The 227,232-nt window shown below is 42.2% G+C and carries 251 protein-coding genes and 8 tRNA genes (2 of these 259 cut by a window edge); 94 read left to right on the top strand and 165 right to left on the bottom strand.

Features of this window, described 5'->3' with window-relative positions; translation table 11 throughout:
- Positions 1-663, bottom strand: the 5' portion of a protein-coding gene (locus tag ACY3ZI_RS08695; protein ID WP_211885290.1) for a LacI family DNA-binding transcriptional regulator. The gene continues 372 nt to the left of window position 1, outside the view; the window shows 663 of its 1,035 coding nt (coding positions 1-663); it begins with the start codon at positions 661-663; its stop codon lies off the left edge, out of view.
- A gap of 236 nt (positions 664-899) precedes the next feature.
- On the opposite strand from ACY3ZI_RS08695, the gene ACY3ZI_RS08690 reads away from it, so the two are divergent.
- From ACY3ZI_RS08690 to ulaA, 3 genes are read left to right on the top strand one after another with little or no spacing between them, the layout of a single operon-like run.
- Positions 900-1,346 carry a PTS sugar transporter subunit IIA gene (locus tag ACY3ZI_RS08690; RefSeq protein WP_211885289.1) on the top strand — a complete coding sequence of 149 codons (447 nt, stop codon included), beginning with the start codon at positions 900-902 and terminating at the stop codon, positions 1,344-1,346.
- 20 nt (positions 1,347-1,366) lie between these two features.
- Positions 1,367-1,654, top strand: a complete 288-nt coding sequence (locus tag ACY3ZI_RS08685) for a PTS sugar transporter subunit IIB (protein WP_006659412.1) — start codon at positions 1,367-1,369, stop codon at positions 1,652-1,654.
- Positions 1,655-1,665: 11 nt separating this feature from the next.
- Positions 1,666-2,922 (top strand): PTS ascorbate transporter subunit IIC, encoded by a 1,257-nt coding sequence (ulaA, locus tag ACY3ZI_RS08680; protein ID WP_006659411.1) that lies wholly within the window; start codon positions 1,666-1,668, stop codon positions 2,920-2,922.
- Positions 2,923-2,981: 59 nt separating this feature from the next.
- Here the strand turns inward: ulaA and ACY3ZI_RS08675 are convergent, their stop codons facing one another.
- Positions 2,982-3,788 (bottom strand): bestrophin-like domain, encoded by an 807-nt coding sequence (locus tag ACY3ZI_RS08675; protein WP_181478465.1) that lies wholly within the window; start codon positions 3,786-3,788, stop codon positions 2,982-2,984.
- A gap of 258 nt (positions 3,789-4,046) precedes the next feature.
- On the bottom strand, positions 4,047-4,817 hold the full coding sequence (map, locus tag ACY3ZI_RS08670) for a type I methionyl aminopeptidase (protein WP_211885288.1): 771 nt from the start codon (positions 4,815-4,817) through the stop codon (positions 4,047-4,049).
- A gap of 301 nt (positions 4,818-5,118) precedes the next feature.
- Here map and ACY3ZI_RS08665 point away from each other — a divergent pair, with 301 nt between their 5' ends.
- Positions 5,119-5,538, top strand: coding sequence for a DUF5339 family protein (locus ACY3ZI_RS08665; protein ID WP_487377140.1), 420 nt, complete (start codon positions 5,119-5,121; stop codon positions 5,536-5,538).
- A 68-nt stretch (positions 5,539-5,606) separates the two neighbouring features.
- Here the strand turns inward: ACY3ZI_RS08665 and ACY3ZI_RS08660 are convergent, their stop codons facing one another.
- From ACY3ZI_RS08660 to ACY3ZI_RS08585, 16 genes are all read right to left on the bottom strand, one after another.
- A complete protein-coding gene (locus ACY3ZI_RS08660; protein ID WP_487377489.1) occupies positions 5,607-6,809 on the bottom strand; it encodes a nicotinamide mononucleotide deamidase-related protein YfaY in 1,203 nt (400 codons plus the stop codon).
- Positions 6,810-6,940: 131 nt separating this feature from the next.
- Positions 6,941-8,140 (bottom strand): enoyl-ACP reductase FabV, encoded by a 1,200-nt coding sequence (fabV, locus tag ACY3ZI_RS08655; RefSeq protein WP_036953705.1) that lies wholly within the window; start codon positions 8,138-8,140, stop codon positions 6,941-6,943.
- Positions 8,141-8,238: 98 nt separating this feature from the next.
- Positions 8,239-8,397, bottom strand: a complete 159-nt coding sequence (locus ACY3ZI_RS08650) for an MbeCy (RefSeq protein WP_154604110.1) — start codon at positions 8,395-8,397, stop codon at positions 8,239-8,241.
- A gap of 243 nt (positions 8,398-8,640) precedes the next feature.
- Positions 8,641-8,727, bottom strand: a tRNA-Leu gene (locus ACY3ZI_RS08645).
- Between the two features lie 105 nt (positions 8,728-8,832).
- A tRNA-Leu gene (locus tag ACY3ZI_RS08640) sits at positions 8,833-8,919 on the bottom strand.
- Between the two features lie 7 nt (positions 8,920-8,926).
- Positions 8,927-9,000 (bottom strand) — tRNA-Cys (locus tag ACY3ZI_RS08635).
- Between the two features lie 25 nt (positions 9,001-9,025).
- Positions 9,026-9,101: transfer RNA gene (locus ACY3ZI_RS08630), tRNA-Gly, on the bottom strand.
- Positions 9,102-9,265: 164 nt separating this feature from the next.
- Positions 9,266-9,814: a CDP-diacylglycerol--glycerol-3-phosphate 3-phosphatidyltransferase gene (gene pgsA, locus ACY3ZI_RS08625; RefSeq protein ID WP_006657588.1), complete on the bottom strand. Its 549-nt coding sequence runs from the start codon at positions 9,812-9,814 to the stop codon at positions 9,266-9,268.
- A gap of 56 nt (positions 9,815-9,870) precedes the next feature.
- A complete protein-coding gene (uvrC, locus tag ACY3ZI_RS08620; protein WP_211885286.1) occupies positions 9,871-11,703 on the bottom strand; it encodes an excinuclease ABC subunit UvrC in 1,833 nt (610 codons plus the stop codon).
- Complete coding sequence (locus ACY3ZI_RS08615) at positions 11,670-12,356, bottom strand: LuxR C-terminal-related transcriptional regulator (protein ID WP_211885285.1); 687 nt, start codon at positions 12,354-12,356, stop codon at positions 11,670-11,672. The genes uvrC and ACY3ZI_RS08615 overlap by 34 nt, the downstream gene beginning before the upstream one ends.
- A 229-nt stretch (positions 12,357-12,585) precedes the next feature.
- Positions 12,586-13,818 carry a peptidase T gene (pepT, locus tag ACY3ZI_RS08610; RefSeq protein ID WP_211885284.1) on the bottom strand — a complete coding sequence of 411 codons (1,233 nt, stop codon included), beginning with the start codon at positions 13,816-13,818 and terminating at the stop codon, positions 12,586-12,588.
- Positions 13,819-13,834: 16 nt separating this feature from the next.
- Complete coding sequence (locus ACY3ZI_RS08605; RefSeq protein ID WP_211885283.1) at positions 13,835-15,388, bottom strand: AbgT family transporter; 1,554 nt, start codon at positions 15,386-15,388, stop codon at positions 13,835-13,837.
- A 295-nt stretch (positions 15,389-15,683) separates the two neighbouring features.
- The gene (psiE, locus tag ACY3ZI_RS08600; RefSeq protein ID WP_211886385.1) at positions 15,684-16,091 is read right to left on the bottom strand and encodes a phosphate-starvation-inducible protein PsiE; all 408 of its coding nucleotides are present in this window, start codon (positions 16,089-16,091) and stop codon (positions 15,684-15,686) included.
- Positions 16,092-16,314: 223 nt separating this feature from the next.
- Entirely contained in the window at positions 16,315-16,725 is a 411-nt protein-coding gene (locus ACY3ZI_RS08595) for a GFA family protein (protein WP_211885281.1), read from the bottom strand.
- Positions 16,726-16,786: 61 nt separating this feature from the next.
- Positions 16,787-18,316, bottom strand: a complete 1,530-nt coding sequence (locus ACY3ZI_RS08590; protein ID WP_487377136.1) for a DUF3999 family protein — start codon at positions 18,314-18,316, stop codon at positions 16,787-16,789.
- Between the two features lie 2 nt (positions 18,317-18,318).
- Complete coding sequence (locus ACY3ZI_RS08585) at positions 18,319-21,075, bottom strand: DUF2339 domain-containing protein (RefSeq protein WP_487377134.1); 2,757 nt, start codon at positions 21,073-21,075, stop codon at positions 18,319-18,321.
- A gap of 508 nt (positions 21,076-21,583) precedes the next feature.
- On the opposite strand from ACY3ZI_RS08585, the gene ACY3ZI_RS08580 reads away from it, so the two are divergent.
- Together ACY3ZI_RS08580 and glpX are read left to right on the top strand one after the other, a co-directional pair.
- On the top strand, positions 21,584-22,507 hold the full coding sequence (locus tag ACY3ZI_RS08580; RefSeq protein ID WP_036951272.1) for an AEC family transporter: 924 nt from the start codon (positions 21,584-21,586) through the stop codon (positions 22,505-22,507).
- A 174-nt stretch (positions 22,508-22,681) separates the two neighbouring features.
- On the top strand, positions 22,682-23,659 hold the full coding sequence (glpX, locus tag ACY3ZI_RS08575; protein ID WP_181478713.1) for a class II fructose-bisphosphatase: 978 nt from the start codon (positions 22,682-22,684) through the stop codon (positions 23,657-23,659).
- A gap of 78 nt (positions 23,660-23,737) precedes the next feature.
- On the opposite strand, the gene dtpA is transcribed toward glpX, so the two are convergent.
- Positions 23,738-25,207, bottom strand: coding sequence for a dipeptide/tripeptide permease DtpA (gene dtpA / locus ACY3ZI_RS08570; protein WP_108479045.1), 1,470 nt, complete (start codon positions 25,205-25,207; stop codon positions 23,738-23,740).
- A gap of 1,020 nt (positions 25,208-26,227) precedes the next feature.
- Between dtpA and ACY3ZI_RS08565 the strand changes: the two genes are divergently transcribed.
- Positions 26,228-27,289 (top strand): tetratricopeptide repeat protein, encoded by a 1,062-nt coding sequence (locus ACY3ZI_RS08565; RefSeq protein ID WP_487377132.1) that lies wholly within the window; start codon positions 26,228-26,230, stop codon positions 27,287-27,289.
- A 42-nt stretch (positions 27,290-27,331) separates the two neighbouring features.
- Here ACY3ZI_RS08565 and ACY3ZI_RS08560 read toward each other — a convergent pair whose 3' ends face one another.
- From ACY3ZI_RS08560 to ACY3ZI_RS08545, 4 genes are all read right to left on the bottom strand, one after another.
- Positions 27,332-27,814, bottom strand: a complete 483-nt coding sequence (locus ACY3ZI_RS08560; RefSeq protein WP_211885278.1) for a glutathione peroxidase — start codon at positions 27,812-27,814, stop codon at positions 27,332-27,334.
- Positions 27,815-27,838: 24 nt separating this feature from the next.
- Positions 27,839-28,390 (bottom strand): helix-turn-helix transcriptional regulator, encoded by a 552-nt coding sequence (locus tag ACY3ZI_RS08555; RefSeq protein WP_211885277.1) that lies wholly within the window; start codon positions 28,388-28,390, stop codon positions 27,839-27,841.
- A gap of 609 nt (positions 28,391-28,999) precedes the next feature.
- A complete protein-coding gene (locus tag ACY3ZI_RS08550) occupies positions 29,000-30,067 on the bottom strand; it encodes a Rieske 2Fe-2S domain-containing protein (protein ID WP_487377129.1) in 1,068 nt (355 codons plus the stop codon).
- Entirely contained in the window at positions 30,001-30,939 is a 939-nt protein-coding gene (locus ACY3ZI_RS08545; RefSeq protein WP_487377127.1) for a GNAT family N-acetyltransferase, read from the bottom strand. The genes ACY3ZI_RS08550 and ACY3ZI_RS08545 overlap by 67 nt, the downstream gene beginning before the upstream one ends.
- Here ACY3ZI_RS08545 and ACY3ZI_RS08540 point away from each other — a divergent pair.
- Positions 30,928-31,134: a hypothetical protein gene (locus ACY3ZI_RS08540; protein ID WP_487377125.1), complete on the top strand. Its 207-nt coding sequence runs from the start codon at positions 30,928-30,930 to the stop codon at positions 31,132-31,134. The genes ACY3ZI_RS08545 and ACY3ZI_RS08540 overlap by 12 nt on opposite strands.
- Positions 31,135-31,136: 2 nt before the next feature.
- On the opposite strand, the gene ACY3ZI_RS08535 is transcribed toward ACY3ZI_RS08540, so the two are convergent.
- The 5 genes from ACY3ZI_RS08535 to ACY3ZI_RS08515 form a co-directional block, all read right to left on the bottom strand.
- A complete protein-coding gene (locus ACY3ZI_RS08535) occupies positions 31,137-32,291 on the bottom strand; it encodes an ATP-grasp domain-containing protein (protein ID WP_487377123.1) in 1,155 nt (384 codons plus the stop codon).
- A gap of 64 nt (positions 32,292-32,355) precedes the next feature.
- Positions 32,356-33,036, bottom strand: a complete 681-nt coding sequence (dpiA, locus tag ACY3ZI_RS08530) for a two-component response regulator DpiA (RefSeq protein WP_036951294.1) — start codon at positions 33,034-33,036, stop codon at positions 32,356-32,358.
- A 214-nt stretch (positions 33,037-33,250) separates the two neighbouring features.
- On the bottom strand, positions 33,251-33,577 hold the full coding sequence (locus ACY3ZI_RS08525) for a hypothetical protein (RefSeq protein ID WP_487377121.1): 327 nt from the start codon (positions 33,575-33,577) through the stop codon (positions 33,251-33,253).
- Positions 33,578-33,707: 130 nt separating this feature from the next.
- Positions 33,708-33,893 carry a hypothetical protein gene (locus tag ACY3ZI_RS08520; protein ID WP_487377119.1) on the bottom strand — a complete coding sequence of 62 codons (186 nt, stop codon included), beginning with the start codon at positions 33,891-33,893 and terminating at the stop codon, positions 33,708-33,710.
- 540 nt (positions 33,894-34,433) lie between these two features.
- Positions 34,434-34,622, bottom strand: coding sequence for a hypothetical protein (locus ACY3ZI_RS08515; protein ID WP_487377117.1), 189 nt, complete (start codon positions 34,620-34,622; stop codon positions 34,434-34,436).
- A gap of 924 nt (positions 34,623-35,546) precedes the next feature.
- Here ACY3ZI_RS08515 and ACY3ZI_RS08510 point away from each other — a divergent pair.
- Both ACY3ZI_RS08510 and ACY3ZI_RS08505 read left to right on the top strand, forming a co-directional pair.
- A complete protein-coding gene (locus tag ACY3ZI_RS08510; RefSeq protein ID WP_487377115.1) occupies positions 35,547-35,972 on the top strand; it encodes a hypothetical protein in 426 nt (141 codons plus the stop codon).
- 67 nt (positions 35,973-36,039) lie between these two features.
- Entirely contained in the window at positions 36,040-36,519 is a 480-nt protein-coding gene (locus tag ACY3ZI_RS08505; RefSeq protein WP_487377113.1) for a hypothetical protein, read from the top strand.
- 130 nt (positions 36,520-36,649) lie between these two features.
- Here ACY3ZI_RS08505 and ACY3ZI_RS08500 read toward each other — a convergent pair whose 3' ends face one another.
- The 25 genes from ACY3ZI_RS08500 to dpiB all read right to left on the bottom strand — a co-directional run bounded on the left by ACY3ZI_RS08500 (position 36,650) and on the right by dpiB (position 56,151).
- Positions 36,650-37,159, bottom strand: coding sequence for a hypothetical protein (locus ACY3ZI_RS08500; protein ID WP_112843640.1), 510 nt, complete (start codon positions 37,157-37,159; stop codon positions 36,650-36,652).
- Positions 37,156-38,199, bottom strand: a complete 1,044-nt coding sequence (locus ACY3ZI_RS08495) for a hypothetical protein (RefSeq protein WP_487377111.1) — start codon at positions 38,197-38,199, stop codon at positions 37,156-37,158. The genes ACY3ZI_RS08500 and ACY3ZI_RS08495 overlap by 4 nt, the downstream gene beginning before the upstream one ends.
- A 392-nt stretch (positions 38,200-38,591) precedes the next feature.
- Entirely contained in the window at positions 38,592-38,984 is a 393-nt protein-coding gene (locus ACY3ZI_RS08490) for a terminase small subunit (protein ID WP_487377109.1), read from the bottom strand.
- A gap of 493 nt (positions 38,985-39,477) precedes the next feature.
- Positions 39,478-39,930, bottom strand: coding sequence for a hypothetical protein (locus ACY3ZI_RS08485; RefSeq protein ID WP_487377107.1), 453 nt, complete (start codon positions 39,928-39,930; stop codon positions 39,478-39,480).
- A gap of 62 nt (positions 39,931-39,992) precedes the next feature.
- The gene (locus ACY3ZI_RS08480; RefSeq protein WP_487377106.1) at positions 39,993-42,371 is read right to left on the bottom strand and encodes a hypothetical protein; all 2,379 of its coding nucleotides are present in this window, start codon (positions 42,369-42,371) and stop codon (positions 39,993-39,995) included.
- The gene (locus tag ACY3ZI_RS08475) at positions 42,372-42,545 is read right to left on the bottom strand and encodes a 3-hydroxybutyryl-CoA dehydrogenase (RefSeq protein ID WP_132494568.1); all 174 of its coding nucleotides are present in this window, start codon (positions 42,543-42,545) and stop codon (positions 42,372-42,374) included.
- Between the two features lie 202 nt (positions 42,546-42,747).
- Entirely contained in the window at positions 42,748-43,185 is a 438-nt protein-coding gene (locus ACY3ZI_RS08470) for a ProQ/FINO family protein (RefSeq protein WP_487377104.1), read from the bottom strand.
- Positions 43,185-43,499, bottom strand: a complete 315-nt coding sequence (locus ACY3ZI_RS08465) for a hypothetical protein (protein WP_487377102.1) — start codon at positions 43,497-43,499, stop codon at positions 43,185-43,187. Before ACY3ZI_RS08465 ends, ACY3ZI_RS08470 begins: the two co-directional genes overlap by 1 nt.
- 319 nt (positions 43,500-43,818) lie before the next feature.
- Entirely contained in the window at positions 43,819-46,560 is a 2,742-nt protein-coding gene (locus tag ACY3ZI_RS08460) for a DUF927 domain-containing protein (protein ID WP_487377101.1), read from the bottom strand.
- A complete protein-coding gene (locus ACY3ZI_RS08455) occupies positions 46,557-46,901 on the bottom strand; it encodes a hypothetical protein (RefSeq protein ID WP_487377099.1) in 345 nt (114 codons plus the stop codon). Before ACY3ZI_RS08455 ends, ACY3ZI_RS08460 begins: the two co-directional genes overlap by 4 nt.
- Positions 46,902-46,913: 12 nt before the next feature.
- Complete coding sequence (locus tag ACY3ZI_RS08450; RefSeq protein ID WP_487377097.1) at positions 46,914-47,510, bottom strand: hypothetical protein; 597 nt, start codon at positions 47,508-47,510, stop codon at positions 46,914-46,916.
- Positions 47,510-47,695 (bottom strand): hypothetical protein, encoded by a 186-nt coding sequence (locus tag ACY3ZI_RS08445; protein WP_144140322.1) that lies wholly within the window; start codon positions 47,693-47,695, stop codon positions 47,510-47,512. Before ACY3ZI_RS08445 ends, ACY3ZI_RS08450 begins: the two co-directional genes overlap by 1 nt.
- A complete protein-coding gene (locus ACY3ZI_RS08440) occupies positions 47,695-47,868 on the bottom strand; it encodes a hypothetical protein (protein WP_165906921.1) in 174 nt (57 codons plus the stop codon). The genes ACY3ZI_RS08445 and ACY3ZI_RS08440 overlap by 1 nt, the downstream gene beginning before the upstream one ends.
- The gene (locus ACY3ZI_RS08435) at positions 47,865-48,476 is read right to left on the bottom strand and encodes an ORF6N domain-containing protein (protein WP_272524952.1); all 612 of its coding nucleotides are present in this window, start codon (positions 48,474-48,476) and stop codon (positions 47,865-47,867) included. The genes ACY3ZI_RS08440 and ACY3ZI_RS08435 overlap by 4 nt, the downstream gene beginning before the upstream one ends.
- Positions 48,473-48,682 (bottom strand): hypothetical protein, encoded by a 210-nt coding sequence (locus tag ACY3ZI_RS08430; RefSeq protein WP_004906529.1) that lies wholly within the window; start codon positions 48,680-48,682, stop codon positions 48,473-48,475. The genes ACY3ZI_RS08435 and ACY3ZI_RS08430 overlap by 4 nt, the downstream gene beginning before the upstream one ends.
- A complete protein-coding gene (locus ACY3ZI_RS08425) occupies positions 48,679-48,858 on the bottom strand; it encodes a hypothetical protein (RefSeq protein WP_487377093.1) in 180 nt (59 codons plus the stop codon). The genes ACY3ZI_RS08430 and ACY3ZI_RS08425 overlap by 4 nt, the downstream gene beginning before the upstream one ends.
- The gene (locus ACY3ZI_RS08420) at positions 48,855-49,115 is read right to left on the bottom strand and encodes a hypothetical protein (protein ID WP_487377091.1); all 261 of its coding nucleotides are present in this window, start codon (positions 49,113-49,115) and stop codon (positions 48,855-48,857) included. The genes ACY3ZI_RS08425 and ACY3ZI_RS08420 overlap by 4 nt, the downstream gene beginning before the upstream one ends.
- Positions 49,112-49,306 (bottom strand): hypothetical protein, encoded by a 195-nt coding sequence (locus ACY3ZI_RS08415; protein WP_487377088.1) that lies wholly within the window; start codon positions 49,304-49,306, stop codon positions 49,112-49,114. Before ACY3ZI_RS08415 ends, ACY3ZI_RS08420 begins: the two co-directional genes overlap by 4 nt.
- Positions 49,303-50,349, bottom strand: a complete 1,047-nt coding sequence (locus ACY3ZI_RS08410; protein ID WP_487377086.1) for a host cell division inhibitor Icd-like protein — start codon at positions 50,347-50,349, stop codon at positions 49,303-49,305. The genes ACY3ZI_RS08415 and ACY3ZI_RS08410 overlap by 4 nt, the downstream gene beginning before the upstream one ends.
- The gene (locus ACY3ZI_RS08405; protein WP_487377084.1) at positions 50,346-51,176 is read right to left on the bottom strand and encodes an antA/AntB antirepressor family protein; all 831 of its coding nucleotides are present in this window, start codon (positions 51,174-51,176) and stop codon (positions 50,346-50,348) included. The genes ACY3ZI_RS08410 and ACY3ZI_RS08405 overlap by 4 nt, the downstream gene beginning before the upstream one ends.
- Before the next feature lie 15 nt (positions 51,177-51,191).
- Positions 51,192-51,599: a hypothetical protein gene (locus tag ACY3ZI_RS08400; protein WP_487377082.1), complete on the bottom strand. Its 408-nt coding sequence runs from the start codon at positions 51,597-51,599 to the stop codon at positions 51,192-51,194.
- Positions 51,599-51,844: a helix-turn-helix transcriptional regulator gene (locus ACY3ZI_RS08395; protein WP_140172376.1), complete on the bottom strand. Its 246-nt coding sequence runs from the start codon at positions 51,842-51,844 to the stop codon at positions 51,599-51,601. Before ACY3ZI_RS08395 ends, ACY3ZI_RS08400 begins: the two co-directional genes overlap by 1 nt.
- 108 nt (positions 51,845-51,952) lie before the next feature.
- On the bottom strand, positions 51,953-52,954 hold the full coding sequence (locus tag ACY3ZI_RS08390; protein WP_140172375.1) for a hypothetical protein: 1,002 nt from the start codon (positions 52,952-52,954) through the stop codon (positions 51,953-51,955).
- Positions 52,955-53,047: 93 nt separating this feature from the next.
- Positions 53,048-54,307, bottom strand: coding sequence for a tyrosine-type recombinase/integrase (locus ACY3ZI_RS08385; protein WP_487377075.1), 1,260 nt, complete (start codon positions 54,305-54,307; stop codon positions 53,048-53,050).
- A 206-nt stretch (positions 54,308-54,513) separates the two neighbouring features.
- Entirely contained in the window at positions 54,514-56,151 is a 1,638-nt protein-coding gene (gene dpiB, locus ACY3ZI_RS08380; RefSeq protein ID WP_487377072.1) for a sensor histidine kinase DpiB, read from the bottom strand.
- Between the two features lie 371 nt (positions 56,152-56,522).
- Here dpiB and citC point away from each other — a divergent pair, with 371 nt between their 5' ends.
- The 8 genes from citC to ACY3ZI_RS08340 all read left to right on the top strand — a co-directional run bounded on the left by citC (position 56,523) and on the right by ACY3ZI_RS08340 (position 64,590).
- Entirely contained in the window at positions 56,523-57,575 is a 1,053-nt protein-coding gene (citC, locus tag ACY3ZI_RS08375) for a [citrate (pro-3S)-lyase] ligase (protein WP_487377069.1), read from the top strand.
- Positions 57,576-57,593: 18 nt separating this feature from the next.
- The gene (gene citD / locus ACY3ZI_RS08370; RefSeq protein ID WP_036951301.1) at positions 57,594-57,890 is read left to right on the top strand and encodes a citrate lyase acyl carrier protein; all 297 of its coding nucleotides are present in this window, start codon (positions 57,594-57,596) and stop codon (positions 57,888-57,890) included.
- Complete coding sequence (citE, locus tag ACY3ZI_RS08365; RefSeq protein ID WP_211885270.1) at positions 57,890-58,786, top strand: citrate (pro-3S)-lyase subunit beta; 897 nt, start codon at positions 57,890-57,892, stop codon at positions 58,784-58,786. The genes citD and citE overlap by 1 nt, the downstream gene beginning before the upstream one ends.
- Before the next feature lie 11 nt (positions 58,787-58,797).
- Positions 58,798-60,324, top strand: a complete 1,527-nt coding sequence (citF, locus tag ACY3ZI_RS08360) for a citrate lyase subunit alpha (RefSeq protein ID WP_487377059.1) — start codon at positions 58,798-58,800, stop codon at positions 60,322-60,324.
- A gap of 3 nt (positions 60,325-60,327) precedes the next feature.
- Positions 60,328-60,873 carry a citrate lyase holo-[acyl-carrier protein] synthase gene (gene citX / locus ACY3ZI_RS08355; RefSeq protein ID WP_154600281.1) on the top strand — a complete coding sequence of 182 codons (546 nt, stop codon included), beginning with the start codon at positions 60,328-60,330 and terminating at the stop codon, positions 60,871-60,873.
- A complete protein-coding gene (gene citG / locus ACY3ZI_RS08350) occupies positions 60,854-61,747 on the top strand; it encodes a triphosphoribosyl-dephospho-CoA synthase CitG (protein WP_487377056.1) in 894 nt (297 codons plus the stop codon). Before citX ends, citG begins: the two co-directional genes overlap by 20 nt.
- A gap of 270 nt (positions 61,748-62,017) precedes the next feature.
- Positions 62,018-63,451 carry an anion permease gene (locus ACY3ZI_RS08345; protein ID WP_036951311.1) on the top strand — a complete coding sequence of 478 codons (1,434 nt, stop codon included), beginning with the start codon at positions 62,018-62,020 and terminating at the stop codon, positions 63,449-63,451.
- Between the two features lie 83 nt (positions 63,452-63,534).
- The gene (locus tag ACY3ZI_RS08340) at positions 63,535-64,590 is read left to right on the top strand and encodes a 4-oxalomesaconate tautomerase (RefSeq protein WP_487377053.1); all 1,056 of its coding nucleotides are present in this window, start codon (positions 63,535-63,537) and stop codon (positions 64,588-64,590) included.
- 48 nt (positions 64,591-64,638) lie between these two features.
- Here ACY3ZI_RS08340 and ACY3ZI_RS08335 read toward each other — a convergent pair whose 3' ends face one another.
- The 7 genes from ACY3ZI_RS08335 to ACY3ZI_RS08305 all read right to left on the bottom strand — a co-directional run bounded on the left by ACY3ZI_RS08335 (position 64,639) and on the right by ACY3ZI_RS08305 (position 72,874).
- Complete coding sequence (locus tag ACY3ZI_RS08335; RefSeq protein ID WP_487377051.1) at positions 64,639-65,772, bottom strand: AAA family ATPase; 1,134 nt, start codon at positions 65,770-65,772, stop codon at positions 64,639-64,641.
- Positions 65,769-66,479, bottom strand: coding sequence for an RNA ligase family protein (locus tag ACY3ZI_RS08330; RefSeq protein ID WP_487377049.1), 711 nt, complete (start codon positions 66,477-66,479; stop codon positions 65,769-65,771). Before ACY3ZI_RS08330 ends, ACY3ZI_RS08335 begins: the two co-directional genes overlap by 4 nt.
- Positions 66,480-66,761: 282 nt before the next feature.
- Positions 66,762-67,361 carry a hypothetical protein gene (locus tag ACY3ZI_RS08325; protein ID WP_487377047.1) on the bottom strand — a complete coding sequence of 200 codons (600 nt, stop codon included), beginning with the start codon at positions 67,359-67,361 and terminating at the stop codon, positions 66,762-66,764.
- Positions 67,362-67,373: 12 nt separating this feature from the next.
- The gene (locus ACY3ZI_RS08320) at positions 67,374-67,883 is read right to left on the bottom strand and encodes a hypothetical protein (protein ID WP_487377045.1); all 510 of its coding nucleotides are present in this window, start codon (positions 67,881-67,883) and stop codon (positions 67,374-67,376) included.
- A 115-nt stretch (positions 67,884-67,998) separates the two neighbouring features.
- Positions 67,999-69,981, bottom strand: coding sequence for a DUF637 domain-containing protein (locus ACY3ZI_RS08315; protein ID WP_487377482.1), 1,983 nt, complete (start codon positions 69,979-69,981; stop codon positions 67,999-68,001).
- A 434-nt stretch (positions 69,982-70,415) separates the two neighbouring features.
- A complete protein-coding gene (locus ACY3ZI_RS08310) occupies positions 70,416-71,243 on the bottom strand; it encodes a VanW family protein (protein WP_487377043.1) in 828 nt (275 codons plus the stop codon).
- 314 nt (positions 71,244-71,557) lie between these two features.
- Complete coding sequence (locus tag ACY3ZI_RS08305; RefSeq protein ID WP_487377040.1) at positions 71,558-72,874, bottom strand: CitMHS family transporter; 1,317 nt, start codon at positions 72,872-72,874, stop codon at positions 71,558-71,560.
- Positions 72,875-73,482: 608 nt separating this feature from the next.
- On the opposite strand from ACY3ZI_RS08305, the gene ACY3ZI_RS08300 reads away from it, so the two are divergent.
- Complete coding sequence (locus ACY3ZI_RS08300) at positions 73,483-74,574, top strand: NADH:flavin oxidoreductase/NADH oxidase (protein ID WP_211885256.1); 1,092 nt, start codon at positions 73,483-73,485, stop codon at positions 74,572-74,574.
- A 90-nt stretch (positions 74,575-74,664) separates the two neighbouring features.
- Here ACY3ZI_RS08300 and ACY3ZI_RS08295 read toward each other — a convergent pair whose 3' ends face one another.
- Both ACY3ZI_RS08295 and ACY3ZI_RS08290 read right to left on the bottom strand, forming a co-directional pair.
- The gene (locus ACY3ZI_RS08295) at positions 74,665-74,985 is read right to left on the bottom strand and encodes a lipoprotein (protein WP_036951331.1); all 321 of its coding nucleotides are present in this window, start codon (positions 74,983-74,985) and stop codon (positions 74,665-74,667) included.
- Positions 74,986-75,270: 285 nt separating this feature from the next.
- A complete protein-coding gene (locus tag ACY3ZI_RS08290; RefSeq protein WP_211885250.1) occupies positions 75,271-76,743 on the bottom strand; it encodes an anion permease in 1,473 nt (490 codons plus the stop codon).
- A 697-nt stretch (positions 76,744-77,440) separates the two neighbouring features.
- On the opposite strand from ACY3ZI_RS08290, the gene cutA reads away from it, so the two are divergent.
- On the top strand, positions 77,441-77,788 hold the full coding sequence (cutA, locus tag ACY3ZI_RS08285) for a divalent-cation tolerance protein CutA (RefSeq protein WP_211885249.1): 348 nt from the start codon (positions 77,441-77,443) through the stop codon (positions 77,786-77,788).
- Positions 77,789-78,147: 359 nt separating this feature from the next.
- Complete coding sequence (locus ACY3ZI_RS08280; RefSeq protein ID WP_211885248.1) at positions 78,148-78,495, top strand: carboxymuconolactone decarboxylase family protein; 348 nt, start codon at positions 78,148-78,150, stop codon at positions 78,493-78,495.
- Between the two features lie 61 nt (positions 78,496-78,556).
- Here the strand turns inward: ACY3ZI_RS08280 and betA are convergent, their stop codons facing one another.
- Genes betA through betI form a run of 3 tightly spaced genes read right to left on the bottom strand, consistent with a single transcriptional unit; the run spans position 78,557 to position 82,360 of the window.
- Positions 78,557-80,224, bottom strand: a complete 1,668-nt coding sequence (gene betA / locus ACY3ZI_RS08275) for a choline dehydrogenase (protein WP_211885246.1) — start codon at positions 80,222-80,224, stop codon at positions 78,557-78,559.
- A 33-nt stretch (positions 80,225-80,257) separates the two neighbouring features.
- The gene (gene betB, locus ACY3ZI_RS08270; RefSeq protein ID WP_487377036.1) at positions 80,258-81,736 is read right to left on the bottom strand and encodes a betaine-aldehyde dehydrogenase; all 1,479 of its coding nucleotides are present in this window, start codon (positions 81,734-81,736) and stop codon (positions 80,258-80,260) included.
- A 21-nt stretch (positions 81,737-81,757) separates the two neighbouring features.
- Complete coding sequence (betI, locus tag ACY3ZI_RS08265) at positions 81,758-82,360, bottom strand: transcriptional regulator BetI (RefSeq protein ID WP_211886382.1); 603 nt, start codon at positions 82,358-82,360, stop codon at positions 81,758-81,760.
- A 209-nt stretch (positions 82,361-82,569) separates the two neighbouring features.
- Between betI and ACY3ZI_RS08260 the strand changes: the two genes are divergently transcribed.
- Positions 82,570-84,612 carry a choline transporter gene (locus ACY3ZI_RS08260; protein WP_132494687.1) on the top strand — a complete coding sequence of 681 codons (2,043 nt, stop codon included), beginning with the start codon at positions 82,570-82,572 and terminating at the stop codon, positions 84,610-84,612.
- Positions 84,613-84,686: 74 nt separating this feature from the next.
- Here the strand turns inward: ACY3ZI_RS08260 and ACY3ZI_RS08255 are convergent, their stop codons facing one another.
- Positions 84,687-85,049, bottom strand: a complete 363-nt coding sequence (locus tag ACY3ZI_RS08255) for a hypothetical protein (protein ID WP_230083176.1) — start codon at positions 85,047-85,049, stop codon at positions 84,687-84,689.
- Between the two features lie 305 nt (positions 85,050-85,354).
- On the opposite strand from ACY3ZI_RS08255, the gene ACY3ZI_RS08250 reads away from it, so the two are divergent.
- Entirely contained in the window at positions 85,355-85,795 is a 441-nt protein-coding gene (locus ACY3ZI_RS08250; RefSeq protein ID WP_487377034.1) for a GNAT family N-acetyltransferase, read from the top strand.
- 170 nt (positions 85,796-85,965) lie between these two features.
- Here ACY3ZI_RS08250 and ACY3ZI_RS08245 read toward each other — a convergent pair whose 3' ends face one another.
- Positions 85,966-86,682, bottom strand: a complete 717-nt coding sequence (locus ACY3ZI_RS08245) for an RNA polymerase sigma factor FliA (protein ID WP_225575015.1) — start codon at positions 86,680-86,682, stop codon at positions 85,966-85,968.
- A gap of 399 nt (positions 86,683-87,081) precedes the next feature.
- Complete coding sequence (locus ACY3ZI_RS08240; protein WP_487377031.1) at positions 87,082-88,236, bottom strand: FliC/FljB family flagellin; 1,155 nt, start codon at positions 88,234-88,236, stop codon at positions 87,082-87,084.
- 358 nt (positions 88,237-88,594) lie between these two features.
- Here ACY3ZI_RS08240 and fliD point away from each other — a divergent pair, with 358 nt between their 5' ends.
- From fliD to fliT, 3 genes are read left to right on the top strand one after another with little or no spacing between them, the layout of a single operon-like run.
- Complete coding sequence (gene fliD, locus ACY3ZI_RS08235; RefSeq protein WP_487377029.1) at positions 88,595-90,028, top strand: flagellar filament capping protein FliD; 1,434 nt, start codon at positions 88,595-88,597, stop codon at positions 90,026-90,028.
- A gap of 4 nt (positions 90,029-90,032) precedes the next feature.
- Entirely contained in the window at positions 90,033-90,431 is a 399-nt protein-coding gene (fliS, locus tag ACY3ZI_RS08230; RefSeq protein WP_006657543.1) for a flagellar export chaperone FliS, read from the top strand.
- Positions 90,421-90,810, top strand: a complete 390-nt coding sequence (fliT, locus tag ACY3ZI_RS08225) for a flagellar protein FliT (RefSeq protein WP_487377027.1) — start codon at positions 90,421-90,423, stop codon at positions 90,808-90,810. Before fliS ends, fliT begins: the two co-directional genes overlap by 11 nt.
- Before the next feature lie 146 nt (positions 90,811-90,956).
- On the opposite strand, the gene def is transcribed toward fliT, so the two are convergent.
- Positions 90,957-91,463 (bottom strand): peptide deformylase, encoded by a 507-nt coding sequence (gene def / locus ACY3ZI_RS08220; RefSeq protein ID WP_036951367.1) that lies wholly within the window; start codon positions 91,461-91,463, stop codon positions 90,957-90,959.
- A gap of 563 nt (positions 91,464-92,026) precedes the next feature.
- On the opposite strand from def, the gene ACY3ZI_RS08215 reads away from it, so the two are divergent.
- From ACY3ZI_RS08215 to ACY3ZI_RS08205, 3 genes are all read left to right on the top strand, one after another.
- Positions 92,027-92,509 carry a DUF4822 domain-containing protein gene (locus ACY3ZI_RS08215; RefSeq protein ID WP_108479070.1) on the top strand — a complete coding sequence of 161 codons (483 nt, stop codon included), beginning with the start codon at positions 92,027-92,029 and terminating at the stop codon, positions 92,507-92,509.
- A gap of 287 nt (positions 92,510-92,796) precedes the next feature.
- The gene (locus ACY3ZI_RS08210) at positions 92,797-93,933 is read left to right on the top strand and encodes a YadA C-terminal domain-containing protein (protein ID WP_487377023.1); all 1,137 of its coding nucleotides are present in this window, start codon (positions 92,797-92,799) and stop codon (positions 93,931-93,933) included.
- Positions 93,934-94,191: 258 nt separating this feature from the next.
- Positions 94,192-94,656, top strand: coding sequence for a DUF1097 domain-containing protein (locus ACY3ZI_RS08205; RefSeq protein ID WP_487377021.1), 465 nt, complete (start codon positions 94,192-94,194; stop codon positions 94,654-94,656).
- Positions 94,657-94,751: 95 nt separating this feature from the next.
- Here ACY3ZI_RS08205 and ACY3ZI_RS08200 read toward each other — a convergent pair whose 3' ends face one another.
- Genes ACY3ZI_RS08200 through ACY3ZI_RS08190 form a run of 3 tightly spaced genes read right to left on the bottom strand, consistent with a single transcriptional unit; the run spans position 94,752 to position 95,979 of the window.
- Positions 94,752-95,111: a hypothetical protein gene (locus tag ACY3ZI_RS08200; RefSeq protein WP_211885241.1), complete on the bottom strand. Its 360-nt coding sequence runs from the start codon at positions 95,109-95,111 to the stop codon at positions 94,752-94,754.
- Between the two features lie 10 nt (positions 95,112-95,121).
- Positions 95,122-95,535: a hypothetical protein gene (locus ACY3ZI_RS08195; protein WP_211885240.1), complete on the bottom strand. Its 414-nt coding sequence runs from the start codon at positions 95,533-95,535 to the stop codon at positions 95,122-95,124.
- Between the two features lie 24 nt (positions 95,536-95,559).
- Complete coding sequence (locus ACY3ZI_RS08190; RefSeq protein WP_211885239.1) at positions 95,560-95,979, bottom strand: hypothetical protein; 420 nt, start codon at positions 95,977-95,979, stop codon at positions 95,560-95,562.
- Positions 95,980-96,457: 478 nt separating this feature from the next.
- Here ACY3ZI_RS08190 and ACY3ZI_RS08185 point away from each other — a divergent pair, with 478 nt between their 5' ends.
- Positions 96,458-96,685 (top strand): DNA polymerase III subunit theta, encoded by a 228-nt coding sequence (locus ACY3ZI_RS08185; RefSeq protein ID WP_487377018.1) that lies wholly within the window; start codon positions 96,458-96,460, stop codon positions 96,683-96,685.
- Here ACY3ZI_RS08185 and ACY3ZI_RS08180 read toward each other — a convergent pair.
- The 51 genes from ACY3ZI_RS08180 to ACY3ZI_RS07930 all read right to left on the bottom strand — a co-directional run bounded on the left by ACY3ZI_RS08180 (position 96,682) and on the right by ACY3ZI_RS07930 (position 132,333).
- Entirely contained in the window at positions 96,682-97,377 is a 696-nt protein-coding gene (locus ACY3ZI_RS08180; protein ID WP_487377016.1) for a tail fiber assembly protein, read from the bottom strand. The two genes, ACY3ZI_RS08185 and ACY3ZI_RS08180, sit on opposite strands and share 4 nt — an antisense overlap.
- The gene (locus ACY3ZI_RS08175) at positions 97,377-98,858 is read right to left on the bottom strand and encodes a hypothetical protein (RefSeq protein WP_487377014.1); all 1,482 of its coding nucleotides are present in this window, start codon (positions 98,856-98,858) and stop codon (positions 97,377-97,379) included. Before ACY3ZI_RS08175 ends, ACY3ZI_RS08180 begins: the two co-directional genes overlap by 1 nt.
- 7 nt (positions 98,859-98,865) lie before the next feature.
- A complete protein-coding gene (locus tag ACY3ZI_RS08170) occupies positions 98,866-99,498 on the bottom strand; it encodes a baseplate wedge 1 family protein (RefSeq protein ID WP_487377012.1) in 633 nt (210 codons plus the stop codon).
- Positions 99,498-100,688 carry a baseplate J/gp47 family protein gene (locus tag ACY3ZI_RS08165; RefSeq protein WP_487377010.1) on the bottom strand — a complete coding sequence of 397 codons (1,191 nt, stop codon included), beginning with the start codon at positions 100,686-100,688 and terminating at the stop codon, positions 99,498-99,500. The genes ACY3ZI_RS08170 and ACY3ZI_RS08165 overlap by 1 nt, the downstream gene beginning before the upstream one ends.
- Positions 100,685-101,038, bottom strand: coding sequence for a contractile injection system sheath initiator (locus ACY3ZI_RS08160; protein ID WP_487377008.1), 354 nt, complete (start codon positions 101,036-101,038; stop codon positions 100,685-100,687). The genes ACY3ZI_RS08165 and ACY3ZI_RS08160 overlap by 4 nt, the downstream gene beginning before the upstream one ends.
- 3 nt (positions 101,039-101,041) lie before the next feature.
- Entirely contained in the window at positions 101,042-101,728 is a 687-nt protein-coding gene (locus tag ACY3ZI_RS08155; protein ID WP_487377006.1) for a phage baseplate protein, read from the bottom strand.
- The gene (locus ACY3ZI_RS08150) at positions 101,715-102,602 is read right to left on the bottom strand and encodes a baseplate hub protein (RefSeq protein WP_272534502.1); all 888 of its coding nucleotides are present in this window, start codon (positions 102,600-102,602) and stop codon (positions 101,715-101,717) included. Before ACY3ZI_RS08150 ends, ACY3ZI_RS08155 begins: the two co-directional genes overlap by 14 nt.
- Complete coding sequence (locus ACY3ZI_RS08145; protein WP_487377478.1) at positions 102,592-102,861, bottom strand: phage baseplate plug family protein; 270 nt, start codon at positions 102,859-102,861, stop codon at positions 102,592-102,594. The genes ACY3ZI_RS08150 and ACY3ZI_RS08145 overlap by 11 nt, the downstream gene beginning before the upstream one ends.
- A complete protein-coding gene (locus tag ACY3ZI_RS08140; RefSeq protein ID WP_195848939.1) occupies positions 102,861-103,613 on the bottom strand; it encodes a phage baseplate protein in 753 nt (250 codons plus the stop codon). The genes ACY3ZI_RS08145 and ACY3ZI_RS08140 overlap by 1 nt, the downstream gene beginning before the upstream one ends.
- A gap of 118 nt (positions 103,614-103,731) precedes the next feature.
- Entirely contained in the window at positions 103,732-105,330 is a 1,599-nt protein-coding gene (locus ACY3ZI_RS08135; protein WP_487377004.1) for a P-loop ATPase, Sll1717 family, read from the bottom strand.
- A 140-nt stretch (positions 105,331-105,470) separates the two neighbouring features.
- Positions 105,471-105,884, bottom strand: a complete 414-nt coding sequence (gene umuD, locus ACY3ZI_RS08130) for a translesion error-prone DNA polymerase V autoproteolytic subunit (RefSeq protein ID WP_487377002.1) — start codon at positions 105,882-105,884, stop codon at positions 105,471-105,473.
- Between the two features lie 146 nt (positions 105,885-106,030).
- Positions 106,031-106,495, bottom strand: coding sequence for a hypothetical protein (locus tag ACY3ZI_RS08125; RefSeq protein WP_487377000.1), 465 nt, complete (start codon positions 106,493-106,495; stop codon positions 106,031-106,033).
- 63 nt (positions 106,496-106,558) lie between these two features.
- On the bottom strand, positions 106,559-108,967 hold the full coding sequence (locus tag ACY3ZI_RS08120) for a hypothetical protein (RefSeq protein ID WP_487376998.1): 2,409 nt from the start codon (positions 108,965-108,967) through the stop codon (positions 106,559-106,561).
- Positions 108,968-109,162: 195 nt separating this feature from the next.
- Entirely contained in the window at positions 109,163-109,573 is a 411-nt protein-coding gene (locus ACY3ZI_RS08115; RefSeq protein WP_487376996.1) for a hypothetical protein, read from the bottom strand.
- Complete coding sequence (locus ACY3ZI_RS08110; protein ID WP_487376994.1) at positions 109,573-110,019, bottom strand: phage tail fiber protein; 447 nt, start codon at positions 110,017-110,019, stop codon at positions 109,573-109,575. Before ACY3ZI_RS08110 ends, ACY3ZI_RS08115 begins: the two co-directional genes overlap by 1 nt.
- An 11-nt stretch (positions 110,020-110,030) precedes the next feature.
- Entirely contained in the window at positions 110,031-111,491 is a 1,461-nt protein-coding gene (locus ACY3ZI_RS08105; RefSeq protein WP_154600739.1) for a DUF3383 domain-containing protein, read from the bottom strand.
- 9 nt (positions 111,492-111,500) lie between these two features.
- Complete coding sequence (locus tag ACY3ZI_RS08100; protein ID WP_487376992.1) at positions 111,501-111,989, bottom strand: phage neck terminator protein; 489 nt, start codon at positions 111,987-111,989, stop codon at positions 111,501-111,503.
- The gene (locus tag ACY3ZI_RS08095; protein ID WP_487376990.1) at positions 111,974-112,357 is read right to left on the bottom strand and encodes a hypothetical protein; all 384 of its coding nucleotides are present in this window, start codon (positions 112,355-112,357) and stop codon (positions 111,974-111,976) included. Before ACY3ZI_RS08095 ends, ACY3ZI_RS08100 begins: the two co-directional genes overlap by 16 nt.
- Positions 112,344-112,796 carry a hypothetical protein gene (locus ACY3ZI_RS08090; RefSeq protein ID WP_487376988.1) on the bottom strand — a complete coding sequence of 151 codons (453 nt, stop codon included), beginning with the start codon at positions 112,794-112,796 and terminating at the stop codon, positions 112,344-112,346. Before ACY3ZI_RS08090 ends, ACY3ZI_RS08095 begins: the two co-directional genes overlap by 14 nt.
- Complete coding sequence (locus ACY3ZI_RS08085; protein ID WP_487376986.1) at positions 112,789-113,265, bottom strand: DUF4054 domain-containing protein; 477 nt, start codon at positions 113,263-113,265, stop codon at positions 112,789-112,791. The genes ACY3ZI_RS08090 and ACY3ZI_RS08085 overlap by 8 nt, the downstream gene beginning before the upstream one ends.
- A gap of 8 nt (positions 113,266-113,273) precedes the next feature.
- Positions 113,274-113,591, bottom strand: a complete 318-nt coding sequence (locus ACY3ZI_RS08080) for a hypothetical protein (protein ID WP_164529004.1) — start codon at positions 113,589-113,591, stop codon at positions 113,274-113,276.
- A 59-nt stretch (positions 113,592-113,650) separates the two neighbouring features.
- Positions 113,651-114,649: a DUF2184 domain-containing protein gene (locus tag ACY3ZI_RS08075; RefSeq protein ID WP_108477888.1), complete on the bottom strand. Its 999-nt coding sequence runs from the start codon at positions 114,647-114,649 to the stop codon at positions 113,651-113,653.
- Between the two features lie 9 nt (positions 114,650-114,658).
- Positions 114,659-115,144 carry a structural cement protein Gp24 gene (locus ACY3ZI_RS08070; protein WP_487376984.1) on the bottom strand — a complete coding sequence of 162 codons (486 nt, stop codon included), beginning with the start codon at positions 115,142-115,144 and terminating at the stop codon, positions 114,659-114,661.
- 12 nt (positions 115,145-115,156) lie between these two features.
- Positions 115,157-116,371, bottom strand: coding sequence for a DUF2213 domain-containing protein (locus ACY3ZI_RS08065; protein ID WP_487376982.1), 1,215 nt, complete (start codon positions 116,369-116,371; stop codon positions 115,157-115,159).
- A gap of 12 nt (positions 116,372-116,383) precedes the next feature.
- The gene (locus ACY3ZI_RS08060; RefSeq protein ID WP_487376980.1) at positions 116,384-117,139 is read right to left on the bottom strand and encodes a phage head morphogenesis protein; all 756 of its coding nucleotides are present in this window, start codon (positions 117,137-117,139) and stop codon (positions 116,384-116,386) included.
- Positions 117,140-117,146: 7 nt separating this feature from the next.
- A complete protein-coding gene (locus tag ACY3ZI_RS08055) occupies positions 117,147-118,679 on the bottom strand; it encodes a DUF1073 domain-containing protein (protein WP_487376978.1) in 1,533 nt (510 codons plus the stop codon).
- Positions 118,679-120,202: a phage terminase large subunit gene (gene terL, locus ACY3ZI_RS08050; RefSeq protein WP_487376976.1), complete on the bottom strand. Its 1,524-nt coding sequence runs from the start codon at positions 120,200-120,202 to the stop codon at positions 118,679-118,681. The genes ACY3ZI_RS08055 and terL overlap by 1 nt, the downstream gene beginning before the upstream one ends.
- The gene (locus ACY3ZI_RS08045) at positions 120,156-120,695 is read right to left on the bottom strand and encodes a helix-turn-helix domain-containing protein (protein WP_487377474.1); all 540 of its coding nucleotides are present in this window, start codon (positions 120,693-120,695) and stop codon (positions 120,156-120,158) included. Before ACY3ZI_RS08045 ends, terL begins: the two co-directional genes overlap by 47 nt.
- Before the next feature lie 140 nt (positions 120,696-120,835).
- The gene (locus ACY3ZI_RS08040) at positions 120,836-121,399 is read right to left on the bottom strand and encodes a Rha family transcriptional regulator (protein WP_196712335.1); all 564 of its coding nucleotides are present in this window, start codon (positions 121,397-121,399) and stop codon (positions 120,836-120,838) included.
- A gap of 382 nt (positions 121,400-121,781) precedes the next feature.
- The gene (locus ACY3ZI_RS08035) at positions 121,782-122,075 is read right to left on the bottom strand and encodes a hypothetical protein (RefSeq protein WP_487376974.1); all 294 of its coding nucleotides are present in this window, start codon (positions 122,073-122,075) and stop codon (positions 121,782-121,784) included.
- Positions 122,041-122,310, bottom strand: coding sequence for an Rz1-like lysis system protein LysC (lysC, locus tag ACY3ZI_RS08030; protein ID WP_487377472.1), 270 nt, complete (start codon positions 122,308-122,310; stop codon positions 122,041-122,043). The genes ACY3ZI_RS08035 and lysC overlap by 35 nt, the downstream gene beginning before the upstream one ends.
- Entirely contained in the window at positions 122,246-122,578 is a 333-nt protein-coding gene (locus ACY3ZI_RS08025) for a hypothetical protein (protein WP_487377591.1), read from the bottom strand. The genes lysC and ACY3ZI_RS08025 overlap by 65 nt, the downstream gene beginning before the upstream one ends.
- 1 nt (position 122,579) lies before the next feature.
- The gene (locus tag ACY3ZI_RS08020) at positions 122,580-123,062 is read right to left on the bottom strand and encodes a TIGR02594 family protein (RefSeq protein ID WP_487376972.1); all 483 of its coding nucleotides are present in this window, start codon (positions 123,060-123,062) and stop codon (positions 122,580-122,582) included.
- Between the two features lie 4 nt (positions 123,063-123,066).
- The gene (locus ACY3ZI_RS08015) at positions 123,067-123,426 is read right to left on the bottom strand and encodes a hypothetical protein (protein WP_487376970.1); all 360 of its coding nucleotides are present in this window, start codon (positions 123,424-123,426) and stop codon (positions 123,067-123,069) included.
- Positions 123,426-123,842 carry a putative holin gene (locus ACY3ZI_RS08010; protein ID WP_006659511.1) on the bottom strand — a complete coding sequence of 139 codons (417 nt, stop codon included), beginning with the start codon at positions 123,840-123,842 and terminating at the stop codon, positions 123,426-123,428. Before ACY3ZI_RS08010 ends, ACY3ZI_RS08015 begins: the two co-directional genes overlap by 1 nt.
- A 92-nt stretch (positions 123,843-123,934) precedes the next feature.
- A tRNA-Ile gene (locus ACY3ZI_RS08005) sits at positions 123,935-124,010 on the bottom strand.
- A gap of 581 nt (positions 124,011-124,591) precedes the next feature.
- Positions 124,592-125,095, bottom strand: coding sequence for an antiterminator Q family protein (locus ACY3ZI_RS08000; RefSeq protein ID WP_487376968.1), 504 nt, complete (start codon positions 125,093-125,095; stop codon positions 124,592-124,594).
- The gene (locus ACY3ZI_RS07995; RefSeq protein WP_487376966.1) at positions 125,092-125,307 is read right to left on the bottom strand and encodes a protein ninH; all 216 of its coding nucleotides are present in this window, start codon (positions 125,305-125,307) and stop codon (positions 125,092-125,094) included. Before ACY3ZI_RS07995 ends, ACY3ZI_RS08000 begins: the two co-directional genes overlap by 4 nt.
- Positions 125,308-125,459: 152 nt before the next feature.
- Positions 125,460-126,053 (bottom strand): recombination protein NinG, encoded by a 594-nt coding sequence (locus ACY3ZI_RS07990; protein WP_487376963.1) that lies wholly within the window; start codon positions 126,051-126,053, stop codon positions 125,460-125,462.
- A 60-nt stretch (positions 126,054-126,113) separates the two neighbouring features.
- A complete protein-coding gene (locus ACY3ZI_RS07985) occupies positions 126,114-126,488 on the bottom strand; it encodes a hypothetical protein (protein ID WP_487376960.1) in 375 nt (124 codons plus the stop codon).
- A 114-nt stretch (positions 126,489-126,602) separates the two neighbouring features.
- Positions 126,603-127,013 (bottom strand): DUF3310 domain-containing protein, encoded by a 411-nt coding sequence (locus ACY3ZI_RS07980; RefSeq protein ID WP_487376957.1) that lies wholly within the window; start codon positions 127,011-127,013, stop codon positions 126,603-126,605.
- Between the two features lie 187 nt (positions 127,014-127,200).
- Positions 127,201-127,644 carry a recombination protein NinB gene (locus ACY3ZI_RS07975; protein WP_272534560.1) on the bottom strand — a complete coding sequence of 148 codons (444 nt, stop codon included), beginning with the start codon at positions 127,642-127,644 and terminating at the stop codon, positions 127,201-127,203.
- Positions 127,645-127,811: 167 nt separating this feature from the next.
- On the bottom strand, positions 127,812-128,264 hold the full coding sequence (locus tag ACY3ZI_RS07970; protein WP_272534562.1) for an HNH endonuclease: 453 nt from the start codon (positions 128,262-128,264) through the stop codon (positions 127,812-127,814).
- A complete protein-coding gene (locus ACY3ZI_RS07965; protein ID WP_442959966.1) occupies positions 128,215-128,388 on the bottom strand; it encodes a Lar family restriction alleviation protein in 174 nt (57 codons plus the stop codon). The genes ACY3ZI_RS07970 and ACY3ZI_RS07965 overlap by 50 nt, the downstream gene beginning before the upstream one ends.
- 325 nt (positions 128,389-128,713) lie before the next feature.
- On the bottom strand, positions 128,714-128,917 hold the full coding sequence (locus tag ACY3ZI_RS07960) for a hypothetical protein (protein ID WP_487376949.1): 204 nt from the start codon (positions 128,915-128,917) through the stop codon (positions 128,714-128,716).
- Positions 128,917-129,207: a hypothetical protein gene (locus tag ACY3ZI_RS07955; protein WP_487376946.1), complete on the bottom strand. Its 291-nt coding sequence runs from the start codon at positions 129,205-129,207 to the stop codon at positions 128,917-128,919. Before ACY3ZI_RS07955 ends, ACY3ZI_RS07960 begins: the two co-directional genes overlap by 1 nt.
- Positions 129,208-130,602 (bottom strand): replicative DNA helicase, encoded by a 1,395-nt coding sequence (locus ACY3ZI_RS07950; RefSeq protein ID WP_487376944.1) that lies wholly within the window; start codon positions 130,600-130,602, stop codon positions 129,208-129,210.
- The gene (locus ACY3ZI_RS07945) at positions 130,599-131,426 is read right to left on the bottom strand and encodes a replication protein (RefSeq protein WP_487376942.1); all 828 of its coding nucleotides are present in this window, start codon (positions 131,424-131,426) and stop codon (positions 130,599-130,601) included. The genes ACY3ZI_RS07950 and ACY3ZI_RS07945 overlap by 4 nt, the downstream gene beginning before the upstream one ends.
- Before the next feature lie 49 nt (positions 131,427-131,475).
- Positions 131,476-131,643 carry a hypothetical protein gene (locus ACY3ZI_RS07940; protein WP_173424833.1) on the bottom strand — a complete coding sequence of 56 codons (168 nt, stop codon included), beginning with the start codon at positions 131,641-131,643 and terminating at the stop codon, positions 131,476-131,478.
- 25 nt (positions 131,644-131,668) lie between these two features.
- Entirely contained in the window at positions 131,669-132,013 is a 345-nt protein-coding gene (locus tag ACY3ZI_RS07935; protein ID WP_487376937.1) for a hypothetical protein, read from the bottom strand.
- A 107-nt stretch (positions 132,014-132,120) separates the two neighbouring features.
- The gene (locus ACY3ZI_RS07930) at positions 132,121-132,333 is read right to left on the bottom strand and encodes a transcriptional regulator (RefSeq protein WP_196712287.1); all 213 of its coding nucleotides are present in this window, start codon (positions 132,331-132,333) and stop codon (positions 132,121-132,123) included.
- A gap of 108 nt (positions 132,334-132,441) precedes the next feature.
- Between ACY3ZI_RS07930 and ACY3ZI_RS07925 the strand changes: the two genes are divergently transcribed.
- Together ACY3ZI_RS07925 and ACY3ZI_RS07920 are read left to right on the top strand one after the other, a co-directional pair.
- Entirely contained in the window at positions 132,442-133,149 is a 708-nt protein-coding gene (locus ACY3ZI_RS07925) for an XRE family transcriptional regulator (RefSeq protein ID WP_196712286.1), read from the top strand.
- A 645-nt stretch (positions 133,150-133,794) separates the two neighbouring features.
- The gene (locus tag ACY3ZI_RS07920) at positions 133,795-134,142 is read left to right on the top strand and encodes a hypothetical protein (protein ID WP_487376934.1); all 348 of its coding nucleotides are present in this window, start codon (positions 133,795-133,797) and stop codon (positions 134,140-134,142) included.
- Here the strand turns inward: ACY3ZI_RS07920 and ACY3ZI_RS07915 are convergent.
- Positions 134,139-134,420, bottom strand: coding sequence for a type V toxin-antitoxin system endoribonuclease antitoxin GhoS (locus tag ACY3ZI_RS07915; protein ID WP_487376932.1), 282 nt, complete (start codon positions 134,418-134,420; stop codon positions 134,139-134,141). The genes ACY3ZI_RS07920 and ACY3ZI_RS07915 overlap by 4 nt on opposite strands.
- A 166-nt stretch (positions 134,421-134,586) precedes the next feature.
- On the opposite strand from ACY3ZI_RS07915, the gene ACY3ZI_RS07910 reads away from it, so the two are divergent.
- From ACY3ZI_RS07910 to ACY3ZI_RS07810, 21 genes are all read left to right on the top strand, one after another.
- Complete coding sequence (locus ACY3ZI_RS07910) at positions 134,587-134,922, top strand: hypothetical protein (protein WP_487376929.1); 336 nt, start codon at positions 134,587-134,589, stop codon at positions 134,920-134,922.
- 13 nt (positions 134,923-134,935) lie between these two features.
- Positions 134,936-135,172 (top strand): hypothetical protein, encoded by a 237-nt coding sequence (locus tag ACY3ZI_RS07905; protein WP_487376927.1) that lies wholly within the window; start codon positions 134,936-134,938, stop codon positions 135,170-135,172.
- A 3-nt stretch (positions 135,173-135,175) separates the two neighbouring features.
- Positions 135,176-135,469: a hypothetical protein gene (locus ACY3ZI_RS07900; protein ID WP_487376926.1), complete on the top strand. Its 294-nt coding sequence runs from the start codon at positions 135,176-135,178 to the stop codon at positions 135,467-135,469.
- Between the two features lie 82 nt (positions 135,470-135,551).
- Positions 135,552-135,734, top strand: a complete 183-nt coding sequence (gene kil / locus ACY3ZI_RS07895) for a host cell division inhibitory peptide Kil (protein WP_487376924.1) — start codon at positions 135,552-135,554, stop codon at positions 135,732-135,734.
- Complete coding sequence (locus ACY3ZI_RS07890; protein WP_175442554.1) at positions 135,676-135,852, top strand: hypothetical protein; 177 nt, start codon at positions 135,676-135,678, stop codon at positions 135,850-135,852. The genes kil and ACY3ZI_RS07890 overlap by 59 nt, the downstream gene beginning before the upstream one ends.
- A 10-nt stretch (positions 135,853-135,862) precedes the next feature.
- Positions 135,863-136,336 carry a class I SAM-dependent methyltransferase gene (locus tag ACY3ZI_RS07885; RefSeq protein ID WP_487376922.1) on the top strand — a complete coding sequence of 158 codons (474 nt, stop codon included), beginning with the start codon at positions 135,863-135,865 and terminating at the stop codon, positions 136,334-136,336.
- Positions 136,333-136,485, top strand: coding sequence for a hypothetical protein (locus ACY3ZI_RS07880; RefSeq protein ID WP_487376920.1), 153 nt, complete (start codon positions 136,333-136,335; stop codon positions 136,483-136,485). The genes ACY3ZI_RS07885 and ACY3ZI_RS07880 overlap by 4 nt, the downstream gene beginning before the upstream one ends.
- The gene (locus ACY3ZI_RS07875) at positions 136,478-136,786 is read left to right on the top strand and encodes a hypothetical protein (protein ID WP_487376918.1); all 309 of its coding nucleotides are present in this window, start codon (positions 136,478-136,480) and stop codon (positions 136,784-136,786) included. The genes ACY3ZI_RS07880 and ACY3ZI_RS07875 overlap by 8 nt, the downstream gene beginning before the upstream one ends.
- A 15-nt stretch (positions 136,787-136,801) precedes the next feature.
- Positions 136,802-137,377: an ERF family protein gene (locus ACY3ZI_RS07870; RefSeq protein WP_487376917.1), complete on the top strand. Its 576-nt coding sequence runs from the start codon at positions 136,802-136,804 to the stop codon at positions 137,375-137,377.
- Positions 137,378-137,854: a single-stranded DNA-binding protein gene (locus ACY3ZI_RS07865; protein ID WP_487376915.1), complete on the top strand. Its 477-nt coding sequence runs from the start codon at positions 137,378-137,380 to the stop codon at positions 137,852-137,854.
- Between the two features lie 251 nt (positions 137,855-138,105).
- Positions 138,106-138,360: a hypothetical protein gene (locus tag ACY3ZI_RS07860; RefSeq protein ID WP_487376913.1), complete on the top strand. Its 255-nt coding sequence runs from the start codon at positions 138,106-138,108 to the stop codon at positions 138,358-138,360.
- A gap of 29 nt (positions 138,361-138,389) precedes the next feature.
- On the top strand, positions 138,390-138,569 hold the full coding sequence (locus ACY3ZI_RS07855; RefSeq protein WP_487376911.1) for a DUF7167 family protein: 180 nt from the start codon (positions 138,390-138,392) through the stop codon (positions 138,567-138,569).
- An 8-nt stretch (positions 138,570-138,577) separates the two neighbouring features.
- Positions 138,578-139,093, top strand: coding sequence for a hypothetical protein (locus ACY3ZI_RS07850; RefSeq protein WP_487376909.1), 516 nt, complete (start codon positions 138,578-138,580; stop codon positions 139,091-139,093).
- Between the two features lie 69 nt (positions 139,094-139,162).
- Entirely contained in the window at positions 139,163-139,783 is a 621-nt protein-coding gene (locus ACY3ZI_RS07845) for a hypothetical protein (RefSeq protein WP_487376907.1), read from the top strand.
- Positions 139,784-139,817: 34 nt separating this feature from the next.
- A complete protein-coding gene (locus ACY3ZI_RS07840) occupies positions 139,818-140,138 on the top strand; it encodes a phiTE_015 family protein (RefSeq protein ID WP_487376904.1) in 321 nt (106 codons plus the stop codon).
- 157 nt (positions 140,139-140,295) lie between these two features.
- Positions 140,296-140,505 (top strand): winged-helix domain-containing protein, encoded by a 210-nt coding sequence (locus tag ACY3ZI_RS07835; RefSeq protein WP_487376902.1) that lies wholly within the window; start codon positions 140,296-140,298, stop codon positions 140,503-140,505.
- A gap of 159 nt (positions 140,506-140,664) precedes the next feature.
- Positions 140,665-140,991: a phage protein NinX family protein gene (locus tag ACY3ZI_RS07830; protein WP_487376901.1), complete on the top strand. Its 327-nt coding sequence runs from the start codon at positions 140,665-140,667 to the stop codon at positions 140,989-140,991.
- A gap of 162 nt (positions 140,992-141,153) precedes the next feature.
- Positions 141,154-141,348 carry a hypothetical protein gene (locus ACY3ZI_RS07825; protein WP_487376899.1) on the top strand — a complete coding sequence of 65 codons (195 nt, stop codon included), beginning with the start codon at positions 141,154-141,156 and terminating at the stop codon, positions 141,346-141,348.
- Complete coding sequence (locus tag ACY3ZI_RS07820; RefSeq protein WP_487376897.1) at positions 141,320-141,568, top strand: hypothetical protein; 249 nt, start codon at positions 141,320-141,322, stop codon at positions 141,566-141,568. The genes ACY3ZI_RS07825 and ACY3ZI_RS07820 overlap by 29 nt, the downstream gene beginning before the upstream one ends.
- Positions 141,561-141,797 (top strand): excisionase family protein, encoded by a 237-nt coding sequence (gene xisR / locus ACY3ZI_RS07815; protein WP_006659470.1) that lies wholly within the window; start codon positions 141,561-141,563, stop codon positions 141,795-141,797. Before ACY3ZI_RS07820 ends, xisR begins: the two co-directional genes overlap by 8 nt.
- Before the next feature lie 7 nt (positions 141,798-141,804).
- On the top strand, positions 141,805-143,088 hold the full coding sequence (locus ACY3ZI_RS07810) for a site-specific integrase (RefSeq protein WP_487376895.1): 1,284 nt from the start codon (positions 141,805-141,807) through the stop codon (positions 143,086-143,088).
- A gap of 20 nt (positions 143,089-143,108) precedes the next feature.
- Here the strand turns inward: ACY3ZI_RS07810 and fliE are convergent, their stop codons facing one another.
- The gene (gene fliE / locus ACY3ZI_RS07805) at positions 143,109-143,420 is read right to left on the bottom strand and encodes a flagellar hook-basal body complex protein FliE (RefSeq protein WP_487376893.1); all 312 of its coding nucleotides are present in this window, start codon (positions 143,418-143,420) and stop codon (positions 143,109-143,111) included.
- A gap of 250 nt (positions 143,421-143,670) precedes the next feature.
- Here fliE and fliF point away from each other — a divergent pair, with 250 nt between their 5' ends.
- The 13 genes from fliF to fliR all read left to right on the top strand — a co-directional run bounded on the left by fliF (position 143,671) and on the right by fliR (position 154,693).
- Complete coding sequence (gene fliF / locus ACY3ZI_RS07800; RefSeq protein WP_487376891.1) at positions 143,671-145,362, top strand: flagellar basal-body MS-ring/collar protein FliF; 1,692 nt, start codon at positions 143,671-143,673, stop codon at positions 145,360-145,362.
- Positions 145,359-146,351 (top strand): flagellar motor switch protein FliG, encoded by a 993-nt coding sequence (gene fliG, locus ACY3ZI_RS07795; RefSeq protein WP_006657530.1) that lies wholly within the window; start codon positions 145,359-145,361, stop codon positions 146,349-146,351. Before fliF ends, fliG begins: the two co-directional genes overlap by 4 nt.
- A complete protein-coding gene (gene fliH / locus ACY3ZI_RS07790) occupies positions 146,344-147,075 on the top strand; it encodes a flagellar assembly protein FliH (protein WP_036951383.1) in 732 nt (243 codons plus the stop codon). Before fliG ends, fliH begins: the two co-directional genes overlap by 8 nt.
- Positions 147,072-148,436, top strand: coding sequence for a flagellar protein export ATPase FliI (gene fliI, locus ACY3ZI_RS07785; protein ID WP_211885237.1), 1,365 nt, complete (start codon positions 147,072-147,074; stop codon positions 148,434-148,436). Before fliH ends, fliI begins: the two co-directional genes overlap by 4 nt.
- Before the next feature lie 11 nt (positions 148,437-148,447).
- Positions 148,448-148,891 carry a flagellar export protein FliJ gene (gene fliJ / locus ACY3ZI_RS07780; protein WP_036951388.1) on the top strand — a complete coding sequence of 148 codons (444 nt, stop codon included), beginning with the start codon at positions 148,448-148,450 and terminating at the stop codon, positions 148,889-148,891.
- Positions 148,892-150,307 (top strand): flagellar hook-length control protein FliK, encoded by a 1,416-nt coding sequence (locus ACY3ZI_RS07775; protein WP_487376887.1) that lies wholly within the window; start codon positions 148,892-148,894, stop codon positions 150,305-150,307.
- A 162-nt stretch (positions 150,308-150,469) separates the two neighbouring features.
- A complete protein-coding gene (fliL, locus tag ACY3ZI_RS07770) occupies positions 150,470-150,955 on the top strand; it encodes a flagellar basal body-associated protein FliL (protein ID WP_036951392.1) in 486 nt (161 codons plus the stop codon).
- Positions 150,956-150,960: 5 nt separating this feature from the next.
- On the top strand, positions 150,961-151,968 hold the full coding sequence (fliM, locus tag ACY3ZI_RS07765) for a flagellar motor switch protein FliM (protein WP_036951396.1): 1,008 nt from the start codon (positions 150,961-150,963) through the stop codon (positions 151,966-151,968).
- Positions 151,961-152,377, top strand: a complete 417-nt coding sequence (gene fliN / locus ACY3ZI_RS07760) for a flagellar motor switch protein FliN (protein WP_036951399.1) — start codon at positions 151,961-151,963, stop codon at positions 152,375-152,377. Before fliM ends, fliN begins: the two co-directional genes overlap by 8 nt.
- 2 nt (positions 152,378-152,379) lie before the next feature.
- Positions 152,380-152,877 carry a flagellar biosynthetic protein FliO gene (gene fliO / locus ACY3ZI_RS07755; protein WP_211885235.1) on the top strand — a complete coding sequence of 166 codons (498 nt, stop codon included), beginning with the start codon at positions 152,380-152,382 and terminating at the stop codon, positions 152,875-152,877.
- A 12-nt stretch (positions 152,878-152,889) separates the two neighbouring features.
- On the top strand, positions 152,890-153,633 hold the full coding sequence (gene fliP / locus ACY3ZI_RS07750; protein WP_132494659.1) for a flagellar type III secretion system pore protein FliP: 744 nt from the start codon (positions 152,890-152,892) through the stop codon (positions 153,631-153,633).
- A gap of 8 nt (positions 153,634-153,641) precedes the next feature.
- Positions 153,642-153,911 carry a flagellar biosynthesis protein FliQ gene (fliQ, locus tag ACY3ZI_RS07745; protein WP_036951410.1) on the top strand — a complete coding sequence of 90 codons (270 nt, stop codon included), beginning with the start codon at positions 153,642-153,644 and terminating at the stop codon, positions 153,909-153,911.
- Between the two features lie 2 nt (positions 153,912-153,913).
- On the top strand, positions 153,914-154,693 hold the full coding sequence (gene fliR, locus ACY3ZI_RS07740) for a flagellar biosynthetic protein FliR (RefSeq protein WP_036951417.1): 780 nt from the start codon (positions 153,914-153,916) through the stop codon (positions 154,691-154,693).
- 68 nt (positions 154,694-154,761) lie between these two features.
- On the opposite strand, the gene ACY3ZI_RS07735 is transcribed toward fliR, so the two are convergent.
- Entirely contained in the window at positions 154,762-154,905 is a 144-nt protein-coding gene (locus ACY3ZI_RS07735; protein ID WP_211885228.1) for a hypothetical protein, read from the bottom strand.
- A gap of 209 nt (positions 154,906-155,114) precedes the next feature.
- Between ACY3ZI_RS07735 and ACY3ZI_RS07730 the strand changes: the two genes are divergently transcribed.
- Entirely contained in the window at positions 155,115-155,360 is a 246-nt protein-coding gene (locus ACY3ZI_RS07730) for a hypothetical protein (protein ID WP_487376869.1), read from the top strand.
- Positions 155,361-155,501: 141 nt separating this feature from the next.
- Here the strand turns inward: ACY3ZI_RS07730 and ACY3ZI_RS07725 are convergent, their stop codons facing one another.
- The 12 genes from ACY3ZI_RS07725 to flgB form a co-directional block, all read right to left on the bottom strand.
- The gene (locus ACY3ZI_RS07725) at positions 155,502-155,753 is read right to left on the bottom strand and encodes a helix-turn-helix domain-containing protein (protein ID WP_211885226.1); all 252 of its coding nucleotides are present in this window, start codon (positions 155,751-155,753) and stop codon (positions 155,502-155,504) included.
- 610 nt (positions 155,754-156,363) lie between these two features.
- A complete protein-coding gene (gene flgL, locus ACY3ZI_RS07720) occupies positions 156,364-157,299 on the bottom strand; it encodes a flagellar hook-associated protein FlgL (protein ID WP_487376861.1) in 936 nt (311 codons plus the stop codon).
- A gap of 49 nt (positions 157,300-157,348) precedes the next feature.
- Positions 157,349-158,989 (bottom strand): flagellar hook-associated protein FlgK, encoded by a 1,641-nt coding sequence (gene flgK / locus ACY3ZI_RS07715; protein ID WP_132494655.1) that lies wholly within the window; start codon positions 158,987-158,989, stop codon positions 157,349-157,351.
- A 139-nt stretch (positions 158,990-159,128) separates the two neighbouring features.
- Positions 159,129-160,109, bottom strand: coding sequence for a flagellar assembly peptidoglycan hydrolase FlgJ (gene flgJ / locus ACY3ZI_RS07710; protein ID WP_211885222.1), 981 nt, complete (start codon positions 160,107-160,109; stop codon positions 159,129-159,131).
- A complete protein-coding gene (locus ACY3ZI_RS07705; RefSeq protein ID WP_036951445.1) occupies positions 160,109-161,224 on the bottom strand; it encodes a flagellar basal body P-ring protein FlgI in 1,116 nt (371 codons plus the stop codon). Before ACY3ZI_RS07705 ends, flgJ begins: the two co-directional genes overlap by 1 nt.
- A 35-nt stretch (positions 161,225-161,259) precedes the next feature.
- Positions 161,260-161,994 (bottom strand): flagellar basal body L-ring protein FlgH, encoded by a 735-nt coding sequence (locus ACY3ZI_RS07700; protein WP_154604439.1) that lies wholly within the window; start codon positions 161,992-161,994, stop codon positions 161,260-161,262.
- Between the two features lie 80 nt (positions 161,995-162,074).
- Positions 162,075-162,857, bottom strand: a complete 783-nt coding sequence (gene flgG, locus ACY3ZI_RS07695) for a flagellar basal-body rod protein FlgG (RefSeq protein WP_211885218.1) — start codon at positions 162,855-162,857, stop codon at positions 162,075-162,077.
- A gap of 47 nt (positions 162,858-162,904) precedes the next feature.
- Positions 162,905-163,660: a flagellar basal body rod protein FlgF gene (locus tag ACY3ZI_RS07690; RefSeq protein WP_211885216.1), complete on the bottom strand. Its 756-nt coding sequence runs from the start codon at positions 163,658-163,660 to the stop codon at positions 162,905-162,907.
- A gap of 15 nt (positions 163,661-163,675) precedes the next feature.
- A complete protein-coding gene (gene flgE / locus ACY3ZI_RS07685) occupies positions 163,676-164,944 on the bottom strand; it encodes a flagellar hook protein FlgE (RefSeq protein WP_036951452.1) in 1,269 nt (422 codons plus the stop codon).
- Positions 164,945-164,989: 45 nt separating this feature from the next.
- Positions 164,990-165,856, bottom strand: coding sequence for a flagellar hook assembly protein FlgD (locus tag ACY3ZI_RS07680; protein WP_211885214.1), 867 nt, complete (start codon positions 165,854-165,856; stop codon positions 164,990-164,992).
- A 12-nt stretch (positions 165,857-165,868) separates the two neighbouring features.
- Positions 165,869-166,273: a flagellar basal body rod protein FlgC gene (gene flgC, locus ACY3ZI_RS07675; RefSeq protein ID WP_487376852.1), complete on the bottom strand. Its 405-nt coding sequence runs from the start codon at positions 166,271-166,273 to the stop codon at positions 165,869-165,871.
- A 5-nt stretch (positions 166,274-166,278) separates the two neighbouring features.
- Positions 166,279-166,692, bottom strand: coding sequence for a flagellar basal body rod protein FlgB (gene flgB / locus ACY3ZI_RS07670; RefSeq protein ID WP_006657508.1), 414 nt, complete (start codon positions 166,690-166,692; stop codon positions 166,279-166,281).
- A gap of 240 nt (positions 166,693-166,932) precedes the next feature.
- Between flgB and flgA the strand changes: the two genes are divergently transcribed.
- The 3 genes from flgA (at position 166,933) to ACY3ZI_RS07655 (ending at position 168,605) form a co-directional block, all read left to right on the top strand.
- A complete protein-coding gene (gene flgA / locus ACY3ZI_RS07665; protein WP_487376849.1) occupies positions 166,933-167,604 on the top strand; it encodes a flagellar basal body P-ring formation chaperone FlgA in 672 nt (223 codons plus the stop codon).
- 246 nt (positions 167,605-167,850) lie between these two features.
- Positions 167,851-168,153, top strand: coding sequence for a flagellar biosynthesis anti-sigma factor FlgM (gene flgM, locus ACY3ZI_RS07660; protein WP_036951464.1), 303 nt, complete (start codon positions 167,851-167,853; stop codon positions 168,151-168,153).
- A gap of 11 nt (positions 168,154-168,164) precedes the next feature.
- Entirely contained in the window at positions 168,165-168,605 is a 441-nt protein-coding gene (locus tag ACY3ZI_RS07655) for a flagella synthesis protein FlgN (RefSeq protein ID WP_211885210.1), read from the top strand.
- A gap of 97 nt (positions 168,606-168,702) precedes the next feature.
- On the opposite strand, the gene ACY3ZI_RS07650 is transcribed toward ACY3ZI_RS07655, so the two are convergent.
- From ACY3ZI_RS07650 to flhB, 3 genes are all read right to left on the bottom strand, one after another.
- Positions 168,703-168,840 (bottom strand): hypothetical protein, encoded by a 138-nt coding sequence (locus ACY3ZI_RS07650; protein WP_211885208.1) that lies wholly within the window; start codon positions 168,838-168,840, stop codon positions 168,703-168,705.
- A gap of 257 nt (positions 168,841-169,097) precedes the next feature.
- Positions 169,098-171,194 (bottom strand): flagellar biosynthesis protein FlhA, encoded by a 2,097-nt coding sequence (gene flhA / locus ACY3ZI_RS07645; protein WP_211885206.1) that lies wholly within the window; start codon positions 171,192-171,194, stop codon positions 169,098-169,100.
- Positions 171,187-172,338 carry a flagellar biosynthesis protein FlhB gene (flhB, locus tag ACY3ZI_RS07640; RefSeq protein WP_036951475.1) on the bottom strand — a complete coding sequence of 384 codons (1,152 nt, stop codon included), beginning with the start codon at positions 172,336-172,338 and terminating at the stop codon, positions 171,187-171,189. Before flhB ends, flhA begins: the two co-directional genes overlap by 8 nt.
- 284 nt (positions 172,339-172,622) lie before the next feature.
- Here flhB and yajD point away from each other — a divergent pair, with 284 nt between their 5' ends.
- The 3 genes from yajD to ACY3ZI_RS07625 all read left to right on the top strand — a co-directional run bounded on the left by yajD (position 172,623) and on the right by ACY3ZI_RS07625 (position 174,159).
- Positions 172,623-172,970: an HNH nuclease YajD gene (yajD, locus tag ACY3ZI_RS07635; RefSeq protein ID WP_006657500.1), complete on the top strand. Its 348-nt coding sequence runs from the start codon at positions 172,623-172,625 to the stop codon at positions 172,968-172,970.
- A gap of 644 nt (positions 172,971-173,614) precedes the next feature.
- Positions 173,615-173,851, top strand: a complete 237-nt coding sequence (locus ACY3ZI_RS07630; protein ID WP_211885204.1) for a type II toxin-antitoxin system CcdA family antitoxin — start codon at positions 173,615-173,617, stop codon at positions 173,849-173,851.
- Complete coding sequence (locus ACY3ZI_RS07625) at positions 173,851-174,159, top strand: CcdB family protein (protein WP_211885202.1); 309 nt, start codon at positions 173,851-173,853, stop codon at positions 174,157-174,159. The genes ACY3ZI_RS07630 and ACY3ZI_RS07625 overlap by 1 nt, the downstream gene beginning before the upstream one ends.
- Before the next feature lie 117 nt (positions 174,160-174,276).
- Here the strand turns inward: ACY3ZI_RS07625 and ACY3ZI_RS07620 are convergent, their stop codons facing one another.
- From ACY3ZI_RS07620 to flhD, 12 genes are all read right to left on the bottom strand, one after another.
- Positions 174,277-174,921: a protein phosphatase CheZ gene (locus ACY3ZI_RS07620; protein WP_132494647.1), complete on the bottom strand. Its 645-nt coding sequence runs from the start codon at positions 174,919-174,921 to the stop codon at positions 174,277-174,279.
- 24 nt (positions 174,922-174,945) lie between these two features.
- Entirely contained in the window at positions 174,946-175,338 is a 393-nt protein-coding gene (gene cheY / locus ACY3ZI_RS07615) for a chemotaxis response regulator CheY (protein WP_036951481.1), read from the bottom strand.
- A 42-nt stretch (positions 175,339-175,380) separates the two neighbouring features.
- Positions 175,381-176,448 carry a protein-glutamate methylesterase/protein-glutamine glutaminase gene (locus ACY3ZI_RS07610; RefSeq protein ID WP_211885201.1) on the bottom strand — a complete coding sequence of 356 codons (1,068 nt, stop codon included), beginning with the start codon at positions 176,446-176,448 and terminating at the stop codon, positions 175,381-175,383.
- Complete coding sequence (locus ACY3ZI_RS07605) at positions 176,445-177,284, bottom strand: CheR family methyltransferase (protein ID WP_036951486.1); 840 nt, start codon at positions 177,282-177,284, stop codon at positions 176,445-176,447. Before ACY3ZI_RS07605 ends, ACY3ZI_RS07610 begins: the two co-directional genes overlap by 4 nt.
- Positions 177,285-177,442: 158 nt before the next feature.
- A complete protein-coding gene (locus tag ACY3ZI_RS07600; protein WP_036951488.1) occupies positions 177,443-179,008 on the bottom strand; it encodes a methyl-accepting chemotaxis protein in 1,566 nt (521 codons plus the stop codon).
- Between the two features lie 112 nt (positions 179,009-179,120).
- On the bottom strand, positions 179,121-180,806 hold the full coding sequence (locus ACY3ZI_RS07595) for a methyl-accepting chemotaxis protein (RefSeq protein WP_211885199.1): 1,686 nt from the start codon (positions 180,804-180,806) through the stop codon (positions 179,121-179,123).
- A 120-nt stretch (positions 180,807-180,926) separates the two neighbouring features.
- Positions 180,927-181,424 (bottom strand): chemotaxis protein CheW, encoded by a 498-nt coding sequence (gene cheW / locus ACY3ZI_RS07590; protein ID WP_006662059.1) that lies wholly within the window; start codon positions 181,422-181,424, stop codon positions 180,927-180,929.
- A 16-nt stretch (positions 181,425-181,440) separates the two neighbouring features.
- A complete protein-coding gene (gene cheA / locus ACY3ZI_RS07585) occupies positions 181,441-183,639 on the bottom strand; it encodes a chemotaxis protein CheA (protein WP_487376844.1) in 2,199 nt (732 codons plus the stop codon).
- Positions 183,640-183,731: 92 nt separating this feature from the next.
- A complete protein-coding gene (gene motB, locus ACY3ZI_RS07580; protein WP_211885194.1) occupies positions 183,732-184,667 on the bottom strand; it encodes a flagellar motor protein MotB in 936 nt (311 codons plus the stop codon).
- Positions 184,668-184,673: 6 nt separating this feature from the next.
- A complete protein-coding gene (gene motA / locus ACY3ZI_RS07575) occupies positions 184,674-185,561 on the bottom strand; it encodes a flagellar motor stator protein MotA (protein WP_036951501.1) in 888 nt (295 codons plus the stop codon).
- A gap of 96 nt (positions 185,562-185,657) precedes the next feature.
- The gene (flhC, locus tag ACY3ZI_RS07570) at positions 185,658-186,248 is read right to left on the bottom strand and encodes a flagellar transcriptional regulator FlhC (RefSeq protein ID WP_132494639.1); all 591 of its coding nucleotides are present in this window, start codon (positions 186,246-186,248) and stop codon (positions 185,658-185,660) included.
- Positions 186,245-186,595, bottom strand: a complete 351-nt coding sequence (flhD, locus tag ACY3ZI_RS07565) for a flagellar transcriptional regulator FlhD (RefSeq protein WP_036951507.1) — start codon at positions 186,593-186,595, stop codon at positions 186,245-186,247. Before flhD ends, flhC begins: the two co-directional genes overlap by 4 nt.
- Before the next feature lie 1,628 nt (positions 186,596-188,223).
- Here flhD and ACY3ZI_RS07560 point away from each other — a divergent pair.
- Together ACY3ZI_RS07560 and cycA are read left to right on the top strand one after the other, a co-directional pair.
- The gene (locus ACY3ZI_RS07560; RefSeq protein WP_487376841.1) at positions 188,224-188,655 is read left to right on the top strand and encodes a type II toxin-antitoxin system HicB family antitoxin; all 432 of its coding nucleotides are present in this window, start codon (positions 188,224-188,226) and stop codon (positions 188,653-188,655) included.
- 350 nt (positions 188,656-189,005) lie between these two features.
- Positions 189,006-190,406, top strand: a complete 1,401-nt coding sequence (gene cycA / locus ACY3ZI_RS07555; RefSeq protein WP_132494635.1) for a D-serine/D-alanine/glycine transporter — start codon at positions 189,006-189,008, stop codon at positions 190,404-190,406.
- Positions 190,407-190,513: 107 nt separating this feature from the next.
- On the opposite strand, the gene putP is transcribed toward cycA, so the two are convergent.
- The gene (gene putP, locus ACY3ZI_RS07550) at positions 190,514-191,998 is read right to left on the bottom strand and encodes a sodium/proline symporter PutP (RefSeq protein WP_211885191.1); all 1,485 of its coding nucleotides are present in this window, start codon (positions 191,996-191,998) and stop codon (positions 190,514-190,516) included.
- Positions 191,999-192,492: 494 nt separating this feature from the next.
- Between putP and putA the strand changes: the two genes are divergently transcribed.
- Complete coding sequence (gene putA, locus ACY3ZI_RS07545) at positions 192,493-196,491, top strand: trifunctional transcriptional regulator/proline dehydrogenase/L-glutamate gamma-semialdehyde dehydrogenase (protein ID WP_036951526.1); 3,999 nt, start codon at positions 192,493-192,495, stop codon at positions 196,489-196,491.
- Positions 196,492-196,869: 378 nt separating this feature from the next.
- On the opposite strand, the gene fliZ is transcribed toward putA, so the two are convergent.
- A complete protein-coding gene (fliZ, locus tag ACY3ZI_RS07540) occupies positions 196,870-197,382 on the bottom strand; it encodes a flagella biosynthesis regulatory protein FliZ (protein WP_036951530.1) in 513 nt (170 codons plus the stop codon).
- Between the two features lie 1,024 nt (positions 197,383-198,406).
- Between fliZ and ACY3ZI_RS07535 the strand changes: the two genes are divergently transcribed.
- Positions 198,407-198,718 carry a DUF5339 domain-containing protein gene (locus tag ACY3ZI_RS07535; protein WP_006657479.1) on the top strand — a complete coding sequence of 104 codons (312 nt, stop codon included), beginning with the start codon at positions 198,407-198,409 and terminating at the stop codon, positions 198,716-198,718.
- A gap of 83 nt (positions 198,719-198,801) precedes the next feature.
- On the opposite strand, the gene mgtA is transcribed toward ACY3ZI_RS07535, so the two are convergent.
- The 3 genes from mgtA to cspE form a co-directional block, all read right to left on the bottom strand.
- Positions 198,802-201,504 carry a magnesium-translocating P-type ATPase gene (gene mgtA / locus ACY3ZI_RS07530; protein WP_487376838.1) on the bottom strand — a complete coding sequence of 901 codons (2,703 nt, stop codon included), beginning with the start codon at positions 201,502-201,504 and terminating at the stop codon, positions 198,802-198,804.
- Positions 201,505-201,650: 146 nt separating this feature from the next.
- A complete protein-coding gene (locus ACY3ZI_RS07525) occupies positions 201,651-202,349 on the bottom strand; it encodes an MgtC family protein (RefSeq protein WP_036951537.1) in 699 nt (232 codons plus the stop codon).
- A gap of 484 nt (positions 202,350-202,833) precedes the next feature.
- The gene (cspE, locus tag ACY3ZI_RS07520; protein ID WP_004909801.1) at positions 202,834-203,046 is read right to left on the bottom strand and encodes a transcription antiterminator/RNA stability regulator CspE; all 213 of its coding nucleotides are present in this window, start codon (positions 203,044-203,046) and stop codon (positions 202,834-202,836) included.
- A 480-nt stretch (positions 203,047-203,526) separates the two neighbouring features.
- On the opposite strand from cspE, the gene ACY3ZI_RS07515 reads away from it, so the two are divergent.
- From ACY3ZI_RS07515 to ACY3ZI_RS07485, 7 genes are all read left to right on the top strand, one after another.
- Positions 203,527-204,030, top strand: coding sequence for a YlaC family protein (locus ACY3ZI_RS07515; RefSeq protein WP_036951540.1), 504 nt, complete (start codon positions 203,527-203,529; stop codon positions 204,028-204,030).
- A gap of 136 nt (positions 204,031-204,166) precedes the next feature.
- Positions 204,167-204,242 (top strand) — tRNA-Asn (locus ACY3ZI_RS07510).
- A 327-nt stretch (positions 204,243-204,569) separates the two neighbouring features.
- Positions 204,570-204,645 (top strand) — tRNA-Asn (locus ACY3ZI_RS07505).
- A gap of 306 nt (positions 204,646-204,951) precedes the next feature.
- Positions 204,952-205,027, top strand: a tRNA-Asn gene (locus ACY3ZI_RS07500).
- Positions 205,028-205,217: 190 nt separating this feature from the next.
- Complete coding sequence (gene pyrC, locus ACY3ZI_RS07495) at positions 205,218-206,264, top strand: dihydroorotase (protein WP_132494627.1); 1,047 nt, start codon at positions 205,218-205,220, stop codon at positions 206,262-206,264.
- Between the two features lie 219 nt (positions 206,265-206,483).
- Entirely contained in the window at positions 206,484-206,738 is a 255-nt protein-coding gene (bssS, locus tag ACY3ZI_RS07490) for a biofilm formation regulator BssS (RefSeq protein ID WP_211885188.1), read from the top strand.
- Positions 206,739-206,978: 240 nt separating this feature from the next.
- Entirely contained in the window at positions 206,979-207,572 is a 594-nt protein-coding gene (locus tag ACY3ZI_RS07485; RefSeq protein WP_036951544.1) for a LuxR C-terminal-related transcriptional regulator, read from the top strand.
- 46 nt (positions 207,573-207,618) lie between these two features.
- On the opposite strand, the gene trhO is transcribed toward ACY3ZI_RS07485, so the two are convergent.
- Positions 207,619-208,665, bottom strand: coding sequence for an oxygen-dependent tRNA uridine(34) hydroxylase TrhO (gene trhO / locus ACY3ZI_RS07480; RefSeq protein WP_108479566.1), 1,047 nt, complete (start codon positions 208,663-208,665; stop codon positions 207,619-207,621).
- 372 nt (positions 208,666-209,037) lie between these two features.
- Here trhO and ACY3ZI_RS07475 point away from each other — a divergent pair, with 372 nt between their 5' ends.
- Positions 209,038-209,553, top strand: a complete 516-nt coding sequence (locus ACY3ZI_RS07475) for a DUF4760 domain-containing protein (RefSeq protein WP_211885187.1) — start codon at positions 209,038-209,040, stop codon at positions 209,551-209,553.
- A 273-nt stretch (positions 209,554-209,826) separates the two neighbouring features.
- Here ACY3ZI_RS07475 and ttrA read toward each other — a convergent pair whose 3' ends face one another.
- Genes ttrA through ttrB form a run of 3 tightly spaced genes read right to left on the bottom strand, consistent with a single transcriptional unit; the run spans position 209,827 to position 214,674 of the window.
- Positions 209,827-212,916 (bottom strand): tetrathionate reductase subunit TtrA, encoded by a 3,090-nt coding sequence (ttrA, locus tag ACY3ZI_RS07470; RefSeq protein ID WP_487376833.1) that lies wholly within the window; start codon positions 212,914-212,916, stop codon positions 209,827-209,829.
- A complete protein-coding gene (ttrC, locus tag ACY3ZI_RS07465) occupies positions 212,909-213,937 on the bottom strand; it encodes a tetrathionate reductase subunit TtrC (RefSeq protein WP_487376831.1) in 1,029 nt (342 codons plus the stop codon). The genes ttrA and ttrC overlap by 8 nt, the downstream gene beginning before the upstream one ends.
- Positions 213,937-214,674: a tetrathionate reductase subunit TtrB gene (ttrB, locus tag ACY3ZI_RS07460; protein WP_108479563.1), complete on the bottom strand. Its 738-nt coding sequence runs from the start codon at positions 214,672-214,674 to the stop codon at positions 213,937-213,939. The genes ttrC and ttrB overlap by 1 nt, the downstream gene beginning before the upstream one ends.
- A gap of 261 nt (positions 214,675-214,935) precedes the next feature.
- Here ttrB and ttrS point away from each other — a divergent pair, with 261 nt between their 5' ends.
- The 7 genes from ttrS (at position 214,936) to ACY3ZI_RS07425 (ending at position 223,280) form a co-directional block, all read left to right on the top strand.
- Positions 214,936-216,681, top strand: a complete 1,746-nt coding sequence (ttrS, locus tag ACY3ZI_RS07455; protein ID WP_487376829.1) for a tetrathionate respiration histidine kinase TtrS — start codon at positions 214,936-214,938, stop codon at positions 216,679-216,681.
- 131 nt (positions 216,682-216,812) lie between these two features.
- A complete protein-coding gene (ttrR, locus tag ACY3ZI_RS07450) occupies positions 216,813-217,409 on the top strand; it encodes a tetrathionate respiration response regulator TtrR (protein ID WP_036951558.1) in 597 nt (198 codons plus the stop codon).
- Positions 217,410-217,476: 67 nt separating this feature from the next.
- Positions 217,477-218,424, top strand: coding sequence for a Kdo(2)-lipid IV(A) acyltransferase (locus tag ACY3ZI_RS07445; protein ID WP_108479562.1), 948 nt, complete (start codon positions 217,477-217,479; stop codon positions 218,422-218,424).
- Between the two features lie 221 nt (positions 218,425-218,645).
- Entirely contained in the window at positions 218,646-219,869 is a 1,224-nt protein-coding gene (gene mdtG, locus ACY3ZI_RS07440) for a multidrug efflux MFS transporter MdtG (RefSeq protein WP_108479561.1), read from the top strand.
- Between the two features lie 378 nt (positions 219,870-220,247).
- Positions 220,248-221,780 (top strand): peptide MFS transporter, encoded by a 1,533-nt coding sequence (locus tag ACY3ZI_RS07435; RefSeq protein ID WP_036951563.1) that lies wholly within the window; start codon positions 220,248-220,250, stop codon positions 221,778-221,780.
- A 145-nt stretch (positions 221,781-221,925) separates the two neighbouring features.
- Positions 221,926-222,732 carry a PhzF family phenazine biosynthesis protein gene (locus ACY3ZI_RS07430; protein ID WP_487376826.1) on the top strand — a complete coding sequence of 269 codons (807 nt, stop codon included), beginning with the start codon at positions 221,926-221,928 and terminating at the stop codon, positions 222,730-222,732.
- A 140-nt stretch (positions 222,733-222,872) separates the two neighbouring features.
- Positions 222,873-223,280 carry an acyl-CoA thioesterase gene (locus tag ACY3ZI_RS07425; protein WP_036951567.1) on the top strand — a complete coding sequence of 136 codons (408 nt, stop codon included), beginning with the start codon at positions 222,873-222,875 and terminating at the stop codon, positions 223,278-223,280.
- Between the two features lie 93 nt (positions 223,281-223,373).
- On the opposite strand, the gene ACY3ZI_RS07420 is transcribed toward ACY3ZI_RS07425, so the two are convergent.
- Complete coding sequence (locus tag ACY3ZI_RS07420) at positions 223,374-224,702, bottom strand: SLC5/6 family protein (protein WP_036951569.1); 1,329 nt, start codon at positions 224,700-224,702, stop codon at positions 223,374-223,376.
- A gap of 732 nt (positions 224,703-225,434) precedes the next feature.
- Between ACY3ZI_RS07420 and ACY3ZI_RS07415 the strand changes: the two genes are divergently transcribed.
- Together ACY3ZI_RS07415 and ACY3ZI_RS07410 are read left to right on the top strand one after the other, a co-directional pair.
- Entirely contained in the window at positions 225,435-226,037 is a 603-nt protein-coding gene (locus ACY3ZI_RS07415) for a tetratricopeptide repeat protein (protein WP_487376824.1), read from the top strand.
- 210 nt (positions 226,038-226,247) lie between these two features.
- Positions 226,248-226,685 (top strand): universal stress protein, encoded by a 438-nt coding sequence (locus ACY3ZI_RS07410; RefSeq protein WP_036951577.1) that lies wholly within the window; start codon positions 226,248-226,250, stop codon positions 226,683-226,685.
- A gap of 224 nt (positions 226,686-226,909) precedes the next feature.
- Here ACY3ZI_RS07410 and agp read toward each other — a convergent pair whose 3' ends face one another.
- On the bottom strand, positions 226,910-227,232 hold the final stretch of the coding sequence (agp, locus tag ACY3ZI_RS07405) for a bifunctional glucose-1-phosphatase/inositol phosphatase (RefSeq protein ID WP_487376822.1). Its footprint extends 931 nt past the window's final position; 323 of the gene's 1,254 nt are visible here — the last part of the coding sequence; its start codon lies beyond the right edge, outside the window; the stop codon is at positions 226,910-226,912.

Here is a 227,232-nt window from a genome sequence, read left to right as displayed (position 1 = left end):
CTCAGCGCTCAAGTTATGCTTTAACAGTGTGTTATTCCAACCACTCAGTTGTTGCCCCTGCATTTTGCTGTCCATTTGCGCACCAATATAGCCGATACGCTGGTGACCTTTTTGCAGCAAATAATTCGTAAGAAAACTGACTGCTTCCCCTAAATTATTTTTTATATTGAGTGTAAAGCGATGAGCAGGATCCCCCGTCACATTAATTACGGGAATTGGCAAATTATTCAGAGTTCCCAAAGCACTTTCAGAATTCATTGCACCAAAAATCACTAATGCGGCGGGGCTACTTTGCAACAGCGTGAGTAACACCTCAGACTCTTTTTTATGCTGATAATCATGACTACCAATCACCACTTGATAATTATTTTTGTTCAAGACTTCTTGTAAAGCTTGCAGAAAAACTGAGCTTGCATTGTCTCGTAATGATGGGATCAATACTGCAATTGTTCGGCTTTGACCTGACGCTAAAATGCCCGCAGCGGAATTGGGAATGTAACCGAGCTCCTCAACAGCTTCATTGATTTTCTCCCTCAATTTATCCGAGACTAACTCCGGTGTCCGTAAAGCACGCGATACCGTCATTGAACCGACCCCCGCATATTTCGCGACATCTTGTAATGTGACTCTGCCTGTATTCTTTCTTTTTCGGGTTTTCTGCATGAAATTACTTTGTTTCGTCTAAACTTATTATTCAACGACGATAACTTACCACAGCTCCGATTTGTTAATTAACTGCCAAATGCACTAAAAATGATTTTATTAACGATATTTAGCCAAAATGATAGCGCTATCACGAAAATGAACAATTCAGCTAGATAGCGCTACCATAGATCACTACTATTCATTCCATTACTAAAACATCTAATAGAATTTCTTTTTTACCAGGAGCCAAGCCAATGCTAACTACGTTACTAACCCCGAATGTGGTTCAGGTGGTTGACAGCGCCAATGACTGGCGTGATGCAATAAAAATTGCCTGTAATCCCTTAATTAATAATAAATTCATCGAACCTCGTTATATTGATGCCATCATTCAATCCCACGAAAAAATCGGCCCTTACTATGTATTAGGCCCGGGCATTGCAATGCCACATGCCCGCCCTGAAGACGGTGTTAACCAGTTATCTCTCGGTTTAACGGTCATTAAACAAGGGGTTGAGTTTGGTTCAGAAGGTAACGATCCAATTAAGTTATTGATTGTTCTTGCAGCAACAGACAGCAACAGCCATATCGGTGCGATTGCAAAACTGGCTGAACTTTTTGATAACCAAGAAGATATTGATAGCATCATGCAATCAGAAAACGTAGATGACATCCTTAAAATCATCGCTAAATATGAATAATTGAGTCATAGGTAAATATTATGAAAATCACTGTTGTTTGTGGAAATGGTTTAGGTACAAGTCTGATGATGGAAATGAGCATCAAGACAATTTTAAAAGATCTGCAAGTTGCGGCTGATGTTGACCACGTTGACTTAGGCTCTGCAAAAGGCACTGTAAGTGATATTTTTGTCGGCACCACCGATATTGCAGAACAGTTAGTTGCTCAACAAGTTGGCGGCGAAATTGTTGCTCTGGAAAATATGATTGATAAAGTCGCGATGAAAGAACGTCTGAGCGTGGCTTTACAGAAACTCGGCGCGATGTAACCGGAGGCTTCATGGAATTCTTTCGTTTTCTGATGCAAGATGTGCTTTCTGAACCGGCGGTGCTCGTCGGTCTGATCGCACTTATCGGTCTGATTGCCCAAAAGAAACCTGTTACTGAATGCATTAAAGGCACCATCAAAACCATCATGGGTTTTGTAATTTTAGGTGCCGGTGCAGGGTTAGTTGTCAGCTCTTTAGGTGATTTTTCCGCGATTTTCCAACACGCATTTGGTATCAATGGTGTCGTGCCGAACAACGAAGCAATCGTGTCTATTGCACAAAAAAGCTTCGGTCGTGAAATGGCAATGATCATGTTCTTTGCGATGTTAATCAATATCTTGATTGCTCGCCTGACCCCATGGAAATTTATCTTCCTGACAGGTCACCATACTTTATTCATGTCCATGATGATTGCGGTTATCTTAGCGACCGCAGGTATGGAAGGAACCATGCTCGTGGCTGTCGGTTCACTGATTGTCGGTTTCTGTATGGTGTTCTTCCCTGCGATTGCACACCCGTACATGAAAAAAGTCACCGGTTCTGATGATGTAGCAATTGGTCACTTCTCCACTATTTCTTATGTGTTAGCGGGCTTTATCGGTAGCAAATTTGGTAATAAAGAACATTCTACTGAAGATATGAATGTGCCAAAAAGCTTACTGTTCCTGCGTGATACGCCAGTGGCTATTTCGTTCACAATGTTCATTATCTTTATCATTACTTGTCTGTTTGCAGGCAGTGATTTTGTTCGTGAAGTGAGCGGCGGTAAAAACTGGTTCATGTTCTCGTTGATGCAATCCATTACTTTCGCAGCGGGTGTTTACATCATTCTGCAAGGTGTGCGCATGGTTATCGCCGAAATCGTTCCTGCATTTAAAGGGATCTCTGATAAATTAGTGCCAAATGCAAAACCTGCATTAGACTGCCCAGTGGTCTTCCCTTACGCGCCGAATGCAGTGTTAGTTGGCTTCTTAAGCAGCTTTGCCGCGGGTGTATTAGGCATGTTTGTTTTGTATGCACTGAACATGACGGTAATTATTCCGGGTGTTGTACCACACTTCTTCGTAGGTGCCGCTGCTGGGGTATTCGGTAACGCTACGGGTGGACGCCGTGGTGCTATTCTTGGTGCCTTTGCTCAAGGTCTGTTAATTACCTTCTTACCTGTATTCTTGCTGCCAGTCCTCGGCGACATCGGTATTGCAAATACGACCTTTAGTGACGCTGACTTCGGCGCTATCGGAATTTTATTAGGTATTATCGTTCGATAATCCTTCAACCCTCTGAGTTTATACTCAGAGGGTTTTCCTTCATTTCTGTGCTGCCTAACTTACTTTCCCAGCCAAGCACCATCCTTAAATAAGAAGTCCTGCAATAAAAGTAAATCATCCGGCGTAACATGGATCACCCCTTCTCCTGGGATATCAATTTCTGCAATCATAAACAGCGCCAATGTTGTCAAAGATGGCAGAATAACAATAAGCCAGTTTTTACCTTTTGTTCCTCGAATGTTATAACCTATCAAGACATTCGAGCAGACAGCGAAAAATATCAGTAAGAACCAAGCAGCATTCGGGATTTGGTGTCGCCAGCTCGCCATGGTTTTTTGTTGAGAAACATATAAATCACCAAATGCCGATAAAACCGAAGAGACCACAGGGTTCGGCGATTCTTGAGCCTGTTTCACACCGATTTCCCAGAGTTGCCCTTGTTTAGTCAGAGATGTCATCCGCCATTGGCTGTTTTCATCACTCACTCCCGATTTAAAAAATTCGATGCGCGCTTCAAGATATTGTTGAATAAGCAATGAGGCTTCTGCTCGTTCATCACCGCTGAGTAATTGTGCTCGTTGATAAGCATTTCCAATCGCAATTGCTTCGTTTTCTTCTGTTTGCTGGCGGTTGTTATAACCATTGATGGAAATCGATAATACAAAGCCAATCAACAGACCCAATAACGACAAAATCGCGCCTAAAATAATTTTTGCCTCATCATCCGCTAGCTCTTCATGAGCACTGCGGCGTTTAAAAATATATTTTCCAATATACGCAGAAATAATTAATAAAATGAAGGTGACAATAAATAAAAGAATAGAATCAATGGGCGTATCGTTAATTAACTCAGAGAGGTTAAACATGCGTGGCACCAAAAAAGTTTATTTGCCGATATATAACATGATCAAATGCGGAATATCTATGTAAATTACCTTTTTGGTGGGTATTTTAGTAATAAGCTTCAGGTCTGTTATCCAATAACGATAACCTAAGTTGAAATGACATCAATAAATGAATAGTTTCAGAATTTAAGCATTAAATTTAGCTTAATGAAAAAAATCGCCATATTCCATTTATGGTGAATATGGCGATTTGCAAAACTGTATTAGAACTAAATCGAATTAGCGCTCTTCATCACGCAAAGTCAGTACTTCATAACCATCTTTAGTGACCAAGATGGTGTGTTCCGACTGCGCAGAAAGCTTTTTATCTCGCGTCACGACCGTCCAACCATCTTTTTTGGTTTTTATTTTCATGCCACCTTGGTTGATCATTGGCTCTATGGTGAATGTCATACCTTCTTTTAGAACCACACCGCGTCCACGGGTTCCATAATGTAATACTTGCGGATCCTCATGCATTTTTCGACCAATTCCATGCCCACAATATTCACGAACGACGCTATAGCCATTTGATTCCGCATGATGTTGGATAGCTGATCCAATATCACCTAACGTAGCACCTGGTTTTACCTGCTTGATCCCTTCCCACATTGCATTATAGGTATCTTTCACTAATTTTCGGGCAAGTGGGGAAGCCTCTGGCATCACATACATTTTACTTGAGTCAGCAATAAAGCCATTTTTCTCAAGGGTAATATCCACGTTGATAATATCTTTTGGCTTTAAGATTTCATCGACTTTTGGCACACCATGACACACGACTTCGTTAATTGATGTATTTAGAACATATTGATAACCATATTGGCCTTTACTGGCTGGACGCGCTTGAAGTTCATTCACAATATAGCTTTCGACTTTGTCGTTAATTTCCATTGTGGATATTCCGGGAACGATAAACTCATCCAACATTTTAAAAACGCTAGCAAGTAATCGACCAGATTCTCGCATTAATTCTATTTCTTCAACATTTTTAATCGTGATATTGTCCATTGAGTTTCCTTTAAACTGCCGTTCACGTATTCAGCTTTTCGTTAAATAACGTGCTAAAAATCTGACTTAACATAAAATTGGTTATGACTATAAATTGGTATGATCATAACGTATCGCTTCATCCCATTAAAGCACTCCACTATTGAAAGGCACAAAACGGCATAAAATAAATACGCGATGATTTGCTAAGCTTCAAGGATTGTCTTAGTTACAGCTAGAATCATTGCTGCTAAATTACTAAGTAGAAAATTTAAATTTCTTACATTATTAATCAGTTATTGAGACTAATTTGAGGGAGCAAATGAAAAAATATTTACTGAGTATTAGTTTAGCCGCCAATGCTGTTTTACTCGTTGCGCTGATCTCTGTCGCTGTGATGCTATTTAATTTAAAAGCGAAGGTGGATAACGCAATTCAACAAGTGAAAGATGGTGAATATATTGAGTTGGCCAAAGATAATATTTTACCTGATTCTTTAAAAAATCTGTCTAAGATTGATGTCACAGATAAACCTTGCGACTATTTTTATCAGAATGTGGATGTGTTTATCGAATATTTGAAAGATAACCCAGACATTGCAGGTGCAGATATTTATGCCAATCAAATTACCGCATTAAAACGTAAAATTGAAAAAGCCCCTTCTATTTTTCAAGATAAAGCCTGTGAAAAAGGGATTTCTGGGCTTAATTTTATGATTGAAACTATCTCACCCACTGAATAATGAATATTAGCCACCCTCTTTTCATTGAGGGTGGTTTTGCAAATAATCCTAGCGACACATTAATTACTTTAGTTAACTTCCATCACTTGAATTTGCTCTAACCATTCATAATCCCCAATGATTGGGCGACCATCTAGCCAACGAGATAACATATCCAACATCAACATCACGCTAACCTGCTGTTTTTCCAGTTCTGAGTGATTGCGAGGTAAATAATTTACACACTGAGCATAACTGCCAGTTGGGGTGGATAATGCTAAAGATAAGGTTCCATCATAATATTCGCCAATGACTAAACCAATCCCACACTGATTTAGCGACCGACTATTTTTTGCAGTTTGGACTAAGGCTGCCAAATCTGAATGCGCTGCTGATTTTTCAATATTTCCTTGAGTGACAGGCACTTTTGCTGCATTCAATGTCCAATAGAGTAAGCCGGCACTGAACTGTTCGTGTGTCACAACTGAAAGCTGTTGTTGTTCAAGTGATTCTCGTACTAACGCACCAATACCTTCCGTGCCTTCAAATACTTTATTGTCACCAACACCCGCTTTCACGACTTGCCAAACTTGCTCCATCACATCGCGTTGATTTGCCGGCCCGGTCAATTTTAATTCAATGATTGGCATTGAAGAACGGTAACCCAACACGCACTCTTTTGGTAACTCAAGTGGGTCAAACTGCCTTGCAAGACTACTTTCACTACGACCAAAACTGGTTAGACGTAAACAAATTGGAGGCTCTGGTAACGTAAATTTTTGACGTAAACGAGGAATGATCTGTTCATTGACCATGACTTTAAACTCAGAAGGAACGCCCGGTGTAAAAAAGAACCAACAATCATTAAGATGCATTGCAAAACCACAAGCGGTTCCCACTGGATTATCAATAAGTTCGGCATTGGCGGGTAACATGGCCTGCTTACGATTGGTAGCTGGCATTTCACGCCCTCGAGCAGTGAAATAGCTCTCCATTACCGCAATCCACTCAGGATGCTCAATGAGGGGGACACCCACAGCCGTTGCAGCCGCTAAGGCACTGAGATCATCACTCGTTGGGCCTAACCCACCATTAACAATAATCACATCTGCATGATGGCTACGCTCGATAAATGTTTCCACTAAGCTATCAAGAGAGTCACCGACCGTGGTGCGGCTATGCAGCGGTAATCCTTGCTGGAACAAACAATCTGCTAGCCACGCCGCATTGGTATCAATAATTTGCCCATGCAGCACTTCATCACCAGTACTTAACATTTCTACAATCAACATCCCTGCGCTCCCTTTTTGAGGCTCACCATGAAAAGCCAATTTGGTCATTATTATCCTAGAGCGAAAAAAATAAAACCCCGAGAACCGGTTTACCAGCGCTCGGGGTTTTCAGCGAAATAGATAGCTATTTATTAAACTAATTCTTTCACTTCAAAATTAGCTTCGCCGCTTAAGTCTGCTTCGTAATCAACGCCATCTAAGCCAAATCCGAATAAACGTAAGAATTCAGCTTTGTAACCTTGATAGTCAGTCAGTGCATTGATGTTGTCGTCGTTAAGCTGTTTCCAGATTTGACGACAAGTTTCTTGCACATCATCACGCAGTTCCCAGTCATCCAGGCGCAGACGGTTTTTCTCGTCAGTTTCTGGTGTTTCACCGCTGAATAATTTAGTTGCGAACAGACGTTGAATTTGCTCGATACAACCTTCATGAATGCCCTGCTCTTTCATGATTTTGAACACGATTGAGATATAAAGAGGCATTACAGGAATTGCTGAAGATGCTTGAGTGACCACAGATTTCAGTACAGCAACATGTGCGGAACCGCCTTTCTTCGCCATTTTTTCATTGATAGCATGGGCTGCGCGATCTAAATCTTCTTTCGCTTTACCTAATGTACCGTGCCAGTAGATTGGCCACGTTAAATCAGTACCGATATAGGAGTAAGCAACGGATTGAGCATTGTCAGCCAGAACACCAGCATCCGCTAATGCGTTCATCCACAATTCCCAATCTTGACCGCCCATCACTTTCACGGTGTCTTCGATTTCTTGCTCGTTGGCAGGTTCAACAACGGCTTCGATCAGCACATCTTTGTTGGTATCCAGCGCAACAGATTTGTACGGTTCACCAATTGGTTTTAATGCTGAACGTACAACTTCACCCGTTTCAGGCATTTTACGCACTGGAGAAGCCAGTGAATAAACCACTAAATCGATTTGACCTAAATCTTGTTTAATCAAGTCGATTACGGTTTGACGGCATTCATTGGAGAATGCATCACCGTTGATGCTTTTCGCATACAGACCCGCTTCTTTCGCTGCTTTGTCAAAACCAGCGGCATTGTACCAGCCTGCGGAACCTGTTTTGCTCTCACTGCCCGGTTTTTCAAAGAAAACACCGATGGTCGCTGCACCGCTGCCAAAAGCCGCATTGATGCGTGAAGCCAGACCATAACCAGTGGATGCACCAATTACCAGAACCTTTTTCGGTCCATTTTTCAGTTCACCACGAGATTTCACATAGGCAATTTGCTCACGAACATGGGCTTCGCAGCCTGCTGGATGAGCTGTAGTGCAGATAAAACCACGAATTTTAGGTTTGATAATCATAGTAATTTTTCTTGGTAGCTTACAATCGAACACTAATATACCTGATATTCATCTTATACTTAAGATGTATAGGCAAGAAACATAGTGAACAGACCAGTTTATTTAGGATTTTGACTCTTTTCGTGCTGTTCTACTTGAGAAAAAGCGAGCGCTTTCAACCAATCAGCAAGTAATGGCGTGGTTTTTATTGCATCTAACATCGCACGCTCATGCTTCGTTAAGCGGACAACCACAATTTCAGTTTTCATATTAGACATCACCCTCTCCTTTTTCTAAAACGCAGATATTGGCACAGTTCAGGGTGGGATGGGTCTGACTTACTTATTTTTACTTAGTCTTTCGGGATCTTGATAAAAATGGGAGAAAAATGACAAAAAAATTGGATTCACAAACCCCATTGAAAAGCTGATAATTATTTTTATATTCAAATGCAAAAAAGCCACCCATTGGGTGGCTTCTTCTTTTTCTAACTTACTGATTAAACTCAGTTAAGTTTTGTATGGTGCCCAGGGCGGGACTTGAACCCGCACAGCCTTACAGCCGAGGGATTTTAAATCCCTTGTGTCTACCGATTTCACCACCTGGGCCAAATTTTTTATACTGCTTTACTGCTTATCTAGTAGCTAACTTTTATTAACTAACTAGTTTAAATCTTTAAAGTAAAATGGACCGATTGGTCCATTCACTGTATATGGTGCCCAGGGCGGGACTTGAACCCGCACAGCCTTACAGCCGAGGGATTTTAAATCCCTTGTGTCTACCGATTTCACCACCTGGGCTAGAATTTGGAGGCGCGTCCCGGAGTCGAACCGAGCTACACGGATTTGCAATCCGGTGCATAACCGCTTTGCTAACGCGCCTTACACCCTAGTCTTTTTCAAGATTTGGAGCGGGAAACGAGACTCGAACTCGCGACCCCGACCTTGGCAAGGTCGTGCTCTACCAACTGAGCTATTCCCGCTTAAGCTTCACTTTTCAGTTTCTGCTCTCAAACTGGCTGATTTACTTATTTATTTTCGTAAACCACGTTGCCGTTCGATGCGTTGCATTCTACTGATTTCACCTATCGAGTCAATACAATTATTGAAATAATTGGATCGTTCGCTGTTTTTTCAATCATTTCGATCACGCTTCGCTCAAATCGCCCCACGCAGCCTTTAAATATTGGAACATTGACCAGAAAGTCAGAATTGCAGCCACATATAAAAGAGCAATAGACAGATGTTCGATCAGCGGATTTGGACGCCATAATAAGCCCACCAGCGACATCATTTGCGCGGTAGTTTTGAACTTACCAATCCAAGAGACAGCCACACTGCTACGTTTACCAATTTCTGCCATCCACTCTCTGAGTGAAGAGATAATGATTTCACGTGCAATCATGGTTGCTGCGGGTAAAGTGACATACCAAACATCGTAGCTTTCAGTCACTAAGACTAACGCTGTCGCAACCATAACCTTGTCTGCAACAGGATCGAGGAAAGCACCAAACTTGGTCGTTTGCTTCCATAGACGCGCTAAAAATCCGTCGAACCAATCCGTCACAGCGGCGATCACAAAAATCAGCGCACAAGCAAAAGGTCCCCAACTGACAGGAAGATAAAACGCTAATACAAAAAACGGTATCAGGATGACACGGAATAAGGTCAACCACGTTGGTATATTTAATTTCATCGCGCTCACTAACTCTTTGTCCAAGACGGATACCTTAGTATGTTGCCCTAAGATATCTACTGTTTCAATGCATTATAAATCTTTTCTGCCAGCGCGTATGAGATCGAGGGCACTTTTGCGATCTCTTCTATGCTCGCATTACGCAAAGGTTGTAATCCTCCCATGTACTTCAATAACATTTGGCGACGTTTTGGCCCTACGCCTTCGATAGATTCAAGCGCACTGGTATTTTTCACTTTCGCGCGGCGCTGGCGATGCCCCGTAATCGCATGGTTATGCGACTCATCACGAATATGCTGGATCACATGTAATGCTGGCGAATCAGGCGGAAGCGCAAAACCTTCACCTTCGGGTTTTAAAAACAGCGTTTCCAACCCTGCTTTACGATCGCTACCTTTAGCAACCCCAATTAATAAAGGATGGTTTTTATCCCAATCTACTTCAAGGGAATCAAAGACATCCCGCGCTTGACCCAGTTGCCCTTTACCACCATCAATAAAGATAATATCGGGAACTTTGCTCTCATCCAGATGTTTACCATAACGGCGAGTCAGCACTTGGTGCATCGCCGCATAGTCATCCCCAGGTGTGATCCCCGTAATATTGTATCGACGATACTCTGATTTCACAGGACCCGTTTTATCAAACACCACGCAAGAAGCTACAGTTTGCTCCCCCATCGTGTGGGAAATATCGAAACACTCCATGCGCGAAATATTTTCTATATTCACGACTTTTGACAGCGCAGCCATGCGTTGTTGAATCGTCGATTGCTGCGCTAGCTTGGTAGATAGCGCAATGGATGCATTAGTTCGAGCCAGTTTTAAATAACGAGCACGGGTGCCTCGTGGCTGGCTTTGAATATTAATTTTACGACCAGCAATACCAGACAACGATTCCGCCAGTAACTCTTTTTCCGTCAATGGGAAATCAATTAATATTTCCCCTGGCAATGTACGGTTTTCACTGCCTTGTAAGTAGAACTGCCCTAAGAAGGTTTGCACTACTTCTTCTAATAAAGTCCCCGCCGGAATTTTTGGATAATAACTGCGACTACCCAAAACCTTTCCTTGGCGAATAAATAGAACATGAACACAAGCCAAACCGGAATCGAATGCGACCCCGATAACATCAAGGTCATCATCACCGCCCGACACATATTGCTCTTCTGTTACCGCGCGCACGGCTTGAATTTGGTCACGAAAACGCGCGGCATCCTCAAAACGGAGCTCTTGGCTAGCTTTTTCCATGCGCTCGACTAACCCAGTTAAGACTTGCTTGTCCTTCCCCGTTAAGAACAGACGGACATAGTTGACTTGCTGATCATACTCTTCGTCCGTCACTAAACCTTTCACGCATGGCCCTAAACAGCGACCAATTTGATACTGTAAACAAGGTCTTGAACGGTTTCTATAAACGCTATCTTCACACTGGCGAATGGGAAACAGCTTTTGCATAACCGCTAAGGTTTCACGTACCGCATAAGAACTTGGGAATGGGCCGAAATATTCACCTTTCCCATGTTTCGCACCTCGGTGGCTTGAAATTCTAGGATGTGTTTCGCTACTCAGAAAAATATAAGGATAAGATTTATCATCTCGTAGCAAGACGTTATAACGAGGCTGATACAGCTTTATATAGTTATGTTCCAGCAGTAGCGCCTCAGTTTCGGTATGGGTTACCGTCACATCAATAGAGGCGATATGCTTGACGAGTTGCTCTGTTTTGCGGCTACCGACATTCTCACGGAAATAGCTCGATAACCTTTTTTTCAGATCTTTCGCTTTCCCAACATAAATCACGGTTCCCCCAGCGTCGTACATACGATAAACGCCGGGTTGGTTTGTGACTGTTTTTAAGAAAACTTTTGGATCAAACTGTTGTTCCACCCTGATGAACCCTGTTTTGCGGTAATTAAACCATAACCGATTGCTATATGTGTTAATTCTACATCACTACTGATATTAAGTTTACCAAACATTCGATATCGATAGGTATTTACCGTTTTAGGGCTTAAAGATAATGACTCCGCAATATGCTTAACCGGAAGCCCTCTTGTGATCATGAGCATAATTTCCAGCTCTCTTGCAGAAAGCAATTCATATATATCTAGCTGTTCACGTTGATTTAATCTTTGTAAAGCCAGTTGTTGAGCAATATCAGGAGAGATAATTCGTTGACGCGCATTCACGATTTGCAAGGCTTCAATTAGCTCTTCTTCTGCAATACTAGCGCTCAGTATGCCAAAAATACCAATATCCAACGCTTTCACAACAAACATATCATTATGACGCACATTGAAGATAATGAGCCCTACATCAGGTTGAGTACGACGGATTGTCGTGAAGGTTTTCAATGAATCGAAATGGCAATGTTCCCGATTAATCAAAATAATATTTGCTTTATTTTGCCGGTTCCACGTGATCACCGGATCTAAAGAAGGAAACGTTGCGACAACTTTATAGCGAGTATTTCGAATGAGTATCGCTTCAATACCTCGAATCGAAATATTACTATCATCAATAATTATTATATTAATCAAATACCTCTCCTATTACTTGCAGCCATAATGGGAGGATAATAAATGAAAAAATTAATAAGTCATATCTTCTTTTTAAATCAATATTTAAAACTATTATTCTAGTTATAATCCATTAATTAACATTTAAAACTTGAATGAGTTTCTTTCAAAAAAATAGCCGCTAAATAATTAGCAGCTATCGGTTTTAATATTCTGACTTTTAACGAGCTAAAGCTAAATCCAGTATGAACTACTTTTGCCCAACAAGGCGGCAAATAGTTTCAGACACTAAATAGCTCTTCTCGAATGAAGTTATTGGTAAAAACTCAAAGCGAGAATGGAAGTTATGCGCACCCGTAAAATAGTTTGGTGTCACAATTCCGCGAGCAGACAGCGCTGAACCGTCAGTGCCTCCACGCATTGGAATGATATTTGGCTCGATATTATGAATTTTTAACGCTTCGAGAATAATATCTACCGCTGTACGATCTTCACCGATTGAATCGCTGATATTGCTATACACATCATCAATTTTGAATTCCACTTTCGCTCGTGGATGACGAGTACGAATCAGTTCAATACTTTCAGCAATGAAACGCTTACGAGCTTCAAAACTTGGGCGGTCAAAATCACGGATCGCCATTTTGATTTTTGCTTCATTCGGGTTTGCCGCTAAATCTGTGATATAGAAGTAACCTTCACGGTGCTCAGTGTGTTCCGGCGTATCGAAACGATCGAAACAACCAATAAAATCATGTGCCACACGAATTGGGTTTAACAATACGTTTTTCGCTGACATTGGATGAGCGGTGATCCCTTTAATTTCCACTTCAATAGAAGCCGCATTAAAGGTTTCAAAAACCACCTCTCCGAGCGCACAGCAATCGATGGTATAAGCAAAATCCACTTTGAAACGAGAAAGATCCATGATTTTGGAGCCACGAAGACCAATTTCTTCATCTGGCACAAACGCCACATAGATATCGCCGCAATCAAAATCTGCGTTTTGCAGTTTATCCATCAGCTCCATGACAACGGTAATGGCCGCTTTATCATCCGCGCCCAGAACACTGGTGCCGTCACTGAAAATAATTTCATCGCCCACATAAGCGGCGGCTTCCGGGTGTTCCGCGGTTTTAAACCACACATCTTCCTGCGCATTCAAGCATAAATCCGCACCTTCATACTTCAAAGTTTGCGGCTTGATCACCGGAGATAAACCGACATCAACAGTATCTAAGTGAGCCACAAAACCAATTTTAGGGGCATTGGGTTTATTACCTGGGCGCATTCCATATAAAATGGCATGTTCATCAACATACACATCTTTCAAGCCGTAGCTCTCTAATTCTTTCGCCAGAAGATTTGCCAGTTCACGCTGGCCTTCTGTGCTTGGTACAACAGAGCTTGCCGCATCACTTTGGCTTTCAATGGCCACATAGCGATAAAAACGTTCTTCTAATTTTTTACCTAATTCTTTCATTTCACATACCTTTTACTTATTGCACAGGCTGCCATGTATAACCACTGTCAAAACCAATTGGAATATCGAATGCCCAGAACAGATACAGTGTCGCTGTTAAGGTAATTAATAAACCGATGGTGAACGGGATCATCATAGAACATAAGGTTCCGATACCTGCATTTTTATAATATTTCTGGCAATACATTAAAATTAGTGGATAGAACGGGAACATTGGCGTACTCACGTTCATCGCAGAATCACTCACACGGAAGGCAGCTTGGGTTAATTCTGGCGAAATTCCGACTGCCATTAACATTGGCACTAAAACTGGCGCCATAATCGCCCATTTTGAAGTCGCTGACGTGATCATGATATTTAACACGGCGGTTAATAAAATCACCCCAAATACCGTCATTCCAGATGGCATATCTAAAGTTCGCAGTAATTCCGCACCCGATAAGGCTAATAATGTCCCTAAGTTAGAGTGTTGGAACGAATACAGAAATTGCGCTGCAAAGAAAGCAAACACAATAAATGGGATCAGTGACTTGGTAATATTTTCCATCGCCTTAACCACATCTTTGGTCGAGGTGAAAGATTTAGTCATATAGCCATACACTATGCCCGGCAGTGCAAAGAAGATGAACAATAATGGCACAACAATTTGCATAATTGGTGCTTTCGGGCTAGTTAAGCTGCCATCTGGGCCTCTTAGTGGTGAATTTTCAGGCCATAACAGCGCAAATAACCCCACGCCTAATGCAATCACCATTAATCCCGCAACACGGAATGCGCGGTGCTCTTGCGGTGTGATTTTACCTAAATCTTGCTCAGCATCAGTATCAACGTCAGATTTGGTGATTGGAGCGTTTTTATTTAACCACGGCTCTACGATCTTTTCGGTGATAAACCAGCAAGTAAAAATAACGCCGAAGGTTCCGCCCAAGCTAAAGAAATAGTTACACAGTACATTTACACTGTAGCCTGGCGCTAACATTTGCGCGGCATCTTGCGTAAAGCTCTGCATAATCGGGTCAATAATCGATGGCGTATAACTTGCCGTGAATCCCCCTGCTAAACCAGCGAATGCCGCTGCAATTCCCGCTAAAGGATGGCGACCACTGGCATAGAACATCATTGCTGCGACTGGCATCAAAATAACGTAGGCTGAATCAGAAGCAACGTGAGAGACAATCCCGACGAAAACAACTGTTGGAGTCAACATTTTAGGTGAAATAAAAGAAAGCATTTTTTTCAGCGCGGTATTAATAAAGCCGCTGCTTTCTGCAATCCCAATACCTAAGGTTGCAACAATTGTTATTCCGAGAGGAGGGAAATTAATAAAATTTTTAACCGCTGATGTCACAAATAATATGATTTCTTCATACTGAAACATATTAATAACGGAAATTTTTTCTTTAGAAATAGGATGGTGATAACTGAAATCTACAAATGAGAGTAGATAGGATAAAAACCAACATATTACTAGGGCGTAAACAAATAGCATTGTCACATCTGGCATAACGTTACCGATGCGCTCAACACGATTTAAAAAACCCTTTTTCTGGGGGAGTGTTTTAGTTGTCATAGTTGCAAGTTACTTATGTTATTAGAATAGAAACTTTATCACAGTAAATAACCCATTTAGAAAAGTAAAACACTTTCTTGCTTTATTTTAATAGAATAAAAATCAACTAATCTCTCTAGTTAATAATGCTTATATTATTAGTTTTATTCGAAATTCAACTGCCTGAAATTTTATTTTAGCTTATGCTTACTCTCGCTTTATATTGCTTAAGTCATTTTTTTATTTATTTAACCTCACGCTAAAGGAAATGATTATTATTCCCCATAGCGTAATTGATAAATTAATCTAAAGATTATTATTCTCGTTTTAGTTTTTCTGTATTAGCAATATAAAGCGCAATAACTAAAACTAAAATAGCGCCAGCATGCAGCAGCGTAGTCATCGGATCACTGTGGTCAACAATAATCAGACGGATAATTGCCGTGATACCAATGTAGATAAAATAGCGTAATGGGAAATGATAACCTGACATAAAGTACTTTATAATCAAAGCAATAAACTCAAAGTATAGAAAGTAAATGACAATTCCTTCTAAAAGCTCATACGCTTTAGCCTCTTGGTTTCCTCCAAACATTAACGATGCCATCGTAAATGTTTCTTTTGCTAAAAAGAAAACTAACACCGCAGCAAGCACAATTAAACCTGCGTTAAGAACCCATTGTAATACCCAAGCGATATTACTAGCGTGGCGCATTCCTTTCATATTATTCATTAATCATTCCTCAGGTTACTCTCTCTACGTTTAAAATAGATAATTTATCCTTTTCTATTTACCTTAGATTAAGCATAACCTTTCAACATTATGTAAAAAAACAAAATAGAATGGCTTAATTATAATTGAAATTTCTGACGCTGACATTACAAATGAATGTTTAGATTACCTTAAGATAAATAGCAGACAATAATGCCTGCTATAAGATTGGAGTTTAGGATTTGTTGGCGAACAAGTTTAATATATCTTGCTCAGTTAGCATTGGCGTCTTTTCAACAAAATTATAATAGCTAGGCTTACAATCAATATAAATTTGTGTTCCCATTTTAGCATTTTTGCTTTCTTCAAATAGCGGGGCAGAAAGGTAATACGTTGACGGCGAATGCAAGTGATAAAATAGATGTGTACCACACTGCTTACAAAAAGCCCTTTCTGCCCATTCCGATGAAGCGAAACGAGTAATAAACTCTCTGCCTTCAATGTCAGGTTCGCCTTCATAGCCGATGGTCATTCCAGGACCACCATTCCATTTTAGGCACATGCCACAATGGCAAACATGAACGGTATCGATAGGCTGATTGATAGTCAGTTTAACTGACCCACATAAGCATTGTCCTTTAGGCATGACCCTATCCTCTATTGATGCAATTAGATTCAAAAAAGGGAACCTTAGGTTCCCTTTTTAATTAAAGATCGTCTGGATTGGATTTATTTGATGACCCAACCTCTTTAAAAAGATACCAACAAAAATAAAGCAGCGCGAAAATACCTACAACAAGTAACAGCCATAGTGCGATAGTCATCCAATGTAAACCTTCTTCCACAGGCTTATCTTGAGTTCTTTTCTCCACTCCACCTAACTCCAATACCTTACCTGTTGTTGTGATTTCAGGGAAATCATCCATCACGTTTTCAACGCTTTCATTTTTACCAATAAGTTGAGTGTAGTTAACATTATCTAAGGTGGCTTGTTTATTTCCCCACACAAGCAAATAAGGCGAAGCACCTTGTATATTCACAATTAGATTCACAGCATCACGCAACCCATAAATCGTAGGTGGCAGCTCATCCCAACTGCCTTTTAATGCAGTTATTCTGAGGCCCTTAATTTGCTTATCGTGAATAATTAAATTCGGATTGCTCGCTTTATCACCATCATTAATTTGGTTGAAAACCATCACATTCGCCAACAGTTTCCATTCCTCATCACTATTGGCAATATATTCTACTTTCAGCGGTACCACGCGATTTGATTGTTGTAGTTTAATGCTGATTTCATTCAATGGTTGCGGCGTTGGCAAACGATAAATCACTTGTTCTCGAGTGATACCATCGTTTGTCACTTCAAAGAGGAAAGATTCCTGACGATGGAAAGAGTTCATCACATACTGCAATCCCGTCACAGATTGAAGAAGTGGAATTTCATGCTCTGGAGCGCTGACCGTCACTAACATTAGATATGGTGCAATCGGCCCAGTACTTTCCCCTTTTAATAATTCAATCGTATTACTCGCCACAACACCTGAGTCTAATTTCAGGCTCATGACAGGCTGATTCGATGCAATATTTACCCAATTTTTCTTATCGGTACTGTAATAAACAAAAACCTTGGCTTGCCAGTCCTGATTGTTCTGATCCCAACCTAAATTTAAAGTCGATAAAACACCGTTGTCTTTGAATTGATCACGCGTCAGCAAATAGGCTTGATACTTAGTTTTATCTTTTCGTTGTAAATTCGGCAATTCAAGACGGGTTGTTTTTCCTGGCTCAGCTTCCACCAGTATATATTGGCTATCAAATTGATCATCGTCGTTAGGATTCACATTATCTGCACGAGTGACTAAACGTTGAAAATTAAATTTAACATTGGTCGTCGCAACAGATTTATTGGTATCAAAAAATAACGCTGTTGGAATTTCATTTCCTGTACCATTAAAAACACGAATATCTTGCAGAGTATCTGGATACGCAGATCCCATATAGGCAGCTGCGGGCAGCTCTAACCAATAGAACGGACTGTTCCTATCTGGTGTGGCCAGTTCTTTTCCTTGATAAAAATCGTAAGGACTTGCTTGCTTAGAATCATTAGCTCTAGAGTCATTGGTTTTAGAATCGCTAGCATAGCTTCCAAATGATAATAGGCATATTGAGGAAAAAAGAGCGCCCCATGCACATAATGTTGTTAGGTTTTTCACGGCTATTTTCATGCAGTTCATCGCTATTTATCCTGTACCTCAATGTCCGTTTTATGCTTTGGTGGTAATGGGGAAAAATAACCCACAACCAAGATCAACACCGCCACGGCAATAAAGGAGACCGCACGGGAAATGCCATCCTGCCCATACACATCAATAAGAAATAGTTTTACAATCACGCAAGCAAAAATCGCTGCACCACCAATCCACCATGTTCGACTTTTCTTCACGGCTGCAATCACCATGCAGAATAGTGCGGCTATCGCCCAGCTAATGGAAAGAACCGTTTGAACGAGACGCGAATCAAATAAGATATTCTCATTCCAAGGAATATCCGCAAAATCAGCCGTCGCACGAAGAATGATACCGTTATACCAAAAGATAGCTAATCCAATGATTACCACCATCAGACCTTTCACTACCCCAATTTCAATAGGCGTTATTTTTCTTAACTTCGCGATAAAACCTTTGCGCATCAATAACAGTGCTGCAATGCTAAACAGCCCCGCTTCATCTAACGGGTTAACTAATGGGACGTAACTCCAAAACGTGAGCTTGCCATCTTCAAAGTTTGACCAACATGAAAGCACCACCAATACAGCCATAAGTGGTAATAAACTATACCAATACAGCAAACCTTTACGGCGCATTGGTACAAATTTGTTATGTTGTAACCAGTAAAGGATTAATACCACTAAGGTTATCGACATAATGTAAATGAAGTAACCCAGTTCGTGCATTCCCCACGGAAGGTTAGCCACAAACCAGTTAACTTGCGTCGCACCAAACCCAATAATTAACCATAGGTTGGCAACGTGCATTCCTCGTCGAATATACAAGTTTTGGGTACGATAAGCGTGCATTACATACAGAACTGAACTGCCCAAGATCACAGGCCAAATCAGCGAACCTTCACCACGCCCCATCGGATTTTCTGCATTAATAAAATCTAATGTTAAATAGTAATAAGCCACTGCCCATAATAAGAACTGGCATAAAACTAATGGTATCCAATTGATTTTTTGACCACCAAGTCGCCAGCACCACGCGGAGATCAGCACCACTGCCAAAATAATTAAGCTTTCCGTTTCACTGTTCCATGACAGCATATCGGTAAATTCAGGCACCCAAGCGAACCAGACTAATAACCCGAGGATCAAAAATGCATAACTAAGCGCGGTAAAATAGCTCGCCTCTTTCTGGCGCACATGAAATAACCCGCCCGCAAAGAAGCAAGCGGCTATCAGGCTTGGTAGCATGTAAATAACGTTATCGCTCCAATAATAATATGGATAATCACTTAATATTATTAAAGCACTAACAGCAATGAGCAATGACGAGAGCAACGCTAATTTTTTATGCCCTTGATTGAGGGCAAACCACAACATGGCGAAGCCTTGTAATGACCAAACAATCGTCGTCCATTCAAATGACAAGGCGAGCGGTACCGCCAATGTGACGAAGCTAGCCCCAATAATGATATTGCCTAGAGCCATATTCTTACCAGCGGCATTAAAGCGTTTATGAAGCTGTAAGCTGGCAATGAGATACAGTAAGCCAATAAGTAGAGAAATAAATGCTGGCAATAATCCGATGCCATCCGAAATAGCAAATTGCAAGGAAATACTCATTAATGGAGGGAAAAATAATAGCGTATTATCGACAACGAGCTGTTTATTATGTTCGAAACGTAAGGCGAATAACTGAGTTAATGCATTGAATACAATCAAGTTAGCAATAATAAATAGCTGACATGATAGATAATAATCATAATGATAATTGTCCATTCCCCATAATATTGCCACGCCATAGGTCATAAACATGCCGACTAAATTTAACGGACGCCATGCTTGCCAGAAGCTGATAACTAAAATTCCTATCGACAACATTAAGTAATAGGAGAATAAAACGATATGGCTACCGCCCCCTGTGGACAGTAATATTGGCGCTAAATAACCGCCTAAAGACGCTAAAATTGCTAAGCTAATCGTACGCTGTAATAATGCCAACCCGATACTTGCACAACAGATGATTAGCATCGCCACAAATGCGAACCCATAAGGGATCATGGTGTATAACTTGAAAGCGGCAAAAACAGTAATGTATAAGCAGCCGATAGCGCCGCCTTGTAATATCAGACCAAATAACGCCTTTTTCGTGCGTAGCCACCAACCTATACCCAATAAAACTAAACAACCCGCAGCACTGAAGACAAGCCTCAGTTCAGGTGAAATAATCTCATTTTGTACGCTGTAATTCAGTAAGTAAGCAACACCTAAAAATAATAATAAAATTCCTATCTTCGCTAGCGGATTACCTGTCACTAACCACGTGAAGAAATGTGCAAAAATGGATTTATCTTCTGCTTTATTCTGAGATGATGCAGGCTGGCTTGGCTTTGGCTTATCAAAACGATTTGGATTAATTGCTATCGGGTTTACTGCATTAGCTTGTTTGTCACTGGAAACCGCCATCGGTTGCGGCAGAATTTGAGGTGCTTGGGGTTGAGGATCTTGAGCTGCAATTTTAAGTGTATCTACTTGATACTCATTATGTTGGATATCAACTCGATGGGATACTGGGTTTTCTTCATCAATAGCATGAGCAGGTTGAAGACCATTATCACGGGCTATTTTGACCTCTAGAGAGGCAACCTTTTGGTTTAGCTGGTTAATTTGGTATTGCATTCGACCAGTGCGATTAATCGCAATGATAGCCAGCACAGGGGCAACTATCACACACGCAATTAAAATGAGCCCTAGGAGTATCCATGTATCCACAAATAGGTTTCCTTCTTTAATCCAATGCCAGTAACCCAAGATTAGTTAACAGGATCTTAGAATACACAGTATCAATCGACATTATTCAATAATCATCCTAGTTTAGAGACGAATAACTAAATTGCCAACAGTGGGTAACAAACTGTTACAAAATAACTCTTTTTAAGAGTATTCACGAATTAATCTATTCTATCATCTTATTATTTAACCATCATAAAATGATAGTACATTTTTAATATTTTTTATTCCCTAAAAACACATTTTCAAATAATTTTTCCTAGCTAATGAATTTCCTATTACTTTATTAACAACTTATTAATTTCAATAATCCATTTTTGATACTTTCTATTTATTAGAGAAAATATGCAGATAATAGGTGTTTTTTCGTGTGATTATGTTATTAATTTATAGACAAATTCACCAATAAGTTATTTAACAAATAACGACTGTCTTTTATCGATATATTTAAAAAAATATGTATTGTCCTAAATAACGCAAAGGAATACCTATGTTATTACATATAATACTTGAGGCCCTAAGTCCCATCGTACTCGGTCTTGCCGTAGGGTGGTTATCGGGTAAATATGGCTTCGTGAAACGGGAATATTCGCAAGCGTTTGCTGACTTTGTTGTCAAAATCGCCTTACCATTTGCATTATTCCTTGCTGCCGTTCAAGCTCCTCCTTCAGTTTTACTGAATGTTGATTACTTGATAGCACTCGCAGTCGGGTTAATTGCATCCTATGTCATTGGTTTTGTGGTCGGTAAAGTATTTTTCCGCCACAATAAAACCGATGCTGCGATGCAAGCATTGTCTGTTTCATTCCCGGATATGGCGTACTGTGGACCACCGGTTTTACTGGCAACTGTCGGTTCATCCGGCTTAATTGCCATGGTTCTCGGTAACTTAATTTATACCGTCATCATCATTCCATTTACCTTATTGATGATCAGTGGATCAGCGAATGGCAACGGTATTCTGAAGTCTGTCGGTAAAGCCGTTATTCAACCATTAGTTTTCCTGCCTGTTTTAGGGGCAATTCTGGCAATATGTGGCGTAAAATTACCTGAAATTTTACAAAACTCAGTCAATGAACTTGGGAAAACGGCAGGTGGTGTGGCCCTCTTCTTCCTCGGTTTATTGCTTTCAGGTATTAAACTCACAATCAATAAAGAAATTATCTTTAACGTTTTTGTGAAAAACTTTGTACAGGCGGCGCTTATTCTTGGAACCGGCCTCGCATTAGGATTACAAAGTGATTTATTAAAAGCGGCATTTATTATTGGTGTGTTACCGACAGCAACAGCTGTACCAGCGTTAGCTATCAGTAATAAAGCCTATACTGAAACCTCTGCGGGAACCGTATTACTCAGTACCATTGCGGCATTGATTTCAATTATTGGCGGGATCACCATCGTAGAAATGCTGTAATGCGTCTTTGATATATCAAATGGCGGAGTTCGCTCCGCCCTTCCATCCGCTTAACTCCCCTCTCTGACCTCAATAAAACGCCGTTTTATTCGCCAAAAAATTACCAAGTTGATCACAAAAAACGTATCATAGGCGCGATAATTTTTTAGTCCTAGGAATCACACCAAAATGAAAATTAGCGATGAACTCGCGTCTGCTATCGCATCAGTGACGGAAGTTGCCGCCATTGCCGCGTTTGAATGGGTAGGGAAACAAGATAAGAATGCGGCGGATAACGCTGCGGTTGAAGCCATGCGAAATCGACTTAATGAGATTGATTTTCATGGAAAAATCGTAATTGGCGAAGGGGAAATTGACGAAGCCCCAATGCTGTATATTGGTGAACAAGTCGGCAAGCAATCTAGCGAACATCATTTAGATATCGCGGTTGACCCCATTGATGGCACCCGTATGGTGGCATGTAATGAGCACAATGCGATTGCCGTTTTGGCGGCAGCCCCAACAGGAACATTACTGCAAGCCCCCGATATGTATATGGAGAAAATGGTCGTCGGCGCAGCAGCAAAAGATGCCGTTCACCTAAAAAATCCATTAGAGAAGAACCTCGAGTTTCTCTCTGCGGCATTGGATAAGCCAATTTCCATGCTCAACATTGCCATTCTCGATAAACCTCGCCACCAGCACATTATTAAAACCATCCGTAATTTTGGCGCTAATGTCATCACTATCCCTGATGGCGATGTTCTGGCATCACTACTGACAATCTTACCTGAGCACCCTATTGATATGATGTATGGTATCGGCGGTGCACCAGAAGGCATTATTAGTGCAGCCATTGCCCGCGCATTAGGTGGCGACATGCAAGCACGCCTTGTTCCACGTAACAAAGCCAAAGAAGACACCGAACAAAATAAACTGTTAGCGGCGCAAGAAGCCATTCGTTGCCAACAGATGGGCATCGAAATTGGGGAAATTTTAACGTTGGATATGATGGTGAATACGTCCGATGTGATTTTCTCGGCGACGGCTATCACCCCAACAGTACTGATGAATGGTATCTCGAATGATCTGCATAGCCGCAGCGCGAGCACCATTTTAGTCAACGGCAATAACCGTTCGATGAAGTTAATTAGCAATCGCTATTTTAAATAACGGATGCTTTGAATCATCATTCATTAAAAAAGGGCGATATTTCTATCGCCCTTTTCATTTTATAATTTACCGAACAAATTAATGCTGTTCTTGCGTCATACGGTTTAATAATGGCGCGGTGAATACCATCACAATAGCAATTGCACCCGTTACCAGACCAATCTTCATAAAGACATCACTGTAGACAGCCAGAGATTCAACTTTACTGGTGATTTCGCCTTGAGGTGCTGCCGCCATAGAAGCAACATAACCCGCGATAAATGCCGCAGCAGAGTTAGTTAAGAACCATGCGCCCATGATAAAGCCCATCAGACGTTGTGGAACTAACTGTGCCACCATCGCCAGACCCAGACCTGAAATCATCAGCTCACCGATACTTTGGAAACCGTAGCAGATAACTAACCATTGAACAGAAACAATACCCGCTTCGTTCGCAAATTTTGCCCCTAATGGCAGTACTAAGAACGCCGCTGAACACAGTAACATCCCGATAGCGAATTTATGTGGCATCGGTAAGTTATCGCCCATTTTGTTATAGATTGCCGCCAAAATTGGGCTACCAATCATAATCCATAATGGGTTTAAGGCTTGATACTGAGCAGGCTCAATCGCAAAACCGAAAACTTCGTGCTCTACGTTATGCAGTGCGAAGAAGTTCAGTGAGGTTGGCATTTGGCTATACAGTACGAAGAAAACAATTGCTTCGAGCATCAGGATCAATGCGACCACCATACGGCGACGAGCAATACCTTTAAGTGCCATCATCTCTTTGATAAAGATAACTAAAATACCCAGAGAAATCACCGCCAGTGCCGCACGTGCAATACCTAAGTTGTGCAGTAACCAGTTTGAAATCGCAATCAGTGCAACCACACCGACGATAGTCATCAGTAATTTGGAGATAACAACAGGTGCAAAGTCCGGTTTTGAACCGTGGTCTGCGACCCATTTTTTGCACATGTAGAAGTTAATTAAGGTGATGATCAGACCCACTACGCTGAGGGAGAATGCGACATCCCAGCCGTAATGTTTGGCTAACCATGGCGTTGCCAGCATTGAGAAGAATGAACCAATGTTAACGGACATATAGTACATGGTGAATGCACCGTCCAAACGTGGGTCATTTTTGTCATAACAGGTGGATAATAATGATGATGGGTTCGCTTTAAACAGACCGTTACCTACCGCAATGGTAGCTAGGCCGAGATAAACCATCGACACATCATGCCCAGAGTAGGCAACGAAGGCATAACCGACAATCAGTACTACCGTTCCAAGAACAATCGCACGCTTAGTCCCTAAAACTTTATCCCCTAACCAACCACCAATGGCAACGAAGCCATAAACCAGTGCAGAGAATGCTGCGAACAGCGTGATAGATTCCGCTTCCGACATGCCAAGCACTTGGCTGAGATAAATTGGGAGGATCCCCTGAAGACCGTAGTAACCAAAACGTTCCCAGAGTTCGATAGAAAAGATGAGATAGAATGAACGAGGTTGCTTAAACGCGTTAAGACTGACTTCCTCTTTGTTATTTGTTGTGGACACAAGTTACCTCTAATACAACCTGTACGTATGCAAAAAAACCACGGGACGCTGTCTGCACCCTCGCATTGTTATGGTCTCAAGAATTCAAGCTTTAGAAGATTCACTTTTGGTAGGAGGAGTATCAATCCCTGACCTCAAAACAAACAAAACTGTGTGTAAATATTGTTTATGAATCGCGAACATAAAATTCAATGAGTTAAAGCATATTTGATTATTTATTCAGCATTACAGCGAATATATGCCAATCCAAACAGAATAATCAGTTAAGCAATATATGCTATTTATGCACCAAAACTAATAATTTAGCCAGCATTAATTACCATGCTTATAGATGCATATCGTGATTAACTTCAATTTTTTAAAAAATCATGAAATTATTGTCGCCCATTAAATAATCACTTGTTCACTATATGTTAAGCATATTGTTCTATCTTTAATCATTTTACTCGCAGAGTAACACCCTATACACACTACAAGCATACCCCGCGGCACCCTGCGGATATTTCGTCTTGGTGATAATAAAAACTGAATAGAAAATGAATTTAGATAGGTGATTATTTATTAATGTCACTATTACGTGTTTATTTATCGAACGAAATAACGAAGTGATATAAAAATAAAGCGGTATTTTCAGGAAGCTGCGTATTTTATGCAAAAAAAAAGCCCAGCGACTAAAACTGGGCATAATGCATTCTATTAAGGATCGTACTACTAATTCAAACTACACGATATAGATGCATTATTGCATTACTTCATGTAAAGAAATGAATGTTGAGGGTAAATATATGAATGTTTACACAAGCAAACAGTGATATATATGTAATTAAGACCCTTGATAGGCTCAAAAGGTTCATCTTTTTTTTAATTATTTTTAATCTTTTTTATAACATCATGATTTATCTTCGTTTAATGCGTAAAAATAATTTTCAGAATAGCAAGAATGGCAATTGCGTCGCTAGCTGCAACCCGTTAACCTACCCTTTAGGAATAAATGGCTAAAATTCATCCCAAGGAAGCTAAGTGAAACAGTTTACTCTCCCCTTCATCATCCTTTGCTCATTATTCATTAATTTGAGTCATGCAAAAACGGTGGCTCCTGTTGCACCCTCTTCAGTCGTGGATGAAAAAACGTTAATTCAATTAGCGGATAGCGGGCAAGCGGAAGCACAGTTTAATTTAGCGATGTTTTATCAATCTCACGGTCAGTTAGATAAAGCCGCCTATTGGTATAAACTTTCTGCCAGCCAACATTTTACCAAAGCACAAATCAACCTCTCGCTGATGTACCAGCAAGGTGCTGGCGTTGGTAAAAACCCCAAAGAGATGCTGCATTGGATGGAAGCGGCAGCCAATGCTGGCGACCCAATTGGCCAAATGAATATGGCTGAATATACTCTAGAAGGCATACCAAACCTGTTGGAGAAAAATCCACAACAAGCATTAAGTTGGCTAGAAAAAGCCGCGACACAGCAGTTACCCGCAGCGCAGCTAACGTTAGCTTATTGGTATGAAACAGGTGTCGTCGGAGATAAAGACCCTCAAAAAGCCAATCAAATCTACCTCACATTGGCTGAAAAAAATCAGCCGCAAGCGCTCTATTTATTAGGTTATCAAGCAGCAACGGGAATGCATGACAAAATCAATTACCCCGCCGCATTTCAGTATTTTACGCGCTCTGCGGAGTTAGGGTTTTCCCCCGCACAAAATAGCCTAGGTATGCTCTACTTAGCAGGACAAGGCACCAAACGTGATACCACTGCAGCCATTAAGTGGCTAACCCTCGCCGCTCAGCAAGGGGAAGTGTCCGCCCAGTTTAATTTAGCGTTAATTTATGCACGAGGCGATGGTATCACCGCCGATCAAGCTAAAGCCTGCCAGTGGTTTATCAAAGCTGCCAATCAACGCAGCCGTGATGCACAGTATGCCAGCGGAGCGTGCTATCAATATGGAATGGGCGTACCGCAAGATGATACGAAAGCCTTATATTGGTATCGACTCGCCGCCAAGCAAGGCGACGAACGCGCCCAGAAGAAAGTGATGATTATGGAAAATGAGTTACAAAATTCGGGGACAGGGAAATAGCCCTAAGATTATCTGCATGAAATAACTAGAATGTCCAAACGCTCAAATTCCAAGTGCGGCAACTATCGCCGCTTCCATTTTTTCAGGGGTCGTAAACGGAGCGAAACGCTTTAGCGGTTTACCATCGCGTCCAATCAGGAATTTGGTAAAATTCCACATAACCCGGCCACCCAGCAACCCAGGTAACTCGCTTTTTAGATAACGAAATACTGGGTGCGCTGCGCTTCCATTGACGTCTATTTTCTCGAACATCGGAAAGCTCACACCGTAATTAATGTAGCAAGTTTGCCCGATTTCCTTTGTGCCGCCGGGTTCCTGTTTCCCGAATTGATTGCAGGGGAAACCAAGCACCACCAAACCCTGTTCTGCATATTTTTTGTAGAGTCCTTCAAGACCTTCGTATTGTGGTGTAAAGCCACAATGGCTGGCTGTATTCACAACTAAAACCACCTTACCCGCGTAGTCCGCCATAGAAATGCGCTGCCCGCCAAGGCTCGTTGCTGTTAGTTGATAAAAGGTGGTCATCGTAACGTCCTCAAAGATAAAATATTATGAAATAAGTGAATACGCGATGGATTCTATTTCTTTAATATTCCCAAATGCCCTCATTCTCAACGCAAGATTCCACTTGCTCAATGTATGTGCGTTACTCACCAACTGCTCTCGAGCCTGAACGCCTTTACTGTCGAGGCGGCCGCTATCATTCAACCATTTAGCAACTTCTGACCAATCCCAAAGTGGTGACTGGCCACTAATACGCTGGATAGGACAAGGGAAATCGCCTTTACCTCGTGAGCCGTCTTTTAGTAAAGCAATGGCTTGGCGAGTTAAACCGGAAAGTTGGGCAATATCACTCAAACCAACTAGAGCCGAGTCCACCGACTCAACGACAGCCCCAATACCTGCCGTTTCAATGTCATTAATCGCTGATTTGATAGCTAAGTCTAAGCTTTCTGCTTCTCGGTCAAATTCTATATACACTGAGCTACCGTAGTAGCAAATTAGCGCATCATCACAGCCGTTGGTATACAGAGCATCCGCAAGCCCCTCTGTCTCCATTTGAACGCCTGATAACGTCAATGTGAAATTGTAGAGTTCCATTCCGCTCTCCTCATCAAAAAGGCGGTTACCCGCCTTGCTTTAAAAAACCGAATCAACCCTTAGGTTTCCTCGGGGTACAGCGGTCAACCATTCTACGGATTTGCTTTGCGTGCACTTCCGGATTTTTGGGTGTACTGTTTACGCTCATCGCGTGAGTTCGTCCATGATCAGCATTTCCACATTTAACAGTACAGAAAGGATGCCCCGTCGCTTCTTCAACGATCCAGCCCTTTTCCTCTGCATAACGGAGTGCCTCACGTACTTCTTTGTTAGGGTGCTTTTTGCTCATCAGCCTCCTAGTGCATTAATAATATACATTTCGTTGACACGCGTCAACATTATGAGTGATGTTGACGTATGAACATTCCCATACCGCGTATTTACTATCACACTGTACTGATACGAAAATATAATAATGAGACTTATTCTCATTAAAAACTTCTGCAATTATTTCTTTTGAAACCAATGATTAGTACTGAGTAATGGAATTGAAGGCTTATACTTGAGAAAAAAGATGAGATGGGGTTGATGGCACTGAACCTATAAAAATAGCCTTTTTATAGGCTCCAAATATGTCGGGAAAGCATATGCAATTTTCCTCATAGCGACTTAAAGCCGAAAACAGAACTCTTTCTCCTCAAACATCAGCGGCTCACCCTCTTCAAGTAATTGGCGAATACTTGGCCCTAGTAAATCTTGCTCGCCATCGAGCGGTGTCGGTAAGGTTCCTTGAAAACGCAATTTATTGGCACTGACTTTCTCCAATATTTGACGGTCTTGACGGAGGATCACGCGGAATAACTTGCTCAATACATAACGTTTGATGACTGCCGGAAGCTTCCCGCGTCGAGTGGCGATCCGTGCAAATAGGCGTAACTGGTCATTCCCACAAGGTACTAGCCAAGCGCTGACCAGCAAATTGAGCTCATCACGGCGGTCGCGGTACTCAATTTCTGCCAGGCACGGCAGACGAAAACGTCCCATACTGACGCCGCGCTCACGCTCAAACAGTTGCGAAATAAACCCTGATTGTTTCCCCTCTTCGCTATACACGGCTTCGACGCCATCGGCCAGTGGACGAACTCGGGCGCTGATTTGTTGCCGTTGCCGGTCGTGACGGATCCAGCCAGAGTGAACAAAATGTGTATGAAAACCGTCGAGAAAATTCTCTGCGGCGTCTTGCAGCGAACACTGCACTTCATCGGTGATCCAAAACGTATCGACTCTCTGCAAACTATCAGAGGGTGCAACTGGCGGGCTCTGCGGACGCTCCATGCTCAGGCTAACCCAAACTAGCCCGTGAGCTTCGCAACAAGGGAAACTTTCAAGCAGCGGCTTACTTCCCACCGCAAGGTCAGTACCAGGCACTCGCGTACACCGCCCGTCGGCGGAAAACCGCCAGCCATGATAAGGACATTCAATCTGTCCATCGCAAACTTTGCCCGCACTCAATGGCGCAAAACGGTGTGGACAACGGTCTGGCAGCGCCACAGCATGCCCGTCATTGTCTCGAAACAGCACCAGCGGAATATCATGCAACTGGCACGCCACGGGTTGGTTTCGCAATTTGTCGCTGATAGCCACAGGCCACCATTGATGTTCAAACGGTTTCACAGTTTTAGCTTCCTCATCAGCGGTACACCAATACCATGTAACAGAAAACTCAGCACCTTCCATACAAGGCGTCGCCCCCAAGATAAATGAGCGACATAAACCAAGCTGTATTCGATCTGCGGTTGACCACCCCGCAAGCGCTTGAACTCAGCCGCACCAGAGCTAAAGTTCAGCACCTGACGGCGCTCAGCCGCTTCTTGCAGGCACAGACGGGTCAATTGCCGATACAGCCCAAGCCGTTGGGGCAACGCGGTGTCATAACCCACTATTGGCGTGCTGATCACGGTGGAAGATGAGAACCAACCCAACGCACCGTCAATACGCCCTTCTGCATTGCGTAAAGCGCGGATTTCTAGCCAACCCTCACGCAGCCCCTGCCGCAACCATTGCGCATTATAATGCGGGTTCAACGTGCAATATTTATCCAAATAAAGCAGGTTATAAAGGTGCTCTATTCTTTTGAAATCGTCATCATTCAATTCGTTACCGGGTACGACGGTATACGGGCTGCGCCGTAATAAAGTGGCATCCAGTCGAGTATTATGATGCTTGAGAAACAGAGCTTCCTCCCCTGCCCGACCATCAAACAAATAGACTTGCCGGCTAGGAATGCTCAGGTATCCGTGGCTTTGCAGGCATTGGCGCAACTCTCGGTTACTGAAATCATTGAGCGAACGAAAACCAATTCCATGCTCAGGAAAGTTTTGCTTCAGCAATGTCGTGATAGCTGGCAATTCAGTGACATCCCAATCAGCAGGATAAAGATTGGTCGATAGCAACCAGTTGTTTACCTGCACCAACTTGTTGATCTTTCCCGCATTCAGTAGGCACTCAACGGCTTGAGTCAATAACTTCAACGGCCAAGTCAAATAGGGTCGACCAAGGCGCTTGATTTCTTCACGGGCGTAACCACTGTAGGCTGTTTGAGGGGACACCACATAGCAGTTGTCGTCGGGTTCGTTGCCGTCTGTGATACTGACCGGAAATTGCTGCGTCCCCGTATCGAGCAGCGCCATTTTCGTACTGACATTGCCTATCAAGCACTCGCCGGCACAGGCTCGCACATAACGCCGAGCCAAGCTGTCATTAGGGCTGGCACTCTCGCTCAGAATTTGATCTTCGAACAATAATTTCATGGTGTACGCTCGTCTAGCGGCTGGCCGTTCCATTCGATATCTGCCGTAGACGCCGTTAACAACCCACAACGTCGAGATACCGCCCGAGCAATGATTTCCGTGAGGCTTCCGACTTGTGCTATCAACGGCCACCAGTCACCTTTTTGCACAATAACATCCCGGGCGGCGGCATAATCACGCCAGAACGTCGGGCTCAGAGTTCGCCGTGGAGCCGCAAATAACAGCATCGCCAATGCAATCATTCGAGGCTCTAATGTTGGTTCAAGGATCTGCTCGGATGGCTGACTCAAGCTATTCACTAATGACTGTCGCTGATTATCAAACAGATGTACACCACTGGTCGCCCTTGGGTTGCACTCCAGCACATAAAACCGACCATTTTTATCTTGAATAAAATCGAACCCTACTTGCCCGTTATAGCCCGTCTCGCGTCCAAAATGCTCAAGAAATTGGCGTACCGGTTCTGGTGTACTCGGTTGGAAATAGATCCCAGAGCCGCGACCAACTCGGTAGCGCGGGTGATAACAGCTGTGAGCACGTAGATCACCATCAACCAAGACACTAAAACTGCAAAACTCCCGCCCTTCGATAAATCGCTGTGCTACCCAAGGCTCGGTCTGAGTGGGCTGTATTTTGTTTAGCTGTTGGGCTGATGGACGGATCAAGGTTTGGGAGGCAAAGCGCGAATACGCAGGTTTGAATACCCAATTTGAAGCATCGTCTGCGAATGTGGGCAATGCTTGGCTGTCTGTCAGTAGGTGGGTTTCAGGGGCAGCGACAGGCCAGCCATTCGTCATGGCTGCAAAATTCCCTTTATGATGCAGACGGTGCAACAGTGGAAAGTCGCTGGTTAATACCCGACACAATGGCTGCAAGCGTTCAAGGCCATAAGCCAAGTAAAATACTTCTTCGCACGTTGGTAGCAGCAGGTCGATATGTTGATTTTCGATCGCCGTCGCAAGAGCTTCAATCCAAGCTGTCGGGTTCTGTCGAGGTTCAGGTAAGCGGACATAATTTTGCACGGAGCAACTAAAGCGGCTCAGCGGCTGACTGAGCGAATCACCGACGCTGACAGTCCATCCTGCTTCATTAAACGCTCGCGCCCATTCTAGACAGGCCGGCGCACGAGCGCCAAGGATCAGTACGTTCATAACAACCTTTTGGGAAATTGACGCAAACACCTTCACGCAGACTTCAATCGTCTACCTACGGCAACTAATGACTACCCCGATATATCCGCTGGGGGCGCCCTACTTTGCCGTACTCAATTTCCGCTTCAATCTTACGTTGGGCTAAACAATACTCTAAATAACGGCGGGCGGTAGTGCGGCTTAATTTTATGGTTTCTGCAATCGACTCTGCCGTATATTCCGCATCGGGTACTGCAAATAACGCGAGCACTTTATCAAGCGTAATAGCATCAATCCCGGTCGGTAGCTCTTCTTTGCTCTCACCACGGGCATAGGTATTAAACATGTCATCAATCTGGCTTTGATTGGTTTTATTGGCGCCCTGCAAAACCGATTTACGCTGAATATAGCGATCTAACGTTTGCCCTAAACGCTCATAAGCTATCGGCTTAACCAAATAATCAAATACTCCTAGACGAATCGCCTCAGAGACTGTCTCCATATCACTAGCGGCGGTGGTGAATACAATATCCGCACTATTGCGCTCCTGAAGTAGTTCATGAACTAAATCAATTCCTTTCCCGTCAGGTAAATAGTTATCCAACAGAATCAAGTCAGGCTTCATGTACTCAATCATTTTTCTTGCTTCCGCAAGATTGCCCGCAAGCCAGACTTTATCACAAGCAGGATAAGCTTTAATGTACTCCGCGTGCATCTCCGCAAGGAGCAGTTCATCTTCGACAATGAGGATTTTTATCTTAGCCATTTTGCGTCTTCACTTTCGGTATAAATGTAGATTATCAATCAATCCCTTTGATTTTATTATATATAATAATCCAAGGCGTAAATTAGGTACAAGCTCAGGTACAAGCAAAACACGGGCTATAAATCATTAAGGATCATTCTAAGACGAACATATCTTGTCGTACATTGCTATATTTGAAATATATTGTGATATTATTGCAAATTGTGAAATATTATTAAGATGTAATATTTTGTTTATTATTTGATCTGCGTTTTCTTTTCGCCAATCTTTGTTCCAGTTCCTTCTCTGCCTCAACCTGTGACATAAACATATTAAGATTTCTATTAGCTGAGGAGCTGTTCTTTCCTTTTACCATAATCGACATACTCACGCCTTCATGAGGCTGGACTTGCTCAAACCGTTTCAAGCTTTCTTTACTGGCGCGCCATGATCTACCAACACGGAACATATAATACTTTGCAGGGTTTCTATATATCGTAGACTCAGAAAGCCTAAGTAAGGCTGCGTATTCTTTTACAGTGAAAAGTGAATCATCTTCCATAGCTATCCTCTGAATATGTAAGAGTTACTTTTAATTTTCAGGATAGCTTAGCTGGGTTATTAATTCAGGGATAGCGATTCAAGCTACGTTCATTTATTTTGAGCTTTATTTTTATCATAGTGCTCATTTACTAACAGGTAACTATCTGCGCCCCCGTTAGCTGATAACCATTAAACCATTCATAACGACCTGTAGCCGTGACTTTGTTCCCTTTCTGGCATGTCATAAGCTCCAGTGCGCTCATATCAAATGCCACTTTCTTCAATGGGTACGGACTACGCTTATCACTCTCAGCCTGAATAGTCATAGTAGCCATAACTTTACCTGTGGCGGTTCTAACTCTCTCAGGAGCTTTTATTACCGTTCCTGATGTGGTGATCCTGATTGATTTTGCTTTTCTCATTTCTGGTTTATTCATCTTAATACCATCGTAATATAAGCTACTAATTAAAATAAAATGCTGGTGGGATTTTGAATATACAGGGAATAACTCCAATAATCAGGGGAGATCTAAACATTAACTTACCCATGATGATACGGGATTATCCCGCATGTAAAACCTTACCGTTTAAACTTGTTGTAGCTCGTTGCTGTAGCCTTGGCATTCAGCGTAGATAACCTATTGATTTCATCGGTAACGAATTTTTGCTTCACGGTAACTTATTGATATTTATTCAGAGGACAAATTTGTCCTGTGGGTATCGCAATGCTTATTTGCATTGTGGTATTGCCAACCAGTGACGAGCCTCCAATTTCAGAGCCTCATGTCTCCTTGATTTCAAGGCAACCTATACCTGTATACCGTCGCACTTTTTAGTGCTTCGCTTAACATTTGACCATTGCGATTACCATCGCATCAGCGTTTTGATGCTGGCTTAGTCCATTGGTAGGTAGGTGCGGTCATTCTGCGCCTGTGACGCTCTTTAGCCTGTATTGTCTGGGCTACACCTGTTCTAATCGCTAACCTATCGCGTCCATTGAGTGATTGACCTTGCTGGTGGGCTAACTCCATCATAACGGCTTCTATTGTTTCACGCTGTAACATGGCTATACCTCAAAGGTGTTGTGATTATCGCTATACCTTGATTGCGTTGAATTGGAACAATCAAAGCCTATCAATCCACTAGTATAAAACATGCTGTTTTGCTGGCAACCAGAGTGGCAACCGTCAAGACTAATCCAAACTTATTACCCTTGTTTTGCTGCGTACCACTCTGCGTACTTTTCCACAACATCATGATTTTATTTAATTATAACGAATCGTTAGAATTAAGCGCATACCTACTGCGTACCTATTTAATTTTGGACGGGGCTTATAAATTTGTTTGACACGATGACAAGTTTTGACAAGTTTTCGACCACAACAATTACTATGTTCTCATGTCTGGTTTTGTCTGGTTCTGATGTCAACAATTGTCAACATTCAGCGGATGAAGTATCCAGTAAAATATAGCCTTTTCGGTGGATACCAAAACGGGCACCTTACAATCATCATGGCAACACCATAGCACCACCGTGGTTTATTTCAGTACCATTTTAGTACGTTATTATCGTGAGTCTTTTTGATATCAAAATAACTACACCGTGTTTTGTTTGATGGTTAGCTGTGCTGGCTAATATTTAGCCACTTTGGCTAAAGGCACTAGTTTGTGGTTTTGGTGTATGGGTAGCATTTCAACTGTTACCCTTTCCGACTGTCACGATAATCATGACGGTTGATACAGGCTCAAAAATGAGCCGATTGATTCTATTGGTAAAATTAGACTGTGCTCAAATTTGAGCTTTGCCATGTATTCAGTCAGTTACAAGGCGCAATAATACGCTTTGCTTGTTTTACAGTAAGTTACTCTAACTTTAAGTTATGGAATTATTCGTTAAATCCGCCAGCAATTTTATATTTTCTAATCTGTATAACACTGTTATACACTGATATAATAGGTACTCAATAAGCTGATAACGGACTATTACCATGAGTAAATCTAATCTTATTGCCTTTCGTCTACCCGCTGAACTGCAAGTCCTGTTTAATGATGCTGTATCGAACTCTGGTACCGATAAAACAGCATGGATAGTCTCCGCTATCAAAGAGAAGCTAAACCGCCCAGACAGTAATCCTGACGCTCGTATGTTATCGCTGGTGGAACGCCTAGAATCGTCTGTGGCATCTTTAATTGCTGGCAAGGCAGATATCCCACCTTATACCTATAATGAGTCTGCTGTCGTTTCTGTGGTTAATTTGGTGCTATCAGGGGGTATAAATAACGGGCGCATTATCGCTGAACGGATTAATGAGGCTGGCTATCAAACTAAAGGTGGCAAAGCGTGGGATAAGGATATTTATTCAGCTTGGAAACGTCACAAGGATATTTCAGGTAAACTATATTCAAATATGTAACTGTATATTTTAATAACGCTCTGTAATATTGCTTGTGTGCTATCGCTTAATAGGTGCTGAATAACATATGAAGGCTAATCAACTAACAATCAGACATTACAACGATATTTTACCTGCACTTTCAGGAAGAATATTTCACGTTACTCCTACAGCTAATATGCCACTTATAAAGCAATCTGGTGCTTTGACTCCAAATTCGGAACTGTTGCAAGTTTCAAGATTTGGCAATTCATCTAATGGTTTTTTTAGAAAGCGCAATTGTGTATCTTTTTTCGACTACAGAGGCTGTGGGTCCAAGTACTGGAAAGAACATGCATATAAATGCTTTCCTACTCTGATCCTTGAACGTAGGCATGGTGATAAGATTTCAATACTGTTCCTTCACGAAAGTAAGTTTAACAAACTGATTCCATGGACACTCTGGAAAGACGAGGAAGCATGGGGCGACAGGGTGGTCCCATATGTTGAGGCTGGATATAACGGTATAGTCCCCCTAAGGTATATTACAGAGGAGTTAGTCGTTGAGTATGACCACCAGCAGATCTAGATAGCACAAGCGGGGGGAAATTAATTCTTAACAGCTACAATATATTGATATAGTTAAATGCCCATTACCTTTTATTCGTATGCACGTATAATTATAAATGTGGTCCTGAAGGTAATGCTTTATATCCAGGCTACTTATTTCTTTTTACTGGCATCACTGCCTCTGCCGCCTCATCAGACCGTTCTTGTTTTGATACGCTGCGCTTAACTATATCTGGACCTATTAAACTAAACAACACTGTAGCTAACTGCCATAACGTTAGAAAAACAAGTAACCCATACGAAATACCTCTGAACACCTCTCTGTGAGACAGTATCCATTCGAACTGTTTCAATAATGGGGCAACAATCCCAGTAATTAATACCGCAGCAAGAATGGCTGTAGAATGAACAATTGGAGTAAAAAGTCGGTGTATGCCAGATCCATTATTTTTTGATACTCCACCACGAAATGATTTCTTCAGTCTTTCTGGGTAGATAATGGCAAACCAAGCGCCCACTACAGCAAATATAATAGAGGCAGTAGTTCTTAACGCCTCAAAAAGTGGCCACTGGATTGCAAAGGCGACGCTACTACCTAGATAACCAGATAGTAATACTATCGCACCACATGCAATTCCAATAACCACTTTATATTTCATCGTATTCCTGCACCATTCAAAATAATGTTTTTCTTTCTAACTAACTCATTTAAAAGAGAGTCAAGCTGGACGAACTCAATATTGTCTCTTTCAATATCAAGCTGAAACTCCGTTCTTGCTAATGATTTACTCAACCAGTAAGGTTTGTTTGACTCCCCTTCGAAGTAAAACCCATAGTCATTAACATCGCTTAGATCAGCCTCCCAGCTATTAATCATTAGATTGACTTCCTCTAGTGATACATTCGGGGATAGCGTGTATCTTACTTTAGTTGTAATGCCAGCACCTTGCGCCTCACTTAGCTTGACGGACTGAAGCATTCTTTGCCATAACCCTAGCTCTTCTGGTTTTGCTAAATCCAACTCAATAATACGCTCAATTTTTCTAATATGTTCAGCATTCTGTCTAATGATGTCATGCTTTCCACGATTTCGAACCAAATTTGCCTTGAACTTAGGATTATAATGTCTATCTTCTTCAGTCTCATCGAGTGGGTTATTTTTATAACCCGTTACTCTCACTTCAACGCTGCCATCTTCATTCGTAAATGGGGCTGCTAATACGTGTCGAGATGACTGTTTAAGGAAACAATTAAGATAGTGCTGAAGAGATGCCTGAGATGTGAGTTTATTGTGGAGCCTTACAGTCGCTAACATATTTTTATCCGAAAGAAACCAAAAATATGTTGCGTAACCTGGTATGCTCCCACCTTGTACTGCGTTCAATATTACTTCAGGATCAGCGCCAAACTGTGCTGTTTCACTGATTGATGGAACCTGCTGCCCGTTAGTTGGGATTTCATTCCAAATCAGTAAAGCCCAATCACTTCCATTCCTTTTAGCATCAACAAGATAGCATGGGTATCTTTCATCATTTGCTTCAAATGTCTTGGTTTGCTTTAAGGTTTTGGCGCTCGCCCACATTTGTAAATCTTCAAGCATCTCAGTGGTAGAGCCAAATGCCGCCTGTTCACTTCCATAAGTATAATATCCAGCACTCTTGATCTTATAAAACGTAAAAACCGCTTGTTCAGTTACCATGTCCATTAACCCAAATAAATATGAATAACCTAAATATAATATTAATTTATGTTTTCATGTTACTGATCATTTAAACAGCCAAGCATGGTTAAATATACAGTATTAGCAACTAACTGCAAACAATTAAGCAAAGCTCCAAGCTAAAATAGGTTTCTCTATTATTGGTCCGTTATCAAAACCAACCACTATATGCTAGAAGCGATTACGGCTGAAAAGTATCTAGTGAAATAGTTTTATTACCTGACATTTCATAAAAAACGTTAGGATTTGTTAGGATTAATGGGTGAGGCTTCGTGAGGTGGTATTCCCTGAAATACGTTATCAAATGTTATCATCTAAACGTTTACAATTGTTAACATCCAGCCAGCAATAATCTTAGGATTTCTTAGGATTTAATCAAAAATATCCTTGATTGAGCGTGTCTCTACTTTCACATTGCCAGTTAAATCAACCAGAACCTTGTCCAGCCCTGTCAATCTGGCTTTCCCCATCGTTGCCGCCACCGCTGCCGATGCTTGAGGTGTGTCAGCGTTCAGGGCTTTCAATCTGGCTGCCTCTAATTCTTCCAATAGCTTCATGACGGTAATATCGTGCCTTGTTCTAATATCCTGCCGTAGCACGTCCAACCTTGCCGTAATCTTGCCGTTGTCCAATAGCTCTTTGGCTTTCCTGTTGATTGATTCAGGTTTCATTTTTGCCGTGTCGTATGCCGTTCTATAGGCTTCGCTTGCGTTGCCTGTCTCGATGTAGGCAAGGCAGAAATTTTCTTGTTTAGTTGTTAGCATCTAGCCCCCTCATTCACTGGCTTGTATCGGTGTTCTGTAATCAGAAAATATATAGTTTTCTATGGTTAATATTATTCAATTCACGCGCCTTTTTTATGGACTCTATTAATCATCAAAGTTACTTTTTACGATACGAATAAATAACCTATAACGTGCCCGAAAATCATCATTCCCTCGCGCGCGCGCGTACTGGTCTCGAAACTCAACGTTGCTCACGCTGTAGCTTCTCAATTATCGCCTGTCTCACGAACTCTGCACGATTGCCAGCCCTGATATAGTTTATCAATATATGCTCGTCTACTGCGTCAATAACGGACTGCTCACACGTTACGATTAAGCGCGTTGTCGGCGTACCGTTAAAGTAGCGATTGCGTTTTTTCTTAATGCTTTGCTGCATATTTCACCTTGTTAGCACCATTGCATAATCTAATTATTACTTTTTATTTTCACTGGTAATTTTAACGATATTGTTAAGCCCCGAAGGGCTTGTTAGCTACTTGGTATTTTTAGCGGAGCAATTCCTAATTAAAGTACTGGCTTCGATGTTGTTACTTTTGGCGTTAATTACCAATATCAATCCAGTTTGAGGTGTTGATATTATTTGGTATTTCTCATCATCGGAACTATATCCATATGAAGCGGATTTACCATTACCTTGATAAAACTGTAGTTGAGGTATAGATATTAAAACAGTGTCAGACAAAGTTGCGGTGACAAGCAATTTGCCTCCATCTATGTTCTTTACATGAATTATTGCGCTACCTTCCTTATCAGTTCTATCTGTATTAGCTAGACCAGTGCTTTTATCTATAGGAAAGAAGTCACAATCAAATACACCATCATTAATGACTATTTTATCTTCCGCATTAGCCTGTGTGGATGTGGAGTTTCCTGCAAGTGCCAAAAAAGGCAAGAAAACCAGCATAGCAATTATCTTTTTTAACATACCAACCTCTATATTTTGTTTAGGTGATTACACGGTCTGATTTGAGTTAATTACAGAAACTCTTAGCTAAGTGACGGAACGAGTTGATAAACTCGTCTTGTCGATTCCTCGGCTGCCGCCTCATTTACTCCTGATAATGTAGTAGCGGTAGTGTGCACGGTTATACCTCCCACATTAATATCTGTTTTGTTATTCGTAATTGTTTGGGCTTGTGATTTAAGCGCATTCGATTGGTCTAAAAATCCCTTAGCCAAACCATTCACACCTGCTGCAAAAGGTGTTGATATCTGTTTGTTGAATGATTGAATATTACTAATAGCATTCTGCATAGGGTCGCCAGTACCTTGAATGGCTGCCATAGATAAAGCTTCGGAATACGGATATTTATTATTATTCTCTACTTTAGACATTTCTTTAATCAATGAGTACATGACCGCCGGATTATTCAAATCTAAAACAGAATCAACATCTACCCCCATTCTGCCAGCTACGGTTTTTGAGTATGACGCTGGGTCATTCTTGCCATGACCTTTTGGAGCCCATTTATGGATAATATCCCAGACAGTCTGTAACTTTTTATACTCCGCGGCTGCTGATGTTCCATTGTAGTACATCATTAGCTGTCTAGAACTGGCTCTTATTCCATCATAAGGGCGATCAAACTTAGCCCATCCTTCCCCGTCATTTGATGCTCCATTCTGTTTTGCATAAGCCAAATTTAGCGGACTATTATACCTTAACCCTCTTTCTCCATGCTTTGATGAAACACTGTCATCATTGCTATTCGCTGTATCTTCTTTCCCACCAATTACACCGCTTTTTAATAACTGTTGCTTTCTGCCAATTGTCGTATTTTGGTTTAAGTCGTCCTCTGTTGGCTCTGGCATTTCACCTGAGATCGTCATTCTTAGTATTTCATTAGTAACGTCAATTTCAGTGTATGGCTTACCTGACTTATTCAAGTTAGTCATCGCATGATTGCGGTAGAAATTATCTCTATTAGAATTTCGAGTGGCATTATCTTCTTGTTCTGTGGTAGCTGTTTGCTCTGAATAAAGCATGAGTAGCCACGGGTTTTTGGCTAAAAACTTCGTTGCTGATGCTGTGATTGACGCAAATGCCCGAGTAAGACTCAAAGCCCATTGAGTAGCACCTAGAGATAAACTAGCGAACCCCCCTAATATTTTTGCAACCCATTTTACGCCGAACCAAGTAGCAAATCCTGTTAGTGCTAATTTCCAGCCCTCAATATCGCCGTTTTGGTCAGTAAACCACTTACCGATAGTGGTGTCCTTAAACCATGTTTCTAGCTCGTCCAGCTTTTTAAGAATGAACGTGATTGAGCCGTCCCATTCTTCCCAATTAAATAATGACTTTCCGCCCTCTTTCCACGTTTTATAGTCATCATATAAGGCGGCTATTGCCGCTGCGAGTAAGAGAACCAAGCCAACGCCACCAAATAATGGGGCAAACATACCCATGAATGCCGCACCTGCTTTCAGGGCTAATGGGATCAACGTCAAGCCTATCACCGCCCCCATAGCTTTAAACACCATGACGGCGGTATCTCGGTTTTTATTCAGGTAATTTAAAAAACCAGAGACAGCCTCAGCGAACTTGAGCGCATAAGGCATGAGATAATTGGCTATGAGTGTTTTTAGCCCCTCCCACTGCAAATTAATAAGCGAGTTTTGCTGTTGTAGTTGCCGGCTTATTTCTAATTCTTGCTCTGATGAAACAATGATATCTTTCTGGGTGGCTAATTGCTGCTCAAGCGCATCACGCCCCTGTAACAACATGTTAATCGTGCCTTCATCAAATCCCATGTTCTTAGCGAAGTTATAGGCTTGAGGTCTGGACATTTGAGACAGGCTATCGGCGACATCCAGCAAGATATCATCAAGGTTTCTCAGCTCCCCGCTATTTTTCATCACCCCCACATTCAGCGCGTTAAAGTACGGCAGGATTGAGGTATCACCCATTGTAGCCAAATCCCACAATGATTTGCTTAATCCGCCCATACTTGCAGCCATACCCTCCGCGCTGCCCCCTGCCATTTCTGCCGCACCTTGCCAGCGTTTAACCGTAGTCGCATTAACGCCTAGATTCTTACTCATAAAATTAAGCTGGTCATTCGCTTTGGCAGTGTCGTCTATGAGTTTTTGTAAACCTGTTGATACTAGGATTGTGCTAAATAGCGTCGCTAGAGCTTTAACACCGTTATTAATTGACTTGGTGAACTCGTCCGCTTGCTCTTTCGCTTTCTTCTGCTGCTCTTTTGTACCCTTGAGCGTTTCGTTAACGTCGCCTAGTACGTCATTTAATGAGTCGATAGATTTTGATAACCGATCATTCTCATTCGTCGCTTTCTTCGCATCGGCGGCAAAACTTGCCGAATCCAGTTTTAGCGATACTAGCAATGTATCTATTAACGTTGCCATTTATACCCCCTCACGGCGTAAAGCCTCATTGAGTAGCCCTCTAATCAATTGCGTCATCGGAGCTTCATTAATTAAATAGTCCTTTTCCGCGCGTTGTCGGCGAAACTTCTCTATGCGTTCCAAAATCTCGCTATCAATTGATACGGCTTTGAACGTTCTTTTTTGTTTGCTCATGGTTATTTATCCACCCTGTTTTTATGTACACCATAATTTTAATTCAGATTAAAAAATAAACAACAAATTATTGCTATGATTAGACTCATAAATAGAAATATTTTCTACTAACACTCGATACCATGGAAATAAGACAACAAAAAAACCGACTATTTGAGTCGGCTTTCGTCTTGTATGTGATGATTGATTTTGAATTGTGGTATTACTTTCCGTTCCATTCCGCCAGCGTTTGTTCTGCTATGGCTTGCTGTTCTGGTGTGACTTCTCCGTTAGGTTGCCCGTGCATATCAAACCGATTGCCGCCCAGAGTAAGAGCTTTCAAATATGCCTTGCGGCTGATGTATGAGCGTAATCCCTGTTTAATGTGGCTATCTGGGATATCCAGCCCTTTATCTTTAACCTCAGCAATCATAGCTTCCTTGATGCCAATCATTAGCGGCTTGGCTTCTGGCTCACTGAATAGCGCCCAGTGCTTCGCTATACGGTCTATGCGGTGCTGTTTCTTCTTCGCGTGAACATCTGCCTTATTTTTCTTCTTCGGTTGCTGTGGTGCTTCCTGTGGCGTTTTAGCTTGCGTGCTTTTTAGTGCGTTCGTCGCTGGTGGATTTTTACATTTTAACGTCAGTGTTTGAGTGACCATTATATCCCATCTCCCTTAACAATTGCCCATGAGTAAACGCAAGGCTCACCCATATGAATAAATCTATCATCAGGCAAGTAAAGAATTTCACTGTAAGCCTCATCTGGGTGTAATGGCTCCATACCAGACTCCCCTGTCAATACAGGCAGGATTTGAGTATATACTTTCGACTCTTTTTCATAGCGCACATCACATAACGCCCATGCTGCTACAGGCGAGTACCATTCAGTTTTATCTGCGTCATTATCGGTGATTTTAACCCACCAGCCAGAGATAGCAGGTGTCAGGCTTTTAATGGTCAATTTGTTACTCATTTAAATATCTCTCTATAGGCGAAAAATGATTTTTCTTTGGGATAACGGGATAAGTTGCTTATTTCTATTTAATATCATCAAGTTAACTTATCCCAAACACCCTATTCTCTTATCCCATACTTTTTATTTTTGGGATAACTTTGATTTTCAATTAACATTTATAACAATTCATTATCATTACCTTTGGGATAGCTTGGGATAACATGGGATAAATAGAAGTAACCTAACTTAATAATACTGTTATCTTTTTTAGTTCTTATCCCGTTATCCCACTTATCCCAACGTTTTTGATTCATCACAGGGATTCTGTTCTGGCTGGCTATTCTTCCTCGCTATCAATTAAGACAACAAATCGCTGCTGGCTTCCGTTAATACTGATAGTCTTACCGTCTACACGCCCTGATTCGGGTCTGACTAAAATACCTGCCTCGTCGAGTGCCTCTGCCCCCAGTTTCTTTTGAATGCCTGAGAGTATTTCATCTTCGAACACTGACGGGATAATGTGATATTCGTCCTTGCCGTCCTCTCTGCGTCCAGAAACCAAATAGCCCGCAAGGTTTGTTATCCTGCCTGCGTAAGTTCGGTCTAGATCCCCGTTACGCTTGCCATAGGTGTACGGTTGAAAGCGATTCAATCCATAGCGTTGAATAAAATCCCTTGCCCGTTTGACGACTTGGTATTTTTCGCGGTTCCCTGTGCCATAGTTCTCCAGCCACTCATTGAAGCTATTACGAATAAAACGGCTACATTCGGCAATATCCCAACCTGTGATTGATGTTGCTAACTCTGCGGTAGCGTCCAACATGGCAAAACGGGTAGCGACTCGTTTAACCTGTGGCGATGCTTCTTCGGGTAAACTCGATAACCATTCGTTTTCTTTAAAGGTTACTTTCTGGTTGGCGATATCCTGATTGTTGGCTAAATACTCAATCCATGCTCTACCGACAGCCCCGCAATGCTGCGTTGATGCGCGCTTGATGGCTCGTGAATGTAAATCACCATCATCAAGGCTGTGAAACTCGACAGTATCGGTAAATGGCACACTAACCAGCCGCACTAATTGCCCTGCTTTTGGGGTGACACCATTACGAATGAGATAAGTTTCAAAATCTTCCTCACCCGTTGATAACGCCACAATCGCCCAACGTAAAACGGCTTTATTTCCACCGTCTTTATTACCTTGAATGCGCCCCGTACCATTGAATAAGCTGTAGGCACTTCCTGCGACATGCCGCACATCGTTACCCTGTCCAATTTCATCAATCGGCATAAACCCGTCATTTCGTGAAGCGGCTTCAATCGTTAGCCCGTACTTTGTCGCATCCCATGTTAATTTCAGTTCATCGGGTACACCGTAGATACTTGAGGCGGCTTCTACCGTGGTGGTTTTCCCTGCTGAGGACTGAGCAAATAAGTGAATGCCAAATGAACTACCGCCTGATAACGAGTTCAGCGGGGCAGCTAACGCGACTAACCCACCTAAAATCATAGATTGGTTGCCTTTCATTAAATTACCGACATTCTTCCGCCAGCTTTCATCTGTTCCCCTGACGACATAACCCGCAACGGCAGACGTTCCACCACAAAAGGCAACGGGGCGGCTAGGTGTACCAATAATATGACCATCTGGCATCACGTATGCCCCATCATGCCAACCAGCGGTATGGGTGATCGTCCATTCGTCACGCTTTCCTTTTCGCTGAAGATAGTTAGCCAGTAAATCCAATTGACCGCGCTTTGTTGTGATATTAACGCCACGGGAGCGCAATCTTCCCCACCCTTGAGGTGAGCCTAGTTCACGCCTTGGAATGGCTTCATAAATTATGCGGTTGCTGCCCTCTTGCTTCATCTGGATAACCAAATAACTGTCTTTACCGTCAGAGCCAATGCCTACCGTCGCCATTTCATCCGAAAACCATGTTTCTTTTTCGTCAATCTCGCCCGTCGTGTTATTTTGCTTGCGTTCGATGTAATACAAGCCACCGTGACGCTTATCAAAAAATGGGGCTAAATCATCGTGGGGTCTAACTTTCTTTTTCGCGTCAATGTGGATCACGTTGTCCTCTTTCATTGCCATATTGTCCTGTGGCTGATACATTCCCTCGCTGAAAGCAGAGGCGGCGGTTTCCCTCTCTCTGGATTGCAGGTAATCGTTCCAATCTCCCTGACAAGGTGGGATTGAAACATAGCCGCTAACTTCTCTCGCTGCGGCTTCTGCTTTCACCTTGCCCGTGTTGACCTCATTTTTACTGTCGTTATCCCCTGCAATGATAATTTGGCTTTCTGGGTACTTCGTCCGCATCACCTTAGCCACATGAGTTAAGTTACCCGCATCAATTGCCGCTACTGTGTGCGCTTCTGGTTGGATTAACTGGCACGTCATGGCGGTTGCCAATCCCTCAGCGATAATCACCGTAGAAACGTTTACAGGCTCATTGATTGGGTAATAGCTGCCATTCTTCGCACTATCGAGTAATAGCCGTTTCTCGCCATTGGGTTTAATGGTCTGTGCGGCTGTGATTGTGCCGTCAGCGTCCATTAATGGAATAATCAGCGAACCGTCCGCGAGTAAGTCCATTTCTACACCTTGAAAGCCTTTCGCTTTGAGATACTCAGATTCACCCTGTTTAACATTGGCAATAGTGCGGCTGTATCGCGCTGTAAAGCGTTTTTGCTTCTCTATCTGTTCGATTACACGTTGTTCTTCTTGCTCGGCTCTACGGGCTTCCTGTTGCGCTTTTGTCTCCGCGGCGTTGTAGGCTGGTGGATTATCTGAACGGGTATCAATACCAATTATTCCAGCCACCTCATAAGCGGCTTCTGTCACACTACCGCCCAGAACACGCTGAACTAAGTCCAACCCATCACCCGAGCCGCACTGACTACAAATAAACGTGCCGTTGCCGTCTTTGTCGTCAAATCTAAAACGGTCTTTACCGCCACAATGAGGACAAGCGGTGTGCGTGTTTAGGGGCACTTCTGCCCCAAGGTTAGATAATATGTTTTGCCATTGTCCGTTGGCTTTCAGCTTAACATCACGGATAACATCAATCGGCTTCATTGAAACTCTCCTTGTTCGGCTAAGGTATTACCCATGTCATTAATCATGCTTTTCCATATTTCGCGCCCGTAGCCTGTAATAACGCCATTTATCACACAAACTTTTAAGACTTGTACGGCGGCTTTTTTCCATGCTTTTTTTTCTTGTTTCAAGGCGTTCAATAAGTAACTGTCTACCAACAAGCGAACACTTTTCGCACCGTCGCTAATAGCGACCTCAATCACTTTATTACCCACGTTCATTGTGAAGTAATCGCCACCATTACGGGCTTTAATATCCTGATAGATTGCCTCTGCGTAACGGTTTGCCATTGAATTAACTTTAAAGGTTGTGATTATCATGTCATTGGCTCCCTAGTGAACGGTGACGGTATCTTTAAAGTCACCATCTTCTATCATTCGAATGAGATCATCGTGAAGCATCGATAGCCCCTCTCGACCTCTATCTGATAGCCGACAGCCTTGTTTTGGCTCAAGATTGATAAAATCACGATACATACGTAAAGCCATTGAAGGGGCATATTCATGCTCGTAATGTTCATAAGCCACACCCTCAACATGGTTTGCTAATAACATTCGCTCACTGGACGGATAGACAGTGAGTGACGCAAGCTCATTGCTGTAAATGGCTGCTATGGTCGTGCCGCCTTTCCCATCGCCAGCATAATGAAACCCGTTATGATCGGCTTGCTCCATAACAAACGAGGCAGCGACAATCCAACGCCAAAGAATGACGGTTTGCTCAATCGTGGATTTAAAGAAGCCGTTAACCTCTCCCTTGCTAATAGTGAGAACTAACTCAAAACCCAAAATCAAATTGCCATCAAAGGTGCCATTATTCAGTGCGTCCAGTGCTTCGCTGTAGCTGATAGCCTCTTGATTCGCTGCGCCAGTAATGAGAATTACACCCTGTTCGCTGTGCTCGAATGCGTTAATGTTAGAAATATTCATTACTTACCCTCCATAGCAGAATCAATAGCCTTAACAGCATCACTCACCATCGAGAAAACAACATCGATCATGTGGGCGGTTTCCTCGTCCTGATTCGCCTCTTGCCAAACGCTTAACAGTGTCAGCACTCGGTTTACTTTCATGCGTGGCACTTCCAGTGATAAAACCATCTCTTTGTTAGCCATTACTTCACCTCACGCACATAGTTGATTCGGATATCGGTTAAACCGTCACGTTGCGCCTCTCGCATTACTTGCGATTGAGCGTCTTTCTGGGTGGCAGATATCACCTGTTTACAAATACCTAGCGTTAACCCTTTCGGAGTTGTGCCATACCCTGCAATTTGAAACGTTCTCATGAGCGATAATCCCCCATATCCTGAATGTGTAGCTGTGAGGCTTGTTCAATCGCCATTACCATTGGTTTAAGTGCTTTCTTCTCCTTGCGGCGTAGGTTCATGGCATAGCTACCGCGCCTACCGTGACCTTGATAAGAATCAGCTTCTAAACTGCTAATCAAGTTCTGAGCCTCACCAATTGGCATGGCTTCAAGTTCCGCCAGCGTGGGTATGTTGATGTGCTGTAATTCAGGAAATTCAGACAGTCGAAAATACGCATCAATAAGCTGGTTTTGTACCTGCCAAGAAAGCGGATCATTAAACGGCTTCACGGTTAGCAAATACCCTGATTCAGTAATCACCGTTACTTCTCGCGCCTTATCACTAATTGGTGAATATTTGTGCGTCCGTTTTATGGACGCGCAAAGTTTGAACAGTTCTAAATCCTGTCCAGTTAGACGGTAAAAATCCTTACCCTCAGTAAAATATTGACGGTGAGCATTGAATGATTTCCTAGCCGCACCCGTCGGGCGTTGGTGTACCTCGTCAATCATGGCAAAGGTGACAACTCGCTTACCTTGATACATGAATGGGCTTAGGCTGGTGGCATTGATAGTGACTTGTCTCATTTCATCACCTCCGCTAACCGAGTAATTTCTTTCCCTTGAGCATGTACAAGGCGATTAACTGCTCTAAGTAGAAAATGTGTATCTGTATCAGCCTCATTCTCTACAGCCGTTAACAGTGGGATTAACAACGCTTGGAGTTCTTCGTTGATATGCTCGACTTCTTCCAAGGTAGATAAGTGACCAACCTTTAATTTGATTGTTTTCATTTGGTCGCCTCCTCGAAGGATTGCCATATTTCACCGCTTAAATCGCAAGCAATAGAAATGAGATCTACTAACTCACTCGAACAGTTCCCTTGAGCCTGTTCTAATATCGTTGTGATTAATGAATTGGCTTGCTGTGCCTTGTATGCTGCTACATCTAAAGAAATTGGCTTACTCATGCCTTACCCTCCGATTTAGCGTCTACGGCTTCTGCGCCACTGATACGGCTAATAGCTTCCAACCAGTAATAGAGTTCTTGTTTTTTGGGATCATCAATCTGAGGGAATACCTCACAAAGAATATGAGCCATACCTTTTCGAACCCTAAGCAAACGGTCACGGCTGCGTTCTTCTGAGTGTAAAGGGGTGTTATTGCCTAACATGTCCGCTATTTCAGCTTGAATGCGGTGGTAGTTTTCAGGAATTGGCTTGCTCATGCTTTCCCCTCCTGTGCTGCCGCATCGTTCAAGAATGTCGCTACATCACCGGATAATTCCGTCATAAGTGAGGAAATAGCGACGATATCGCTTGGCGTAAAATTGCGAGGATAATTAGGCAGCATCAGGCTAATCAGTTCTAACTGTTGTGCCTTTTCTGCCGCTTGATGAATGGTGATATCTGCGCTCATGCTGTCACCTCCTGAGCAGGTAAGCGACCAGCGAATGACAGAATGTAATCACGTACAAGCATCAGTCTTGCATCGTGTTCGTTCGATGCTGTGGCTTCGATTCTGTGGGGAATGTCGGTTTTATCTGTGCGTTTTACCGCCAGAAACAGAAATTTGAATTGAGTCTGGGTAGGGGTTGCCATCATAACGATGATCTCCTTGTACAATGCTAAGGAGTCACCACCAGAAACGCCAATTTCGGGGGTGGTGACGACAGTAGAGTTGGCGTTACTGGCGTACAAGGATACCAGCCAACCTTTCGGTTGCTCTGCTGCCGCCACCATAGATTCGGTGCGATATAATACCGCATTTAATAGGTGTGCGTAGGCATGAACACAAAAAAAGACGCTAGGCGCGTCATGTGTCGCCTTGTACAAATTCAGAACGCCAATTCTGACACTAGATTTTGCTAGTGCGTTTTTACTATAGCCAACAATTACCCATAAGCGCAAGTGATGTATTGCACATTTTTGTATTAACTCAAGGTTATTACCTTTACCGATAACAAGATGAATACTATTCTCATAGTTCTCACTTGCTCGGTATTCAATATCGACGTTTCCAAGGGTAGCCGATTGGCTGCCCTTTTTTATGGACTCCAAAAACTCAATTCGTTCCTTTTTTATGGACTGTAAAAACTCAATTCCGCCTCGTGTAATGACCACGATTAAACCTTGCATAAGGTGAGAAAAATCACCTTTAGCAAATGGTGTAAATTCTCCACGTTTTAGATTGGCAAAATGTTTTGCTGATTGACCTAGGAAATATTCCCCAGATTGATTGGCGTAAATTTTCGCTGATACATCGGCTAAAGTTTTAGCCGGTTGCTGAGCCAAAAAATTGACCGAGTGATCGGACGAAAGTTTGTCTGATTGATTGCCAGTAATACCGTAGTTTAAAGCTACAGTATTATTAAGGGAGTAAATTAAACTTACCCCCATGCCTGCCAGTAGGGAACCATTCACTTGGTAGGAAATAGCCTTTGTTGAATATAGGGTAATCATTGCACCACCTCTACACGTTGCGCTAACCACTTCTGAGATAAGCCGATTAACTTGTCCTTGCGTGCGTGATAGTCCATGCCTAACTCAATTAACGTTGTATTGGTCTGCTCAAGGTATGAAAGATGCTCTAATTGTGTCTCGCTCATGGCATCACGAGGATTGCCAATAATGCCGTTCTGCTTCGCCCATGCCTTAGCTGTAAGCCCACCTAATACAATACGGTTCAGCATGTTTGACTCAGTCGTGTAATGGTGTGGGAGTGTGTTTTTACCTTGCTCCATACGCGCCAGCTCTAACGCTGAACACATCGGCTTAAAGTAACTAGCCACTTTGAGGCGTGATTTAAGTTGATGACGTAATTGCTTGGTGATTGTTGGCGCGACTTTGTGTAGTGCTTCCTCGCACTTGATAAAGTATTGACGAATTAAGCGGCCTTGTTCGGTACGTTCAACCATTGCCAATTCTTTAGCCATGCCTAGCGTTAATAAGTAATCCTTTTCAGGGCGACCACGTTTTGTATTATTCCCCAAAACGGGGGAATATTGTTCATTAAGTAAGCAGCGAATATTAAAATCATCATCTGATTGATAATCCGCTCCTTCCACAAAAGCGTATTCATTAACACGGCCAATAATCCAAGTAGAAAAATCACGACCTACACCTAATGCTTCGTGTAATGCTTTGGCACTTACCGCATTAATAACCTGCCCGTTAATATTTCCCTGAATTACTGGCAGCATTTCAGCAAAAGATAATTCCTTAATATCGCTAGAGTGGTTTTCAGGGTGAGCGAATCCCTGACCCATTACGGTCATTTTATTTTTCATATTGTTATTTCCTTATTATTCGGCTGGGTACTGCGACAAAATTAATTCAGATTGTGATTTCGAAATACCTTCATATCCACCAGCATTGGCGCGTTGGTTGATAAGGTTAATTACCTTCAGCGCGTCTTTCTGGCTGCGAATACGATAACGGTAATGTGATCCAATACCGTCAGGGTTCGGTTCGTCGATGCGTTCTAAATTAATATTTAATTTGCGCTCCAGTTCTGAGCAATAATTACGGAAGGAAGATAAGCGGCAATATTTCAAGCCGTCATTTTCTGTAATTCCATTTGCACCAGAACCAACAATATAAATAAATCCACGCTGTTTTTTTGGTGTGCGTTTGGTTATAATGGCGGGGCAATTTCCAATATCATTACTGATATCAAAGCCGCCTCCGCAAGGGCGGTTTTTCTTTTCCATTATGCTACCCCGCTTTGTGATTTCTTAGCTTCAGCCCATGCGCGAATCTCTTTCGCATCATAGACAAAAAAGCCTTTCTCAATCTCAAATGACTTAGGTAATTTACCGTCACGCTCCCAGCGATAACGAGTAGCATCAGAAATGCCTAGAAAGTCGGCTGTATGACGTAGACGGGCGTAACCGTCCATAGGGTATGGTGTACTGATTTTAGCGCGAGGCTTGCGCTTAGGTGATTTCTTTTCCATGTGTATGACTCCTTGTGAATGTCATACACATTAAATCCCAATTAACTGGATAAAAAAACAGGTGTGAAGCTTCACGCATATGATTAAAGTCTCAAGCACCAATAAATATCATTCACCTCTATATCCTAAATTATCTAAATACTCGCTAATGATAGCCCTAAGTCGAGAGTCATCTTTGACAGGTAGCTCGGCATCATCAAATAGCGTACCTGCATGATAATCTAAGCATTTCCCTATTCTAGATATAATTAGCCTTCCATCAGCGGTTCTATAACTAGTTGAATCATCATCAGGATTGTGTGGATATAGTGCCAGCAATAGCGTGATTGCTTTATTTATTTTCATCCTGTTTTCACGGGCTTTTATTTGGGTGTGGTGTTCTTTTTGTTCGTAGTGTCGTTTTTCATCTATACCGCTTATCGATGCCAACTCTTGACCAATGTTAGTGTGGATTTTATTTATTTGAGCCTTTGTTATGTATAGGTCATTAACTGTTAGCTGAACGATAGGCTTTACCCTTTCTTTTATCAATAAGTTATTGTCATATAGGTGTTCATCAATTGGAGAGGCAAAGAATGTTTCATCTTTCATTGGCTCAAAAGGGTAGTCGGCCTCTTTTAACGTAAAGTTTAAGGGGTTTAATGTTATATATCCTTTCGATGACAAATCGCTGTATATGTTTTTATCGCTTGTCCCTATTAGACACCACAAGCCACTTAGGAATACTTGAGGCTTGCGTAAAAATTCAAAATTTTCGTATTCATATAAATAATTAGGCTTCATATTATCTATTTGAATTGAAAAGTTTGGTGTAATACGGCTTACTCCATATTTTCTGAGAGTCATACCAAAATTCATTAATTCTGGCATTTCATTTTCACAGAAGTTTTCCCATTCATCTTTAGAGCGATATTTCATTGGCGAGAAAACGGATGCCTTATATTGTTGTAACTTTATACATATTTCTATAGAGCCTGTTTCGGCAAAATGTAATAAATCATTGATTTTACATTGTAATAGTTCAGCCGCGCGTTCTATTGAGCAGTATTCCATTTCAGGAATACCATTAAGTAGCCATATATTCTTCGTTCCTGTTCTATTTTTACTCATAACGCCACCTTTAACGCGCCTTAAAGAATACCGTATCAGATAGGTAAGGTTTCCCACTTTTCGCCCCGTCGAGCTAGATACGGTTTAAACTAGTTATGCTTTCTTACTCATTGGTACAACATTATAGTCTGATCCACTCTCTAATGCTGTAAGCAAATCAGCCCATTGTGATAGTGCGGATTTTCGCTCATCAAAGTAATCATGGCGGTTATACACCCCCTCAATACCTTTCACCCTGTGATTTAAACACCTTTCGGCAATCTGTGGCTCAATACCTAATGCTGATAGGTGAGTTCTCATGGTCCTTCGTAGGTCATGGATACTGAACTGAATAAACGACTCAGGCAATGATGAAAGAATACTTTCAAGGTTCTTATTTAACGTTGTCTTATTTATCGTTTTATTTTTCCCTGTGCCTGTTCTTCTGGCAGGTAATACATATTCACTACCGCAAGCTATTACCTTTAATTGATTAAACCACTCTATAACAGGCTTACTCAAAGGGATATCTATAGCGTCACCCGTTTTGCTTCTCTCTGCAGGGAAATGCCATACCTCATTATCTAAATCAATCTCACACCATTTAGCCTCGCATAATTCCATCTTACGCAAGCCAACAGCTAGAATTATTTTAAATGCTATTTTGTTAGATTCTGGCAATGTCGAACTATTCAGCGTTGAAAGGAATAATGTCAGCTCATCACGGGTTAACCATCGTTCGCGTTTGCTTTCCATTCCGCCAGCATCAGAAATACCAAAGGCCGAGGCTGGATTGCTATCTATCATCTGTCTACGAACTGCATAATCAAAAATACGCTTTAACCAACGTAGCGATTCATCAGCGGTAAATGGTGAGCCTCTATCCACGATGGACTTTATTAATAGATCAACATCTTTTGGCTTCACATCCTCAATTTTCATTGAACCAATAACAGCCGTGATATTTTTATCTATCAGCTTTTTAGATTCCTCATGTTTTTTTCTTTTTGGCTTTATTTGTCGCTCGTAAAACTCATCAATCAGCCCAAACACTTTAACTGCTTTATCTTCGCGCTGTATTCTCTCTAATGCCTCGGCTTTTTGTCGCTTTATATCTCCAGCAACATCAACACCTAAAATAACCTTTGCTGATAACTCTCTAGCAATTTCACGCGCTTTCATTAGGGTGATATTGGGGTATGTCCCTATAGAGACTATTCGGGCTTTTTTATTGAAACTATATCTAAATCTCCAACTTGGATTTTTATCATTCTTTGAATATCTAAGATAAAGCCCGTTTCCGTCAGCTTTACCCTCGAATCGTTCATTAGAATTTATCCAAGCCTTAATTTGTCTATCGTTTAAGTTTGGCATTTTGTGCAATTTCCAATCAATCGATAACTTTTACAAAAAGCTATTAATTTCTACAACTTAAAACACTGTATGTTTTTTGGTCGTTTTTAGGTACAAGCTCAGGTACAAGCAAAAACGGCTATTACGTGACTACTTCTGATTGCCCGTGAATTACATTATTAATTATTATCAATGGTTTAGCTTGCTGGTTGATATACTCTGATATGCTAATAACGCCTATTCAATACTTTCGGTATAAAAATAGAGAATACAGTACCATACGGTTGATTATCTTCAATGATCACCGCCCCATTACATCGATTGACATAGGAGGCCACCAAAAATAGCCCTATGCCATGTCCATCGACAGCATCCGTTTTTGTTGTTGTTCCGCGTTCAAACCATTTATCTTGCAGCTCAAGGGGAAAACCACATCCTTGATCAGCAACTTCAATCACAATCTCATTATTTTCATCTGAGATATACAGTTCTACCTGCTTATTACCCGCTTCGTTCTTTAAACTTGCCTCAAAGGCATTATCTAATAAATTTCCTAATACAGCACAGAGTTCCGTGCTATTTAATGAGTTAGGTAATTCACGGAGTTGGCAACCCGGCACAAAAATAAGCTGCAATCCTAATTCTCGCGCACGGTGATATTTACCAAATAACAACCCAGCCACTTGTTTATCTGCAAATTGCTCTCGCAGTGAATCTATTAATTGTTGCCGAGATTCCGATTCCCCCTTAATTAACGCCAAGGCTTGGTCGTACTCTTTCATTTGCAGCAAACCACTTAAAGTAGAAATCCAATTTAAATGTTCGTGGCGCAATGTACGCAAATTATCCACATATTGGCGAACTTGAGAAAGCTGCGCATTTAAGGATTCAATATCATTTTGGCTACGGAAGCTGATCACCGCTCCCGCCAGCAACTCACCATCCATAATGGCAACTCGGCTGGCTATCACATTCAACCCATTGAACTCGCAAACGATATCATGATGGTTTTTCGCGATTTCTTTCGTGAAAAAGCCTGCGGGAGAAACATACTCAGAAATCGGTTTACCGATTAACTGTTTAGCTGACTCACTCAGCGCCAACATTTTTCTAGCATTATGGTTGATATTGATAATTTTCCCATAACGGTCGACGGCAATAATGCCTTCAAACACCGCATCAAAAATCCCCTTTTGCACCAACACTAATTGGGTTATTTCTTCAGGTTCCATGCCAAGCATTTGCCGCTGAATTAATCGGGCGAATGCCCAAGATAGAAATAGCAAAATCACCAACACCCCTAAAAATGTTGCTGACGTTTGCACAAACACTTCAGCTAATGAGGTATCTATTTTGGTGGTGAGATAACCAATGGAAACAACGCCAATGACTTTACCGTTTTCATCAAAGATAGGTGTTTTTGCACGTACTGCATTCCCCATGGAGCCTTCGCCTTTAATAAAATAGCTTTCACCATTTTCTAGCGCCCCCGGTTTATTCCATTGCATTGGGTAGCCAATCTTTTCGCTATTTGGATGATATAAACGAACGGAATGTTCATCACCAATAACGACATAGTCATAACTGGAATCTTGATTGAGCTTATCGGCAATAACTTTTAGCTTAGGAATATCTTTATCTTTTACAGTACTGACGATGCCATCCAATGAAGCGATCATTTTGGCTTGGCTCATGGCGAGTACGCGAATGTTCGCCATCATGCGGTTTTCTGTGGTATCCGTAAAATATTTGCCTAATCCAAGCGTCAATAACACTGAAGCCAGTAACAATAGAAGAAAGACTCTTCCTGAGAATGAAAAAATATTCCCTTTTTTAAATGGGATCTGTGAAAACTCTGTTTTCATCTCGTCTCTCTATAACTCGCTAAAAAGTAAAATTATTGTTACACGCAAAAATACCAATAATGAAGATAAAAGATAACGTAGTCCGCTTAGTAATGCACATAATATTAATTAAACACATTAAAACCACTGAGTAAAGTTCATAACTCGTAATTAAAAACATTAAAACCATTAAACAAATACAAACTCATTTTAGAAACATGAAATAGGTCAAATATATTATATGCAGGGTATTTAATATGAATATTGAAAAGGATAATTAAATAAAAATTGAGAACTTAGGTAATTAACGGCAAGCCAAAAATATTTATTTAATTAACTTTAACATTAGCAACATTTTTAATACATCTCTAAATGAGATGCAGGATACCATTATGTTCGACAGCATAACGTTTAACCAAGTAAAACGTCATGAGAACAGAAAACTCAATGATATCACTCAGTTTTTAAAAGAGAATGATTTAGACATTGATGCCAGCGTTGACGTCTTTATTACGATCACACGTAACGAAAGGTTAATTGCCTGTGGTGGTCTCGCTAAGAATGTCATTAAATGCGTTGCTATTAGCGATGAAGTTCGTGGTGAAGGTTTAGCCTTAAAATTAGCGACTGAATTGGTGAATCTCGCTTACGAGAATAATACTACTCACCTATTTATCTATACTAAATACCAAAATGAAGAGCTATTTCATCAATGCGGGTTTCATACCATTGCTACTGTACCCAATGTAATGGTTTTAATGGAAAATAGCTGCTGTTATTTAAATCGCTATATTAAAAGTTTAAAAGCCCAATATAAAGCAGGAAAAAAAATTGGCGCTATCGTGATGAATGCCAACCCATTCACATTGGGGCATCGTTACTTAATTGAACAAGCCTCAAAGAACTGTGACTGGCTACATTTATTTGTCGTCAAAGAAGATACTTCCCGTTTTCCGTATAAAGTTCGCCTGAGATTAATTGAAGAAGGCACAAAAGGAATTAATAACCTCACCATTCATAAAGGTTCAGAATACATTATTTCACGGGCTACATTCCCTTGTTATTTTATTAAAGACATTACTGTAGCCAACAACTGTTATACAGAAATCGATATTAAGATTTTTCGCCAATATATTGCTCCGGCGCTGGGAATTACCCATCGTTTCGTCGGCTCAGAGCCATTCTGCCAAGTCACTAATCAATATAACCAAGACATGCGCTACTGGCTGGAAACCGATGAAATGCCATTCCCACCCATTGAACTAGTCGAATTTCCGCGAACAGTGATCGACGGTACGGCGGTTTCCGCCTCGCAAGTTCGAAAACTGCTCGCTAAAAAAGATCTTGCGGCGATCAAGCCGATTGTGCCCCCTGCCACGTATCACTATTTACAAGAGATGCTCGCAGCGCAGACACCGTCGCCGACTCCCGCACTACAAGCTTGAATTAGTTATAGGTGAAATATGAAGATACTACACGCAGCGGTTGCCGGCACACTCGAATCCAGTGATGTCATGGTACGAATCGAACCTCTTGAAGACACTCTTGAGGTCTCATTGCAGATCACCAGCAGTGTTGAAAAACAATTTGGTGATGCCATCAATGCCATCGTGCTTGAAATGATTGAAAAATACGATATTCAAGGCGCTGAAATTGTGGTGGATGACAAAGGTGCATTGGAGTGCGTTCTACGCGCTCGCCTCGAAGCCTTACTGGCTCGCGCCTGTGATCTCGATGCTCTGCCATGGGAGGATAAATAATGACACCGGAAAGAAAAAGCCGCACTCGCAGAAGTATGCTGTTCGTCCCAGGTTCCAATGCCGCGATGCTCAGTAACTCCTTTATTTATAAAGCCGATGCCCTGATGTTCGACCTCGAAGACTCCGTCACCATTCGAGAAAAAGACACAGCGCGTCGTTTGGTGTATCACACACTGCAACACCCGTTATATCAAGATATTGAAACCATCGTGCGCGTTAACGCCCTCGATTCTGCTTATGGGGTTGCTGACCTCGAAGCCGTCGTTCGCGGTGGTGCCGACATTGTGCGCTTACCGAAAACCGATACCGCACAAGATATTATTGATATTGAAAACGAAATTCTACGCATTGAAAAAAGCTGTGGGCGCGAAGAAGGTAGCACCGGGTTACTCGCGGCTATCGAATCCCCAATGGGGATCACTCAAGTGGTGAATATTGCTCACGCTTCTCCAAGATTAATAGGCATCGCATTAGGTGCCGAGGACTATGTCCGCAATTTGCGCACCGAGCGGTCTCCAGACGGCATTGAACTCCTCTATGCTCGGTGCGCCATTTTACAAGCTGCGCGTTCGGCCGGTATTCAAGCCTTTGATACCGTTTATTCTGACGCCAACAATGAAGAAGGTTTCCTCAAAGAAGCCGCTCTCATTAAGCAGCTTGGTTTTGATGGCAAATCATTAATTAACCCAAGACAAATTGAGTTACTGCATAACTTATATGCCCCAACCCAAAAAGAAGTCGACCATGCTGAGCGTGTAGTAGATGCCGCTGATGCCGCAGAGCGAGAAGGCAAAGGCGTCGTGTCCCTCAACGGTAAAATGGTAGACAGCCCTGTAATTGAAAGAGCCCGCTTAGTGTTATCTCGCGCGGCATTATCAGGCATTCGGGAAGAGTGAGGCAGAACATTATGACAACCAATACATTGCGTCAGGCTCGCGTATCAGCCTACTTAGCACCTAAAGACGATGAATTACTGCGTGAATTCAAAGATATCGGCAAAGTTCAGCAGCAAGTGCAAAAACCACGTAACCGCAAACTGTGTGATGACCTGCAAGTGGCTATCCGCCGTTCAGGATTAAAAGATGGCATGACCATCTCTTTCCACCACGCTTTTCGTGGCGGTGACTTAACCATCAACATGGTGATGCAAGTAATTGCCGAAATGGGCTTTCGCAACCTAACCTTGGCATCCAGCTCACTCAGCGCGTGCCACTCCCCACTGGTTGAACATATTCGCCATGGCGTCGTCACTAAGATTTACACCTCTGGCTTACGTGGCCCATTAGCCGAAGCCATTTCTCGTGGCGAATTAGCAGAGCCCGTACAAGTTCACTCCCATGGTGGACGTGCCAATCTTGTTCATAGCGGCGAATTAAAAATCGACGTGGCATTTATCGGCGTTCCGTCTTGCGACGAATACGGCAATGCTAACGGATACACTGGCAACGCGAGCTGTGGCTCACTGGGTTATGCCAAAATCGACGCGGAAAATGCTAAAAAAGTGGTCATGCTGACCGAAGAATTTCTGCCTTACCCACATAACCCATCCAGCATTAAGCAAGATGAAGTGGACTACATTGTCAAAGTCAAACGTGTGGGGGATGCCGACAAAATTGGTGCCGATGCCACTCGCATGACCTCCAACCCGCGTGAGTTATTGATAGCGCGTACCGCCGCTGATGTGATTGAAAAATCAGGCTTCTTCAAAGAAGGATTTTCACTGCAAACCGGTACTGGCGGGGCATCATTGGCGGTTACTCGCTTCCTCGAAGATAAAATGCGCCGTCATGATATTCATGCGGGCTTCGCGTTAGGCGGGATCACCTCCACCATCGTGGATCTCCATGAAAAAGGTTTAATTAAAAAATTACTCGATGTGCAAAGTTTTGACCGCGCTGCTGCCGAGTCGCTCGCGCGTAACCCAAATCACATTGAAATCAGTGCTAACCAATATGCTTGCTTTGATTCCAAAGGCGCATCAGTGGACATGCTCGATGTGGTAGTACTCAGTGCTTTAGAGATTGATACTCGCTTTAATGTCAATGTGTTAACAGGCTCAGATGGGGTTATTCGCGGTGCATCTGGTGGACACAGCGACACGGCGGTGGCGGCGAAACTGTCTATCATCGTCGCGCCGTTAGTACGCGGTCGTATCCCAACCTTGGTAGACGATGTGCTGACTTGCGTGACGCCGGGTTCTAGCGTCGATATTTTGGTGACTGACCATGGTATTGCTGTTAACCCAGCACGCCCTGAGCTGAAGCAACAGCTAGAAAGCCAAGGCATCAAAACCGTTTCTATTCAATGGTTACGTGAACGCGCCCAATTATTAACGGGCACACCAAACCCTATCGAATTTACCGATAAAGTGGTGGCCGTGGTGCGTTATCGTGACGGTTCTGTGATTGATGTTGTCCATCAAGTGAAGGAGTAGAACATGTTTTACCCACTGCCTGATACCCAAGAGCAATTTGACATTTCCTTACCTGACTTGCTGGCGAGCCGTGATGCCCGTCAGGCTCGTCAGCAAGAGTGGATTGGTCTCCATCAGGTAACCTTGATTTCATTTACTGTCGTTTTTCCGGGACCGGTTAAAGACAATCAACTGGTCAGAGACATTTTTAATCAAGGCTTAAATGCGCTTAAGCAAGTTGCTTCATGCAGGCAGTGGGTACTTTTATCACAACAATCATTCCCTTTCGTTACCGGACCGGAATGTTTAGTCGCCGTCAATGCCGATGCCCTTGAGGTCAAAAAAGCCTTAATGGAAGCGGAAGAATTATCCCCTGTCGGCCGACTTTGGGACTTTGATGTTTTTGATGCAAATGGCGTTTTATATTCTCGCAGCCAATTCAATTTACCGACTAGGCGCTGCTTGATTTGTGACAATGAAGCCAAGGTATGTGCACGCCAACGCAGCCATTCCCTTGAAGAGATTTTGCGTCGTATCGAGGAGTTAGCCCATGCTCCAGCAAAAAATTAACCGAGAACGTACGTTAAATGATGACGTAGTGAATCACTACAGCCAACTGGCTTGGCAAGCAATGCTTGCTGAAGTGAATTTAACCCCTAAACCGGGTTTAGTAGATAAATGCAACACTGGCGCCCATAAAGATATGGCACTGACCGATTTTCATTTAAGTGCCAATGCAATTGCAAAATTCTTTCCGCAGTTTTTGCGTGCAGGTTATGAACATTGTCAATTACCGATTAATCAGCTACTTCGCCAAATTCGCGGTATCGGTATCAATTGTGAAAAAGCGATGTTTTGTGCCACTCAAGGCGTGAACACCCACAAAGGCTCAATTTTTTCATTAGGTTTAGTGCTCACTGCAGTGGGACGTTTATTCGGGTTACAGAAACGAGTTACGCCTAACGCAATCAGCCAAGTTGTTTCTGACATGTGCCAAGGATTAACCGCTGAGCTGCAACAGCCCGCAGAGCACCCAACAGCAGGGCAACGTTTATTCCAAGAGTATGGATTCACTGGCGCTAGAGGGGAAGCAGAGCAAGGTTATCAACTGGTGATAGCCCATGCACTGCCCCATTATCTGAAACAACTGGCAGATGGTAAACAGGCTGATATCGCCCTACTCGATACACTGATTTTACTGATGAGTCTCAATGACGATACCAACATCGCCAATCGCGGTGGAATGGCAGGGCTTCAGTGGGTAAAACAGCAAGCTAACTGCCTGTTACAGAAAGGAATTCAAGATGAACAGGATTTAAGCAAAGTCCAACAATTTGACTTGCAATGTATTGAAAAGAATTTAAGCCCCGGAGGCAGCGCAGATTTATTAATTTTGACGTGGTTTTTTGCGCGATTACCTGCGAATGCTTATTTATCTTCATAAATAAAAGCAATTTAAATATTCATTAAAAAAGGAATAAACATCACAAAATTGATTAATTAAAACCAGAGAAAATAATTTTCAAATAAAAACTGATTTTTCTTTTCAATCATTAATAACATTTCTGTCAATAAGCGTTAACCAATAGTTTTATTTAAAAAATAATACTATTCAAGATACCGCTATATCCAGAAATAGGTTTCCACACATTTTAGATATTCGTTTTATGTGATTTAAGAAATTTAAAGTTTTATATTCTTGAAGGATTAGCCTATGCAAAAAGATAAAATATGGAAGCTATTAGTTTTAATAGCCATTCCAATAATCATAGCCTTAATACCGACGCCCGCAGGGCTACCGAGTATTGCATGGCTGTTATTTGGTTTGTACCTTGCCGCCATTGTGGGACTAGTATTAAAACCTTATTCCGAGCCTGTGATCTTGCTAGCCACGATTGCTGCCAGTGCGGTGATCATCGGTGTAACAGGCACTAAAGACGTCAAAGTTGGCGAAGTTCTGAGTGGTTACTCATCCGGTACAACGTGGTTAGTTTTCGCCGCGTTCACCTTGAGTGCTGCGTTCGTCATAACAGGCTTGGGTAAGCGCCTCTCCTATATTCTTATTGGAAAATTAGGTGGCACCACTCTTGGACTGGGTTATGTCACCGCTATCCTTGACTTGATTATCGCCCCAGCAACGCCGTCTAACACCGCGCGTGCCGGTGGGATTGTCTTCCCTATCATCAACAGTGTGGCGGTTGCATTAGGGTCTGATCCTGAAAAAAGCCCCCGTAAAGCAGGTCACTATTTGCTAGTGAACGTGTATATGGTGACCAAAACCACCAGCTATATGTTCTTAACGGCTATGGCACCAAATGCGCTGGCATTAGCGATGATGACCGACATTATGGGTATCCATTTAAGTTGGGGGGGCTGGGCATTAGCCGCTGCCGTGCCGGGCTTAATCATGTTGATCCTCACTCCGTTGATTATCTACAAACTGTATCCACCTGAATTGAAAAAGGTGAATAACAAAGAAATCGCAGCGAAAGGCTTAGCGGATTTAGGTCCAATGACCGTGCGTGAAAAACTGCTCAGCATTATCTTTGTGCTGGCGTTATCCGGCTGGATATTTGCAGATAAAATCGGTGTGAGTGCCTCAAGCGTCGCCATTGCCGTGATGGCATTAACGCTGATCCTCGGTGTCGTAACTTGGGATGATGTGTTGAAGAACAAAGGTGGCTGGAACACCCTGATTTGGTACGGTGGTATTATCGGGATGTCCGGCGTGCTCACCAAAGCAGGCTTCTTCAAATGGTTAGCTGATGTGATGAGCGAACACCTCTCCTTCGGTGACCAAGCGATGTTAGCGTTCTTTGTCATCATGTTTATCAGTGTCGCGATTCGTTACCTGTTCGCCTCTGGTGGTGCCTATGTAGCGGCGATGGTCCCTGTTTTCGCCACCGTTGGTATGGTTGCAGGTGCACCGCCGATGCTGTTAGCGCTGGGTCTGCTGTTCTCTAATGCCTACGGCGGCAGCTTAACCCATTACGGAGGCGCGGCAGCTCCAATCGTCTTCGGTGCAGGCTATAACGATATTCGTTCTTGGTGGATCATTGGTGGGATTATCGCGTTCCTCAGCCTATTAGTTCACATGACTATTGGTTTAGGTTGGTGGGAAATTCTTATCAACATGGGCTTAATCTAATCGCCCTTACCCCATAAAAAAGATGGAGTGCAATATAACGCACTCCATTTTTCTTACGGTAAGGCGTTCAAAAAGGACGCGTAATGAAACAAATTCCTTGTACATTAATGCGCGGAGGCACATCAAAAGGTGTCTTTCTCCTCGCTGACTCTCTCCCGACCGACATTCAACAACGTGATGAACTCATTTTAGCCATTATGGGATCCGGTCATCCTTTACAAATCGATGGTATTGGTGGCGGTAGCCCGCAAACCAGTAAAGTCGCCATCATTAGCCCATCAACGCACCCAGATGCAGATGTTGATTACCTTTTTGCGCAAGTCGCCATTACTGACCGTATTGTCGATACCGCCCCTAACTGTGGCAATATTCTGTGTGCGGTCGGGTCATTCTCGTTAGAAAAAGGGTTAGTACCAATTACTGGAGATGTGACCACCGTCAGGGTGCGTAACATCAACACCAATACCTTTATCAACGCCACCATTCAAACCCCCTATGGGCAAGTGGAATATAACGGTAATGCAACTATTGCCGGTGTTCCCGGTCAGGCTGCGCCTGTTGGTTTAACTTTTCTTAATGCCAGTGGCACCAAAACAGGGAAACTTTTTCCTACCGGAAATGTGGTCGATATCATTGATGGTGTTGAAGTCTCTTGCCTCGATATGGCGACGCCTGTGGTGCTTATCGATGCCCCACAACTGAATAAAACGGGATATGAAACAGCCGAACAACTTGAAGGCGATAGTGAGTTTATGCAAAAGCTGGAGCACCTTCGTCTGCAAGCTGGCGCCATGATGGGGTTAGGGGATGTGAGCAAAAAAGTGATCCCAAAACCGATTTTGGTCTCCCCGGCTATTCACGGCGGCACCATTAATGTGCGCTACTTTATGCCCCATAAATGCCATGGCGCATTAGCGGTAACGGGCGCAATTGCTATTGCCACCGGCTGCGTGATTTCAGGTACCGTTATCGAGCGTTATCTGCAAGGCGATGTGGATATGCAGAAGATTGCCATTGAACATCTCAGTGGTCAATTTGAGGTAGCACTAAGTAACCCGACGGATAAACCGGAAGGCATTCAAGCTTCAATTATTCGTACTGCTAGAAAATTATTTGAAGGAAAGGTTTTTGTGCCATGATGGCGAACTGATTGTCCTGCCTCTTAGACAGAGGCAGGATGATAAAACTTACTTCACCGGCTCACTCAAAAATTCACCATTGATAAAATAGGAAACTTGATGAGCTTCATCAGGGGTCGGTATTTCCAGTTTCCCCGCCATTCTTTCCATCACATTTTCCGGTACCGCATATTTGCGCTGGCGATTTTGCTGCTGCCACTGCTTATACGGCACTTCCAGATAAATCAGATGCACTTTGGCTTGGTAGCGAGCAAATAGGCTGATCATGCTTTCACGCAGTGAGGCACTTAGCGATGTCGCATTCCAGATGAAATCTTGTTTACTACGCAAATAGACTTTCGCCTGTTCTTTCGCTTGCTGCGCGACCCAACCTTGGGCATTTTTATCCGCTGGGCTGATTTTATGAATTCGACGAATTTCATCCAAGCATACCATCGGCATTTGTGAGTAATGCTGTTGAATAAAATGGTCTTTTCCCATACCCGGCAGACCACACAACATAATCACTTCGCTACCGTCTTCATCAAATGGTTGATAATCCGGCGTACCGCGTTGAGTGTGGAAATAGTGAAAACGCCCCGCTAATGAGGCGAAAGCTTTCGGCTGATCCCAACAATCATGTTCACGGCAAAACAGTTCAAATAGCTCAATGCGCGCTAATAAGTCCGCTTTGTCTTCGCATTCACGACCAATCGCATCCGCTTTCGCTAACATACACAGCAAGGACATTTCGACCCGTAATGAGGCAACGTATAACGCTCGCTCTGGATCGGGTTTATCCATTAACCATAATGGTAAACCGTGAAAGCGCACTAATGCAGCAATTTGTTCACGGATAGCAAATGGCGTTTCCACTTCACGAAACAGGATATGGCGAGCAGATAACTCGCCTTTTTTTGCGTGTCCTGGTGAGCGAATACGCCCCTCTTCTTCTCGAGTGGTGCTGCGCTTCTCCACATCGTGTAAGAGCGCCGCTGTCCAGACAATCTGCTGTTGCGCTTCAGGTAATTGCTGATATTCCGGTAACACCTCCAACGCAGCTAATACCATTTGAGTATGGATAGCCACATCCCCTTCGGCATGGTGTAGTGCATCTTGGGGGACGCCATGCATATCACGCACAAATTCAAACTGCTCAGTAAGTTGCGACCATTCCCGTTGTTCTGTCAACTGCCAACTCATTGGTCACCTCCTTGCATCTCAAACGCTAATTTCGCGCGCTGCCAATTTCGCTTCCAGTGAATATCGGTTTTGACATGGTTTTTGCGAACATATTTAAAAACGTGCTGGATAAAATCATCCACGGCAAAACCTTGGCGATTGCGCGTCACAATGCCTTCCATGCTGCACGGTTTTCCGGTGTGGGTATCTCGTGCAATAAATTGGCTATCTTCCCCTGCCGCGGCGATTAACCCGCCGCTGTACTGCTGGGCAGTGAGGGTTTTGTCGATATCCAAATGAAGCTCGGGTACGGTCGGGAAATCAAACAGTGAGGCGTAAAACTTCACTTCATCCCAACTTAGCCAATAATCCCCTTGGCGCACCGCAAACACGTAAAAATAATCTTCGATATGTTGATATTCGATGGAGTGCACGGCATACAGATTTTCGCCAAACAATTCGATATCACCCAAATCGTCTTTAATTAATTGCCAACGCTGACGAATTTGCTGCGACCATGCCGACTGGGTCGGAGCGCCGTGAGAACGGGCAAATACGCCGTGACGATTCAGGCAATTATTTTCACCATCGAGTTTTTCAGTATGAACCAGTTGTTCAATATTTTGGATGTGCGCCCACCAATCGCTATTAATACGATCGTCGCTGGTGGTGCCCGGTGAGAACGGATAGTGATACGTTCTACCATACTTCCTTGATTGCATATTCATTATGCTTTCTCTACAGAAATAATAAAACACAACAAATCTTGAGCAAGATTTGCCTCTGCGATAATTGAGAAATCAAGTGTTGGTATTACATATCTAGTCCGCGAGACGGCCTCATTTTGGGTGTTTTATCAGAAAAACAGCAAGAAATAACTTAGTTGAAGGGGATTCTACACGAATCAGAGTAGAATCCAACTGGTTTGGTGGCTGGGGATAACGTATTGGATATTAAACCTTGTGCTGGCAGCCATCTATATAACGTGGCTAAATGGCCGCCAGCTTAGTTTAACTCTGATACATTCGAGGAAAATATTCACTGATTTTGTCGTTATCCAGCAGTCTATCTTTTGTGAAATCAATCGTACTTGAAACAGCAATATATTGTCTCAATGGAAGGGGAATATCCTCTATCGTTGCAAAAACTGTTGGGATAATAAAACGATAATAGTCTCCCATTTTTGTTTCACCATCATAACCAATGGGGTAATCTTCTCCTTTGCTATATCCCTCCAATCCTTCAAAAAGAAACATACCCATTTTGCACCCAATAAGAGCAGTGCTATATTTGAAATTCCGGTCTAGCTGTTTATCAAATTCTTCAACTATTTTTCGCTTATTTTCATAGTCTTTATAAACCCAGCTTGAATATAAATCAATGGAATAACCGCCTTGTTTATCAATATTATTTGCATGCTTATTTGAATCACCATCTATATATTCACATAAATCAGATAGTTTTTCTTTTATATTTGGTTTTTTTAATAAACTAGTAGGTAGCCATCCATATCCATTATTATACATTAAACCTAGACGACCATTTTTATCCATAGCAACCCAAGTATGATTTCTTGCTGAACCTGGTTTCCAATTTAAATCTAAATCCATGCTAATTCCCCTCTAGTTCTTTTTGAATACTTCTACGCAATTAGGACAAGTTGCTATAAATGCTTCTGATGATAATTCAGAAATATCATTACCATAAACATTTCTAGGCCTGTATGCTTGCGATATTTTAATATCTAATGGATTAACACCGTCACGAATTAATTGATCGGCAGCTAAAACTTCCCCGCCCCCACCAACAAAATTATCACATAGCTTTGTTTTTGAACCAATTTCAATATCTTTGCCTAATTTTAACTTCAAAAAATCTACGGTTCTTTTATCTAACATCTCTAGTTTAATTTCTTCACCGACGCTTTTTCCTACGACGATTTTACCTGTTTTCTCATCATAAGCAGCAACCATCGTAGCGATATTTTGTGCTTTATTTTTTGACGAAAATTTATTAATTTCCTCAATAACTTTTTTATTAGCCTCAACGCGTAGTTTCTCAGCTTCTAGGAAAGACTTTAGTTTACTCGCATCTTGTTTTCCAGCTATTAGCATATGCTTTGAGCTGTTCATTGTGGTATTTGCGAGTGCTTTGGCAGCCTCCTCTGAGCTAGCTAGTAATTTATAGCCAGCCCCTAAAGCGGCTCCCCCTGAAATAGCGGCCTCTGGCGCTATAATTTCAGCAGAACTAATAGCAAGTTTTCATACAAAGAGTCAAGCCTGCCTTGCATCCTTGCAGAGCTAATCTTGCTGTCGCTAATATTTCTGGAGTAGCCGCTAAAATAACTTCGCCACCAATTACCGCTGCATACCCTCCCGCAGCGACAAAACCAACAACGATCGCTGCCTCTTGCCGCGCTCTAACTCTTTGTGCAGCAGCTTTATCGCCTTTATCTGCAGCTATGACATCCTGCGCATTCTCAAATGCAATGTCCATTAACTGATGGTCTGTGTAATTATAGGTATAAACCAGTTCAGCTGAATTAGCCGCAGAAAAAGCACCTTCCGGTTTATGAGTAATTAATGCCCCTGCAAACCCACCCAATACCTTAGTAAATTGAGTCTTCGTGTTATTACCATTAATCGCCTCTTGTATTAATGCGAGTTGCCTTTCTTGCTCATTAATATACGTTGGCTCGAACAATTTGCTATTTAATGTTATTGCCGCCAATTCTGCCGCTAATGCACCTACAACTGCACCTTTGGCATTTCCACCTGCAATTTCAGCACTAATACCTGATACCACAGAGTGACCTAAAAGTTTTCCTGTATGCCCTAAGATCTCACCATTATCCCCAATAAGCTTTGCACCTTCCGCATTGATTTGGTTTCCGATATTACTGAGTAGGGCATTTTTAAAGTTATCAGTGAAACTACCGCCTTGAATGGTGGTATTTACCGTTGAGCTAATAACTGACTGTGCTGCGACACGTTGAGCGACTTTATTCCAGTCTCCGTTAGCCAGTAATGGTAATTTGGCATCTGCAGGATTACCTTTAGTCCATTCCATTTTGATATCGAGGCCATTTAATGCCCCTGAAATTACCATTTGAGCAATAATGGATTTGACGGTATCACTTTTCCCCAAGGCATTGAGAGTTTTGGATAAATTACCTTGATTTTCAGCCAGTGCGACCGCCGCTTGAGCAGAGAGTGCAGTCATACCTGAGTAGGCGGCGCCAGAGATGACAGCCGCAGTCGTTCCACTTGTTCCAGACGCTGCCCACGCAGCAAATTGTGATGCTGTACCTGATGTCATGGCAGCAACGGTGATCATAATTAATGCCGAAGCAACGGGATTTAGACTTTGGCTTTTATAATCCCAACTGTCATATGCATCCTTAACTAATCCCCACTGCACATCTTTTCGATCTTTTAAGCCTGCTAGCCACTTAGTGCCTTCAGTCTGCCCGAGTGCATTTAAGGCATTTTGTAAACTTTGGTTATTTTGGGTTTTAATATCTGCAGTAATGCCTTTTGCTGCATCCACTGTCAGTTTACCTCCAATATGAAGGGCTGGTAGCACCCAAGTGTCTTCTTTATAGCCTTTATTTCGCTGCGTGATATAAAACCCTTTAGAGTTGGAAATCACTTGTTCAAACGTAGAATCTTTGACTGCTTTAAAATTAACTTTACCTTTTTCACTGGTAATTTTTGCATTTTTACCTGCGTCAATTTTGGTTGCCTCTAGTGTGACATCATCCTTGGCATATAGGTTAATATCACCACCTGCGGTAAATTCAGTGACTTTATTTTTCGTTTCGCTCCGAGTTTTTTTGACCTCTTTTTTGGTAATGCAAAGTGTCCATTTATTGCACTTTTTGCTGGTTTCTTCGTAGTGGCTGGTTTCTTCCATGGCTTGCGCGTAGAGATACCCACCTTTAGCGGCAATATCTATTGCACCTTTGGCTACTAGACGAGAGGCTTGGAAAAGAATGCTACCTTCCGATAATATCGTCAGTGTTTTACCACTATTAATCTCCGTACCAATTTGACGATAAATATCTTCTAGTTTTTTACCGGACTGTTTTCTGTAATGCGTTTTGGCGGACTCTAACCGAACGTTACCACCACTGGAAATTGTAATATCGCCAAGAGATTTGATTGTACTGCCTTGCGCTATTAATCCTCCATTTGAAGCCAGTGTGATGCCATTGTCACCGGTAAGCATTGAAGTCACATAACGAACATCTTGGTTATCTTCATTGGGGTTGGGAATCGCTGAATAAGCGGTAGCCGTTAATTTAATATCACGACCTGATAGCGCGGTGATTTTATCTTTTGATTGAAGATTTGCTGATTGCAGGTCGATATCACGCGCTGCACTTATTGTTATATTTCCATTCGCAAATAGCTGAGAGCGTAATTCTGGATAGCGATTAGTTTTAAATACATTGTCGACATCTTTAATAGCTTTCGAGCCTAACAGAATATCTTGGCCTGCATTGAACGTGATTAGTTTACCGCTGTTAAACGTAATGCCGCGCGCTTCAATATTATAAATATAACACTTGAGTATTTAATAATACTGGCATCTATTTTCCATTTGAAATAATAAATAATCCTCTTTCTAAATTTTTAAAATAACTTACACGACCCTTAGTTTTACGTATTTTCCACATCACTCAATTGAGATTCATCCAGTGGATATTTCACCACCACTTTATTGCGGTATAAACAGCGGTCGCTGAGTGTGAGCGGCTCTTGCCCTTTGGTGGTGATTTGCTGCCAGATTTCATTATGGCGATAAATCACGCCGTGCTCCCGAACAAACTTATGATTTTGTTGGTAAATATGGTATTTATTTTCGCGGGGTTCTGAACACAGTAACTCCCCTTCAATTTGATGTTCACCAATTTTAAACACTAATTGAAATGTCGCTTGAGTGGGGTTATACAACACAAGGTCGATATAGTTATAGAAGATAGCCGCACCGGAACCAAACGGCAGCACGCGCCCTTCATCGGGAAATGGGTCAAAACTGTGGTTGGCTCGCTCCACAACTTGCAGCGGTGAATGAAGCGCCATCCAGTGGATTAAATTGCTGAGTTGGCAAATTCCTCCGCCAATTCCGCTGCGGGCTTCTCCGTAAGAAAGTTCCATTCCTTCCACAAATCCGCGTTTAGCCGTGGGTTTTCCCACAAGGCGACAAAATGAGAAGTATTCCCCCGGCGAGATGGTAATGCCGTTCATCGTTTCAATCGCAATTCCGAGGTTTATCACTTTGTTATGTTGTAGCCGAAGGTCTGATTGACCCAATTTGCGGATAAGGCGCGATGTGTGTTTATGGTAACGGTATTCTAGCGGTTGCTCCGCCAAATTGCGGGTATATTTGCGCCCTGAAAATGCCCAGTGCCAGCGCCTAAGTAGCCGTTTTTGATTCACGCGCAGCCAATACAAGATAGGATGATAGGAAGAAAGTGGTCTGCGCATGTCGAGCCTTATAGGTTTCAGATAATAAAGGTATCTTCACATAATTCCCTCATCATCAATATAGTCACTGTCCGATAATCGATGTTCCACTTAGCAACTATTTTACCTCACTGTTTTCTATTTGTTTTCCCTATCTTCTATCTTTCCAGATTCCAGATTTTAGGTTTTTCCTTAGTTTCCCCAAACATTGGCTCTATGGATTTTGCGCCGTAACTAGGCGGCAAAAAAGAAAATCCCTAGGAGCATACATAAGTATGTGACTAGGGTTTTCTTTTGAAGCCAACAACGTTAGGGTGCAAAAGACGACGAGCAGATCAATAGAGACCTAAAACCCCACCGACTGAAAGTGTGAAAAAACTAAACACCCAAATCCACCCGAACGAATACCGCAAATGACGCCCCATATCAATTCCCGCCAGCCCCATCGCTAGCCACGCTGCAGGTGAGAACGGGCTCACAAACGTACCGGCGTTATTCCCAATCGCCATGGCGTACACCACCGCTGAAGGATCAACCCCTGCCGTCGCAGCAATTTGCTGAATAATTGGCAGCAATGCAAAATAGTAAGCGTCAGTACTGGTGAAAATATCCATTGGTACGCCAAGGATACCCACAAAAATATGAATTTTTGATACCCATTCCGTTGGCAGTATTGATGTCAGGTCCATCGCGATGGATTTCAACATTCCACCATCGGATAAAATGCCGAGAAACGCGCCCGCTGCAAGAATAATGGCCACCATACCTAACGCCTGTGGGGCGTGTAGGGAAAGCACCTTCATCTGCTCTTTGGGGTTTGGGTAGTTAATTAATAACGCTAAAGAAAGTGCAATCATAAACACATACGGTGCTGAAAGTAGCCCGAATGCTAAACAGATAATCGCCCCTACAATTAATCCACCATTAATTAATGGCTTTTTAGGTTTATGGATAGTATCAGCCACATCTCCAGTTTGCTCACTCTCACCTAACAGTGAATCCATTTGATACGGCGTAGTGCCATTTAACGCGGCCGTAGCAATGCGACGCTTTTCACGCATTCCCATAATGATGGCAAATACCACAGCGCCCCCCATACCAATCAATTGCACGGGAATTAAACCTTGCCATAGTGTAGAGGCATCGATACCTGTTACCGCTGACGCACGACCTAATGGTCCGCCCCACGGCACCATATTCATGATCCCCATACTTGCGCACATCAGCAGCAACATTAGGTATGGACTCATACCTAATTGTCGGTATAGCGGTAATAATGCAGGAATAATAATTAAAAATGTTGCGGCGCCAGAGCCATCTAAGTGCACTACCCCCGCGATTAGCGTGGTCATGATACAGACGATAATCACATTACCACGGGTCATTTTGACCATCATGCGGATCAGTGGGTCAAAAATATGTAAGTCCTTCATCATGCTGAAGAACAAAATGGCAAACAAAAACATCGCTGCCACTTTTGCCACTTTATTAATGCCGCTTTCGAAAAAGACCGAGATTTCACCAATAGAATATCCCGCTAACAGTGCACCAATAAAAGGAATACAAGACATTGCAATAATTGGGCTAGCTTTACCCATCATCAGTAAAGTGACGATTGTCACGATGATTAAAATACCAATAATTGTTAACACATTGACCTTCCTTTTTAGAATTATATTTTCACAGGCTAATACACGTTGTTGAAAATAAAACTGCTACACTTTTACAGTTGTAATTTTATTTTCATCTCCATTACTCTTTTTACATAAAACTAATATTACGTAGGGCTATCGTTGCTTATATAAATCCCTTATTTAGGTTGCAAGATGAAAATTGTTTTTTTGCGGCAACAATATTCATTTAAAGGTAAAGAAAATCATTGAATAAAATAAAAACTCAGCGTGAAAATCTATTAGAACCATAAAAACCATAAAACCAAATTAAATTCATCATGCTTGATTTATCATGGAGTTAACAAAAAAAGGGTGAACTAAGCGAGTATTTATCATGATTTGAAATGGTACATTACAATATATCTACACTCTGTCTCTGGTTCTTTTATTTATAATAAAAAATAGCAAGCAGAGATTTATACTTTTTATTCTTTTCCTCAAAATTATCTTCGCGTTATTGCTTTTTCAGCTTGTTTATAACGAAAAATTTTTTTGAATCCCTAAATTTGCCGTTTTATCACAAGAATGCTCTTACTTTTTTTGTATACTGTCAGAATTATCTTAAGTTTCGTTATAAGGAAAAAGGAATGAGTTACCTATTTTCACCTGCTAACTTAGGTCAAGTTCAGCTAACTAACCGTATTATTGTGCCGCCTATGTGCCAATACTCCGCACATGAAGGTCTCATCAGTCCTTGGCATCAGGCTCATTATATGAACCTTGCCTTATCCGGCGCTTCCCTTGTGATTGTCGAAGCCAGTGCTGTAAACCCCGATGGGCGAATTACTTACCAAGATTTAGGTTTATGGAATGACGCTCAAATGCAGGCGTTTAACACCCTGTTAACGAACATCAAAAGTTTTGCCAATGCAAAATTAGGGATTCAAATTGCCCATGCAGGCAGAAAAGCATCCTGCGCATTACCGTGGGAAGGTGGGCAAAACTTAGCACCAGAAGATCAGCATGGTTGGCAAACGATCGCGCCATCCGCCCTACCTTTTGGTGACAGCTATCCACCGAAGGCTCTCACTGTGAATGAGATCCACGAAATCACCCAACAGTTTGTAGATTCCGCAAAACGCGCTGAACAAGCGGGTTTTGATTTAATTGAAATTCATGCAGCTCATGGCTATTTACTGCATGAATTTCTATCTCCTATCGCCAATCAGCGACAAGATGAATATGGCGGCAGTTTTGCTAACCGTACTCGATTTTTAGTGGATGTATTTCGTGAAGTGCGTGCAGCAGTCAGTCCAAATATTGCTGTCGGTATCCGTATTTCAGCGACAGATTGGGTCGCAGGGGGCTGGGATTTGGCACAATCTATTGAACTCACTGAGATGCTAGAAGAATTAGGGTGCGATTATATCCACGTTTCTTCCGGTGGATTGTCAGACAAGCAGCAGATCCCCGTCAGTCCAAATTACCAAGTGCCACTGGCACAAGCGATTCACGAACATACTGATATGCCAGTGATTGCTGTGGGGCTGATCACCGAACCTCACCAAGCAGAAGCGATTATTGCGACTGGGCAAGCTGACTTTATTGCGATTGGTCGCGGCATTTTATATGAACCGCGCTGGCCATGGCGTGCCGCCAGTGTACTCAATGAACAAATTAATGTGGCACCACAATATTTACGCTGTGCTCCGCACCAATTTAAGCAGCTATTTAAATAAGCATTGAGTTAAAATCCAGTCCTAAAAATAGTAAAGCCACGGGATTTTTCATCACCGTGGCTTTATTTAACAATGAATAAAGCTATTCAATTAACGCGCGTTAGTTGCACACTCTTGAACAAATGAAATCATAGTTTGTTGGAATTCAGGCGCAGCAGCAGGTGATTTTTGCAGTTCGCTGTCTAAACGTTTAAATTCTTTTAAACCATATTTTTCAACAGTTTTATCATAAGCACAGCCACAGATAGCGCTAATAGCTTGTGCTGTTTCTGTATCAGATTCGCCCGCTGCTTTTACACAGTTGTTTACGAACTCAGAACGATACTCTGCAATCTCTTTTTTCTCGTCTGAACACGCTGACAACAATGCCATCATACCCGCCATACCCAATACTAATGCTGTCTTTTTCATTTTTAACCTATTTATCTTTGTTTATCTTCGTTTATATCGAGTTAACATTAAAACCCTATAACATGCCTTAGTATTAATCATAGCTGCTTTAAATTAAAAAAGCTTGTTTCCATTGAATATTTAATTGCCCTATTTATTTCAATGAATTCACTAATTTAAGGTTTAAATTTTATGATTTCTCGCCCAGTAAAATATAATTTCACTCACAGTCTATAGAGGATAAAAAAGCCGGAAGATAATTCCGGCTTTTGATGAATAAGTATTTTTAGTTAATCTTCAATGGAATTACCAGTAACCCAGGAATTTCCACCAAATACTCCCTAAACTGATCCAAATAATTAAGTTAACCACACTCATCACAAAGCCTGCTTTCCACCATTCGCCCAGTGTGGCATAGCCCGAACCGAAGATAATCGGTGCGGTACCCGTACCGTAGTGAGTTAATGACATCATTAAGGATGAGGAGAATGCTAAGGTTAAACCTAACAGCATTGGCGGTGCACCTAATGCGAGACCCGCCGCAAAGAAAGCCCCGAACATTGCGGTAATGTGCGCAGTTGTACTGGCGAAGAAATAGTGGGAGTAAACATAAATAAGTACCAAAATTAAGGTACCCCAAACCCAACTAATTCCCATACTATCGATGGAGCTTCCTACCGTGACAGACATCCACTTAATAAGACCCAATTTACCTAAGAAGCTTGCCATCATCACCAGTGCGGCGAACCAAACAACGGTATCCCATGCCCCTTTATTTTTCAGGACATCATCCCAGTTGATAACCCCAGTTCCCAGTAATACGCTCAGACCAATAAAGGCAGCCGTGGTTGCATTCACGCTGAATGATGGACCAAACAGCATTTCAGGAACCCCTGCCCACATCATTAATAACAGGATGAAAACCCCTAATGTGATTATTTCAGGCAATGAAATTGGTCCTAATTGTTGTAAACGCTCTTTGGCAAAATTAGGCGCATCCGGTGTAGAGGTAATTTCTGGCTTATACATAAAGTAGATAACCAGCGGCATTAAAATCAGAGAAACAATCGCAGGTACAAATGCCGCAATCGCCCACATTCCCCAAGTTAGCTCATTACCTTTACCCGCCTCGCTGACAATTAAGCTGACAATCAGCGGGTTCGGTGCCGTTGCCGTAATAAACATCGCGGAGGTTATTGGGTTGATATTGTAGTTCACTAAAGAGAGGTAGCGCCCTATTTTCCCTGAAGTACCGTCTTCTGCCTTAGAACCAAAACTGTCTGAAATCGAACGCATAATCGGGTGAATAATTCCCCCGCCTCGCGCGGTGTTACTCGGCGTCACAGGCGCAAGAATGGTTTCTGCAATAGCCAGTGAATAAGCAATCCCAATGGTTTTTTTACCAAATAGGGAAATAACGTAATAGCCAATACGCGCTCCCAGCCCCGTTTTATTCAAGCTCATGGAGACCATGATGGAAATACCAATCAGCCAAATTAGGTCATTAGAAAAACCACTTAATGCATCTGCAATCGCGCCTTTCGTGGATTCAGGATTGGTAACACCAGTCGCGGCCACCAAGGAAATCGCAACGATAGAAACACCACCAATCGGTAACGCTTTACCGATAATCGCAGCGATAGTTCCGACAAACAGGGCTAATAAATGCCATGCATTCGGATTAACGCCTTCAGGAACAGGAATAGCAAACCAAATAATTAACGTAATCGCGACGGCGATTAAGGTAGGTATCGGTTTTAACGGAGTCAGTTTATTCATAAGGGTATCCATACAGTTTTTGAGATGGAATGACAGAGAAAGTGCAATATATATTTTTTTATTCTCAGTCGATGTTAGCAAATAATCACCTGAAAATATTGATCGTTATCATTTGGTTACTGAGTTTCATATGAATTTCAAGCTATTATGTAACAAAATGTAATTGAAATTCACAAACAGTCACACTCCCTTAAAGTGAGTTAAAAGTGGCTGTAAAATAAAAACGAGTAACAGTTATGTATAAAAACGTCACTAATTCTTCCATCGGATTAAAGCGATTAAATATTAAAATATTTCCCAAAACTCAATTAATATACAAAAATTCAATAATTATTGATATTTACCTATCTAAAACTTAATGCTGAATCGAATTACTCATAATTAATCAAGAATAGCAATAAAGCCCCTTGTAAATAGATTTACTTTCGTTTAGTAGAGCGAATGAAAATCAACCAGGCTAATTGATTAATGAAATTATTTAGCTCAAGCCTTAAGCTATTAGGGTAAATATATTGCTATCTCATGGGCAGCCAATTCATTACCCAATAAGATAATCGTTATCAGTAATAATCACTCCCACATTAATCACGTACTTCTCTATTTGTATCATTATGTGGCTACGTTTTCTTATGGGCAGCTAGACTAAAATGAATCAGGCTACTCATTTAAATAAGCCCTTTAAATAAAGGAGATTAAAATGACATTTGACGATACTCATTATAAGAGCCAGCAACAACCTTGCATCATTTTAAGCACGACTAATAGCCAAGAAAGTGCCATAAAAATTGCACAGTACCTGTTGAATAACCACCTTGCTGCTTGTGTTTCACTATTACCAGAAATGAAATCAGTCTATTTGTGGAAAGGAAATGTGACGGAAGATAATGAAATTCTATTACTGATAAAAAGCACGATTGGTAATCAGCAAGCACTATTTGATGCAATCAAGGAAATTCATCCCTATGAAATCCCTGAATTAATTCGGTTAGATCCTAACCAAGTTGAGGATAATTATTTACAATGGCTGGTTAATTCTGTCCGTTAATATTCACACTTGCCATATTATTTTCAGTTTATATTCCTTTTTCATATAGCAAATTATGATCATTTTTATTAGCTGGTCAGCTTTGGTAAATACAAAATTAGTGTTATATAAGTAATCTCGCTTAATATTTATTTTCCTCCTTCGTTTGGAGGATTTTTTTGTCAAATTGACACCAATAGCGTTAAATTTCAGATCAAACATCCAAATATGAACCTTTCAATTCAATAAACTATCCTTTATTAAATAAAAAGTATAAATCTATTTTATATCTTATTTCGAATATTTGCCTTGCTTAATGTTATTCTTACATTATATTAAAATATATATTATTAAATTAAATAATGTAAGACGAGGAAACAATGTCAAAGTTTACTGAAATCAATCAAAACCTACTGCAAACCATGCCGGAGCTGGCTGAATTTATTCCTGAAGTCATGATGCATTTTTCTAACTTAATTGCAGCGGCCTCGACAGAGGGAGATCTAGATAAAAAAACCAAAGAGCTGATTGCGATTGGTATTGCGGTTGCCAATCGCTGCGATGGCTGCGTTGCCTTTCATACAAAAACTTTGGTCGATTTAGGAGTCACCCAGCAAGAACTTGCTGAAACTTTAGCTGTTGCCATTTTTATGGGGGGAGGCCCTTCAGTTATGTATGCAACGCAGACATGGAATGCGTATAAAGAATTTACCGGCCATTGCGAATAGGCATCTACAAAGGGTGAGGACGTTCCTTCACCCATAAAATACGTCACCCATAAACCACGTTTTAGCCCGTTCTAACCGCCTGACTACCCGCTTTAAAATAAGGAACCTGGCTGGGTGCTAATGGCTCTCGACCGCGAATTTTGTCCGCTATTTTTTCCGCAATCATAATAGTAGTGGCATTTAAATTACCTGTAATAATCAGCGGCATAATGGATGCATCAATCACTCGCAGGTTATCAACCCCATGAACACGCCCTTCACCATCGACAACCGCCATAGCATCCGAGCCCATTTTGCACGTTCCACAAGGATGAAACGCCGTTTCCGCACTTTCTCGCACAAACTGATCAAGTTGTTCATCAGTGACAATGTGCTTACCGGGGCTAATCTCCTCACCTCGATACGGGTCTAACGCAGGTTGAGCCATAATTTCCCGCGTAATACGAATTGCGGCACGAAACTCTTCCCAATCCTGCTCACAAGACATGTAATTAAACAGGATGCTAGGGTGTTGATGCGGGTCACGAGATTTTATCTGCACTCGACCTCGGCTAGGTGAACGCATAGAACCCACATGCGCCTGAAAACCGTGTTGATTCACCGCATTGCTACCGTTGTAGTTAATCGCCACTGGCAGAAAGTGAAATTGAATATTTGGCCATGCAAACTTTTCACTGCTGCGAATAAACCCGCCCGCCTCAAACTGATTACTCGCCCCAATGCCAGTGCCTTTAAATAGCCACTGCGCTCCAATCATCGGTTGATTAAACCATTTCAATGCGGGATACAGAGAAACAGGTTGCTTACATTCATACTGTAGGTACATTTCCAGATGGTCTTGCAAGTTTTCCCCAACCCCTTCCAGATAATGAACGGGAGGGATCTCAAACTGCGCCAATACCGCTTTAGGGCCAACACCGGAACGCTGCAAAATTTGAGGGGAGGCAATAGCCCCGGCGCATAGCAAAATTTCTTTGCGAGCTTTCGCCACATGCACTTGCTGATGTTTACCTAAATGATACTTCACAGAAACTGCTTTTTTCCCTTCAAACTCAATAGTGTCCGTGGTGGCATGAGTGACTATCGTCAAGTTTTTACGGGTACGAGCTTGATCTAGATACCCTCTGGCTGTGCTCGCACGACGACCTTTTGGCGTCACTGTACGATCCATCGGACCGAACCCCTCTTGCTGATAACCGTTTAAATCATCCGTTTTCGGATAACCCGCTTGAACACCGGCTTCAACCATCGCGTGGAATAGCACATTATTTTTGGGTTTTGGCGTCGTCACACTCACGGGACCTTGGTCGCCGTGGTAATCATTTCCACCAATATCGCGGGTTTCAGCTTTACGAAAATACGGCAAACAGTTGGCATAAGCCCAATCTTCTAGCCCCGGAGCTTGCGCCCAGCCATCAAAATCCATGGCATTTCCGCGGATATAACACATGCCGTTAATCAATGAAGAGCCCCCAAGCCCTTTACCGCGCCCACATTCCATACGGCGGTTGTTCATATGAGGCTCAGGCTCTGTTTCATACGCCCAGTTATAACGGCGCCCCTGAAGTGGGTATGCTAATGCCGCTGGCATTTGTGTGCGAAAATCGAACCGGTGATCCGGTCCTCCTGCTTCAAGGAGCAGCACAGTAACATCAGTATCTTCTGTCAGGCGGGTAGCAAGAACGTTACCGGCTGAACCAGCACCGATAATAATGTAGTCATAGACCATTGTTATCTCCTCTGTTTCAGTCAAATTAAGTGATTAAAAAATGGATGAAAACTCTCCGAGTTCAACTTGAATGGATTTGATTTGAGTGTAATTTTGTAGCGTCACCAGACCATTTTCACGCCCGACACCAGAGTGTTTATAACCTCCCACTGGCATTTGCGCAGGGGATTCTCCCCAAGTGTTGATCCAGCAAATTCCCGCTTCCAATTGGTGAATAACGCGATGAGCACGAGCGAGATCTTGCGTGACAATCCCAGCGGCTAAACCATAAATAGAATGATTTGCTCGCTCAATCACCTCATCTTCTGTACGGTAGCTTAGAATGCTCATCACAGGGCCAAAAATCTCTTCTTGGGTTATTTGCATTTCATCTGTGCAATCAGTAAACACCGTCGGAGCCACATATGCGCCGTTTGCCAGCGATCCCGTCATAAGACGCTCACCGCCACATAGCACGTTCGCCCCTTGCGCCTTGCCAATCTCGATATAGCGCAGCACATTGTCTAGATGCTTGAAGCTGACCAAAGGCCCAAAATTGGTATTTTCATCGATTGGTGAGCCGATACGAATGCGAGCAACGCGCTCCGCGATTTTAGCCTCAAAAGCGACTTTCAGGTTTTCAGGGATAAATACCCGCGTCCCGTTGGTGCATACTTGCCCAGAGCTGTAAAAATTCGCCATTATGGCGATATCAGCGGCTTTGTCTAAATCAGCATCATCAAAAATAATCAACGGTGATTTCCCGCCCAGCTCCATAGTGACCTCTTTAAGGCTTGAGCTAGAGGCATTGGACATCACTTTTTTCCCTGTCGGGACGCCGCCGGTAAATGAGATTTTGGCAATATCAGGATGCTCTGTTAGCCATTGCCCCACTTCACCGCCCATTCCCGTGACCACGTTAAACACCCCCGCAGGTAAGCCCGCTTCAGTGTAGATTTCCGCCAGCTTTAATGCGGTTAATGAGGTAACTTCACTGGGCTTAAATACCATGGCGTTACCTGCTGCCAGTGCCGGTGCGGATTTCCATAACGCAATTTGAATGGGATAGTTCCATGCGCCAATCCCCGCAACAACCCCCAATGGTTCACGGCGAGTATAGACAAACGAGGTTTCACGTAGCGGAATTTGCTGCCCTTCTAGAGCCGGAATTAATCCTGCATAGTATTCAAGAACATCCGCGCCCGTCACAATATCCACAAAACGCGTTTCAGAAAGTGGCTTCCCCGTATCGAGGGTTTCTAAATAGGCAAGTTCATCATTACGTTCACGTAAAATATCCACGGCACGGCGCAAGATACGTGAGCGCTCCATCGCAGTCATTGCCGCCCAAATTTTTTGCCCCTGTTTTGCACTTTCCACCGCCCAGTGAATATCGTCGATGCTAGCTGACTGCAAATGTGCAATCACGTCGCCATTGGCTGGGTTTATTGCCTCAAACTGCCCGCATTCTGGTTGTGAACTGTCGACATATCCGCCATGAATGTAAAGCTTATGAATCGGTGGATGTTGCATAACGTCTCCTTTGAAAAATAGTTAGGTCGAATGGTCTCCTGCTCGTGCCAATTGCATATCGATATATTCGTTAGTGATGCTGAGCGCTTCCGTCACAGGAAAAGACTCATTACTCAGCGCACTACGTAGCCATAATCCATCAATCAAGGCAGCCAAACCTTTAGCAGCACGGCGTGCGGCAGGTTGACTTAGAGCTCGTCCAAACTCATAGCTCAGGTTTGAATATAAGCGACGGTCATTCACCCGCTGTAAGCGGTTCAGATTTGGCTGATGCATACTGCTCGCCCAAAATGCCAACCACGTTTTCATTGCAGCTTCACTAATTTGAGTCGAGTCAAAGTTCCCTTCCACAATCGCTTGAATTCGCGCTTTAGGATTTTCACCACTCAACAATCTGAGTCGCATCGCAATACCAAACCCGAGTTGATACTGAATATGGCGCATAGTAGCTTCCAATAAACCGCTTTTATCACGGAAATAGTGGCTAATAATCCCAGTAGACACCCCCGCTTTACGGGCGATCAGCACAAAGCTGGCTTCTTGCATTCCCACTTCGTTGATGACAGCTAAAGTGGCCTGAATTAACTGCTGTTTACGTATCGATTGAACGCCTATTTTCGGCATGGCATGAAGACCTAATAAGACCATTGAACCCATTCATTAAACGATTTTTTAATTGAATGTTCAATCAATATTAACTATTGTTTACAACAATTCATTTACAAATAACTCAAGGAGATACCCGTGAAATTTTAAATATTTACTAATAATTCAATATGTTAGTAAATAATCTAATTTTAAATTTTCATCCAGATAAAACTGTGGAACTGCCAATGACAAATTCAAAAAGTCCAAAAAATGGGCAGAAAGACCAACTTAATCACGTTGTTTTTTTTACCTCCGCTGCCTTAATACTGGCGTTTTCTTTTTTCACCATCCTGATGACTGACACCGCAAATCAATGGATTGTTGCAACACTGGGTTGGGTGTCAAAAACCTTCGGCTGGTATTACTTACTTGCCGCCACCTTGTATATCGTTTTTGTGATTTTTATCGCCACCTCGCGCTTTGGAAACATCAAACTGGGACCGGAACAATCCAAACCGGAATTTAGTTTGCTCAGCTGGTCGGCGATGCTGTTTGCCGCGGGGATCGGCATTGATTTGATGTTTTTCTCGGTGGCTGAACCGGTCACTCAATATATGTTACCGCCAACAGGTGAAGGCGAAACCCTTGAAGCGGCTCGTCAGTCGATGGTGTGGACACTGTTTCACTATGGACTCACGGGCTGGTCAATGTACGCCTTGATGGGCATTGCGCTCGGTTACTTTAGTTATCGATATAATTTGCCATTAACCATCCGTTCTGCCCTATATCCGATTTTTGGTAATCGAATTAACGGACCGATTGGTCATACCGTCGATATTGCCGCCGTGCTCGGGACGATTTTCGGTATCGCCACCACCCTCGGTATTGGGGTGGTGCAGCTCAACTACGGGCTAAAAGTACTGTTTGACCTTCCCCAAGGGCTAACGGTGCAAGGTGGACTGATTTTCCTTTCGGTGATCATGGCGGTGATTTCCGCCACATCGGGGGTCAATAAAGGGATCCGCATTCTCTCGGAACTCAACGTGTTACTGGCCTTGGGGCTGATCCTGTTTATCCTCTTTGTCGGTGATACCGAATTTCTGCTCAATGCGCTGGTGCTCAACGTTGGGGATTATGTGAACCGTTTTATGGGCATGACCCTGAACAGTTTTGCATTTGATAGGCCGACTGACTGGATGAATAGCTGGACGCTGTTTTTCTGGGCATGGTGGGTAGCATGGTCGCCTTTTGTTGGGCTGTTTTTGGCACGAATTTCCCGTGGGCGCACCATTCGCCAATTTGTGATTGGCACGCTAATCATCCCGTTTGTTTTCACGCTACTTTGGCTATCTATCTTTGGTAATAGCGCTCTGTATGAAATTATTCATGGCAACAAAGCGTTGGCTGAAACGGTATTAGAGGCCCCCGAAAAAGGGTTTTATTCCCTACTCGAGTTATATCCGGGGTTTGGATTAACCGCCTCCGTTGCCACCATTACAGGCTTACTATTTTACGTGACGTCCGCAGATTCTGGCTCACTAGTGCTGGGGAATTTCACCTCCAAACTGAGCGATATAAACAGTGATTCACCTAATTGGCTACGGGTTTTCTGGTCAGTTGCCATTGGTTTACTCACTCTTGGAATGTTAATGACCGATGGGGTACCCGCACTGCAAAACACCACCGTGATTATGGGGCTGCCGTTTAGTTTTGTAATCTTCTTTATTATGGCGGGGCTGTATAAGTCATTACGGTTTGAAGATTATCGCCGCGTCAGTGCCATTAATACCAATGCCCCTGCGCCGCTGTATGGTAATGAGCCCATTAAGTGGAAACAACGTCTGGGACGCGTGATGAATTTCCCAGGCACCACCTATACCCAACGGATGTTAGATTTAGTCTGTATTCCTGCGATGCAAGATGTAGCTAAAGAATTGGAATTGCGTGGCGCGAAGGTGGAATTTGCGATCTATCCTCTTGCCGAAGAAGAGCGACTTAACCATTTAGAGTTAGTGGTCGATTTAGAAGAAGAGCAAAGTTTTATCTATCAAATTTGGCCACGCCGCTACACGGTGCCAAGCTTTACCTACCGCGCTCGCTCCGGTAAATCCCACTATTACCGCCTTGAGACTTACTTGTGGGAAGGCACCCAAGCCAACGATTTAATGGACTACACCAAAGAGCAGGTGATCAGCGATATCCTCGACCAGTATGAAAAGCATTTGAATTTTATTCATTTAAGCCGCGAAGCACCGGGAGCAACATTGACCTTTCCCGAAGGAAATTGATACGGAGCTGATTATCTAAACAATATAAAAGGCGCTCAAAAAGCGCCTTCTGTTTGCAACACGGGAAATACTAATTATTCATTCTGATATTTTTGCTCTAGCATGGATTGAAGCTCGCGCGGGTTGTTCATCCACGATAAATGCCCCGGACAGCCTGCTGCCGTTGGGTTGATATCACAAGGGCGGATGTGATTGAGCAAGGACTTTTCATCTTCATCCCGTTGTTCGAGTAGCGATTGGTAGCTACGATCTTGCTGAGCAATTTTTAATTTAGGGTCAAATTTGAACTTCTGCTCTTCCCGCAGTGAGTCCACTCCTTGGTAGTTTTCATGATATAGGCGATCAACGGGTGATTTTTCTTTAAATGACAAGTCGGTGGCAAAGCCAAAAGGAGCACAGAAAACAAGAAAAAAGACAACAATAACCTTTTTGAACATATGGATACCTACTGTAAATGCATAATTTGGCATTATATTCACTTACAACCTATTGGTGTATAAAATCTATTTTTGATTTTTTATAATTTATTATCTATCAATTACTTATTGTAAATTAATTATGAAATCAATTGATTGACTATTTGTTAATACCTATAGTGACTATTTCTGCATTTTTATTTATTGATTCCACTATTCCCTATCAAAACGCTCGATGTCATTACGCAAAAATACAAAGAAAAACAGGCAATTTTCATGATTTCGAGCTAAAACTATATTAGCGTTTTTATTTAAGAGGGAATGACATGGAGCCAGTGAATAGCCACATCACCTATAAAGTGAACCATTCGATTTCGGTGGATGATTTTTTGAATTTATTGAAGCAATCCCTACTGGATACGTTTGTGCCCACTGACGATGTCGCGTTGCTGGATTCGATGTTAAATAATGCGGATTTGTTGATCAGTGCTTGGGTGGATGGGCAAGTGGTGGGTTTCGCTCGCGCGATCACGGATTTTAGTTTTTGCTGCTATATCTCTGAAATCGCGGTAGATACACAGTATCTTCACCAAGGTGTCGGTAAGCATTTGCTGCGCCTAACCGCCGAGGAGCTTCCCCCCGAGTGTCATTTAATTTTTCGCTCCACCCCCGATTCCCAAAACACCTACCCCAAACTCGGCTTCAATCCCTGCCCCAACACATGGCATATTTCCGCCAAAAACTTTCTAGACAAAATGAAATCTTAAAATATTCTGGTTTTTCCCTTGCCTTTGACTTTGCCCTTACCCAAACATAGCTCTAAATAATTCGAATTCACAGCTAGGCGGCAAGCGAAGATATCCCGATGAGCATACATAAGTATGTGATTCGGGTAGCTGAGAGCAGCCAACAACGCTGTGGTTCGAAGTATGACGAGCTACGATCTCAACTTAGAACGAAGACGCTTAATGGCTTGGCTGTGTAATTGGCTCACCCGTGACTCCCCCACCTCCAGCACCGCACCAATCTCTTTCAAATTCAGTTCTTCTTGGTAATACAGCGTCAGCACCATTTTTTCGCGCTCAGGCAATTGCTCTATCGCCGCCACGATTTGATCTTTTAGGCTGGATTCCATCAGTAAACTCAGTGGGTTGCCGCCATCGTCTTCATCCATTGAAGGTTCGCAGCTTTCCCCGTGCACTTCGTGCCATTCATCGTAGGAGAACAGTTGGCTATTGTTGGTATCTAGCAGCACTTGGCGATATTCCGATAGATCGATATCCAGCGCCTTGGCAATTTCCGGCTCTGTGGCACTGCGACCAAGGCTTTGCTCAAGTTCACCAATGGCTTTGGTCATTTCTCGCGCTTGGCGACGGACGCTACGGGGAACCCAGTCACGGCTACGCAGTTCATCGAGCATAGATCCGCGGATCCGCTGTACGGCGTAAGTGGCAAAAGAGGCACCTAATGAGGCATCGAAACGTTCTAATGCGTGGAGTAGTCCGATGCCACCCGCTTGGATTAGGTCATCGATATCAACGCTGGCAGGAAGTCGGACTTGCAGTTTCAGGGCTTCATGGCGTATTAGAGGGTAATAACGCTCCCATAGGCTATTTTTATTAATGACACCTTCGGCAGTATATAAATCACTCACAACCTGAATCACCCTTCAAGTTTTAACTAAAGGTAGCCATTATCTGTGTTACGCGTAATTTCAATCCGCAGAGTAAGGCACTAAATCAGCCGTTATTCTTTTTATCCTAAATAAATTTGATGGAGCCCAATATTTTTTGAGTCTATTTTTTGCTTTTTCTTTTGACCTTTCCCTTGCCTTTGACCTTGTTTTTGACCTTGTTTTTGACCTTAACAATGCCAAAACGCGCCCTAAATAATTCGTGTTGCAGCTAGGCGACGAAGGAGATTATCCCGATGAGCGTACATGAGTACGTGATTCGGGTGAGCGACTGAAGTCAACAACGCTGTGGCGCGAAGTATAATGGGCAAAAAAAAAGACCAGCAAAGCTGGTCTTTCAATAAAAAGCTCGATCACGAATTAACGTAACAGGCTCAGAACACCTTGTGGAACCTGGTTAGCTTGCGCTAACACAGCAGTACCTGCTTGTTGCAGAATCTGACCACGGCTCATGTTAGAAACTTCTGTAGCGAAGTCAGCATCTTGGATACGGCTACGTGCTGCACTCAGGTTGTTAACAGAGTTGTTCAGGTTGTTGATAGTAGACTGCATACGGTTTTGGATAGCACCTAAGTCTGAACGGAAGCTATCAACTTGAGCCAATGCTTTGTCTAAAGTTTCTAATGGTTTCATTGCAGATTGCTCTGCTTCTGTAAGTTCAGTTGCACCAGTAAATGCTACTTTAGCTGCTGTTGCTGGAACTACAGGAGGACCTGGTTGTTCATCAGCACCAGCAGTAATCGCTTGTGTTGCTTTTAAAGTAACGTCTTTACCTGTGCTGTCTTTACCAGTGATATAAACTTCTGTTTTTGATGCTTTACCATCAGCGTCCAGTTTTTCGAAAACTTTAGCGCCTGTGATTGGTTGACCACCAACAGTCAATGCATTAGCAGCAGTAGTTACTTGAGCTTTATCAACTGGCAGACCTGTAGTTTGTTTGTAGTCAGCGGATGTGTAATCAATCTCTTTACCCATATCGCCTTTGCTTGCTGCATCAAAGCCAGTTAAACCTAAAGTGCCGCTGTCAATTTTTTTCAGGCCGATAGAGATAGTTTCATTATCGTTAGTACCGACTTGAATGCTCATTTTAGTGTCTTGAGTTAATACTTTTACGCCGTTAAATTGAGTTTGTTCAGAGATACGGTCAATTTCTTCCATACGAGCTTTAACTTCTTTATTGATAGACTCGATGTCGCTCTTAGAGTTAGTCCCGTTTTGTGCTTGAGCAGTCAATTCACGAACACGTTGTAAGTTATCGTTGATTTCGTTAACTGCGCCTTCAGCGGTTTGTGCGATAGAAATACCGTCGTTTGCGTTACGTGCTGCTTGAGTTAAACCTTTAACGTTTGCAGTGAAACGGTTAGCGATTGCTTGACCCGCAGCGTCATCTTTTGCGCTGTTGATACGTGAACCAGAAGATAAACGCTCAATCGCAGTACCCAGTACGCCTTGTGAACGGTTTAAGTTGTTCTGAGTAGTCAGAGACAGAATGTTGGTATTAATAACCTGTGCCATAATGTATGTCCTTTTTATCTTAATAGTCGATTAAGCACGCTGGCTTAACTCGGTAAATGTTGTCAGCAAATACATTATCGGCGGCACCCAAAACCCCTTTAGCCATTTTTATAAAAATTTTTCACGTCTATTGGCAAAAGCGCACTGGAATCAGCTTTTTTCACCCAAAATTTTTTATTAAACTCTTCGATTATGGTTAGTATCCTTATCATTTTTATTCAATAAGCCTAATTACCTGCTTTTTACGGTTTAACTCCTTCCATTATTATTTCGCAGAATAGTCTAATATTTTTCCCCAATTCGCCGATAAAGGACTAAATACGAATTTATTTTCAGGGTTTATATTCAGGAGAGATTTATGGCAGGCATATCCACACTTGGTATCGGGGCTAACTTAGACTTAAATGTGCAAATGGACCAATTAGAGGCAATGGAAAAGCGCCGCCTCGATCCATTAACACAGCAAAAAGCCAGCTATGATGCGCAAATCAGTGCATTTGGTAAAATGCAATCTTCATTAGAAAAACTGAAAAAAGCGGCGGAAGATCTCAAAAAATACGAAGATATCAGCACCACCAAAGTGAGTGGTGAATATAAATCTTTTGATGTGAAAACCGATGGTAAAGCGGTTGCTGGTGTACATGATATTAAAGTCACCCAACTGGCTAAAGCGCAAACTATTGCCACTAAAGGGCACAGTGATAATAAAGAATTACTGGGTAGTGATGCCAAAGAGCGTACCATCACCATTACCCAACCTTCGCAAAAAGAAGCAAAAGATAAGATTGTTATCAAACTCGATAATGAGAGTACCTCATTAATTGAAATTGCCGATGCTATCAACAAAGCGGATAAAGGCGTTTCTGCTTCCGTTATTAAAGATAAAGATAACCAATACCATCTCGTTGTCACCGCGAAAAAAGCAGGTACTGATAGCCGTATGAGCATCAGTGTTGACGGCGATGATAAATTAGCAAAAGTGCTGAATGTTGAGTCAACCTTGGTCGATGGTAAAGTCACGATTGTGGATGAAGCCAGTAGTGGTATGGAACAAAAAGTTCCACCGCAAAATGCACTCTTAAATATCGACGGCTTTGACCTTGAGTCACAAACCAACGAAGCCAAAGACCTATTTCCTGGTTTAACTCTGTCTTTAAAGAAAGAGAGTGAAGATGGTAAATCAGACCATTTAATTATCTCTGAAGATATTGAGCCTGCTAAAGCTAAAATTAAAGCGTGGGTGGATGCCTATAATGAGTTCCAAACCTTAGCAAAAGAACTTACTAAATATACCCCGACCGAAAAAGGCACAGCACCGGATAAAACCAATGGCCCATTAATTGGTGATTCCACTTTACGCGCAATTCAAAGCACTTTACGTACCCAAGTACGCACCTCACAAGATAGCGGAGAATTAAACCTGCTGAATAAAATGGGGATTAAGCAAAAACTGGACGGTACGTTAGAAATCGACAATAAAAAATTCGATGCCGCCCTAAAAGAGAACCCATCAAGCGTAAAAACATTCTTTGCTGGTGATGGTGAAAAAACTGGATTTGCCACTGAGAACTTTAATTTCTTAAAAGAAACCTTAGATAGCAAAGAAGGTACTCTGCATAACGCCACAGATGGTGTACAGAAAAAAAAGAAAAGTATCGATAAACGTATCGAGCAAACCAATAAACAAATTGAAAACACCATGGATATCTATCGTCGTCAATTCCAAAACCTCGATAAGATGATGAGTTCATTAAATAGTACGACTAATTCATTAGGCAGACTTTTAGGTTAACCGCATGTATCAACGTAAAGCTAATCAAGCCTATCAGCAGGTCAGTTTGGAGAGTGAAATCGCCAATGCGACCCCGTATCAACTGATCCAAATCCTGTTTAAAGGGGCCTTAAGTGCCCTTAAACGGGGGGAAATTTTTATGGAGCAGGGAAACATTGCTGAAAAGGGTAAAGAAATCTCAAAAGCAATCGACATCATTGACACGGGATTAAAACAATCGCTAAATTACGAGGCTGGTGGCGAACTTGCTGAAAATTTAGCAAGTTTGTATGAATACATGACGCGGCAATTGCTCCGCGCCAACATAGAAAACAACGTGACTTATGTCCAAGAAGTTTACCAATTACTCTCCGATATCGCCTCTGCATGGCAACAAATCGGTGCAAATGTGGATGAAAGATAACCAGGTGGACAATAAAAATCCTCTCTATTTACTTGAAATATATCGTAATGTCTTAATATTAAGTGAAAACTTAGTTTCGCTCGCACAATCAGGGGAATGGGAGTCATTAATCTCCCGAGAAACTGAATATGTCCTTGCCGTTGAGAATTTAACGGCTCTGACTCAAGAATGTGAGCAGGAACAACCTATTACTGACGACTTTGTGCAGTTACTACACCAGATCATTGAAAACGAACGAGTGACAAAAGAACACTTACAAAATCATTTGAATTTTTTAAGTAAAGAAATCAAACAGCTCGACCAACAAAAGGTGTTGAATAATAGCTACGGCCAATTTGATCAACCCGATGCTCCAAGGGTTATTAAACCTCTCGAGTAAACGGTAAAGTGTCAGGCAGTTAACCTGACGCTTAACTTAATAGGACAACTCAATTGGCACCAAGAACACAATAGCAGCTCCCCGAATCACACTTGTTGGGTCTCGGGAAGCCGTAAAATAGACGGGATTTACTGTTATTTTAACCTTTACTGCTGTTTTAATCTCTGCTGCTTTTTAAGCTTTTTCAACAACATATTGCGCTTTAACGTGGATAAGTGGTCAATAAACACTTTACCGTTTAAATGGTCAATTTCATGTTGCATGACAATCGCTAAAAACTCGTCACTGTCGACAACAAACTCCTTGCCGTCACGGTCAAACGCCTTCACCTTCACACGCAAAAAGCGTGGTACATCAGCGTAAACATCTGGTACAGATAAACAACCCTCTTGATAGCTCGTCTCCCCTTCGCTCTCAATAATTTGTGGGTTGATAAATACCATTGGCTGATTACGTTCTTCCGAAATATCAATCACCATAATGGCTTTGGTTTCAGCGATTTGCGTTGCCGCCAGCCCAATACCGTTGTCAGTGCTGTACATGGTTTCAATTAAATCATCGACCAATGTTTGTACTGATGCGAAATCCGTAACAGGACTGCACTGAATGCGCAATCTTTCATCTGGAATTTCAATAATTTCTCTTACTGCCATAGCTAAAATCCTGTTGATTCAATTACTTTTACTCAAGCCCATGTGTTTTTACTTAAACCTATAAGTTAAAGTATCGCCCTTTTTTTGCCTACAAAAGATGCAAAAAATGGCAAAGTGGCTTGGAGATGAAAATTTCACAGAAAAATAACATGATCTAAGACAAAATACATCTGAAATCACCAGAAAATTCTCCGTATAACCCCTTTCTACAGGCAAAATCCAACGTATTTGATTGAGATCAGACAATCCGTATAAACAAGTATTTGTAAATTTTTCATGGTAAACCGACCAAAATATAAATCTGAATTAACACTGATTAGATAGCTTAGCTATAATTTTATTTCGACTTTCTATTTAATACTGTTTTTAACAGAAAAATTACATGGGATAAGCCGAGTTTTGTTTGCTGATGCCTATTTTCTTTGAATACATAACCCAACGTAAGCTTACATTTTTAATAATTAATCATAATTCTTACCTTTGCTTTGCTCGCTGTTTAATTAATGATGAAGACCTGTTCGATTTTGTTACTCACATTTCTAATCTTAATAAATGGAGTTCTTATGAAATTAAAACCGATTATTGCCGCCCTGATTGTGATGTCCACCACTGCTGCTTTTACGGCTCAAGCTAACTCAACAGCGCCTGTTGCAAAACAAGCTGTTAGCGCAAAAAAAGCCAATGCCTATGAAGAGATTATGATTGATAAAGTCTGGGTAACCACTCAAGCTGTCGATCAAGATAAAAAAGAGGTGCCTGCAACAGATAAACAAGTGGCGAACTTTTTTGGACTTGCAGAGTATTACCCTGATGGTACTTTTAAGATGCTAACCCTTGAGGGTGCGCCAAAAATGCAGGGTGATTGGTCATTCAGCGAAGATGGTAAAACCCGCTCATTAACTGCAAAAGATGACAAAGGTGAAGTCCTGTTTACTCGTGTAGTTGAAAACGTGACCGTGACACCGGAAGAATATACTTACCGAATTTACCCATCACAGGATGATAAAACCAAATATTTTGATATCGTCCATAAAGTGAAGAAATAGCTTATACCATGATTGGGGAATGTATTTAATATTCCCCTATTTCTCAGTTATTAGCTTGATAAAAATTAATTTTTAAATTACTTTAAAGCATCCCAGAATTACACTTCATTCCCATCATCAATTCTATTGTACTAATCTTAATCCAACACGATTTTCCCGAATTAATTTAATTAAAAAACAGATTTTACCCACCAAAATATATCTCTTATTATTCCCTCCCGATCATAAACATCAACTTATATAAATTTTGATGTTTATTCATTTTTACGTTATATGGATATTTCGTTATGAAAAAAAAACTATTAAGTGTTGTTAGTATAGCTATAGTCTCTTCATTATCTACTCAATCATTCGCAATAGCTAATAACTATCAAGATGCTATAAATGCCCCTTATGATTACCCTGAGCATCGACATGAGGATAATAGAACCACTCTTGAGTTAGAAAATGCTAAAAAACTTAATGATAATATTAATAAATATACTGAGATAGCCGAAAGCATGACGCCTGTTGTTGATGTTCTGGCGTATGCAATCGAAACATCATCACCATTAATTAAAAAATTATCCACATTAAATGAAAAAGAACCTGCTAGCTTACCCCCTATTACTTTAACTGACTCATCAATATCAGCAAACCCTCTATCCAGCACCCCAAAAAATAACCTTGCTCATTTAGAGAATAAAATCGAAGATAATAATTATGCAATTAATTTATTAAACATGTCTATTAATAATTTAAGCCAAGAAAATAACAATCAAGAAAAAAACATAGCTGAAAAAGGAAATTCCATTAAGAAATTACAAAGCTCTTTATCTGATTTAGAAAAAAACTTTAATGATAGTGAAATGAAGAATAAAAAATATGTTGATGATGAAGTTTTTAGAAGTGAAGCGATTACGACTTTATTAATTGATGACACAAACAAAAAACATGAAACAGATACCAAACAACTGAATATTGCCATAGAAAAGCTCGATAAAGACATTAAAGAAAGTGATCTAATTACAAGCCAATTAATTGAAGATGCAGAAAAAAATAGCAAAGCCCATGCTGATTTAATTTTACGTAATCAACAAATGCTTAATATTGATCGTTTTGATAAAATTGATAAACAAGAAAAAATTCAGACACAACAGCTTAAAAAACTAAATACCCGAGTTGACCAAATGGAAAGTAAAATCCACCAAACGGCTCGTGATGCAAATGCTGGTATTGCTTCAGTTGCAGCAATGACCAATATTCCTTACACCACAAATACACGTTTTAGCGCTGGATTAGGCTTAGGTAACTTTAAAAACGGTAACGCCATCGCAGCTGGAGCTCAGTATCAAGTTAAGCAAAACTTAAATCTGCGTAGTTCTATTTCTTGGAATAACTCGGATAGAGCCGTTATCGGTGCAGGTATTGCTTACGGTTGGTAATCTTTAACCAATAACTATCTTTATTCTTCTCGCCATATTTATTAGCATCAATGTAAATTGATGCTAATTTTTATTTAACGATTAATTATCAATATCCCTATTCAATTTTCCAAAATTGAATTTAATTCACCGTTCTCAATTTTAACTCATACATTATGTCTTTTCTCTGTGCTGATTATCCATCATTTAATTGCAACAATTAAAATCCCTCTATACAATGCTCTGCTTTCTCAAATTCTTATTTATAAAGTCATCATTGTGAAACTACTTTTTTCTCTGTCATTAACGACTGCTATTCTTTCTGGGTTATGGGCATGGGTTGCTGATGTATTTGGCTTGATCAGTTGGGCTGGATTTTTAGGATGTACCGCTTATTTTGCCTATCCGAAAGATGGTGTGAAGGGTTTGCTGGTGACAGCATTAACAGCGCTAAGTGGTGTTGTTTGGGGATTAGTTATTATTCATAGCGATAAACTCACCCATGATCTGCCTAATTTTGCAGGCTACTTTGTGACCACTGTTATCGCTTTTATAATGTGTTTTCAAGCCCAAAAATCGTGGTTTGCCTATATTCCAGGAACCTTTATTGGTGCCTGTGCAACCTTTGCAGCACAAGGAAATTGGCAATTGACTATCCCGTCACTTATTGTCGGCGTTTTATTTGGCTACGCCATGAAGCAAAGTGGGCTTTGGTTAGTCAAAATACTGGATAGAACTTCCTGATGTATAACGTAAACCTATTTTTAATCAGAAATATCTAAGCGACTTATAAAAATGAGGGTAATAATTACCCTCTTACTATCAAAACAATTTACATTTTATTTATAGGATATTGATGCTGCACTGATTTTATTTGATGAACAGCTGGTTATTTTAATATTTGAATTTGATAAATATGCAGTATTCATAAGCTGGAACATTGCTCTACCATACTCGTTCCCAACCGATTCCAATATAGATATTTCCTTTGTATCCGCATCTCCATCACGTAGAGTTATTGTAAAAAAAGCCCTTTTATTAAATACATCTTGCTCACCTAATGTGATAGTGGAAATTCTTTTTTCTTTGTTGAGATAGGCATTACAATTATCTGAAAATGCCTTATTTATAATATTCTTATTTGCCATTGAAAAACTTGAAGACAACACACAGACTAATAAAATTATTTTTTTCTTCATGATATAAATCCTATTTTGTGAAGTTATTTTTCAAATGATTTACACACCCTGATGAGTAAGAAAAAATAGTATGGACTGATAAATCGGGAAGAATAGCCATATATACAAAACCATCATCGTCGAAATTTAAATTACAAAGAAAATAGTCATTAGTTTTATATTTGTACCCAGATACTGTTTCTATTTCAACAGTCCAGTAATCAAAATGAGATAAAAAACCTGTCTCATATGGAAATGAATGTCCTAATTTAGTTGTGCTCATATTTTTTAGATTACTGTAATCAGCAGTAATATTAAGCATACTATGAGGATAATCTGTAGAATGCGTGACACTAACAGACTTTAGCTCCTGCAAAGAGCAGTTCATCACATAGAAATAACCAGTATGGTTAGTTGCAAGTGATTTTTCTATTACGTTATCCATTTGCCTCCAGTTTTTATTAAAAAATTAATTATGGCAACCACCTGAATTTGAGAACTTTATAAATAACCTAAAATCTTTTACTATATTAATAATCACAATTCCATTATCCCAATATCGTATATTACAGGCTTGTTTTCTATAAGATATAGTTTTTCCTGTTGATATTTTGAAATCAACATCCCAATAATCCGTATGACTCCATGCCATTACCGTGTATGTAAACTCACATCCAGACTCAGCCATTTCCAAATGTTCTAGCTTATCAATTCGTTGTATCGCTTTATTACCTTTCAATCCTGAATAATAACTAACAACAATAGAATTAACAGTTTCACCGCTACTATTTAATATAAAGAACGCACCTTTTTTAATAACACTTTCGTACTCCTTTTTATTGATAACATTATCTCGCCCGTGATTTTCACTAATATTATTATCATTCATAATATACCCATTATTATTGAGCCCATAAAGTAAACACTAGTTTAGTGTATTACCCATTCATCCTACATGAGTAAGAAATAGTTATATTAAAAATGACAGAAGGAAATAATAATAGATTAACTTATTTATTGATGCTTACTTCGCCATTTAAAAACAAATAAAAAACGCAGGCATTGCCTGCGTTTCGTATCAATACATAAATATTAAAGAATAATAATCACACTGGCATTGACATGATATGACGGCATACAAACAAGTAAGCTAGCATATTCGCGTTACAGCGTGGAAATACAGACAATTACCGCAAGCTGATTTAGAACTGCTGGATAGTTCGAGTTCATTTGCGGTAATTTTTTGCCCCAAATATGCCCCATGCACAGATCCTCTCATCCTCACGTCACAATTTCGGTACAGCTCGTCACAGTGATTTTCCCTCCGTGCTATACTCAGGCCATTCATTCCCCCACAAGAAACCATCATGCACAATCTCGCAGAACTACCAAAAGAAGATAAAGACAAAGTGAATGTCGATTTAGCCGCTTCCGGCGTCGCTTATCGCGAAAGACTCGGCAAGCCAGTTATTGATGTTGAAGTCGAGCGACAGCAACCCGAACACTTGCGCGAGTATTTTCGTGAGCGTTTAGTTCATTACAGAGAATTGAGCAAGCGATTTCCGCAGGGGTATGAGTACAACAAAGAGAGTTAAGGTTTTTGTGGCCAGTTGATGTCTGGTGCTAGTGAAGTGTCGATATCAGCAATGTTAATGCTGTAAATTTCCCATGCAGTCAGACTGTTTTTATCGTCGGCCGTTGCCATATTCAGCCTCATTTTACGCTCTAAAATAGTGATGTTTTTTTCTGCATCCTCCGCACATAGTTGCTTTTGCATTTCTGCTTCTGCGATGTATTGCTCTTTTGAGATTGGCGGGTTTATGTATGCTTCAACCTCTTTATCTGTCATTTTCTTCAATGCCTTCAGATGCTCTCTGATATCAAAGAAAACGGGGAGAATCTCAGCGTATTCATTTTTTAAAGGTTCAAATTCATCTTGTACTGTATTGAATGCAATTTGAGCATGACTTTGTTGCTCTTGTTTATCTATAATAATTAAATCTAATTGAGCAATTTCTTCATCAAGTTTTGTAATTGATTCTTTAACGTTTTCAACGTCGTCAGTAGCATTAATCAGGATATCTTCGCGCCGCACCCGTGCATCATTGCGCTGATTTAATACCTCTTGTAATTCAATTGATGCTTCTTGCAACTCCTCAGCTACATCGCTATAAGTGGGTTCAATCTCTAGAATCAACCTTTCAAGCTCACTAGCTCTCTCAACTTGAGTTAAATCTGACTTTGTATATGCAAATACGGCATTATCTTTATTTTTGAAATGTATCATTAGTTTAACTCCATAACTTTAACACTCGCATTCGCTGTAAACGAGTAAGTTGAGCCCGCTGGGATTATGCATACTCCCCCCGTTCTTGCCTCTCCCGCTGAGTTGTAAGAGAAAGCCGTCTGTACACCATCAACAATAAAGCTAATTTGCGGGTTCATTACATTTCCTGTGATGATTACCGAGATAAATCTCGGTGTTTTTGTTGTGTTAGTATAAGTAACCCCGGAGCTTCGTTGAGAAGTCACATCAATATATTTACCTCGCCCAAACAGCGAGTCTGAAACCGCTTTCTGACTGATAGCAGAAGTAGAACTACCGCCCAATTCCTGAGCTAAATTCTGACTTGTCATTAATTTGAGGACTTTTAATCGAGTTCCTGCATTGTTACCCGCAGTGACAATGACATCATCAGAAAAACAACTTGCAGCAAATAAAGTGAATGAATCATTCCCTCTAGCATAAAGTGAAGCTGAGTAATTGCCGGGAAAATACTGGCTAGCAACTTCTCTAGAGCTCAGTATTTGCGATGGAGTATCAACATTTCTCAGTAATGAAAGCACCTCAGTATCATTAGCGGTTGATAATGTAACTCCGCGCCCACCAAAGCCATACAAACCAACATCCATCAACTCTTTTCCATTGACTGCGACTCTTCCTTCGTCAATTGTCACGCTTGTGTTACTGCGACTATTTATAATTTGAAGTTTGTTTGGTGATGCAGTACTGCCATATCCAAAATATGCTGCGAGACTGCCATTGGAATTTTTTATAGAATAAGAAGCAATTTCTTCATTCACGCACTGTATTGAAATGGCTTCTTTTGAAGACTTAACTAAAATTGCACCTGTTACTGTACCACCTGCCTTATCTAACTTCCCGTTCAATCCATTGGATAATGCTAAGTTTGTAGCGTAATCCCCAGCCGGCTGATAATTTCCTTTTGGTTGTAGCTTTCCAACTTCAGTGGTCAATAAGCCAAGGCTGGGAACCTTACTTTGATCGTTACCTAGTATTCCAGAGATGTTCTCTTTATCGAATTTCTTCAGTAACGCTAAATCAACTTCGGTTTTAATCGCGTACTTAGATCCAACCAGCTCCCACGATGCGGATATATTGGATGTTGTATTGAAGTTAACTTTGTTGTTATCGATTAAGCTTTGATACTCTTTCTTTTCGTCATCGGACTGAAGTATTGCCCCCTTCGGATATCCACCAATGGACTCGGCGTATTCAGGTGAAAACTTAAAGCGACCACCTTGGGATTGGTAAACAATATTCTCTGAAATCTGATTTAGAATTCCGTTAAAGTCCTGCCCTTTTGGTGGCAAACCGCCCGCTGCGACAGGTAGCATTGTGATTTGCCCGAAACCCTGATCCCACGTTGCTTGGTTGGAATCCATGCTAGTTTCATAGTTTTCAGGAATGACGTTTTTCTGCCCGTTCTTAGCGAAAGGCTTTACTATTAATTTTGGATTTTTCATTTCGTACCTATTTTATGAAAGGCGCTTGATTGAAAGGTTGGAATCCAGTTTTATAAAAACCGAAATATTCACTCACTGGCAGCTCTGTGATACTCACTTCAACGCCGCAAGGTTTTGGTAAGATGTTGTGGTTGAAGATTAAATTCTTTTCAAACTCGGATAGACGATACTCGAACACATACCTCGCTTTCATATGCCCCGTAATCAGGTAATACGCCCTTCCTCTTGTGAATGAATCCTTCAGAAATGCGTTAATATTGGGTGCAGTGGCGTAGATGATGTTTGCATAAGCTTTCATGATAATGACTTCTCTAAACGATTCATCAGACATCATGTAAGCGCTTTCGCTACTATCGCCGCTATAAAATGGCGCTTGGTTAAATGGAAGATATTTTTCCGTACCGTCAAAGCCGAAGTAATCTTGGCCTGGATCTGGAATAGATATACCCCTATCAATTCCAACTATCCTCCCCCAAATATCCAGCCCTAACCCCTGCGCTGTATGAACATTAAAAACAAGGGAATAGAAGTCATCTATATTATTCGATGGGTCTATTGATTCGTTTGCTGATTTAAGAATGGAAGTGATAATTGGGGAGTTTGCATATTGACTCATTAAGGTTGTGTTAATGCTATCCATCACGTCATCCTTATGTCATATGGAGATAAGACAGGAAACTCATCTATCCCAAAATCAATATAATTCCCCAAAGCACCTCCCTTCCGCCCTATTTGAATAGATATCAATCTGTTTCTAGTTGACTGAGCAACAGAGCAAATGTAATCACTCGCAATTAGCCGCTTAGCTATTCGCCCCTTACCAATCCCTGTGTTGAATTCATTAATGATTGCGTTTTTAATTGCCTCTTTATCTTGCAATGTCAGTAAATCTTTATTCTCAAACTTCACGTTAAACTCAACGGGAATATGCGTTGGTCTAATGAATTTAACGTCGTAAGCCGGAGGCATATACGGAAAGTTAGTTGTGTCTTCATAAGTCACTGTGGTATTACCAACAAATGCGCACCCGGTACCAGCTTTAATTAAAATCTGTTTGGCAATCTCATTATCATCACCGCCCACAACTGATACCGCAATTGAGTTTCTAATCAGTGAATAGTTGGTTTTACCTACAGTAATAGTCGCATCGCTGGGGTTATTAATTACATAACAGTCGATAACGTCGTTAATATTGGAAACAGCTCCGTATGTGGCATCGTTTGTGTTCTTTGCATTCTTCGAGACAGATAATGACCTTCTAAGCTCAAACTCTTGTCGTGTTTCCGTATTTCGCCCAGCTATCGCGGCCTTGACGTTTGTTACGCTATCAATACCGCCAACATTTCGAACAATACGATTAATTGTATTTGGCTGAGCGTAAATCATTCCTTCGACATCACAAGTTGCCTCAACAACAACCAAGCCATTACTCATAATGAAAACATCCCTTGATGTTGACCATGTATTGCCATTGTCATCTTGGACTTTGAAGCCTGCTGGAACCGACACGCCAGATAGACCGTTAAAAGTTAACTCGGCTACTGACTTCGTTGCTTTCTTTCTCTGCAAAAAGTAGATATAGCCAATGGCATTTTGCATTTGACCATCGGCATATCTCGGGTCGAACTGATTAAATAACTCAACCAGCTGATTTCGTTCATCCGTAATAATGGCTGCAAGCGTTGTAACCAGTTGACCCTGAGGCGTGTCCATGTCTTCATTTAGACCTTCACCAAAGGCATCTCTCATCATCGACCACAGTCCACTTATCACCTCTTGTGTCGTAGGTGTGATAATGCCGTTTGGCGTTATTTCTAGCTTGGGGATCATAATTCTATCGCTCCTTCTCTGCCTTGCTTGTCAGTGAAAATTAACCTCCCTCTGACCACCCTATCATTCGCGGTACTTAGCTCAGCTTTAGCCGACACCACACCATCAACTGACATTGCCGCATCTTCTAAATGCTGACGATACAGAGATAATGAATACCTATTTTTGCCCAGTATTTTCTCCAAGTAAGGAATACCTTCATTTTGTGAGTAATACATATCATGCATGAATACCTTGCATTTATTTGCCACTGACTGAGCGATAGCATACTGATCGGAAGCCATAGCAATATTTCCCGATACGTCTAGGGTTAAGTCCCACGTATCAGGAAATAGAAACAGTGTTTTCATTGGTTATACCTGCTGATTTGGCTTATCTGTATTGGCGTACTCGCCGTTAGCTTTGTGCGTATGACCGTTATAAGTAGTACGCATACTAGCCATGGTTTGAGTGTTACCACTGCCTGTATTGTCGGTGATATCGCCCTTTGATTTAATCGTCGAAGTGGTTTCTACGGGAGCATCAAGAATTATTTCAGTGCCTTTTAACGTGATAACACCTGTGGCCACAACATTTATTCCACTCTCAAGAAAATGGATGTACTGGGATGGAGCTCCGTTGAGTATTCCGCCTATATACAGGCTATCTGCGATATCATATTGCCGCTTAGTCGATGGTGGCGCGTCCTTCTTGGTGCGTTTTATTTGTGAGATATCTCGTGACGCGACTAGGCAAATCCCAATATCACCAACTTTTGGGTCAAGGATTACAGCGTCGTCGCCGCCCTGATAGCGAAAATATGGAACATTGTAGATAGTGGCACTATCGAAGATATTCCCGCCGCCATCCACTTGAAGAACCATTGGTTTGACATCAATAAACCCGACCGGATTTACCCCGCCACCTTTAACCTTCACAACCCTGCAAATTGTTACAGTACCAATTTTTCCAATCAGGCTGTTAATGATGAACTCTTGCGTTCTGGCACCGCCCGCCAAGTCTTCAGGGTCATACGGTAATACCGTTTCATTTTGCGACATGTACATTTTTGTCCTTCAGGTTTGAGCCGACGATTTCCATGAACCAGCGACCAGAATCCATTTCAGTCTCTAATTGCGCTCGCATTCCATAGACTCGCCAATCCCCGTTACACATTTCAATCTCACTTCCTTTCACGCGAACTAGCGCACCAAACTGGATAGACGGGTCGTACAGACACCGGAATGTTGCACCGATATTTGTGATAATTGGATATCCGATGAGTCCTGTATCAGGGGATATGACAGCAATCTTGATTTTTCTTACTACCCCCTTCGGGGTTATTGCCACGCTGTTATTACCAAGGTAGAGGTCTAGGTCAGTGTTAGCGCATAGCCATCTGATTTTGTCTAAATCGGAACCAGTCAGGTAAGCATTATCAACAACTGCACTAACACCGTTTGACTCAAACGAAAAGCCGATGCGCTGGCATATCCCCGCAATGATTTCAGAGACTGAGTGAATACCCTCATAACTCTCTGCCGCTGTCGCTAACTTGCTTTCAAAAACCGCCGACATAGCCTCAATAACAATCGATACGTTAGGGGCTTCTGAGTATTCCGGTAACGCCATGAATATCCCGCCGCTAAAAACTTGAGCAAAATCACCGTCGCCCTCCGCGGCTTCAATGGTGATTAAAGTCCTCAGTGCCTTTACATTCTGCCACTTTGCAGTGATGAGTTTATTCATCGTCTCTTGAGGTAGACCGTAAACTCTTATTCGTGCGTATGGAGCCGGGGAGCCATAGCCAAACGTCACATCAGCGCTAATACGCAAACCGACGGCGGATAGCTTATTTTGGTTATCCGAAGTGAAAACTTCATCTTTACCATTCAGTTTCAGCGTTAGCCGGATCCTCTTTCGATTAAATGCCATCAGCCCACACCAACTTATATCGAGTGCCCAATCCAGTGTAAATCGGGTCTGTGTTACCTTGTTGGTCTGCAAATATTAGCCACTGACAGATGTACGTCATGTTTCGACATATCCGATTGCAAACCACGTATTCGTTATTCCTCTTCACTGTCGCGTACAGGTTATTCCTACGAGAATTTAGCTCTATCTCGTATTCATCAGTATCAAGCGTGAAGGTTAGAATTTGATTGGGAATTGGAGAGGTTGGAATTATTGTCATCATTGAAGGCTAACTCCTTGCTCTACTATCATCTCAGCTTGTTGCTGTATCTGAGTTAGGTCGCCGCCAAGGTTAGAGACTGCTTTATAAAGTACCGATGCCACTTCTTTTGTTTTCAGTAATGCTGATTTGGTGGGGTCATCAATAATTTTCATTAATTCATCAAGCGTCTCACCAGAAAACATGGATGACACTTGCTGCGTTTTGTCTCCAGTGTCCTTGATTCGTGCATCATCAGGATTAGTCACTTCTTCTTCGTCGTACTTAACGATTACTTCGCGAATTTCCTCCAGATGTACGTTCACCTTAATCAGCGTTGCGCCATCTCTAGCCTCGCGAGCAAAATCAAACCCGACAATATTTGCGCCCTTATAAACATACTCCGGCGTGATGATGTAAAACTTGAGCGTGCTCTTGGCGAGTATTTCCAATTGCGCTAAAAACGCCCCGCGTTCCAATGTGCCACCGCTGCTCTTGCTTAATTGAACGGTAGCTTTGTATGGGTCGGCTACTTTGTTATAGCTCGTGAAAGAACCCTTCTCAATCGGAGCGTTCACTACGCGGCTCTGATTTTGGTACTGAAGAGATATCACGTTATCAGCTAATAGTAATGGAACGCCGAACTCGTTGAATATTCCCCAGTAGTTACCGAATAGAGTATTGATTAACGCACCGCCGCCTAAGCTGATTCCGGCGTTAATAGCAGCGTCAGGAATATTCTTCCAGTTTGGTATATCTGGCATTCCGAACATGATTTTTCTCCAACGTGAAAAACCTCAGTTAAGAGGCATGGCGTGATTATTTGAAGTCTATTTAATGGCGTCTATGTGGATTTCAGGCAATAAAAAACCCACCGGGGTGGGTTTACTATTAAATCCTGTAAAATAATGGATGTATAACAAATGTTTTGTTGTAATCAGTAATGTCTAAAGATGGCTTATCAAAACTTGAATACACCGTAAGTGTTTTGGTTTTTTCAATTCCAACAATACCAATTGTAAACCAGACATTTACCAGTGATCTAATATCTGTTGCTATTTTTTCATCGTCTGCGCTATCAATTGATGAACTTTCAATTAGAAAATTTTGAATTTCATCTCTATTCAATTCATCTATTTTAAACTTATTGGACGCAACCATAGATATTGCATCAATATACTTAAGTACATTTTTATACTGACTCATCCACTCTTTATTTAAAGCCGCTTTTCTTGATGCATAATATCTTTCTTCAGCCTCAATTATCATATCTTCATTCAATGAAGTTCTTCCATCGCCTTGCATTAAACAAAAATTTACAAAATCAATTGCATCTCTAGGCCTTAGCATCGTTCTATCTAAAATATAATCCGATGCATTTTTATTCTTAACTTCAAAATTAAATATATCTGAGAACTTAACCTCTTTCTTAGTAGCATATTTGTGCATTACTAAATAACTGATTCTTTTATCCAATATTTCAGTGAGTTCTCTTCTGCTCCATTCAATGGGGACAATCAAAGATCTATCCTTTTCTTCCTGCCTTAAATTAGTATTGTAAATCCCCATTAATATATCTGTTCTTATTGATATCAATATCTTAACAGACCTAACATTAATTAATTCTTTAAATGCATCCAGCAAAGCGTTAATGAAATCGTATCTTATTGAGCTGTTACTAAGCCATGATTTATCCAAGTCATCAATACTGATTATTATTCTACTTTGAGTTTCGTCAGAGCTATCTTCAGTTATGAAATTAATTAATTCCCTTTGCTTTTTTAAAAGATTACTACTTACATACCTAGCTGTTTCTCTCTGTATTTTTTCTACTTGCTCTTCACTAGCTTTAAAGTTTACTGACCAAAATGTATCCTTGCTTCCTAAGCTGCCACCAACTTCATTTTGAAATTTATCAGTTATTTCAGAAACTATTTTATCGTTAAAAAAACTGTCTTGATAATTTTCTATATATTCCCTTGCTAGCTCTAAGTTATATCTTCTTTTTCTAGATACAGTTAATGAGTATATTTTATCAACAAATGTCTGTTCATTTGGATATACAGTCTCAATTACTTTAACAAGCAACACATGCATCCATAGTGACTTATAAAAAACCCTCAAATCAACATTTGATGATGCTAATTTAGAAATGAATACATTATTATTTATATGCTCAAACACAGTGGATTCAGCCTCTATTTTTGCACATTTCTTTATATCAGCATCCTCTTCAAGCATTTTCAATATTGCAGTTTTGCCGGAGCCAGTTCTACCAACGATTATACGCTTTACTGAATCAGCATCTTTTGCTTCAAATCTTTTTAAAGTGTCATAAACTGATGATTCTAAAAAACAACTTGATAGAAAATTGTCAGTCTCAGCATCTAAACTACCAATTTGGTCGTTATTTTTAAATTGATATAATTCCATTATGTTCTCAGTCAATGCACATAAAAAGTTATATTGTAATTTTGTAAATGTTAACATGATAAAAACATCAGGTCATATGCTCCATATCACACTTTATGCTTATTTCACTGTATTTCATATCTGAAAATTATATAACCAATCTACACTTTAACCACTGGCAACTCATCAAACTTTGTCGTATAAGCAGGCAGCAACACTCACACAGCTTTGTGAATAATGTAGGTTACAACCCCAAATATCTGAAGGTCTTGCATATCACCAATCAAGATAGGCGAATACTCTGGATTCATTGGTATTAACATAGGTGGATGAGACTTGAGTCTCTTAACTGTGAATTCACCATCAACGCTAGCGATAACAATATCCCCATCCTTTGGCGCCAGTGCGCTATCGACAATAACAACGTCACCATCGTTAATGTTTGCATCAATCATCGAATTACCCTCGACACGCAACATGTACGTGCTATCTGGGTGCTTAATCAGCGTACTGTTGAGGTTTATTCTCTCTTCCATATAGTCAGCAGCAGGTGATGGAAACCCCGCAGGAACACGGTCAAGGAATAACGGAATATTGATAATTGACTCAGAATCGATAAGTTCTAGCTTCATGATGCACCAAATATAACTGTATTTATATACAGTATATTCCAAGCGTTTAAGTTGTAAAGATCATTTTCACCCATCAAAATACTGTATACATACACAAAAACTTGGTGCTCATCCAACAAAAAAGCCCACTTGTGGGCTTGTTGGTTTCAATCGGTAGGCATTGGATGCTCTAAATTCTTAATCATCTTACAATCGTATACTAAAGTACTTGCATGCAAAATTTCATTCTTCATTCCAAGTGCAGCATAAAGACCTTCATTGGCATTTGCCCCGATAATAAAAATCTTATCTTTATTATCAGTATATTGGTAACTAACAGAGTCCGTTGTTTGGCTAGCCTTTTGGGCTATAGGTGGGTTTACAGAAATATCACCGGGGAAGGAAACTATAAACAAAATAGTATCATTCTCCATGCTCTCGGTATAAATAGTTGCTGACTTGAATTTTTCTTTTGATGCTCCGCTTTCACCTATACTGCCGTATGAACACTCGTAATTGCCATCTATAATTCTTACATTTCCGCTTTTATCCCTTCCTACTGACGGATTATCTACTTGACCAAATGCAACTAAAGGAAGTAGCGCCAATCCAGCAAAGATATGCTTAATCATTAGTCACCTCATGAATATTATTTCAGCATATTGTGCCATTGGATCGGCGCAAACTACAGCAATTTAAACTAATGGAGAAACCATCTGATAAACCTGACGAGTAGCTACCTGAGTAGCATCCTCCAAATTACCAGAAATAGTACTAGCAGTGGTGTTTATATTAATATCACCAAAGTTAGCTTCTACTTTGTTATTCACTGTTTGTGGCTGAGATTGGATCTTATTTGTTTGACCCAGAAAGTTACTTGCCTGATTGTTAACTCCTGACACTAACGGTTTATTTAAAGCGGAGGAAATTCCCTTGACGTTCTCAATTAAGTTTTGCTGATTAACCGAATATTCCTTTCCTTTTTGCTGCCCTTCCTTTTGGTCAATCACAGCAATAAGAGCATCCCTTTGTGCTGGAGTTAGATCCCCCATACGAAGATCTGTACTACCAAGCGCAGATAATGCAGCTCTAATGTACGCAGCAGTATCGTTCCCAGATTCTGGTGGCGAATGCGCCGTCAGCGCTTGAGCTACAGTTTTGTTCTGGTAACCAATCCCAGCTCCGTAATCGCCTTTAGTCCCAAGGCTCTTACCGCCATCGCTCTCAAATAAAAGCCAACGCCTAGCCTTATCTCCGGTCTCCCTGTTGGGGAATATAGCCATTGTATGACCTTGCGCGTTAGTATCATGACCGATAGCGCCATGCTTTCTGGCGGCTTCGCCCCAAATCATATTGCTAGGATTGTTATTTCTCCACGCCCTAGATCCGTCCTCTCTAACGATATCACCTTTATCAGTTTTATAGATGCGCTTATTTTGGCTAGGAACTTCTACACTAGTAGCCGTGAATGAATCACTGGAAGCTGATGTTAAACCAAATACCTTTTTCCCTGCGCTAATAGAGTTACTCCAGATATTAGATATGCCATCAGTGCCAAGACTCAAGAAACCGGCACCGGCTATCACCCCATCACTGGCTTTTGCCACTGCCTTAGCTTTATCCTCTTTGCTGGCATTCGGATCATTCAGGACAATAGCAGCCTTAGCAATATTTCCAGTTTTCTCGCCGACAGTATCGAGTAGCTCATCAAGCTTATCGAATCCGTCGCTAATCTCTTTAATCAGCAAGCCAAAGGCAGTAACCGCACCCGCAACAAGCAAGCCCGGTAAACCAAAGAGACGGATGAATCCAGCGCTAACCTTGGTTAATGTGCCGAGAATTCCAATCGCCCATTTACCACCAAACCACAGAGCAAAGCCCCCTAGTGTTACTTTCCAAGTTTCAAGATTGCCCTCTTGGTCAGTGAACCACTTACCTACTGTGGTTTCCTTGAACCAGTCTTTAAACTCATCAAGCTTTTCAAGTATCGGCGTAATCGTGCTATCCCACTTTTCCCAATACTCACCGAGTAATGATTCCCCGCCTTCTTTCCACTTTTTGAAGTCGTCATACAGCATCCATAAACTGGCACCGAGCAACAATAAAAGAGCAGGCAGTAAACCAATCGCACCAAACAGCCCCAAGAATGCCGTAGCCGCTTTTAGTACAATCGGAATTAGCGTGACACCGATTACCGTTCCAAGCGCCTTGAAGATGAATATAGCGGTATCTCTGTTCTTGTTCAGATAACCAAGGAAGCCCGTCACTGTAGCGGATAGTTTTAATGCATAAGGGATGAGGTAGTTACCAAGTAACGTTTTCAGCCCATCCCATTGCATACCGACCAGCGCATTTTGTTGTTGTAACTGCCGGCTGATTTCTAACTCTTGCTCAGACGAAACAACGATATCTTTTTGCAGTGCAAGTTGCCGCTCCATTTCTTGGCGACCCTGCAATAACATATTTATCGTTCCTTCATCAAAGCCCATATTCTTAGCGAAGTTATAGGCTTGAGGTCTGGACATTTGAGAAAGGCTATCGGCGACATCCAACAAGATATCATCAAGGTTTCTCAACTCACCGTTGTTTTTAACCACACCCACGTTCAGCGCGTTAAAGTAAGGAAGAATTGAGGTATCACCTACCGTCACCAAATCCCAAAGAGACTTGTTCAGGTTAGCCATACTGGAAGCCATGCCCTCAGCACTTCCACCCGACAGCTCGGCGGCACCCTGCCAGCGTTTAACTTGCGTGGCATTCATGCCGAGATTTTTACTTAGAAAATTAAGCTGGTCATTTGACCGAGCCGTATCTTCGATAAGCTTAGTTAATCCCGTGGACATGAATATGGTCGTGAAGAGTCCAGCCAGTGCCTTAGTCGCATTGTTAATCGACTTTGTGAAGCTATCACTTTGCTCCTTGGCTTTTTTTTGCTGCTCTCTCGTGCCTTTTAGGGTCTCATTTACGCCGCCGAGCGTTTCATTCAGAGCGTCGATAGAGTCCGCTAACTTATCGTTTTCAGTTGTCGCCTTTTTCGCATCGTTAGCAAAACCGCCGCTATCCAGTTTCAGCGAAACAAGAAGCGTGTCAATTAGCGTTGCCATCGTTTATCTCACTCATTAGTTGCTTGTTGTACGATTCGACCTGATGGATTTCTAGGAGGTTTAAAACATCTTCCAGACTGTAAATCGTGTGGAGTTCGTGAAGCGTTGCGTACTTCGCGGTTATCACTTGGTACGCAACAGTAGATACGTTATTTGTTTCAGCTAAAACACCATCACGAAGCGGTAACCCTGCTTTTAATCGTTCGAGCTGGAGCCACCGCCGTTCACTAAAAAATCCAAGTGAATAGCTAACGCCTCCTTGCGAAGAACGAACATGGTCGAGAGGTCTTTCACATCGGATTCAAGTAACAGAGGTCGAGCGGTTCCGCCCGATGGGATGGTTTGCACGCAATCCAGAAGCTCATCAAGCAGAGGGATGCCGACGTTTGGGTCAATGCCTGCCAGCGCCTTAATTGCGACATTAGCCATACCCAGCATTCCCATATTTGGACTGGCGCCTTCCAAGTCCACACCGCCATTAGCAATGGCAAACAATGCTCGCATCGCCCAGCTATCCGCCTTGGCAATTGGCATTTCGGTAACTTGATACATCATTCCGGCATCACGACCCTTTTCAATCGTGATAGTTTTTGATTTCAGTGTCATTAGATTTCCTCAGCACCTTCGAAGACCATGTTGAAGTTGTAGCTTGTTCCGTCGAGTAGCTTCTTGCCACTAGCCCCGCCGGTCAGAGTTGTAAACCCGCCAGTGCCACTGTAACGTTTTCCGATTGAAGGAATTTCGACAACGATATCCACAAATCTGGCTTCCATGTTTGCGTTAAAGTCCTTGCGAATGTTTTCCATGATTTGTGTAGATACGCTGTTTGCTTCCAAGTAAAGCGTCCATTGTGTTTCGTGTGGCGTGTAGCCGATGGATTGTTTACCATCGACACCCATGCGAGTCTCGCCGATATTTGCATCACCAAAGTTCCACGCGTTATCAGCCTGAAAACCTTGTAACTTCACGAACTCGTCATAAACGCCCTTACAGCGCAGCATAAGTACCGAGTTGGCAGACGTAATTGTTTTTGGGTTATGTCCCATGCTCATAATCTTTACCTTTATTGAACGTTGATTGATGGGAGATTAACTTGCTGAACACTGCCGCCATCGGCGTACCACAGTTTCAGAGGCATTGATTTACGAAGACCGCGTGTTTGCGCTGGAGTGTCTTCAATCTTCATGCACCAACCTGCCGTATTGATTTGAGATGCCGCGTCAAATCCAGCTTCGATGTTGATTTGTTTCTTTTGCTGCTCTGACAATGCAACACCCGTTTGGATGCCGCCAAAATTAAGCATCTGGAATACCGGATCCGCCACAGCAGAACGATGAATTGCCTTACCTGTTTCGTTGTAAGGTACAGATTTGAAGCTTTTCAGCATCGTCATTAACGCTAATTGGAGTTGGTTATTGAAGAACACCTGATTCACATAACTATCAACCCACTTGAACTTACCCGATACAGAGCCGGGATAGACGAAGATGAAGCGGTCATTAGCTGTGCCGTATGCACCGTAGAAGTTAAAGCCCATCGCGATTAATTCATCTGCCAGTGCTTTATCTGTCACTGAAGGCGTTAAACCTTCCTGTCCACGGAATGCCAAGTTTGTGCGACCGTTCAGCTCATCAAAGTTCAAGCTTGCTGCAAATCCACAGACAAAAGCTGCGTGTTTGTGACTACCGTAAAACAGGCACGTGCCGCCGATATCGGACTCTTTAATTGCTGAGCTGATAGTCTCTAACTCACCTTCGCCGTTTTCTGTTTGATACAGAACGTGCATATAACGGTCTTTTTGCAGGGCAACCCAGCGAGAAATTGCTAACTTTTCTTCGGCTGTAAAATCAATCGCGGCGATAGAGACAAAGTTTGTCGTTTCTTTGGTAATGCGAGGTAGCAACTCTTCGATAGTGTCTGCGTTGATGCCGTTATTCGCTTGCGCGCCAGACGATTCAGTTAATCCCATGAAAGTTGCTAAATCACCTTCAGCAAACGAGATTGAACCAACTGCACCTTTTGTTGCGCCTTCGATGACAAACACTTTAGCGCCTGTGTCATAGGTACACGTTGCCGCAGCGCCTAAAGCCGTAGTGACTGCCGCCGCCAGAGATGAATAGCTGTTAACCTCAGTTTCAAAGTTCACAGAAGTAACCTGACCATCGATAGTTAAAATCAGACCTTGTGGCAACGCTGCAAATTCGCTAGCAGTTCGAGTTGGGAGCTTAGCGCCAACTAACTTAGCCGCTTGGGCTGTCGTGACCATGGATGCGATAAATAGCGTATCAGGCAACACCGTGCAGTTATCAAAGCCTGCAAAATACACCTGCGCAGCTTCATACTCTTTAGAGTCTTTGCCGAACACTTCACCCACTAAATCAGCAGAGCCGAAAGCTTTCACGCCTAACATCGATGCTGGTTGCTTTTTGGTGATAAACAATGCGTTGAGAGCCAGTGGATTGCCGCCAGTGCCAACGACACCGGGCAATATCTGGACGATATCGCTTGCCGGAATAGATTTCATATTTTTACCTTAGATATTTGTGGTAGTAATTGAGATTTCGTCGACACCATCGACGTGATAGGTTGTTTCAGGGTTATATTGAAGTTTGACTTCAAGCATCATCCTGTTTTCGTACTGATTTGATTCGTTAACGAGGATATTCTTTCTAGGCTCACCACAATAAAGTGGCTGGCATTTAGTCATTCGAGAGGTTGTATAGTTACTTCGCCAAAGATTGGCTACAACACGAGAGCGTGAGTTTGCCTCGGCACCATAAAAATCCAGTTGAAATGTTGCCTCGACTGAAGACTGAGACGCCATTTCTTCTATCGTCGGATTCCAGTAATCAGAGGTGTAATCAAGATTGCGCTCAAACAGCATGTGCATGATAATACCGTCGATGGGGATAGCTTCATTATTCTGATACCCAACCACCACAGGACATGAGAACAACTCTATGAGATAGCGCCTAAGCTCAACGAATATATCTCGCTCAGTGACGCTTATTGTTGCCGCCATAAAAGCACCTTAACCCATGACGGGTACGATTCTATGACCTTGGTTACTAGCCACTCCGACACCTCAGATTCGCCATAAGCAACAAAGCTAATCTTATCTGCGCCTTGCTGGCTAACGCGACGAATAGCCTCAATCTGCCCTCTCGCATATCCGTAAATAAATTCCCCTTGCTGATTGATAACGCCTAAATGCTCAAGGTCTTGAGTGCTCAGGCTTTGCAATTGCATGGAGATTTCATGCTCGGAATACTTAGGAGTTTGATATCCAGCCTCGTCAATATCGAAACCTTCATTGGCTAACAGAGTCGCAGGCAAGTTTTTATTAACCACCTGAACAGCCGCGTTGGCGATAGCTCTAACCTTGATCATCGTTTACCTCATAACTAAATGAGTTCATGAGCTGCCCCGTGTCAATTAGAGGGTTGTTGAAACCTTTCTTCGCAACTGTCTCCTTCGAGTTTGGAGGTGTTGACCACGCTCTTACTGACTCGCGAAGGTCATCAATAATTTCCTCTCCAGCCGCTTGCAATGCCATAACACCATCACCGTTATAACTTCGGAACCCCTTGGCGATAATTGCAGACCATTTATCTTTATTCACTGAGATTGCATGCCTAAAGAAAGGTCTTGACGGGATATTCTCGGACGGCTCACCAAATTCCTGTTTGTACGCGACGGTTGCCACAAACTCGCCGCCACTTCCATCTTCATTTGATGGGTAGGTTTGCTTGTCCAATATACCTGCTCGCAACTCCAAGTTACCGTTTAGATATTTCTCCAGCGCTTCTTCAAGCTTGCTTTTAGCCATAATAACCACCTCTCCAAACAGGCATTGGCATAACACCAAGCGTGTACAGGAATGAGCGATATTGACTGGTTAAAGCCCAATACTCAGCACCATAAGGCGTTTGCGTGTACCACTTTTCGGAATTGGTTGTTGTGCCATAGTCCAGCGATACAGATACGCTTCCCTCGGTTGCGCTAGATGCTCGACCTACCGCGCTGTTGCCATCTTCGATATTGGATTGAAGCATAGCCATGTGAGCGACAAGCAAGAATAGGAGCATTTCACGCTCTTTCAGGTCTTTAACGCAACTAAACCTATCATTGCGCAAGAGCAGTCCAGCCTTAACGAACGCCGATTCTAACTGTGCGTCGGTGCCTTTGGTGTTGGGATAAATCTCGCGAAACTTAGCTACGTTAAACTCCACAACGCCATCGTTTATATTGCTGGCTGCTTGCTGGCTGCGATATTTCATCAGTTCGCGATTATTCATGTTATCCCTTACTCTTCTGCGGTCTGCACACCTTCAGTGTTTTGCTTCAGGCGCTCAGTTTTTGACTTGGTGTCTTTCTTTTCTTTTGACTCAGCTTCAACGCTTTTCACTTTTTCGTGAGCGAAGATGAGACCATTTTTAACGATGTCACGACCTTTGTTCTCTTCCAGCCATGCATCCCAAATCGACTTATCTACACCATGAGTTAAGCCAAAGCCGTTTTCGTCCTGAATGCCATTAGCAAAACCTTTCACTGTTACTCGCTGATTTCCAACATCCAGATACAAGCCATTAGCTAATTTGCACGCTACTGTTACTTCAGACATAAAATTCACCTATAAAAAAGCCACCCGAAGGTGGCAAGGATTAACAACGAGGATAATGATTAAGAAACCAGCATTGATGCAATGAACATCGGACGATAGATGATGCAGCCGAAAGTACCTTGAGAGCGCTTTTGCTTCCAAGATGACAGTTCGGGGATCATCGCGTGAACGCGCATTTTTTCAGTGAAGCTCAGGTCTAGTGTTTCTTGACCTTCATATTCACGAACAATCAGCTTAACTACTTCACCTGCATCAGTAGAAAATTCAGGAATGCTGCGAATTTCTAAGTTAGGGAAGTTTTTGTTTAACTGGTCATACACGTTAACGTTGTACTGGTTTGTTTTGTGCAGGTTAACTTCATTTTTCGGTGATAATAACAACACCATTGGGGTAGAGGCTTCTACGTGACCATTGGTTTGCTTGATTAGCTCGCCATACAGTTTGCCTTGAATGGAGTCATAAACACCTTGCCCGTCCATTGCTTCCCATGGAGTTGACGTCACATTAGGTAGTGAATCGGGGTCATTCAGGATGCCGTAGTTTTGCAGGCCATCAATCCCGTAAATGTAGGATTTGTTCTGGAACTTATTCAGCGTCAGTGCCGCTGCAATTTGCTTGCGAGAAGACCAGTCAATTTTAGCCGCACCAGCCATCGCCATTTCTTTCTCACCCAGACGGATAATTGTCTGATAGTGATAAGGTTGACGCATAGGCCAGTTAACGTTCACGCCCGCTTGACCGTTGTTGCTGTAGTCGCCGTAGCTTGACGTTTCACCGGTGGATTCAATCACTGGGAAGTGCGCGGTCTGAGTTGTCCAGTCGCCTTTTTTAGTTTCGCCAAAAATCTCAGCCATACGCATTGGCGTAACAAGCGTTTCGATTAACTTCGGATCAACGTAGGTGGTGAATAACGATAACACACCAGCGTTAGGTGTAGTCACTAACTCGCTATCCATTGCCATTTGTTTAGCAAGTGGCGTTAATGCTTGAGGGTTGTAACCTGTAGCAAAGACAATGCCAGCTCGCTGCTCAAGCGCATTAAAATTTAATTGTGTCATTACTTATCCTTACAGTGAGCTAGACATTTTAGTTAAGCCAGATGTAACCGTTTTGGCCACACGGAACGGAGTTGCTTCAACTGTTGCGTCTTCAGGGTCGATAGCGTCAACTGCTTTTGCTTTACCTGTTGCAACATCGGCAACAATAAACTGACCACGCTTACCGCCCGCTTCCAGAACGACGAAATAGTCACCGCCAGTCATGAGGGTAATTTCACGACCTTTAGGCACTAACATTGTCGCACCTTCGCCATATGCAGAGATGATCGCCTGATTGTTACGATGAACGAAACCGATCAATGCGCCTGCCGTTTTAACGTTGGTTACTAAGCCTTTTTCATCAGCCCATGCAAATAACCCCACCGTTACACCTGTAGCACCTGATTTTAACTGCCCCTCACCAGCCAGCATTGAGAAATGCGGGTTAGTCGAGGCAAAGTCACCAGCCACACCTAGTGGCAAGTCGTTATTCATTCGAGTTTGAAAACCTGTCATGATTTATCCTTATTAAGCCTGTTTGAAACGAGCAGTTAGCGGGTCTTCAGCGAATGCCGCAGAGTCCATGCCTAGACTTGCTTTTTGAGGTTGAGCGCGATTTTGCTTAACCATGCCAACCATTGTTTTGAATGCGCTAGGATGAACGCCAGAGATATCCACACCACACTGCTTTAATGCATATGCGTAGACATCATCTGCACTGTCCATGGCAACCTGACCGACCAGAGATTTAACTTCTTCACGCGCTTCAAATAACTTAGTCACACGTGCAACGGCTTGGTCTTCAGCCAACTTGATAGCCGAGTCCATCGCTTTATCTTTTTCACGGTCTTTGCGTTCGCGCTCTTCACGCTCTTTGATGCGCATAGCTTCTGATTCATTATCACGTTCAGCTTGCGTTTGCTCATCTTCGGCTTTTTTCTTAGCGTCATCTTCGTCAGAGGCTTTTTTATCTTCCTCTTTCTCGTCTTCAGCCTTTTTAGCCTCTTCGTCTTTAGCACCCACCAACGCTTCGGTAGATACTTCATCCATACCTAGTGCAACCGCATTCACAATCGCATGAAGTTGCGCTTCTGTTAGGTCTGAATCCATCCCTAACGCTGTTTTTGTTTGTGCGGCAATGTTAGCAAGCGCACCTTTTTTCAGTTTCATTAATTTCTCCAAATCAACTGTTTGATGGTCTGAAATAATAGCGTCTCGCCCGATTCTGCCGCGCTCGACTAATGCAACGTGGTTACCGATAATATTTCGCATAACTCCGTCGTAATACTGCCCTTCAAACTCTCCACTGGTCATATCGGCTGTATAGCCATAACCTGCGGATAGCTCTTTCATTTTTTCTGCTTCGATTAACCCGATTGCATACCCATCCCACACGCACAAATCAGCGAACATGCGTCCGTCCTCAAATGTGATATTTGAGCCGATAGTGCCAATGGTTGATTGTTTCTGCGGTTCGTCTGAATCGACTGGAATATGCTTGATGAGTAATTGTTTTTTGCTGAATGTATTTGCTGCTCGCTCTAACTCGACAGGGTCACGCAGCATGTAGTAAATCCGCTCGGGTTCTAATCCAAGCCTTTCACTATTTGGTATCTCTCTGCCGTAATAGGGATTTACTGCGGCTTTAGATATCACAGTACGCTCAACGGTTAGGTGTCCGTTTGCGTCCTTACTCCGCATTGATGTGCCACTGTCGAAAGCGAGGCTATCTGTCATCTTCATGACCGCCCCTATTTAAAATGGAAGAATTGCCTTACTGCCGCATCGACAATTTATTTTTTCACCCGGCAATATCCATTCGCCATCGATATACATACCTTTTTCAATGTCGAACTTCTTGCCGTGAGCCTTAACGTGTGATTCTCGTGGTTGCTTACCTGCGTGAGAGTGGATCCAAATCGCCTCTTTAATCCCTAGCTCTTTTCGCCTTGCTTGTTCAATAACTGCATGAGCCTTATTGGCTTGGTCACGCGCTATTGTCTTTGCTCGGTTTCTGGCTATATGAAAATCATGCGCCAAGTTATCGGTTAATGTTGCGAGGTCATATCCACCTGTTACCGACTGCCAGACATGCATCTGAACCTTGCTTAGATACTCGGTGCCGATGGATTTAATTAAACCAACATTTTCACCCATCGCAGCGCGCAAGGCATCGAGTGTTCGCTCGCTGTTTTGCATTCGAACAGTGAATCCCTTGCGCCTTAGCATCGCCGCAAATCGAGTGTCATAATTACCAACCGTTTTATCTATGAAGTCTTTTGCGACCTCTTCAGATATTGAGTTAAGTCGCCTATTCCACTTATCCAGCATGTAATCAGCAATATGGGCTATCCAGTCTGAAATTCCGTCATTGGCTAGAGCCTTTTTAGCTTTCCCGTGATATTCATTAATGAGAGCCTCATCAAGCTCCTTTCGGATATCCTTGAGGATTTGCATTAGCTCTTTGTAATACCACGCATGTATAGCCTCTGACGTCTTAATTTCAGGCATTACCGCATCACTCGGTCTCTTCCTCCGTATTTCCATAATCAGGAACTCCAAAAGGTGATGGGATTATCTTGTCAGGGTCGATAAAGCTAAACTTGCTTGATTCGTCCGTTGCAAGTGTCTGCCTAACCTCTTCACCGTCAACTGCACCAATATTCACTAACTTTTCAGCCGTTTCCGCATTGGTACGATTTACTTCAGCAATCTCTTTCTCATCCAACTGATAAAGTGGTGTGAACTCGAAATAGATTCCGTCATGAATTTCACCAAATAGATGAAGTTGAATAAGGTCGATGATTTTGTTTAGTTGTGGCAACAAGTGAGCATTTTGAAGTGATGAGATGTAATCGTAATAAACACGAATTTCACCATCACTATTCGCGTTCAACCCTGCTGGCGTGATACCCAGCAACTTAACTAATGGCGTGTGACTAGGTGCAGCCATTTGCTCTTGAGCTTGTCTCTGTAACGCATCTAAGCCAGACAATGGAGTATTGAACTGGAAGAATTCTTCTTTCTGCTTATCCGTCAGCATCAACCCGCGATTATCTCTAATCTGCGAGAACATCTGAGCACGCAGAACCATACTTGCGTTACTGCCGCCCGAAAGAATATCTTCCATATCGGTAGCTAGGCCAGTTAGCGAAAACGAGTGGATCAGGTCGCTAATTGAGTCCGTTGTACGCTGCCACCGTTCGACATACGGCTTCATTAACTGAAGCATGGATAAACCGCTAAAGTTATATGCTGGCTTCAGGATATCGCTCACAGGGCGCATGATTAGGGTTAGCAATCTATCAGCGTGAGTATTCTTGCCTAAAACAAACCACTGAGTAGGCTCGAAGAAATCAGGGCTAGTCGGGTCGGTTGAGTTGTACATGCTAGGGGTTGACCAGATAGGCTCAATCACTGCAAATCCGTTTAACTCGCCCGCCTTTACTCCTTCCTCGTTGATAAGTAGCGGTAAATCACGTTTGTCATCATGCCCTTTAATATCGAGGAAAATTTGAGAGCGACCGAATATCATCTCGTTCTCAATGTGACGTCTGAAAAGGTCACGAATACCGAAATCTTCAAGGGCTTGGTTAATTTGAGAAACAATATCTGATTTATCGTCCGCATTCTCACCGTCATCGCGTGATTTGACCTTTCCCCACTCTCGCGTCATTTCTTTCGCTGTGGTTTCAGGAACACTGCGATAATCGCTAGACTGAGACATAATCGCCAGCGCAGGATAACCAAGAAAGCCAGTATAGAAACCTACATCTTGGCTAGCGTACTGATTAGCGTATGCATATGTCCCGCAACTATCCATTGCAATAGGCGATTTCTCACCTTTAGGCAATACCAGCGGATGGAGATCAGGAGCTTTAATCTTAACTGGCTGCTGCCGCTTAGTTTCCTCAGTGACTAGCATCTGCATTAACTGCGTTTGAGATGCGGCTTTCTTCGCCTCTAACTCAAGTTGCTTTGTCTTTTCTTGCTCAATAGCAAGCTCCGCCTCTCGCTTTGACAGGCGTTTTTTCCATTTGAATAATTTCATTAGATACCTTCGAGTGCGGATGGGTCTATATTCAAGCCGCCACCTTTAATTTTCATTTCATTTATGGCGTCCATCATTGGGTCAAGTTGGTCATCGTGAGTGTTAAAGTCAGGGTTGATCGCTTCCATCTCGACCAGAAAATCATTTATGAAGTCCGCAGAAGCTGGGAGCTTTATGTACCCTGATTCTATATAGCCTTGTGAGTCCATTAATCGAGTGAATTTATCGGTACTTCTTTGAATCGCCCTAACGGGGCATATGGCTTCTTTCCTAATGCTTTGTATCAGCCCGGTACCTGAAGCCTTGTCTTCTATCCCCATATATCTCAATCGACCATTAGGTAAAGGTTTGCACTTATTCCAGAAAGCTACTGCTCTCCTTTTTAGCTCATCCGATTCCCACTTCCCCCTTATCATATCAATTAGATATAGATAACCATCAACACCAAGTCCCCAGTGCTCAAAAACAGAAAAGTCATTAACTTCCTTTGTTTTTTGTGCTGTATCGCCAAATATTGCCCGCCACCTGAGAGGTGGAAGCTCTTTATATTCACCGAACCATTCAGATTTAATTAAGCCGCCACCCTTTGCCGTGGGTCGCTGCTGGTACAGGGCATTCCACACCAGCGATCCGCGCTGCTTTGCTTTATCAACAAACGATTGGGGCATACGCTCAGGGAATAGAATTTCACCCGGCTTTCTAAGGCTGTATTTCTTACCGTTGAGTTCGTGAACTTCGTGTTTCTCAGCCTCCATAGGGAAGCTAACAACTCGCCACTGCTCTCCGCCCTCCTCAGCCTTTTTAAGTAATTGCCCTGCTAAGTCGTCTTTATGCCAGCGAGTAAGGATAATGATTATCCCGTTTATCTTTGGGTCGGCACGAGTAAAGAATGTCGTGTCATACCAGTCGATTACTGCCTCTTGGTATGTTGGGGATGATGCTGTTTTGTAGTCTTTTGCCGGGTCATCGATAATGCCGATATTCATACCCTGACCAGTGATACCACCATTAACACCCGCCGCACGATACGACCCGCCTTGAATGTCACCTTTGGAGTTGATTATCTCCCATAATTCAGCGGTACGTATTGCACCACCTGCACCAGCCCGACTAAGAGTTAGGTTGGTTTCAGGGAATATTTCATTGTACCTAGGTGATGTTATTATTCGCTGTGTATCGCGTGACATCCTATTAGCCAAATCAGACGAGTAAGAGCACGCAATCACATTCCAATTAGGGTGCTTACCTAGAACATACGCGGGAAATCGCCTTGACGCTGCCTCACTTTTTCCTGAACGGGGAGGGGCGAATATCATCAGTCGAGGCATTAACCCTGCTTCGGCATCCTTCAGGAACTGATCTAACTCCGCAAATAGAAGCTCATTAAACCAGCCAGTTTCATAAATAGGATTTGTGTACAGCGTGAAATCCAAAAGGTTATTTTTAGCTCTCTCGATTTGCCGCTGCTTGAACGCCTCAAGAGTCTGTAAGTTTCTCGTCGAGCTGCGACCTGTTTCTACCATGCCCCAACTCCTTTAACCTTTCCTCTAATTCTTCGTTGGTTATATCTGCGTACCGGATAGCGCCGCCATCTTTACCTGTGATCTCGTGATCTTGTTTGTCTCGCCACTTATCACGCTGCCTGTTCTTCAACCAGAAAATTGCCGCTGTTGTATCTGGCGGATAATGTTTCTCTATCTCGGTTTTGACTATCTGACTATCAATGACTTTGATATCAACATCAGGAGCAACGTAACCGCACGCTCGATTAAATAGCCTTTCAGCCACATCAGCATCAGCTAGTTGCTTACCCTTTTTTATGGACTCCAAAAACTCAATTTGCTCATTTTTCCAGTTATTGATTGTGGACTCTGCCACCTCAAAGAAATCAGCTAACTCTTTATCTGTAGCTCCAAGCAAACACAACTTTCTCGCCTGCTCTGCATATTCAGGTCGGTAAGTAGATGATTGCCCTTTATTACCGACCGCATTCTTATTGCCTTTAGGTGCGGCCATGTTCATATCCTCATAGTTAATTAAAAAGCCAACTCGAAAGCGGGCTTTGTGATTAACAATAAAAAAGGCCGCTGAGCGACCTATTCATCGTTAAATGTTAATTAAATCAACCTCCTCAAAATTGAGGAGTGCAATATTTATTACTTTTCATGATTTAATAACTTGCCACCGCCAACTAAACCTAATGCCATTTGGCTAATGTCACCTATTAACTTTTCAGCACGGTTTAAGATAGCTAAATCATCTTGGCGTTTGCGCAATCGGCGACCTGCATCACTTGAATCTTCATCAGAAGCTTTTCTTGCCACGGCTAACATGTGTTGTAGTTGCTGGATGGTAAATCCAAATCCTGATTCAGCTTCCAACTCTGTCATGTGATCGAATACTTGTGCTTGGAGCTCGTAACTGTAACTCATAGCCATCAGACAGGCTTCTCGCTTAGGAAATCTCAAGCACGGATATGACCGACCTTTGTTGTCGATGTAATCGGCGTAAAATTTCGCTGATTGATTTTCACCCAAAACCTTGGGGGCTTTCCTTAAAAAATCTTTATGCTGTAGCTTGCGATACTTCTTGCAGGGGAAAGTAAGCCCTTCCATTTCTGCCTTTGCCTTTCTATCCGCATTGATATAGTCAACCATTTCCAAGCTGGTCATAGTTGGCTGTTCAGATATAGAGTTATTGATGACTGTTAATTTAGCCATGATACTGTCCTTACTTAGTAATGAACCCTTGCCGCATAGGAGATCAGCCCATCGAAGCAGTATCAGCTATAACTGACATCCTCAAAGGCTCATTCCTAAATAACGGTTCGATGTTTTTAGATGTGTGTGCATGTGGTGCACAGGGTGAAATGCGTACTACTGATTACAAAACTTGAATAAATGTAACTTTCTTTTAACTTTACTTTCGTAACATCACGTTGATAGGGGTATGGTTATTACATCGCTAAGTTATTACCCTCAAATATATTCCTATGAACCATCCCCTTTAAGCCCCAGCATCGGGGCTATTTTTTTGTCATTAAAAAGCCCCGCTATTGCGAGGCTCGTTGTTGTTCAATTTCCCGTATTGCTTTCTTGTCGGTTAGCGCTTGAGTTTCTCAATTGCTTCACGGTCAGGGCGGCGGTAATTTAGGATGTAATCTGGTAATTTGGCTAACTTGCCATCACTATCACGACCAGACACTGAAACAGAATTTATTACAGATGATGTATCGAAAGTTTCATCATACTCATGTAATAAAGCAGCCATTTTATCTTGCCACTCAGTGGGCATTTCATGCATTAGTACCCGCGGAATAACTAAGAATGATGCATACGACAGCCCGAACCAATCCCACAGATCACCGCTGTTTCTTGGTTGTGTTATTTCTTTCATATTCAATCTCTCGAATGGCTTTCTTGTCCAAGTTGCACGCCTTAATTACCGACATCAGTTCAATGTTATATTCAGCGATATCTCCCCATGTCATCTTGTCGGGGATATCAGGTATCGGGCAATCAGCTAGTAGGCTTGCAGGGATGGGGATGTGAGGTGCTAATACATATTCAGTCTTTGTATTGCCGCATCCTGTTAATAAGGATATCAGGAGCAGTAACGGGAGCGCAGTCATTACCCACAAGAATAGTTTTGACGTCTTTCTTGGTTCCCTGTGCGACCAGTGTGTTTTGTTGTTTAGCATCAATGGTTGCTCCAGAGATACGGTCAAAGATAGATATTGAGGTGTGGGCGTTATCAGATATGAGTGATTGCTGGGTTAGTGATTTAGTTAGCGACTTATTAGTATCATTTAATCCGCTGATTTCCCATCGCTGCCAAATAACCACACCAAAGAGTATCAGCCATGCGATAAGCACAGCCTTTATGTAGCCAGCCCTCATATCATGACTCTTTAACTGACAGAGCAGCATCACCAACTGGCAGCGGTCGGGTATCGATTTCCACGCCTTCTGGATAACAGTAACCAGTCACACGGTCCGTCTTAAACGCTTTGATGTTAACAGCATCGGATTGATTACCGCCCAATACCAGTAATGCGCCTGATTCTGTCTTGCCAACAACGAAACCTACATGCCCGCCACCATCACGAGAGAAAGTAACAACGCACCCATATTTAGGTTCGGATAATTTCACACCGTAATTCAGGTATGAACGAGATGAGTCAGAGCGAGTTGAGCGAATACCAGCGCGCTCTAACATGGCATTGACGAAGCCAGCACACCAAGGAACTTTACGCGCAGTACCGACTAAGCCACGCAGCTTGCTATCAATCCACATTTGGTCGACTGCTTTCGACCCTTCAGAGGTATGCTCAGATACACCAATTTCTTTTCTGGCTTCAGTTAGCCATTTAGGTTCAGTCATTTCTTCACCATAAAATAAAAGGCTGCTTAACTAGCCGCCAGATTGATTTGATTCGGGTCACTAATTTACCAATGACAACAATGGACATGATGTTGCCACCTGCTGAGAAAATAACGATGAAGAGAACGCCATCAAACACAACGTCAGACGGAGCTGATACACGCTTACCCATTACCGTTTCATATATCTGGTAAATCCAGCAGATGAATAAAACTGTTCCAACTATTGAATCTCTTCGCTTCTCATAGCGACAAAAGAAAACTATCAACGCTGACGCCATCATTAAGCCAACATCTGCTGCATCCCAAGGATTCAAATACATCCAATCCATTAGTTGATTAATGCGATCAAGGAAGGTTTCCATTAGTTACCTCCTTTGTTGCGCCAGTCCTTTATGGCTTGAGTAATGCTACTGAAGTTCTTATCAATCGATGCGCCTACACGACCAAATAACTTTTTAAGGTTATCTTTGTTGGCACCTAAAACCAGAATAGGAATTAGTAAAGCAGAAACGATAATCGCCGTTATTTTCGGGCTTATATCCTTCTGCCAGAACTCTTGCACCATCTCAGAGAATGGATGAGCCAATAGCGCACCAGACCCCAAAGCCAAAAAGAAATGGATGACCTTTTGAAGGTTATTATCCTTAGATGCAATGACAGAAGCAGATGCCCCAATGATCGCACCAAGTATCACGCCATAATCAGCACCCAATAGGACACCGCCCATAGCGCCACCGCCCGCAGCACTAACGGCTACTCCTGTTAGGGTACTTGGCATATATAACACCTGTGTTTTAGTTAATAGATAGCCGCGCACAATCTATATGCGTCAATTAAGTGTGTGTGATTAGAATTCTGTGGCGGCGTATTTGGTGCACCGAGACGGGATTCGAACCCATAACCAAGCAATTATGAGTTGCCTGCTCTGCCGTTGAGCTACTGGTGCAAATAAAAAAAGCCGCACTAGGCGACTTATTGAATGTGAACTTGTAAGGATTACTTACAGATTGAATTAGCGTTATGGGGATTCCCATAACGGAACAATATCAATACGTTACATTATGCTACCCTCATTGATGAGGGAACCAAAATAAACGTTACCGCAAAATTTAAAAACTGAGGTAAGAATTAAATTAGATGGGCATAGCGTGACTATCGCAAGACAGGATAGACAGTTAGGGCTATGCCTCGGTTAGATTGTCATTGCAGGGACAGGAGCCAATCCCTGCAATCTCGGTATTCGATGCCCTCTACCGCATCCCCAAGTTTCCTATTCCCGAGCATCAGGCTATTACTGGTGCTAACTGGCTTTAGCGTTCCACAATGATAAATACAAACACCGAGCCTAAAGTACCGTGTGAGTGGCTTATGACGCACCAACCTCGAATACCAAAGCCATCTGTCGCATTTGTACTTATCATTACAGAAAAGCCCCTACCGAAGTAGAGGCTCTAGAATCTGGTTAAGCCAACCTAAGAACAGTTAAGGCAGCTTACCTGATAAGTATTGCTAATTTGCTATAATATGTCAATAGCAAAGTTCGCTTATTTTCTTTATTTTCGCTACACGTTTACGATTATTCATTGCATTTCGCAGAGGTTCATACAATAACCATTGGCAAGCCTTTAACTTTTCGTCGACTTCATTCCTGCAAGTTCCGAAAGATGGTTTCTTTAACCTGTTACCTCCTCTTGTTTGCATTTTGCGGGGTTTTGCAACCTTATGGTAGTAAGATGCTATTGAAAGTTTGGAAGCGCCATGAGCGTAATAGCTGAGTAATATTTTATAAGCCTGCTCGTCAGTGGCGATGATTGAATCTACGACCTGAGAAATCAACATTCCGTCATCGTCACTGCACATAGGTCTTGATGGTGTATTGTTTGGCTCTACTGTTCGCATGAATTTGTAAATCATGTTTATCATGCGCACATTCAATCGCCCTGAGTGAACCCAAGCGCCCCACAATTCAAGCCAACCATTAAGCCAGTCGAATTGTTCCTTTGTTAGTTCTTTCTCTCCTATGTAGCTCATTTAGCCTCCTGAGATTCTTTGCATTTCCATCTATCACCACCTCTGTGCCTGACCATCAATCTACCGTTGATAACAACGTGGCTTTCAGCGCTAGCATCGCTAACATACTTCCTGACAGTCCCTCTATTCGCACCGATTAACCGCCCTACCTCAGTCATATTCCCGTAATGCTTAACCAGCAGTTCAGGGATGGTCGTGATTTCAGTCTGCATCTTTCAGCTCCTTCAGCATTCGGTATTTACAAGAAAACAAATGAGCCCTTCTTTTAATCTTTGCTATTCTTGTATTTCGCTTACACTTAACGTAGTTATAAGGGATCCATACAACGCAAAATATCCCCCAAGTCATCGCGGCAAACCATGCATCAACTGTCACTTTGCAACTCCTTCAGTTTCTTCCTGAAAACCTCTTTGATGGCTTTGCATTCATCGATAGTCCACTTGTGCCGCTCATGGTCACACTCGATAGCCTCAACGGCTTTCTGCCCTATTCGATTAATCAGCTCTACTCGATACGGAACTAGATTCCCCGATTTATGCTGATTACAAACAACACATTGCCGATGGATGTTGCGCTCATCGAATCTCAGTTGTGGAGCCGCAGCGGTAGTCCGATAATGACCAGCATCCCACTGAGCAGATTGAAACGTTCCGCATGATATGCATGGCAAATCACGGTCTCTTTCTCTGATATATGCGTTGACGGCTTGTTGTGCTTGTTTGATCCAATAACTGCGGGGTTTTACTGCTAACTTGCGGGCTTTGAGTTTATCGCGGGCTTTTACTTCTTTTTGCTTCTGTTCTTTCTTGAGTTTTGCTTCTAACTTTTCACTTTCCTTACTTCGTCGCTTGATTGCTAATTCAGCTCCATGCTCTGGGCTACACCATTCTATATTTTCGTACTTTGGATGAAACCACTCTCTACATATTTTACAGCGCCGTCGCCTTGGATTAGCCATACATAAACCCCATCGCTAAAGTAACAATCGAAAAGAATATAATTACGTGTCTGGTTCTAATCACGATCTCACCCCACTTAGCAATGTATCTAGCTTTCTTAACGACGGATTACCCATCCCATTTACATTAGCTCTATCAACAATCACCATTCCTGTGCCTAGTGGCTCATTGCCTCTGACGCTGTGGCTTTGCTTAAATATCTCAGTGAAGTTATTTTCGATGATCTGAATTGCGTTGCGTGATACTTGATATTTGACTGTTCCGCCGATTTTACCGACCACAGTTATTGCGCCAAACTTATGCATTAACCCGAGGATGAAGCTCACATATGAGCGAGACATACCGGTTAGGCTTGTGGCTTTCTTTGCTGTGAAATATTCGAGTCCACTTACAGCGTTAATAACATCAATTGCCCTTTCTCCTTGCTGAGTCATGATTTCTCCTTGTTTAAATCGTGGCGGTTGATGTGCTCTCTGCGCATATTTTGTAATGAGATTACTAATGCATGAGCTTCGTCTAACTTTTTGTCGATTTCTTTTAGTTTTTCTTTAGGCGTCACTTTCATTCTCCAGCTCATCAACTAGTCGATTCATGTACCAACGGGCTTTTTTCAAATCTTCCACGGGGTTAATTTTCTTTTCATATCGCCAGACGTATTTTTGGATATTCCCTTTGAGATATCCCAAGAATGCTTCGCGTGTCATACTTGCCTTGATAGCCTCTATGCACTCAATACCGCCTGATGCGTAGTGTGATGGGTTATTTACATTATCTGTCATCTTATTTTCTTCACCTTTACAAAATAAATCAGCAAATCCGCCCATGCGCTGAAGAGTGTCATTACATTTCTTACAAGCGTTTTCATGCTTAGGTCCAATGTAACTACACCCGCACCATTTGCATTCAGTGTGGGTATATTTTCCTTCTGGGTAATCCCTTTCTGATTTTGCAAAACTCACTTTCTCGCCCTCCGCTTCTTGGCTGCTCGCTTTATCTTTGCGTGACCTGTGATGCGTTTAGTTGATATTGGATAGCTGTACCAACTTCGGCTATGGTTGATAGCCCATAAGGCATTTTGTGATGCTAGTGAAGCCATAGCGATTGCCATTTTTGATATGATATTCATCTCTCTTGCTGTTCCTTGAGTTATTCCCTGCGACCGTAGTAGTTATATTCATAGCGAGCTGTACGAAGCTTAACGCCACTTTCTACCGCCCAAGCTGTCGAGTATTCAATTAAGCTACTCATGCGCTTCTTGCCCATCTGAGACGTGCTCTCGCGTATGTTTAACAGCTCACCTTCGATACCCTGAATTAACGGTGACTCTTTCGCCCCTGTCGTAACCATCCAGTGACCAGACACAAATACATTCTTCCACTGCCATAATTTCAGCGGTTCATTGTTGAGTGTCATTTGCTTTGATACATCACCACATAGCGCATGGAACATGTCGTTCTGCGGTAGTGTTCGGTTGGATTCTGAGATTTTTACTTCTAGGGGGAATTCTTCGTTGAGGGGTAAATTATCTAGTACGGCTTTTAGGTTTTTTAGTATCTGAGTATTCCTGAGTAGGAATGTTTGCTTCTGCATTATCCCTCCGGTACTTAATGTTGTGTCTCCATAAGGTCATGCCGCATTGAGAGCAAAAGAAAAATGAGCCGTCATTCCAACAGTTTTCTTGCTTCTCAAATTTATGACCAGTAAAAAAACATCTAAGCGTTGTGATTGCTGAAATGCTCATGGCTTATCACTCACTATTAGTTCTCCTGCTGGTACTTTTCAAACCAAAACGTAACTGGTGACTCATCGACTGCTACTATTCCAAATCGTTTTGCAGCTCTAAGGGATTGAGTTCTATCTAAGGAATTTACCGTAACCCTAGTTATCGCCTGCCTGAACTCTTCAACTCCACTACATCCCTTGTAGATGTTACAAGCCTTACATGCTGGAACTAGGTTGTCTTCATTGTCCAATTCGGGGTGATAGCATTCTCCAGTTTGCTTAAATCTAATCTTCCCTTTTTTAGCCGCTTCCATGTCTTGAACGGTTTTTCTTACTATCGGTTCTGCATGGTCTGCGTGCCAGCCTTTTTCTGGTAACTCACAACCGCAGTAGGCGCACTTGCCGCCAAATAACATTCTGAGTTTTTTGCGCTGTTCTTTAGTCACTGTTAGCTCTCCTGTTCCATGCCTGCTCAGCTTCTTCAGCATCTGTATATCCAAACTTATTTGAAGGGCAAATGGTGTTAGAACAGATGACTAAGTGACCTAAATCCTCGAAGTAGTAGTATTCACCGCGTCCCCCGCAAAACGGGCATTTCTTGAGTTCGTTCATACTACAACTCCCACCATTGGTATTTTCGCTTAGCTTGCAAAATTAGCTTTTGCCAAATTGCTACGGCTTCTAGTTTTAATTCCCGCTCTGTCATCATTCACCCTCTGGCATTGGTGGGAGTGGCCATGGAGTTAATTTACTTGGCGGGGCTAGGTATATCTCGCCATTGCAATTGATAGCTATGGTATTGCGTCTACAAGCGCCAATTACTTCACCAATATATTCATCCTCTATTTTTCCAAACCTTAAATATGCTACCTTGTCTCCGACCTTTAGATTAGTTCCCTGCATTAGATGCCTCCCTCTGTTAACGTTGTTCCTTTCATCACTCACCCCGATTTTTTCTAGCTGCCGCATCAATCATTCGTTGCATGTCACGGCGAATGAATGCGCTATTTCTGCAGCCGAATAAATTGTTACGAAGTATTGATGTTTTCATGTTAATTGCGCCTTGCTCTGTCCATTGTGATTCCATCACAGATTGCTTAAACACCCATCGCCAAGTGATAATCCAACTAATTACTTTCATCACTCAACACCTCGCTTAATTGCCCGCTTAGCTTCTCTGCGAATTGCTATTCCCATTCGTTCTAGCCAGTCTGCGTATTTCAGAATTGCGTCTAGTTCGTTATCGATGCGTGGGAAGTCATCCATTGCAACATCAACGCTAAACCTGCCAAACTCATCCCTTTTGATGGTTAGCTTCTGCTCTAATATTGTCTTTTGGTTTTCATGCCTAACTTCATAAACTTTATCCATTCGACCTGAATTTTCGCGAGAAAAGTTAACCAATATCATGCTGGTTCGTTTTGATTTCATCTAGAAGTCCTTATGATTTGGTGTGTTACGACTGGCTGTTGCCATATCTGCCCGTGCCATAGCGTGGGTTTGATCGGTGTCGAATAAGCAAAGTCCTTTCTGGTCTACAAATGCGGTTCCGGCTTTACCGTGGCGGTTAAGTCTCACAATCAACTCTGTAAGCGTCTTGTCGGCTTTGTCGTTGTAAACTGATTCTTTGTATATTCCCATCCAGTAATCGCAATCCTGCTCGATTTGACCAGTATCACGGCTATCGCTTGGCATAGGGCGCTTGTTGGTTCTATCTTCCAATTTACGGTTTAGCTGTGTTAGCAATACCACCGTAGTATCAAGCTCTTTAGCCAGTTGCTTGAGACCTTTGGTAATTTCACCGTAGGCGATATCGTTGCGGTCTGCTTTGCCAGCTTTCATCAGCGTTAAATAATCCACACCGATAAACCCGATTTTCCCAACCTTGCGCTTCAACTTCCGGCACTCTGACTGAATGTGCTCAAGTGTCATTCCCGCTGTATCATCGACCCAAATGTTAGGCTTTTCGCTAAGTTCACTAATTGCCTTGCCGAGTAGCGCCCATTCGAAATCATCCTCAGTACCGCCGTAGAACATGTCTGAATTTAAGCCTGACTTCTGGCTTACCATCCGCTCCACCAATTGCTGATTGGACATTTCCATGCTGAACAGAGCCACTGGCAAACCATCATCGGAAACGTTCTTCGCCATTTCAGTTAAAACGGTTGTCTTACCCATCTTTGGACGCGCACCGATAACGAATAATGACCCACGCACAACAAATTTAGGTGCTAGCATGTCATCAAGAGGCTTAATGCCTGTCTTGAGTCCTACAAACTGATCGGGATTGTTAAACATGTTTTCTACGCCTGCGAACCACTCCGGCAATAGCTCAGCCATATTCTTCAAGCCAGACTTTCGACCAGTAACACCGTTCTCGCTTGCGTCAGTTACCAGCTTTTGCACGAACTCCATTTTTTCACCAAAGCTTAGAGTGCTTGGTTCAATCAGTAATCGTGTGGCTTCGTTGATTTTCTCAATGGCGTAACGCTCACTCGCATACTCTTTGATTTTCTTCGAGTAGTGGATCACGTTTGCAGCGCTTGGGGTGTTCTTTGCAATTTCAGCCAGATAACCCAACCCGCCTGTAGCTCCTTCGCTGCCAGTTGCCTTCAAGCTGTCAGACACGGTTAAGATATCAATCGGTTGATGCTTGCTAGCCATTGACCGCATTTGCTCAAAGATAATCTTGTGGTGGGTGCCGTAGAAATCATCTGGCTTCAACACTGAAAATACACGCTGAGCATTGTCGCTGTTTGGGTCAATCAGCAGGGATCCGATAACGCTCTGTTCGGTCTCTATGCTGTGTGGTACTTGGTAACTCATAATGAACCTTCCCTAGTTTTTAATACTGTCGCTGGTCTTAACAGGTAATCGAAATTCGCTCTCCAACCAGAATCGTTTTCGCCAAAATAAAACTCCTTGGCTGAATTCATGAAATATTCAAAATAGTTTTTAGCCGCTTCGACCGTTGGCTCTTTGAGTTCTTTCAGGAATTTTGAGATAGCTCGTTTTCGTTTGTCATTCAGTGATTCAGCATTTGGCAATCTATCGCCTGCTGCTTCGTTGAACGCATTCATAATTTCGATGTAGGGAATGTTATTTTTTCGATTAGTTGAAATTAACTTTTCACAGTCCCCCTCTTGAGGGGTTAGGGGAGTATTTATTTCTTGTTCAAGTACATTCTTATTCTGTTTCACTTCTTTTGTTACTAGGTTAGTAACCTCAACTACGCTTGAAGCGTTGGTATCACTGCGTTTGATTGTCACCTCATTAGTAACTTGCTTTGTCACCTCGTCATTCCACTGATATTCAAGGTAATTTGTGATTGTAATTATTGTTCCATGCCGTGTTCCAGTGCGGGTTATCATCCCTTCCTGTTCAAAAAAATCCAACATGTCTCTGATTTGTTTTTCAGTCTTTTCCTTTCCCTTTGCATCTTTCAGTTTTCGAGCTAAAACTTTTGCTTTTGTTACCAGCTGACCAGTCCGAAGATCCCAAGATACACCGCCAAACTCAACCGTCGTCGGTTTATGTCTTGCCTGCCCTAACAATCTTACCCATAGCGCAAGCTTCACTGTATCTTCAGCCCAGCTTGCGTTAAGTAGGCTCCTGAATATCGCGACATGACCAAGCTTAGAGTTATCCATACGAGAACTCCTAGTGTGGTTCTTGTTGCTAAAATCAGCGTATGCAACGTTACTCATGCCGTTTCCCTCCAGTGACTTCCTGACGATGCTCAAGCCGTAATTTTGCATCTTCCAATGCAGACCTAAGCGCCTTAGCTCCCTGCTCAGTGACCGAGCGATTAGCCCGATCACGCATGACGTTTTTATGCACAGCGCTGTAATTAAATTTGTTTCTCATGTATAATTACTCCTGCTTACGAAATTTAAATTAATGATATTTGAGCCTCATCGGTTGCCGCCTTTGAGGTTTTTCTTTTTAGCTTTCCTTTCCCTTCAAGTACCTGAATTAACCTTTCTGCATAGTCACCTTCAATCACTACGCTTCTAGACTTCTCAGGCATTGATACAGCCTCAGTAGGTAAGCCATAACGAGCTATAGCCTTACAAGCCAAGCTGAATATGCGACTCTTCTCTCTACTAGCTGAACTCGGGTGAATACCCATTGCTTTAGCGAACCCGTCATTTCCATCTTTAAACATCATTTGAAAGAAATAGGTTTCGAGTGTTTCTGGTTTACATGTGATTTTGATATTTTTTGCTGTGTCCATTTGTTAAATTCCTTTTGACGTAGTTAGTCCGTTGCTCACGATCCTGTGAGTTAATTGTTTGCTCCTGATGCAGGAGCTTTTGGCGATATTGTTAAAGAGCGGTATTACTAAATAGCTGGGAACATGTGTGGTAAGTCAGGTCTAATCTCATGCGCCTTAACTTTACCTTCCGTGGCGTTTACGATGGCTTGAACTCTCTCAGGAGCTACTCGCCCTCCTCTCAGCCATTTATTAACTGCTGGCTGGCTAACACCACAGAGGTTTGCTAGTTTTTGCTGGCTTCCAACTATGCTGACAGCCTTTTTAATAACTAGATTCATATAAAATCCTCTGATGGTAAAAACATAACCAATAATAACCAAAGTTATGGAGATTGGCAATAACTTTAGTTCTTTGATTTTAAATAACCGAGGTTATAGAGTGGTGGCATGAAAACATTCTCAGACCGCCTTAAGATGGCGATGGACGCGGCGAACATGTCGCAAGAAAAACTAGCCACTATAGTTGGTGTCTCTCAGCCAGCTATAGCAAAGCTCGTATCTGGAAAAGCTAAGTCATCAAGAAAGGCTTTAGAGATAGCTATGGCTCTAAGAGTTAGCCCTGAATGGTTAGTGAGTGGCGTCGGTGATATATCTAAAAATATTAAAGACTCCAATGCTCCATCAATGGATGAATGGAATGAGGTTTCATCTTGGGATAGCTCAACAGATATTGAAAATGGAGAGGTTGAAATACCGTTCCTGAAAGATATCGAGTTTGCCTGCGGTGATGGGTCATATAGTGATGATGACTATAACGGATTTAAATTGAGATTTTCAAAATCAACACTAAGAAGAGTTGGTGCTAATACGGATGGATCTGGAGTCATGTCATTCCCTGCCAAGGGTAATAGCATGGAGCCTGTTATTCCTGATGGCGCCACCGTTGCAGTAAACTGCAATGACAAAAATATAGTTGATGGGAAAGTTTATGCGATCAATCAAGATGGCTGGAAGCGAGTAAAACTACTTATCAGGTCATCATCTGACAAGGTAATCATTCGAAGCTACAATAAAGAAGAGTATCCAGATGAGGAAGTCGATATTCAAAGCATCGAAATCATCGGAAAAGTATTCTGGGTTGCATCCATACTATAACCACCTCTCATTACGAACCCGCCTAGTGCGGGTTTTTTGTGCGCATAAATCACAAAAATCATTTTTTTATAATTTTATTTATAAATAAACTCAGTTAAAAACAAACACATATAACTTAATTCATAATTAATTATAACCAAGGTATTGCGTAGTTATATAACTTTGGTTATAGTTAGCCACATCGAAGGCAAGCAACATGAAATACAGCCTACAGCTCTTTAACAATTTGACAAGTCAGCTCTACAGCGTGAGAAACGGTGCGTAGTGCGATCACTCCCTGCTACACCATGGATAGGTGCTACAAGCGAGGCAAGACATACGCAAGCATAGTGAACAAAGCGGAGGGCATAACACCTGTGGAGCTGACTCAAATACTAATTATAGCTCATTCGATGAGTGGGCTATAGTGAGTAACTTGGAGGAAATATGAACTCTAGAAAACGATATCAAGATAGGCGGCAAAAACAGCACGCTAAGAGGCAAATTGAGCGATGTGCTGATTATCTTTTAATGAGGGATACAGCCATTACAAACAGATTAGTACAAACCAGCGCTTACGTTGAGCGATAGACGCAAGCAACCACGGCTACGCAAGCCGATTATGAGTGATGGAAGTGTTACGGCACGTTAAATAGGAGATAGGAAATGAATATCGAACAGGTAGAAAAAGAAACAATCTCAGCAATGAAAGGTCTTGCTGATGTACTAAAGGTAAAAACGGAAGAAATTAGAGCGCTAGATGCTGCTAAATTGGCAACGGATAGCATCTTTAATCCAACGTTCACCAACCTAACCGAAGAATCTCAACGAGCAGCTCGTGAGGTTTTATCTACCATGTTGATAGATAGCTATCGACACAGCTTTAAATTGACTCGTGATGAAATTTTGGAATTAGGTCACAGAGTTAGAAAGGCATTTGTGACCTTGGAAAGCGAAGAGCCTAAACCTGAAATGTACTGCAGTGGCTCAGTTGGAATTATGGAAAAAGATTAGATTCTATCTAGGTTGTGGAATCTTCTTCCCGCTGATTCTGTTACCAAAACTTTGGCTCTAGTTCGAATGGATGTCGCTACATTAACGGCCATTGTAGTGACAGTGGTTAAGTCCTGATCTCCTTCGAAAATATATTCAGCATCCGGCAGTGAATAAATCACCCCATTAGTTGACTCGATAGTTTTATCAAACCCTGAGTTTTCCATTCTTTGATATAGAAGATTGTATTCATCATATCCTGCATTTGGTAATTCAATCCTAACCGTATATCTAGGCATTAAAACATTCCTTATTTTGACTGTGGAATAACCAATATATCAATTTTCCTTGACTGTGGAAAGTAAGGAACCACCTCGCCTGACGTGGTTAAAAGCAGGCACAGTTAACTAATTACAGTCCATCAAGGTGGGCTGTGGTGAGTTGATTAATAGATAGGAGATATAGATGGATATTTCCAAAATGGAAACAGTTGAATTAGTTAATAACGGAGGGAGTATGACAATAGATGATTTCCACAATGGAAAGATGCCTATGCCGAAGTTATTTAGAGTTGTTAGTGTTGAGCTTGGTGTACTGCGTAGCAAGCTTGGTAGTGGCTATGGCGTCATATTTGATTGCGACGACACTGTAATAAGAAAAGTTCGCAGAGTTAAATCAAAAATAGGCTGGCATTGGCAGTTGGTAAAAGAACACAAAGACCAAGAGCTATGGGATTACTACATAGAATCAGATAGAGAAAGCCTTAACGATATCAATTATGAATACGGACTGATGAAATAGTTTGGGAGGGAGTATGACAGATAAAACAGGTGGAGCGGCTTTTCCAGCAAGTGGGCATCCAGATATGCAATTTGTAGCACAGGAAGGAATGGAATTGCGAGACTACTTCGCTGCTAAAGCTCTAAATGCTGTAATCATCGGCATATACAACGATGCGACAGCTCAGCAAGTGTATCACAACTGGTCAGCAGATGACTTCGCCAAAGAAGCCTACACGCTGGCAGATGCAATGTTAAAGGCTAGGGGGTGATATATGGGATTTAAGCATAGTCCAGCGCCTTGGCATTTAAGGGATGGAATAAATGGATACTCAACTTTAGTTGATGATAATTATAACGTTATTTTTGCATCGCCAGATGACATTAAAAAAGAAGACGCCGACCTAATCGCAGCAGCACCAGAGTTATTAGAGGCGCTACAAAAGCTTGTAACAGAGTACAAATTCACTCGCTCTCAGTTAAATTGCGACACAGACGAAGAGCTAGAAGATGTCTTTTGCGTAATCAACGCAAATAAAGCAATCTCAAAAGCCCTCGGTCAGCAGTAACCCACCGCACCAACACCAGAACACTTTCAATAACAATCGCTATCAATCGATAAGTGAGGGTTTCGCACATCCAGAGGTAAGCATGAATATTGATAAATACAAACTTTGTTTAGCTCAATCACAAGCTGGAATTGCCCGTTATCTCAAGGATGAGAACGGATGGAGCGATGCAAACGAAACATTAAAAACAGCATACGGAGTACAACATGAACGCAAAGCAGAAACACGCAAAGCAACAGATATTCACCCTACTTCGCGAGTCTGAAATGACTGAGCAGCAAGTCGAATTGTTATTTGCTGATTGGAAATTTAAACAGCAATGCGAAAAGACAAATCGCATTTTACGTCAGGTTGATGCTCGTGGAGCGTATGCATTCACGTAAGGAGATAGCCATGCGCCCTATTCTGGATATGTGCTGCGGCAGTCGCATGTTTTGGTTTGACAAGGAAGATAACAGGGCAATTTACAGCGATATAAGGGTAGAAAAACACATTCTATGTGATGGCAGGAAGCTAAATATAACACCAGATATTATCGCTGATTTCAAAAACCTCCCCTTCCCTGATGGCTCATTTTACCAAGTTGTATTCGACCCGCCGCATTTAGTGAACATTGGAAATAACAGCTGGATGTTTAAAAAATACGGGCGATTAAACAAGGAATCTTGGAAAGATGATTTAGCGAAAGGATTTAGTGAGGCATTTCGAGTGTTGTGTCCAAACGGAACATTAGCTTTTAAATGGAATGAAACTCAGATTCCTACAAAGCAAGTATTAGCCCTTACTGACCAGAAACCAACGATAGTTCAACGCGTCGGCAAGAACGACAAAACTCACTGGATATTATTCATCAAGGACGCAGCATGAGAATTTCAGAGTATGAACTCAAGCAAAGGCAGGATGCCGAAAATAGACGCAGGGAGCGCGAGGAAGAAGCTGAATATTATCGCATGGAAAGCTTGGGTGTTCAGCAGCAATCAACCCCTACCCGATGGATGCGAGGTGAATATGGGTGAGTATCTAACACGTTGCTTTCCTATGCACTCAACATACGAGGAAGCACTAGCGTCAGCAATAGAGCAAATCAAATCATCTAGGCAGGGAAAGCCACAAAACATTGAAGCATCACTGAAGATGCGCGAAGCCACAAATGCGTGGCAATCAAATCTAGCAATGTCGAAATTCTTCCCACCACTTCCCGATCACATCGAACAGCAACGGATTGCTGAAGACAGGATGAGATACGCACGTTATATAGCGAAAGGAATCGCTCCGGATAATTACGGGTATGGCGAAGGTAAGAACATGGGCGACTAATTTTTGGAGGAAGTTATGGGTAAAGAGTTTTATCAGAAAATAGCAGCTATCCAGCAAAACTTAAAAGCACCAAAAAATCTCAATAACTCATTCGGAAACTACGCATACAGGAGTTGCGAAGGAATTCTAGAGTCAGTTAAACCGTTGTTGGATGGATTAGTTTTAAGTATCACGGATGATGTTATTGCGGTCGGAGATCGTATTTACGTCAAATCAACTGCAACTCTCACGGACGGAGAGAATTCACATAGCGTATCGGCATTGGCAAGGGAGCCAATGTCAAAAAAAGGAATGGATGACGCTCAGGTAACAGGGGCTACAAGCTCATATGCACGTAAGTATTGCTTAAATGGATTATTTGCTATTGATGACTCAAAGGATGCAGACAGCAATGAGCACAAGCAGCAGGAAAGTAATTTCAAGCCTGATGTTGTTCTGTCTGAGTTCACTGGCAATGCAATGAATATCAGCAATATAAAAACATTAAAAGCTGAATTTGGTAAAGCATGGAAGCTACTTGATAACACGCCAGAACAGGCGAAGGCTAAAGAAGTTTATGACAATAGAAAATCAGAATTGGAGGCGGCATAAATGGCTAGTCGTGGAGTAAATAAAGTAATTCTCATTGGTAACTTAGGTAATGATCCTGAAATTCGGTATATGCCAAATAGTGGCGCAGTAGCAAATCTCACACTAGCCACATCGGAATCGTGGCGTGATAAGCAATCAGGAGAAATACGAGAGAAAACCGAATGGCATCGAGTGATAATTTTCGGAAAGTTAGCCGAAGTTGCAGGTGAATATCTGAAAAAAGGCTCACAAGTCTATATCGAAGGTTCTCTGCAAACTCGTAAATGGCAAGACCAAAGCGGTCAAGATCGCTACACCACCGAAGTTGTGGTGAATATCGGCGGGTCAATGCAAATGCTAGGCGGTAACGGTGGTAATCAGGCGGGAAGCCAGAAGCCAGAGCGACAACATCAGCAGCCAGAGCAACAAACTCGTGCGCAGCAACAAGCGCCGCAGAATGAGCCACCGATGGACTTTGACGACGACATTCCGTTCTAGCCTCACCCTTCACTATGTGATTTAACAATAGGAGAAATGCTATGGCTTGGTGCGATAGCCCATACAAGGACAGAGAATTAACAGAGGAGCAAAAGGAAGATTGTTCATACTGCGCTTATTGCGATGTAGAAATACTAAATGACGATAAAGTTTTTGTTGGTGGCGATACTGTTTATTGCTGCGAGCAATGCTTCATAGATAGCCAATAACAAAAGGATATATTTGCAAGGATGCAAACAGGAGATAGATATATGAAGAAGCTATATTGCCCAGAGTGCTCAGCTTATTTAGAGGGTGGCGATGGTGAATGCAAAGATTGTCGCTGTGGATGGAAGCAGCCAGAGGAAGAAGCACTCGAACAGTTACAAGAAGAAAACGCGAAGTTGAAACAAGCAATGGTTAACATTATAAAAAATTGCGAAGAAATAATCCTTAATGGAGATGGTGGATATTACGCAATAAAGCAAGAAATTATTGATGATGTTATTGATTTAACGGAAGCTTAATTTAACTCGCAGGGATGCAATGAAGAGGAATGAATATAAGTAAGCAAATGTACTTACATGCCGCTACTAATGCCGTCGGTTCTGAATGCTCAACTGAATTAGATATAACAGAGGATGAATGGAATAAGCTATCACTTGAACAGCAAAATCAGCTTGCCGGTGAGTTTATGGGCAATGTTTGTGAATGGTGGGTGCAACCAGAGGAATAAGGATGAATATGAAAGACAGAATCAAGTTTAACGATGCAATGTTAGCAGCTGTCATGGATGGCAGAAAAACACAGACACGCAGACCGATTGAGCCACAACCAAAAGTAACCGAGGAAGAGTTACGCAAGTTAGGTGCATGGCAAGATGGTTACACCTTATCAGAGCAAGTATGCGCGGCATGGAAGCATGGATTTGTTGATGTTGATTGCCCGTATGGTGAGGTTGGTGACATCATTAACATTGCAGACAAAGACGGTAATATCAAATGGAAAATTGAGATTACTGATGTTTGGTTGCAACAGATTCAAGAAATATCACCTAGCGATGCGATAGCTGAAGGAATAAAAGCTGGTCGTTATGGAAATGAAGGCAACTGGTTAGTTGGGTTTTATATTCCAAACAGCAATCAGCCATATATAACCGAAAAAAATGCATACAAAGAACTATGGCAATCAATATATGGCGAAGATAGTTGGATGAATAACGAATGGGTATGGGGTGTTGAATTTATCAAAGTAGGCTAAGGAGGAATTTTGACAGTGGATTAGTCACATGGATGTGAGTATGATTCCAGCTTTAAGTAAGGAGGGGTTATGAACAAAAAATGGCTTTTTTATTTGCCTATTGTGTTTGTTATTTTCATGTCAATTACCTACGCCATTTTCTGTTATTGGAACATTGATGACAATAATAAGTGGGGTACATTTTTTAGTTTTACCTCTGCATTTGGTATTTTGGCAACTATAGGTGTTTATTTCTGGCAGAGGAACGATGCTAAAAAATTAGCACGTGAAGTGGAGAAATCAATTCTAAAGATGATTATTTCCGAGTGCGAAAGAGTTAAAAGTGAATTAAATCATGCGGAAAGTGTTTTTTCTAAATTAGAAAAAAGAAATTTAGTAAATATAACAAGCAAAAACAATGGAGATATATTTCTAATAACAAGTGTTAATGAAAACATGCGCTCTAACAATAATTATCTCAAAAGAATCGAACTATCTAGCATTGAGAATCTACTAGGCTTAGCAACAAGTACAAATAGCAAATACTTTGAAGCTATATATTCCATGATGTTGGATATTATGAGATACAATGAAGAACTTAGTCTTTGGTTACTCTCTGATAACGTAATTTATAAAAATGCAGCTCTATGTAGGATTAGCCTAAAAAATATCTCGATTTTTATTGATACGATGAAAACCACCCTGCACTAGCAGGGTTTTTTATACCTAAAATTCAGGAGTAAGCATGGATAAATCAAGGCAGCAATTTGAAGAGACAATAAAGAAACTTAGCGACCCGTCAGAATTTGAATCAAAACTTAAACGTGCAAATAACGGATTAAATTACGCTGACCACCACGTAGATATTATGTGGATTAGCTGGCAAGCATCACGCGAGAGTTTAATTAATAACTTGGAGCCTGTCGCTTGGATGTATCCATCAATTGGTAAATCTGATTGCATGGTAATAACTAAAAGCGCTGAAGAGTCAGAAATTATTGAAATATTTTTCGATTCACACGGGCTACCATTTAAAGTAATCCCACTCTACCGCCTAGATAAATAACCATACAAATAATCGGATATGTATTACTCATGCTAATACAGGGTTCTGCTGTGCCTGTATCTGATCAAATATACACACAGCAAGAATGCGAGAGCCGTGCTATGCAGATAATGATGGTACGGGATGTTGAAATTAAGTGTGGTGAGGTGACTAGATAATGTATGAAAAGAAAATTATAAAATTATTGACAGAAGAACGCTGGTTATGCTCTTGGCTTTTAAGGCATCGACTGGAAAAGCGTTATGACATTAAAATTACGAATAAAGCTCTAAGGAAACATTTAAATACTTTAGAGAATAAAGGAATTGTTAAGCGTGACCCAATTTGTTCACGAAGCAATTCTATATTTTGGGAGTTAGTCAAATGAAATTTAAAGTCGGCGATAAGGTTAGGTTTAAACAATCAAGTAAATACATTAACAATAAAGACAAAATATTTACTGTAACTTTTGTTCATTCTCTTTATGTTTTCTGTGAATTAGAAGGCGCTGAACATGCGTTTAAACCATACGTTTTGGAGTTAATCAATGAATAAATACACCGAACTATCTGACTTCGAGATTAATAAAAAGGTTGCACTACATGTTGGCGGGTTTGCACTATCTCTAACTGTTGTTGATGATAAATATAAAACAGAAGGAAATAGAGGTAATTTCGACCCCTGCAACAACCCAGCCTACGCAATGCCGATTATTATTGATAATAAGATAGCCGCAGTTCATCAACTTAATGGTGACTTATGGATTTGTAGCCGTCATCCATTTTATGTAACTACAAATAACTTATATCGCGCTGCTATGGAAGTTTATTTATTAATGAAGGATGCGGAGAATGAGAATAACAACAACAGTTAAAAGTAAAGATGACAGTGAGTTAATTGATTTCTGCAATACATGCCTAATTGGCTTCATACCATCTAAAAATATAGATTGTGCATATGCATATAAAGACATGCAAGTATGGATAGTCAGAAAGAAAAATGGAAATATATCAGTCAAAGGATATAGGAAATAATTATGGATATTATCGACTCAGCAAACGAACTAGAACAATTACACATTCAAGCAGCATTATCAAATCGCCAGCCAGTAATTATGTCAATAAACGGAATGTGCATCTGGTGCGAAGAAATGCCAACGGCACCAAATAGCGCATATTGCAGTAAAGATTGCGGAGATGATAATGAACAATATAAGCGGAAGAATGGATGATGTAACGCTTGAGAACGGACGCAGAAAGATAGCAAGGGAATGCCGTGACAAATTAAAGCAACTCAAAAAACTCAGCGATAAACAAAGTACAGCAATACTTAAAGATTACCTACCGACTTTCACCCTCACCCTAACAAAAGAACACTTAGCAAAATGCCCAGCAAATATGTGGCTGAATTACTACGTGCGCACGATAGATAAGGAGATTAATAATGGATAATGTTGTTCTTCTAAATCCGAGTAAGTGGGTTACTGAAGATGTGCTTATGATGATTACAGGTATGCGCTCAGGGACAATCAAATCTGCAAGGAAAAAGTCTTGGGCTGCTGGTAGAGAATATCTTCACATTTCACCGGACGGAAGCCCTAAAGAAAATTCAGAATGCATGTACAATCACGAGGCGATCATAAACTGGATCGAGAAGCAAAGAAATTCACAACCTCAATAGGTGCATTATGAAAATAAAATACCCAACAGGTGTTGAAGTACATGGTAAAAGCCTTCGTATATCATTCACATACAAAGGAAAAAGAGTAAGGGAAACTCTTGGGATACCTGATACACCCAAAAACAGGAAGTTAGCAGGTGAGCTAAGGACAGCCATCTGCTACAAAATAAAAACTGGCGCTTTTGATTACTCGGTTGAATTCCCTGAGTCAAAAAATATCAGCACATATAGCTCTGGCGATAGAGTAATAACCTATGGTGAATTAGCTAACAAGTGGATAGAAATTAAAAGCGTTGAAATATCGTCAAGCACATTAAAAAAGTACATTACTATTTTAAATGCAGTATCTAATTTTATTAATACAAAAAGAAACGTATCAACATTTAAAACTGAGGATATTTTATTAATACGAAATAACTTATTAACATCGCCAACTTTGGATAGAGGGCATAAAACAAACAAAATAGGCAGAACAGTTCCAACAGTAAATAACTATATTGGATTGCTTCGACATATTTTTAATTTTGCTTTTGATAATGGATATATTAGTACAAATATATTCTCATCAATAAAGCCATTGAAAAAAGATAGACCAAAACCAGATCCAATAACACAAAATGAGTTTCCTAGACTCCTTAGTGCCGCCAATAATGAGCAGTCAAGAAACATGTTAATTACATCTGTGTATACAGGATTGAGACCGGGTGAGCTTTGCTCGCTTGCTTGGGAAGATATAGATTTCACTGAGAAAACACTAACAGTAAGAAGGAATCTATCGATTGTAGGTGAATTTACATTTCCAAAAACTCAGGCAGGAACAGATAGGGTTATTTATATGCTTGACCCTGTTATTGAGTGCTTAAAATCTCAAATGGTCTTAACTAGAATGACCCAACCAGAGATTGTTAATGTATCAACAAGGGAATTCGGTAAATCAAGAGAGGATACGTGCACTTTTGTTTTTCAACCAAACATCGTTGCAGCGAATGGGTTGAAAACAAAATTCTACTCTCCGGGTGGATTTGGTCAAATATGGAACTATCTGGTAAGAAAGTCAGGGATTAGACACAGGAAAGCGTATCAGACAAGGCACACGTACGCATGTTGGATGCTATCAGCCGGAGCCAACCCTGCATTCATTGCAACGCAAATGGGGCACGCATCATCAAAAATGGTTCATGATGTATATGGTGCATGGATGACAGAAAATGATGCTAGCCAAATTGATATTTTGAATAGAAATGCCCCATCACTGCCCCACAAAGGCAATGACAAGGCAGTTAATTCATAATATTCAAATAGATAAACCAATCACACTGGCATTGGCATGATCTCTTGATACGCTGCTACCAGCTTATTACGCACCTGAATGCCCATTTGTAGGCTCAAGCTGGCTTTTTGCATATCGACCATCACATCATTTAATGAAACATCCGGCTTACCGAGGGTAAAATCTTGCACTTTCTGCGCAGATTGTACGCGGGTTTCATTGATTTGGTTCACAGATGCCACTAAATGATCGGCAAAACCCACCGGCTCTACAACGGGTTTGGTGTTATGTGCCGCTTGCGTTGCCACCACATTTAATTGGGAAACCACCCCTTCAATCGCTTGAATCGTCATTCTGTTCTCTTCGGTTAGTCGATAAGTTGAGCAAAAAATTGCCGTCACGAATTTTAGTTTGCCTACCCTACCACACCGTTTTTTACTTGAAGCCGATAAATAACACCAAAATTATAGGCTGATTCCGTCATTAGATTGCATCAAGACAATAAATAATAGCAGCGTAAAAAAATGAGGTTACGAAGAGGGAAATAAGATTGTTTCACCAAACGTATATTCATCCGTTTAGTTTGCATAGCAGGGAATATTTATGAGTACCGCATCTAAAGATACGGGGGAGGCCAAAAAAGGTTTTGCCTCACTGATCGAAAGCATCAAAGCCGACCCTAAAATACCATTAATTATTGCCGGTGCTGCTGCGATATCTATTATTGTCGCCCTGCTCCTCTGGTTCCGTAGCCCTGACTACCGTGTGCTACTGAGTAACCTGAGTGCAAAAGATGGTGGCGATATTGTCGGTCAATTGACCCAGATGAACGTCCCTTATCAAATCGCGGATAACGGCAGCGCTATTCTTGTGCCTGCTGATAAAGTCCATGAATTACGTTTGAAACTGGCGCAATCAGGTCTACCGAAAGGTGGCAATACCGGTTTTGAACTGCTTGATAAAGAACAATTTGGTATCAGCCAATTTAGCGAGCAAATCAACTATCAGCGCGCCCTTGAAGGCGAGCTGTCTCGCACCATCGAATCCCTCAGCCCAGTTCAAAGCGCTCGAGTCCATTTGGCTATTCCTAAACCAACCTTATTTGTCCGTGAACAAAAACTGCCGACCGCCTCGGTCACTGTCGGTTTATTGCCAGGCAGAATGTTGGATGAAGGGCAAATTAGCGCCATCGTCCATATGGTTTCAAGCAGCGTAACCGGCTTAACCGCCGCAAACGTGATCATTGTCGACCAAACAGGCCGCCTGCTGACCAATAACGACAACAGCCAACAATCTGCCAATAGCGCACAAATCAAAATGACCAAAGAGATGGAAGCCCATCTTAAAGAGCGCATTGAAGATATTCTGTCGCCATTAGTCGGTCGTGCCAATATTCACGCGCAAGTCACCGCGCAAATGGACTTCTCAAAAGTTGAGCAGACGTCTGAAGAGTACAAGCCAAATCAAACCCCTGATGCCGCTGCGGTTCGCTCTCGCCAGAATAGCGAAAGCCTGCAAAACAGCAACGGTGGCCCAAGTGGCGTACCCGGTGCATTATCAAACCAACCGGCCAGCGCACCAAGTGCACCGATTGAGGCTAATAAAGAAAGCACTGATGGAAAAACTGCTGGAAATACCCGTAATGGCACCCTTAATACCCAGCGTGATGAAACCACAAACTACGAAGTGGATCGCAAAATCAGTCACACACAGCGCCAAATTGGTGTCGTTGATCGACTGTCTGTTGCGGTGATCGTCAATTACCAATCCCAAGAAGGTGAGAAAGGTCCAGAAATGAAGCCGCTCCCACCGGAAATGTTGCAGCAAATTGATGCATTAACCCGTGAAGCGATGGGCTATTCCGCGCAGCGTGGCGACTCCATCAATATCACCAACTCCTTATTTACTGACGATACTCCAGTGGTTGAAGAGCCATCGTTATTGAATAACCCACAGGTGATTGGTCAAGCTTTAGATTACGGCAAAATCTTGCTGATTGCGTTGATTGCGTGGTTTATGTGGCGCTTTGGTATCAAACCTCAGTGGGTGAAATATCGCAAAACTCAACAAGCGCAAATCGATGCAGAAATCTCTATTGCCAATGCATCTCAAGTTAAAGCGCCGTTCGTGGTGGAAGAAGAAATTAGTGAAGATATGGACGAGAAAACCCGTCGCCGTCTTACTCGCCAACGTGTTAGCGCTGAAATTCAAAGCCAGCGTATTCGTGAAATGGCAGAGAAAGACCCACAAGTTGTGGCAATGGTTATCCGTCAGTGGTTAGGAAAATCCCAATGAATTTAACTGGAACAGAAAAAAGCGCCGTGATGTTGATGACACTCGGCGAAGATCAGGCAGCTGAAGTGTTTAAGCACCTGAATCCCAAAGAGGTTCAGCAATTGAGTATGGCGGTGTCCAACATGCGCCAAATCTCCAACAACGAACTGGCGGAAGTGCTCACCGAGTTTGAAGAGTCGGCAATTCAGTTTGCCGCCTTAAATATCAACACCAACGACTATCTGCGTTCGGTGTTGGTCAAAGCCCTTGGGGAAGAACGTGCTGCCAGCCTGTTAGAAGATATTTTCGAGAAGCAAGAGACCACCTCGGGTATCGAAAGCCTCAACTATATGGAGCCACAAACGGTTGCCGATATTATTCGCGACGAGCATCCGCAAATCATCGCCACAATCTTGGTTCACTTAAAACGCAACTTAGCGGCCGATGTTTTAGAACTGTTCGAAGAGCGTCAGCGTAACGACATTATGCTGCGTATCGCAACATTTGGTGGTGTTCAGCCAGCCGCATTAGCTGAGCTGACCGAAGTTCTGAACAACCTGCTAGACGGTCAGAACCTCAAACGCAGCAAAATGGGTGGCATAAGAACCGCGGCAGAAATTATCAACCTGATGAAAAATCAGCAAGAAGAAAGCGTTATCGATGCCATGCGTGATTACGATGGTGAGCTGGCTCAACGCATTATCGACGAAATGTTCCTATTCGAAAACCTTATCGAAGTGGACAACCGCAGCATTCAGCGCATTCTGCAAGACGTGTCTACCGACTCGCTGGTTATTGCCCTCAAAGGCAGCAACCAAGCTCTACGCGACCATTTCCTCAACAATATGGCAGCGCGTGCAGCCGAGATTGTTCGCGACGACCTGGAATCTCGAGCACCAGTCCGTATGTCACAAGTGGAAACCGAGCAGAAGGCTATTCTGATGATTGTTCGCCGCTTAATGGAGAAAGGCGAAATCGCGATTGGTGGTGGAGACGACGTGTATGTCTAATACATCCAAAAATAATCAGCAGTGGCAGCCTTGGCAGTTACGGGAACTTAATCAATGGGATCTGAATTCATCGGCTATTCCGCCGTTGAATGACGTTCCTGAGCCAAACACGCCGAAAGTCCCCTGCTTAGAGCCAAAAGAAGTGCTCGAGCAGATCAACTTGCTGGATAACATCAAAGAGGATGCCCAGAAAACGGGCTTTCAACAAGGCTTTGAAAAAGGTCAAAAAGAGGGTTATCAAGCTGGTTTTACGGAAGGTTTACGTTCTGGTGAGCAGCAAGGGAGCGAGCAAGCCCTCGCTCTTCAGCAACCGGTAATTGAAACGTGGCAGAAACTGTTATCAGAATTTCACTATTCGCTAGATACTTTTGACACTGTCGTTACTACCAAATTACTGCAAATCGCGCTAACTGCCGCGAAGCAAGTGTTAGGGCAATCTACCGTGTGCGATGGTACCGCGCTGTTAGAAGAAATTAGCCATTTAATGCAACAAAAACCGATATTTGCGAGCCAGCCTGAACTGCATGTGAACCCGAATCATGTGGCGCTTATCGAACAACACTTAGGCTCATTGTTAGACTTGAATGGCTGGCGCTTAGTCGCCGACCCAAGCCTGCATATGGGTGGCTGTCGCGTGGTCGCTGAAGATGGTGAAATTGATATGACCGTAGCCACTCGCTGGCAAGAATTATGCCGTCTGTATGCACCGGAGAGCTTGTCATGACTGCGAGACTCGGCCGTTGGATAGCGTCTCTTGATGACTTAGAGTCACGCATGAAAGGCATTCCGATGGTACGCCGCTATGGACGTTTGACCAAAATTACCGGTCTCGTGATGGAAGCCGAAGGCATTAAGATGCCTTTAGGCGCCACCTGCTATATCGAACGCATTATTAATGGTGGCACTGACGAAGTTGTCTGCGAAGTGGTTGGCTTTAACGGCCCTCGCATGTTGTTGATGCCGCTCTCCGACCTCGAAGGTATTTCCCCGGGTGCGCGCGTGTATGCGCAAACTTCGGGAGAAGACGGACAAACGAGTCGCCTACTGCCACTCGGCAATGAATTACTTGGGCGCGTATTAGATGCACAAGGCACTCCATTAGATGGCAAAGGACCACTGGAAACCAAACAACGTGCGCCGCTAATCACGCCATCCATCAACCCGCTAGAGCGTACACCAATCCACGATATTTTAGATGTGGGCGTACGAGCGATTAACTCGCTGTTAACTGTCGGTCGCGGTCAACGTATGGGGCTGTTTGCAGGCTCTGGCGTCGGTAAAAGCGTCTTACTCGGCATGATGGCGCGTTTCACTCAAGCGGATATTATTGTCGTTGGGTTGATCGGTGAGCGTGGGCGCGAAGTTAAAGACTTTATTGAAAATATCTTAGGTGCTGAAGGGTTACGCCGTGCCGTTGTCGTCGCCGCGCCTGCGGATGTTTCGCCGTTACTGAGAATGCAAGGGGCATCTTACGCTACCCGCATCGCAGAATATTTCCGTGATCAAGGTAAAAGCGTATTGCTTATCATGGATTCACTCACACGCTACAGCATGGCACAGCGTGAAATCGCGCTTGCTGTCGGTGAACCTCCAGCAACCAAAGGCTATCCACCGTCCGTGTTTGCAAAATTACCTGCATTGGTTGAGCGTGCTGGTAATGGTAAAAACGGCGGTTCGATTACCGCGTTTTATACTGTATTGACCGAAGGGGATGACCAACAAGACCCGATTGCCGACTCCGCTCGCGCTATTTTAGATGGGCACATTGTTCTGTCACGCTCATTGGCAGAATCTGGGCACTACCCTGCCATTGATATTGAAGCATCCATTAGCCGTGCAATGACGGAACTTATCGCCAAAGAACATTATCGCAAAATCCAGCGCTTTAAACAGCTCACGTCCAGCTATCAACGCAACCGTGACCTGATTAACGTCGGCGCTTATGCCATGGGTAGCGACCCAATGCTCGATACCGCAATTCAGTATTACCCAAGAATGTCGAAGTTTTTACAGCAAGATATTGATGAACGTTGTGATTATCAAACCGCTTGTGAACAACTGTCTCATGTTGTTCCCAATGAATAACGAGGAATGCGATGTCCAATAGTCATGCATTAGCGACCTTACTGAGCTTAGCAGAAGATGCCTCAGAGGAAGCGGCTAAAGTCCTTGCTCAAGTCCGCCAAACGCACACGCAAATGGCGGAGCAATTGCACATGTTGGAAAACTATCAGTCGGAATATCGGCAGAAATTAAACCAAACGTTGCACACGGGCATGGACTCGGACAAATGGCAAAACTATCAGCAATTTCTTGTGACCTTGGAGCTAACTATTGAGCAGCAACAGCAACAGTTAACGCTCTGGGAACAACGTGTCAGTGACGCCAATCGTCATTGGCAAGAAAAACAGCAACGCGTCAATGCGTTCGATACCTTGATCCAGCGTGCAGAACACACTCAAAGCCAACGTCAAAATCGCTTAGAGCAGAAACAGATGGATGAATTTGCTCAACGCGCGACTTTACGGAGAACCCAATAAATGGACGTCAATGCAAACCTGTTACCGGTTGCCCCTGCCGCTAATGCAGCGAAAGAACAGCCGCGAGACAAGCAGATTGATGAAAATCAAGCGCCTGCCGTACCCTTTCAGGCAGTCCTTGAAAACCAGCAATTGCCAGAAAAAAATGGCGATAGCGCCCTGACTCTTAATGGCAGTGCTAACGAAACGCCTTTGAACCAACAGATCAGTGAGCAAAAACAATCTGATGCAGCCACTGCCGCCTCAGAAAAATCCACTGACGCGCCATTAGCAACGGACAAAATTGCGACCACAGAAAATCAGTTAACTCAAAAACAACAAGCTGAAAATACCTTAGCACAGCTGAATTTCCGCCGTGACCTCAATGCACAATCACCACTGCAAGCGGAGCTATTAACAGGTAAACAAGGCGAGGAACACGCCTTAATTAGCCAATTAAAACAAGCCATGGATGAGCGTATTCAAGCGGCCGCTAACCCGCAAACCAGTGCGGAGAAATCCTCTGCAACTCCGTTCACTCAAACACTGCAACAACTGACAGATGTGGCGCGTAACGTGACGCCATTTGATGATAAAACCTTGGCTGGAGCACAATTGCAGCTCGCCGGGGAAGCCGATGAACCGACACTCGCTTTAATGAGCAAAAAAGAGGTCGGTGAGCGTCGCGATCAAGCGTTATTTGCACTAGATAATCCACGCACAATCCCAACAAAAGATCTGAATCAAGATGCGATGTCGCTCGGTAAAAAAGCGCCAGGCACAGAATCATTGTCACAAATCGCCAGTGCAACGGCTGAAAATACCCAGAATCTGCAAAACAGTGCTAAAGGGGCTTTTAGTGTTCAAACTGAAAGCAGCGCATTTAACAATACAGCGACGCCTTCTGTAACGCATGTAGCCGGTATTATGGCGACACCATCTGCCACACCAATGCCAACGGCAACGCCTGCAATGCCAACGCCAACCATGAACCTTGCTGTACCATTTGGTACTGAAGCTTGGCAACAACAACTTAGCCAACAAATGCTGTTTTTCTCTCGCCAAGGGGTTTCTCAAGCGCAAATTCGCTTACATCCTGAAGAGTTAGGTTCCCTAAATGTGCATTTACGTATCGAAGATAATCAAGCCGTGATGCACTTTGTTTCTCCACATAGCCATGTTCGTGCTGCAATGGAAAGCATGATGCCAGTCCTGCGCAGTGCATTGCAGGAAAGTGGTATTCATTTAGCGCAAGGCTCTGTGGGACAAGATAATTTTAGCGGTCAATCAAACGCGGAACAGCAATCTCGCCAACATGATGGGCAAATTCAGCCAACCCATCCAACAATGGGCGCGGTTGGTATCAGTGAATCTCATGCCAGCGTGAGTGGGGTTAAATTGCCAACACATCAAGGTGGAATTAATACCTTTGCCTAAGAAATAATCTAATGGCGGTAATTTCAGGTCTAAAGCGTCGAGTTACCGCCTTTTTGTTTCGTTTTTCACTCCTTTAACTCTTCCCAATCTAGGGATAATGCTAGAGATCATAAAGTATAAAACTCCGTATGGGTTTGGCATTTACAACAGGAATTTTGCAACATGTCGTCTTCACGCAATCAATCTAAACGTTCGAACAAAGGGTTAATTTTACTGTTTGCCCTCATCGCCTTAGCCGGTGCAGGTTTCGGTGGTTACAGCTGGTGGACGACAAAACAAGAGGCGCAGGAGACTGCGAATGGGGAAGAAAAACGCCCAAATATGCCTCAACCGATTTTTATGGAATTAGAACCGTTTACCGTTAACCTGCCAGGGGTAAACAATGCGGCAGATCGCGTGCTCTATATCCACATCACCTTACGTCTAGCGAATGAAAAGTCGCGTAAGCAACTTCATGAATACCTACCAGAAGTGCGTAGCCGCCTACTGTTATTGCTGTCAGAACAGCAATCTAAAAACATGGGTACTAACGAAGGTAAGTTGCAATTAATGAAAGATATTAAGGGGACACTTACCCCTACCCTGATCCCAGGCGATACCGATCAGGATATTTCAGACGTGTTATTTACTACTTTTATTCTGCGATAAGACCCATGAGCGATAATATTTTATCTCAGGCTGAAATTGATGCGCTACTCAATGATGACGCGCCATCAAGCGAGCAGCCATCCACGGATCTTCAAGGCAAAGACAACGTTCGCCCTTATGACCCGAATACCCAACGTCGGGTATTTCGCGAACGTATGCAGTCCTTGGAAATTATTAATGAGCGTTTTGCCCGCCAGTTTCGTATGGGGTTATTTAACATGTTGCGCCGCAGCCCAGATATCACGGTTGGTGCCATCAAAATCGAACCTTATCATGAATTTGCGCGTAACTTGCCAGTTCCAACTAACCTAAACTTGATCCACATGCCACCGCTTCGCGGCACCGCATTGTTCACTTTTGAACCTGCGTTAGTGTATATCGCCGTGGATAACCTGTTTGGGGGAGATGGTCGATTCCCTGTCCGTTCTGAAGGCAAAGAATTTACCAATACAGAACAACGTATTATCAACCGTATGCTGAAGCTGGCTTTAGGCGCTTACCGTGATGCGTGGAAGCCAATTGCTGACGTGGAAGTCGAGTATGTGCGTTCTGAAATCCAAGTTAAATTCACCAACATCACCACTTCCCCGAACGATATCGTGGTGACAACCCCGTTCTTAGTGGAAATTGGTAATACCGTCGGTGAGTTCAGTATCTGTATTCCTATTGCCATGATTGAACCATTGCGTGAACGGTTAATTAACCCACCAATGGAGCAAGGGCATCAAGAAAATGAAGCGTGGGTAACCAATTTAGTCACGCAAGTAAAACGTTCAGAACTTGAACTGATTGCCAATTTGGTTGAGATCCCGCTGCGTATTTCTCGCTTACTGCAATTGCAAAAAGGGGATGTGCTCCCTATCGAGAAACCTGACCGTCTTATCGTCAATGTTGATGGCGTGCCAGTATTAACCAGTCAATACGGTACCCAAAACGGCCAGTATGCGCTGCGTGTGGAACATTTGATTAATCCTGTTTTAAACACTCTAGATGAGGAAAGTACCAATGAGTGAGGCGAAGAATTCTCTTGATGCATCAACCAACCACAATGAAGAGGATCTGTGGGCTGAGGCGCTGGAACAGCAAAAACAAGCGGAATCCGCCTCCGCAGGTATGCAAAATTTCGATAATTTCGATGGGCAAAATCCATTAAATCAGTTATCTGATGTCGATATGATCATGGATATTCCGGTTCGCCTATCAGTGGAACTGGGTCGCACTAAAATGACGATTAAAAAATTGCTGAGCCTGTCTCAAGGTTCTGTGGTTTCTTTAGATGGCTTAGCTGGTGAACCACTGGATATCCTGATCAACGGCTATTTGATTGCCCAAGGTGAAGTGGTCGTGGTGTCTGACAATTATGGTATTCGTATCACTGACATCATCACACCATCAGAACGTATGCGCCGCTTGAGCCGTTAAAAATGTCTGACGAAACAGCCGCACCTTTGCAAACCGAGGCATCCTTGCAGACACCACCTTCACAGATTGATTCGGCGCACACTCAAAAGCCTTTTTTGACCAGCACCGTCAGCAGCGAAGGTAACTCTGCACAAGCTATCAACCAAAATGATAGCTTAGCACAGATTTCAGGGGCACTTGGCGGGATCATTTTACTGATCTTACTGGGTGCATGGCTGTTTAAGACATTTGGGTTTGGACGTAATCCGCTTGTTAAGCAGCAACTGATTAATGTGAAAGGTCGTTGTACTCTGGGTGGCAAAGAGCGCGTTGTCGTGGTGGAAGTGAATAACGAATATTTAGTGCTAGGCGTCACATCACAATCCGTGAATTTGCTGCACCAGTACCCTGCACCACTAGAAAATGATGTTGTGAACTTTGCCTCTGAACCGTTAACGTTTCAGTCGATTTTCAAGAAAAAACAGGATGCTGCTAACGCTGTAGCACCTGAAAAACAGTAACCGGAAGCGCCCATGTCACCTTTAAAACCTGCTGCCATTATCAGCGCTCTGTTACTTGTTCTGCCACAATCTGCCTCTGCGGCATTGCCTGCCGTGATCAGCCATACATTAGCCGATGGTGGTCAATCCTGGTCGTTGCCCGTTCAAACGTTACTGTTTTTAACCTTGCTGGGTTTTATCCCTGCAATGTTGCTGATGATGACCAGTTTTACCCGTATTATCATCGTATTAGGGTTACTCCGTAACGCCCTAGGTACTCCGTCAGCACCACCGAACCAAGTCTTATTAGGCTTAGCTTTATTTCTCACATTCTTTGTGATGTCCCCGGTTGCCGATCAGGTTTATCGCGAGGCATATCAACCTTTTAGCGAAGATAAAATTAGCCTAGAAACCGCATTAGAAAAAGGCACTGCGCCACTGCGTACCTTTATGCTTGGGCAAACCCGTGAATCTGATTTAGCGCTGTTTGCGCGTATCGCCAAGGTGGGTGATATCCAAGAAGCCAAAGATGTGCCAATGCGCATTTTAATTCCGGCGTTTATTACCAGTGAGCTAAAAACGGCATTCCAGATTGGTTTTACTATCTTTATCCCATTTTTGATTATCGACTTAGTGGTTGCCAGCGTATTGATGGCGTTGGGGATGATGATGGTGCCACCTGCAACGGTTTCATTGCCGTTTAAGCTAATGCTATTTGTGTTAGTCGATGGCTGGCAGTTACTACTCGGTTCCCTTTCCCAAAGCTTTTTTAATTAGGAGCACATATGACACCTGAATCTGTAATGGCAATGGGAACAGAAGCGATGAAAATCGCATTGATGCTGGCGGCGCCTTTGCTGCTAGCCGCACTGGCAGCGGGTTTGATTATCAGCCTGCTACAAGCGGCTACCCAAGTGAACGAAATGACGTTGTCGTTTATCCCTAAGATTTTATCGGTAATTGCGGTATTAATCATCGCGGGACCTTGGATGCTAAACCTGCTTACGGACTATATCCGCACATTGTTTAGTAACTTACCGTTTATCATTGGCTGATCATGTTAACCATTACCAGCGAAACCCTCACGCTATGGTTAAGCCAAGGTTTTTATCCTTTTGTTCGCCTTTTAGCCCTGTTTGGTACCGCCCCGTTTTTTAATGAAAAACAGGCTATCAGTAAGGTACGTATCGCCCTCGCATTTTTTACCGTTTTAGTCATTTCTCCACAATTGCCTGTCGCAACCATTCCACTATTTTCAGCGATGGGATTATGGGTGTGTGTACAACAAATCGTGATTGGTGCCGCCATGGGATTAACCATGCAGATGGCTTTCGCCGCGGTACGTCATGCGGGGGAAGTGATTGGTTTACAGATGGGATTGTCATTCGCGACGTTCTTTGACCCGACCGGCGGTCCCAATATGCCGATCCTTGGACGAATTTTAAATTTAATCACGCTGCTGCTGTTTTTGTCGTTCGATGGGCATTTGTGGCTGATTTATATTCTGACAAACTCATTTGAGCTGATCCCTATCCAAACCGCCCCTCTTCACCGTGATGGTTTTTGGGTATTTTTGCAATTTGCGAATACCATTTTTATCAATGGGTTAATGCTCGCTCTGCCGTTTATTACGCTGTTTTTAATCCTCAACTTATCCCTCGGTATTTTAAACCGAATGACGCCGCAATTATCGGTGTTTGTGGTGGGTTTCCCTCTCACATTAACTATTGGTATCAGCATGTTGGGGCTGATTATTTCTATCCTTCCACGCTATACAGAACGCCTGATCCATCAAGCGTTTGAGCAGCTGTCGTTGATGTTTAATTTGTGGGTTTGAGGTTGACCTACAGACTTGTAATCAGTAGGTCACCCAAGTAATGTTAGCCATTCATTTTACTCAGTCTACTAGCTTTCAAAAAAGTCATTTTCGTCTTCTAGCTCTAATATAACTATCTCCACCGACGTATTACTTCGCTCTTCTATTTCGTAAGCTCTACGATATTCTAGTTTTTTCATCCATTCACTATGTAATTCTGCATGAGTTTTCATTTCTTTCTCCAATAATATTGAAATAAAGAACAATTAATTATTTCGATAAAATCAATTTTTATTAAAACTAGATAATATAAAGCACAGTCTACTTTTATATAAAAAATGAGCCTAATTTTTTAGTTTGAAAAAGCCAATAAATATTGCTAAATTTTCACTGATGAAAATCAGACCTTGCTAACACAACCATTAGATTAGGTAACATATCTATGATACCAAATAAAATTACCATCCTAGTTAATCATTCAATTTACCCTGTTATTGGTACAAATTATTCTCGTCAAAACCACGAACGTACAATTAAATTAATAGAGTATTTAATTGAATATGAACCTGACCATTCACTAATTGAAATCATGTGTAATAGAATTAATTTTTACGAGGAAAATGCCATGGAGTTTTCCAATTTCAATATATCACTGAAAGCTAAAGCAAAGCCGAATACATTAATCTAAATTAGATACAATTTTTAGATTTAATTAAAACATTTTCACCTTCTTATATTATTTATATTACTTCATAATTAATTATTGAAGGCATATTCATTTCAACTAGATTACCATCTATAGCAGCAACAGCATCTGGGTTTTCAACACTCACCACTCCTTATCCCAGCCTTTAACCTCACCTAGTGTTGAACCTCGCTCTACTACACGAAGCTCCAACTCTAAGGAAGCAAGAATTTTGAATAATGTTCCAAGTTTTGTTGACTCCGGTTTGCTTTCAAAATCTGAGACCGTAGCCTGCTTAATTCCCACTAGTTCAGCAGTTTCTGCTTGAGTCAATTTGCTTTTCTTACGATATTCACGAATTGTGGTAGATAGCATAAGGGGAGTTGTTATTTTCATTTTACCTCCGACAATTATCATTTCTTTTATACCCTATAAAGGCTAAAAGAAAATTACCCCCTAAAGGGGATAAATCAAGAATATCCTCCGTAAGGGATAAAGTACGTTCTATGGTGATAAATAAAAAAGAGTTATATCGGGTAATTAACTGGATGCGCTATTCATGTTTTTTATATTTATACATCTAAGCTGCCTATGTGGCAGTGAACGTTGGATTGTGCCTATCGCGACAGGTTATCAATTTCTAAGCTGCCTGTACGGCAGTGAACTATAACTTATCAGAGATAAAACAAATCACAACAACCGATTAGCGCAAAATACACCAAAATACCTTCCGTTTTCAGTTAACAAATAACCTATTGTTTACTCAGCAATTTATTAAAAAGCAAAAAACAAAGGTCAAATTTATCGTGAAAAATACTATAAGCCAACAACAGAAAAATAAACTCTGTTATTTCGAACGAGAAAAGCGGAAATATAGATTGGAATATAAATATTAAAACGCTAAAAAATTAGGCGAGAAAAATCAGAAGGGAAAATTGAAAATAATCTCAGAAGAAAACCCGCACCCGATACACATGCCACTGCTACAGGGTGCGGTAAAAATCAATTAACGGCCGCCAAATAATGACATGCTGTTTAGATCTTTGAAAATATCTTGAGAAGCTTGGAACATCGCCTTCTCTTTATAATAATCCGTTGTGGCTGCGGTCCAGTTAGTCTCTAACAACTCACTTTTACGTGCCGAATTCTGGATTGAACGGGTATCCGCTAAGAAATCAAGTTTATCAATTTCTTGCAGCTGTAAACCCTGCTTCGCTTCGATATTGGAAATTTGATCCAATGCCGCTTTGATACCACGGTTAGCCGTGTCTATACCCGCTTGCGCTCTGTCTAAATCCGCTTGCGGTGCATTTTCTTGTGGAATGCCCAGCGCTTTGATGCCTTCGTTCAATGCTTTAAACACATTGACCATCCCCCCACCATCGGTTTCAAACACTTGTGCACCTGTGAAATAGGTAGTCATTTCACGCTCACTCGCGACGTTCTGAGTGATTGGCTTATCGCCACCGTGGTACAGCACCTCACCGTCAGCATCAATTTCAAATGGCGGCTTATCGGATTTAAAGCCTGCAAAAATATAGCGACCATTACCGTCGGTGGTGTTACCCAGGGCAACCAATTGATCTTTTAGACCAGTCAGTTGCTCAGCCAGTGAGTTTCGGTCTTTATCACTCAGAGCACCTTGGTTAGAGGCTTGAATGATAGTGGTATCGATTTGCGTCGTGACATCCGTCATTTGAGTCAGAATACTCATTTGCAGCGTCATACCTGTTTTCGCGAAACCACGGCTGGTCACATATTGCTGGTTACGGTTTTCAGACTGGTTAATACGCACGGCTTGGGATGACGCTTGCGGGTCATCCGAAGGCTTATTTACGCGGTGTCCTGAAGCTATTTGGCTCCCTGCCTCCATCCAACGAGATTGGGCGCTATTCATGTCCTGCAAGCGTTGATGGAAAATCATATTGGTACTTAAACGCATCGCTTAAATCCTTATTAAATTCTGATTAAAACCCAGTATTTTTAATTAATTAGAACGCACGCATTAATGCATTGAATAAATCATCAACCGTCTTTAATACCTGAGCATTAGCATTAAAGAATTGCTGAATTTTTTGCATCTGAATGCTCTCTTCATTCATGTTGACCCCTGAAATTTCTTGCTCTTGGCGATAGAAACTTTCGGTCATTTTATTCTGGGTTTCAGAATCAATTTGCGCTTGCTTAGTGCGGCTTCCCACATCATTGACTAATGTTGCGTAAAAATCAGAGAACGTCGAGCCACCATCAATCAGTTTTTGATCTTGCAGCTTAACTAACTCTTTGATGTTTTCGTTATCTCCTGGACCACCATCTTTGCTGCCTGCTTTTGCAAACTGCGAAGAATCCGTCACTAGCGTTGACATACTGTTAATCACGCCATTCATCGGTTTAACGACGAAAGTATCTCCTTGTGCAGGAGAATTGGTCGTGATTTTGAGTTCAATACCTTCAAATTTCAGTGAGCCTGGAGTGCTAGTATCAACTTTGACGTCAACGCCATCTGGTAAACGGGTCACATTCCATTTGCCGCCATCAAAACGCATTTCATAGTTTTTGCCCGTCACTTGAGAAACATCGCTGTAACTCAGGTCAAAGTCAGTTTTGCCAGTATTGTAGGTGTTGCTGACCACAGAGCCTTTACCAATCGCGAAAAAGTCTTTGCCAGTTTCGCCATTAGAATCAAAGCCTTTTTGGTGGATTTCATTAAATTTAGTCGCGAAAACTAACGCTAATTTATTGATTTTTTGATAAGCAGGGTCGAGCACTTCTTGGCGTGAACGCAAAATACCGCTCAATTCACCGCCTTTGAACGCTTCGTCAGGAATTTCACGAACTTGGTCATTCGCACCCACAAAACCAATACTAAAACGGCTGTCATCTTTTGAAGATGGCACCGCTTCTAAGCGGTTAGCTTTTTCGCCCGTGACTAACGGTAAACCGTTGGCAAAGGTCACGTTGTAGTTACCATTTTGCTCGATAACTTTAACGCCAACTAGCGAGTTAACTTCATTCACTAAGCGGTCACGCACATCCAGCAGGTCATTAGGCTCTGAACCACTGACGGAGCGCACGCGCGCGATTTGTTGGTTTAATCCCGCAATTTTTTCTGCGTAGATGTTGATATCTTTCACCTTATTTTCAATTTGGCGGTTGATATCACGTTCCATCTCTTGCAGTTGCTTATCAGCTTCTTTGAATTGAGAAACTAACGCGTTGGATTGACCTAAGAAAACATCAAGCAGCGTTTTGTCGCTCGCATCACTGCTAGCTGTATCCAGCGCAGTAAAGAAGCTTCCGATGCTACCAGACAAGTCTTCGACATCGTTTGTCAGCAAATCATCAACTTTGTTGCAGTTTTTCACATACGCTTCGAAATCACCGCTACGCGCGCGGGATTGGCTATATTGCGCATTAACAAATTCATCAAACTCACGGCGAACATGGCTGAAATAGGTGCCGTTACCAAAATAACCATTAGGTGTCATCGTACCGGGATTCTCCCCGAAAACAGCACTTTGGCGGTGATAGTAACCTACGCCGGCGTTCGCTAAGTTGTTAGAAATAACACTTAACCCGCCTTGCGCAGCGTTCACACCACTGAGCGCATTATTCATTACATTGTTCAGCATAAGCTTTTCCTATTCTTGGGACTGAGCGCTTTGATTGGCTGACTCAATCTCAGCGCTAGCCACTCAAAATTTTTCACTTATTTATTTATCGGAAAATTGGCGCAAATGTTTAGCGCAAACTTTGATTTATTGCGATGCTTTAAAAGATATCGTTTAAGTCGATGTTATAAGCTTGAATCGCCCGTGACGCCGAGGTATTCACCACACTGCCTGAACCACGAATCTGGTTAATTAACGTGATCAGTTTGTCTGAATATCCAGGGTCGGTCGCATACCCCGCTTTATGAAGTCGACGTGCGGCAATTTCAGGGGTTGCGGCGTGTTTAACGTCTTTATAGCGAGGATTCTCCGTTAACAGGCTGATGTAGTCGGAAATCGCCTCTTCATAGGAACCATAAACACGAAAATCATCGCGCATTTTGATAGTTTTGCCGTTGATCACTTCCGTGGTCATAATATTCGTGACCGGTCCTTGCCAATTTTTACCCGCTTTAATACCGAATAAGTTATGGCTGGTTTTGCCTTCCGCCGTCAAAATTTCGCGTTTTCCCCAACCGCTTTCTAATGCCGCTTGCGCCAGAATTAAGAAATGAGAAATACCGCTTTTTTCACTGGCATTTTTAGCAGGCTCAATCAATTGATTGATGAAATTGCTGCTATTGAGTGACAAGGATTTGATTTGCTTAAATGGCGATGCCAGTGCATCCCCCATGGCAGGAGCGAATCGTCGTACCATTTGCTCTAAAGCAAACGGCGGTAACGATTGTAGATCCTGCTCATTGAGTGGCATAAAAGCGCCTTGTGCAGGTGAGCTTGGCGATTGATCTCGGGTCAGTTGCTGATACATCATTTCCCCGAAACCAAGCCCTTTTTGGGCAAGGTCTTGGGCAATTTGTTGGTCATACATGCTGGTCATCATGCGCGTTTGGTCGCTGGAAAACATGCCATCCTGCGGTAATGCTGAACGCATACTTTTGAGCATCATTTCCACAAATGTCGCTTCCAGTTGCTGCGTCACTTGACGCAGCCCTTGTTCTGGCGATTTGTTTAATTCGCCTTTTAAACTGGTCAGCGACTGGACATCATACGCAGCCCCTTGTAATAACTGCATATCGCTCATTAGATAATCTCCAATTTCGCACGTAAGCAGCCAGCACTTTCCATCGCTTGCAGAATAGACATCAAGTCTGTTGGCGTTGCTCCTAACGTATTGAGCGCTTGGATAACTTGGTTAAGTTGAACGCTTGCATTCACTTTTTGTAGCGCCCCACCTTGCTCTTTCACGCCAATATTGGTGTTACGAGTAACCACCGTTTGTCCACCAGCAAATGGCGTATTCGGTTGGTTAACTTGGGTTTGACGGTCAACCGTCACGGCTAAGCTACCATGCGCGACCGCGCAACTGTCTAAGGTGACACTGCGGTTGATCACTACTGAGCCGGTGCGTGAATTCAAGATAACTTTGGCTTCTGCCATCGGTGTACGTACGTTCAGCTCTTGAACTCGTGATAAAAAGCGGACTTGGTCCGTGTTATTTGCAGGAACGAGTAATTGAACAGTTCGTGAATCTAATGCGCGTGCTGAACCCATTCCACCCAGACGGTTAATCGCATCTGAAATGTCTTGCGCTAATGCGAAACTGTCTTCGTTAAGTTGCAGGTTGATAGCACCACTTTGCCCAAAGCTACTGGCCAGTTCACGCTCAATCGTTGCACCATCCGTAATACGCCCACCATTAAGCTGATTGACTTTTACACTGCTTCCACCCGCGCTAGCCCCTGCGCCGCCCACTAAAACGTTACCTTGCGCCATCGCGTAAATTTGCCCATCAACCCCTTTTAATGGGGTCATCAACAAGGTACCACCACGTAAGCTTTTTGCGTTACCCATCGAGGAAACAACAACATCCACCGATTGACCAGAGCGACCAAATGGCGGCATCTTCGCCGTGACCATAACTGCAGCAACGTTTTTCAGCTGCATGTTGGTGCCTGGAGGAACGGTAATCCCCATTTGGGACAACATGTTATTTAAGCTTTGAGTGGTAAATGGCGTTTGCATGGTTTGGTCACCCGTTCCATCCAATCCGACCACTAAACCATAACCAATTAATGGGTTATCTCTCACCCCTTGTACCGTGGTGAGATCTTTAATTCGTTCGCTGTAGGCAGGAGCAACAAATAGGCTCCCGAAAAGGCAAACAAATGAAATGAGAACGAATAATTTGTTTTTCATTGATTTTTCTCGGCTATTAGCTGACGGATATTCACTTAGTAAGGGGATACATTTAAGAAGAAACGCTGTAACCACCCCATTGTTTGGGATTCGTTAATATAGCCATCACCAACGTATTCAATCCGAGCATCAGCCACTTGCGTGGAACTTACATTGTTATCTGCGCCAATCGTGCGCGGGTTCACCACGCCGGAGAAACGAATAGATTCCGTTCCCTGATTAATCGCAATGCGTTTTTCACCCACGACATGCAAATTGCCATTTGCTAATAACTGGTCAACGGTCACTGTAATTGTGCCTTTAAAGGTATTGTTGGCATTTGCGCCACCTTTACCGTTAAAATCGCTGTTTCCCTTCACATCAATTTCTGTGTTGCTACCGCCTAACCAACCTTGCATAAATCCAGGCAGAATCGCTGCCAAAAATCCGGTTTTTCCGCTACGGTTTGCATTTGCCGACGAGTTTTTACTCGCACTCACGTTCTCTTGTAGGTTGATCGTTAAGATGTCGCCAACGTTACGAGGTCTTCTGTCTTCAAATAGCGGCTGGTAACCGTAGTAAGCAGGTTGAGCACTTTGAAAAATAGCACCGTTAGGAGCAGGTGCTGTGGGTGCAGTCGGTACTGCACTGGTTTGTGTGTCCACCAGCGGGCGTGGCTTAATATGTGCACAGCCATTTAATGTGACCGCCACTGCCGCAACCAAACAGACGGATTTTGTGGTCTGTAACACTGTTTTTTTCCGCTTAGGAACAATACCGTTTTCAATCATCATGCGACTCTTTTGCTACTGGATACCTTTGTCATCACGAAAGGCAGTTCACGATGTTATTCATGAACTGCCATCCTTACTTACAGCTGTGTCAGACGTTGCAGCATTTGGTCTGATGCAGAAACTGCCTTGCTGTTAATTTCGTATGCACGTTGAGTTTGGATCATGTTCACCAACTCTTCGGCAACGTTAACGTTTGAAGTTTCTAACATGCCTTGATACAGCAACCCTGCACCGTTGGTGCCCGGAGCACTCTCATTCGGTGCACCTGAACTTGCGGTTTCCATGTACAGGTTTTCACCCATGCTTTCTAAGCCAGCATCGTTAATAAAGGTGGTTAACGTAATTTGACCGATTTGCTGTGGTTGGTTATCCCCATATACAGTGACAGAAACCGTACCATCACGGGCAATACTCAAGCTGTTGGCGTTTTCTGGGATCATAATCGCCGGAACAACTTGGTAACCGCTTGATGTCACTAACTGGCCATCTTGGTTACGCTGCAAAGCACCATCACGGGTGTAAGCATCGGTACCATCTGGCATCTGAACGTGTAAAAAGCCTTGGCCTTTAATGGCGATATCTGTCGTTGTACCGGTTTTGTTCAAGTTACCTTGGCTATGAATACGCACTGTCGCCACTGGGCGCGCACCGGTACCCATTTGTAAACCTGATGGTAATGAGGTTTGTTCTGAACTCATCGCACCTGGTTGACGGATATTTTGGTACATTAAGTCTTCAAATACCGCACGTTGGCGTTTAAAACCATTGGTGCTGACGTTTGCCAAGTTGTTGGAAATTACGTCTAGGTTAGTTTGTTGAGCATCAAGCCCTGTTTTTGCAATCCATAAAGAGCGGATCATAGTCATTCCTTACTAACATTTGCCGACTAGCGGCTAGCTGTTAGTGATTAACTGATAGTAAGTAGTTGATTGGCACGCTGCGCATTTTCGTCTGCGCTGTGGATCACTTTCATTTGCATTTCAAAATGGCGAGCATTAGCAATCATGGAGACCATGGCTTCAGCGGCATTGACGTTACTGCCCTCAATTGCCCCGGAAGTCACAACAGCACGTTCACTCATCGGTAATCCGTTACCATTCGCCGCTTGCGCCTGAGGAGACAAATGGAATAACCCATCTTCGCCACGAACTAAGTCTTGCGGCTGCGCTTCAACCACCTTGAGACGACCAATCTGTCCCAACATGGTTGGCGGATCGGTTGCTAGCAAAGCCGTAATGGTGCCATCATTACCAATGGTTAATTCCGCGTTAGGTGGCACATTGATAGCCCCACCATCCCCTTGCAACACGCGCTCACCAATCATTAATTCACCGTCTGGCGAAATTTGAATGTTACCGTTGCGGGTATACGCTTCCGTGCCATCGCCTAAAGCGACTGCCAAAAAGTGTTTATCATTCAACGCAACATCCATTGGTCTACCGGTATAGTTCAGTTGACCTTGGCTCATATCCGCACCGGGTGTTGATGCGACAACTAGCGTACGCGTCTGCTCGGTATCACCGTGAATAGGCACCGCGCGCATCGCTGACAGCTGGGCTTTAAAGCCTGCTGTTGAAACGTTCGCAATGTTATTCGAAACAATACTTTGATTTTCAAGCGCATGACGCGCCCCGCCCATTGCGGTATAAATGACATGATCCATCGCCAGCCTCTAGGATTAACGTAAGTTAACCAGTGTTTGTAACATCTGGTCTTGGGTCTTAATGGTTTGGGCATTGGACTGATAGTTACGCTGCATAACGATCATGCTGATCAGTTCTTGGCTCATATCTACGTTGGACGATTCCAGTGCACCACTGGTCAACTTACCGAATTGACCTACACCCGGAACGCCATCCATTGGGTTACCAGAAGCATTTGATGCCGCCCAAACGTTACCACCTTGGGAAACTAAACCGTTCGGGTTAGCAAATGCAGATAACGCAATTTGACCCACGACGCGTTTTTGTTGGTTGGAGTAGTTAGCAACAATCAGACCGTTATCTTCGATTTTGAAGGTGGTGTATTCACCGGCTGGGTAGCCGTTCACATCGATAGCACTGACTGAAGATTCGCTCACTTTTTGTTGACGAGTTTTGCCCAAATCGACTTGTAGAGTACCATCATTCGCACCATTTAAGCCTTTGAATGGGAAAGCAAACGTTGTTGGTAATTGAACCGTAGTATCTGGGTCACCAGGGTTTGGACCTTTGACTACTTTTTCAGTCATTAGCTTACCGTTACCGTCAAATTCTAGCTCCCCCAGCTTTTCAGCTTTGGTTTCACTAGAATCTTTAGCGTATGCACTCCATTTGTTATCTGCATCCTTCACAAAATAAACAGAAATTTCATGGGTGTTACCTTGGCTGTCATAAGCTGTCATGGTCGTGCTGAAGTTATATGTCGCGATATCATCAGGCTTGTTTGGATCAAAAGGCTTATCTTTAACTTTATCTTCTGAGTTCAGGTTGATGGTTAACTTAGCTAAATCAGATTGCTTCGCATCCATCATATCCGTTGGGATATTCATCCCAGCCGGAACACCGCCGCTTTGCACAGTGATGTTACCTTTCTCATCCACGCTTGCCGGATACCCAGTCACTACCATGCCTTGGTTGTTGACTAAGTTACCGCTTTTATCACGCAAGAATTGACCGTCACGGCTGTAATAAACATCACCGTTTTGGTCTTGAACGCGGAAAAACCCGTTACCGGAAATCGCAACGTCGGTTGCTCTATCAGTACGGGTAATTGGACCATCTTTGAAGTTTTGAGTGACCGCTGCGACGTTCACACCTAGCCCAACACCGGAGCCGGCAAACATATCAGCAAACGAGGTTGTTGCCCCTTTAAAACCGTTAGTTGCGGAGTTGGCAATATTGTTACCAATCGAGTCTAGCCCCGCTGATGCTGCATTTAAGCCACTGACTGCTTGTGAAAAAGACATATTTTCTCCATGAATATTTGGGGAATAAAAGTTTGGGGAATAAAATTAAGATGCGGGATACACTTTAAAGATGCTGCTTAGTGGCACACTTTGCCCTATTCCAACATCCAGTAATGGTGCATCTGAGCCAGGTGTGACACCATTGACACGGGTATAACCGAGTTTGGTGACCTCAATTTCAGACCCCATCCTGACGGCTTTCACATCAAAGAAATATTTCCCTTTCGGATCGGCAACCACATTGCCGTTGTTATCGCGACCATCCCATGCCATATCGTAAATATCGGGTTTCACTTCTGAGTCATAGGTGATAGTGCGGATTACGGTGCGGTTTTTGTCTCGAATGGTAATTTCAACGCTATCGGCCATCTTCGGTAGGAAGAAACCAAATGGCGATGAAATGTAATCAGTTTGCGGCTCTTCAGTACCTTCTCCGCCTTCATTACCTTCTGTTGCGCCAAAATTACTGAGCCCAAAATTAGATGGGCTGTTGGCGCTAATCACATCATCAGGTAACGGGTTAGCTGGCTTAGCCACATTGCTATTTTCGCCATTACTCTCTTTTTTCAGTGGCGCAAGCACAATTTCATTGCGCGGGATAAGTACCCCTTTGCCCACTAATTGTGTCGCCTGTAATGACTGTCCAGACCCAATTTGCTGCGAAATTCCGGTGACGCTATCGCTGAGTTTATTCATACTCTCAAGCGTGGCTATCTGTGCCAGTTGCCCCGTTAAATCCGCGTTATCCATTGGTTTGGTCGGATCTTGGTTTTTCATCTGCGTGACAATCATGGTTAAAAATGTGTCACGCATATCATCACTTTGACTTTTCTTTGGAATGTTACTGGTTGCAGCTGCAGGCCCAGCAACTGTGTTATCCAAAGAATCATTCATTGATGCAGAAATTCCCATTACGCGCCTCCCTTACTGACCTAGCGTTAAGGTTTTCTGTAGCAATGTTTTTGCGGTATTCATGACTTCTAAGTTGGCTTGATAGCTACGCGATGCGGAGATGGTGTTGATCATTTCACCTACGGTATCGACGTTAGGCATCTTCACATAGCCTTTATCATCTGCAAGAGGATGACCGGGCTTGTATTCCATACGCGGAGGAGCAGGATCTTCGATTAATTCACTCACACGAACGCCACCGACTTGATTGCGACCTTGTGGCGCCATTTGAAAAACCACTTGCTTCGCGCGGTACGGTTCACCATCAGGACCCACCACACTTTCTGCGTTCGCCATGTTACTCGCGCTAACGTTTAAACGCTGAGATTGCGCGGTTAATGCAGAAGAGGAGATATCAAAAATACTGAGTAGACCCATAACCCTTACCCTTGTTGTAGAACGGCCAACATACTTTTGACTTGGCTATTGATGAATGTAAGATCGGCTTGATATTTCAATGTGTTATCAGCAAATTGGCTGCGTTCAACATCCATATCAACCGTATTTCCATCCATTGAAGTTTGATAAGGCACACGATATTTCAGATCCAATGCAGCAGGCTTCATATCATGTCCTTCAATATGCCCTTTGGCTGTCACTGCTAGTGAAATACCCTTTCCTTTCACCACGCCTTTATCCATCGCTTGTTGTAATTGACGATTAAAATCAATATCACGTGCTTGATAACCAGGGGTATCCGCATTCGCGATGTTAGAAGCCAAAACAGTCTGTCTTGCTTCTCTTATGGACAAAGCCCGTTGCTGAAAAGCAAAGGTGGCATCTAATTTATCAATCATGATTTCCTCAATGGATTTAAGTTAATTCCTAATCGATTTAGACGAAAATTAAGAATTTTTTAATTGCAGTTTTTATAAACGCAAAGTTTGAATATAGAAATTCGATGCTCATATTAGCTGGCAGATAAAAAATCTAATGGCGAGATAAAGGCAAAATAATTGACCTATTTGCCTCATTCATTATTGACGATGTAGGTAAACTTCAAGGGTGAAAAGGTATGGGATGAAAAAGGAAATGGGATGATGAAAACTGTTTTTTCAATTAAATATATTTTAATTATCAGTATATTAAATCTATTTTCTTTTTCTGTGCAAGCATCTCTCCCACAAGATATTGACGAGTATTTCCGTAAAATTCATGGAAAGCAAAATAGCGTTTCAATTGAAATAAAAACCCCAATTGATAAATGGCCAAATTGTGATAAGCCGCAAATTGGCTTACCAAGTGGGGGTCGTAATATGGGAAATATCTCACTTCCTGTGCAATGCGATAAGAAAAAACAGTATTTACAGCTGACGGTGAATGTCACTGGGCAATATTATGTTGCCACCCGTAATATTCAACGGGGAGAAACCATTGAATTTGTGGATATTGGCACCAAAAGAGGGCTTATTCACCAATTGCCATCTGGGGCATCTACCGACAAGATGGCGCTGCGTGGCACGTTAGCCCTTCGCAATATTACCGCAGGGCAGACGTTTACTAGCTCAATGGTTAGGCGCCCTTGGGCTATTAAGGCGGGTCAAACCGTGTATGTATTTGCTACTGGCAATAACTTTTCCATTAAATATGAAGGTCGAGCCATTAATAATGCCGCCATGGGTGAAAATATTCGAGTTCGACTTATCAATGGGCAAGTGGTTAATGGTGAAGCTCAAGAAAATGGCAGTGTTCAAGTAGCGCTTAACTAACTTAATTTAAAATTAAATCATCAAGTTATAGCGTGATAATTTTCTGTTTTTGAAGTGAATTACAGGTATAATTTTTGCAATTCGTCTGAAGTAGTTAAACATGCAGTTAATTATCAGGATTTATATCGCGACTTAAGTGAAATTACCTATCTCATTGGTAATTTGAAAGCTAACCGAATATTAAAGGTTCATTAATATCTGCCGATAACCTTCTATATCAAAAATATCGGGAACAGGAAAAATACTATGGCTATTGAGCAAACATCTGCAATCTCTGCCTTGACTCAGGTAACCACTCGCGATCCACAAGAAACCGCAGCGCTGGTTCGTGAGAAAAAAGTCTCCGCAAATGAAGCCGTTAAAGAAAGCTCTTTTGCACCGAGTGAGTTACAAAAGAAATTACTTCAACCTCAAGCTTCTGATATTGATGTCGCTAAAGTTGAAAAAATCAAACAAGCCATCAAAGACGGTACGTTAACCATGGATGCAGGTAAAATCGCTGATGGCATTTTACGTGATGCCCATGAATGCATGCTTTCTATGAAATAAACTGAACGACTATGAACGACGAATTATTACTACTATTAGAACAGCAGCTTGGTCATTTGCAATCACTGGAAATTGTGATGAAGAATGAAGAGTTATTACTGGGTTACCATCGTGTGCCACCTTCTCCATTTCAGGAAACGACGGAGCAAAAACGTTTTTTAGTTGCCGCTATCAGTCATGGTGAGAATCACCGTTTACAACTGGAAGTGCAAGCAAAAATCGTTGCACCTTATGAAGGTAACCCAGTGCTCAACCATACTTGGAATACGATTAAAGACCTAACGACCCAACTAAAAGATTTAAATTATCGTAATCACCAAATGCTTCAACTGCATATTGAGCTGAATGCACAACGTCTAAATTTTGTGAAAAAGCATAATAATCAGTCAACTTACGGTGCCGATGGCTTAGAATCTAAACGCCCTGCGTTAGGAAAGAAAATTTCAATTTAGATTTCTGACTAAACCTATTTTCCTCACCCCTATTTTTATCTGGTTAAATGATCAGAGCCTTTTGATTTATTAAATTTAGCCTTTTGGTTTATTAAATTTAGCCTTTTGGTCGATTAGATTTCACCTTTTTTGCTTTTATTCTTGCCTCAATACGTTTCACAACCTCTCCATCTGTAACCCCGATTTTTTCTAGCCCTCTAGCAAATTCCAATAATTCCTTCAATGTGTCTGCCATGTTCTTTACACCATGATTATGTATAAGGTATCGATGCACATTAATGATTAATATCTAGCATTTTTGGGCTCATGTTAGTGAGATTTGATCCCGTTCGCAGCGTTCGGTTTAAAGTCTGCAAAGACCTTAACTGTACTTTTGTATAAAACTAACGCACGAAAAAATAGGCAGTGGGTGAGGAGTTATGACACTCATCTCACTACACTGCCTATTGTGATGCTTATTTGCGTTTCGTTAACTTGAAATCAATCGGCTGTTTATGACCCACTGATCATCGATGTCATTCTAATCTTACGGTGATCTGTCATTTCTAAATTGGACATCACCACTAATTGCGGCAAACTACGACGCAGGAAGCGGGATAAAATCAGCCTCAGGGCATGATTCACTAACAATACGGTTGGCGCCCCCATCGCTTCTTGATGCCCCACTGCTTCTTCAGCTTGAGTTTGAATAAACTGGGCTAAGTTTGGCTCTAAGCCACCGCCATTCTTTGCGGCTTGTAGCAGGATTTGCTCTAACTTCGCATCCAACCCAATCACTTGGATCTCTTCAGCGCTACCAAACCATTGCTGGGTAATGGCTCGTCCTAAAGCAATACGTACCTGAGAGGTAAGGTAATCAGTGTCTTTTTGTTCACCATTTTCACCTGCCATTTCAGCCAGCGTTTCAATAATGGTGCGCATGTCGCGGATCACCACATCTTCCATGAGTAGGTTTTGTAAAACGCGGTGTAAGATGGTCAGTGAAATGGTGTCAGGGATCAAATCATCCGCCAGTTTTGGCATCTCTTTTTTCACTCGGTCATACAACATTTGGGCTTCTTGGCGACCGAACAGAGTACTCGAGTATTGCAGTAAAATTTGGTTAAAGTGCGTTGCTACCGCGGTACTTGCAGAAACGACGGTATAACCTTGGATTTGCGCTTGTTCACGTAAATCGTCATCGATCCATATTGCAGGCAGACCAAACGCAGGTTCTTTAGTCATATCTCCTTGTAAAGTTCCCGCCGCATTACCCGGATCAATCGCTAAGTTACGTCCAGGTTGAGCTTCTCCGCGCCCCACCTCAGCCCCTTTGATAAGAATGCGATATTCACATGGGGATAACTCTAAGTTGTCGCAAATATGTACCACCGGAGGTAAGTATCCAACTTCCTGAGCAAATTTCTTACGTAACCCACGAAGTCGACCCAATAGCTCCCCTTGTTGATCGTTATCAACCAACGGAATTAAGCGATAACCGACTTCCATTGCCAGTAAATCTTCTAACTGCACATCATCCCATGTTGCTTCGACCACTTTATTGGCTTCTTGGAAATGTTGCGCTTGGCTATCATCCATCACTTTTTCTGGGTTACGTGAGCGTTTTACCAGATACCAGCCTAATGCAGCCAATGCCGCAGTAAACAGTAGGAAAACAAAGTTAGGCATCCCTGGAATAAGACCAATCAACCCTAACACCCCAGCACTGAGCCACATCACGCGCGGATTATTAAATAGTTGAGTGACCATCTGCTCACCGACATCTTCATCGGTTGCAACGCGAGTGACGATAACCCCCGCTGCCGTTGAAATGATCAATGCTGGAATTTGGGCAACTAGACCATCACCAATGGTTAATAAGGTATAAGCACTGGTTGCATCACCGAGGGTCATATGGTGCTGGCCCACACCGATAATCAGACCACCGATGACGTTTATCACCATGATCATAATTCCGGCGACGGCATCACCACGGACGAATTTACTCGCACCGTCCATTGAACCGTAAAAATCGGCTTCTTGAGTGACTTCTGCTCGGCGTTTTTTCGCTTCATCATCATTAATGATACCGGCGTTTAAGTCGGCATCGATAGCCATTTGCTTACCAGGCATACCATCAAGCACAAAGCGAGCACCCACTTCGGCGATACGCCCCGCACCCTTGGTGATAACCATAAAGTTAATCAGAACCAAGATAATGAAAACAACGATACCAATGGCAAAGTTACCGCCAACCAGGAAGTGACCAAAAGCTTCGACAACACGCCCAGCGGCATCAGGCCCAGTATGACCATCCAGCAAAATAATACGCGTTGAAGCGATATTCAAAGATAGGCGCAATAAGGTTGCGAACAGCAAAATGGTGGGAAATGCGGCAAAATCCAATGTCCGTTTGGTGAACATCGCCACAAGCAGAACCATAATGGACAGAGCAATGTTAAAGGTGAACAACAAATCAAGCAAAAATGCCGGTAATGGTAAAACCATCATCGACAGAATCAGTAATATCAGCACGGGTCCAGCGAGGATTTGCCACTGAGTTCCTTGTAAGTTTTTCGGCAATTTTAAAAGTGCAGCCAAATTAGCCATCGCGATTGTTATCTCCAGCAAAATCCAGCGTCGGTGGCACTGGTAAATTCTTCGGTTTCTTTGGTTTCAGGCCACCTTCACGACGCCAACGGCGTAATTGGTAAACCCATGCTAAAACTTCTGCTACCGCTGCATACAGCGCAACAGGGATACTTTGTCCAATCTCCGCATGACGGTATAACGCACGCGCGAGCGGTGGAGCTTCAAGTTGTAAAATGCGGTGCTCTGCACCAATTTCTTTAATACGTTGAGCAATAACTCCTGCGCCTTTTGCCAAAACTTTCGGCGCCCCCATTTTTTTATCGTCATATTTTAGGGCGACAGCGTAGTGAGTCGGGTTAGTAACAATCACATCCGCACTGGGGACATCTGCCATCATTCGGTTACGCGCAATCGCTCGTTGTTGCTGACGAATTTTGGCTTTAATGTGCGGATCACCCTCTTGCTGCTTAAATTCGTCTTTAATTTCTTGGCGGCTCATCCGTAACTTTTTCAAGTGGGAACGAAATTGATAAAACACATCAAATGCCACCATCGGGATTAAGAGAAAGACAATTAAATAACCTGCAAAAATTACCTTCTCTAGTGCATTCGCTAATGCCGTTGTCGGTGGTTCCATCACCAAATGGAGTAGTGAAGGCCAACTTTGCCAGAGGAAAATGGATGCTCCTAACCCCACAAACAGTGATTTTAATATCGCCTTAAACAATTCAGATAAGGCATTCATAGAGAAAATTCGTTTTAATCCTTTGATTGGATTTAATTTTTTCAAATCAAACTTAATCAATTTGCTATTAAATAACAGCCCACCCACCAGTGACGAAGCAGAGATCCCCACCAGCGCTAACCCCCCGATAATTGGGAGTAGAGCAAATAACGCCTCACTAACCACCCTCCCCAAATAACTGAGCATTAACCCTGTGTTTTGCAGGTAATGCCCGTCAAAGATAAATCCTTGGCGCATGATTTGTCGTAGCTGGTTTGCCAAATGCCCGCCACTTAACCACAGCAAACTGACTCCAGCCAACATCATCATGAGGGAGCTTAATTCTTTGGAGCGAACAATTTGCCCATCATCTTTCGCTTTCTGCTTTTTATGGGGCGTGGGTTCTTCTGTTTTTTCTACATCACTTTCGTCGGACACGTGACTTCCAAAAAATTAGCCTATACGCATAGTCGCTATAGCATGACAGAGTGTAAAAAAATCAATGGTGGAAAATAGACGTAGTTCGCAGGGGTTTTTTGGCTATTGAGCAATATGGCAACAACTTTGCGAAGCGCTTCGCAAAGAGGCAAATGAAAGGTAACAAGAGAAAAAGTCAAAAAGGATGACCTAAAAAATCACTTCCTATAATACCCGTGCTGTAAAATGGGGTATATTGACAGTATCAATATAAAACACTCTATTTATAGCAGGTGATATTCGTTATGGCTTTGATCCCCAAAAACTATGCTCGCTTAGAAAGTGGCTACCGCGAAAAAGCACTTAAAATTTACCCGTGGATATGTGGGCGCTGCACACGGGAATTCGTTTATTCGAATCTAAGAGAATTAACCGTTCATCATATCGATCATGATCATACCAATAATCCTGAAGATGGCAGTAACTGGGAATTATTGTGTCTCTTCTGCCATGACCATGAACACTCTAAGTATACAGAAGCCGACCAGTACGGAACGAATGTGGTTGCGGGTGAAGATGCACAAAAAGATGTGGGTGAAGCCACTTATAACCCGTTTGCAGATTTAAAAGCTATGTTGAATAAAAAGAAATAACTTTATCTCTGTTTTGTTTGCGCAGGTTTGAAAAGCTATTCAAGCCTGCGTTAATGCCCTATTAATATCCTCTTTTACCACCTCAACATTCCTCTCCCTATTCCACCATTATAATTTCATTTCTCGACACGCTGCCCAGCCATTCGTCAACAATTGCAGCCTCTTGCACCCCCTCAGCGAAGCGCTTCGCAAACCTAAATAAACACATTCGATCTGTTTGTGACCCTATATAAAACTACCTGTGAACAAAGCTAACTATGTATAAAACCACATTACGTATTTCTTTTGGTTTGGTGTTCAAAATCTAGTTGAACTTGCTTCAGTGTACATTTATCACTCAAGTACGGTAAAAAACCGTACATATTTGTCGAGGCCTTAAATGATAAAGCAAAACAATTTTATCTCGGACTTGGTTTTATCCAATTAGCAGGAGATAACGCGGATAGCTTTTTCTATCCAATAAAGTCTATTGAAGCGCTTTTTGAAGAGTCATAAGAGAAATAGAGTGTCTGATTTTTTCAGTAAATGGAGGTAAATTGGTTTCTCGTTCAAAATATATGCTACATTTACCCGTGTTCAAGCACGGGCACTTGGATACTCCGGTGTGCCAGTAAATGTAGCATGTATATCAAAAAGGAGTTGCGATGACCTTAGCCAATAAAATGAAAAAGACGGTGAGTGTGACTGTCTCCCCTAAACTTTATGAACAAGCGAGAAAAGCCAATTTGAACTTTTCCCTTGTGTTATCCAATGCTTTATTAGCTGAACTCAAAAAACTTGAGGCATTAAAATGGAAAGCGGATAACCAAGACGGTTTTCAGGAACTCAATAGGATCAATGAAGAATATGGAATTTTTTCAGAGGAATATAAGGAGCTTTAATGCAATATTGTGTCTATCAAGCTAAAAAAGAGATAACCAACTATCCTTATCTTTTGGATGTTCAAAGTGACATTATTGATGACCTAACAACGCGCCTTATCATTCCTTTATTTGATAAACGGCACCTACAAGCGGCCCTACCGATGCGACTTAACCCAATTATTAATATTGAAGGACAACCCTTTGTGCTTATGACTCATTTGATGTCAGCTATCTCTAAATCCATGTTAGGAAAAGAGATCACTTGCATTCGGCACCAAAGAGATAAAATCAAAAGCGCGATAGATCTACTGGTCGATGGGTTTTGATGAAAAATCGCTAATAAAATAATGATGCACGACTACCCTAAATAATTTGAGCCATAGCAACAAGGCAAACGCCGCCAATAACGCTATAGCTCAAACTATCATGAAGGAGCGAACGAATTAGAAACCTAACTCATCTAACAGATCATCCACCTGTGACTGTGATGCCATCACATTCACACCTTCTTTATTAATCTGAGGACCATTGAGCAGGCTTTCACTTTGAGTCTTCACTCGCATTTCTGGTGGTGTATTTTCCATCAGCAACGCTAATAGCTGTTTCTCTGCTTCTTCAACCACTTCCATCATTTTTTTGACGACTTGACCCGTTAAGTCTTGGAAGTCTTGCGCCATCATGATTTCTAATAGTTCAGCTTTCGTCACTTCGCTATCTTGGATAACTTGTCCCAAAAATGCTTGAGTGGAGCCGCGTAACGCTTCAGAGACTTCACCGGACGCCGCCTCTTCCCACTGTTGCTGCAACGCAATCGCATTTTTGTTCATTTCCACTTGCAGCGGCTTGATAACATCAATGCCGTTGAGTGTTTTTTCTGCCGCTTGGGCTGTCATTTGCGCAATATAACGCAGGCGGTCTTTACCGTCTGGAATACTTGCTACTGCCTGCTGAACGCTTTTCTCTAAACCCAACTCACGCATACTTTCACGTAAGGTTCGCATCAGAGTTCCAATACGTGTAATGACGTGTTTTAGATCTTCGTTGCCAGTGCCATTACGGCTGCCATTCATTGCTACTTGTTCAATCATCACTGTCTCCTTTACCGCCCGCGATTATTGCAGCCCCATTTTTTCAAACACTTTATTTAATTTTTCTTCTAGGATAGCTGCGGTAAACGGTTTCACAACATAGCCGCTTGCACCCGCTTGTGCTGCTGCAATGATGTTTTCTTTTTTCGCTTCTGCGGTCACCATTAAGACAGGGATATGTTTAAGTGCATCATCACCACGAATAGTTTTGAGTAACTCTAAACCATCCATGTTTGGCATATTCCAGTCAGCAACAACAAAATCAATATTCCCAGCACGGATTTTTTCGAGGGCATCAACACCATCTTCCGCTTCTTCAATTTTGTTAAAACCAAGTTCTTTTAATAAGTTACGGACGATGCGACGCATAGTAGAAAAGTCATCGACAACCAGAAAGCTCAGATCTTTAGCGGCCATAACCACTCCTTCAAAAATACAATGATAAATAAACTGTCACCACTAAACGGTGACAGTAGAAAGTTTTGTTAATACGCTTGGGGCGATTTTCAGTAGATCCAGCACTTCATCTGCGGCATTCATTTCGATTGCAGCACGCGGCATACCAAATACGACGCAGCTGCTTTCGTTTTGAGCGTAAGTGAAAGCCCCTTGTTGACGTAGGTTAAGTAAGCCTTTCGCTCCATCCATTCCCATCCCCGTCAGCAAAATACCAATACATTTACGTCCGACATGCTTAGCGACTGAGTCAAATAACACATCGACGGAAGGACGATGGCGGTTAACTGGCTCGCTCTGTTCCAACACCACTTGATAACCTTTGCCTTTATCGGCAATCAGCATGTGTGAATCACCCGGCGCGATATAGGCACAGCCTTTTTGTAGAACTTCGTTGTGCTCTGCCTCTTTTACTGTCAGCGCACACAATTTATTTAAACGCTCGGCAAAAGAGCGGGTAAAGCCTGCTGGCATATGCTGAGTGATCACTACAGGCGGGCATTCTCTTGGTAGCATTTCCAGAAATTGTCGGATAGCTTCTGTTCCACCGGTTGAGGCACCCACAGCTATCACACGGTTATTGCACACGTATGGCGTCAGCGGTTTAGCAAGAGTTGTTGGTTCCGCGATTTTTTTCTCGGTGCGAGCAAAACGGTTACGCTGCGACATTTTAGACATCGCCGCTGCGCGAATTTTTTCACCGATCATATCGCGATAACTCATCATGGTTTCGCGAATACCAATCTGTGGTTTTGTCACAAAATCCACCGCTCCCAGCTCTAAAGCCTTTAATGTCACTTCAGAACCTTTAGAGGTTAATGTGGAAACCATGACTACCGGAATTGGATGCAGCCGCATCAATTTCTCTAAAAAATCAATGCCATCCATTCTCGGCATTTCAACATCAAGGGTGATAACATCTGGCTCCAGTTGCTTAATTAAATCCCGAGCAACATACGGATCTGGCGCTGTGTCGACCACTTCCATATCAGAGTGACTGTTGATAATTTCACGCATTAATTGGCGCATTAGTGCAGAGTCATCGACGCACAATACTTTTATTTTTTTCATTGTCCTCTCCTCGCCGACGCTAAGCTGTAGACGGTCTGCCCATTGATCACAAACTGTTTTGTCAGTTGCGAAATATTTTCAGAGTGACCAATAAACAATAAGCCATCCGGCTTGAGCAGTGGCGCAAAGCGCTCTAGCAGTTTTATCTGCATTTCCTTGTCAAAATAAATCATGACGTTACGGCAAAAAATCGCATCGAAGCGATGTTGTAATTGCCAATCGCCTTCCGTCAGGTTTAAGTAACGAAACTCAATCATGTTGCTAAGTGCGGGCTTTACGCGAGCAAACCCTTCGTACTCACCCACCCCTTTCATGAAGTAGCGCTGCCGTTGCAGTGCTGTCAGGGTTTTGAGTTCTTCGATTCGATAGATCCCTTGTTTCGCTTTCTCTAATACTTCCGTGTCAATATCACTGGCAACGACCTTGGCATTGACAGCGTTGGCTCCCAGAACATCGCTCACTGTCATGGCGATAGAATAAGGTTCTTCCCCTGTCGAAGAAGCCGAACACCAAATATTGATATTGCTATTTCGACGGCTTTTTAAAAAATCTGTCAATGTCGCAAAGTGGTGAGGCTCTCGAAAGAATGCCGTTAAGTTTGTGGTCAGTGCGTTGATAAATGCTTGCCATTCCGTATTCAACGGTTCACGCTCTAACATCCGTAAGTAATCAGAAAAATTGTCGATATTACAGTCACGTAAGCGCTTTAATAAGCGGTTATAGACCATATTTTTCTTATTCATCGTAAGGACTATTCCAGACTTTTTATGAATAAATCGACAAACCCGACCAAACTCGTCATCAGTCAAAGGTTCTATCTGTGGTACTAATAGCATCGTACTTGTCGTCCTATTCAATAAAAACCGGCGAGGCAGCCGAAAGTGGCTGCCTAACTATCATCGTCTAACTTATGCGTTGTCTAACTAACCGCCTCTCCCTAGCTCAAGTTATCTAGATTGAGAGTTCATTATTGACGCTATCGCATGAATACCCATTACCGTCTAACTCGGGTCGACTGTTCTGGTAATTCGAAAAATTCCACAGTCTCGACCAAATTATTGGCTTGGTCTTCAAGTGCTGCTGTCGCACTGGTTGATTGCTCTACTAATGCGGCGTTTTGTTGTGTAACAGAATCCATTTGGCTTACTGCAATCGCAACTTGCTCAATACCTCGGCTCTGTTCATTCGATGCAGACGCAATATTGCCCATTAATTCAGTCACTTGGTTAACAGCGGCAACCAGTTCATTCATGGTTTGACCTGCTTCATTCACCAACTGAGAGCCCTGGTTCACGCGTCCAACTGACTCGTCAATCAAGCCTTTAATTTCTTTCGCCGCTTCAGCGCTTCGTTGCGCTAATGCGCGAACTTCACCTGCAACTACCGAGAACCCACGACCTTGTTCACCCGCACGCGCCGCTTCTACTGCAGCATTTAATGCAAGGATGTTGGTCTGGAAAGCGATGCCATCAATGACACTGATGATGGCGCTAATTTTCTGAGAGCTATTAGAAATGGCAGTCATCGTGTCAATCACACCTTCCGTGATTTCACCGCCTTTTGTCGCTGTGCGCGATGCACTCACTGCAAGTTCGCTAGCTTGACGCGCATTATCGGCGTTTTGTTTCACTGTCGCAGTTAACTCTTCCATACTCGCTGCCGTCTCTTCTAACGAGGCGGCCTGCTGTTCTGTTCTTGATGATAAATTATTATTCCCTAAAGCAATCTCACGAATACCCGTATACATTTGGTCTGTATTAGAGCGAATAGAGGTGACAGTTTTTGCCAATGATTGCTGCATGACTTTTAATTTTTCGAATACATCACCGATTTCATCACGGAAATTAATTTCAATATTCTGATTTAGTTTTCCTTCCGCAACGTGCATAAAGTGTTCACTCATGCTGTTTAATGGTGAAATGACTTTACGTTTTAACCACAGATGCACAACGGCAATCACACCGAAAATAATGACAATGACGGTAAAGAATGAAACCCATGCAAATTGGTTATAAAATCTTGCATCCGCAATAGAATCATTACTTTCATCATTTAAAACAGAGAGATAATTATTAATAACACTGATTAATTCATCTTGGTTTTGTTGTGCAGGCAGATTGATATAAGCCGCAACATCGTTGTTATCAAGATTGCCTTTCAATGCGTTTAACGTGACGACAAAGGCATTAAATTTCTCTTCCAATGCCGCTAAGTTTTCTTTTTCGCTTAGCACTGGCTGAGTTTTGAATTCGTTATACGATTTGTTAGCTGAAATTAAGTAGTTATCGAAAACAACGCGGGTTTCTTCGATTAATGGAACGTGGTCGCCTACTTTCATCAGTAAGGCAATTTGAGTCAGGCTATTACGTGCCTGCATTAAGTTTTTGCTGGTCTCTTCCAGTAATGCGCGTTTTTTAGAACCCATATCGATTCTTTCTAGCGCGTTTAATTCGCTGTTAACGATGCCAACAGAAACGCCGCTTGAGGTTAACTGCATGCCACAAAATAAAATCAGGAGTAAGTATAAGCTCACTGAAATTCGGATATTCTTTCCTAACATATTTAATCCCCTACTTATGCCAGCCAAAAATTTGGCCCTTTTTTAATTATCGAGCTTAAACATATAAAAGCGCTGCGAGAGAAACTCTCACAGCGCTCGAACAGATTTACCCTTAAAAGGTTTCCCAGTTATCGTCATCTTTATGATTTTTCGATGCGATTTTGGATAAATCTGGTGTTTTAACAATATTAGATACTGTTCTTGGTGCAGGTTGTGCGTTGCGTACTTTTGCTTGATCCATTGCAGGTAAACGGAAAATGGAGATCAACTGGGAAAGCTTAGCGACTTGCTCTTCCAGTACATTTGCAGCAACAGCGGATTGCTCAACGAGTGAGGCGTTTTGCTGAGTCACTTTGTCCATCTCTTCCACGGCAATACTCACTTGAGCAATACCTTTGCTCTGCTCATCAGACGCGGTTGCGATGTGCGTCATAATGTCAGTAACACGTGTGACTGAGTCGACAATTTTTGTCATTGTTTCACCAGCATCTTCTGCTTGGCGAGCCCCGACGTCTGTTCTAGAAACAGAGTCTTCAATCAAGCCTTTGATCTCTTTTGCTGCATCTGCGCTGCGTTGAGCAAGGCTACGAACTTCATCGGCAACCACAGCAAATCCACGACCATGCTCACCAGCACGCGCCGCTTCAACCGCAGCATTCAATGCGAGGATATTGGTTTGGAAAGCAATACTGTCGATAACAGCGGTAATGTCAGAGATTTTTTGCGAGCTATCAGCAATGTTGCGCATGGTATGAACCACGTTAGACACCACTTTGCCGCCTTCTTTTGCAATAACAGAAGCTTGGCTTGCAAACTCGCTAGCTTGATGAGCATATTCAGTGTTTTGCTTAACGGTTGCTGTCAGCTCACTCATGCTAGCAGACGTTTCTTCTAAGCAAGCCACTTGCTGCTCGGTACGTGAAGATAAGTCATTGTTACCCGCTGCGATTTCAGTGGTACCCTGATAGATAGTTTCACTACCATCCAGTACACCACGAACCGTATTGATTAGCTCTTGTTGCATGTGCTGAGCACCACGCGCTAACTCACCAATTTCATTGTTCGCTGAGGTATCAATTTTTGGCGTTAAATCCCCTGAAGCGAACACTTTAATGCGCTCGATCAGCGTATTTAATGGCTCTGTGATCCCTTTACGCACATAGCGATAGCTAATCACGCTGATCACTGCTAACAGTACGGATAAGATAACCAGCAAATACAGTGATTGGCGGTAATTGGATTCTGCATTCACCACTTCATTTTCAAAATCTGAAGAAATTTCAGCAAAATAGAGGCCAAATTGCTCTTCAAATTTGGCTTGTAACCCTGACGTTCTATGCGCATAGAAGCCGTTTAAATCCCCCTTCTCTGCATATTCCGACAGTTTGGTTAATGCAACACGATAATCCTCATAGGATTTTAGTAAGTTATCAAATAACCCCTTATCCACCTCTGCGTTTGCCATCAACTTTCTGTAGCTGTCATACGCTTCATCGGCAGCTTTAAATTTACCTTTTGCTGAAGCAATAAGATCCGCAGCAGAGGCATCATCTTTAATGCTTAACTCTTCTAATAAATACGCGTTAATGGCGCGGTTTAAGTCAGAACGAGCTTGCAATAGATTGACCCAGCTTTGAGTCAGAACGAGTCTTTGGCGTTGGAGAGAATTCAAATAATTAATACTGTCGCTGTTATCGCCGAGTTTGGTAAACATCAAACCACTTGATACCAGCTGCAATAAAATAAATACAAAAATAACGGACAAAAGTCCTGATACGATTTTAATTCGACTGTACATGGTGTTTTACTAACATAGTGTTGTTGTAGTTTGGATATCGGACAGTTGCTCAAAAACTTTAGTCATTCACTTACCATTTTTGAGCAAATTATCAGCGTATTTAACGCATCTAATGACTCGTTATTCCGCGATATTGTCGATTAACGCCATCTCTTCACTGGTCAATAATTTTTCGATATCAACCAAAATCAACATACGTTCGCCTACTGTTCCTAGACCGGTCAGATACTGAGTGGATAATGTCACCGCGAAATCTGGCGGTGGTGCAATTTGCTCTTCATGCAACACCAGTACATCGGAAACACCATCAACCACAATTCCCACAACTCGGTCTTTTAAGTTCACAACGATGACGACGGTGTTGTCGTTGTAAACTACGTTTTCATGGGAAAACTTAATGCGCAGATCGATGATCGGAATAATGACGCCACGCAGGTTGGTGACACCTTTAATAAAGTCAGGAGTATTCGCAATACGAGTCACTTGCTCATAACCACGAATTTCCTGCACTTTTAAAATCTCGATTCCGTACTCTTCTTCACCAAGCGTAAAAATGAGGTAGCCTTCGCCATTCTTTTCTTCTTCAAGCTTGTTTAAATCGTCATCTAACATAGACATGGTATATAACCTCTATTTAGTGCATTACTGGTTGAGAAACAGGCTGTTTCTTATTAATCAAAATGTTGTTGTTCATTCTCTGCAATTCTGCGACGTCTAAAATCAGCGAAACAGAACCGTCGCCCATGATGGTTGCAGCGGAAATTCCTGGAATTTTGCGATAATTACTTTCGATATTTTTCACCACGACCTGCTGCTGCCCTACCAGCTTGTCAACCAATAAAGCGAAACGATGCCCCGCATTTTGGATGATCAGCGCGATACTATTGGCAAGATTTGGTTCGGCATTTTTGATAGAAAAGACATGATGCAATTCGACCAGTGGTAAATATTCACCGCGAACGAGCAGCATTTTTTCTTCACCGGCAAGGCGATAGATATCCTCTGGACGTGGCTGTAATGTGCTAATAATTGCACTAAGTGGCACGATAAACACATCGTCAGAGACTTTGACTGACATACCATCAAGAATGGCTAAGGTTAATGGCAGTAAAATCCGAATGATGGTGCCTTTACCTTCTGTGAAACCGATTTGAATACGTCCGCCCATGTCTTGAATGTTTCGTTTAACCACGTCCATTCCGACACCACGCCCTGAAACATCCGTCACCACTTCGGCAGTAGAGAAGCCCGGCGCCATGATCAACATCGCGACTTCATCGTTGGTCATGCCATCGTGAACATTCATACCTTGAGAGCGAGCTTTTGCTAAAATTCGTTCGCGGTTTAGCCCTGCCCCATCATCACGCACTTCGATACAGATATTGCCGCTTTGATGTGCCGCAGAGAGCGTTAATGTTCCCGCTTCAGGTTTACCATTTGCCAAGCGAACTTCTGGTTTTTCAATACCATGGTCAAGACTGTTTCGGACAAGGTGATTCAGTGGATCGACGATGCGTTCGATAAGACTCTTGTCTAATTCGGTTGAGCTACCTTCCACTTTCAGTTCGATTTTCTTACCCAGCTTAGAGGCAATATCGCGCACCATACGTGGGAAACGGCTGAAAACATAATCCATTGGCATCATACGAATGGACATGACTGACTCTTGCAGAGCCCGTGAGTTACGCTCTAATTGAACGATAGAACTGAGCAAATCCGCATATTCGTTTTGGTCAACTTGTTGGCTATGCTGAGTCAGCATTGACTGGATGATCACCAGCTCGCCCACTAAGTTGATCAGTTGGTCAACTTTTTCAACTGCAACACGGATGCTGCTTGAATCCCCTTTGGGCTTCGCTGCGGCAGCTTTTTTAGTGGTTGCGGATGACGATGCTGAAGGTGATGATGCAGATGTTGGCGCCGTAACAGGTGCCGGTGCCGCAACCGCCGTTTTAGGCGATTCAACTGGCTCGGTAGGTGTTTCAACCATTGCCGCCAACTCTTCCACCGTTGCTTCCAATTCTTCGAGAGTTGCAGCCACTTTACTTTTTTGGTTACTACCTTGTGTTGCACGCTGGCACTCTTCAAAACTGATTTCGCTATGCTGGATTTGAGACTCATCCACGACGAAACACAGTACCCCACAGATATCTTCGATATCCGTATTGGTTCCTAGCCACGCTTTTAAGCTGGAATCACTTTTTTCTGAGCCAAATAAGCTACCGAATAAACCTAATTCATCCGCTAATACATCCACTTCCGTTGATTTCAGACCGTTCAACGTAATGATGAAATAGTGAGAAAATTCGTTATTTGTCAATGATGCATGGGTTTGCATCGTAGTTCCCGACGAGGACTCATCCGCCGCAACATCGTCAGCCACAACACAGTCAGTCTCTTCGATACTCACGTTAGCAAGAGTGACAACCTCTTCCGAGCCGACTTCGCTGACATCATGTTCAATGCTTTTGAGCACATCACAAATGCGTTTGAAAGTCTCATCATCCGGTAATGAGTCATTTTTATAGGCATCCAGTTGGGACACCATCACGTCTTTTGCATCTAAGAAAACGTCAATAATATCTGGCGTTAATGTCAGCTCATCATGACGTGCCTTATCGAGCAAGTTTTCTAAGGTATGCGTGGTGTTTTGTAGATGAGTGAAACCAAAGGTTGCCGCCCCACCTTTAATTGAGTGGGCACTGCGGAATATGGCATTGAGCTGCTCGCTATCTGGGTCAATAGGATCAAGCTCAAGCAAATGCTGTTCCATATCCCTAAGCAACTCATCGGCTTCATCGAAAAATGTTTGATAAAACTCGGTAATATCCATGCTTTTTATCCAATTTCGCTTAAGTTTCACTTAACACTGACTGCCGGATAAGTCCGGCAGTAGTGAGATTCGGGTGATTATGGTTTTTGTCATTACTGTTTATCGGGTGACTTTGTCACCTTCACAGTCACGACATCACTGTTTGCCGGTATTGGCACATCTTCTGGGCTTTTTTTCAGCACATCATTAATCGGTGTTGCGCCATCGTATTCATGTAAAATTTGATTTGTTTCATCTTCATTCAATACGATGATGCTGATCCGCCGGTTGACGGGTGCTAAGCCGTTTTCTTTGTCTAAATGGATGGATGAGGCCATCCCTACTACACGTAAAACTTTGCGCTCATCCATTCCCCCCATGATCAGCTCACGGCGAGAGGCATTGGCTCTATCAGATGAGAGTTCCCAGTTGCTGTAATAGGCTTCGCTGGCATATGGCAAGTCATCCGTATGTCCTGAAATACTAATGCGATTCGGAACATCATTGAGTAGTGGCGCAATGGCACGCAGAATATCGCGCATGTAAGGCTCGACGGTGGCAGAACCCACTTTAAACATAGGGCGATTGGCGCTATCTACGATTTGAATTCGTAAACCATCGTTGATCATGTCAATCAATAAATGGGGTTTTAATTCATTCAAACGCGGGTCTTGTAAAATTGCTTGCTCAAGATTTTCTTTTAATTTTTCAAAGCGATAATTCGCATCACCGGAAATGATGTCATTTGGTTCTGGCATCACGTCACCATCACGAAAAATCGGATCTTTTCCACCACCGGGAATGGGGTTAGTGGCATCTCCGCTTTTCGTTCCTGGATTGATGGCAGTACTGAGCGGAGTACGAAAATACTCCGCTATCTTGGTTAATTCTTGAGGACTGGAGATGGAAATCAGCCACATAACCAGAAAGAACGCCATCATCGCAGTCATAAAATCAGCGTAAGCAATTTTCCATGCTCCACCGTGGGCATGCTGCTGATGACCGCCTTTTTTCTTAACACGAATAATTTGAGGGCCATTGGCTGCCATTAGCGATTACTCCTCAGTGGTTTCTGTTGCGCGATTACCGACTTTGACTTCACGAACTTTGTCTTCCAGCTCAAGGAATGACGGTCTATCAACGCTAAATAAGACTTTACGACCAAATTCAACCGCAATTTGAGGGGCATACCCTTGCAATGAAGAGAGGAACGTGACTTTAATGCACTCCATCATTTTTAATTGTTCGCTACTGCGCTGACGAATTAAACTCGCCAGTGGCAAAATAAATCCATAAGCCACTAAAATACCGAGGAAAGTTCCTACCATTGCATGAGCAATCAAGGCGCCCAATTCACCCGCAGGTCGGTCTGCAGCTGCAAGTGCATTCACCACACCGAGAACAGCCGCCACGATCCCGAACGCAGGCATGGATTCACCCACCATGTTCAAACCGGATGCTGGTACTTCATTTTCTTGACGGAATGTTTCTAGCTCTTCATCCATTAATGCTTCGATTTCATGGGCTTGTAAGTTACTTGTCACCATTAAACGTAAATAATCCACGATAAACATCATGGCAGTTTGATCTTTGAGAATGCGAGGATACTGAGAAAAAATCTCACTCTCTTGCGGGTTTTCAATATCTTTTTCGAGCGCAAGTAGACCTTGTTGACGAGATTTATTCAAAAGCTGAAATAACAAAGCCATCAAGTCCATTGACATGGCTTTGTTGTAAGAAGAGCGACGGAAGAGTCTTGGTAATACTTTGCATAATGCAACGATGGCTTTACCACTGTTACCCACAACAAATGCGCCTAAACCAGCCCCTAAAATAATGACAAACTCAGCTGGTTGGTACAGCGCGCCAAGATGACCACCGACCATGACATAGCCACCGATAACGGCAGCTGTAACAATGATATATCCGATGAGTATTAACACAGTATTCCCTTTCACTCCGTTGGTTAACAGATGGCAGTCAAAGGGAATATGAGGAAGGACAGGCAATGAAATTGCCTGTAAACCAAATTAATCCAATTACATTACCGCTTTGGTAATGCCATCTTGTCGATATTCCGTAATATCGGCGAGATGCTCGGAAAGTTTACGTTTTTTTATCGCTCGTGATGGAGGCTGGCACAAGCTACACGTAAAACTATTTTCAGGAATGTGGGCATAGGTGATAAATGAACCACTACAGCAATTGCAATCGGAACTTTGCAACATGCCACTTTCCACAAAACGAACTAATGTCCATGCACGGGTTAATGCCAAAATTGGTTCGTCTCCAGCATTGGGTGAACACTGCTCTAGATAGAGTCGATAGGCTTTGAGAATAGCATCAACCCCTTCACATTGACCGGTTTTCAGTAAAAACTGATAGGCGTTGTAGAACATGGATGAGTGAATATTTTGTTCCCATGTCATAAACCAATCGGTTGAAAAAGGGAGCATCCCTTTTGGTGGTGGGCAACCTCTGAGTTCTTTGTATAAACGCACTAAGCGTCCACGACTAATTTGAGTTTCGCTTTCCAACATCTGCAGGCGAGCCCCAAGCGAAATCAATTCCATTGCCAAACGAATATCATTAGCTTCCTTGACGATACTTTTTTCAGCTACGCTACTCATCTTTTTCTCGCTATATCTGAATCGGACTCATTATGCGTTTGCAATAATCGGGTCGAAAGAAGGATACCCGTATGAATTTGCTGCAATTCATCAACTCGAGAATCTCGGGTAAGCTTTTCAATCGTGTCGCTGTTTTCAAATCTAAATTGACAGATTAGCTGATTTGTTTCCGCTAATTTAACCAATTGAGGCAAAGAAAGTTCTGCTAAAGTGTTTGCCATTGAATCGGAAATCCCGAGACGGAACATGGCAGTGGCTTTTTCCTGGGCGATAAGCTTTTGAGCTAAAAGCAAATATGAAAGATTAATATCGTATATATGCTTCAGAAAATCAGTGGTAGAGCTCATTTTTTTATACCTTTCGAATAATTATTAACATCTGCATGAAGAAAGAACAAATATCAATTTGAGCCGAATGTGTTAACCAAAGTTTTAAATATGAAAATAATTAAAGCTGGATAGTGTAGTCCATTACTATCCCATGAGGTCCATTAAAATACCCAGTTTGGAGTATATAAACACACAGGTTCAAACTTAAATTAAATATATTTCCTGATTACCTACAACAATAACGAGTGGCTAAAAAGTTAGCATTTCCTGTAAATCTCAGAATATACCGATTTCATTATTAGCCGTTAATTATTATGCACCACTAAATTAACTATTCAAGACACTTATGTTTCTTTTTGGTCTATCGGGATAATTATCCATCTATATATTAACAATTCTTTATTACAACTATATCTTAATCCTACTTATCTCAAATATTCACAACATTTAGATTTTTCATAAGTCAAATACTAGCATTTTAAGTAAAAAACTCACACATATGAGGGAATTTATAAGCGATAAACACTAAGCATAACGAAAGAGCCTACATATTGATCTAAATCAATCTTTATTACTCTCGTAAAAATGCAATTCGTTTAAAGGCTTAGTAATATCGGTAACTTAGGAATAAAAATTAAACATTATTTTTCAATGTGTTTAATCAAAATTACAAATCTTAATCAAATTAATTCAATTTTCTCCTGCCAAGATTAAAGTTAAATTTGTCATACATATTATTATTCCATAGTAAATTTATATTAATTAAATTTAACTGTATTAATATTAACCAATAGCAATAACATTAAAAATTCTAATTAAGACCATTTTATATACAGACAATACCATTAAAGATTTCAGATAAAATTGTCATGAATTTTCATCGAGTATTGCCATATTAATAAGCAAGATTGTTATTTTTGTATGACAAACTCATTTTAATTAAATTAACTTTTCAAACATTTGATTAACCTATTTCGCTATTATTTTTTGCATAAAAAATTCAAGCCACAGCATTAGTTAGCGCACTGAGTTATTGATAAAAGGAAAAATAAAAAAAACTAAGCACCATTCTCCTAGTGAATTTATAAACAATAAGATGGTCATCCAAGTTCACTACATTTATGTGTAAATAAGCATGACCCGCTTCGAAAATATGACTTATGTGAACAAGTAATTTAACTTATTACCCCCGCGTACATATCGCTGTTTATTTACCAGTTAGTAACAATGAATGATAATATCGCAATGTTACTATATACTTTTATTTTAACAAATTACTTAACCACAATGACAACATTACGTATAACTGCTTATTCGAATTAAGATACATATACGTTTTCATATGTTTTATTTAAAAAATTATATGATGACTAAAAGGGTAAAATTGGCATATTGATACTGAGGTGAAGGGTGGATAAAATATTGTTAAAACTGGGACTTGGCTCACAAAGAGGTGATGAGGTTACATTATAGTTTCATTATGAAACAGGCTTATTCTTTAGCCAATCAGGCATAAAAGAGGTAAAAATGTTCGATCTCCAAACCATCGCTATCCGTTTTTCATTTTATTAACATGCAACCCATTGTCTATTCTGTGACACTTTGTACTATTTATCTTATAAAGAAATTAATTTTTGAGGTTTACTATGTTTAATTATTTAGCAACAGTTGAATTTGTTGAAGATGAAGGAGTATACGAAATTAATTTTTGTGATTTTCCCGATATTCAAGGCGTGACTTATTGCGCAGAAGATGTCGAACTAGAGGCTCAAGAAACATTACTCGCCACACTTTCGGAGCTGATCACATTAAGAAATCCTATTCCTCTTCCCCAAAATTCAGTCGCTGATGCGTTTGTTATTCATTTGCCTGTATTGAGCTGCTTAAAAATCGCACTACACAATGCCATTCTTGAAACTCAAACCCCACGCAGCAAACTTGCTCGGACACTCAATATTAGTGCTCAACAGATAGAGCGGTTACTTGACCTACAATATGCGTCAAAAATTGAAGCACTTGAACAAGCCTTATTTGTCGTGGGATATGACGTGAAAGTGGCCGTTAACCCTATCGTTTAGAAATAGCCAACGAAGATAACGGCTAAAAATAAGAAAATCCGTGGCATTTTCAGTAAAAAAATGAGCTACATCACCTTTATATATTTCCCACGCCACAACTGTCATTATTTAGAATGAAGTATTTGGTGCATCTCAATTTATTCTGCTATTTTTATTTTTAGGTTAACTTTTCGTTAATTATGTTAACAACCTAGATAGATCCGTTGGTTAAACCAGCGGTCTCTCTGCCATTTGTAAATTTTCTCTTACTCTAATTGAGATTTATGTCACAATATTTCGAGCAAACACAGCCTCAAACTTAAAAAAATAGTGTGGGCTAATATCACAATGACTATCGGATAAATAACAATATGGAAGAAAATGCAGCGACAACCACCTCTCGGCCATCTTCTGACCGAAATCAACTAAAACGTAGCCTCAGTAACCGTCATATCCAGTTAATTGCTATTGGTGGAGCCATTGGTACCGGGCTATTTATGGGGTCAGGAAAGACCATCTCCCTTGCGGGTCCCTCTATTATCTTTGTCTACATGATCATCGGCTTTGTGCTGTTTTTTGTCATGCGAGCCATGGGGGAATTACTACTCTCCAACCTTGACTATAAATCATTCAGTGATTTTTCTGCGGATTTAATCGGTCCATGGGCTGGCTTCTTTGTGGGATGGACTTACTGGTTTTGCTGGGTGATCACGGGAATAGCCGATATTATCGCGATCACCTCGTATGTCAGTTTCTGGGTGCCTAATTTCCCGGAATGGGTGACTTCATTTATCTGTGTTGCCACCCTACTGACGCTAAACTTAGTTTCTGTTCGCCTGTTTGGTGAGCTGGAGTTCTGGTTCGCGATGATCAAAATTGTCGCCATTGTGACGCTAATTGCCGTTGGCGGTACGTTGATTGCGATGAATTTCCAATCACCGACCGGGCATACTGCATCCTTAAGTAATATTTGGAACGATGGTGGAATGTTCCCTATGGGGCTCAGTGGGTTCTTTGCTGGATTCCAAATCGCTATTTTCGCCTTTGTGGGAATTGAATTGGTGGGAACCGCAGCAGCGGAAACCCGTGATCCTGAAAAATCCTTACCAAAAGCCATTAATGCTATCCCGATTAGGATCATTGCTTTCTATGTATTATCCCTGATTGTGATTATGGCCGTTACCCCTTGGCGCACCATTTTGGCGGACAAAAGTCCTTTTGTGGAAATGTTCGTGCTAATCAGCCTGCCTGCTGCTGCCAGTATCGTGAACTTTGTGGTACTTACCTCTGCGGCTTCATCAGCAAACAGTGGTGTTTTCTCCACCAGCCGTATGCTGTTTGGGTTATCTAAAGAGGGAGATGCGCCGAAACAATTTAGTCAGTTATCGAAAAAAGCAGTACCCGCAACAGGCTTAATTTTCACCTGTATCTGCCTAAGTTTCGGTATTGTTTTGATCTACTTTATTCCCGATATCATGCATGCATTCACCTTAGTCACAACCGTGTCTGCGATTTTATTCATGTTTATCTGGAGTATGATTTTATTAAGCTACCTGAATTTCCGTAAGAATCGCCCAGAAAAACATGCCGCATCTCGCTATAAGATGCCTTGGGGTATTTTTATGTCGTGGGTCAGTCTCGCCTTCTTTGCTTTCATGGTGGTGTTATTAGCGTTCCAACATGACACCCGACAAGCATTAATTGCGACACCACTGTGGTTTGTTATTCTGTTTATTGGCTACCAAGTCGTAAAACGCCGTAAACCACGTTAATTATTTGACGAATAAGCAATTAACAAAAAATAAAAGGCTGGAAGGTTTCCCTTTCAGCCTTTTTGCTATCTATAACTAGACCTATCTATAAAATCTAAATCTATCAATTATTTTGTATTGTACTCAGCTTCAGCTTCATCAAAGCGGGCTTGTGCTGCTGCGCTTGGCGCCTTAGTTATCAAGCTGATAACAATGATAGCGATAGTCGCAAAGATAAAGCCCGGGATGATTTCATATAAACCTAACCATTTGAATTTCATCCAAACTAATACTGTTACCGCACCAACAATCATACCTGCTAGTGCTCCAGTGCGTGTCATACGTTTCCACATAACAGAGAGTAAAACGACTGGACCAAACGCAGCACCAAAACCGGCCCACGCATTACTCACCAATCCTAAGACTTTGTTATTTGGGTCTTGGGCAATATAGATTGCGATCGCCGCTACTAACAGCACCATTCCACGCCCTACCCATACTAGCTCTTTCTGGCTCGCTGATTTGCGGAAGAAAGGTTTGTATAAATCTTCGGTCAATGCGCTGGCACATACTAATAATTGGCAACTTAATGTACTCATTACCGCCGCCAAAATCGCAGACAGCAAGATACCCGCAATCCATGGGTTAAATAGTAATCCAGCTAATTCCATGAAAATACGTTCGTTATTTTTCATTACAGAACCTGCTAATGCAGGATTATTTTCAAAATAAGCGATACCAAAGAAGCCAACAGCAATTGTTCCACCTAAGCATAATGCCATCCATGTCATACTGATACGGCGTGCTGAACGGATCGTGCGATGTGAATCTGCCGCCATAAAACGTGCCAGAATATGCGGCTGACCAAAGTAACCCAGTCCCCAACCTAGCAATGACAAAATAGCAACAAAGTTCATTCCCTTAAACATATCAAGATATTCAGGGTTTTTAGCTTTAATGACTTCTATTGAAGTATCTAACCCGCCAAGAGATAAAATCACGACAATTGGTGTTAAGATCAGGGCAAAAATCATCAATGATGCTTGAACAGTATCCGTCCAACTTACCGCTAAGAAACCACCTAAGAAAGTATAAGCAATGGTCGCCAATGCCCCTAACCATAGCGCTTTGTCGTAACTAATATTAAAGGTGCTTTCAAACAATAAGCCCCCCGCGACAACTCCTGATGCACAATAGATAGTAAAGAAAACTAAAATAACAACCGCAGAAATAATACGTAAAATCTTACTATTATCTTCAAAACGACTTGTAAAATAGTCTGGCAACGTTAAGGCATTATTATTTTTCTCGGTTTGTACACGTAAGCGCCCTGCAACAAACAACCAGTTCAGATAAGCCCCTAAACATAAACCAATCGCAATCCAGCTTTCAGAAATCCCAGCGAGGAAAATAGCGCCTGGTAAACCCATCAATAACCAGCCACTCATATCTGAAGCCCCTGCAGATAATGCGGTTACCACACTACCTAAACTTCGTCCCCCTAGAATGTAATCATCAAAGTTTTTCGTTGAGCGATAGGCTAAATAGCCGATCAATAACATACCCGTGATATATACGATGAACATAATGATCATCGGAGTGCTTACAGTCATCCTGTCGTCTCCATAGTGCGTCTATTTTGTCGTTATCTTTATAATTTTCTTTGATAACTTTTAATCTCAAGGTGTTGCACTTAATTGCACAATTTTTGCGTTTTTTGATGCACACCTTATCTATGTTGTGATTGTTTGTGTTGCAATAACTCAATAACTTTGCCACATCATGCTAGACAGACTCAGATGCTTTTAACAAGAAATTAACTATTTTTTATTCGATAAATAAAAGACACATCACAAATGTTAAAATTTTAAGTCAAATTCTTAATTAAGCGTTTAACTTGTCGCCATCCTAAAATGAAAACCAATACATTGATTTGTAAGTAAATTATAAAAACCCAATCAATGAGCATCATAAATCACTCATAAAAATAAGAGTTGTTTCACATTTTCTTCACATGACACATTAACAATGTTGCACAAAGTTGCAACATCATCATAATGGTGTGTAACTTTTGGTATTTAACACCTGTGAAAAGGAAGGAATTAAGATGAGTAGCACAACAACTATGGGTGTGAGACTTGATGAAGAAACTCGTGACCGCATTAAAGCCGCCGCTCAACGTCTTGATCGCACATCCCATTGGCTTATTAAACAAGCTATATATAATTATTTAGAGCAACTCGATAACAACCAAATTATACCTGAATTATCAACGGTTTTGGATACAAAAGATCAGCATTCTGGTGATGAAATTTCATCCCCTGAGACCCTTTATCAGCCATTCCTTGAGTTCGCTGAGCATATTTTACCCCAATCCGTAAAACGCTCCGCAATTACATCAGCGTACCGCATTCCTGAAACTCAAGCCGTACCTATGCTTTTACAACAAGCTGAGCTGCCTCCTGAGCAAGCTGATGCGGCTCATAAATTGGCTTACTCCATTGCAGAAAAACTGCGTAATCAAAAAAATGGGGTTGGTCGTTCAGGCTTAGTTCAAGGGTTATTACAAGAATTTTCGCTGTCTTCTCAAGAAGGTGTGGCATTAATGTGCCTTGCCGAAGCGCTATTACGTATTCCAGATAAAGCCACTCGCGACGCGTTGATCCGAGACAAAATCAGTACGGGTAACTGGCAATCTCATGTTGGTCAAAGCAGCTCGATGTTCGTCAATGCGGCAACATGGGGGCTTTTATTTACAGGTAAATTAGTCTCGACCCACAATGAAGCCAAATTATCGACATCGTTAAATCGTATTATCAGTAAAAGTGGTGAGCCGCTAGTACGAAAAGGTGTGGATATGGCAATGCGCTTAATGGGTGAACAATTTGTCACCGGCGAAACCATCGCCCAAGCCCTTGCCAACGCACGTAAATTGGAAGACAAAGGTTTCCGCTACTCCTACGATATGCTGGGTGAAGCCGCTTTAACCGAGAAAGATGCCCAAGATTATATGGTCTCTTACCAACAAGCGATCCACGCAATTGGTAAAGCATCGAATGGACGCGGTATCTATGAAGGACCGGGTATTTCCATCAAATTATCGGCACTACATCCGCGTTATAGCCGCGCGCAATACGATCGCGTGATGGAAGAACTGTATCCGCGCTTACTTTCTTTAGTCTTGCAAGCTCACCAATACGATGTTGGTATCAATATTGATGCTGAAGAAGCAGATCGCTTAGAAATTTCGTTAGATTTACTCGAAAAATTGTGTTTTGAGCCGAAATTAGCAGGCTGGAACGGTATTGGTTTTGTCATTCAGGCTTACCAAAAACGCTGCCCATTTGTTATCGACTCAATTATTAATTTAGCCGAACGCAGCCAACGACGCCTGATGATCCGTCTCGTAAAAGGCGCTTATTGGGATAGCGAAATTAAACGTGCGCAAATTGATGGCTTAGAAGGTTATCCAGTTTATACACGCAAAGTGTATACCGACGTTTCTTATATCGCTTGTGCTCGTAAATTACTGTCTGTACCTAATTTAATTTACCCACAATTTGCGACGCATAACGCACACACATTATCAGCTATCTACCAAATTGCAGGTAAAAACTACTACCCTGGTCAATATGAGTTCCAATGCTTACATGGCATGGGTGAACCATTATATGAACAAGTCGTTGGTAAAGTGGCTGACGGTAAACTGAACCGACCATGCCGTATTTATGCTCCAGTAGGTACCCACGAAACCTTATTAGCTTACTTAGTACGCCGTCTCTTAGAGAACGGGGCAAATACTTCGTTTGTTAACCGAATTGCGGATGCCACGATCCCATTAGATGAATTGGTTGCTGATCCGGTTAAAGATGTTCGTGAATTGTCTAAAACTGAAGGGCAAATTGGCTTACCACACCCTAAAATTCCATTACCGCGCGACCTATATGGAACCCGTCGTGTTAACTCAATGGGCTTAGATTTATCTAACGAACACCGCTTAGCATCACTCTCGAGCGCATTACTCAATGCCGCGGCACAAGAAAAAATCGCGGAACCACTGCTGGGTGGTGAATTTGTGACACAACAAGCGCTACCTGAAGCTGTCGCAATTATCAACCCAGCCTGTCATCGTGATATCGTTGGTAAAGTACGCGAAGCCAGTGAACAAGAAGCTGAACATGCGCTGAATATCGCCACTGATGCTGGCGCGATTTGGTTTGCAACGCCACCATCTGAACGTGCAGCTATCCTGTTACGTGCAGCTGACATTATGGAACAACAATTGCAGCCATTATTGGATGTGCTGGTGCGTGAAGCTGGGAAAACTTACGCGAATGCGATTGCTGAAGTGCGTGAAGCGGTTGATTTCTTAAACTATTATGCAACTCAAGTTCGTGAAGATTTTGATAATAACACTCACCGCCCTCTTGGCCCTGTTGTTTGTATCAGCCCATGGAACTTCCCATTAGCCATTTTCTCAGGACAAATCGCAGCGGCATTAGCCGCAGGCAACACTGTGCTGGCTAAACCGGCGGAACAAACACCATTAATTGGTGCTATCGCAGTTTCCATCATGCACCAAGCGGGAATTCCTCGTGATGTCTTGCAATTCTTACCGGGTAAAGGTGAAACTATCGGAGCGAAATTGGTAGGAGATCAGCGCGTTCGTGGCGTGATGTTCACAGGCTCAACCGAAGTAGCTGGTTTATTGCAGCGCAATATTGCAGGTCGCTTAGATGCTCAAGGTCGCCCGACGCCACTGATTGCAGAAACTGGTGGATTGAATGCGATGATTGTTGATTCTTCCGCTCTCACAGAGCAAGTCGTCACCGATGTCGTCGCCTCTGCATTTGATAGTGCCGGTCAACGCTGCTCTGCATTGCGTATTCTTTGTGTTCAAGAAGATGTCGCTGACCGAACAATTCGTATGTTAAAAGGTGCGATGGAAGAGTGCCGAATGGGTAATCCTGAACACATCTCCACCGATATTGGTCCTGTTATTGATAGTGAAGCCAAAGAGAATATTGACCAACATATTCAACAAATGCGCAGTAAAGGCAAAATCGTTTTCCAAGCCGTCTATGCCGATAGCCAAGATCAGCAAGAACAGGCAGAAGGGACCTACGTTAAGCCAACGCTGATTGAGTTAGATAATATTGGTGAGTTGAAGAAAGAAATTTTCGGACCAGTTCTGCATGTTGTTCGTTTCAAACGTGATGAGTTAGAGCAATTAGTTGACCAAATCAATGCGGCTGGTTATGGATTAACATTAGGTGTTCATACTCGCATTGATGAAACCATCAACCAAGTGGTCGCTAAAGCGAAAGTGGGCAACTTATATGTTAACCGTAATATGGTCGGTGCTGTTGTCGGAGTGCAACCATTTGGTGGTGAAGGACTTTCAGGTACAGGACCTAAAGCCGGTGGACCGCTTTATCTCTACCGTTTATTAAGCGAGCGTCCTGAGAATGCAGTTTGCCAAACACTGGAGCAGCAAGACAGCCATTTACCTATGGATGCAAGTGCTCGCGCTGAGTTACTCGCACCATTTGAAGCATTCTCTGCATGGGTACAAAAACAGAAAACGGATGTTGAGCAATCCATAATTGAACAATCTACAGTTGAACAATTTGCGCGTTTAACGCAAGCCGGTACAACACGTTTATTACCAGGACCAACAGGTGAAAAGAACACCTACACCTTACGTCCACGCGGCACTATTTTATGCCTTAGCGATAATGAGCGTGATTGTTTGACTCAATTATCTGCTGTGCTCGCAAGTGGTTGTCAAACATTGTGGGAAAATAGCGAACTGCACCAGAAGCTATTTAAATCACTGCCAGAAAAAGTTCGCAAAACTATCTCATTCACCAAAGATTGGCAAAACACAGTGGAGCCAATTGAAGGTGTGATTTATCACGGAGATTGCGATCAGCTCAAACACGTTTGCGAAGCGATTGCCAAACGTAAAGGACCGATTATTTCTGTTCAAGGCTTTGAGCGTGGTGAAACTAACTTGCTCATTGAACGCTTAGTACATGAACGTTCTTTAAGTGTGAATACTGCCGCAGCGGGTGGTAATGCAAGCTTAATGACTATCGGATAATAGGCAAAAGCCTGAGTTTTTCAGTCCAGTTAATATAGGCTGATTGACTCAGGCTCTCTCTTAGCAATAACCCCTTGGGTTACATTCATAATATTCTATTCCTTTATCATTAAATCCGAATATCCACTTACTTTTTGTTTTTTGCCATTCTTATTTATCTATAAATTTAATTAAATAGTTCCCATTAATTTTTATTATTATATATTAAGTATTAGCTATAACAGTTGATTACGTTTAATTCTAAATCTGTTCAATTTATGTCATTTATACTGACTATTATTCAAAAAATAAAAAAGGTGCCCTATTGGACACCTATTTGCCTATTTTAGTATTAAAAATAATCGTATAACCAACTATTTTTATTAACTTAAAATATTATTAGTTTTTTTCTGACTGCCAGCTTAAATACTGCTCATATTTACGTAGTGCAATATTGTAGTTGCTAAATGCTGAATCAGTCATTTTATCGCTCAACTGTTCTTGAACTCTACTTGCGGTAAAATCTTTCATTGAAAAGTTAGAGGATGACAGCAGTTCATCTAAGCGGCGCAGACGAACAACGTACTCGCGGACGGTGCTATGACTCATTTCTGTCTGTAAGAACAAATACTGTTTAAAAGACATAATATCGAAATAGTCTGTATTGCTATTACAGAAAATTTCACTACAAAAACGACAAAGTGCTGTAAATTGCCCTTGAAGTTCGCCCCAAGCCGCTTCATCAACCAAATCGGTCATGTCAGCGATAGCTTCTTTATTCAAGATACCATCGTTGAAAACGAGGGAGATACGATCAAGAGTTTTATTACAGTGTGCACAATGAGTTTGGCTGTGTTTAAAATCTTTAATATAACGACTCAACGGCCGTTTCTTTACAATAGAAGCAGACATAATGGTAAAGCCCTGTGTGTAATTATAAAAATAAAAAGTAACAAGATAAATCCGGTTACATACATACCATGCCCATAGCATTAATGATTGTCTGCTATGTTGCATATCGAGATAAGCGTAATTGCCTTATCTCATTTTCTTACTTTCCCTTTGTAAGGTGGATCCTTCTGGGAATGTAATGTAAGAAAATTTATTTCCCTTTGTCCGAAGCATTCTAACCTGTCTAAAACACTTTGGCGAATTTCTTATGAGAGTAATTTTGCATGTAAATTTGACCTAGCGTCAACCTAACGAACCTAATCGTTGTTAACCTAAATAGCAAAGTTTTATCACTTAAAGAACCAAGATTCGAAAGGAGACACCCCTTGGAGGCAGAGACTTTACCTGATAACCCCCTAAAGGTTCAAAGGAAATTTAATTTAAAAATCAATATTATATAGTGAAAAGCATTTTATTGATAAATTTGTGATACAGCTCACTTTTCACTTCTATAATCGCATTTTAAATGTACAGCCATTAATTCTATAAATATTCGATAATTCAGTTTTATAAGTGAGATGTAAATTATTTTTTACACTAATTCTTAATTTTAATTATTTTTACTGTATATGAAAAAAAGTTATTAGTGTCATTAGAAAAGTTATAAGGAGTTTAATTTTCTCCTATTATATACAATTTTTAGTTACTTCTACTTAACGTATTTTTTACAAAACGGTTTACTACTCGCTAAGTATTTTATGCGGTTATTCTTATTTCATGAATAAGAGAGCTCAGTATCAATTACGTATTTATACTAATTAATAATAGTCATTCTTATTTTTTCATACGTCATAAAAAGCTAGCATAAAGCACGATAGATAATTATCGCTACAAAAGTCATCTATAAAGTATAACTATTTATATTAAAGATTAACCATTTGAATTAATTATTAATTTCCTTTTTAGGATTTGTTACATTGATAAAAGAAGATCCTCTTATATACTTAATTTGCTTTATATATAAATAATTTTAATAAGGTTGATTATGAAAAAGATGATTTTAGCTTGTGGACTGGGTTTATTGGCATTGACAATCACTGCGTGTTCAGAAGAAGAGAAAAAAGGTCAAGTTGCTGGTGCAACTGAAACTTGTAACGCTTACTTCGCTGAAGTTGATAGCTTAATTGCTAAAGCTTCTGAGAACCCACAAGCCAAAGCTCAATTAGATGCGATGAAAGGTCAGTTAGAAGAAGGTAAAAAGCAAGTTGCCGCTTTACCTAAAGACCAACAAGATCAAGCTTGCCAGCAAGGCATTGATGCAATGAAACAAATGAAAACAGCTTTAGGTCTGCAATAATCTTTCCTACTCTGTTAAAAAAAGAGCCTATATGGCTCTTTTTTTATTGTACTGTTTTACTAAAGTAACGTGACTCGATCAGGCTATAACCAAGTTCCAAAGCGTTTAATATAAATGTGCTTCATACCTTGCGCGACAAAACAATAACTCACTAATGTCAGCACTAACCAAGGGAAATATTCCATTGGCAAAGGCTGCAAGCCAATCATCGAACCAAATGATGAGAACGGAATATAAAGCCCAAGAGCCATGATAATTCCCGTTGTCAGTAACACGGGTAATGCAGCCGTGCTTTGAATAAATGGAATTTTTTGTGTCCGTAGCATATGAACAACCAACGTTTGTGACAGTAATCCCTCAACAAACCAACCCGATTGGAATAGCGCTTCATGGGCAATACTATTGGCTTGGAATACATACCACATTAATGCAAATGTCGTGATATCAAAAATGGACGATGTTGGACCAATCCAAATCATAAATCGCCCAATATTTTTCGCATCCCATTTACGTGGACGTTTTAAAAACTCTTTGTCCATTTTGTCCCAAGGTAATGCTAATTGGGACATATCGTACAGCAAGTTTTGAACCAGTAAATGAATAGCTAGCATCGGTAAGAACGGAATAAATGCACTCGCAATAAGAACAGAAAATACATTTCCAAAGTTAGAGCTAGCGGTCATATTTAAATACTTAATAATATTCCCAAACGTTTCTCTTCCTTTGATAACGCCTTGCTCTAATACCATCAAATCCTTTTCTAACAGAATGATATCCGCAGACTCTTTTGCGATATCGGTACCCGTATCTACAGATATTCCTACATCAGCATCCCGTAAAGCGGGTGCATCATTGATCCCATCCCCTAGGAAACCGACAGTATGTCCATTTGCTTGCAGTAGTTTTAGGATCCGAGATTTTTGTAGTGGGGTTAATTTGCAGAAAACGGAAACTTGCTCAACTTTCGTTTTCAGCTCATCATCGCTCATTGCCTCGACTTCAAGACCAGTCATTATCTCATCGATATTTAAACCTACATCATGGCAAATTTTTTCAGTGATCACGGCATTATCACCCGTAAGCACTTTGACCATCACGCCATTTTCTCTTAGTGCAGCAATAGCCGAAATTGCACTCTCTTTTGCAGGGTCTAAAAATGTAAGAATACCTTGTAACTCGAGTTGTTGTTCTGCTTGAGCCGATAACGGTAACAAAGCTTCAGCATCATTCAATGAACGCGTTGCCAGCAGTAATACCCGGAACCCCTGCTTATTATAGTCACTGACCAGCTCCGCAATCCTAGCTTTAGCTTGGTCATCCAATAAGACGGAGTGTCCATCTTGCTGATAACTATGACAAACAGCCAACATTTCTTCCGCTGCCCCTTTACAGATCAATAAAGCTTCACCTTCAGGGGTTTTTACTGTGACGGATAATTTTCGGCGAATAAAATCAAATGGTAGTTCATCAATTTTTTGATAAACCTTCAACTGCTCGACTTTATCATTGCCACGTCCACGTCGAATAATTGCCTGGTCCATCATATTTTTGGCACCACTTTGATGGAAACTATTCAACCACGCCAATTGCAAAATTCGGCTATCTTTTTGCCCATTACTGTCGAGATAATGCTCTAAAATGATGCGATCTTGCGTCAATGTTCCCGTTTTATCGGTACATAGCACATCCATTGCACCAAAGTTCTGAATAGCATTGAGCCGTTTAACAATAACCTTGTGCTTAGACATGGCTATCGCCCCTTTTGCAAGGTTTGAGCTCACTATCATCGGTAACATTTCAGGGGTTAATCCCACCGCAACAGCCAGTGAAAATAGTGTTGCCTCAAACCAATCACCTTTAGTGAATCCATTGATTAATAAGACAATAGGCACCATTACCAGCATAAAGCGGATTAGCAACCAACTCACACTATTCACACCGCGATCAAAAGCAGTTTGAGCTCGAGTTCCCACAATCGATTTGGCCAGCGAGCCTAAGTACGTTTTGCTCCCCGTTGCAACCACTATGCCCCTCGCCGTTCCACTCGTTACATTGGTGCCCATCAAACAGATATTGGAAATTTCAAGTAATTCATTTTCTGTCGGTGATGCGGGTTCCAAACTTTTTGCGGACACATTTGCGAGAGTGTCATATTTTTCAACCGGGATAGATTCCCCCGTTAAAATGGCTTGGCTGATAAATAGATCTCGAGATTCCACCAGTTTTAAATCCGCAGGAACCATGTCTCCAGCTGATAATAAAACGATATCCCCTGGCACTAAGCATTTGATTGGCACTTCCTTGCGAATAGAACGTCCGGTTCTATCATCACGGCGGAATACAGTAGCCGTGGTTCTTACCAAAGATTTCAAGGCTTCTGCCGCTTTATTGGTTCGATATTCTTGCCAAAAACGCAGCAATCCACTTAATACAACCATCGTGACAATGATAATAACGCCCGTTAAATCAGTCTCCTCACCTTGACGCTCAGGGATCACATAGTCAGTAAAGAAACTCACTATCGCGAGGATCATCAAAACAAAAATAAATGGATTTTTAAAAGAAGTGAGTAATTGCTTCCAAGCAGGAGGTGCTTTTTCATGAGCAACTTCATTTTCCCCCTCGGCGACTAAACGGTCGAGAGCCTCATTTTCAGACAACCCCAGAAGGTTAGTTTGATATTCATTGAGAACCTGCTCAATGTTTTTGCTCGCTTGTTCGCCAACAATGAATTTTTGGCGTGCAGGGGCTTTTGCGCCTTTGCGCTGATGCCTTATTTCAGTCATAACGTTATCTCAATAGAGTACAGTTGTACTTTTTAAACGCTATCTGACTGAAAATATTGTATTTTAGCCAGATAGCTCCTGTTTATATCTCCAAGACGGGGGGTGCTCGTCCATTTCGGCTCCTTTAATCAGTTAATTTTTAGCAATCAAGCGGGTAGCTCGGATGCCACTTTCCAATTGATAGCACTGACACTTTGCTCAAGACTAATCCGGCAAACCAATGCTTCTATCTCTTTTTGCTCGACTGGCGTGGCAAGAAACTCTGCACACACCTCCAACTGTTCTGGTTTCAATGTATCTGCACTACTCAATGACTGTAAGCGAATATGCAGGCCATTAATGGCTTGTAAAATCAACGTTCTAACAAGGATTTCATCACCTTGGTGACACATCACACGTATTTTATAACGCTGCTCAACATCCAATGCCTGCTGTTGCGGTTGGCGATTAATTTTTGCTGCGGCTTCTCGTAATAGAATATTTGCACATAGAATCAATAAAGTAGCTATTGTGGCAAGTGAGTACTGCCCTAACCCGCATAACACACCAATTCCGGCTGAACACCATAGTGTTGCGGCAGTATTCAGACCTCGAATATTCATGCCTTCACGCATGATCACTCCAGCACCTAAGAAGCCGATACCTGACACAATTTGTGCAGCAATTCGACCAGGGCTATCCGGTGAAGTTGTCACTGAACTCAAAATAAATACGGCTGCTCCCGTTGCAACCAATGCATTCGTACGCAATCCAGCCATTCTTTGACGCCATTGACGCTCTGCGCCAATTAATGCGCCAAGGCACATTGCAGATAAAAGATTTAATATATCCGGTGTGAAAAACATAATGATCCCTCCATCAAATAATGGATAACAATTAATGGGCAGAATAAAAAGCCCATGCCAAATTGCTGAATAAATAAATATTCAGTAATTAATGGCTATTGCCCGGAGGGAATAGAGAATAAATATAAACTTGCATGATACACACTCACTGCAACAGTGACTATTTCATTCGAAAAATGAAAAATTCTCATATAAATCAGGGAGTATGAGTGATAGAAACATCAGACACCGCCCGCCGTAGTGGCAAGCAGCTAATAGAAGAGATTATTAATTACTTGCCAATTAAATTAAGTTTTTATTACAACTCTGACTGTCCAAGTAATTTATCTCCAATAGGTTAATGTGAGCTGAGTATAGATGCGGCTAATTATTAAGTAAAGATTTAAATGTTAATTATTTTTACACTATATTTTTTTATTTTTCAGAAATGAAAAAGCCCGTCCTTAAAAAGGACGGGCTTTAGAAAATCAGTTAAGCAATTAGCTTAGATAGCAGTTACGTTAGCAGCTGCTGGGCCTTTTGCACCGTTTTCAATGGTGAATTCAACTTGCTGGCCTTCTGCCAGAGTTTTGAAACCATTGCCCTGAATGGCAGAGAAGTGGACGAAAACGTCTTTGCTACCATCAGCTGGAGTGATGAAACCGAAGCCTTTAGACTCGTTGAACCACTTAACTTGACCTTTCATTTTGTCGGACATTTGACTTTTCCTATATAACATCAAAAAAACTTGCCTTTTGGCATATATGGGCCAGAGTCAGCTATTTAATCAGGGAAACACCAAGATGAAGCGTCACGGTAAAAGGCTATCTGTGATAACTTTTTTCTTTAGAACACACTAACTCAGTAATCATACATCAAATAGGACTGCTAAACAGGCCGATGCACATTAACTCATGACTTTGAGATAATAGCAACTATTTTATACATTCAATCCTGAAAATATTGCTGTTTTTTCGATTCCGTCACTTTTAGGCGGAATTATGTTAACAAAAAAACTGCATTTTATTGATATTTTAAAGATTTCTTTTAAATAAAACCCTCTCTAAACCTCAAAAGTCGACAGGATTAATCCCATATGATGACAATCCAGTTAAATATTTTTTTTAACTGATATATAACAATTCATTCCCTCCGTGATACCCTCCTAGTATAGATATCTGACAGAGAGTCACTTACCATGGATATTATCAAACAAATACTTATAGATGATTTAGATGCCATTAATCAGCGTGAGCAACGTGATGGCAAACCTTACTTTAATAGCCAATTTCTCGCCAATCATCCTTATTTATGTATTGGCATGATTGCAGCCTATTTACCGCTTGCCGTGATCTTATGGTACGCACCCTACTTTGGTCCTTATTGGACACTTGGTATAACCCTCTTATTTATTATACTTGCTAGCGTTCTGTTATTTGACATTAAGCCTGTCTACCATTTCGAAGATATTGGCGTACTTGATTTGCGTGTTTGCTATAACGGTGAATGGTTTGTCACTGAAACCGTATCTGAGGACGCGTTAAATAAAATTCTTAATTCTCAGGAAGTCAGCTCAGCAATCAAGCAAGAAATTTCTCGTTTATTAGCATTAAAGGGCAACATCTCCTTTTACGATATTTATCATATTGCTTACCCTGAGGTTTCTTTGCCGACACAAGTTACTTTAGCCGCTCAAAATTAAAACATTATCAATAATATAGCGTAGTTTTTATTCGTAATGAGTAGTGATTGAGCAATTAGATTTAATTTCTATTTTTATCGTTGACAGGTCGAGGTGATATCGTTAATATTCGCCTCGTTCTCAGGAACAACCCAATTCCTCCATAGTTCAGTCGGTAGAACGGCGGACTGTTAATCCGTATGTCGCTGGTTCAAGTCCAGCTGGAGGAGCCAAATTTAAAAAGCCCGCTAAGATTAATTCTTGCGGGCTTTTTGCTTTCTAGCTGCTCTTCAACCTTTTCATTCTTGTTCACCCTATTTCCGGCTACTTTTACTTATTCCTGCCCTACTCATTAATAGAACAATCCTTATGACTTGCGCGCAGTTCAATTTTAACTGCACTGCTTGAAACAATGGTCAAATCCCTGAAACTCTACTAACAGGGAATAAATAATCACCAAATTGTTTACTTAACAACCTGTTGAACATTTTTTTTAATTTTATGCTTTACAACCGAGTACGGGGTGGGTAATATGCGCCTCGTTCTCAGGAACAATCAATTCCTCCATAGTTCAGTCGGTAGAACGGCGGACTGTTAATCCGTATGTCGCTGGTTCAAGTCCAGCTGGAGGAGCCAAATTTAAGAAGCCCGCTCAGGTTAATCCTAGCGGGCTTCTTGCTTTCTAATCCTGCCATTCTTATCTTTCCTGCAAATTCCTTATCAACGATAATTTTTACACATCAAACTTACTCTACAATCTTAATCACATCTTTTAACTGATTCTTTTTTCAGCTATTTTTTGTTCTCTTTCTTTTACATTCTATCAGTTAGATCAAAATTTTATCGATTCGCGCAGATAACAGGCAAACGAACTTATTTTATCATTTTCCCCTTTGACATTAGCGATTCAGGACGCTAATATCCTCTGCGTGTTAAGGGAGTTCCTCCATAGTTCAGTCGGTAGAACGGCGGACTGTTAATCCGTATGTCGCTGGTTCGAGTCCAGCTGGAGGAGCCAACTTAATCTTTCCTTTCTCTGTTTTATTCTGTTTAAATTCCTTTATTTTCCAGTATGTTAAAAAATCACAAAGAAAAATAATTTCTATATTAATTGTCCTTGATCATAGCTATTTAATCGTTTTCGTTTTATCATTCTTTCCCGGCTTGAGCATCTGCTCATCACTTCCCCCCTTATTGGAGCCGGTTTAATGACAACTGTAACTACCCTAACGATCCGCCGCCCTGATGATTGGCATGTTCATTTCCGCGATAATGAAATGTTAAATACAGTCGTGCCGTTCACAAGCCAATTTTTTGGTCGTGCCATTGTCATGCCTAACCTTGTACCCCCTGTTACCACGGTAGAAGCCGCAAGAGCGTATCGTGAGCGAATTAAACAAGCGGTACCTGCTGGGCACCAATTTACACCGCTAATGACCTGCTATTTAACTGACACAACTGATGCTGATGAACTCATTCGTGGTTTCAATGAAGGTGTATTTACGGCCTGCAAATTGTATCCCGCGAATGCCACAACAAACTCTAGCCATGGCGTGTCTGACATTAAAAAAATCTACCCTGTTCTTGCTGCCATGGAACAAGCTGGTATGCCATTACTCATTCATGGGGAAGTGACCGCCAGCCATATCGATATCTTCGACCGTGAGGCGCTGTTTATCGAACAAGTCATGCTGCCATTACGCGCTCAATTCCCTCAGTTAAAAGTAGTTTTTGAGCACATCACCACCAAAGAAGCTGCACAATATGTGTTAGAGGCTAACGAATTTACAGCGGCGACCTTAACACCACAGCATTTGATGTTTAACCGCAACCATATGTTAGTTGGTGGTGTACGACCGCATCTGTATTGCCTGCCGATTTTAAAACGTAATGTTCATCAAGAAGCATTACGCGCAGCTGTTGCTTCTGGTTGCGATCGCTTCTTCTTAGGTACTGATACTGCGCCGCATGTTCAATCCCGTAAAGAGGCATCCTGCGGCTGTGCAGGCGTATTTAACGCTCCAACCGCATTAGCTGCCTATGCAACCGTGTTCGAAGAATTAGGTGCTTTAGCGCATTTCGAAGCATTTTGTTCACTAAATGGACCTAAGTTTTATGGATTACCTGTCAATGAAGGTCACATTACACTGACAAAATCTGAGAATATAACCTGCGAATCTATTGCTTGTGGGACAGATAAATTAATCCCATTCTTAGCGGGTGAAGATTGTGGTTGGACTATCAAAGTAAGCTAATAACATTATGATGTGGAAAGGTTTTATCCTTTTCACATCTTCTTTTTAAAGAATCACCGGCTATTTTTTTAATTTTCACCAAAATTCACAAAAAAATAGTTTTACTACTACCATATTAAAAAAATCTTCTTATACTAGATATAGCTCGTTCTGAGTCACCTGCTCTTAGTCAGTAATAGATATTTACTATTTATCACGATGTTTGATTAGGAGGTCTAAATGAATAGAAAAAACGATGTAATCCAAACTCACCCTGTTGTTGGCTGGGATATCAGTACTGTCGATGCCTACGATGCGATGATGCTACGTTTACATTACCTCCCTGAACAGAACAATAGCCTGGATAGCGCAATAGTTGATAAAACCATGTGGCTGACAACCGATGTAGCCAAACAGCTGATTAATATTCTTCAGGCTGGAATTGATAAGATTGAGTCTGGCGAATATCTTGAATCTGATTTCAAAACTCATTAGCAGGTAAAAAGAATGGATATTTGTCTCATAACAAATATCCATTCACTATCATTTAACCACTCCAATTTACATCATTAATAAATGAAATTTTTCTGCTTATTATTAAAGATAAAATAGAAACTATAAATTATGAATTAATTGCAAATACAAGCGGTAATTTATTATTTTTATTATTACTTTATTGACTTCAATATCGATTCCAATTTATTGTAATACTCTTTTCGAACAAGGATGTTCCCTATGAGAATATTAGTTATTGATGAGTGTTATTATACCCGCCTTGGTATTACCGAATATTTATCTTCTAATAGAAAATTAAAGTTCATTAGTACAGGGTGCATTAATGAAGGGATTGAATATATCAATAAATACTCGCCCAGTATTGTTTTGGTAAATTTAACTTACTATTGCCATTACTCGAGTTATTGCCCAACGTTGAAAACTCTACTAAACAGAACCAGTAGCATTCGATTCTATATCTACATCAATGCCGCATATCCTTTAACAGATAAACCACTGTTATTAAAAGATAATTTTTTCATCATGTCAAAAAATATCATGACCCAAACATTGGATAAAGTTATCACTGATTCAGAACAAATAGAAAAAATAACTAAGCTTGCTAATAATAATGACTCATCCATCTTTACTATGAAAGAACAAAATATAATTAACAACTGGATGAATGAAACCCCTAATCATATTATCTCTAGAAAATTAGGCATAAGTAACAGCACCGTTTATTCACAAAAACGGCATATTACATCAAAAGTATTTGTTAAAAACAGAATTGAACTATTTTTTATTTATAATGTTTTTAAGTATCTTTATTAAAATAAAAAGCCCTTTTAAAAAGGGCTTTCTTCATTTAAAAATAATATTACTTTTCGCTATTTAATAATCCATCCGCTAAACGATGGCGAGATTTATTAAATATTTTATTACTCACTTCACGGCCAGCACGGCGAGTACGCTGCTCATCTTCAGGCAGCTTCATCTCTTCGGTACACGCATGACTGCAGCAGCCTTCATATTTTTCAGCACAGCTTGGGCATTGAATAAACAGTAAATGGCAACCGTCATTTTTGCAGTTAGTGTGAGTATCACAAGCTTCCCCGCATTGATGGCAATGCGCTAAGGTATCATCCGTAATACGCTCACCCATACGGTTATCGAACACGAAGTTTTTACCTTTGAAACGTAGCGGTAAGCCTTGTTCTTTCGCTTTTCGTGCATATTCAATGATCCCGCCTTCCACATGATAAACATTCTGGAAACCGTTATGCAGCATGTAAGCGCTCGCTTTTTCACAGCGGATACCGCCCGTGCAATACATCACCACATTTTTATCTTTCTGGTCTTGCAGCATTTCAACCGCCATTGGCAGTTGGTCTCTAAAAGTATCTGATGGCACTTCAATCGCATTATCAAAGTGACCCACTTCATATTCATAGTGATTACGCATATCAACGAAGATAGTGTCTGGATCATCAATCATCGCATTGACTTGCTCGGCTTTTAGATACTGCCCAGTATTGGCAGGATTAAAAGTTTCATCATCAATACCATCCGCAACCACACGATCACGGACTTTCATGCGCAGTACCCAGAAGGACTTACCATCATCATCAATAGCAATGTTCAAACGCAGGTCATTTAAGGCTGGGTCTGTTGCGTAGATAAGTTCCCGCAACACATCGACATTGGAGGCCGGTACGCTAATTTGTGCGTTGATCCCTTCTTTGGCAATATATACTCGACCAAATACGCTCAACGCTTTGAATTGTTGGTACCATTCATTACGAAATGCTGTAGGGTCTTGAATATTGAAGTATTTATAAAAAGAGATTGTCGTACGCGGCTCAGTTTCAGCCAACATACGTTCTTTAAGAATTTTATTCGAAACTTGGTTGTGTAACACTGGCATGGTGTTCGCTTTCCTATTTAATACTTTGATATAAAACAGATTTAAATCACCAGCAAAGAATTGCTCGTTAATTTTGGGTTATTATCCCTTTTATTATGTTAATAAAAAACCACTTATTTTTAGTGGTTATCATATTTATTACCAATTCTTGATGATGGTGTTACAGGAAAATCACCAAATAAAAAAGTTAGTCTGATAAATTCCTTCGACCTTTGACAGAAAAATACCATTGCGCTAATTTTCATCTGAAGAAAAATTCCCCAATTGAAAGAGGTTCTATATGAGAACAAAATTTGACGAATTTGATGGCTTCTAAGCTAATGAACTTTTAACTAGGCGGGATTGACCCCGCCTTTTTTATGGATGGAACCTATGACATTAATGCAGGCGACCCTACAAATTATTAGCAATACAACAGTCTTATTTGGTGTTTTTGTTGCCATAGGCGCAATTATTTATAATTTAGAAACAGCTAAAAAAACACAAACAGCCCTATTTTTATTTGAAAGTCGATTAGATCAACAATACATAGAGTCCCTTCATGTTTTAAAACAAACCCATTACTCTGGAAAATCATTTCGTTCTTATGTTTTCCCTGCGGAAGGGGTAGCAATAACAAGCTGTGAAATCTCAGAACGTCTCAAATTTCAATATATTTTAAATTTTTATGAGCGCGTTGCCGTTAGCATCAGAGAAGGTATCTATAACGAGCAGATGATCAAAAGAGCCTCATATTCGACCGTTGTTGAAACATTTGAGATTGCAGAGCCTTTGATTAAAGCAATTAGAGAAAAAAGAAAGTCAGAGACGACCTATCAAGAGTTTGAATGGCTAGTGACTCGCTGGAAGAAAAATCCGCTTAAGAAAAATAGCTCAATACTTTTATAGGCTATTTTTATAGACGATTGGCATAGCAATGGTTGTATTCGCTATTTGTATTAAATAGAAAAGAAAAAAGGGAGGGCTCCCCCTCCCTGGCATTTGCCTAAGTTACGATGGGTAAACCGCATCGTAGAGCGCAATGTCAACTGCTTTAGGGGTACTTCCCTACTCCGCTATGCAGAACAGAGTAGGTCAGAAACCTCTTTACTGCTTATATTACTAACTACACTTTACTACTTACACTTTACTAACTTACAACCTACTGGATGGACTTCTGTCTTAACCAATTAACTCGATACGAGCTGGTAAACCTTGTCTCACGGAAGCGCCAGATACCCAATCAAGCCATGTATTTGCCACTTCACGAGTCGGATCTGCGAACCCTAAATCATTCAAGTTAATACCTGAACCATTTGCCGCATTCATCGGCATGGCTTCACCGTCTAAATAGTGCTGTTTGGCACCCATTTCTGTGTGACCATAGCCATGTTCAACGGCGAGAACTCCCGGCATAACCCCATCAAGTACACTAATTTGCGCCTCTGCATGACCACCCGGTGTGGTGATCTTGATCCAATCCCCATGTTTAACGCCCATCTTCGCCGCATCATCAGGGTGAATTGCTACCAAGTTAGTTGGTTTCACATGGCGTAAACGTTCAATCATGGTTGTGGAACTGCTCATCACATGAGATTTGAAAGACATCATTTTCAATGGCCACTCTTTCTCAGGGAATACCGCATTCACATCTTCACCATTTGCCATACGAGGTGGATAGTAGGTCGGGCAACCACTAAAACGCTCACCCGTAATTGCATGGCGGTTAATCGCTACCGTAGGGTTCCAAATTTGTAACCCTTTTTTCCACTGTGGACCCGTTGCTTCGCCATCCCATGCTTTCTCATAAGGTGCGAATCGACCACCACGCGTAAAGATATACGCGACACGGCGAACTTCTTCAGGTTTCAATGTCCGAGTAATTTGCGGCATGATACGTTCGACACCACTGATCGTAATGTCTTCTGTTGCCGCCTCTGGTACCGGTTTTTCACCTAGCCAAGCCATATTAGCCGCCACACGCAGATAGTAATCTTCCGCAGTATTTAACGGATACATATTGCCATCCATATCTGCAATCACATTGTCACCAAAGCCCGGTAATTTCAGTTCTTTAGCGACTGCGATACAGAATGACTCCATAGATACTGGCTGTCCGTCCGCTGTTTTCGCAGTACGAGATTCAACAATCGGCCAACGCGCAGTACTCGCTTTCACCTGTACACCTGACCACGGTGCGCTGAAGCCCCAGCTCTCGAAGTTATGGGTATCTGGCACAATATAGTCCGCTAACGCGGTGGTTTCATTCATGAAAGCATCAATACCGATAATCAGCGGCAGATGCTTCGGATCTTTCAGCTTCTCTTCCATCACCTGACGAATACCCGCAATACCATAAACTGGGTTCGTCATATTGGTGATCCACGCCTTCAGAGAGTATGGGTATCCCATCAATGCTGAAGCCAACTGTTCAGTTAACTGACCTTTCGCAAACGGATACCAAGGTGCTTTAGCTGGATACGGTTTTTCACCTGCCGCCACTCTTGCTTTAAATTCATCCGACTTTTCATACACTTCATTACTGCGAGATAGCACTACACCCTTCGGTTTCACCTTGCCTTTGTAGCCTGCGATATTGTAGCGAGGACCATCATTTTCCCCGTTAAATTTACCGCCGCCGACAGAGACGCCACCTTTTAAGTTTAAGTTACCAATCAACGCATTAAGCATAATGACAGACCATGCTGTATAGAAACCATTGCCACTCATCATGCCGCCGTGAGAAATCACCGCCGCTTTTCTATCGTAAGAGGTTAACGCCTTTCCTAATGATTCAATGGTTTTTACAGGGACTTGGCAACGCTGACTGTATTCTTCTAGCGTCATGCGATCCGCAGCTTCTTTCAGGCATTGGAAGCTCGATTTCACTGTCACTTCGCTACCGTCATGAAGCGTGACTTTGCGAGTCACAAACAGCTCTGCATTGGTCACCTCGTCCGCCAGTTTCAGTTCACCGTTTGCATCCTGAACCAAATAGGCTTTTTTCTCATCTTCACCCTCTTCAGCCACTACACCGGTTAGGTGAGATTGCTGTAACAGATTACCTGCCAGAGGATGAGAATCATCGGTGATCACTAAATGGGTCGAGTTTGTCCAGCTTTTCTCACCAGCCGCTTCCATGGATTTTTCGCTTGGCACACTCAGATAAGCGGCGTTATAGCGGTCATTCTCGATAATCCAGCGGATCATCCCCATCACCAACGCCGCATCGGTACCCGGTTGAACAGGCACCCAGTGACCATGGTCATTGGCCAATGTGGTCGTCAATGGCAGAGCAGGAGACACCACCACATAGTTGAATGAGTCACGTAAACGAGCACTCGCTAACTGGCGACCTTGGCGTTTAAATGGGTTACCTGATTGCGCTGGAGATGTTCCAATAAACAGCGCGAAACGAGTATTATCCCAATCCGGTTTGACGTGGGCGTTTTTATCCAAGTCATCCATCAACGCACCAGAGCCTGCGCGATACGCTAAACCACAGTATGCTCCATGAGCACCAAAGTTTTTGCTACCAAAAGCGTTTTGCGCAAAGCGACGAATAAAGCCATCACGACCATCATCCCCGGCGTTAGTCACCAGTAACTGGTTAGCTTTGGGTCCTAATTTCGGTTGAGCAGGATCCAGCGGCGTTTCTAAATCACGGATAGCACGCAGACCATCCACATGACCTTCACCAAATAAATCCCCACCTTCAACCACTTCTTTGATTAACTGCTCAAAACTAATACGTTCCCACTTCCCTTCACCTCGTTTACCAACGCGCTTCATTGGTTCGAGAATACGTAATGGACTGGTTAACCCTTCCATTAGCGTTGCACCACGAGCACATGCCGTTGAACGATGTTCTAAACCACTTTCACCGCCCATTTTGGCGAATGCAGTGGATAACGGCATTCCGTATGGGAAATGCTTTTCATGGGATAGAGGGTGGTATGGGTTCCCCGCAATTCGCAAAACTTCATTCTTCGCACTGTCCACACGGGCTCGAATACCGCACTGCGTCCAGCAACCGAAGCATTGCGTCATTGAAACCACTTGCGCAGGGTTCTCTTTCCAACCACCAATCGCCGTTCCTTCAGGAATAAGCGAGTTACCATTGATGCGATCCAGTGTCACTTTGCCAGAAGTGCCATCCACTAAACCATCTACAGCACGTTTGGCAACTTCACGATAGCTCGCCCCAAAAAGAGCAAGACCACCGACAACTAAACCACCTTTAAGCCATTGACGTCTTGAGAATTTAGCCATGTTGCACTCTCCCCGCAAACCAGCGAACACCTTCGCGAACAATAATTGTTAATGCAATCCACAATCCAAATGTACCGACAATCGCCAGTAGTCCATCATTACCTAATGGGAAATGGTATGGATTGGTGATGATGTTGTATTTTGGTACCGCTTGAATCTCCATCAGGAAAATCCAACGTAATACCCACGCTAACGCCATAGACACTAATGCTAAAACCGTAATGTAAGGAACGGAGCGAACTGCTTTCACGTTACTCAGCGCCATCACAAACGTGATAGTCCACAGTGCGCATACGCCCATTAACATCCACCAGCCTGGGCTTGCAACGTCTAACTGTTGACGAACTGCAATTCCTGACGTGGTATCACCAGAGATCCACAGTGCAAAACAGACGGCAAACAGAAGTAACGTAATCACTTGGAAACGCGCTAAACGGTTTTGATATTGCGGCTCACGACGCGCACCTAAGCTAATCAAAGCGGGCAGCACTTGCATCGCACTTAAGAACATCAGCACTGGCATCCACCAGCTAAACCAAATTGGACGAGCCACTAATACAGAGGCTTCACGACCGGTATATAGCAGTAAACCAATGGATGATAACGCACTCAGTAACGCTACCCAGCGGGTCGCTTTATACTCTTTCTTCCAAATCAATTTGACCAGCAGCGCAACAAAGTACAACCCAACAAACGTGGTAAACAGCGGTAGCAACACCGAACCCCACCACATCCAAGACCACATTGTTGGATGTGCATAGAAGTGCCATACACGGGCGGTTTGGTGCAGGTCAGCGGTTAATGCTAACGGCGCCGTGATCCCCATCGTGATAACAATAAACACGGCAATCATTTCTAATCGACCGTTTCCACTGCGATTTTGCCAATGAAGATAGCAGGCATACAGCACCGCACAGGCAGCAATCCCAATAAAGAAAAAGTATTGCACCGCCCAAGGAAGCCAGAAAAACTCTTGTGGCTGTGCCATGATTTCGGAAATATAAGTCACTTGTTCGCTCATCAGAACACCTCCTGCCATAATGCCGGTTGCCCTTTACCTTGCAACGGTTCTACAAACGCATCATCCAGCCCTAAATAAAACACCTGCGGCAACGTACCACTTTCCGGTTTCAAAACTTTGATTTGCGCTTCGTGCTCAGAAAGCATCTTACGAATAGTGCTATTCGGGTCTTTTAAGTCACCGATAATGCGCGCGCCACCCACGCAAGATTCGACACAGGCTGGCAATAAACCAACTTCTAAGCGATGCGCGCAGAACGTGCATTTATCTGCAGTTTGTGTTGAATGGTTAATAAAACGCGCATCGTACGGACAAGCCTGCACACAATACGCACAGCCTACACAACGCTCATTATCAATCACCACAATGCCGTCTTCACGTTGGAACGTTGCTTGCACTGGGCAAACAGGCACGCAAGGTGGATTATCACAATGGTTACACAGGCGAGGCAGTAGAACGTTAGTGAACCCTTCTTCCCCTTTTAGGGAGACCTGATATTGGTTAACCGTCGTTCTAAATTGACCTTGAGGTGTTTGGTTTTCGACAGAACAGCTGACAGTACATGATTGACACCCTACGCAACGGCGTAAGTCAATCAACATGCCATAGCGTTTTTCGGGATTGCCTTCACGGCGAGTTGGGGAAAAACTTAACCCCGCCTCGGCGATTGGGATCAGCGATGCACCCGCAGTGACGGCCCCAATCTGTTGTAGGAATTTTCGTTTACTCAGATCCATAATCGGCTCCAGTATTGACATTGCTAATGCGAAAATAAAAGTTAATAATCAATCTATTATTGGTTTATCTTACGTATTGGTAACACCGTGTTACCGATGTCTGATAACCACTAAATTCTTATTTCTCTTTAAAATCGGTGTGTTATCTTTGTGCTACTCTAATAATTCTGAGTTCATAGTAAGAAGAAAAGCCTTGCGCCCCTATTGTGGTTTTCCACATACCCGAAGGGATCTTGATCTAACGCAACGAATAAACCCCAAATGTTAAAAAAAACGTCTATGCCGTTGTATCACATACTTTTAATGACCCTGCTGCTATGGTGCATTCCGGCGGGTGCGGCGCAATGGACAATCGGTGTTCTCGCCCTGCGAGGACCGAGTTTCACTCAGTTGCACTGGCAACCTTTAGTCGACACCCTCAATGAGTCCATCCCAGGTGAACGCTTTACCCTGCAACCCCTGAATCTTGAAGAGATGAAAGACGCGATTTCGAATCGCAAAATTGACTTTTTACTCACAAACCCGGCTCAATTTATCCAACTCGATAATCGCTATCACCTACGCTGGCTACTCTCTTTACGCTCGGATGTCGAGCCAAACAGTACGACACGCAACGTGATTGGTAGCCTTATTTTGGTCCGTGGAGATAGCGACATTCACAGCGCTGATCAGCTCATCGGCAAAAAGGTCGGCGCAATATCTCCCGATGCATTTGGGGGATATCTATTAGGTTATAAAGTGTTAAGGGATTTAGGGTATGACACGGAAAAAGACTTTCGGATGCAGTTTTTGGGCTTCCCCGCGGATGCGCTGTTATACGCTTTACGGGATAAATCCCTCTCTGCGGCAATTGTTCCTGTTTGCTTATTAGAAAATATGGACAGTGAAGGACTGATTGATAAACACCAATTCCGTCCACTTGTTCAAAAAGAGAGCGCGTTACCTTGCCTAACGAGCACCGAACTTTACCCCAATTGGTCATTCGCCGCGTTAAGCGAAGTTCCTGACAATTTAGTGGATAAAGTCACCAAAGTTTTGCTATCTGGCGACACGCCTAATATGCGCTGGGGAGCTCCGGCATCCATCACTCAAGTTGAAAACTTACTGCGTGACGTTAACCAACACCCACAGCAACGGGAAATTTGGCAAGATATTGTCAGTTGGACAATTCAGCACCAAATTACCATCGGCATTATCGCCTTAATTTTCTTATTGTTGGGTATTAACCACGTCTGGATAGCCTTCTTGGTTCGCCGTCGTAGCCAACAGCTTGAAATCGCACATAATCGCCTACGTCAGCAAGAAGCTAATCTACAAAAAGCTCAGCGACTCAATATATTAGGTGAAATGGCTTCTGGGTTTGCCCATGAATTGAACCAACCATTATCCGCGATTCGAAATTATGCCCAAGGCTCTATTTTGCGATTGAAGAAAGAGTCGGAAAACCACCCTCTTCTTGGTGCCATCAGTAAGATTGATGAACAGGCTCAACGGGGGGCTGATATTATTCAAAACCTGCGTTTGTGGGCTGGCAAACCGGGACAAGAATCTCGTTTAACTCTGCGACAACAATCCGTCAAACAGACCATTAATCATATCTGGCAACTGTTGCAAGTTGAGCAACATTTCCCAGCCGTTAGGTTACAATTACCCGAAACTCCCGATGTCCAGCTTTTGCTACCTGATACCTTACTCGATCAGTTACTTTCAAATTTGATCAGTAATAGCCTACAAGCGGGCGCCACCACATTAACCTTTGGCTTTCACTTTGCCGATGGACGCTTTTTACTTGTATTACAAGATGATGCCGGTGGAATGCCTGACGAGCAGCTTAATCAAGGGATCATGCCATTCGCCACCACTAAACAGGAAGGGCTGGGACTCGGATTGGTGATTTGCCAGCGATTAATTCAAAGCCAAGGTGGGGATATTCGCATTGAAAATCAACATAATGATGAAGGTAAGAATGGGCTGCGCGTGACGCTAATTTTTAATTACTCGAGATAATCAGAATATAGCGCATGTTTTGCCACACAAAAGATAACATTCCCAATAACTATATGTGACAATGTTATGAATACTATTTATATAAGCAAGATACTTATACAAACAAGAAATAAGCCACGAGGTATGAATTAATGCCAGTCATTCACCTTGTCGACGATGACACCGATGTCACTGATTCCTGTCAATTTTTACTCGAAACGCTCGGCTATAACGTTACCGTATGGAACGACAGTGAGCAGTTCATCCAGCAAGCCCCTCTGCATGAGGAAGGCATTGTATTGCTCGATATGCGTATGCCAAAGTTTGACGGGCGCCAAGTACATCAATACCTGAAAGAGCAGCAAAGCACCCTTGCGGTGATTTTCCTTTCTGGTCACGGGGATATCCCGATGGCGGTTGAACAGGTGAAATTGGGCGCTATCGATTTTTTACAAAAACCCATTGATAGCCAGCAACTTGCCGAAACCCTTGAGCAAGCTCGCTTACAAACCATAAAAGCCACTGAACGCACATTGATAAAACAGCGTTATGAAACCTTAACGCCGAAAGAAAAAGACGTTTGCACCTATGTGCTTCAAGGGCTAATTAACCGTGAAATCGCAGAAGTGGCATGCGTATCCGTACGAACCGTCGAAGTGCATCGCTCCCGAGTGATGGAAAAAATGGCAGTGAGAAACCTTGCCGAATTAATGAGCACCATGCAAACAGCACAACTTTTTGCGGGTTAATTTGATATCATTCAGATTAACAAGCTATTTTTAATTGAAATCCACTTAAGTAGAAACCGAAAAAACAATGATCCCAGCACCAAAGTTTGAAAAAAGTTTATTACATCCTCGCTACTGGCTAGTTTGGTTTGGCATTAGCGTGCTCTACCTGCTCGTCCTGCTTCCTTACCCCGTCATTTATTGGATAGGTACCCGTTTGGGGCGTTTCTCCAAGCGCTTCTTAAAAAAACGTGTCCAAATTGCCGATCGTAATCTGCAATTGTGTTTTCCTGAGATGAGCCAAGAAGAGCGCCAAAAAATGGTGGATAAAAACTTTGAAGCCGTCGGTATGGGTGTTTTCGAAACGGGAATGGCGTGGTTCTGGCCTGATTGGCGAGTGCGCCGCTGGCTTAAAGTTGAAGGTCGTGAAAATATGCTCGCCGCTCAAGAAACCGGCCGTGGCATTATTGTGTTAGGCGTCCATTTCTTAACGTTGGAAATCGGCGGTCGTGCATTTGGTATGTTGAATCCCGGCATTGGTGTTTATCGTGCTAACGATAATAAACTGATGGACTGGCTACAAACTCGTGGACGTTTGAAATCCAATAAATACATGCTTGACCGTAAAGACGTTAAAGGCATGATCCGCGTATTAAAAGAAGGGGAAATTTTATGGTATGCCCCTGACCATGATTACGGTCCTCGAAACAGTTCATTCGCGCCATTATTTGCGGTAGAAAAAGCGGCAACCACCAATGGCTCACAAATTTTATTATCTCTTGGCAATCCACTCGTTGTGCCGTTTTCAGCTATCCGCTTACCCGATGGTAAGGGTTATAAATTGCTGATCCAGCCGGCCGTGGATAATTTCCCTGTAGACGATAATGTCGCCACCGCAACGATGATGAATCAGGTCATTGAGAAAGAAATTTTACGAGCGCCAGAGCAATATATGTGGATGCACCGCCGTTTTAAAACGCGTCCAAAGGGAGAACCATCCCTATATGGCGATTTAGACAAGATCCACCACCGCTAGGCTATGTAATTCCCGACATTGTTGGTGTGCAGTGACCCTATAGCTGTACACTCCCGACATTGTTTGTGTGTAGTCAATTATCCTATAGCTGCACATTCCCGAAACAATTCGTGTTGTAGCTAGGCGGCGAGTGAGAGAATCCCCAGGAGCATACATAAGTATGTGACTGGGGTGAACGAATGAAGCCAACAACGCTACAGCATGAAGTGTAATGGGAATGTATGAAGAAGAGTACTTACTGGAAAAAAAACCTTTATATCGTCTGGTTCGGCTGCTTTCTAACAGGCGCTGCCTTCAGCTTGATCATGCCTTTCCTTCCCCTATATATCGAAGAACTTGGTATTACTGACCATGGCTCTTTGAATTTATGGACTGGTGCCGTTTTCAGTATTACCTTCCTATTTTCCGCTATTGCCGCACCTTTTTGGGGGCGCCTTTCTGACCGCCACGGTCGTAAATTAATGTTGCTGCGCTCTGCCCTTGGGATGGCGATTGTCATGGTGCTGATTGGCTTTGCGCAGAATATTTGGCAACTTTTGGCTTTACGGGCGCTTTTAGGCTTACTTGGCGGGTTTGTCCCGAATGCCAATGCGCTAATTGCCACCCAAGTCCCCGTGAATAAAAGCGGTTGGGCGATGGGTGTCTTGGCAACTGGCGCGGTGAGCGGCGCATTGATTGGTCCATTGATTGGTGGATTACTTGCCGACCAATATGGCTTGCGCCCAGTATTCTTTATTACCGCTAGTGTGTTGTTTATCTGCTTTTTTGTGACACTTTTCTACGTTCGTGAGCGTTTTACCCCCGTTTCACGCAAAGATGCTCTGACCGGAAAACAAGTTTTTGCCTCTTTACGTAATAAAAACTTAGTGATCAGCCTATTTTTCACCACCATGATCATCCAAGCATCGATTGGCTCGATTAACCCAGTGATCACCCTGTATGTTCGGGAGCTTTCAGACTCAATTGATAATCTTGCTTTTATCAGTGGGATTATTGCATCCATTCCCGGCGTTGCTGCACTGATTAGCGCCCCTATGCTCGGTAAACTGAGCGATCGCATTGGACCTGACCGTGTTTTATTAGCCGTACTTGCCGCCTCAATTTTTGTTCTATTTCCGATGGGGCTCGTCAGCAGTTATTGGGAATTAGGCGCTCTGCGCTTCTTACTCGGCGCCCTTAACGCCGCGCTGTTACCCGCCGTACAAACCTTAATTATTTATAATATTTCTCACCAAATCACTGGGCGAATATTTAGCTACAACCAAGCATTACGCGATGTAGGTAATGTCACGGGTCCTTTAATGGGTTCCTTTGTTGCAGCAACATACGGCTTTAGAGCCGTGTTCTTCTTCACCGCCGTATTAGTGTTGGTCAACCTCATTTACTCTTGGCTTATCATTAGGAAGCAATCCGATGGTTTAAGAGCATCTCCCTCTAAAGAGTAATGTTAATGTGTCCCTTTTACGCCAAAACATAACTTTTTATTATCTTTTCCACGAAAAGTTTATAAGCGCAAAAAATATTTTGTAACTTATTGTTTTTAATCAACTTAATCGATTCAAAAAACATTCTTTTATTGTCAATAAAAATCCGTTATTCTGTGCCCCCTTATCGTAAGAATGAGAGTTACATCGAATTTTCATCTTAAAACTGACTTTCTTACGATAAATTCATTCTGCTTATTGGCAATTTTATAATAATGTATGCCGAAAATATGTTTGCAACACAGCATTAACATATCAATAAAAAACAGTGATGGAGTTTCTGCTCCACATTCACAATTCGGCACAACCTCTTAAGTCACAACGTATTGGAGTTCACAGATGAGTCATTCTGCGACTAAAACTAAAACTTTTTTCGGGCATCCTTACCCGTTGAGTTCGCTTTTCCTCACCGAAATGTGGGAACGTTTTTCTTTCTATGGTGTTCGTCCTCTTTTAATCCTCTTTATGAGTGCAACTTTGTTGCAAGGTGGCATGGGGCTGCCGATTGAACAAGCATCTGCTATCGTGGGTATCTTCGCGGGTGGTGTTTATATCACTTCATTACCGGGTGGCTGGCTCGCGGATAACTGGTTAGGTCAGCGTCGTGCCGTTTGGTATGGTTCTTTGATCATTGCATTGGGTCACTTGTCGATTGCGCTGTCTGCGTTATTTACCAATACCTTCTTCTTCGTGGGACTGCTGTTGATCGTATTAGGTACCGGTTTATTTAAAACCTGTATCACCGTAATGGTTGGAACCCTTTATAAGAAAGAAGATACGCGTCGTGATGGCGGTTTCTCTCTGTTCTATATGGGTATCAATATGGGTTCATTTATTGCCCCATTAATTATCGGTCCATTACATGAAAAATACGGCTGGCATTTAGGCTTCGGTTTAGGTGGTTTGGGTATGTTAGTTGCCCTGCTTATCTTCCGTTTCTACGCGATTCCACAAATGCGTCGTTATGACAAAGAAGTTGGCTTAGATTCCACATGGAATCACCCTACCGTTCAACGTAAAAACGTCGGTAAATGGGTTGCTGTTGCCATGGCTGCACTGGCTGTACTGGTTGTGTTAATCAATAATGGCACGATTCCATTCAACCCTTCAGTCATAGCAAAAAGCTCGGCTTACATTATTTCTACGTGTGTGGGTATCTACTTTATTTTCATGTTCTTCTGTGCAGGTTTAAACAGCAGTGAACGCTCTCGCTTACTGGCTTGTTTAATTCTGTTAATTGCTGCGGCGTTCTTCTGGTCTGCATTTGAACAAAAGCCAACATCATTTAATATCTTTGCGCGTGACTATACCGATCGCCAATGGGGTAACTTCGAAATCCCAACCATTTGGTTCCAGTCAATCAACGCCTTATTCATCATTCTGTTAGCGCCTATTTTCAGCTGGTTCTGGCCTTCATTGGCTAAGCGTAATCTGAACCCAAGCAGCATGACGAAGTTTGTGATTGGTATCCTGTTCGCCGCAGGTGGCTTCGCGGTCATGATGGTTGCCGCTAACCACGTTCTGGCAACACAAACTGGCGTTTCACCATTCTGGTTAGTCGGCAGTATTTTATTACTAACTTTAGGTGAACTGTGCTTAAGCCCAATTGGCTTGGCAACCATGACATTACTTGCACCACAAAAAATGCGCGGTCAGGTGATGGGATTATGGTTCTGTGCAAGTGCGCTGGGTAACTTAGCAGCAGGTATCATGGGTGGTAATATCCGTAAAGACCAACTGGATTCAATGCCAGACCTGTTCTCCCACGTTTCTATCGCACTGGTTATTTGTGCTGTTGTGCTAGCAGCTCTGATTATTCCAGTCAGAAAAATGCTGCAAAACGCAGATAAAAACGAAGCAAAAGCGAAATAATATTATTCGTTATTAGATAGTCGTTGTTGGCGTAATAATCTCAAAAGTTATTGCGCCAACCTCTCCTCAATACCGCAAATCTCATGCTACTCTTCCCTCACTTTTTTAATCATAATGCGTTATTTCCTTTCAAGGATCTTTTACGATGAGCACACTGTCTGTTCCTGTTTATTATGTCGATGCGTTCACTGATACCCTATTTCATGGCAATCCGGCCGCTATCGTTTTACTTGATGAGTGGCTTCCTGATGACAAGCTTATCGCTATCGCCGCCGAAATTAACTTATCTGAAACGGCTTTTCTGGTAGGTGAACATATCCGCTGGTTTACACCGGTGATGGAAGTTAAATTGTGTGGTCATGCTACCCTTGCCGCTTCATATATTTTGAACCAGTTTAAGCAGCACCCAGCAAACCCTATTGTATTTCAGTCCTTATCTGGAGAACTGACGGTTCATAAAAATCAAGAAGGTTTCACATTAGACTTCCCTATTTTAGATTGTGAACCTGCCGATTTAAGCCAGTATCCACAATTAAGTGAGATCCTCGGTACCCCTATTTCTGAACTGTATTTAGCCAAAGACCGTTATATCTGCTTTGTTGATTCACCAGAGCAAGTGCAAAATTGTCATCCAGATATGTTGCGCCTTGCACAATTACCTTTGCAGGGATTAACCATTACCGCGAAAAGCGCCGATAACCCAGCTCACGACGAACAATGTGACTTTGTGTCTCGCTATTTTGCCCCCGCTAAAGGCGTTAATGAAGATCCCGTCACTGGCACCTCTCACTGTGCGATTGCCCCTCTTTGGGCTAAACGCTTACAGAAAAACCCAGTATTAGGTCACCAAATTTCTGCGCGTGGTGGAAAAATACACTGCTTAGTTGAACAAAATCGCGTCAAAATGACGGGAAAAGCAACACTCTTTTTAGCCGGAACGATTCACTTTTGATTAATCACTGTATTTATTTGTGATCAGGATTACACTTATCGGCAACATTAATGATATGTACATTAATGTTCCGGTAAGTAATTATTTTTCCCGGTTCAAGTTTTTAAATAGTGAGAATTCAAAGAAAGTAAGGCTTAAATATGCGTTCCGATGTTGATGATGTAATCAAACAAAAAATTGAACAATCTGTTACCCATGTTTCTAAAGTGGTATTCCCAACCACCACTAACCACCATAGCACCCTGTTCGGTGGTACTGCATTAGCATGGATGGACGAAGTTTCCTTCATTACCGCGACCCGTTTTTGCCGCAAAAGATTGGTGACCGTCTCCACAGAAAAAATCAATTTTACCCACCCTATCCCATCAGGCACCATCGTTGAATTAGTCGGGGAAGTAATCCGAGTTGGTCGCACTAGCCTTACCGTTAATGTCTCTATCTTTTTAGAAGATATGTACGCTGAGGGACGAGAAGAAGTGATCCACGGACAGTTTAATTTCGTGGCTATTGATGAAAATGGCAAACCAACCCCATTATTTGAACAGTAATCACGGATCTCTCTTTACCACCATTCATACTGGTAAATAAAAAATGTGCGCCCGATCATTAAGATAGAGCGCACATTATTCATATTCTCGACATTAAGCGAATGCTAAGAATGGAGAGATACACAGTAAAATTCCGGTAAAAATAATCAGATATAAAGAAATACCTTTATATTTATGCAACATAGGGACTTTATAGACTAAATACGCTGGAATTAAACAACCCACCATCCCGAAAATTGGACTACAGATTGATGTGAAGCTCAGCACTGGTGCGTTCAGGATAATCGCTCCCCATGCTAATAGCACAGCAAAAATCATAATGCCGTTCTTCACCCAATTTTCATTAATACGCTCAACCGGCATAATACGTTGTAATATGTTCATCACAATGCCTTGAGTGGCTTCACGGAAGCCTAAATAAACCCCAAAGAATGCGGTCATGACGGCAAAGATATTTAGCATGACGCTGACGACAGTCACCCAACCACCTGGGAAGAATTTCGCTGCGATAGCCAATGCAGAAATATTCTGCTCGTAAGCTTTCACCGCTTCATCGTGCCCCATAGCTAATGTGAATGATACTGCGTAGAAAAAGACGGTACAGAATAAAACAATAAACGCGATATTCATTGCACGCAGAGCTTTATAACGAGCCACTTCACGGTTCACGTTTTGGCTACGGAATGAAATCACCATTGGGCTTAATGTTTGAATAAACAGAATCGATGTTAATGTGAAAGGTAGTGTGATGACTGCCTCTTTGAATAAGCGACCAACAGGCGGCAATGAACCCACATTATATAAGTGCCACATCCCGACCATGGAAATACCCAATGCGGCAACCACAAATAATTTAGTCAGAACCATAAAGCTTGAAAGCTTAAATAGCAGTTTTTCACCGCGAGAAGAAATGGCGACTAAAATACAAATCAGAACCAGACCATACCAAGGACTTTCAGATAATAACCCATCCGTTACACCAAAAGTCTGAAAATATGATGCACTGTCATTCGTGATTGCCGTTGAATAAACAAACATCCAAATTACCAGCATAATAAAATAGAGTGCGCCAAGCAGCATACCCCAGTTTTTACCTAGATATCCGCTGATCACACTTGGATAATCTTTACATTCTGGTGATTCCGCCAGCGTATTAATAAACAGACGCTGAAACAAATACATTGCAGGATAACCGACAACGGATGATAGCAAAAATACCCATAAACCCATCAAGCCAACTTGTACGGGGAGAAAAACAATCCCCGCACCAATCGCCATCCCGATACTCATAATCACCCAACCAACATCTGTGCCATCAAACTTAGTGGCAGCACGCCATTGTTCTTGTGTCATGCCTGCACGAGAAGCCGCCGTAGAAGCTTTTCCATCATCGACATTATCTATTGTAGGGATCGTAGCCATAATTACTCACTTAATATTGTTGAACTCTTAAAAGAGAATTTTTTTTGTTTTAGATGCGACTTAAGTGGTTATTTCTTTCAATAACCTTAATTATTTGCAGGCTATTATAATGATTCCATCATAGAGGATATGTGAGAGAAAAATTATCTCTTTATCAACCTATAAAACCCCCAATAAAGAGAATTTTTTTCTCTAAAAAGAGCAATCCGGCGTAAATATCTCTATCTATCGACAGAAATAATCCCTATTAATTGTTTTTGGGCGTGGTAATTATAACCCTTTGTTTTTAAAGGTGTTAGTCTTTTAATAACCCATAAGTGATTATTAACAATTCCAACAATTATCCTTTTATTTCGTGCTAAACATCACAAGACACAATGATAACCGCTACTATTCTTTGCAATAATTCCGTATTTTGTATTTCTCTTGTTAATTTTCGATATAAATAACTAGTTCGCTATTAAGAGTAATATTTAATTTCTACTCACTTGTCGCGTCAAAGAGAATCACAGCAGGCTTATAATGAAAGAAAAATATTTTGAATATTCACCCCTGAGGAGTAAAAGGCTCGTTTACTCTGTATTTTTGATGGGGCGTTGATATTTATAAATTATAGAAGTAGAGTATTTAATGCGTTGATGGTTATACCTTGTAGTTAATAACTGTTAACACCGTTTCGAGTTTATCTTGAAATAAGGATATTCATAGCCAACTTAAGATACGGAAAGCCTTATGTTACGATTATTGACCTTTATTTCTTTATTTATATTTTCAACAAGTTTAACTTTCGCAGCTCCTGTTCCTCCTGAAGTCATTAAGCAAATTGAACAACAAGCACAAAAAGGGGATGTGAAAGCTCAAGTTATGCTAGGCATTGGTTACTATGTTGGTAACGAAATTAAGCAAGATTATCCGAAAGCAAAGAAATGGCTTACGATGGCGGCCAATAAAGGCAATGCGGACGCTCAACTATTCCTAGGTGATATGTATCTTAATGGTAATGGCGTTCAATCTGATTTTGAAACAGCCTATGGTTGGATTGAGAAGTCAGCGAATAAGGGAAATCCTGAAGCCATAAACTATATGGGTCAATTCTATTACCAGGGTGCCGGCGTAAAACAAAATTACCTCGTGGCTTTTGAGTGGTTCCAAAAAGCAGCCGATAAAAAATTCCCACCAGCTGAATATCAATTAGGAAAAATGCTACAAAATGGTGAGGGGACTGAGTTTAATGAAAAACTCGGTGCTGAATATATTGATAAAGCGTGTAAAGGCGGGTTAAAACCAGCCTGCCCTGAAAAAGGAACCACAAAGCCTAAAGCGACTAAAAAATAATATTCTCTTTGAAAGCGGTAATACTCCCCCTCATGTATTGCCGTTTTTTTATTGCCATTATTTTTATTGTCTATTCTTTATTCCCGCCAATTGCGTACTCCCGCTCACATCATTTTTAATCCAATTCAGTTAATATTAATTTATTAACAATCAATATAAAAAATGGTTAAAATGTTCTAAACTTATAATATAAAAGAAAAAGGAGATATTATGTACAATACAATTTTAGTTCCTATTGATGTTACCGAAGACGACCTCACCAAAATGTTAGTTCCGCATGTTAATGCCATGCAGAAACTAAACAATTCTACCGTTCATTTTTTAGCTGTGACTGCACCAATTTCCAATTATTTACGCTATGGTGGCACTATTTTGCCAGGTGACTTCCCGGATGATCAAAAACAAGCTGATATCATTCTGAAAGAGTTACAAGAGAAAGTTAAACTGTTCTCTATCCCTGCAGATAAAGTGCAAGTAAAAGCGGTTGTAGGTTCAGTTAAAGATGAAATTTTGGCAACAGCTGAAGATATTAAAGCCGATGTAATTTTACTGGGTTCACGTCGCCCAAGTATGTCTACCTACTTATTAGGCTCCAATGCGGCTTCAGTTGTACGTTATGCGAAAACGAGCGTATTAGTGGTTCGCTAATCCATACGAAGGGTTAATAACCGCAGAAAGCTCTATTTTAACTCGTCGAATGGTTAGGGTTAAAGTTTGTTACACTAAAGGGTAATTCCATACAATTTACAAGCCCATTTGTTCGACATTTAAGGTAAATTAGAGGCTCATAAACATTTTCGTGACTATTTCACACCCTGCTCCTCAGAGCAGGGTTTTTTATGCCTCATTCAAGCATTATTGGCAGTTGGATATCACTGTTTCAACGCTGCTTTCATCACATTTTCAAAATCTTCCCATGAACAATACCCATTTTTATCAATCGGGCAATTTTTCAATTCAAGGGTAACGTGTTTTGGCGGCGTTGCTAAAGAGAGGTAAGCATTATCTCGCAACTGATCTGCGGTTTGATACACATACTCAATCTTCACATAATCCTTTGTCTCTTTTTTATCTGTCCAGCGTTGGAATACCAATTTACCGCCAATTGGTGTGTGCTCATATTGCTCAGGTAACTGGTACGGTTTGAAATCCATCGCAGACAACACTGAAGCAATATTTGAATCATGTCCCACTA

This window comes from Providencia sp. LY12 (assembly GCF_057621555.1).
This window is presented reverse-complemented; position numbering and strand designations above follow the sequence as displayed.

What these genes read in the sequence shown, in the direction of transcription:
- fliQ (WP_036951410.1), top strand. Translation starts at nt 153,642, where the DNA reads ATGACACCTGAATCTGTAATGGCAATGGGAACAGAAGCGATGAAAATC.
- ACY3ZI_RS07680 (WP_211885214.1), bottom strand. Translation starts at nt 165,856, where the DNA reads ATGGGAATTTCTGCATCAATGAATGATTCTTTGGATAACACAGTTGCT.
- ACY3ZI_RS07970 (WP_272534562.1), bottom strand. Translation starts at nt 128,264, where the DNA reads ATGCTGAAGAAGCTGAGCAGGCATGGAACAGGAGAGCTAACAGTGACT.
- ACY3ZI_RS07560 (WP_487376841.1), top strand. Translation starts at nt 188,224, where the DNA reads ATGTTTAATTATTTAGCAACAGTTGAATTTGTTGAAGATGAAGGAGTA.
- fliR (WP_036951417.1), top strand. Translation starts at nt 153,914, where the DNA reads ATGTTAACCATTACCAGCGAAACCCTCACGCTATGGTTAAGCCAAGGT.
- ACY3ZI_RS08325 (WP_487377047.1), bottom strand. Translation starts at nt 67,361, where the DNA reads ATGGATTTAGATTTAAATTGGAAACCAGGTTCAGCAAGAAATCATACT.
- ACY3ZI_RS07705 (WP_036951445.1), bottom strand. Translation starts at nt 161,224, where the DNA reads ATGAAAAACAAATTATTCGTTCTCATTTCATTTGTTTGCCTTTTCGGG.
- ACY3ZI_RS07435 (WP_036951563.1), top strand. Translation starts at nt 220,248, where the DNA reads ATGAGTCATTCTGCGACTAAAACTAAAACTTTTTTCGGGCATCCTTAC.
- ACY3ZI_RS08505 (WP_487377113.1), top strand. Translation starts at nt 36,040, where the DNA reads ATGAAGGCTAATCAACTAACAATCAGACATTACAACGATATTTTACCT.
- ACY3ZI_RS08100 (WP_487376992.1), bottom strand. Translation starts at nt 111,989, where the DNA reads ATGGCGGCAACAATAAGCGTCACTGAGCGAGATATATTCGTTGAGCTT.
- ACY3ZI_RS08595 (WP_211885281.1), bottom strand. Translation starts at nt 16,725, where the DNA reads ATGCCTAAAGGACAATGCTTATGTGGGTCAGTTAAACTGACTATCAAT.
- mgtA (WP_487376838.1), bottom strand. Translation starts at nt 201,504, where the DNA reads ATGACTGAAATAAGGCATCAGCGCAAAGGCGCAAAAGCCCCTGCACGC.
- ACY3ZI_RS07650 (WP_211885208.1), bottom strand. Translation starts at nt 168,840, where the DNA reads ATGGCAGACACATTGAAGGAATTATTGGAATTTGCTAGAGGGCTAGAA.
- ACY3ZI_RS07410 (WP_036951577.1), top strand. Translation starts at nt 226,248, where the DNA reads ATGTACAATACAATTTTAGTTCCTATTGATGTTACCGAAGACGACCTC.
- fliJ (WP_036951388.1), top strand. Translation starts at nt 148,448, where the DNA reads ATGTCCAATAGTCATGCATTAGCGACCTTACTGAGCTTAGCAGAAGAT.
- ACY3ZI_RS08390 (WP_140172375.1), bottom strand. Translation starts at nt 52,954, where the DNA reads ATGAGTAAAAATAGAACAGGAACGAAGAATATATGGCTACTTAATGGT.
- fliI (WP_211885237.1), top strand. Translation starts at nt 147,072, where the DNA reads ATGACTGCGAGACTCGGCCGTTGGATAGCGTCTCTTGATGACTTAGAG.
- ACY3ZI_RS08495 (WP_487377111.1), bottom strand. Translation starts at nt 38,199, where the DNA reads ATGGTAACTGAACAAGCGGTTTTTACGTTTTATAAGATCAAGAGTGCT.
- ttrA (WP_487376833.1), bottom strand. Translation starts at nt 212,916, where the DNA reads ATGGCTAAATTCTCAAGACGTCAATGGCTTAAAGGTGGTTTAGTTGTC.
- flhC (WP_132494639.1), bottom strand. Translation starts at nt 186,248, where the DNA reads ATGAGTAGCGTAGCTGAAAAAAGTATCGTCAAGGAAGCTAATGATATT.
- citG (WP_487377056.1), top strand. Translation starts at nt 60,854, where the DNA reads ATGCTCCAGCAAAAAATTAACCGAGAACGTACGTTAAATGATGACGTA.
- ACY3ZI_RS07840 (WP_487376904.1), top strand. Translation starts at nt 139,818, where the DNA reads ATGGATAAATCAAGGCAGCAATTTGAAGAGACAATAAAGAAACTTAGC.
- ACY3ZI_RS08035 (WP_487376974.1), bottom strand. Translation starts at nt 122,075, where the DNA reads ATGAAAGAAATAACACAACCAAGAAACAGCGGTGATCTGTGGGATTGG.
- ACY3ZI_RS07630 (WP_211885204.1), top strand. Translation starts at nt 173,615, where the DNA reads ATGACCTTAGCCAATAAAATGAAAAAGACGGTGAGTGTGACTGTCTCC.
- ACY3ZI_RS08580 (WP_036951272.1), top strand. Translation starts at nt 21,584, where the DNA reads ATGTTATTACATATAATACTTGAGGCCCTAAGTCCCATCGTACTCGGT.
- ACY3ZI_RS07985 (WP_487376960.1), bottom strand. Translation starts at nt 126,488, where the DNA reads ATGACTCAGCAAGGAGAAAGGGCAATTGATGTTATTAACGCTGTAAGT.
- ACY3ZI_RS07655 (WP_211885210.1), top strand. Translation starts at nt 168,165, where the DNA reads ATGAACGACGAATTATTACTACTATTAGAACAGCAGCTTGGTCATTTG.
- ACY3ZI_RS07850 (WP_487376909.1), top strand. Translation starts at nt 138,578, where the DNA reads ATGAAAGACAGAATCAAGTTTAACGATGCAATGTTAGCAGCTGTCATG.
- ttrC (WP_487376831.1), bottom strand. Translation starts at nt 213,937, where the DNA reads ATGAGCGAACAAGTGACTTATATTTCCGAAATCATGGCACAGCCACAA.
- ACY3ZI_RS07725 (WP_211885226.1), bottom strand. Translation starts at nt 155,753, where the DNA reads ATGAAAATAACAACTCCCCTTATGCTATCTACCACAATTCGTGAATAT.
- ACY3ZI_RS08450 (WP_487377097.1), bottom strand. Translation starts at nt 47,510, where the DNA reads ATGAATATTTCTAACATTAACGCATTCGAGCACAGCGAACAGGGTGTA.
- ACY3ZI_RS08465 (WP_487377102.1), bottom strand. Translation starts at nt 43,499, where the DNA reads ATGAGTAACAAATTGACCATTAAAAGCCTGACACCTGCTATCTCTGGC.
- ACY3ZI_RS08320 (WP_487377045.1), bottom strand. Translation starts at nt 67,883, where the DNA reads ATGAACAGCTCAAAGCATATGCTAATAGCTGGAAAACAAGATGCGAGT.
- motB (WP_211885194.1), bottom strand. Translation starts at nt 184,667, where the DNA reads ATGGCAGCCAATGGCCCTCAAATTATTCGTGTTAAGAAAAAAGGCGGT.
- ACY3ZI_RS07865 (WP_487376915.1), top strand. Translation starts at nt 137,378, where the DNA reads ATGGCTAGTCGTGGAGTAAATAAAGTAATTCTCATTGGTAACTTAGGT.
- ACY3ZI_RS07515 (WP_036951540.1), top strand. Translation starts at nt 203,527, where the DNA reads ATGGATATTATCAAACAAATACTTATAGATGATTTAGATGCCATTAAT.
- cheY (WP_036951481.1), bottom strand. Translation starts at nt 175,338, where the DNA reads ATGGCCGCTAAAGATCTGAGCTTTCTGGTTGTCGATGACTTTTCTACT.
- ACY3ZI_RS08315 (WP_487377482.1), bottom strand. Translation starts at nt 69,981, where the DNA reads ATGCTTACCGGTGACAATGGCATCACACTGGCTTCAAATGGAGGATTA.
- betI (WP_211886382.1), bottom strand. Translation starts at nt 82,360, where the DNA reads ATGCCGAAAATAGGCGTTCAATCGATACGTAAACAGCAGTTAATTCAG.
- ACY3ZI_RS08025 (WP_487377591.1), bottom strand. Translation starts at nt 122,578, where the DNA reads ATGAGGGCTGGCTACATAAAGGCTGTGCTTATCGCATGGCTGATACTC.
- ACY3ZI_RS07880 (WP_487376920.1), top strand. Translation starts at nt 136,333, where the DNA reads ATGAGAATTTCAGAGTATGAACTCAAGCAAAGGCAGGATGCCGAAAAT.
- ACY3ZI_RS07930 (WP_196712287.1), bottom strand. Translation starts at nt 132,333, where the DNA reads ATGAATCTAGTTATTAAAAAGGCTGTCAGCATAGTTGGAAGCCAGCAA.
- dpiB (WP_487377072.1), bottom strand. Translation starts at nt 56,151, where the DNA reads ATGAAAACAGAGTTTTCACAGATCCCATTTAAAAAAGGGAATATTTTT.
- fabV (WP_036953705.1), bottom strand. Translation starts at nt 8,140, where the DNA reads ATGATTATCAAACCTAAAATTCGTGGTTTTATCTGCACTACAGCTCAT.
- flgG (WP_211885218.1), bottom strand. Translation starts at nt 162,857, where the DNA reads ATGATCCGCTCTTTATGGATTGCAAAAACAGGGCTTGATGCTCAACAA.
- ACY3ZI_RS08590 (WP_487377136.1), bottom strand. Translation starts at nt 18,316, where the DNA reads ATGAACTGCATGAAAATAGCCGTGAAAAACCTAACAACATTATGTGCA.
- ACY3ZI_RS07595 (WP_211885199.1), bottom strand. Translation starts at nt 180,806, where the DNA reads ATGTACAGTCGAATTAAAATCGTATCAGGACTTTTGTCCGTTATTTTT.
- ACY3ZI_RS08105 (WP_154600739.1), bottom strand. Translation starts at nt 111,491, where the DNA reads ATGAAATCTATTCCGGCAAGCGATATCGTCCAGATATTGCCCGGTGTC.
- ACY3ZI_RS08300 (WP_211885256.1), top strand. Translation starts at nt 73,483, where the DNA reads ATGAGTTACCTATTTTCACCTGCTAACTTAGGTCAAGTTCAGCTAACT.
- citE (WP_211885270.1), top strand. Translation starts at nt 57,890, where the DNA reads ATGACACCGGAAAGAAAAAGCCGCACTCGCAGAAGTATGCTGTTCGTC.
- ACY3ZI_RS08310 (WP_487377043.1), bottom strand. Translation starts at nt 71,243, where the DNA reads ATGCGCAGACCACTTTCTTCCTATCATCCTATCTTGTATTGGCTGCGC.
- ACY3ZI_RS08455 (WP_487377099.1), bottom strand. Translation starts at nt 46,901, where the DNA reads ATGATAATCACAACCTTTAAAGTTAATTCAATGGCAAACCGTTACGCA.
- flgM (WP_036951464.1), top strand. Translation starts at nt 167,851, where the DNA reads ATGGCTATTGAGCAAACATCTGCAATCTCTGCCTTGACTCAGGTAACC.
- ACY3ZI_RS08520 (WP_487377119.1), bottom strand. Translation starts at nt 33,893, where the DNA reads ATGGCTACTATGACTATTCAGGCTGAGAGTGATAAGCGTAGTCCGTAC.
- ACY3ZI_RS08395 (WP_140172376.1), bottom strand. Translation starts at nt 51,844, where the DNA reads ATGGAAAAGAAATCACCTAAGCGCAAGCCTCGCGCTAAAATCAGTACA.
- ACY3ZI_RS08475 (WP_132494568.1), bottom strand. Translation starts at nt 42,545, where the DNA reads ATGAGCAAACAAAAAAGAACGTTCAAAGCCGTATCAATTGATAGCGAG.
- ACY3ZI_RS08175 (WP_487377014.1), bottom strand. Translation starts at nt 98,858, where the DNA reads ATGAAAAATCCAAAATTAATAGTAAAGCCTTTCGCTAAGAACGGGCAG.
- ACY3ZI_RS08690 (WP_211885289.1), top strand. Translation starts at nt 900, where the DNA reads ATGCTAACTACGTTACTAACCCCGAATGTGGTTCAGGTGGTTGACAGC.
- ACY3ZI_RS08080 (WP_164529004.1), bottom strand. Translation starts at nt 113,591, where the DNA reads ATGTCTGAAGTAACAGTAGCGTGCAAATTAGCTAATGGCTTGTATCTG.
- ttrS (WP_487376829.1), top strand. Translation starts at nt 214,936, where the DNA reads ATGTTAAAAAAAACGTCTATGCCGTTGTATCACATACTTTTAATGACC.
- fliM (WP_036951396.1), top strand. Translation starts at nt 150,961, where the DNA reads ATGAGCGATAATATTTTATCTCAGGCTGAAATTGATGCGCTACTCAAT.
- flgJ (WP_211885222.1), bottom strand. Translation starts at nt 160,109, where the DNA reads ATGAGCGATATGCAGTTATTACAAGGGGCTGCGTATGATGTCCAGTCG.
- citC (WP_487377069.1), top strand. Translation starts at nt 56,523, where the DNA reads ATGTTCGACAGCATAACGTTTAACCAAGTAAAACGTCATGAGAACAGA.
- ACY3ZI_RS07965 (WP_442959966.1), bottom strand. Translation starts at nt 128,388, where the DNA reads ATGAACGAACTCAAGAAATGCCCGTTTTGCGGGGGACGCGGTGAATAC.
- ACY3ZI_RS08685 (WP_006659412.1), top strand. Translation starts at nt 1,367, where the DNA reads ATGAAAATCACTGTTGTTTGTGGAAATGGTTTAGGTACAAGTCTGATG.
- fliD (WP_487377029.1), top strand. Translation starts at nt 88,595, where the DNA reads ATGGCAGGCATATCCACACTTGGTATCGGGGCTAACTTAGACTTAAAT.
- ACY3ZI_RS08665 (WP_487377140.1), top strand. Translation starts at nt 5,119, where the DNA reads ATGAAAAAATATTTACTGAGTATTAGTTTAGCCGCCAATGCTGTTTTA.
- ACY3ZI_RS07485 (WP_036951544.1), top strand. Translation starts at nt 206,979, where the DNA reads ATGAGAATATTAGTTATTGATGAGTGTTATTATACCCGCCTTGGTATT.
- xisR (WP_006659470.1), top strand. Translation starts at nt 141,561, where the DNA reads ATGGATAATGTTGTTCTTCTAAATCCGAGTAAGTGGGTTACTGAAGAT.
- fliP (WP_132494659.1), top strand. Translation starts at nt 152,890, where the DNA reads ATGTCACCTTTAAAACCTGCTGCCATTATCAGCGCTCTGTTACTTGTT.
- ACY3ZI_RS08335 (WP_487377051.1), bottom strand. Translation starts at nt 65,772, where the DNA reads ATGAGTTGGCAGTTGACAGAACAACGGGAATGGTCGCAACTTACTGAG.
- putP (WP_211885191.1), bottom strand. Translation starts at nt 191,998, where the DNA reads ATGACTGTAAGCACTCCGATGATCATTATGTTCATCGTATATATCACG.
- fliG (WP_006657530.1), top strand. Translation starts at nt 145,359, where the DNA reads ATGAATTTAACTGGAACAGAAAAAAGCGCCGTGATGTTGATGACACTC.
- ACY3ZI_RS08070 (WP_487376984.1), bottom strand. Translation starts at nt 115,144, where the DNA reads ATGACAGGTTTTCAAACTCGAATGAATAACGACTTGCCACTAGGTGTG.
- ACY3ZI_RS07475 (WP_211885187.1), top strand. Translation starts at nt 209,038, where the DNA reads ATGACATTAATGCAGGCGACCCTACAAATTATTAGCAATACAACAGTC.
- ACY3ZI_RS08215 (WP_108479070.1), top strand. Translation starts at nt 92,027, where the DNA reads ATGAAATTAAAACCGATTATTGCCGCCCTGATTGTGATGTCCACCACT.
- ACY3ZI_RS08510 (WP_487377115.1), top strand. Translation starts at nt 35,547, where the DNA reads ATGAGTAAATCTAATCTTATTGCCTTTCGTCTACCCGCTGAACTGCAA.
- citX (WP_154600281.1), top strand. Translation starts at nt 60,328, where the DNA reads ATGTTTTACCCACTGCCTGATACCCAAGAGCAATTTGACATTTCCTTA.
- ACY3ZI_RS08115 (WP_487376996.1), bottom strand. Translation starts at nt 109,573, where the DNA reads ATGACACTGAAATCAAAAACTATCACGATTGAAAAGGGTCGTGATGCC.
- ACY3ZI_RS07900 (WP_487376926.1), top strand. Translation starts at nt 135,176, where the DNA reads ATGGGATTTAAGCATAGTCCAGCGCCTTGGCATTTAAGGGATGGAATA.
- ACY3ZI_RS08535 (WP_487377123.1), bottom strand. Translation starts at nt 32,291, where the DNA reads ATGAACGTACTGATCCTTGGCGCTCGTGCGCCGGCCTGTCTAGAATGG.
- ACY3ZI_RS07975 (WP_272534560.1), bottom strand. Translation starts at nt 127,644, where the DNA reads ATGCAGAAGCAAACATTCCTACTCAGGAATACTCAGATACTAAAAAAC.
- ACY3ZI_RS08525 (WP_487377121.1), bottom strand. Translation starts at nt 33,577, where the DNA reads ATGGAAGATGATTCACTTTTCACTGTAAAAGAATACGCAGCCTTACTT.
- fliL (WP_036951392.1), top strand. Translation starts at nt 150,470, where the DNA reads ATGTCGTCTTCACGCAATCAATCTAAACGTTCGAACAAAGGGTTAATT.
- betA (WP_211885246.1), bottom strand. Translation starts at nt 80,224, where the DNA reads ATGGTCTATGACTACATTATTATCGGTGCTGGTTCAGCCGGTAACGTT.
- ACY3ZI_RS08170 (WP_487377012.1), bottom strand. Translation starts at nt 99,498, where the DNA reads ATGGATAGCATTAACACAACCTTAATGAGTCAATATGCAAACTCCCCA.
- ACY3ZI_RS08040 (WP_196712335.1), bottom strand. Translation starts at nt 121,399, where the DNA reads ATGGCTAAATTAACAGTCATCAATAACTCTATATCTGAACAGCCAACT.
- ACY3ZI_RS08180 (WP_487377016.1), bottom strand. Translation starts at nt 97,377, where the DNA reads ATGATACATTTCAAAAATAAAGATAATGCCGTATTTGCATATACAAAG.
- terL (WP_487376976.1), bottom strand. Translation starts at nt 120,202, where the DNA reads ATGGTAGAAACAGGTCGCAGCTCGACGAGAAACTTACAGACTCTTGAG.
- ACY3ZI_RS07415 (WP_487376824.1), top strand. Translation starts at nt 225,435, where the DNA reads ATGTTACGATTATTGACCTTTATTTCTTTATTTATATTTTCAACAAGT.
- cutA (WP_211885249.1), top strand. Translation starts at nt 77,441, where the DNA reads ATGACATTTGACGATACTCATTATAAGAGCCAGCAACAACCTTGCATC.
- ACY3ZI_RS08280 (WP_211885248.1), top strand. Translation starts at nt 78,148, where the DNA reads ATGTCAAAGTTTACTGAAATCAATCAAAACCTACTGCAAACCATGCCG.
- ACY3ZI_RS08090 (WP_487376988.1), bottom strand. Translation starts at nt 112,796, where the DNA reads ATGGCTAAAAGCAAGCTTGAAGAAGCGCTGGAGAAATATCTAAACGGT.
- ACY3ZI_RS07620 (WP_132494647.1), bottom strand. Translation starts at nt 174,921, where the DNA reads ATGATTGAACAAGTAGCAATGAATGGCAGCCGTAATGGCACTGGCAAC.
- flgE (WP_036951452.1), bottom strand. Translation starts at nt 164,944, where the DNA reads ATGTCTTTTTCACAAGCAGTCAGTGGCTTAAATGCAGCATCAGCGGGG.
- ACY3ZI_RS08550 (WP_487377129.1), bottom strand. Translation starts at nt 30,067, where the DNA reads ATGGAAGGTGCTGAGTTTTCTGTTACATGGTATTGGTGTACCGCTGAT.
- ACY3ZI_RS07890 (WP_175442554.1), top strand. Translation starts at nt 135,676, where the DNA reads ATGAACGCAAAGCAGAAACACGCAAAGCAACAGATATTCACCCTACTT.
- ACY3ZI_RS08020 (WP_487376972.1), bottom strand. Translation starts at nt 123,062, where the DNA reads ATGACTGAACCTAAATGGCTAACTGAAGCCAGAAAAGAAATTGGTGTA.
- ACY3ZI_RS07425 (WP_036951567.1), top strand. Translation starts at nt 222,873, where the DNA reads ATGCGTTCCGATGTTGATGATGTAATCAAACAAAAAATTGAACAATCT.
- ACY3ZI_RS08500 (WP_112843640.1), bottom strand. Translation starts at nt 37,159, where the DNA reads ATGAAATATAAAGTGGTTATTGGAATTGCATGTGGTGCGATAGTATTA.
- fliF (WP_487376891.1), top strand. Translation starts at nt 143,671, where the DNA reads ATGAGTACCGCATCTAAAGATACGGGGGAGGCCAAAAAAGGTTTTGCC.
- ACY3ZI_RS08250 (WP_487377034.1), top strand. Translation starts at nt 85,355, where the DNA reads ATGGAGCCAGTGAATAGCCACATCACCTATAAAGTGAACCATTCGATT.
- ACY3ZI_RS08560 (WP_211885278.1), bottom strand. Translation starts at nt 27,814, where the DNA reads ATGACCACCTTTTATCAACTAACAGCAACGAGCCTTGGCGGGCAGCGC.
- ACY3ZI_RS07735 (WP_211885228.1), bottom strand. Translation starts at nt 154,905, where the DNA reads ATGAAAACTCATGCAGAATTACATAGTGAATGGATGAAAAAACTAGAA.
- ACY3ZI_RS08295 (WP_036951331.1), bottom strand. Translation starts at nt 74,985, where the DNA reads ATGAAAAAGACAGCATTAGTATTGGGTATGGCGGGTATGATGGCATTG.
- ACY3ZI_RS08075 (WP_108477888.1), bottom strand. Translation starts at nt 114,649, where the DNA reads ATGACACAATTAAATTTTAATGCGCTTGAGCAGCGAGCTGGCATTGTC.
- ACY3ZI_RS07535 (WP_006657479.1), top strand. Translation starts at nt 198,407, where the DNA reads ATGAAAAAGATGATTTTAGCTTGTGGACTGGGTTTATTGGCATTGACA.
- ACY3ZI_RS08425 (WP_487377093.1), bottom strand. Translation starts at nt 48,858, where the DNA reads ATGAGTAAGCCAATTTCTTTAGATGTAGCAGCATACAAGGCACAGCAA.
- ACY3ZI_RS07860 (WP_487376913.1), top strand. Translation starts at nt 138,106, where the DNA reads ATGAAGAAGCTATATTGCCCAGAGTGCTCAGCTTATTTAGAGGGTGGC.
- ACY3ZI_RS08260 (WP_132494687.1), top strand. Translation starts at nt 82,570, where the DNA reads ATGACAAATTCAAAAAGTCCAAAAAATGGGCAGAAAGACCAACTTAAT.
- map (WP_211885288.1), bottom strand. Translation starts at nt 4,817, where the DNA reads ATGGACAATATCACGATTAAAAATGTTGAAGAAATAGAATTAATGCGA.
- ACY3ZI_RS08340 (WP_487377053.1), top strand. Translation starts at nt 63,535, where the DNA reads ATGAAACAAATTCCTTGTACATTAATGCGCGGAGGCACATCAAAAGGT.
- dpiA (WP_036951294.1), bottom strand. Translation starts at nt 33,036, where the DNA reads ATGGCTAAGATAAAAATCCTCATTGTCGAAGATGAACTGCTCCTTGCG.
- fliH (WP_036951383.1), top strand. Translation starts at nt 146,344, where the DNA reads ATGTCTAATACATCCAAAAATAATCAGCAGTGGCAGCCTTGGCAGTTA.
- cspE (WP_004909801.1), bottom strand. Translation starts at nt 203,046, where the DNA reads ATGTCCGACAAAATGAAAGGTCAAGTTAAGTGGTTCAACGAGTCTAAA.
- ACY3ZI_RS07430 (WP_487376826.1), top strand. Translation starts at nt 221,926, where the DNA reads ATGAGCACACTGTCTGTTCCTGTTTATTATGTCGATGCGTTCACTGAT.
- ACY3ZI_RS07875 (WP_487376918.1), top strand. Translation starts at nt 136,478, where the DNA reads ATGGGTGAGTATCTAACACGTTGCTTTCCTATGCACTCAACATACGAG.
- ACY3ZI_RS08470 (WP_487377104.1), bottom strand. Translation starts at nt 43,185, where the DNA reads ATGGTCACTCAAACACTGACGTTAAAATGTAAAAATCCACCAGCGACG.
- ACY3ZI_RS08045 (WP_487377474.1), bottom strand. Translation starts at nt 120,695, where the DNA reads ATGGCCGCACCTAAAGGCAATAAGAATGCGGTCGGTAATAAAGGGCAA.
- ACY3ZI_RS07610 (WP_211885201.1), bottom strand. Translation starts at nt 176,448, where the DNA reads ATGAAAAAAATAAAAGTATTGTGCGTCGATGACTCTGCACTAATGCGC.
- putA (WP_036951526.1), top strand. Translation starts at nt 192,493, where the DNA reads ATGAGTAGCACAACAACTATGGGTGTGAGACTTGATGAAGAAACTCGT.
- ACY3ZI_RS08255 (WP_230083176.1), bottom strand. Translation starts at nt 85,049, where the DNA reads ATGTTCAAAAAGGTTATTGTTGTCTTTTTTCTTGTTTTCTGTGCTCCT.
- cheA (WP_487376844.1), bottom strand. Translation starts at nt 183,639, where the DNA reads ATGGATATTACCGAGTTTTATCAAACATTTTTCGATGAAGCCGATGAG.
- ACY3ZI_RS07885 (WP_487376922.1), top strand. Translation starts at nt 135,863, where the DNA reads ATGCGCCCTATTCTGGATATGTGCTGCGGCAGTCGCATGTTTTGGTTT.
- ACY3ZI_RS08065 (WP_487376982.1), bottom strand. Translation starts at nt 116,371, where the DNA reads ATGAAGATGACAGATAGCCTCGCTTTCGACAGTGGCACATCAATGCGG.
- ACY3ZI_RS07995 (WP_487376966.1), bottom strand. Translation starts at nt 125,307, where the DNA reads ATGCAGACTGAAATCACGACCATCCCTGAACTGCTGGTTAAGCATTAC.
- ACY3ZI_RS08150 (WP_272534502.1), bottom strand. Translation starts at nt 102,602, where the DNA reads ATGGCATTTAATCGAAAGAGGATCCGGCTAACGCTGAAACTGAATGGT.
- trhO (WP_108479566.1), bottom strand. Translation starts at nt 208,665, where the DNA reads ATGCCAGTGTTACACAACCAAGTTTCGAATAAAATTCTTAAAGAACGT.
- ACY3ZI_RS08140 (WP_195848939.1), bottom strand. Translation starts at nt 103,613, where the DNA reads ATGTTCGGAATGCCAGATATACCAAACTGGAAGAATATTCCTGACGCT.
- pgsA (WP_006657588.1), bottom strand. Translation starts at nt 9,814, where the DNA reads ATGAAATTAAATATACCAACGTGGTTGACCTTATTCCGTGTCATCCTG.
- ACY3ZI_RS07935 (WP_487376937.1), bottom strand. Translation starts at nt 132,013, where the DNA reads ATGGACACAGCAAAAAATATCAAAATCACATGTAAACCAGAAACACTC.
- citD (WP_036951301.1), top strand. Translation starts at nt 57,594, where the DNA reads ATGAAGATACTACACGCAGCGGTTGCCGGCACACTCGAATCCAGTGAT.
- ACY3ZI_RS08125 (WP_487377000.1), bottom strand. Translation starts at nt 106,495, where the DNA reads ATGATTAAGCATATCTTTGCTGGATTGGCGCTACTTCCTTTAGTTGCA.
- ACY3ZI_RS07950 (WP_487376944.1), bottom strand. Translation starts at nt 130,602, where the DNA reads ATGAGTTACCAAGTACCACACAGCATAGAGACCGAACAGAGCGTTATC.
- flgB (WP_006657508.1), bottom strand. Translation starts at nt 166,692, where the DNA reads ATGATTGATAAATTAGATGCCACCTTTGCTTTTCAGCAACGGGCTTTG.
- lysC (WP_487377472.1), bottom strand. Translation starts at nt 122,310, where the DNA reads ATGACTGCGCTCCCGTTACTGCTCCTGATATCCTTATTAACAGGATGC.
- fliS (WP_006657543.1), top strand. Translation starts at nt 90,033, where the DNA reads ATGTATCAACGTAAAGCTAATCAAGCCTATCAGCAGGTCAGTTTGGAG.
- ACY3ZI_RS08110 (WP_487376994.1), bottom strand. Translation starts at nt 110,019, where the DNA reads ATGAGCATGGGACATAACCCAAAAACAATTACGTCTGCCAACTCGGTA.
- ACY3ZI_RS07730 (WP_487376869.1), top strand. Translation starts at nt 155,115, where the DNA reads ATGATACCAAATAAAATTACCATCCTAGTTAATCATTCAATTTACCCT.
- ACY3ZI_RS08095 (WP_487376990.1), bottom strand. Translation starts at nt 112,357, where the DNA reads ATGATCAAGGTTAGAGCTATCGCCAACGCGGCTGTTCAGGTGGTTAAT.
- ACY3ZI_RS08155 (WP_487377006.1), bottom strand. Translation starts at nt 101,728, where the DNA reads ATGTCGCAAAATGAAACGGTATTACCGTATGACCCTGAAGACTTGGCG.
- ACY3ZI_RS08195 (WP_211885240.1), bottom strand. Translation starts at nt 95,535, where the DNA reads ATGGATAACGTAATAGAAAAATCACTTGCAACTAACCATACTGGTTAT.
- flhD (WP_036951507.1), bottom strand. Translation starts at nt 186,595, where the DNA reads ATGAGCTCTACCACTGATTTTCTGAAGCATATATACGATATTAATCTT.
- ACY3ZI_RS07420 (WP_036951569.1), bottom strand. Translation starts at nt 224,702, where the DNA reads ATGGCTACGATCCCTACAATAGATAATGTCGATGATGGAAAAGCTTCT.
- ACY3ZI_RS08485 (WP_487377107.1), bottom strand. Translation starts at nt 39,930, where the DNA reads ATGTTAAAAAAGATAATTGCTATGCTGGTTTTCTTGCCTTTTTTGGCA.
- fliT (WP_487377027.1), top strand. Translation starts at nt 90,421, where the DNA reads ATGAAAGATAACCAGGTGGACAATAAAAATCCTCTCTATTTACTTGAA.
- ACY3ZI_RS07525 (WP_036951537.1), bottom strand. Translation starts at nt 202,349, where the DNA reads ATGTTTTTCACACCGGATATATTAAATCTTTTATCTGCAATGTGCCTT.
- mdtG (WP_108479561.1), top strand. Translation starts at nt 218,646, where the DNA reads ATGAAGAAGAGTACTTACTGGAAAAAAAACCTTTATATCGTCTGGTTC.
- ACY3ZI_RS07625 (WP_211885202.1), top strand. Translation starts at nt 173,851, where the DNA reads ATGCAATATTGTGTCTATCAAGCTAAAAAAGAGATAACCAACTATCCT.
- ACY3ZI_RS08405 (WP_487377084.1), bottom strand. Translation starts at nt 51,176, where the DNA reads ATGAAAAATAAAATGACCGTAATGGGTCAGGGATTCGCTCACCCTGAA.
- citF (WP_487377059.1), top strand. Translation starts at nt 58,798, where the DNA reads ATGACAACCAATACATTGCGTCAGGCTCGCGTATCAGCCTACTTAGCA.
- fliN (WP_036951399.1), top strand. Translation starts at nt 151,961, where the DNA reads ATGAGTGAGGCGAAGAATTCTCTTGATGCATCAACCAACCACAATGAA.
- ACY3ZI_RS08135 (WP_487377004.1), bottom strand. Translation starts at nt 105,330, where the DNA reads ATGTTAACATTTACAAAATTACAATATAACTTTTTATGTGCATTGACT.
- ACY3ZI_RS08330 (WP_487377049.1), bottom strand. Translation starts at nt 66,479, where the DNA reads ATGAATATGCAATCAAGGAAGTATGGTAGAACGTATCACTATCCGTTC.
- cycA (WP_132494635.1), top strand. Translation starts at nt 189,006, where the DNA reads ATGGAAGAAAATGCAGCGACAACCACCTCTCGGCCATCTTCTGACCGA.
- ACY3ZI_RS08460 (WP_487377101.1), bottom strand. Translation starts at nt 46,560, where the DNA reads ATGAAGCCGATTGATGTTATCCGTGATGTTAAGCTGAAAGCCAACGGA.
- fliO (WP_211885235.1), top strand. Translation starts at nt 152,380, where the DNA reads ATGTCTGACGAAACAGCCGCACCTTTGCAAACCGAGGCATCCTTGCAG.
- ACY3ZI_RS07830 (WP_487376901.1), top strand. Translation starts at nt 140,665, where the DNA reads ATGAATAAATACACCGAACTATCTGACTTCGAGATTAATAAAAAGGTT.
- ACY3ZI_RS08185 (WP_487377018.1), top strand. Translation starts at nt 96,458, where the DNA reads ATGCACAATCTCGCAGAACTACCAAAAGAAGATAAAGACAAAGTGAAT.
- ACY3ZI_RS08385 (WP_487377075.1), bottom strand. Translation starts at nt 54,307, where the DNA reads ATGCCAAACTTAAACGATAGACAAATTAAGGCTTGGATAAATTCTAAT.
- ACY3ZI_RS08555 (WP_211885277.1), bottom strand. Translation starts at nt 28,390, where the DNA reads ATGGAACTCTACAATTTCACATTGACGTTATCAGGCGTTCAAATGGAG.
- ACY3ZI_RS07925 (WP_196712286.1), top strand. Translation starts at nt 132,442, where the DNA reads ATGAAAACATTCTCAGACCGCCTTAAGATGGCGATGGACGCGGCGAAC.
- ACY3ZI_RS07820 (WP_487376897.1), top strand. Translation starts at nt 141,320, where the DNA reads ATGAACAATATAAGCGGAAGAATGGATGATGTAACGCTTGAGAACGGA.
- ACY3ZI_RS08605 (WP_211885283.1), bottom strand. Translation starts at nt 15,388, where the DNA reads ATGACAACTAAAACACTCCCCCAGAAAAAGGGTTTTTTAAATCGTGTT.
- ACY3ZI_RS08290 (WP_211885250.1), bottom strand. Translation starts at nt 76,743, where the DNA reads ATGAATAAACTGACTCCGTTAAAACCGATACCTACCTTAATCGCCGTC.
- ttrB (WP_108479563.1), bottom strand. Translation starts at nt 214,674, where the DNA reads ATGGATCTGAGTAAACGAAAATTCCTACAACAGATTGGGGCCGTCACT.
- ACY3ZI_RS08430 (WP_004906529.1), bottom strand. Translation starts at nt 48,682, where the DNA reads ATGAAAACAATCAAATTAAAGGTTGGTCACTTATCTACCTTGGAAGAA.
- ACY3ZI_RS08085 (WP_487376986.1), bottom strand. Translation starts at nt 113,265, where the DNA reads ATGAATAATCGCGAACTGATGAAATATCGCAGCCAGCAAGCAGCCAGC.
- ACY3ZI_RS08410 (WP_487377086.1), bottom strand. Translation starts at nt 50,349, where the DNA reads ATGATTACCCTATATTCAACAAAGGCTATTTCCTACCAAGTGAATGGT.
- flgL (WP_487376861.1), bottom strand. Translation starts at nt 157,299, where the DNA reads ATGCGTTTAAGTACCAATATGATTTTCCATCAACGCTTGCAGGACATG.
- ACY3ZI_RS08480 (WP_487377106.1), bottom strand. Translation starts at nt 42,371, where the DNA reads ATGGCAACGTTAATAGATACATTGCTAGTATCGCTAAAACTGGATTCG.
- flhA (WP_211885206.1), bottom strand. Translation starts at nt 171,194, where the DNA reads ATGGCTAATTTGGCTGCACTTTTAAAATTGCCGAAAAACTTACAAGGA.
- ACY3ZI_RS08440 (WP_165906921.1), bottom strand. Translation starts at nt 47,868, where the DNA reads ATGAGAACGTTTCAAATTGCAGGGTATGGCACAACTCCGAAAGGGTTA.
- ACY3ZI_RS07835 (WP_487376902.1), top strand. Translation starts at nt 140,296, where the DNA reads ATGTATGAAAAGAAAATTATAAAATTATTGACAGAAGAACGCTGGTTA.
- ACY3ZI_RS08200 (WP_211885241.1), bottom strand. Translation starts at nt 95,111, where the DNA reads ATGAAGAAAAAAATAATTTTATTAGTCTGTGTGTTGTCTTCAAGTTTT.
- ACY3ZI_RS08650 (WP_154604110.1), bottom strand. Translation starts at nt 8,397, where the DNA reads ATGTCTAATATGAAAACTGAAATTGTGGTTGTCCGCTTAACGAAGCAT.
- flgK (WP_132494655.1), bottom strand. Translation starts at nt 158,989, where the DNA reads ATGCTGAACAATGTAATGAATAATGCGCTCAGTGGTGTGAACGCTGCG.
- ACY3ZI_RS08060 (WP_487376980.1), bottom strand. Translation starts at nt 117,139, where the DNA reads ATGCCTGAAATTAAGACGTCAGAGGCTATACATGCGTGGTATTACAAA.
- ACY3ZI_RS07920 (WP_487376934.1), top strand. Translation starts at nt 133,795, where the DNA reads ATGAATATCGAACAGGTAGAAAAAGAAACAATCTCAGCAATGAAAGGT.
- ACY3ZI_RS08055 (WP_487376978.1), bottom strand. Translation starts at nt 118,679, where the DNA reads ATGAAATTATTCAAATGGAAAAAACGCCTGTCAAAGCGAGAGGCGGAG.
- ACY3ZI_RS08165 (WP_487377010.1), bottom strand. Translation starts at nt 100,688, where the DNA reads ATGATCCCCAAGCTAGAAATAACGCCAAACGGCATTATCACACCTACG.
- ACY3ZI_RS08145 (WP_487377478.1), bottom strand. Translation starts at nt 102,861, where the DNA reads ATGACAATAATTCCAACCTCTCCAATTCCCAATCAAATTCTAACCTTC.
- yajD (WP_006657500.1), top strand. Translation starts at nt 172,623, where the DNA reads ATGGCTTTGATCCCCAAAAACTATGCTCGCTTAGAAAGTGGCTACCGC.
- ACY3ZI_RS08160 (WP_487377008.1), bottom strand. Translation starts at nt 101,038, where the DNA reads ATGAAAACACTGTTTCTATTTCCTGATACGTGGGACTTAACCCTAGAC.
- ACY3ZI_RS08435 (WP_272524952.1), bottom strand. Translation starts at nt 48,476, where the DNA reads ATGAGACAAGTCACTATCAATGCCACCAGCCTAAGCCCATTCATGTAT.
- ACY3ZI_RS07810 (WP_487376895.1), top strand. Translation starts at nt 141,805, where the DNA reads ATGAAAATAAAATACCCAACAGGTGTTGAAGTACATGGTAAAAGCCTT.
- ACY3ZI_RS08190 (WP_211885239.1), bottom strand. Translation starts at nt 95,979, where the DNA reads ATGAATGATAATAATATTAGTGAAAATCACGGGCGAGATAATGTTATC.
- kil (WP_487376924.1), top strand. Translation starts at nt 135,552, where the DNA reads ATGAATATTGATAAATACAAACTTTGTTTAGCTCAATCACAAGCTGGA.
- ACY3ZI_RS07825 (WP_487376899.1), top strand. Translation starts at nt 141,154, where the DNA reads ATGGATATTATCGACTCAGCAAACGAACTAGAACAATTACACATTCAA.
- ACY3ZI_RS07990 (WP_487376963.1), bottom strand. Translation starts at nt 126,053, where the DNA reads ATGGCTAATCCAAGGCGACGGCGCTGTAAAATATGTAGAGAGTGGTTT.
- ACY3ZI_RS07845 (WP_487376907.1), top strand. Translation starts at nt 139,163, where the DNA reads ATGAACAAAAAATGGCTTTTTTATTTGCCTATTGTGTTTGTTATTTTC.
- bssS (WP_211885188.1), top strand. Translation starts at nt 206,484, where the DNA reads ATGAATAGAAAAAACGATGTAATCCAAACTCACCCTGTTGTTGGCTGG.
- fliZ (WP_036951530.1), bottom strand. Translation starts at nt 197,382, where the DNA reads ATGTCTGCTTCTATTGTAAAGAAACGGCCGTTGAGTCGTTATATTAAA.
- ACY3ZI_RS08675 (WP_181478465.1), bottom strand. Translation starts at nt 3,788, where the DNA reads ATGTTTAACCTCTCTGAGTTAATTAACGATACGCCCATTGATTCTATT.
- ACY3ZI_RS08400 (WP_487377082.1), bottom strand. Translation starts at nt 51,599, where the DNA reads ATGGAAAAGAAAAACCGCCCTTGCGGAGGCGGCTTTGATATCAGTAAT.
- umuD (WP_487377002.1), bottom strand. Translation starts at nt 105,884, where the DNA reads ATGAAGCTAGAACTTATCGATTCTGAGTCAATTATCAATATTCCGTTA.
- fliE (WP_487376893.1), bottom strand. Translation starts at nt 143,420, where the DNA reads ATGACGATTCAAGCGATTGAAGGGGTGGTTTCCCAATTAAATGTGGTG.
- ACY3ZI_RS08010 (WP_006659511.1), bottom strand. Translation starts at nt 123,842, where the DNA reads ATGCCAAGTACCCTAACAGGAGTAGCCGTTAGTGCTGCGGGCGGTGGC.
- ACY3ZI_RS07700 (WP_154604439.1), bottom strand. Translation starts at nt 161,994, where the DNA reads ATGATTGAAAACGGTATTGTTCCTAAGCGGAAAAAAACAGTGTTACAG.
- pepT (WP_211885284.1), bottom strand. Translation starts at nt 13,818, where the DNA reads ATGAAAGAATTAGGTAAAAAATTAGAAGAACGTTTTTATCGCTATGTG.
- ACY3ZI_RS08210 (WP_487377023.1), top strand. Translation starts at nt 92,797, where the DNA reads ATGAAAAAAAAACTATTAAGTGTTGTTAGTATAGCTATAGTCTCTTCA.
- ACY3ZI_RS07960 (WP_487376949.1), bottom strand. Translation starts at nt 128,917, where the DNA reads ATGAAAGTAATTAGTTGGATTATCACTTGGCGATGGGTGTTTAAGCAA.
- flgC (WP_487376852.1), bottom strand. Translation starts at nt 166,273, where the DNA reads ATGGGTCTACTCAGTATTTTTGATATCTCCTCTTCTGCATTAACCGCG.
- ACY3ZI_RS08415 (WP_487377088.1), bottom strand. Translation starts at nt 49,306, where the DNA reads ATGAGCGCAGATATCACCATTCATCAAGCGGCAGAAAAGGCACAACAG.
- ACY3ZI_RS08515 (WP_487377117.1), bottom strand. Translation starts at nt 34,622, where the DNA reads ATGTTACAGCGTGAAACAATAGAAGCCGTTATGATGGAGTTAGCCCAC.
- ACY3ZI_RS08345 (WP_036951311.1), top strand. Translation starts at nt 62,018, where the DNA reads ATGCAAAAAGATAAAATATGGAAGCTATTAGTTTTAATAGCCATTCCA.
- ACY3ZI_RS08240 (WP_487377031.1), bottom strand. Translation starts at nt 88,236, where the DNA reads ATGGCACAGGTTATTAATACCAACATTCTGTCTCTGACTACTCAGAAC.
- ACY3ZI_RS08490 (WP_487377109.1), bottom strand. Translation starts at nt 38,984, where the DNA reads ATGCTAACAACTAAACAAGAAAATTTCTGCCTTGCCTACATCGAGACA.
- ACY3ZI_RS08015 (WP_487376970.1), bottom strand. Translation starts at nt 123,426, where the DNA reads ATGGAAACCTTCCTTGATCGCATTAATCAACTAATGGATTGGATGTAT.
- ACY3ZI_RS07855 (WP_487376911.1), top strand. Translation starts at nt 138,390, where the DNA reads ATGAATATAAGTAAGCAAATGTACTTACATGCCGCTACTAATGCCGTC.
- ACY3ZI_RS07940 (WP_173424833.1), bottom strand. Translation starts at nt 131,643, where the DNA reads ATGAGAAACAAATTTAATTACAGCGCTGTGCATAAAAACGTCATGCGT.
- cheW (WP_006662059.1), bottom strand. Translation starts at nt 181,424, where the DNA reads ATGTCTATGTTAGATGACGATTTAAACAAGCTTGAAGAAGAAAAGAAT.
- ACY3ZI_RS07690 (WP_211885216.1), bottom strand. Translation starts at nt 163,660, where the DNA reads ATGGATCATGTCATTTATACCGCAATGGGCGGGGCGCGTCATGCGCTT.
- ACY3ZI_RS08445 (WP_144140322.1), bottom strand. Translation starts at nt 47,695, where the DNA reads ATGGCTAACAAAGAGATGGTTTTATCACTGGAAGTGCCACGCATGAAA.
- pyrC (WP_132494627.1), top strand. Translation starts at nt 205,218, where the DNA reads ATGACAACTGTAACTACCCTAACGATCCGCCGCCCTGATGATTGGCAT.
- ulaA (WP_006659411.1), top strand. Translation starts at nt 1,666, where the DNA reads ATGGAATTCTTTCGTTTTCTGATGCAAGATGTGCTTTCTGAACCGGCG.
- flgA (WP_487376849.1), top strand. Translation starts at nt 166,933, where the DNA reads ATGATGAAAACTGTTTTTTCAATTAAATATATTTTAATTATCAGTATA.
- ACY3ZI_RS07605 (WP_036951486.1), bottom strand. Translation starts at nt 177,284, where the DNA reads ATGCTATTAGTACCACAGATAGAACCTTTGACTGATGACGAGTTTGGT.
- ACY3ZI_RS07955 (WP_487376946.1), bottom strand. Translation starts at nt 129,207, where the DNA reads ATGAAATCAAAACGAACCAGCATGATATTGGTTAACTTTTCTCGCGAA.
- ACY3ZI_RS08420 (WP_487377091.1), bottom strand. Translation starts at nt 49,115, where the DNA reads ATGAGCAAGCCAATTCCTGAAAACTACCACCGCATTCAAGCTGAAATA.
- ACY3ZI_RS07910 (WP_487376929.1), top strand. Translation starts at nt 134,587, where the DNA reads ATGGATATTTCCAAAATGGAAACAGTTGAATTAGTTAATAACGGAGGG.
- ACY3ZI_RS07905 (WP_487376927.1), top strand. Translation starts at nt 134,936, where the DNA reads ATGACAGATAAAACAGGTGGAGCGGCTTTTCCAGCAAGTGGGCATCCA.
- psiE (WP_211886385.1), bottom strand. Translation starts at nt 16,091, where the DNA reads ATGAAAGGAATGCGCCACGCTAGTAATATCGCTTGGGTATTACAATGG.
- ACY3ZI_RS07945 (WP_487376942.1), bottom strand. Translation starts at nt 131,426, where the DNA reads ATGGATAACTCTAAGCTTGGTCATGTCGCGATATTCAGGAGCCTACTT.
- ACY3ZI_RS07915 (WP_487376932.1), bottom strand. Translation starts at nt 134,420, where the DNA reads ATGCCTAGATATACGGTTAGGATTGAATTACCAAATGCAGGATATGAT.
- ACY3ZI_RS08000 (WP_487376968.1), bottom strand. Translation starts at nt 125,095, where the DNA reads ATGAGCTACATAGGAGAGAAAGAACTAACAAAGGAACAATTCGACTGG.
- ACY3ZI_RS07600 (WP_036951488.1), bottom strand. Translation starts at nt 179,008, where the DNA reads ATGTTAGGAAAGAATATCCGAATTTCAGTGAGCTTATACTTACTCCTG.
- ACY3ZI_RS08660 (WP_487377489.1), bottom strand. Translation starts at nt 6,809, where the DNA reads ATGTTGATTGTAGAAATGTTAAGTACTGGTGATGAAGTGCTGCATGGG.
- ttrR (WP_036951558.1), top strand. Translation starts at nt 216,813, where the DNA reads ATGCCAGTCATTCACCTTGTCGACGATGACACCGATGTCACTGATTCC.
- ACY3ZI_RS07775 (WP_487376887.1), top strand. Translation starts at nt 148,892, where the DNA reads ATGGACGTCAATGCAAACCTGTTACCGGTTGCCCCTGCCGCTAATGCA.
- ACY3ZI_RS07445 (WP_108479562.1), top strand. Translation starts at nt 217,477, where the DNA reads ATGATCCCAGCACCAAAGTTTGAAAAAAGTTTATTACATCCTCGCTAC.
- def (WP_036951367.1), bottom strand. Translation starts at nt 91,463, where the DNA reads ATGGCAGTAAGAGAAATTATTGAAATTCCAGATGAAAGATTGCGCATT.
- ACY3ZI_RS08120 (WP_487376998.1), bottom strand. Translation starts at nt 108,967, where the DNA reads ATGGCAACGCTAATTGACACGCTTCTTGTTTCGCTGAAACTGGATAGC.
- betB (WP_487377036.1), bottom strand. Translation starts at nt 81,736, where the DNA reads ATGCAACATCCACCGATTCATAAGCTTTACATTCATGGCGGATATGTC.
- ACY3ZI_RS07870 (WP_487376917.1), top strand. Translation starts at nt 136,802, where the DNA reads ATGGGTAAAGAGTTTTATCAGAAAATAGCAGCTATCCAGCAAAACTTA.